General features: G+C 28.3%; 193 protein-coding genes, 1 tRNA gene, 1 other RNA gene, 5 riboswitches and 1 other annotated feature (1 of these 201 cut by a window edge). Of the genes, 155 read left to right on the plus strand and 40 right to left on the minus strand.

Annotation, left to right across the window (positions count from 1 at the left end; genetic code table 11):
- The first annotated feature begins 85 nt into the window (after nucleotides 1–85).
- From QP548_RS03720 to QP548_RS03760, 9 genes are all read left to right on the plus strand, one after another.
- Nucleotides 86–751 (plus strand): hypothetical protein, encoded by a 666-nt coding sequence (locus QP548_RS03720; protein WP_061428486.1) that lies wholly within the window; start codon nucleotides 86–88, stop codon nucleotides 749–751.
- A 440-nt stretch (nucleotides 752–1191) separates the two neighbouring features.
- Nucleotides 1192–1590, plus strand: a complete 399-nt coding sequence (locus QP548_RS03725) for a DUF6762 family protein (protein WP_061428484.1) — start codon at nucleotides 1192–1194, stop codon at nucleotides 1588–1590.
- Between the two features lie 20 nt (nucleotides 1591–1610).
- A complete protein-coding gene (gene pepF / locus QP548_RS03730) occupies nucleotides 1611–3410 on the plus strand; it encodes an oligoendopeptidase F (RefSeq protein ID WP_061428477.1) in 1800 nt (599 codons plus the stop codon).
- A 17-nt stretch (nucleotides 3411–3427) separates the two neighbouring features.
- Nucleotides 3428–4456 (plus strand): rhomboid family intramembrane serine protease, encoded by a 1029-nt coding sequence (locus tag QP548_RS03735; protein ID WP_061428475.1) that lies wholly within the window; start codon nucleotides 3428–3430, stop codon nucleotides 4454–4456.
- 213 nt (nucleotides 4457–4669) lie between these two features.
- Nucleotides 4670–5641 (plus strand): YkvA family protein, encoded by a 972-nt coding sequence (locus QP548_RS03740; RefSeq protein WP_061428473.1) that lies wholly within the window; start codon nucleotides 4670–4672, stop codon nucleotides 5639–5641.
- A 14-nt stretch (nucleotides 5642–5655) separates the two neighbouring features.
- Nucleotides 5656–6285, plus strand: a complete 630-nt coding sequence (locus QP548_RS03745) for a viroplasmin family protein (RefSeq protein ID WP_061428472.1) — start codon at nucleotides 5656–5658, stop codon at nucleotides 6283–6285.
- A 78-nt stretch (nucleotides 6286–6363) separates the two neighbouring features.
- Nucleotides 6364–6525 carry a YtxH domain-containing protein gene (locus QP548_RS03750; RefSeq protein WP_003457284.1) on the plus strand — a complete coding sequence of 54 codons (162 nt, stop codon included), beginning with the start codon at nucleotides 6364–6366 and terminating at the stop codon, nucleotides 6523–6525.
- Between the two features lie 297 nt (nucleotides 6526–6822).
- On the plus strand, nucleotides 6823–8124 hold the full coding sequence (locus QP548_RS03755; protein ID WP_061428470.1) for a helix-turn-helix domain-containing protein: 1302 nt from the start codon (nucleotides 6823–6825) through the stop codon (nucleotides 8122–8124).
- 16 nt (nucleotides 8125–8140) lie between these two features.
- The gene (locus QP548_RS03760; protein WP_061428468.1) at nucleotides 8141–9406 is read left to right on the plus strand and encodes a helix-turn-helix domain-containing protein; all 1266 of its coding nucleotides are present in this window, start codon (nucleotides 8141–8143) and stop codon (nucleotides 9404–9406) included.
- A gap of 444 nt (nucleotides 9407–9850) precedes the next feature.
- On the opposite strand, the gene QP548_RS03765 is transcribed toward QP548_RS03760, so the two are convergent.
- A complete protein-coding gene (locus tag QP548_RS03765) occupies nucleotides 9851–11911 on the minus strand; it encodes a helix-turn-helix domain-containing protein (RefSeq protein WP_061428467.1) in 2061 nt (686 codons plus the stop codon).
- A gap of 262 nt (nucleotides 11912–12173) precedes the next feature.
- Between QP548_RS03765 and QP548_RS03770 the strand changes: the two genes are divergently transcribed.
- The 14 genes from QP548_RS03770 to QP548_RS03835 all read left to right on the plus strand — a co-directional run bounded on the left by QP548_RS03770 (nucleotide 12174) and on the right by QP548_RS03835 (nucleotide 26616).
- Nucleotides 12174–12455: a GIY-YIG nuclease family protein gene (locus QP548_RS03770; RefSeq protein WP_061428465.1), complete on the plus strand. Its 282-nt coding sequence runs from the start codon at nucleotides 12174–12176 to the stop codon at nucleotides 12453–12455.
- Nucleotides 12433–13053: a hypothetical protein gene (locus QP548_RS03775; RefSeq protein WP_061428459.1), complete on the plus strand. Its 621-nt coding sequence runs from the start codon at nucleotides 12433–12435 to the stop codon at nucleotides 13051–13053. The genes QP548_RS03770 and QP548_RS03775 overlap by 23 nt, the downstream gene beginning before the upstream one ends.
- A 208-nt stretch (nucleotides 13054–13261) precedes the next feature.
- On the plus strand, nucleotides 13262–14059 hold the full coding sequence (locus QP548_RS03780; protein WP_061428457.1) for a formate/nitrite transporter family protein: 798 nt from the start codon (nucleotides 13262–13264) through the stop codon (nucleotides 14057–14059).
- 217 nt (nucleotides 14060–14276) lie between these two features.
- The gene (locus tag QP548_RS03785; protein WP_061428455.1) at nucleotides 14277–14969 is read left to right on the plus strand and encodes a Crp/Fnr family transcriptional regulator; all 693 of its coding nucleotides are present in this window, start codon (nucleotides 14277–14279) and stop codon (nucleotides 14967–14969) included.
- Between the two features lie 238 nt (nucleotides 14970–15207).
- Nucleotides 15208–16224, plus strand: a complete 1017-nt coding sequence (gene asrA / locus QP548_RS03790) for an anaerobic sulfite reductase subunit AsrA (protein WP_003457155.1) — start codon at nucleotides 15208–15210, stop codon at nucleotides 16222–16224.
- The gene (gene asrB / locus QP548_RS03795) at nucleotides 16217–17008 is read left to right on the plus strand and encodes an anaerobic sulfite reductase subunit AsrB (RefSeq protein WP_003478043.1); all 792 of its coding nucleotides are present in this window, start codon (nucleotides 16217–16219) and stop codon (nucleotides 17006–17008) included. Before asrA ends, asrB begins: the two co-directional genes overlap by 8 nt.
- A gap of 13 nt (nucleotides 17009–17021) precedes the next feature.
- Nucleotides 17022–18002 (plus strand): sulfite reductase subunit C, encoded by a 981-nt coding sequence (gene asrC, locus QP548_RS03800; RefSeq protein WP_003454647.1) that lies wholly within the window; start codon nucleotides 17022–17024, stop codon nucleotides 18000–18002.
- Nucleotides 18003–18183: 181 nt separating this feature from the next.
- Nucleotides 18184–19386 (plus strand): glutamyl-tRNA reductase, encoded by a 1203-nt coding sequence (hemA, locus tag QP548_RS03805; RefSeq protein WP_061428449.1) that lies wholly within the window; start codon nucleotides 18184–18186, stop codon nucleotides 19384–19386.
- Entirely contained in the window at nucleotides 19350–20012 is a 663-nt protein-coding gene (locus tag QP548_RS03810; RefSeq protein ID WP_061428447.1) for an NAD(P)-dependent oxidoreductase, read from the plus strand. Before hemA ends, QP548_RS03810 begins: the two co-directional genes overlap by 37 nt.
- 57 nt (nucleotides 20013–20069) lie before the next feature.
- Entirely contained in the window at nucleotides 20070–20945 is an 876-nt protein-coding gene (hemC, locus tag QP548_RS03815) for a hydroxymethylbilane synthase (RefSeq protein ID WP_003454674.1), read from the plus strand.
- A gap of 8 nt (nucleotides 20946–20953) precedes the next feature.
- A complete protein-coding gene (gene cobA, locus QP548_RS03820) occupies nucleotides 20954–22432 on the plus strand; it encodes a uroporphyrinogen-III C-methyltransferase (protein WP_061428445.1) in 1479 nt (492 codons plus the stop codon).
- Between the two features lie 56 nt (nucleotides 22433–22488).
- Nucleotides 22489–23454 carry a porphobilinogen synthase gene (gene hemB, locus QP548_RS03825; protein ID WP_061428444.1) on the plus strand — a complete coding sequence of 322 codons (966 nt, stop codon included), beginning with the start codon at nucleotides 22489–22491 and terminating at the stop codon, nucleotides 23452–23454.
- A 61-nt stretch (nucleotides 23455–23515) separates the two neighbouring features.
- Complete coding sequence (gene hemL / locus QP548_RS03830; protein ID WP_061428439.1) at nucleotides 23516–24793, plus strand: glutamate-1-semialdehyde 2,1-aminomutase; 1278 nt, start codon at nucleotides 23516–23518, stop codon at nucleotides 24791–24793.
- Between the two features lie 197 nt (nucleotides 24794–24990).
- Nucleotides 24991–26616 (plus strand): FAD-binding protein, encoded by a 1626-nt coding sequence (locus QP548_RS03835; protein WP_061428438.1) that lies wholly within the window; start codon nucleotides 24991–24993, stop codon nucleotides 26614–26616.
- A 161-nt stretch (nucleotides 26617–26777) separates the two neighbouring features.
- On the opposite strand, the gene cls is transcribed toward QP548_RS03835, so the two are convergent.
- Nucleotides 26778–28208, minus strand: a complete 1431-nt coding sequence (gene cls, locus QP548_RS03840; RefSeq protein ID WP_061428436.1) for a cardiolipin synthase — start codon at nucleotides 28206–28208, stop codon at nucleotides 26778–26780.
- A gap of 78 nt (nucleotides 28209–28286) precedes the next feature.
- Nucleotides 28287–29828 (minus strand): GTP pyrophosphokinase, encoded by a 1542-nt coding sequence (locus QP548_RS03845; protein ID WP_061428434.1) that lies wholly within the window; start codon nucleotides 29826–29828, stop codon nucleotides 28287–28289.
- Nucleotides 29829–30143: 315 nt separating this feature from the next.
- Here QP548_RS03845 and clpB point away from each other — a divergent pair, with 315 nt between their 5' ends.
- The 5 genes from clpB to QP548_RS03870 all read left to right on the plus strand — a co-directional run bounded on the left by clpB (nucleotide 30144) and on the right by QP548_RS03870 (nucleotide 35725).
- Nucleotides 30144–32744: an ATP-dependent chaperone ClpB gene (clpB, locus tag QP548_RS03850; protein WP_061428431.1), complete on the plus strand. Its 2601-nt coding sequence runs from the start codon at nucleotides 30144–30146 to the stop codon at nucleotides 32742–32744.
- Nucleotides 32745–32985: 241 nt separating this feature from the next.
- Nucleotides 32986–33666, plus strand: coding sequence for a DUF969 domain-containing protein (locus QP548_RS03855; RefSeq protein ID WP_061428429.1), 681 nt, complete (start codon nucleotides 32986–32988; stop codon nucleotides 33664–33666).
- Between the two features lie 12 nt (nucleotides 33667–33678).
- Nucleotides 33679–34608, plus strand: a complete 930-nt coding sequence (locus QP548_RS03860) for a DUF979 domain-containing protein (RefSeq protein ID WP_061428427.1) — start codon at nucleotides 33679–33681, stop codon at nucleotides 34606–34608.
- 35 nt (nucleotides 34609–34643) lie between these two features.
- Nucleotides 34644–35285: a pyroglutamyl-peptidase I gene (gene pcp, locus QP548_RS03865; protein ID WP_061428425.1), complete on the plus strand. Its 642-nt coding sequence runs from the start codon at nucleotides 34644–34646 to the stop codon at nucleotides 35283–35285.
- Nucleotides 35285–35725, plus strand: a complete 441-nt coding sequence (locus QP548_RS03870; RefSeq protein WP_003475768.1) for a gamma-glutamylcyclotransferase family protein — start codon at nucleotides 35285–35287, stop codon at nucleotides 35723–35725. Before pcp ends, QP548_RS03870 begins: the two co-directional genes overlap by 1 nt.
- A 47-nt stretch (nucleotides 35726–35772) precedes the next feature.
- Here the strand turns inward: QP548_RS03870 and QP548_RS03875 are convergent, their stop codons facing one another.
- The 3 genes from QP548_RS03875 to QP548_RS17065 form a co-directional block, all read right to left on the minus strand.
- On the minus strand, nucleotides 35773–35955 hold the full coding sequence (locus tag QP548_RS03875; protein WP_003454632.1) for an alpha/beta-type small acid-soluble spore protein: 183 nt from the start codon (nucleotides 35953–35955) through the stop codon (nucleotides 35773–35775).
- Between the two features lie 240 nt (nucleotides 35956–36195).
- Nucleotides 36196–37173: a P1 family peptidase gene (locus QP548_RS03880; protein ID WP_061428423.1), complete on the minus strand. Its 978-nt coding sequence runs from the start codon at nucleotides 37171–37173 to the stop codon at nucleotides 36196–36198.
- 204 nt (nucleotides 37174–37377) lie between these two features.
- Nucleotides 37378–38130 (minus strand): ECF transporter S component, encoded by a 753-nt coding sequence (locus tag QP548_RS17065; RefSeq protein ID WP_003454639.1) that lies wholly within the window; start codon nucleotides 38128–38130, stop codon nucleotides 37378–37380.
- 322 nt (nucleotides 38131–38452) lie between these two features.
- On the opposite strand from QP548_RS17065, the gene QP548_RS03890 reads away from it, so the two are divergent.
- Together QP548_RS03890 and QP548_RS03895 are read left to right on the plus strand one after the other, a co-directional pair.
- Nucleotides 38453–39109 (plus strand): HDIG domain-containing metalloprotein, encoded by a 657-nt coding sequence (locus QP548_RS03890; protein ID WP_061428421.1) that lies wholly within the window; start codon nucleotides 38453–38455, stop codon nucleotides 39107–39109.
- 139 nt (nucleotides 39110–39248) lie between these two features.
- Nucleotides 39249–39347: riboswitch (glycine riboswitch) on the plus strand.
- A 68-nt stretch (nucleotides 39348–39415) separates the two neighbouring features.
- Complete coding sequence (locus QP548_RS03895) at nucleotides 39416–40804, plus strand: alanine/glycine:cation symporter family protein (RefSeq protein WP_061428419.1); 1389 nt, start codon at nucleotides 39416–39418, stop codon at nucleotides 40802–40804.
- A gap of 43 nt (nucleotides 40805–40847) precedes the next feature.
- Here QP548_RS03895 and QP548_RS03900 read toward each other — a convergent pair whose 3' ends face one another.
- Complete coding sequence (locus tag QP548_RS03900) at nucleotides 40848–41576, minus strand: lysophospholipid acyltransferase family protein (protein WP_061428417.1); 729 nt, start codon at nucleotides 41574–41576, stop codon at nucleotides 40848–40850.
- Nucleotides 41577–41817: 241 nt separating this feature from the next.
- Here QP548_RS03900 and QP548_RS03905 point away from each other — a divergent pair, with 241 nt between their 5' ends.
- The 7 genes from QP548_RS03905 to QP548_RS03935 all read left to right on the plus strand — a co-directional run bounded on the left by QP548_RS03905 (nucleotide 41818) and on the right by QP548_RS03935 (nucleotide 49631).
- Nucleotides 41818–42657 (plus strand): homocysteine S-methyltransferase family protein, encoded by an 840-nt coding sequence (locus QP548_RS03905; protein ID WP_061428415.1) that lies wholly within the window; start codon nucleotides 41818–41820, stop codon nucleotides 42655–42657.
- A 31-nt stretch (nucleotides 42658–42688) separates the two neighbouring features.
- The gene (locus QP548_RS03910) at nucleotides 42689–43270 is read left to right on the plus strand and encodes a GNAT family N-acetyltransferase (RefSeq protein WP_061428413.1); all 582 of its coding nucleotides are present in this window, start codon (nucleotides 42689–42691) and stop codon (nucleotides 43268–43270) included.
- A 108-nt stretch (nucleotides 43271–43378) separates the two neighbouring features.
- On the plus strand, nucleotides 43379–45958 hold the full coding sequence (locus tag QP548_RS03915; protein WP_061428411.1) for an alpha-mannosidase: 2580 nt from the start codon (nucleotides 43379–43381) through the stop codon (nucleotides 45956–45958).
- A 379-nt stretch (nucleotides 45959–46337) separates the two neighbouring features.
- Nucleotides 46338–46775, plus strand: coding sequence for an ACT domain-containing protein (locus QP548_RS03920; protein WP_061428409.1), 438 nt, complete (start codon nucleotides 46338–46340; stop codon nucleotides 46773–46775).
- A gap of 172 nt (nucleotides 46776–46947) precedes the next feature.
- On the plus strand, nucleotides 46948–48093 hold the full coding sequence (locus tag QP548_RS03925) for a cysteine desulfurase family protein (protein ID WP_061428407.1): 1146 nt from the start codon (nucleotides 46948–46950) through the stop codon (nucleotides 48091–48093).
- Entirely contained in the window at nucleotides 48090–49247 is a 1158-nt protein-coding gene (thiI, locus tag QP548_RS03930; RefSeq protein ID WP_061428405.1) for a tRNA uracil 4-sulfurtransferase ThiI, read from the plus strand. Before QP548_RS03925 ends, thiI begins: the two co-directional genes overlap by 4 nt.
- 126 nt (nucleotides 49248–49373) lie before the next feature.
- The gene (locus tag QP548_RS03935; protein ID WP_061428403.1) at nucleotides 49374–49631 is read left to right on the plus strand and encodes a DUF1653 domain-containing protein; all 258 of its coding nucleotides are present in this window, start codon (nucleotides 49374–49376) and stop codon (nucleotides 49629–49631) included.
- 323 nt (nucleotides 49632–49954) lie between these two features.
- Here the strand turns inward: QP548_RS03935 and QP548_RS03940 are convergent, their stop codons facing one another.
- Both QP548_RS03940 and rsxC read right to left on the minus strand, forming a co-directional pair.
- Nucleotides 49955–50935 carry an RnfABCDGE type electron transport complex subunit D gene (locus QP548_RS03940; protein WP_061428401.1) on the minus strand — a complete coding sequence of 327 codons (981 nt, stop codon included), beginning with the start codon at nucleotides 50933–50935 and terminating at the stop codon, nucleotides 49955–49957.
- Between the two features lie 13 nt (nucleotides 50936–50948).
- Complete coding sequence (gene rsxC / locus QP548_RS03945; protein ID WP_061428399.1) at nucleotides 50949–52259, minus strand: electron transport complex subunit RsxC; 1311 nt, start codon at nucleotides 52257–52259, stop codon at nucleotides 50949–50951.
- A 262-nt stretch (nucleotides 52260–52521) separates the two neighbouring features.
- Here rsxC and QP548_RS03950 point away from each other — a divergent pair, with 262 nt between their 5' ends.
- Nucleotides 52522–54093, plus strand: a complete 1572-nt coding sequence (locus QP548_RS03950; protein WP_061428397.1) for a ClC family H(+)/Cl(-) exchange transporter — start codon at nucleotides 52522–52524, stop codon at nucleotides 54091–54093.
- Between the two features lie 126 nt (nucleotides 54094–54219).
- On the opposite strand, the gene QP548_RS03955 is transcribed toward QP548_RS03950, so the two are convergent.
- Nucleotides 54220–54798: a flavin reductase family protein gene (locus QP548_RS03955; protein ID WP_003457263.1), complete on the minus strand. Its 579-nt coding sequence runs from the start codon at nucleotides 54796–54798 to the stop codon at nucleotides 54220–54222.
- Nucleotides 54799–54955: 157 nt separating this feature from the next.
- Here QP548_RS03955 and QP548_RS03960 point away from each other — a divergent pair, with 157 nt between their 5' ends.
- Nucleotides 54956–55681, plus strand: a complete 726-nt coding sequence (locus QP548_RS03960; protein ID WP_061428395.1) for an N-acetylmuramoyl-L-alanine amidase — start codon at nucleotides 54956–54958, stop codon at nucleotides 55679–55681.
- Between the two features lie 249 nt (nucleotides 55682–55930).
- Here QP548_RS03960 and QP548_RS03965 read toward each other — a convergent pair whose 3' ends face one another.
- Complete coding sequence (locus QP548_RS03965) at nucleotides 55931–57082, minus strand: amidase domain-containing protein (protein WP_061428393.1); 1152 nt, start codon at nucleotides 57080–57082, stop codon at nucleotides 55931–55933.
- A gap of 169 nt (nucleotides 57083–57251) precedes the next feature.
- On the opposite strand from QP548_RS03965, the gene QP548_RS03970 reads away from it, so the two are divergent.
- The 5 genes from QP548_RS03970 to QP548_RS03990 all read left to right on the plus strand — a co-directional run bounded on the left by QP548_RS03970 (nucleotide 57252) and on the right by QP548_RS03990 (nucleotide 63799).
- Nucleotides 57252–57521, plus strand: a complete 270-nt coding sequence (locus QP548_RS03970) for a hypothetical protein (protein WP_003454555.1) — start codon at nucleotides 57252–57254, stop codon at nucleotides 57519–57521.
- 379 nt (nucleotides 57522–57900) lie between these two features.
- Nucleotides 57901–60822 (plus strand): insulinase family protein, encoded by a 2922-nt coding sequence (locus QP548_RS03975; RefSeq protein ID WP_061428385.1) that lies wholly within the window; start codon nucleotides 57901–57903, stop codon nucleotides 60820–60822.
- A 246-nt stretch (nucleotides 60823–61068) separates the two neighbouring features.
- Nucleotides 61069–61977, plus strand: coding sequence for an exonuclease domain-containing protein (locus QP548_RS03980; protein WP_061428383.1), 909 nt, complete (start codon nucleotides 61069–61071; stop codon nucleotides 61975–61977).
- Nucleotides 61978–62160: 183 nt separating this feature from the next.
- Complete coding sequence (locus tag QP548_RS03985) at nucleotides 62161–62505, plus strand: hypothetical protein (protein ID WP_003463736.1); 345 nt, start codon at nucleotides 62161–62163, stop codon at nucleotides 62503–62505.
- A 10-nt stretch (nucleotides 62506–62515) separates the two neighbouring features.
- Nucleotides 62516–63799: a zinc ribbon domain-containing protein gene (locus tag QP548_RS03990; protein WP_061428381.1), complete on the plus strand. Its 1284-nt coding sequence runs from the start codon at nucleotides 62516–62518 to the stop codon at nucleotides 63797–63799.
- Nucleotides 63800–63849: 50 nt separating this feature from the next.
- Here QP548_RS03990 and deoD read toward each other — a convergent pair whose 3' ends face one another.
- On the minus strand, nucleotides 63850–64557 hold the full coding sequence (gene deoD / locus QP548_RS03995) for a purine-nucleoside phosphorylase (protein ID WP_061428379.1): 708 nt from the start codon (nucleotides 64555–64557) through the stop codon (nucleotides 63850–63852).
- Between the two features lie 184 nt (nucleotides 64558–64741).
- Between deoD and QP548_RS04000 the strand changes: the two genes are divergently transcribed.
- Nucleotides 64742–65002, plus strand: a complete 261-nt coding sequence (locus QP548_RS04000; RefSeq protein WP_236907295.1) for a hypothetical protein — start codon at nucleotides 64742–64744, stop codon at nucleotides 65000–65002.
- Nucleotides 65003–65038: 36 nt separating this feature from the next.
- Here the strand turns inward: QP548_RS04000 and QP548_RS04005 are convergent, their stop codons facing one another.
- Entirely contained in the window at nucleotides 65039–66625 is a 1587-nt protein-coding gene (locus tag QP548_RS04005; protein WP_061428375.1) for a DEAD/DEAH box helicase, read from the minus strand.
- A 205-nt stretch (nucleotides 66626–66830) separates the two neighbouring features.
- On the opposite strand from QP548_RS04005, the gene QP548_RS04010 reads away from it, so the two are divergent.
- From QP548_RS04010 to QP548_RS04060, 11 genes are all read left to right on the plus strand, one after another.
- A complete protein-coding gene (locus QP548_RS04010; RefSeq protein WP_061428373.1) occupies nucleotides 66831–67619 on the plus strand; it encodes a sugar phosphate isomerase/epimerase family protein in 789 nt (262 codons plus the stop codon).
- A gap of 126 nt (nucleotides 67620–67745) precedes the next feature.
- A complete protein-coding gene (gene tig, locus QP548_RS04015; RefSeq protein ID WP_003460760.1) occupies nucleotides 67746–69032 on the plus strand; it encodes a trigger factor in 1287 nt (428 codons plus the stop codon).
- Nucleotides 69033–69222: 190 nt separating this feature from the next.
- Nucleotides 69223–69807: an ATP-dependent Clp endopeptidase proteolytic subunit ClpP gene (gene clpP / locus QP548_RS04020; RefSeq protein WP_003448628.1), complete on the plus strand. Its 585-nt coding sequence runs from the start codon at nucleotides 69223–69225 to the stop codon at nucleotides 69805–69807.
- A gap of 39 nt (nucleotides 69808–69846) precedes the next feature.
- Complete coding sequence (gene clpX / locus QP548_RS04025) at nucleotides 69847–71154, plus strand: ATP-dependent Clp protease ATP-binding subunit ClpX (protein WP_003448621.1); 1308 nt, start codon at nucleotides 69847–69849, stop codon at nucleotides 71152–71154.
- 111 nt (nucleotides 71155–71265) lie between these two features.
- Nucleotides 71266–72978: an ATP-dependent protease LonB gene (gene lonB / locus QP548_RS04030; protein WP_284904925.1), complete on the plus strand. Its 1713-nt coding sequence runs from the start codon at nucleotides 71266–71268 to the stop codon at nucleotides 72976–72978.
- Between the two features lie 121 nt (nucleotides 72979–73099).
- Nucleotides 73100–75430: an endopeptidase La gene (gene lon, locus QP548_RS04035; RefSeq protein ID WP_061428369.1), complete on the plus strand. Its 2331-nt coding sequence runs from the start codon at nucleotides 73100–73102 to the stop codon at nucleotides 75428–75430.
- Nucleotides 75430–76023: a ribosome biogenesis GTP-binding protein YihA/YsxC gene (gene yihA / locus QP548_RS04040; RefSeq protein ID WP_061428367.1), complete on the plus strand. Its 594-nt coding sequence runs from the start codon at nucleotides 75430–75432 to the stop codon at nucleotides 76021–76023. The genes lon and yihA overlap by 1 nt, the downstream gene beginning before the upstream one ends.
- A gap of 217 nt (nucleotides 76024–76240) precedes the next feature.
- Nucleotides 76241–76723 carry a hypothetical protein gene (locus QP548_RS04045; RefSeq protein ID WP_061428364.1) on the plus strand — a complete coding sequence of 161 codons (483 nt, stop codon included), beginning with the start codon at nucleotides 76241–76243 and terminating at the stop codon, nucleotides 76721–76723.
- Nucleotides 76724–76756: 33 nt separating this feature from the next.
- Entirely contained in the window at nucleotides 76757–76978 is a 222-nt protein-coding gene (locus QP548_RS04050; protein WP_061428362.1) for a hypothetical protein, read from the plus strand.
- 21 nt (nucleotides 76979–76999) lie between these two features.
- Entirely contained in the window at nucleotides 77000–77251 is a 252-nt protein-coding gene (locus tag QP548_RS04055; RefSeq protein ID WP_075808022.1) for a hypothetical protein, read from the plus strand.
- 84 nt (nucleotides 77252–77335) lie between these two features.
- Nucleotides 77336–77905 carry a hypothetical protein gene (locus QP548_RS04060; protein WP_061428360.1) on the plus strand — a complete coding sequence of 190 codons (570 nt, stop codon included), beginning with the start codon at nucleotides 77336–77338 and terminating at the stop codon, nucleotides 77903–77905.
- A 144-nt stretch (nucleotides 77906–78049) separates the two neighbouring features.
- Here QP548_RS04060 and QP548_RS04065 read toward each other — a convergent pair whose 3' ends face one another.
- On the minus strand, nucleotides 78050–78973 hold the full coding sequence (locus QP548_RS04065; RefSeq protein ID WP_061428358.1) for a hypothetical protein: 924 nt from the start codon (nucleotides 78971–78973) through the stop codon (nucleotides 78050–78052).
- Nucleotides 78974–79074: 101 nt separating this feature from the next.
- On the opposite strand from QP548_RS04065, the gene QP548_RS04070 reads away from it, so the two are divergent.
- Both QP548_RS04070 and QP548_RS04075 read left to right on the plus strand, forming a co-directional pair.
- A complete protein-coding gene (locus QP548_RS04070; RefSeq protein ID WP_003460916.1) occupies nucleotides 79075–79671 on the plus strand; it encodes a zinc dependent phospholipase C family protein in 597 nt (198 codons plus the stop codon).
- 347 nt (nucleotides 79672–80018) lie between these two features.
- Entirely contained in the window at nucleotides 80019–80888 is an 870-nt protein-coding gene (locus tag QP548_RS04075) for a methionyl aminopeptidase (RefSeq protein ID WP_003466212.1), read from the plus strand.
- Between the two features lie 37 nt (nucleotides 80889–80925).
- Here the strand turns inward: QP548_RS04075 and QP548_RS04080 are convergent, their stop codons facing one another.
- A complete protein-coding gene (locus QP548_RS04080; protein WP_075808021.1) occupies nucleotides 80926–81867 on the minus strand; it encodes a DUF6414 family protein in 942 nt (313 codons plus the stop codon).
- A gap of 195 nt (nucleotides 81868–82062) precedes the next feature.
- Here QP548_RS04080 and QP548_RS04085 point away from each other — a divergent pair.
- From QP548_RS04085 to cax, 8 genes are all read left to right on the plus strand, one after another.
- Nucleotides 82063–82149: transfer RNA gene (locus QP548_RS04085), tRNA-Leu, on the plus strand.
- A gap of 204 nt (nucleotides 82150–82353) precedes the next feature.
- Nucleotides 82354–82680, plus strand: coding sequence for a hypothetical protein (locus tag QP548_RS04090; RefSeq protein WP_061428354.1), 327 nt, complete (start codon nucleotides 82354–82356; stop codon nucleotides 82678–82680).
- Between the two features lie 269 nt (nucleotides 82681–82949).
- Entirely contained in the window at nucleotides 82950–83741 is a 792-nt protein-coding gene (locus QP548_RS04095) for a M15 family metallopeptidase (RefSeq protein WP_061428352.1), read from the plus strand.
- Between the two features lie 33 nt (nucleotides 83742–83774).
- Nucleotides 83775–84686, plus strand: a complete 912-nt coding sequence (locus QP548_RS04100) for a DUF368 domain-containing protein (RefSeq protein ID WP_061428350.1) — start codon at nucleotides 83775–83777, stop codon at nucleotides 84684–84686.
- A 200-nt stretch (nucleotides 84687–84886) separates the two neighbouring features.
- Nucleotides 84887–85300, plus strand: a complete 414-nt coding sequence (locus QP548_RS04105; protein ID WP_061428348.1) for a hypothetical protein — start codon at nucleotides 84887–84889, stop codon at nucleotides 85298–85300.
- 139 nt (nucleotides 85301–85439) lie between these two features.
- Complete coding sequence (locus tag QP548_RS04110; RefSeq protein ID WP_061428346.1) at nucleotides 85440–85775, plus strand: hypothetical protein; 336 nt, start codon at nucleotides 85440–85442, stop codon at nucleotides 85773–85775.
- 68 nt (nucleotides 85776–85843) lie between these two features.
- Nucleotides 85844–87130 (plus strand): alkaline phosphatase family protein, encoded by a 1287-nt coding sequence (locus tag QP548_RS04115; protein WP_061428344.1) that lies wholly within the window; start codon nucleotides 85844–85846, stop codon nucleotides 87128–87130.
- A 435-nt stretch (nucleotides 87131–87565) separates the two neighbouring features.
- Nucleotides 87566–88612 (plus strand): calcium/proton exchanger, encoded by a 1047-nt coding sequence (cax, locus tag QP548_RS04120; protein WP_061428342.1) that lies wholly within the window; start codon nucleotides 87566–87568, stop codon nucleotides 88610–88612.
- A 141-nt stretch (nucleotides 88613–88753) separates the two neighbouring features.
- Here the strand turns inward: cax and QP548_RS04125 are convergent, their stop codons facing one another.
- The 4 genes from QP548_RS04125 to QP548_RS04140 all read right to left on the minus strand — a co-directional run bounded on the left by QP548_RS04125 (nucleotide 88754) and on the right by QP548_RS04140 (nucleotide 93375).
- Nucleotides 88754–89830, minus strand: a complete 1077-nt coding sequence (locus QP548_RS04125) for a pyridoxal phosphate-dependent aminotransferase (protein ID WP_061428340.1) — start codon at nucleotides 89828–89830, stop codon at nucleotides 88754–88756.
- A gap of 108 nt (nucleotides 89831–89938) precedes the next feature.
- Entirely contained in the window at nucleotides 89939–90634 is a 696-nt protein-coding gene (gene thiT / locus QP548_RS04130) for an energy-coupled thiamine transporter ThiT (protein ID WP_003472720.1), read from the minus strand.
- Between the two features lie 91 nt (nucleotides 90635–90725).
- Nucleotides 90726–90829: riboswitch (TPP riboswitch) on the minus strand.
- Nucleotides 90830–90924: 95 nt separating this feature from the next.
- Nucleotides 90925–92238 (minus strand): sodium-dependent transporter, encoded by a 1314-nt coding sequence (locus QP548_RS04135; RefSeq protein ID WP_061428338.1) that lies wholly within the window; start codon nucleotides 92236–92238, stop codon nucleotides 90925–90927.
- A 348-nt stretch (nucleotides 92239–92586) separates the two neighbouring features.
- Nucleotides 92587–93375: a histidinol-phosphatase gene (locus QP548_RS04140; protein WP_081109950.1), complete on the minus strand. Its 789-nt coding sequence runs from the start codon at nucleotides 93373–93375 to the stop codon at nucleotides 92587–92589.
- A 298-nt stretch (nucleotides 93376–93673) separates the two neighbouring features.
- Here QP548_RS04140 and QP548_RS04145 point away from each other — a divergent pair, with 298 nt between their 5' ends.
- The 4 genes from QP548_RS04145 to QP548_RS04160 all read left to right on the plus strand — a co-directional run bounded on the left by QP548_RS04145 (nucleotide 93674) and on the right by QP548_RS04160 (nucleotide 101619).
- Complete coding sequence (locus QP548_RS04145) at nucleotides 93674–94177, plus strand: GNAT family N-acetyltransferase (protein WP_003449110.1); 504 nt, start codon at nucleotides 93674–93676, stop codon at nucleotides 94175–94177.
- Between the two features lie 236 nt (nucleotides 94178–94413).
- Nucleotides 94414–99546, plus strand: coding sequence for a CehA/McbA family metallohydrolase (locus QP548_RS04150; RefSeq protein WP_061428333.1), 5133 nt, complete (start codon nucleotides 94414–94416; stop codon nucleotides 99544–99546).
- A gap of 80 nt (nucleotides 99547–99626) precedes the next feature.
- Complete coding sequence (locus tag QP548_RS04155) at nucleotides 99627–100775, plus strand: YibE/F family protein (protein ID WP_061428331.1); 1149 nt, start codon at nucleotides 99627–99629, stop codon at nucleotides 100773–100775.
- A gap of 91 nt (nucleotides 100776–100866) precedes the next feature.
- The gene (locus QP548_RS04160) at nucleotides 100867–101619 is read left to right on the plus strand and encodes a hypothetical protein (RefSeq protein WP_061428329.1); all 753 of its coding nucleotides are present in this window, start codon (nucleotides 100867–100869) and stop codon (nucleotides 101617–101619) included.
- Between the two features lie 52 nt (nucleotides 101620–101671).
- On the opposite strand, the gene QP548_RS04165 is transcribed toward QP548_RS04160, so the two are convergent.
- Nucleotides 101672–102298 (minus strand): TrkA C-terminal domain-containing protein, encoded by a 627-nt coding sequence (locus QP548_RS04165; RefSeq protein ID WP_003449118.1) that lies wholly within the window; start codon nucleotides 102296–102298, stop codon nucleotides 101672–101674.
- Between the two features lie 213 nt (nucleotides 102299–102511).
- Between QP548_RS04165 and QP548_RS04170 the strand changes: the two genes are divergently transcribed.
- The 9 genes from QP548_RS04170 (at nucleotide 102512) to QP548_RS04210 (ending at nucleotide 111457) form a co-directional block, all read left to right on the plus strand.
- Complete coding sequence (locus QP548_RS04170; RefSeq protein ID WP_061428327.1) at nucleotides 102512–106942, plus strand: discoidin domain-containing protein; 4431 nt, start codon at nucleotides 102512–102514, stop codon at nucleotides 106940–106942.
- Between the two features lie 111 nt (nucleotides 106943–107053).
- Nucleotides 107054–108004 carry a ribonuclease Z gene (locus QP548_RS04175; RefSeq protein ID WP_061428325.1) on the plus strand — a complete coding sequence of 317 codons (951 nt, stop codon included), beginning with the start codon at nucleotides 107054–107056 and terminating at the stop codon, nucleotides 108002–108004.
- A gap of 83 nt (nucleotides 108005–108087) precedes the next feature.
- Nucleotides 108088–108648, plus strand: a complete 561-nt coding sequence (locus QP548_RS04180) for an AAA family ATPase (protein ID WP_061428322.1) — start codon at nucleotides 108088–108090, stop codon at nucleotides 108646–108648.
- Nucleotides 108649–108740: 92 nt separating this feature from the next.
- A complete protein-coding gene (locus QP548_RS04185; RefSeq protein ID WP_158024737.1) occupies nucleotides 108741–108878 on the plus strand; it encodes a hypothetical protein in 138 nt (45 codons plus the stop codon).
- A 254-nt stretch (nucleotides 108879–109132) separates the two neighbouring features.
- Entirely contained in the window at nucleotides 109133–109618 is a 486-nt protein-coding gene (locus tag QP548_RS04190) for a hypothetical protein (protein ID WP_061428320.1), read from the plus strand.
- Between the two features lie 18 nt (nucleotides 109619–109636).
- Nucleotides 109637–109870 carry a hypothetical protein gene (locus QP548_RS04195; RefSeq protein WP_061428318.1) on the plus strand — a complete coding sequence of 78 codons (234 nt, stop codon included), beginning with the start codon at nucleotides 109637–109639 and terminating at the stop codon, nucleotides 109868–109870.
- A gap of 298 nt (nucleotides 109871–110168) precedes the next feature.
- Entirely contained in the window at nucleotides 110169–110546 is a 378-nt protein-coding gene (locus QP548_RS04200; protein WP_061428316.1) for a hypothetical protein, read from the plus strand.
- Between the two features lie 231 nt (nucleotides 110547–110777).
- Nucleotides 110778–111263, plus strand: a complete 486-nt coding sequence (ybaK, locus tag QP548_RS04205; protein WP_061428314.1) for a Cys-tRNA(Pro) deacylase — start codon at nucleotides 110778–110780, stop codon at nucleotides 111261–111263.
- Between the two features lie 41 nt (nucleotides 111264–111304).
- Complete coding sequence (locus QP548_RS04210; protein ID WP_075808093.1) at nucleotides 111305–111457, plus strand: ybaK/ebsC protein; 153 nt, start codon at nucleotides 111305–111307, stop codon at nucleotides 111455–111457.
- A gap of 114 nt (nucleotides 111458–111571) precedes the next feature.
- On the opposite strand, the gene QP548_RS04215 is transcribed toward QP548_RS04210, so the two are convergent.
- The gene (locus QP548_RS04215) at nucleotides 111572–111958 is read right to left on the minus strand and encodes a hypothetical protein (protein ID WP_061428312.1); all 387 of its coding nucleotides are present in this window, start codon (nucleotides 111956–111958) and stop codon (nucleotides 111572–111574) included.
- Nucleotides 111959–112145: 187 nt separating this feature from the next.
- Here QP548_RS04215 and QP548_RS04220 point away from each other — a divergent pair, with 187 nt between their 5' ends.
- The 3 genes from QP548_RS04220 to QP548_RS04230 all read left to right on the plus strand — a co-directional run bounded on the left by QP548_RS04220 (nucleotide 112146) and on the right by QP548_RS04230 (nucleotide 115062).
- Entirely contained in the window at nucleotides 112146–112514 is a 369-nt protein-coding gene (locus QP548_RS04220; RefSeq protein WP_003449139.1) for a DUF2164 family protein, read from the plus strand.
- 165 nt (nucleotides 112515–112679) lie between these two features.
- Nucleotides 112680–114320 carry a C40 family peptidase gene (locus QP548_RS04225; RefSeq protein ID WP_061428310.1) on the plus strand — a complete coding sequence of 547 codons (1641 nt, stop codon included), beginning with the start codon at nucleotides 112680–112682 and terminating at the stop codon, nucleotides 114318–114320.
- Between the two features lie 139 nt (nucleotides 114321–114459).
- Nucleotides 114460–115062, plus strand: coding sequence for a hypothetical protein (locus tag QP548_RS04230; RefSeq protein WP_061428309.1), 603 nt, complete (start codon nucleotides 114460–114462; stop codon nucleotides 115060–115062).
- A 260-nt stretch (nucleotides 115063–115322) separates the two neighbouring features.
- Here QP548_RS04230 and QP548_RS04235 read toward each other — a convergent pair whose 3' ends face one another.
- Nucleotides 115323–115886: a class IV adenylate cyclase gene (locus QP548_RS04235; protein ID WP_061428307.1), complete on the minus strand. Its 564-nt coding sequence runs from the start codon at nucleotides 115884–115886 to the stop codon at nucleotides 115323–115325.
- 139 nt (nucleotides 115887–116025) lie between these two features.
- On the opposite strand from QP548_RS04235, the gene QP548_RS04240 reads away from it, so the two are divergent.
- Nucleotides 116026–117069, plus strand: a complete 1044-nt coding sequence (locus QP548_RS04240; protein WP_061428305.1) for a nucleoid-associated protein — start codon at nucleotides 116026–116028, stop codon at nucleotides 117067–117069.
- Between the two features lie 46 nt (nucleotides 117070–117115).
- On the opposite strand, the gene fba is transcribed toward QP548_RS04240, so the two are convergent.
- The 3 genes from fba to QP548_RS04255 all read right to left on the minus strand — a co-directional run bounded on the left by fba (nucleotide 117116) and on the right by QP548_RS04255 (nucleotide 119208).
- Nucleotides 117116–117982, minus strand: a complete 867-nt coding sequence (gene fba, locus QP548_RS04245; protein WP_003449129.1) for a class II fructose-1,6-bisphosphate aldolase — start codon at nucleotides 117980–117982, stop codon at nucleotides 117116–117118.
- A gap of 96 nt (nucleotides 117983–118078) precedes the next feature.
- Entirely contained in the window at nucleotides 118079–118513 is a 435-nt protein-coding gene (locus QP548_RS04250; RefSeq protein ID WP_061428303.1) for a DUF4363 family protein, read from the minus strand.
- Nucleotides 118510–119208 (minus strand): DUF421 domain-containing protein, encoded by a 699-nt coding sequence (locus tag QP548_RS04255; RefSeq protein WP_061428301.1) that lies wholly within the window; start codon nucleotides 119206–119208, stop codon nucleotides 118510–118512. The genes QP548_RS04250 and QP548_RS04255 overlap by 4 nt, the downstream gene beginning before the upstream one ends.
- 131 nt (nucleotides 119209–119339) lie before the next feature.
- On the opposite strand from QP548_RS04255, the gene QP548_RS04260 reads away from it, so the two are divergent.
- Entirely contained in the window at nucleotides 119340–120995 is a 1656-nt protein-coding gene (locus tag QP548_RS04260) for a nucleoside kinase (RefSeq protein ID WP_061428299.1), read from the plus strand.
- 191 nt (nucleotides 120996–121186) lie between these two features.
- Here QP548_RS04260 and galT read toward each other — a convergent pair whose 3' ends face one another.
- Both galT and QP548_RS04270 read right to left on the minus strand, forming a co-directional pair.
- On the minus strand, nucleotides 121187–122683 hold the full coding sequence (galT, locus tag QP548_RS04265) for a UDP-glucose--hexose-1-phosphate uridylyltransferase (protein WP_061428297.1): 1497 nt from the start codon (nucleotides 122681–122683) through the stop codon (nucleotides 121187–121189).
- Nucleotides 122684–122966: 283 nt separating this feature from the next.
- A complete protein-coding gene (locus tag QP548_RS04270) occupies nucleotides 122967–124130 on the minus strand; it encodes a galactokinase (RefSeq protein WP_061428294.1) in 1164 nt (387 codons plus the stop codon).
- Nucleotides 124131–124355: 225 nt separating this feature from the next.
- Between QP548_RS04270 and QP548_RS04275 the strand changes: the two genes are divergently transcribed.
- Nucleotides 124356–125378 carry an aldose epimerase family protein gene (locus tag QP548_RS04275; protein ID WP_061428292.1) on the plus strand — a complete coding sequence of 341 codons (1023 nt, stop codon included), beginning with the start codon at nucleotides 124356–124358 and terminating at the stop codon, nucleotides 125376–125378.
- A gap of 237 nt (nucleotides 125379–125615) precedes the next feature.
- Here the strand turns inward: QP548_RS04275 and mglC are convergent, their stop codons facing one another.
- From mglC to mglB, 3 genes are all read right to left on the minus strand, one after another.
- A complete protein-coding gene (gene mglC, locus QP548_RS04280; protein ID WP_003449090.1) occupies nucleotides 125616–126644 on the minus strand; it encodes a galactose/methyl galactoside ABC transporter permease MglC in 1029 nt (342 codons plus the stop codon).
- Nucleotides 126616–128163, minus strand: coding sequence for a galactose/methyl galactoside ABC transporter ATP-binding protein MglA (gene mglA / locus QP548_RS04285; RefSeq protein WP_003449162.1), 1548 nt, complete (start codon nucleotides 128161–128163; stop codon nucleotides 126616–126618). The genes mglC and mglA overlap by 29 nt, the downstream gene beginning before the upstream one ends.
- Nucleotides 128164–128237: 74 nt before the next feature.
- The gene (gene mglB / locus QP548_RS04290) at nucleotides 128238–129302 is read right to left on the minus strand and encodes a galactose/glucose ABC transporter substrate-binding protein MglB (protein WP_061428290.1); all 1065 of its coding nucleotides are present in this window, start codon (nucleotides 129300–129302) and stop codon (nucleotides 128238–128240) included.
- Between the two features lie 217 nt (nucleotides 129303–129519).
- On the opposite strand from mglB, the gene QP548_RS04295 reads away from it, so the two are divergent.
- Nucleotides 129520–130533 carry a substrate-binding domain-containing protein gene (locus tag QP548_RS04295; RefSeq protein ID WP_003470312.1) on the plus strand — a complete coding sequence of 338 codons (1014 nt, stop codon included), beginning with the start codon at nucleotides 129520–129522 and terminating at the stop codon, nucleotides 130531–130533.
- A gap of 117 nt (nucleotides 130534–130650) precedes the next feature.
- Here QP548_RS04295 and QP548_RS04300 read toward each other — a convergent pair whose 3' ends face one another.
- On the minus strand, nucleotides 130651–131490 hold the full coding sequence (locus QP548_RS04300; RefSeq protein WP_061428288.1) for a patatin-like phospholipase family protein: 840 nt from the start codon (nucleotides 131488–131490) through the stop codon (nucleotides 130651–130653).
- Nucleotides 131491–131612: 122 nt separating this feature from the next.
- Nucleotides 131613–131722: riboswitch (TPP riboswitch) on the plus strand.
- 75 nt (nucleotides 131723–131797) lie between these two features.
- Here QP548_RS04300 and thiD point away from each other — a divergent pair.
- The 9 genes from thiD to QP548_RS04345 all read left to right on the plus strand — a co-directional run bounded on the left by thiD (nucleotide 131798) and on the right by QP548_RS04345 (nucleotide 141555).
- Nucleotides 131798–132592, plus strand: a complete 795-nt coding sequence (thiD, locus tag QP548_RS04305) for a bifunctional hydroxymethylpyrimidine kinase/phosphomethylpyrimidine kinase (protein WP_061428286.1) — start codon at nucleotides 131798–131800, stop codon at nucleotides 132590–132592.
- An 11-nt stretch (nucleotides 132593–132603) separates the two neighbouring features.
- Nucleotides 132604–133401 carry a hydroxyethylthiazole kinase gene (gene thiM / locus QP548_RS04310; RefSeq protein WP_061428284.1) on the plus strand — a complete coding sequence of 266 codons (798 nt, stop codon included), beginning with the start codon at nucleotides 132604–132606 and terminating at the stop codon, nucleotides 133399–133401.
- Nucleotides 133394–134017 (plus strand): thiamine phosphate synthase, encoded by a 624-nt coding sequence (thiE, locus tag QP548_RS04315; protein WP_061428282.1) that lies wholly within the window; start codon nucleotides 133394–133396, stop codon nucleotides 134015–134017. The genes thiM and thiE overlap by 8 nt, the downstream gene beginning before the upstream one ends.
- A gap of 229 nt (nucleotides 134018–134246) precedes the next feature.
- Complete coding sequence (gene recQ / locus QP548_RS04320) at nucleotides 134247–136025, plus strand: DNA helicase RecQ (RefSeq protein ID WP_061428280.1); 1779 nt, start codon at nucleotides 134247–134249, stop codon at nucleotides 136023–136025.
- A gap of 89 nt (nucleotides 136026–136114) precedes the next feature.
- Nucleotides 136115–138037 carry a PrkA family serine protein kinase gene (locus tag QP548_RS04325; protein ID WP_284904927.1) on the plus strand — a complete coding sequence of 641 codons (1923 nt, stop codon included), beginning with the start codon at nucleotides 136115–136117 and terminating at the stop codon, nucleotides 138035–138037.
- A gap of 3 nt (nucleotides 138038–138040) precedes the next feature.
- Nucleotides 138041–139219, plus strand: coding sequence for a sporulation protein YhbH (gene yhbH, locus QP548_RS04330; RefSeq protein ID WP_061428272.1), 1179 nt, complete (start codon nucleotides 138041–138043; stop codon nucleotides 139217–139219).
- Nucleotides 139220–139245: 26 nt separating this feature from the next.
- A complete protein-coding gene (locus tag QP548_RS04335) occupies nucleotides 139246–140595 on the plus strand; it encodes a SpoVR family protein (RefSeq protein ID WP_061428270.1) in 1350 nt (449 codons plus the stop codon).
- A 51-nt stretch (nucleotides 140596–140646) separates the two neighbouring features.
- Entirely contained in the window at nucleotides 140647–141183 is a 537-nt protein-coding gene (locus tag QP548_RS04340; RefSeq protein WP_061428267.1) for a rubrerythrin family protein, read from the plus strand.
- 21 nt (nucleotides 141184–141204) lie between these two features.
- Nucleotides 141205–141555, plus strand: coding sequence for a hypothetical protein (locus tag QP548_RS04345; protein WP_003453576.1), 351 nt, complete (start codon nucleotides 141205–141207; stop codon nucleotides 141553–141555).
- Between the two features lie 46 nt (nucleotides 141556–141601).
- On the opposite strand, the gene pssA is transcribed toward QP548_RS04345, so the two are convergent.
- Nucleotides 141602–142123, minus strand: a complete 522-nt coding sequence (pssA, locus tag QP548_RS04350) for a CDP-diacylglycerol--serine O-phosphatidyltransferase (RefSeq protein WP_003453570.1) — start codon at nucleotides 142121–142123, stop codon at nucleotides 141602–141604.
- A gap of 314 nt (nucleotides 142124–142437) precedes the next feature.
- On the opposite strand from pssA, the gene QP548_RS04355 reads away from it, so the two are divergent.
- A complete protein-coding gene (locus tag QP548_RS04355) occupies nucleotides 142438–143319 on the plus strand; it encodes a YegS/Rv2252/BmrU family lipid kinase (protein WP_061428265.1) in 882 nt (293 codons plus the stop codon).
- Nucleotides 143320–143391: 72 nt separating this feature from the next.
- A complete protein-coding gene (locus QP548_RS04360; RefSeq protein WP_061428260.1) occupies nucleotides 143392–144072 on the plus strand; it encodes a hypothetical protein in 681 nt (226 codons plus the stop codon).
- 168 nt (nucleotides 144073–144240) lie between these two features.
- On the opposite strand, the gene QP548_RS04365 is transcribed toward QP548_RS04360, so the two are convergent.
- Genes QP548_RS04365 through QP548_RS04375 form a run of 3 tightly spaced genes read right to left on the minus strand, consistent with a single transcriptional unit; the run spans nucleotide 144241 to nucleotide 146388 of the window.
- Nucleotides 144241–144933, minus strand: coding sequence for an amino acid ABC transporter ATP-binding protein (locus tag QP548_RS04365; protein WP_061428258.1), 693 nt, complete (start codon nucleotides 144931–144933; stop codon nucleotides 144241–144243).
- An 11-nt stretch (nucleotides 144934–144944) separates the two neighbouring features.
- Entirely contained in the window at nucleotides 144945–145586 is a 642-nt protein-coding gene (locus tag QP548_RS04370; RefSeq protein WP_061428256.1) for an amino acid ABC transporter permease, read from the minus strand.
- 13 nt (nucleotides 145587–145599) lie between these two features.
- Nucleotides 145600–146388, minus strand: a complete 789-nt coding sequence (locus QP548_RS04375; protein ID WP_061428254.1) for an amino acid ABC transporter substrate-binding protein — start codon at nucleotides 146386–146388, stop codon at nucleotides 145600–145602.
- Between the two features lie 339 nt (nucleotides 146389–146727).
- On the opposite strand from QP548_RS04375, the gene QP548_RS04380 reads away from it, so the two are divergent.
- The 6 genes from QP548_RS04380 (at nucleotide 146728) to nth (ending at nucleotide 152289) form a co-directional block, all read left to right on the plus strand.
- Nucleotides 146728–147999, plus strand: coding sequence for a magnesium transporter (locus QP548_RS04380; RefSeq protein WP_061428253.1), 1272 nt, complete (start codon nucleotides 146728–146730; stop codon nucleotides 147997–147999).
- A 58-nt stretch (nucleotides 148000–148057) separates the two neighbouring features.
- Nucleotides 148058–148294: a binding site (T-box leader), on the plus strand.
- Nucleotides 148295–148337: 43 nt separating this feature from the next.
- Nucleotides 148338–149240 (plus strand): cysteine synthase A, encoded by a 903-nt coding sequence (gene cysK / locus QP548_RS04385; protein WP_061428251.1) that lies wholly within the window; start codon nucleotides 148338–148340, stop codon nucleotides 149238–149240.
- Between the two features lie 18 nt (nucleotides 149241–149258).
- The gene (gene epsC, locus QP548_RS04390) at nucleotides 149259–149768 is read left to right on the plus strand and encodes a serine O-acetyltransferase EpsC (RefSeq protein WP_061428249.1); all 510 of its coding nucleotides are present in this window, start codon (nucleotides 149259–149261) and stop codon (nucleotides 149766–149768) included.
- A gap of 145 nt (nucleotides 149769–149913) precedes the next feature.
- A complete protein-coding gene (gene queG / locus QP548_RS04395; protein ID WP_061428247.1) occupies nucleotides 149914–150906 on the plus strand; it encodes a tRNA epoxyqueuosine(34) reductase QueG in 993 nt (330 codons plus the stop codon).
- 37 nt (nucleotides 150907–150943) lie between these two features.
- A complete protein-coding gene (locus QP548_RS04400; protein WP_003465970.1) occupies nucleotides 150944–151648 on the plus strand; it encodes a lysophospholipid acyltransferase family protein in 705 nt (234 codons plus the stop codon).
- Nucleotides 151649–151659: 11 nt separating this feature from the next.
- Nucleotides 151660–152289: an endonuclease III gene (gene nth / locus QP548_RS04405; protein WP_061428245.1), complete on the plus strand. Its 630-nt coding sequence runs from the start codon at nucleotides 151660–151662 to the stop codon at nucleotides 152287–152289.
- 30 nt (nucleotides 152290–152319) lie between these two features.
- Here nth and QP548_RS04410 read toward each other — a convergent pair whose 3' ends face one another.
- Nucleotides 152320–153183 (minus strand): DMT family transporter, encoded by an 864-nt coding sequence (locus tag QP548_RS04410; RefSeq protein WP_003453767.1) that lies wholly within the window; start codon nucleotides 153181–153183, stop codon nucleotides 152320–152322.
- A gap of 99 nt (nucleotides 153184–153282) precedes the next feature.
- Between QP548_RS04410 and QP548_RS04415 the strand changes: the two genes are divergently transcribed.
- From QP548_RS04415 to QP548_RS04530, 24 genes are all read left to right on the plus strand, one after another.
- Entirely contained in the window at nucleotides 153283–155748 is a 2466-nt protein-coding gene (locus tag QP548_RS04415; protein ID WP_061428240.1) for a sensor histidine kinase, read from the plus strand.
- A 119-nt stretch (nucleotides 155749–155867) separates the two neighbouring features.
- The gene (locus QP548_RS04420) at nucleotides 155868–156773 is read left to right on the plus strand and encodes a D-alanine--D-alanine ligase (RefSeq protein WP_061428238.1); all 906 of its coding nucleotides are present in this window, start codon (nucleotides 155868–155870) and stop codon (nucleotides 156771–156773) included.
- 73 nt (nucleotides 156774–156846) lie between these two features.
- On the plus strand, nucleotides 156847–157812 hold the full coding sequence (locus QP548_RS04425) for a glycoside hydrolase family 25 protein (protein WP_061428236.1): 966 nt from the start codon (nucleotides 156847–156849) through the stop codon (nucleotides 157810–157812).
- A gap of 163 nt (nucleotides 157813–157975) precedes the next feature.
- The gene (locus tag QP548_RS04430) at nucleotides 157976–159538 is read left to right on the plus strand and encodes a VanW family protein (RefSeq protein ID WP_061428234.1); all 1563 of its coding nucleotides are present in this window, start codon (nucleotides 157976–157978) and stop codon (nucleotides 159536–159538) included.
- A gap of 160 nt (nucleotides 159539–159698) precedes the next feature.
- Nucleotides 159699–160532, plus strand: a complete 834-nt coding sequence (locus QP548_RS04435) for a Cof-type HAD-IIB family hydrolase (RefSeq protein WP_061428232.1) — start codon at nucleotides 159699–159701, stop codon at nucleotides 160530–160532.
- 88 nt (nucleotides 160533–160620) lie between these two features.
- Complete coding sequence (locus QP548_RS04440) at nucleotides 160621–161082, plus strand: tRNA (cytidine(34)-2'-O)-methyltransferase (RefSeq protein ID WP_003450463.1); 462 nt, start codon at nucleotides 160621–160623, stop codon at nucleotides 161080–161082.
- A gap of 14 nt (nucleotides 161083–161096) precedes the next feature.
- Nucleotides 161097–161936: a DegV family protein gene (locus tag QP548_RS04445; RefSeq protein ID WP_061428229.1), complete on the plus strand. Its 840-nt coding sequence runs from the start codon at nucleotides 161097–161099 to the stop codon at nucleotides 161934–161936.
- A 90-nt stretch (nucleotides 161937–162026) separates the two neighbouring features.
- On the plus strand, nucleotides 162027–163097 hold the full coding sequence (locus QP548_RS04450) for a BMP family lipoprotein (protein ID WP_061428227.1): 1071 nt from the start codon (nucleotides 162027–162029) through the stop codon (nucleotides 163095–163097).
- Nucleotides 163098–163156: 59 nt separating this feature from the next.
- A riboswitch (cobalamin riboswitch) is annotated at nucleotides 163157–163330 on the plus strand.
- A gap of 371 nt (nucleotides 163331–163701) precedes the next feature.
- A complete protein-coding gene (locus QP548_RS04455) occupies nucleotides 163702–164217 on the plus strand; it encodes an ECF transporter S component (protein ID WP_003465998.1) in 516 nt (171 codons plus the stop codon).
- A complete protein-coding gene (locus QP548_RS04460) occupies nucleotides 164198–164965 on the plus strand; it encodes a hypothetical protein (RefSeq protein WP_061428225.1) in 768 nt (255 codons plus the stop codon). The genes QP548_RS04455 and QP548_RS04460 overlap by 20 nt, the downstream gene beginning before the upstream one ends.
- A gap of 250 nt (nucleotides 164966–165215) precedes the next feature.
- Complete coding sequence (rpoN, locus tag QP548_RS04465; protein WP_061428223.1) at nucleotides 165216–166601, plus strand: RNA polymerase factor sigma-54; 1386 nt, start codon at nucleotides 165216–165218, stop codon at nucleotides 166599–166601.
- 226 nt (nucleotides 166602–166827) lie between these two features.
- Nucleotides 166828–167862, plus strand: a complete 1035-nt coding sequence (locus tag QP548_RS04470; protein WP_061428221.1) for a sugar-binding transcriptional regulator — start codon at nucleotides 166828–166830, stop codon at nucleotides 167860–167862.
- A 90-nt stretch (nucleotides 167863–167952) separates the two neighbouring features.
- Nucleotides 167953–168951 carry a type I glyceraldehyde-3-phosphate dehydrogenase gene (gene gap / locus QP548_RS04475; RefSeq protein WP_003460339.1) on the plus strand — a complete coding sequence of 333 codons (999 nt, stop codon included), beginning with the start codon at nucleotides 167953–167955 and terminating at the stop codon, nucleotides 168949–168951.
- A 143-nt stretch (nucleotides 168952–169094) separates the two neighbouring features.
- On the plus strand, nucleotides 169095–170288 hold the full coding sequence (locus QP548_RS04480) for a phosphoglycerate kinase (RefSeq protein ID WP_061428219.1): 1194 nt from the start codon (nucleotides 169095–169097) through the stop codon (nucleotides 170286–170288).
- A gap of 243 nt (nucleotides 170289–170531) precedes the next feature.
- Complete coding sequence (tpiA, locus tag QP548_RS04485; RefSeq protein WP_061428217.1) at nucleotides 170532–171278, plus strand: triose-phosphate isomerase; 747 nt, start codon at nucleotides 170532–170534, stop codon at nucleotides 171276–171278.
- Between the two features lie 124 nt (nucleotides 171279–171402).
- Nucleotides 171403–172941, plus strand: a complete 1539-nt coding sequence (gene gpmI, locus QP548_RS04490) for a 2,3-bisphosphoglycerate-independent phosphoglycerate mutase (RefSeq protein ID WP_061428215.1) — start codon at nucleotides 171403–171405, stop codon at nucleotides 172939–172941.
- 573 nt (nucleotides 172942–173514) lie between these two features.
- Nucleotides 173515–174972: a glutamate:gamma-aminobutyrate antiporter gene (gene gadC / locus QP548_RS04495; protein WP_061428213.1), complete on the plus strand. Its 1458-nt coding sequence runs from the start codon at nucleotides 173515–173517 to the stop codon at nucleotides 174970–174972.
- Nucleotides 174973–175178: 206 nt separating this feature from the next.
- Complete coding sequence (locus QP548_RS04500) at nucleotides 175179–175319, plus strand: hypothetical protein (protein ID WP_003450461.1); 141 nt, start codon at nucleotides 175179–175181, stop codon at nucleotides 175317–175319.
- A 366-nt stretch (nucleotides 175320–175685) separates the two neighbouring features.
- Nucleotides 175686–176981, plus strand: a complete 1296-nt coding sequence (eno, locus tag QP548_RS04505; protein WP_003460354.1) for a phosphopyruvate hydratase — start codon at nucleotides 175686–175688, stop codon at nucleotides 176979–176981.
- A gap of 1402 nt (nucleotides 176982–178383) precedes the next feature.
- Nucleotides 178384–178941: a tryptophan transporter gene (locus QP548_RS04510; RefSeq protein ID WP_061428211.1), complete on the plus strand. Its 558-nt coding sequence runs from the start codon at nucleotides 178384–178386 to the stop codon at nucleotides 178939–178941.
- A gap of 189 nt (nucleotides 178942–179130) precedes the next feature.
- The gene (secG, locus tag QP548_RS04515) at nucleotides 179131–179361 is read left to right on the plus strand and encodes a preprotein translocase subunit SecG (RefSeq protein WP_003477916.1); all 231 of its coding nucleotides are present in this window, start codon (nucleotides 179131–179133) and stop codon (nucleotides 179359–179361) included.
- A gap of 288 nt (nucleotides 179362–179649) precedes the next feature.
- Nucleotides 179650–181905 carry a ribonuclease R gene (gene rnr, locus QP548_RS04520; RefSeq protein ID WP_061428209.1) on the plus strand — a complete coding sequence of 752 codons (2256 nt, stop codon included), beginning with the start codon at nucleotides 179650–179652 and terminating at the stop codon, nucleotides 181903–181905.
- Nucleotides 181906–182731: 826 nt separating this feature from the next.
- The gene (gene smpB, locus QP548_RS04525) at nucleotides 182732–183202 is read left to right on the plus strand and encodes an SsrA-binding protein SmpB (RefSeq protein WP_003456486.1); all 471 of its coding nucleotides are present in this window, start codon (nucleotides 182732–182734) and stop codon (nucleotides 183200–183202) included.
- Between the two features lie 276 nt (nucleotides 183203–183478).
- Nucleotides 183479–184087 (plus strand): hypothetical protein, encoded by a 609-nt coding sequence (locus QP548_RS04530; RefSeq protein WP_061428207.1) that lies wholly within the window; start codon nucleotides 183479–183481, stop codon nucleotides 184085–184087.
- Between the two features lie 280 nt (nucleotides 184088–184367).
- Here the strand turns inward: QP548_RS04530 and QP548_RS04535 are convergent, their stop codons facing one another.
- On the minus strand, nucleotides 184368–185357 hold the full coding sequence (locus QP548_RS04535) for a tetratricopeptide repeat protein (protein WP_061428205.1): 990 nt from the start codon (nucleotides 185355–185357) through the stop codon (nucleotides 184368–184370).
- Between the two features lie 172 nt (nucleotides 185358–185529).
- Between QP548_RS04535 and QP548_RS04540 the strand changes: the two genes are divergently transcribed.
- The 5 genes from QP548_RS04540 to QP548_RS04560 all read left to right on the plus strand — a co-directional run bounded on the left by QP548_RS04540 (nucleotide 185530) and on the right by QP548_RS04560 (nucleotide 190297).
- Nucleotides 185530–186108, plus strand: coding sequence for a xanthine phosphoribosyltransferase (locus tag QP548_RS04540; protein ID WP_003465824.1), 579 nt, complete (start codon nucleotides 185530–185532; stop codon nucleotides 186106–186108).
- 327 nt (nucleotides 186109–186435) lie between these two features.
- Nucleotides 186436–186796, plus strand: a transfer-messenger RNA (tmRNA) gene (gene ssrA / locus QP548_RS04545).
- 626 nt (nucleotides 186797–187422) lie between these two features.
- Nucleotides 187423–188430, plus strand: coding sequence for a TRAP transporter substrate-binding protein (locus QP548_RS04550; protein WP_003467359.1), 1008 nt, complete (start codon nucleotides 187423–187425; stop codon nucleotides 188428–188430).
- 22 nt (nucleotides 188431–188452) lie between these two features.
- The gene (locus QP548_RS04555; RefSeq protein WP_061428203.1) at nucleotides 188453–188971 is read left to right on the plus strand and encodes a TRAP transporter small permease; all 519 of its coding nucleotides are present in this window, start codon (nucleotides 188453–188455) and stop codon (nucleotides 188969–188971) included.
- Between the two features lie 18 nt (nucleotides 188972–188989).
- A complete protein-coding gene (locus tag QP548_RS04560) occupies nucleotides 188990–190297 on the plus strand; it encodes a TRAP transporter large permease (protein ID WP_003467303.1) in 1308 nt (435 codons plus the stop codon).
- 291 nt (nucleotides 190298–190588) lie between these two features.
- Here the strand turns inward: QP548_RS04560 and QP548_RS04565 are convergent, their stop codons facing one another.
- Entirely contained in the window at nucleotides 190589–191434 is an 846-nt protein-coding gene (locus QP548_RS04565) for a helix-turn-helix domain-containing protein (protein WP_061428201.1), read from the minus strand.
- Nucleotides 191435–191649: 215 nt separating this feature from the next.
- Here QP548_RS04565 and QP548_RS04570 point away from each other — a divergent pair, with 215 nt between their 5' ends.
- From QP548_RS04570 to bilR, 3 genes are read left to right on the plus strand one after another with little or no spacing between them, the layout of a single operon-like run.
- A complete protein-coding gene (locus QP548_RS04570) occupies nucleotides 191650–193014 on the plus strand; it encodes an MFS transporter (RefSeq protein ID WP_003465814.1) in 1365 nt (454 codons plus the stop codon).
- 26 nt (nucleotides 193015–193040) lie between these two features.
- Nucleotides 193041–193802 carry an alpha/beta hydrolase gene (locus QP548_RS04575; protein ID WP_061428199.1) on the plus strand — a complete coding sequence of 254 codons (762 nt, stop codon included), beginning with the start codon at nucleotides 193041–193043 and terminating at the stop codon, nucleotides 193800–193802.
- 15 nt (nucleotides 193803–193817) lie between these two features.
- Nucleotides 193818–195740, plus strand: a complete 1923-nt coding sequence (bilR, locus tag QP548_RS04580) for a bilirubin reductase, long form (RefSeq protein WP_061428197.1) — start codon at nucleotides 193818–193820, stop codon at nucleotides 195738–195740.
- 148 nt (nucleotides 195741–195888) lie between these two features.
- On the opposite strand, the gene QP548_RS04585 is transcribed toward bilR, so the two are convergent.
- Entirely contained in the window at nucleotides 195889–196341 is a 453-nt protein-coding gene (locus QP548_RS04585) for a DUF1097 domain-containing protein (RefSeq protein WP_003456620.1), read from the minus strand.
- Between the two features lie 402 nt (nucleotides 196342–196743).
- Between QP548_RS04585 and QP548_RS04590 the strand changes: the two genes are divergently transcribed.
- The 4 genes from QP548_RS04590 to QP548_RS04605 all read left to right on the plus strand — a co-directional run bounded on the left by QP548_RS04590 (nucleotide 196744) and on the right by QP548_RS04605 (nucleotide 202169).
- Complete coding sequence (locus QP548_RS04590) at nucleotides 196744–197823, plus strand: S41 family peptidase (RefSeq protein ID WP_061428195.1); 1080 nt, start codon at nucleotides 196744–196746, stop codon at nucleotides 197821–197823.
- A gap of 437 nt (nucleotides 197824–198260) precedes the next feature.
- Nucleotides 198261–198668 (plus strand): MarR family winged helix-turn-helix transcriptional regulator, encoded by a 408-nt coding sequence (locus QP548_RS04595; protein WP_060670468.1) that lies wholly within the window; start codon nucleotides 198261–198263, stop codon nucleotides 198666–198668.
- A gap of 45 nt (nucleotides 198669–198713) precedes the next feature.
- Entirely contained in the window at nucleotides 198714–200612 is a 1899-nt protein-coding gene (locus tag QP548_RS04600; protein WP_061428193.1) for an FUSC family protein, read from the plus strand.
- Between the two features lie 375 nt (nucleotides 200613–200987).
- Complete coding sequence (locus QP548_RS04605) at nucleotides 200988–202169, plus strand: NupC/NupG family nucleoside CNT transporter (RefSeq protein WP_061428191.1); 1182 nt, start codon at nucleotides 200988–200990, stop codon at nucleotides 202167–202169.
- A 143-nt stretch (nucleotides 202170–202312) separates the two neighbouring features.
- Here QP548_RS04605 and QP548_RS04610 read toward each other — a convergent pair whose 3' ends face one another.
- Nucleotides 202313–203059, minus strand: a complete 747-nt coding sequence (locus QP548_RS04610; protein WP_061428189.1) for a GntR family transcriptional regulator — start codon at nucleotides 203057–203059, stop codon at nucleotides 202313–202315.
- Nucleotides 203060–203480: 421 nt separating this feature from the next.
- Between QP548_RS04610 and QP548_RS04615 the strand changes: the two genes are divergently transcribed.
- The 16 genes from QP548_RS04615 to QP548_RS04690 form a co-directional block, all read left to right on the plus strand.
- A complete protein-coding gene (locus QP548_RS04615) occupies nucleotides 203481–204863 on the plus strand; it encodes an MFS transporter (protein WP_061429443.1) in 1383 nt (460 codons plus the stop codon).
- 228 nt (nucleotides 204864–205091) lie between these two features.
- Nucleotides 205092–205175, plus strand: a riboswitch (cyclic di-GMP riboswitch).
- Between the two features lie 141 nt (nucleotides 205176–205316).
- Nucleotides 205317–210380, plus strand: a complete 5064-nt coding sequence (locus tag QP548_RS04620) for an NPCBM/NEW2 domain-containing protein (RefSeq protein WP_061428187.1) — start codon at nucleotides 205317–205319, stop codon at nucleotides 210378–210380.
- Between the two features lie 270 nt (nucleotides 210381–210650).
- Entirely contained in the window at nucleotides 210651–210803 is a 153-nt protein-coding gene (locus QP548_RS04625) for a hypothetical protein (RefSeq protein WP_170869545.1), read from the plus strand.
- A gap of 230 nt (nucleotides 210804–211033) precedes the next feature.
- The gene (gene nagK / locus QP548_RS04630) at nucleotides 211034–214552 is read left to right on the plus strand and encodes a hyaluronidase NagK (protein ID WP_061428185.1); all 3519 of its coding nucleotides are present in this window, start codon (nucleotides 211034–211036) and stop codon (nucleotides 214550–214552) included.
- 671 nt (nucleotides 214553–215223) lie between these two features.
- Nucleotides 215224–217140 (plus strand): OPT family oligopeptide transporter, encoded by a 1917-nt coding sequence (locus QP548_RS04635; RefSeq protein WP_061428183.1) that lies wholly within the window; start codon nucleotides 215224–215226, stop codon nucleotides 217138–217140.
- Nucleotides 217141–217151: 11 nt separating this feature from the next.
- The gene (locus QP548_RS04640; RefSeq protein ID WP_061428181.1) at nucleotides 217152–217493 is read left to right on the plus strand and encodes a PqqD family protein; all 342 of its coding nucleotides are present in this window, start codon (nucleotides 217152–217154) and stop codon (nucleotides 217491–217493) included.
- A gap of 372 nt (nucleotides 217494–217865) precedes the next feature.
- On the plus strand, nucleotides 217866–219236 hold the full coding sequence (locus QP548_RS04645) for an MATE family efflux transporter (protein WP_061428179.1): 1371 nt from the start codon (nucleotides 217866–217868) through the stop codon (nucleotides 219234–219236).
- Between the two features lie 103 nt (nucleotides 219237–219339).
- Complete coding sequence (locus QP548_RS04650; RefSeq protein WP_061428177.1) at nucleotides 219340–220305, plus strand: tRNA dihydrouridine synthase; 966 nt, start codon at nucleotides 219340–219342, stop codon at nucleotides 220303–220305.
- Between the two features lie 198 nt (nucleotides 220306–220503).
- The gene (fliB, locus tag QP548_RS04655) at nucleotides 220504–221652 is read left to right on the plus strand and encodes a flagellin lysine-N-methylase (protein WP_061428175.1); all 1149 of its coding nucleotides are present in this window, start codon (nucleotides 220504–220506) and stop codon (nucleotides 221650–221652) included.
- Between the two features lie 387 nt (nucleotides 221653–222039).
- Nucleotides 222040–222870 (plus strand): ABC transporter permease, encoded by an 831-nt coding sequence (locus QP548_RS04660; RefSeq protein WP_061428173.1) that lies wholly within the window; start codon nucleotides 222040–222042, stop codon nucleotides 222868–222870.
- Between the two features lies 1 nt (nucleotide 222871).
- A complete protein-coding gene (locus QP548_RS04665) occupies nucleotides 222872–223654 on the plus strand; it encodes an ABC transporter permease (RefSeq protein ID WP_003467290.1) in 783 nt (260 codons plus the stop codon).
- A 35-nt stretch (nucleotides 223655–223689) separates the two neighbouring features.
- Entirely contained in the window at nucleotides 223690–224721 is a 1032-nt protein-coding gene (locus tag QP548_RS04670; protein ID WP_011590726.1) for an ABC transporter ATP-binding protein, read from the plus strand.
- A 39-nt stretch (nucleotides 224722–224760) separates the two neighbouring features.
- The gene (locus tag QP548_RS04675) at nucleotides 224761–225807 is read left to right on the plus strand and encodes an ABC transporter substrate-binding protein (RefSeq protein ID WP_061428171.1); all 1047 of its coding nucleotides are present in this window, start codon (nucleotides 224761–224763) and stop codon (nucleotides 225805–225807) included.
- A gap of 15 nt (nucleotides 225808–225822) precedes the next feature.
- Nucleotides 225823–227529: an adenine deaminase C-terminal domain-containing protein gene (locus QP548_RS04680; RefSeq protein ID WP_061428169.1), complete on the plus strand. Its 1707-nt coding sequence runs from the start codon at nucleotides 225823–225825 to the stop codon at nucleotides 227527–227529.
- Between the two features lie 145 nt (nucleotides 227530–227674).
- The gene (locus QP548_RS04685; protein ID WP_061428167.1) at nucleotides 227675–229009 is read left to right on the plus strand and encodes an amidohydrolase; all 1335 of its coding nucleotides are present in this window, start codon (nucleotides 227675–227677) and stop codon (nucleotides 229007–229009) included.
- A 247-nt stretch (nucleotides 229010–229256) separates the two neighbouring features.
- On the plus strand, nucleotides 229257–230686 hold the beginning of the coding sequence (locus QP548_RS04690) for a glycoside hydrolase family 2 TIM barrel-domain containing protein (protein ID WP_061428165.1). It continues 2647 nt past the right edge of the window; 1430 of the gene's 4077 nt are visible here — the first part of the coding sequence; its start codon is at nucleotides 229257–229259; the stop codon falls past the right edge of the window.

Raw genomic sequence — 230686 nt, forward strand, 5'->3', positions numbered from 1 at the left:
AACATAATTTTATTTGTTATTTAATTGATTTTTAGTGAATATACTAAGATTGATAAATATAATATCAATTATTGTAGGAGATAATATGGAAAATCAAGATAATCTAAATAAAATAAATTGTGAGTATTATGCCCCTATGGGAAAGCCAGGTTCTCTTGTAATAAAAGCACCTGTTATATTATCAAAGCTAAAAATTTCTATTCCTATTTATACAAAAATAAAATTAAAAGAAAACTATATAAATGTTATAGATAAGAATAATAAAATACTATTAGATACACTTAAAATTAGGGGAGAGAATGAACTTGTAATAAAGGGGAATATATCTAAAACTTTAAAATACTTTTCTAATAAATATAGCATTAACTCACTTAAAACATTTAATATGGACATACCCATAAAGGAAAAGGTAAATATTAATTTTAATCAGACTCCTATTAATTCTAATATTAATCTTAAATTATATTATCAAAAAAGTTCACAGCCAATCTATTGTGAATTAGAGTGTATTAAGATTGCAAAGGATATAATAACTAAAATAAATAATACTTATGTAAATAAGCTTGGGATATATTTATATTTATCCTTAATACAAGTTCAAGATGTATTTATTTCAGAACCAGAAGGTAATGCTTTTATTTTAAGAGAAAATTCTAAGTATTTTGTATTAGATGAATCTGATTTTGAGAAGGAAAACTATTTAATAGGTTTTAATCCGCAAAAAGGATTGATTGCTAAGAAACAGAAGTAATTTAGTTCTTCTTTTTAATTTAATGATATACTTATTTTATAATTTTCTTAATAAGAAAATTTATATTTAGTCTGATTAATTTATAATAATTTATAAATATAAGAAATTTTTGAATTGAAAAAAAGATGAAAATAAAATATAATTAACAATATAATGTAAAAGAACATATAAAGAAACATATATACTTAAAACTAAAATTAAATTACATTATATTATAGAAATATGATTAAGTATAATTTATATAGTAATAGGAATTATTTTTACTATATTCATAAATAAAGGAGTGTAAAAGTAAGTGCATTGATAATTTATAACCGATGTATTAAGCTTTTACACTTTTTTTAAAATTTAAAATCTATTAACAATGGTTATAAGCAATTTAAAGATAATATATCTTAATCAAATAGTATATATGATAAAACAAGAAAGGATGAGATAAGATGGATTTTTCTTCATTAGTTATAATGGAAAAAGATAAAGAAACTGGAGTCATAAAGGGTGAATTAGGAAGTTATTCAGTTTTAGAAGGAACTAATTTTGTTAAAAAGTTATATTGCATAGATGGGGATGTAAGTCTTTTTTTTGACACAGACAAGGATGTTTTAGAATGGGAATTTTCAGCAATATATGATTTGTTCAATGTGGAGACCCTTACTTCATTAGGATATATAGTAGAAGAGTTTGATGAAGAATATAATCCAACTTGGATAGTAAAATTTAAATTTGATGAAGAGCATGAGGAAATGAGAGCAGTTTTAAATGAAGTTTGCTCTATTATAGATAAACAAATGAAAAAGGTTTTTGAAGATATAAAGGGTAAAGAAGAAGATTATAAATAATATTTGAAAGGAGAATTAAAATGAGTGAGGTTAAAAAACTTAGAAGAAGAGATGAAATTCCAGAAAGTGATAAGTGGAGAATTGATAAGATTTATGAAACTCCAGCTAAATGGAATGAGGAATTAAATAATTTAAAAGAGGAAGCTCCAAAATTAAAAGATTTTGAGGGTAAGTTAGGAAATAAGGAAGAGTTAAAAGCATTTCTTGCATTAAATGAAAAATTAAGTAGAAAACTTGGTAAACTATATGTTTATGCACATATGAGAAGTCATGAGGATACATCTAATCCTGAAATGCAATCTTTAGTAAATAAAATAGATCCATATTCAGCAGAGTTTTCAAGCTATACTGCATACTTTGTTCCAGAAATATTAAGCTTAAAAGAAGGAACAATAGAAAATTTCATAAATGAGGATAAGGATTTAGAACAATATAGAATATATTTTGAAATGATATTAAATGAAAAGCCACATATACTATCAAAGGAAGTTGAAGAGGTTTTAGCTTCTGTATCAGATTGTTTAGGAGCGGCAGAGAGCATATATTCAATGCTTACTAATTCAGATATGACTTTTGGAGAAATAGTAGATGAAAATGGTTCAAAGGTAGAATTAACTGAAGGGAACTATAGTTCTTTTATAAAGAGCAAAGATAGAAAGGTAAGAGAAGCTGCCTTTAAACTTTTATTTGGAACATACAAAAAGTATGAAAATACTTTGGCAACAAGCTTATCAAGTTCTATTAAAAACTTTGTTTTTGAAAGCAAAACAAGAAAATATAATAGTTCCTTAGAGGCTTCTTTAAAACCTAATAATATTCCAGTAGAAGTTTATTATAATGCTTTAAAGACTGTAGATGAAAATATAGAGGCTCTTCATAGATATGTTAGAATTAAGAAAAAATTTCTTAACTTAGATGAAATTCATATGTATGATTTATATGTTCCAGTTATAGAAAGCAAAAAAGAACATTTAGAATATAAGGATGCCATAAGTTTAGTGGAAGAAGGATTAAAACCTTTAGGAAAAGAATATTTAGACATATTTAATGAAGGAATAAATGAAGGTTGGATAGATGTATATGAAAATAAAGGAAAGAGAAGTGGAGCTTATTCATGGGGATCCTATGATACTATGCCATATGTATTATTAAACTATAATTATGAGTTAAATGATGCTTCAACTTTAGCTCATGAAATGGGCCATTCAATACATTCTTATTATACTAGAAAGACTCAACCTTATATTTATGGAGATTATAGTCTTTTCTGTGCAGAGGTTGCTTCAACAACAAATGAAATTTTACTTATACATCATTTAATAGAGAAAGAAACTGATAAAAATAAAAAATTATACCTAATAAATCAAGAGCTAGAGCAAATAAGAACAACTGTGTTTAGGCAATTGATGTTTGCAGAATTTGAGCTAAAAACTCATGAAGCTATTGAAAATGGAGAATCTCTTACATCAGAAGTTTTATGTAAGATGTGGAAAGATATAAACATTAAATATTTTGGTGAAGATATGAAAGTAGATGAAGAAATATCTATAGAATGGGCTAGAATACCTCATTTTTATTCTGATTTTTATGTATATCAATATGCTACAGGATATGCAGCTGCATCTTCCTTTGCAAATTCAATTCTTGAAAAAGGAGAAGAGGCTGTTGAAAAATACAAAGGCTTCTTAAATGCGGGAGGATCAATGTATCCTATAGATACATTAAAAATGGCTGGAGTAGATATGACAACATCTAAGCCTCTTAAAGATACTTTAGATAGATTTAATGAGCTTTTAGATATGTTGGAAGAAATTATTTAGAAGATTAAGGAGAGGCAATGAGTAAATTCGAGCAAGATTATTTCAACTTACTTATAAATAATTATGGTTTTTATGTAGAAGACTTAAAAGGTGAACAAGGTAAAGAATTATGGATAGCTTTAAAGACAGTTAAAGATGATGGAAAATATGCAGTTATAATATCAAAGTCTTATGAAGAGGAAGAAAATTTAAAAATTGCAGAAGATTATTTAAAAAGTTTAGGTAAGTCATATTCTCTTCATAATATAATTCTTTATAAAAGCTATGATAGTACTGAAAAAAGTGATGAAGACTTTTCTATAGATGAGAATTGTCATAGAATAATTGTTGATGTTCAGAAAAGAGAAATTTTAAAAAGTGATAGGAGCTCTGAGCCTCTAGCAAAAATATTAGAATTTTTATTGAAAAAGAAAGAAGAACCAAAGGTTCCTTGGTATAAAAGACTAAGATGTGGAAAAGTTACAGGAGTATTGATTGGTTTAAATATTTTAGCTTTTCTAGTTTGTCTTATTGTAGCTACGGCTTTAGGTGCTGGATTCTTCAGAAATATAGTAGAGATAAATCCACAAATTCTATATTGGATGGGTGCTAAGCATAATAATGCAATAATATTCCACGGAGAATATTATAGATTAGTAACATCTATGTTTTTGCATGGTGGAATAATGCATCTTTTATTTAATATGTATGCCTTATATATATTAGGGGATTTCATAGAAAAGGTTTATGGAGCAAAAAAATATTTAGCTATCTATTTTGTTTCGGGGGTAGTAGCAAGTATATTTAGCTTATATTTTTCACCAGTTATGGGAGTTGGAGCTTCAGGAGCTATATTTGGACTTTTAGGGGTAGCCTTAGTTTTTGCTTATAATGAAAAAGATAGGATTGGTAAAGGCTTAGTAACTAACATAATAGTTATTATATTGTTAAATGTATTTATCGGTCTATCAATGTCTAATATAGATATATCTGCTCATTTTGGCGGGTTTATAGCAGGAGCTATTTTAGGTCTTTTCTTCCATAATTATAAAATAATAAAAAAATAAAAAGTAAAAACTCCTCTGCACTATGAAAGCGAGGAGTTTTTTTCTTGGTTTAAAGGGTATTTTAATTTATATTTTAGTATTTAACTTGAATTTTTTAATTTATATTATTTATTTCATAATATAAAATCCAATATATAAATTACCTTCAAAATTAAGAATAAATACTATATACTAAAAGATGTATAATTATTAAATAATAAGGGGAGAAGTATTTTGCAAATTTCAAATGTAGATATAAAATTAAATTCAGATGACTTAATGAGTTTTATTAATGATTTTGTGAAAATTAAAGGTTTAGAAATAAAAAGCTTAAAAATAAACAATAGTATAGAAGTGGAAGGAGTATTCAAAAAGGTACTTGCTTTAGGATTTAAGGCAACTTTGGATATTTTAGGAGTAGAAGGGGATAATCTTGTTGTAGGTTTTTCCAAAGCTAAACTTATGAGTGTTGGAATTTTAAAGCCTTTTAGAAAAATAGGTTTAAAAATAGCTTTAAAAGGTTTTAAAAATCAGGGAATCTTAGTTAAAGAGGATAAAATACTTGTAGGTTATAAAACAATATTAGGTAAGATACCTTTCTTAAATTTAGATTTTAAGGAATTGAAAATTCAAGGAGAGGTTTTAAATATTGGCTTAGAAAAAATAGATGTAGAGCTTTCAAAGATTAAAGAACCTGTTTTAGAAATAGAAGTAAGAGATGATATTGAAGAAGAGGAAAAGACAGATGATTACATAATGAGCATTGATGTGCAAAAAGTTGAGGACATGTACACAAGTAGCAGAGAATATGTAGTTAAGCATATTCCAGAGAAAGCTAAAGATTATAAGGATTATATTATGTTCTTACCAGATATAGTAGCTTTAATATTTAGACTTTTAAAAGATAATAGAGTTCCTATGAAGACTAAGGCTGTAGTAGGTGCCTCTTTAGGATATGTAGTTTGTCCCTTTGATATATTACCAGATAAAATACCTTTTGTAGGTGCTTTAGATGATTTAAGCGTAATTTTCTTTGCCTTAAATAGAATAATAAATGATGTGGACATAAATATTATATTAGAAAATTGGCAAGGAGAAAATGAATTTGTAGTTATTTTAAGAAAGACTGTAGAATTCTTTAGTGGATTTACAGGTGCTAATAATTTAGATAATATATATGAAGTCATAGATGTAATAACTAATTAAAAAGGAGTGAAATAATGGCTAAAAAATATTATGCTATAGCAAAAGGAAAATCAGGAATTCCTAAGATTGTTGAGACTTGGCCAGAATGCCAAAAAGAAGTAATAGGTTGTAAGGGAGCTAAGTACAAAAGTTTCACTTCAAAGGAAGAGGCAGAAAAGTTTATTTCTATTCATGAAAATGGAGGAAGCTTTGAGGAAGTTAAAGGGAATGAAGAGGTTAAGGATGATTTAATTTATATTTACGTAGATGGTAGTTTTATGGTTTCTAAAGAAAATTATTCTTATGGCTTTTTAGTAGTAAAAAATGATGAGATTTTATATGAAGATAATGGTGTTGGATATGATAAAGAAGCAATAGCTTTAAGAAATGTATCAGGAGAAGTTGAAGGAGCCATGAAGGCAATTGAATATGCCATAGAAAATGGATATAAGGATATAGTTCTTTGTTATGATTATCAGGGAATTGAGAGCTGGGCTTTAGGAACTTGGAAAAGAAATAATAGAATAACTCAAAATTATTACCAGTTTATGCAAGAAAAATTTAAACTCATAAAGGTTAGATTTAAAAAAATAAAAGGACATAGCGGAAATAAATTTAATGATAGGGCAGATATACTTGCCAAAAAAGCATTAGAAAGTCTTTAATGCTATGAATTACCTCTAATAAAAATGTTTTAATTAGACAAACTAAATATGAAATCATTATTAAAAGAGGTGATTATTATGGCAAAAAAATTAATGACTACTTTAGCCATAGGTGCTATTGGAGCAGCTGTTGGTATGATGGTAACTCCAAACTTAGATAGAAAAACTCAAAGAGCTCTTAAAAAGGCTTCAAGAAGAATGATTGATGCAGCCGGCGAAAGTATGGGATGGATGGAATAATTTGTAAAAAAGCAGCTTAAGGCTGCTTTTTTTGTATATTTATAGAAATTTTTTTATTATGTAGAGAAATTTTCAATTATAATATATAATATTTTTAAAGAATAAGTATATATATTAAAAAAATAAAGATATAAGTTATTAAAATTAAAGTATATGATTAAAAAATGTTAAAAAATGCACAAACATATAGATTTTTTTACAAAAATACTGAATAATTGACATTAAAACCTAAATTTATGATATAATTTAATTGGTTATGGATGTTAAAATAATAACAGTAAGAGGATGATTTAAGCTATGGAAATATTATCATTGGGAGAAAAAATAAAAAGAAGAAGAAAAGAATTAAATATGACTCTTAAGGAATTAGCGGGGGAGAGAATAACACCAGGACAAATCAGTTTAGTAGAGTCAGGGAGATCAAATCCTTCAATGGATCTTTTAGAGTATATTGCAATCACACTAAATACTTCTGTTGAATATTTAATGGAAACGGAAAAAACACAAGCTGAAAAGATATGTTTATATTACGAGCAAATAGCAGAAAGTGCTATTTTAAATGATGATATAAAAAAGGGTGAGAAATTTATAGAATATGCAATATATTATGCTGATAAGTATGACCTAATATATAGAAAAGCTAAAAACTTAGCATTAAAGGCTGAGATGTATTTAAAAAGCGAAGAATACGTTTTAGCTCAACAATATTTCTTATCTGCAAATATGTTGTTTTTACAAATAAACAGTAATATAGATATGGTAAAAACATACTTGAATATAGCAAAAATAAGCTTACATTCAAAAGCATATTATTCAGCTAATTCATACTTAAAAGAAGCTGAAAAGATATACATAAATAATAAATTAACTGAAGATTTACTTCTAGGAGAAATATATTATTTAATATCAAAAACATACTTCTTTATTGAAAATATACAAAAGGCAATCAATTTTGCATTTTTAGCAAAAAGCGAATTTGAAAAAGTTTACAACAAGAAAGCTTATGCTAAGAGTTTGGAATTACTAGCAGAAGAGCATGCTAAAGTTGGTGATTTAGAAAGTGCAATAGCATACTCAAAGCAAAGTCTTAACGTTTATAAAGAATTAGAACAATTAGATAAAATAAGTTCAATAGAAGATTCCTTAGGAAAATTATTCTTTGAATTTGACAATATAGAAGAGTCCTTTGAACATTATAATAGAGCTATGAAAATAAGGGAAGAAAACACTGATTCTAAACTTTTAGATACTTTATTTAATTTATGTGAAAATCATATTAAGACAAAAAATATGAGTAAATGCATAGAAATTCTTAATGAAATAAAAAATAAATTAAATGTAAGTGATGTTAATAGATTAATAGAATATAAGGTTCTGACTTTTAGAATAGAAGTCTTACAAAACAATATAAAAGAAGCAGAAAATATTTTATTAGATACACTTGAAATCGCTAAGAGAAATGATATGAAAAAGAAAGAAGCAGATATCTCCATAAGACTAGGAAAATTCTACTTAGAGCTTAAAAGAGATTATGAAGCTGCTAAATACTTAGACAAGGGTATAAATAACCTGAAAAATTTAGGTGTAATTAAAAGTTAAGGTATAGGTGAGAGTAATGGATTTTTTATCTACTGGGGAGAAAATAAAAAGAGCTAGAATATATAAAGGTTTAACATTAAAGCAACTTTGTGAAGATGATATATCTATATCTAGAATGAGCTGTATAGAGAATGGAAAAGTAAAAGCTGATAAATGGGTGCTAGAGTTAGTTTCTAAAAGATTAGATTTAGATTTAGAGTATCTTTTATGTGATGATATAACACAACTAAATAATTCTATTGATAAGTATATTGAAAAGAAAGTTTTAACTGAAAGTGAAGCTGATGAGATAAAAGAGTACTTAGAATATTCTTTAAGTAAAGAATATGAAGATATTTCTTCAAAACTTATGCATATTTTATTTATAAACTATACTAATATTAGAGAGTTTAAAAAAGCAAAAGATTTATTAAATGAGTATTCAAACATATACGAAAGCAATAAAGAGAGTAAAAGATTATACTATGAGGATTTAGCTTTATACTTTACAGTAAGAAAGAATTTTGCAGATGCAATAACATATTATAACATGCTTTTAGATTTCTTATTAAAAGATGGAATAGAAAAAAATAATAAGCTTTATATAAAAAATGCTACAGCTTTAGCAATATGTAATTACAGAGTTGGTCATATAGAGAAAAGTAGAGAAATAATAAAAGATATTTTCTCTATTCATGGAATTGATCTTAATAGTAAGTGCTTAGGGGAAGCCCAAGGGATTTTAGCTATTTTAGCATTACTAGAAGGAAATAGTGAAGAATTTCAAAGAAATTATACTTATTATAAAGAAAAGATAGATTGCAATTCTTACAACTGGAAAAGAATAAATAGTCTTATTATTGATGCTTTCTTGAAATGTGGAAAATATGAAGAAGCTCAAAAGCTTACTGAAGAATCTATAGAAAAAGTTAACAAGGAAGATAAGATAGGATACATAGAACTGTTATTATTCATAATAAATGTGTACAATACCAATGGATGTATAGAAAGTGTTAAGGAATATTGTGAATTATCACTAGAGTTAGCAATAAATAAAAATAATATGTTCTTTATAGAGAGAAGTTATTATTTTAAAGCAGAATTAAGTAAAAATGAGAGAAATGATATGCAATGGGAAATGTATATGAATTTAGCAACAGATCTTTTACTTAAATTTGGTACATATGAAGAGAAAAGAGAAAGATATTTAGAAATGGCTGATCTTTATCACTATTTAGATGATACTAATGAAGCTTTAAAATATTTAAGTTTTGCTATAAAAGAAGTGGATAATTTATACTAATATATAATTAAGGAGTTACATCAAAATTAGTAATACACTTTACAAACATATTCTCTTCATAATGTTTGTAAAGTGTATAAAAAGTTAATTTGATAGAACTCCTTAATTTTATTTTAAAATGAAAGAAGAGCTAGAATTTTAAATTCTAGCTCTTTTCATATATATTTAATCTCTATAAAATAAGTCCATTGTTTGTTGTAAAAAACTTAATTTGCAATTAAAACAGTTTAAATTAATCGGTCTAAAAAACTTTTTTAGCCTTGCCATAAAAAATACCTTCTTTCATATCTTCTCTTTTCTTCTATATTTATATTATATACCTATTTCCTTAATAAAATAATTTGCATGTATGTTTAAAAAAATGTACAAATGTAAGGAAAGTTTTCGTGGAAAATATTTGAAAAAGGCAAAAAAGTACTCTTTTTTCATGGTTATTATACAATATTAAACTTTTTTTAGTATAAATAATTCTGCACAATATCCTTGAAGAGTTGTTTGGATATTTAAAATAGTATTTTTTTTGGCGTACTTAAATTCTATTTTAGGATAGGAAGCTTGGAATAATATATCTTTTTCTGCTTTTCTTAATCTTTTAGGTTTTCCCATGGAAAGCCAGTAATTAAATGAAGAGCCAAAGTTCTCCCCTATGGTATATTTAGTTATTCTAACATCGCTATCTAAATCAAGTAAGTTTAAGGAAAGTTTTTTATCTACCAAGTCTTTAACCCCTCTTAATTTAGTAAAGTTTTTAAAATCTATAAGGGAATCAATTTCATCATTATAGGTATATACAAGAAGCTGATATTCATCCTCTGACTTAGTTAGTATATATCCATCTCCCTTATAAAGAAGGGTGTCTCCTAGTTTGCTTAAAAAATAGTAAGCATAATAAGAGGGCTTTTTAATTCCTTTATCATTTACCATTGCTGGATAGCCAAAGAAAACTTCATTTGTAATGTCAATTTGTCTATCTAAGGCATCAAAGGCTTTTATAAAGTTTAATTTGCTTCCTGAACTTACAGTATTGTGAATTATAAATGGAAGCATGTAAGCTGTGTCATATATTAAATCTATTTTATTGTTTGGAGTATAAAGTTCATTTACTAAATTTAAATCCTTAGATTCAAATAATTCAATTAAAGAATTCTTTAGATCCTCATTAAATGTGGAGGTAAATTGGAATTTTAAATCTGTTAATTCAAAACTTTCTACCTCGCTGAAAAAGTCTATGAAGGATTTTATAACATCTAAGAAATTATCCTTAGAATATCCAGAATCATCTAGGACTATTAAAGGGATTAAATCTAATGAAGATATATATTCAAAAATATCAAAGGTTCTAGTCCAGTTAAAGAATTTTGAACCAGGGAATATACCCATATCTGATGAAAATACATGTAGAAGTCTTATATAGTTATACCCTATATGATCTTGAAGATCTTCAACAATATCTTGATTATCTTCTAATAATAAGTCAAAGGCATCTCCTACATTAAGAACTTCTTTAAAGTATTTATTAAATTCAGTGCCTTCAGTATTCATATTAAAAGTAAGCTTATGAATCTTATCTTCATAATTAAATCTTGGATAATCATCTAAGTAATAAGAAAGTTCCTCAAGACTATCAGTTAAGGGATAGTATGTTATTTCCTTTTGTTTATTATATTCCTCTTCACTTATTTTATGTTTTTTTCTAAATTGAAGAGGAGTGCAATTGTAATAGGCCTTAAAATGTTTATTAAAATAACGAGTATGAGAAAAGCCTATTTCATAGGATATTTCAGATAAGGACTTATCAGTATCTAAAAGAAGTTTTACTGATTCCTCAACTCTAGTTAAGTTTAGAAGGTCTGTAAAGCTTAGTCCAGTTGCATATTTTATTTCATGGGAAAGATAGTGTGTACTAAGAAACTCAGTATTAGCAATATCCTTTAAGGTTATATTCTTATTGTAGTTATTATATATATACTTAGAAATTCTATGGTACCTTTCTAGTAGCATATTATTCTCATGAATTTCATCATTATCATATAAAAGATAGTGAAAATTATTTAAAAGGTGGAATAAAAGCTCTACTAGGGATTTTTCTATATATTTATCATAATCATCTACTTTTTGAGCTTCTTCACATAATATAATGGATAAAAATACTCTAAGTTTATCGTAAGATTCATCACTTTGAGCACCTTCATCAGAGGTGTTAGTATAGAAAAACATATTTTCTATATCGCTATAGTATTTTTCAAAAAAGTGTGGATCTATTTTAAATATTAAAACTCTGTTATCATTATTAGAATAAATTCTATGAGTTTGTTCTGTGTTTACTATTTCAATTTCATCTTCTTGTATTTCATAACTGTCAGTATCTATATCTACTTTTATACTACCTTTAAGAACATAAAGTATTTCTATTGCATCATGCCAATGCAAGGGGTAGTTTTTTATGTTTACATAAGATATGGTTACAGGTATATCTGAAGGGAAATTAACATATTCTTTTCTCACTTAAAAAACTCCTTTATATAATAGGATTAAACTAAATTCTAAATAGTATTATTTATATAAAATTTAGTTGAATTTATTTAATAAAATTAATTCTTAAAAAGATTTTTACACTAATAAGCTATTAATTAGTAGAAAATTAAATAAATTCGCTTTTATTAATATTATAGCCTAATAAATTTTAAAAATAAAATTTGTTAAATAATGTTATAGTCTCAGTTGATAAAAATAATAGGATGATTTAATATTAAAAGTGGTGATTACTTTGAATTATGTTTATATTTTAAAATGTAAAGATGAATCTTTATATACTGGATGGACTAATGATTTAGAAAAAAGAATAAAAGCGCATAATAATGGATGCGGAGCTAAATATACTAGAGGAAGAGGGCCAGTAAAACTTGTTTATTTTGAATCTTTTGAGAATAAAAGAGAAGCTCAAAGTAGAGAGTATTATATAAAGAAACTTACAAGAAATCAGAAGTTACAACTAATAAGTAGTAAAAGTATTGAGGAGGAAATTTATGAAAAAGAAACTAACCTATGATATTTATTTTGAGATTATTTTTTATATTTTACTTGCAGCATATTTAATCTATGGAATAATAAATAAAGATTTGATTTTATTATATTCAACAGGGTTAACCTTTATAACTTTAATTTTACCTAGACTTATATGTAAAGTTGCAAAAATAAAATTATCTCCATTTTTAAATTTTATAATTGTAGGCTTTATATTTATTTCAATGTTTTTAGCTAAGGTAAATAACTTTTATGCAATACCACACTGGGACACTTTTTTACATACTGTATCAGGAATATTAACCTTTATACTTGGTTATATGTTATTTTTATATCTTAATAATTACAAAACTGACAATGTAAATTCTTTAGTTATAGCTATTTTTTCCATGATATTTGGAATTGCTTGCACAGCAGTATGGGAAATGTGGGAATTTTTCACTGATCAAACCTTTGGATTAACTGCTCAAATAAGCTTATTTGATACTATGAAAGATATAATAACAGGAAGTATATTCCCTATAATTTTAGCTCCATCTTTAAATAAGTTTTTAAAGGGGAAAAAGAATAGATTATTTCAAGATTTAACAGACTTTATGAGAGAAAACAATAAAAGAAAATAGAGTTAAGGAGAGTATGATGTATCAAAAGAACTAAGTTATAAGTTTTAGTTTTGATACATCATATTTTTTTATAGTAAAAAATATTGATTTATTATTAATTAATTATGGATAAAAGGTTAAAAATAAATTTTTTCTTCTTTTATTATAGTGATTAAGGCTTTTTTATTTTAGAATCTAAGGGAAGACTTTTAAGTGGGGAGGCTTTAACATGTTTAGGGAAGAATTTAGTAATGTTATTAGTGTAGGCAGAGGTAAGATTGATCTGCTAAATAATAGTAAGGGACGTTATTTAGTATATGCTATGCTTGCTGGACTTTACGTAAGTTTTGGTATAATGCTAGCATTTACCATAGGAGGAATATTAGATAGTGCTAATTCTCCAAGCACTAAAATAATAATGGGAGCATCTTTTGGAGTAGCCTTGAGTTTAGTAGTTTTTGCAGGATCAGAACTTTTTACAGGAAATAATTTTGTAATGACTATAGGAATGCTAAACAAAGAGGTAACATTTAAAGAATGCGGAAAAGTATGGGGACTAGCTTACGCTGGTAATTTTTTAGGATCTATAATAGCTGCTTTAGGTTTTATATGGGCAGGATTAACTACAGGCAGTGTAAGTGATTTTATGATTAAAACTGCGGAAATAAAAATAAGCTTGCCACCAGAGCAATTATTCATAAGAGGAATATTCTGTAATATATTAGTATGCTTAGCTGTATGGTGTACCTTTAGATTAAAAACAGAAACATCAAAGTTAATAATGATATTCTGGTGTCTTTTTGCCTTTGTAACATCTGGTTTTGAACACAGCATTGCAAATATGAGCTTATTAGTAATAGGAGTTATATTAACAAAGGGAGCTACTATAACAGTAGCAGGAAGTTTGTATAATCTATTTTTTGTTACATTAGGAAATATACTAGGTGGTGTTCTTTTAGGAGTGACCTACTATTATATATCTAATAAAAAAGTAGAAAATAAAAAACTAGTTCATATTCAAAAATAGCTTTTTATAAAACTTACAAAGATTATTAAGAGGATTCTATTAATTCTTAGAATATGTTTGTAAGTTTTTTTATTATATTTTCATAAAATCCTATTTTATATTTTTCTTTTAAATGTTAAAAATATAATTATATAAGTTCTATTATTTAATGAAATTTTGTGTTAAATTAGATTATATTGTGTTTGAATAATAAGATTTTTATAGAGTAGGAGAGATTATGAAAGCATTAAGTAGTGATAAATTAAAAGATATAAGTTTCTTTTCGGGACTTAATGATGAAACCTTAAAATATATAGAGAAAAATTCTAAAGTTTTAAAAAAGAAAAAGGGAGAGCATATTTTTAGAGATAAAGATAAGGTTCAGGATATTTTTATTGTTTTAAAAGGAAAAGTAACCCTATATAAAATGAATGAATATGGGCAAAAGAGAATAGTTTACATACTTGGAGAGGAAAGCTTTTTAAATGAAGTAATAGTTGATGATTTACCTGCCTCAATAAATGGAGAAGCTTTTGAAAACTCAATAATACTGAGTATAGATAAAAATAAATTGCTAAATATAATGAGCCAAGATTTTGAGCTTACCAAGATTGTTTTAAATGAAATGAGCAAAAAGGTAAGAAGATTATATAGACAAATGAAAAATGTAACTCCAATAAAATTAGAAAAAAGAGTAGCAGCAAAGCTTTGGAAGTTAAGCAAGGATTATGGAAAAGAAGTACCAGAGGGTACACTTATTGATTTGGATATAAGTATAACTTACTTAGCAGATATGTTTGGTTCTCCAAGGGAAAGTGTATCTAGAGCTATTAAAACTTTAAAAGATGAAAATTTAATAATAAAAGAAAATAAAAAGATAATAGTACCTGATAGAGAAAGAATTGCTGCATATTTTAAGTCATTAATATAAAGAAACTTTAAAAAATAAATATTGTGAGCTTTTACTTATTTTTTATTTTGTAATTTAAGAATTTTTACAGTGTAACAAAAATCACATACTCAATAAAACTTTATTCTTATAATAGACTTTGTTAAATTCTTAATTATTAAAATATTATAAACAAATGAAGGAAAAAAACTTTCATTATTATAATCTATTAGAATTTATTTAATTTCAAAATAAAGTTAAATTTAAGAGGTGTTTTATTATGGGTTTAAGGCTTACAAAAGACAATTTTGATAAGATAATAGACTGTTTAAAAAAAGAATATAAGATATACGCTCCTAAAGTTATGGAAGGTAAAGGAAGATTTTCAGATACTGACATGACAAGATATGGAGAAATAGATTCTATAAATGATATTGAGTTTTCAAAGAAGTCAGATTTTTCATATAAAGAAGTTTTACTTCCAATAACTCAAACTTTATTCTTCTTTACTGAAGACAAATTTAGTGAAGCAAGTGTAGAGGAAAAGAATATATTAATTTTCTTAAGAAGCTGTGATATGCATTCATTAAGAAGAATTGATGATATATACTTAAGAAATGGTTTTGAAGATCCTTATTACAAAAAACTAAGAGAAAAAGCTAAGTTTATAGTAATGGGATGTGAAAATAGCTTTGATAATTGTTTCTGTGTAAGCATGGGAACTAATAAGACAGATGAATATTCAGCATATATAGGATTAGATAATGATGAAGTTTTATTAGATATAAAAGATGAAGAGTTATCAAAAATCTTTGAAGCAGTAGAAAGTAATAAAGAAGAAGTTTCACCAAAGTTTGTAGAAGAAAATGAAACTAAGGTTGAAGTTCCAGAAGGAATTGATTTAAACATAATCAAATCAACTGTATGGAATGAATACTCAGAAAGATGTATAGCTTGTGGAAGATGTAACTTTGTATGTCCAACATGTACTTGTTTCACAATGCAAGATGTATTCTACAAAGATAATGAGAATGCCGGTGAAAGAAGAAGAGTTTGGGCTTCATGTCAAGTAGATGGATATACAGATATGGCTGGTGGACATAGCTTTAGAAAAGATAAAGGTCAAAGAATGAGATTTAAAGTTATGCACAAAGTATATGACTACAAAAAGAGATGGGGATACCATATGTGTGTTGGATGTGGTAGATGTGATGATATCTGTCCAGAATACATATCTTTTTCAGAATGTGTAAATAAACTTAAAGATGCTGTAGAAGAGGTGAAAGATAATGCATAATGAATATACTCCTTTTATATCAAAAATATTAAACGTAAAAAAACATACTGACATAGAATATACTTTTAGAATGGAATTTAAAGGTGATGTTAAGCCAGGACAATTCTTTGAAGTTTCTCTTCCAAAGTTTGGAGAGGCTCCAATATCAGTAAGTGGTATAGGAGAAGACTATGTGGAACTTACAATAAGAAGAGTTGGAGTAGTAACAAATGAAATATTTGAAAAATACGAAGGAGATAAACTTTTCTTAAGAGGACCTTATGGTAATGGCTTTGATGTTAATAACTATAAAGGAAAAGAAGTTATAGTTGTTGCTGGAGGAACTGGACTTTCACCAGTTAAAGGAATAGTAGATTATTTCTCACAAAATCCACAAGATGCAGAAAGCTTTACTCTTATAAGTGGATTTAAAGGACCAAAGGATATTCTTTTCAAAGATGACATGAAAGAATGGGAAAAGAATATGAATATGATCATAACTGTTGACTCAGCTGAAGAAGGTTATGAAGGAAATACAGGACTTGTAACTAAGTATATTCCTGAATTAGAAATAAAAGATATGGATAATGTTCAAGTTATAGTTGTTGGTCCTCCAATGATGATGAAGTTTACAGTTTTAGAATTCTTAAAAAGAGGAATTAAAGAAGAAAATATTTGGATATCTCAAGAAAGAAAAATGTGTTGTGGATTAGGTAAATGCGGACACTGTAAAATCGATGATACATATATATGCTTAGATGGACCAGTATTCAACTACACTAAGGGTAAACTTTTAATAGATTAGGAGGAAAAGGACTATGTCTTTAGATATAAATACTAAAAAACTTAAGAAGAACGCTTTTAGGGTAACTAAAAGAAGAGGATATACAGCATCAAGAATAAGAGTTCCAGGTGGACACTTAGATGCTAAGTTATTACTTAACATTCAAGAAATAGCTGATACTTATGGAGATGGTACAGTTCATATCACTACTAGACAAGGTTTTGAAATACCAGGAATAGATATGAAAGATATACCAGAAGTAAATAAAAAGCTTCAACCTATTATAGAAGCTTTAGAAATAAATCAAGAAAATCCAGGAGATGGATACAATGCAGCAGGAACAAGAAACGTTTCAGCATGTATAGGAAATAATGTTTGTCCATTTGCTAATTACAATACAACAAATTTTGCTAAGAAAATAGAAAAAGCAATATTCCCAAATGATTTACACTTCAAAATAGCTTTAACTGGATGTCCAAATGATTGTATTAAAGCGAGAATGCATGACTTTGGTATTATAGGTATGACAGAGCCACAATATGAAAGAAATAGATGTGTATCTTGTGGAGCCTGTGTTAGAGCTTGTAAGAAGAAAGCTACAGGAGCTTTAAGTTTTGAAAACTTCAAAGTAGTTAGAGATGGAAGCAAATGTATTGGTTGTGGAGAATGTGTTATGAATTGCCCAACAAATGCATGGACAAGAAGTAAAGAAAAATACTACAGATTAGCTATAATGGGTAGAACAGGAAAGAAAAATCCAAGGTTAGCAGAAGATTTTATCCTTTGGGTAGATGAGGATAGCATCATAAAAATTATCTTAAATACTTATAAATATGTTACAGAATATATTGCTAAAGATGCTCCAGGTGGAAAAGAGCACATTGGATACATAATAGACAGAACTGGATTTATGGAATTCAAGAAGTGGGCTTTAGAAGGAGTAACTTTATCTGAAAAAGCATTAATGAAAAACAATGTTTATTGGAGCGGAATACATTATACAAACGGATTTTAATAAAAAAGCACTCTATTTATAGAGTGCTTTTATTTATATAAGCTACTAATTATAATAAATATGTATTTTTCATATAACTAATACAATTATTTCATTGGGCATATATAATTTTTATGATATTATAAAATAGAGTGTTTTAATAAAATTTTAACATATGATATAAAAACTTAGGAGGCAGTTCATGATAGGAGTTATAGGGGTTAAAAGGAATGTAGATATAGCAATAAGAGAAAAATTAGCCTTATATCCTAAAAAACATAAGAAATACGTAGGAGAATTATTAAATTCATTTAAAGAAGTTGTAATATTAAATACTTGTAATAGAACAGAGATTTATTTTAATTGCACTGAAGAGATTTCAGAGGATGAAATTTTTGATAAAATTTTTAATGTGTTCAATTGGAATGATGATTTGAAAAAATATATGTTTTTATCAAAGGAAAAGAGAGCAGTAACCCATCTTATGGAGGTTATTTGTGGCTTTCATTCAAGAATTTTAGGTGAAGATCAAATTCTAGGACAAATTAAAGATGCTTATAAAACAGCTATTTCGGATAATAGTATTTCATCAGAATTACAAAAGATGTTTGAAATAGCTATTGCTTGTGGTAAAAAATTTAAAACAGAATGTAAAATGTTTGAAGTTCCAGTTTCATCAGTATCAATATCAATAAATAGTGCCCTATTAAAAGGATGCAAAAAATTTATGGTATTAGGATATGGAGAAATTGGGAAGTTAGCAATTAAACATCTTTTAAGTCATAAAGTAGAGTGTATTTATTTAATAGTAAGGGATAAGAGTAAGGCAAGTGATTTAGAGGGTGAAATTGTAGAAGTTTTAGATTTTAATGAAAAAAATCATGTTATAAATGAGGTTGATTGTATAGTTTCTTGTACAGCAGCACCTCATACAGTAGTTAGAAATGAAGATATAAAAACTGAAGGTGACATAATACATATATATGATTTAGCTGTTCCAAGAGATGTCGATAAGGAATTATCAGAAAAAGAGAGAGTAATCCTTAAGGATATAGATGAAATAAGTAAGATTGATGATAAGAATAAAAAAATAAGAAAAGAAAGAATGGAAGAGTATAAGCATATAGTTGAAGAGAGCATAGAGGAATTTTTAAACTGGCTTAAAATAAGAGAAGTTTCAAGTAAAATAAGAAACATAAAAATAAGAGAAAATGAAATTTGTAGTGAAAGAATAAAGACTTTTTCTAATAAGGGAAATGGAGAAAATGCTAAATTAGCAGAAAGAATGATAAAAAGTACAGCTGATGCTTATGTTAATAGGGCAATAGAACTTTTAAAAAGTGAAGCCTTAAAGGGAAGTGATAGTTCTTGTGCAGAAATAATAGAGAAGATATTTTTAACTTAGTACCAATAAACATTATAAGTAGTAAATTTCATGTTAAGGTAATAGGTGGAGGAAAAGCAGCCACCATAAAGATTAAAGGATTATTAGAAAAAGGTTGTTATGTACATATTTTATCTAAGGAGTTTTCAAAGGAAATCTTAGATATTGAAAATAAAAATTTAAAACTTGAAAAGGGAACCTATTATAAAGAGTTTATAAAAGATGCTCATCTTATAATAATAGCTGTGGATGAAAGTTCTCTGGTAGATAAGATAAGCAAGGATTGTGATGAGGAGTACAAACTATATTTAAATGCAGCTAATTATAAAGAGGGTATGGTGGCTATTCCTTACAGTAGATGTTATGAAAATCTAGGCTTTAGTATAAGTAGTAAATTAGGATCGCCTAGAATAACTAGGGCTATAGGAGAAGAAGTATCAAATATTATTAAGGAAAATGACATATACTCAATTAAGGTAGCTAAGATTAGAGAAAAAGCTAAAAAAGAAGAAGTAAAGGATAATATAATAGAGATTATTTCAAGTAAAGAATTTAAAAATGCCCTTTTAGAAAAAAGAGAATATGAATACTTAAGAAATCTTTTAGGAGAAGAATTAGCTAATTCCTTAACTTTAGGATTAAAGTAAATATAACAGAATTTTTTATGAAAATATAAAAATAATCAAAATGCGAGGTTTGGAGTAATGGAATTAATAATAGCGACTAGAAAAAGTAAGTTAGCACAAGTGCAAACTGAAAAAGTTATGGAACTTTTAAAAGAAAAGGAAAATGTAGATAGTAAGAAACTTTTAGTTATGACAGAAGGTGATAGAAGACTAGATGTTTCATTAAATAAAATAGGTGGAAAGGGGCTATTTGTAAAGGAGATAGAACTAGCTCTTTTAAATAAAGAAGCTCATGGAGCCGTTCATAGTATGAAAGATGTTCCTTTTGAACTTCCTAGCGAATTTGAGCTTGTTGCAATGCCCGAAAGAGAAGATATAAGAGATGCCTTTGTATCTTTAAATGGATCAACTTTATCTAATTTAAGAAAAGGAGCTAGAATCGGAACTAGCAGTATAAGACGTGCGGAACAATTGAAGTTATTTAGAGATGATTTAGAGATTGTTCCAATTAGAGGTAATGTTCAAACTAGAATAAAAAAAATAACTGAAGAAAATTTAGATGGAATAATTTTAGCGGCAGCAGGATTAAAAAGACTTGGTATGGAAGATGTAATAAGTGATTATTTTGATCCAAAGGTATTTTTACCTGCTATTGGTCAAGGAGCATTAGGAATAGAGTGCTTAAAAGGTGGAGAATTTAATGACTATTTTAAAGCTTTAGATAGCAAAGAGGTTAGAACTACTGTTGAAGCTGAAAGAAGCTTTATGAAGGTATTAAACGGAGGATGTCATAGTCTTATAGGTGCTTATTCAGAAGTTAAAGATAATGACTTATATATGATAGGTACATTTACTGTAAATAATAGAATAGTTAAAAAAGATATATTAGGAAATAAAGAAGATAATATATTATTAGGAAAAAAACTTGCAGAAAAAATATTAGGAGAGGTCTAGGAGGAACTATGAGTAAAAAAGCATATATAATAGGGGCAGGTCCTGGAGATGAAGAGTTATTAACACTTAAAGCAATAAATGCATTACAAAAATGCACAGCAGTCTTATATGATAGATTAGTTGGGAATAATATACTTAATTATTTAAATGATGACTGTGAGATTTACTATTGTGGAAAAGAGCCAGGATGCCATTATAAAACACAGGAAGAGATAAATGAAAGTATAGTTGAACTTGCTAAAAAAGGTCATGTTGTTGGTAGAGTAAAAGGTGGAGATCCATATGTTTTTGGAAGAGGTGGAGAAGAAGTATTAGCCTTAGTAGAAGAAAACATACCTTTTGAAGTTATTCCAGGGGTTACTTCACCTATTTCTGTTTTAAATTATGCAGGTATACCAATAACACATAGAGGATTAGCACAGAGTTTTCATATTGTAACAGGAATGTCAGCAAGAACTTTAAATGTAAATTGGGAAGCTTTATCAAAAGAAAATGGAACATTAGTATTTATGATGGGACTTTCAAATTTAGAAACAATTGTTGAGAATCTTTTAGAAAATGGTAAAGATATAGAAACTCCTTGTGGAGTAGTAATGAGAGGAACAACTTCAAAGCAAAGAAAGGTTATTGGAACATTAGAAAATATATGTAAAAAAGTTAGAGAAGCTAAGTTAGAATCACCTTGTATAATAGTTGTTGGAGATGTTGTTTCATTAAATGAAAAACTTTCATGGTATGAAAAATTACCTCTATTTGGAGCTAATATTTGTTTAACAAGATCTAAGGAACAATCTAAGGAGATTAAGTGGAAATTAAAAGAGTTAGGTGCAGAAGTAACAGAAATAAACTCTATAAAAATAAAAGAAACTGCTCATAATTTAGATGAATATATTAATACTTTAGAAAAATATGATCATATAGTATTTACTTCAGTAAATGCTGTTAATGTATTCTTTGATTATTTAGTAAAAAATCAATTTGATATAAGAAAAATAAAAGCAGATTTTGCTGTACTAGGAAAAGCAACTAAAAAAGCTTTAATAGCTAGAGGAATTGTACCAAGCATAATGGCTCATTCATTTACAGCGGAAGGTTTATTTGAAGTTTTAAAAGATAATATTAAAGAAGGAGAAGAAGTATTAATTCCATGTTCTTCTTTAAGCAGAGAATACTTGTTTGATAATTTAGCTTCTTTAGGAGCGAAATGTCATAGAGTTAATATTTATGATACTGTATGCGGAGATGTTAAAAATCCAAGAGCTTTCAAGGAAGTTGATATGGTATTATACACAAGTCCTTCAACGGTTAAAAACATGATTGATATGATTGGACTTGAAGCTCTTAAAGAGAAAGTAAGCATAGCTATAGGACCTATAACCTTAAAAGCTTTAAATGAAAGTGGAATTGAAGGAAAAATGTGCAAAACACATTGTGGAGATGGATTTTTAAGTGAAATTGAGGGTATATGGCAAGAGGTTAAAAAATAAATTTGTGGTAAAATTAATTTTATAGGCAAATTACAAACAAATTAGGAGGAAAGATTATGATAAAGAGAGGAAGAAGACTTAGAATAAATAAGGAAATGAGAGACCTTGTTAGAGAAAATATTTTAACAGCAAATGACTTTATATTTCCTATATTTGTAGTTGAAGGAAACAACATAAAAAAGGAGATAAGTTCTCTACCAGGAAACTATCATGTATCTTTAGATAGATTAAATGAAATAGTTGATGAAGTGGTAGCTTTAAATATAAAAGGTGTAATTATATTTGGTCTTCCAGAACATAAAGATGCTTGTGGATCAGAGGCTTATTCTGATGAAGGAATTGTTCAAAAAGCAATTAGAAAATTAAGAGAAGATTATGAGAACTTATTAGTAATAACTGATGTTTGTATGTGTGAATATACTAGTCATGGTCATTGTGGAATAATAGAAGGAAAAGATGTAGATAATGACAAAACTTTAAGTTTCTTAGATAAAATAGCAGTTTCACATGCTAAGGCTGGTGCTCATATGGTAGCTCCTTCAGATATGATGGATGGAAGAATATTATCTATGAGAAATGCTTTAGATGAAGCTGGGTTTGTTAATGTTGGAATAATGAGTTATTCAGCAAAATATTGCTCAGCTTTCTATGGACCTTTCAGAGAAGCTGCTAATTCAGCACCACAATTTGGTGATAGAAAAACTTATCAAATGGATCCTGCAAATTCAAGAGAAGCCATAAAAGAAGTAGAGCAAGACATAGAAGAGGGTGCAGATATAGTTATGGTTAAACCTGCCTTATCATATTTAGATATTGTTAAGGAAGTAAGAAATAAAGTTGATGTACCAGTTTGTGTTTATAATGTAAGTGGTGAATTTGCTATGGTTAAGGCAGCAGCTAAACTTGGACTTATAAATGAAAAACAAGTAGCTTTAGAAATGCTTTTATCAATGAAAAGAGCAGGAGCAGATATGATAATAACTTATTATGCTATAGAAGCTGCTAAATGGTTACAAGAATAGTTTAAGACTATAATATAATGAAAAATATTTGCTTAACAATCTTATAGTTAGGAGAATGAATATGGACAGAAATAAAGAAATATTTGAAGAATCAAAAAAATATATGCCAGGTGGGGTTAATAGTCCTGTAAGATCTTTTGGAAGTGTTGGAATAAATCCTCCAGTAATAAAAAGTGGTAAAGGAGCTATGATAAAGGACGAGAATGGAAATGAATATATTGACTTTGTTTTAGCTTGGGGACCAATGATATTAGGTCATTGTGATGAAGATGTGGTAGAGGCAATAAAGAAAACTTCAGAGGAAAGTATAGCCTTTGGTGCTTCAACAAAATTAGAATTAGACTTAGCTAAACTTTTATGTGAAACATTAGACAATGTTGACATGATAAGGATGGTAAACTCAGGTACAGAGGCTACTATGAGTGCTGTAAAGTTAGCAAGAGGATACACAAAGAAGGATAAAATAATTAAGTTTGCAGGATGCTATCATGGACACTTTGATGGTTTCTTAATAGAAGCTGGATCAGGAGTATTAACAGAAGGAATTCCAGGATGTTTAGGTGTTCCAGAGGAAAGCATAAAGAATACTTTAATAGGAATATACAATGATGAAAAGCAAGTTGAAGAATTATTTGAAAAATACGGAAATGATATTGCTGGAATAATAATAGAGCCAGTTGCTGGAAATATGGGAGTCGTTAAATGTGAACCTAAGTTTATGAGAAAACTTAGAGAATTATGTGACAAATATGGAGCACTTCTTATATTTGATGAAGTTATGTGTGGATTTAGAGTAGCATATAAAGGAGCACAAACTTTATTTGATGTTAAGCCAGATTTAGTTACTTATGCTAAAATAATGGGTGGTGGACTACCTTGTGGAGCATATGGTGGAAGAAGAGAGATAATGGAAAACTTATCACCATTAGGTGGAGTTTATCAAGCTGGAACAATGTCAGGAAACCCAATAGTAATGAGTGCAGGACTTGCAACAGTTAAAAAACTTTATGAAAATCCATCATACTATGATCATATTGAAAAAATAGGATCAAAACTTGAAAAGGGAGTTCTTGAAATAGCAAAGAAAAAAGGTTTAGGTCTTGTTGTTAATAGACAAGGTGGCATGATGACTTTATTCTTTACTGATTTAAAAGAAGTTAAGTGTTATGATGATGTAAAAACTTGTGATGGAGAAAGATTTAAGAGATACTTCTTACATATGTTAAACAAAGGATTTAACATACCACCATCACAATTTGAGGCAATGTTCTTAAGTGTAAAACATACAGAAGAACATATAGAGAAATTCTTAGAAGCTTTTGAAAGCTTTGAAGGATAATAAAATTTAAAAAGTTTTAAATGAATGCTGATTTTTAGGTATATATTTAAGAAAAGACTTAATTTAATAGAAAGCTTTATTACAAATTAAATATACTTATATGTTTTTGTATTAGAAATTTTCTTCTTAATTAAGATATTTATACCTATAAATCAGCTTTAATTTTATAATTAGAAATTTAATTAAGTGGGGTATTTATGAGAGAAAGAGTGAAGTTAAAAAAAGACAAAGAATGTGATGTTTTTGTAATGGGAGCTGGAATTGCAGGAATTATGGCAGCAATTGAAGCCTCTAATAATGGTCAAAAGGTAATAATCTCTAGTAGTTCAAATATCTTTTCAGGATCAAGCTTTTATCCTGGTACATGGGGTTTAGGTTTAATAGGGCCAGAGGATAGAAATGATGAAGAGGATTTAGCTAAGACAATTAAAGAAGTTGGGTGCAATGTTGTAGATGAGGAATTAGTAGAAACCTTTGTTAAAAATATTAATCCAAGTATAGATTTATTAAAAGAAATGGGTGTTAAGCTTAAAGAAGCTAATAATTCAGGGGAAAAAGAATTCATTCCATGTTTTGACCATAAAAATAGAAATTGGAATGGTATTTTATTTGAAAGTGCAAAAAAAGTTTTAGACCATAAGTTAAAGAGTAATAAAGTTTTGGAATATCCTTTTTCAGAGGTAATTGAAATAGTAAAGGAAGATAATAAGATTATAGGTGTAATACTTATTAACAGTTTAAATAAGCTTGAGTTTATAAAATGTAAAGCATTTGTAATTGCCTCTGGAGGAATAGGTGGTTTATTTAAATATAGGTTAAATACTAAAGATATAACAGGTATGGGACAAGCTTTAGCTTTAAAAGCTGGGTGTAACTTAACAAATATAGAATTTATGCAAATGATGCCAGGATATATAAAGCCCTGTCCAAAAACTATATTTAATGAAAAAACATTTAAATATATAGAAGCTAGAAATGAAGAGGGAGAAGATGTATTTAAAGATATAGAAAACTTAAGAGAAAAGCTTGAAAAAAGATCAACTTATGGACCTTTTACTTCAAGATTAGACTCTAAGGACATTGACTATGCTATATTTAAAGAGTTTATGAAAAATAAAAATGGAGTTACTGTTAGGTATAAAGATAGTTTAAAAAATAATATGCCTGAGTTTATTGAAGTTTATTTTAAGTGGTTAAAGGAAAATAAACATCTTACCCCAGATGATGAAATAAATATTGGAATATTCTTTCATGCAGCTAATGGAGGGATTAGCATAAATAAATGGGCAGAAACAAAGGTAGATGGATTATTTGCAGCTGGAGAATGTACAGGTGGTATGCATGGTGCAGACAGAATAGGGGGATTATCTACAGCAAATGGTCTTGTTTTTGGTAAAATAGCTGGAAAAAGTGCTAGTAGATATGCTTCTAGTAAAAGTTTAAGTGAAAAAGAAGAAGTAGAATTTGCACTTTATGAAATAGAAGGAGCAGAGGATCTTATTTTAGAAGTTCAAGAAATAATGTTTAAAAATGCAATGATAGAAAAAAGTGAAGTAGGTGTTAAAAATTCACTTTTAAAGTTAGAGGAAATATCTAAGGGTTTTGTATATAAGAAAGAAGTAAATATGGAGAATTTAAGAAACTCATATAGACTAGAAAACAATATATTATTATGCAAGGCCATATTAAAAGCAATTGACCTTAGAAAAGAAAGTAGAGGTTCTCACTATAGAAAGGATTATCCAAAGGCAAATAAAAACATGGATAAGATGATAATGGTAGAGTTATGTGATGATATTAAAGCTTATTTTAAAGAAAATTAGAATTACTATAAATAATAAAATTTTAATAGCTTTTTAAGATAGTATTTTATTTATATTTAGAAATCAATACTATTTTAAAATAGTGGTTAATTAATATAATTTAAAGTTTTGTAATTTATTATTAATAAAAAATACAGTGTATGATCATACACTGTATTTTTCTACATTAAAGGAGATACTAATCTTATTATGGATTCTCCAATTCTTGAGATAATAGATCGTTTTTCAAAACTTTCAAGGGTTACTTTAGTACAAACCTCTAGGTCTTTAAAGAATTGCTCTTCCATAGATTTTGAAATAGCTTCATTATATATAAATATATTGCTTTCAAAGTTTAAAGAAAAGCTTCTTATATCCATGTTAGCTGTTCCTACACTACATATAGAAGAGTCTGCCACTATGGTTTTAGCGTGAAGAAAGCCCTTTTCATATAAGTAGATCTTTGCACCAGCATTTAATAAGGATTCAAAATAAGAGTTTGCTATCCATCCCATAAATTTATGATCAGGATTACCAGGTAGCATTATTTTTACATCAACTCCAGATAAGGCAGCAAGTCTTAAAGCTTCAAGCATAGGTTCATCAGGGACAAAATAAGGAGTTTGTATGAAAAGATTTTTCTTAGCTGAATTTATAATTTTAAAATATCCATTTTTTATTTGTTGTTCAGTATGGTCAGGACCAGAGGAAACTATTTGAGCTCCAATAATCTTCTTTGGCAAATCAGTTGAATGAGGATTTATAAAATATTTTTTTAAATCTATGTCTAAATCTGATTCATCAGCATAACTCCAATCTAAAAGGAATCTTCCTTCTAAATCATTAATAGCAAGACCCTTTATTTTTGTATGAGTATCACGCCAATGACCAATATTTTTATCCTTTCCAAGATATTCATCACCTATATTAAATCCACCTAAAAAAGCAACTTTGCTATCTATAATAAGTATCTTTCTATGATTTCTATAGTTAATTCTCAAGTTTATATATTTGCAAAAGCCAGGAAAAAATATTTTAAAATCTCCACCAGCTGCCTTTAATTTATCTATATCTTTTTTGTGTATAGAATTACCAATAGAATCTACTAGTAATTTTACTTCAACACCTTCCTTAGCTTTCTTAGTTAAGGCATGTAAGATTTTTTTACCTATTTCGTCGCTTTTAAAAATATAAAATTCCATATGAATAAAATTTTCGGCTTTATTTATTTCATCAAGCATTTCTTCAAAAAGACTCTTAGCATCAAAATATAAATCTATATCATTACGTTGAGTGTAAGTTGAATTGTCATTATTAAAGTTCATCATTATTAAGTCCTTATATTTTAAAGAAATATTATCTAATTTGTAGTGAGACTTAAATGAATTTAAATATTTTTGTTTTGTCTTGTCATCTAGAATTTTTCTTTTGAAGTTTTTTTCACGGGTAATATTTTGACCAAATAAAATGTAGATTATAAATCCTAATATGGGTAGAAAGGTTAATATTAAAATCCAAGCCCAAGTAGTTTGGGGATTTCTTCTTTCAATAAAGATTATGGAAATAATAAACACAATATTTATTAAGAATATCATATTTAAAAATAAGTGCATAAGAATTCCTCCTTTGTATTTAAAAAAGTTTATCAGTCTAAATTTTTTAATATATATTAGACTGATAAACTAAAAATGTTACCTTATATATATTTGTTCTAAAAGTTCATTTATGTTGACAGTACAATTTTCAGGGGTAGATGCTAAAAGCTTTATTCCCTTATAGCTTATTCTAAGTTTACATTTACTATTTTTAAGTTCACTAGCAAACTCTAATATTGAATTCTTATCTAAGTCCATATTAAAGGAACTTAATATAGTAAGATAAAGATATTCTGTGTAAAGATATTTATGACTTGCATAATTTTCGTAAGAATCTATGCCTTCACATAGGAATTTAACATAATCATCTATATGCTTAAATATTTCAGAAAGTCTATCCCTATAAATAAATTTTATAGAGTCAATTTCTAAGAAGGCTTTATTTAAAGAGGATAAAATATCTTCTTTTATTATTGACACTTCTTCAGCTGAAAAAGTTAAATAAAGATTTAAATAAGAATCTCTATTAGAAAAAATAGTTTCTAAGTATCTTATAAAGGAATAAAAATCCTCTCTGTTGTTACCAGGTTCTATTTGAAATAATATTTTAAAGAACAAGTTCCAATGAAAATCATAATTCATAGCATGAGCTAGTTTATTTCCAATTGAATTAGAAAATTCTGAGTCAAAACATAAGGGCTCAGCACCTATAGATAATTTGTTTTTAAAAGATATGGAATCCTTAAAAACTTCGTTTAATCTTACTGAGGTATTTACAAAGGTATTATAATATTCTTGAGAAGTATTACAATTATTTTTAGTAAATATATAATCTATTATTATGTCACAGGCATTTCTAAAATCAACAGATATACCTAAATCATGTTTTACTTTAGAAGAGTATATATCATATATCATTTTAGAAAGTAAAATTTCAATACCTTCCTTCTTTAATCCAACTCCATTAGAATTATCCATGTGAGAATTAACATGGTTGAATATAGTTAGAAGTTGATTATCGATTAAACATAAATTGTTTTTAATAGAATTAAGTATATTCTTATAAAATTTATCCCCTAAAATCATATTATAGTTTTTATATATTATCTTATGTTCAATTTCACCCCAAAAATTATTTACCATAGATTTTATTTGAAGTTCAAAATTAAACTTTTCTTCTTCATTTAGAATAAAACCATCTATTCTATATAATTCAAAACCATTTTTTTGTTTTAAGGGTTGATGTTCTCTAAGGTCTAAAAATATATTTGGATTTTGTGATGAGTAAGAAAATCCATCTTTATTAGTGCAATTAAATATTGTTCTTATAAATTTAAATATATGTTCTTCATCTTCTATAAATCTACATTCTATTCTGACACCTATTAAATCAGATAGGTTTCTAAATAAATCCGTAGGGGAATCATATTTTATGTAATAATTATGTCTTATTATTTTCTCTTTTAAACTAGAAGCTGATTTTACTCTAGTTGATATATTAAAAAATCCTTCACAAGAGTTCTCTAGTAGAGAGTAGAAAAAATCATCAAGCAGATTTGCACTATAGGCTAAATCTTTTTTCATCTCCTTAAGTAATTCTAAAGTACCTTTTGTAAATTCAAAAACTTTTAATTCCAAATTTAAAACACCGTCCTTGTTAGTTTATAAGTAAAGTCAGTATAGTTTAATAATACCAACATATAGTAAGTATAACAATAGAGGAATTTTAAATAATATTATATATAAATACTTTTATAAAAATGAATAATTTGTTAATAAAATCTCTTTAGAATTAAATATTAATTATATAAATGATTTATTAATAATAAATTATAAGAAAAAAACAGTAGTAATTAATAAATTATGAAAGTGAAAAATAGACTTTGACTTTCTTTGACTTTTATAGTATTATAATTACATGAGATACAAAAAAGAGAATATTGAGGTGATAAAATGAATGCAGATAAAATGACATTAAGAGTACAACAAAGCTTAAACGATGCTTATGAAATAGCAGTTAAATATAATAATCAACAATTAGATATAATTCACTTATTTTCAGCATTAGTAAATCAAAAAGATGGTTTAATTCCTAATATATTTGAAAAAATGGGTGTTAATATAGATTCATTAAAAAGAGACATTCATGTTCAAATAGATAGAATGCCTAAGGTTTTAGGAGAAGCAGCACAATCATCAGGGGTTACTGCTACAAGAAGAATAAATGAAGTATTAATAAAGGCAGAAGAAATTTCAAAACAATTTGAAGATTCATATATAAGTGTTGAGCATGTAATGCTTGCAATGATTGATATAGATAAAAATGGAGCTGTAGGAGAAATCTTAAGAAAAAATAACATAACTAAAGATGGATTCCTAAAGGTTTTAAATGAAGTTAGAGGAAGTCAAAGAGTAGATTCACAAGATCCAGAAGGAACTTATGAAGCTTTAGATAAATACGGTACTAATTTAATAGAACTTGTAAAACAACATAAATTAGATCCTGTTATAGGAAGAGATGAAGAAATAAGAAGAGCTGTTAGAATTCTTTCAAGAAAAACTAAGAATAATCCAATACTAATAGGAGAACCTGGAGTTGGTAAAACTGCTATAGTTGAAGGCTTAGCAGAAAGAATTGTAAGAGGAGATGTACCAGAGGGACTAAAGGATAAGGTAATTATCTCATTAGATATGGGTGCATTAATAGCTGGTGCTAAATACAGAGGAGAATTTGAAGAAAGATTAAAAGCTGTTTTAAAAGAAGTTCAAAGTTCAGAAGGAAAAATACTTTTATTCATAGATGAAATTCATACAATTGTAGGGGCTGGTAAAACAGATGGTGCAATGGATGCAGGAAATTTAATTAAACCAATGCTTGCAAGAGGAGAACTTCACTGCATAGGAGCTACAACTTTTGACGAATATAGACAATATATAGAAAAGGATAAAGCTCTAGAAAGAAGATTCCAACCTGTAATAGTTGAAGAACCAACAGTTGAAGAAACAGTATCAATTTTAAGAGGATTAAAAGAAAGATTTGAAATTCACCATGGAATTAGAATCCATGATTCAGCAATAGTAGCTGCTGCAAAACTTTCTCATAGATATATTCAAGATAGATATTTACCAGATAAGGCTATAGATTTAATAGATGAAGCTGGTGCTATGATAAGAAGTGAAATAGATTCTCTTCCAACTGAATTAGATATTATAAGAAGAAAGATTTTAATGCTTGAAACTGAAAAGGAAGCTTTATCAAAAGAAAATGATGATGCATCTAAGGAAAGATTAGTTGCTTTAGAAAAAGAGCTTGCAGAGCTTCAAGATAAAAATGATGAGATGACAATTAAATATGAAAAAGAAAAATCTCATATTTCAGCAGTTAGGGACTTAAAGGCTGAGTTAGATGAAGCAAGAGGATTAGCTGAAAAATATGAAAGAGAATATGATTTAAATAAAGTTGCAGAACTTAAATATGGAAAAATTCCAGAACTTGAACGTAAAATAAAAGAACAAGAAGCAAGTATGGAAAAAGACAATGAAAATGCTTTATTAAAAGAAGAGGTTACTGAAAATGAAATTTCAGAAATAATCTCAAAATGGACTGGAATTCCTGTTACAAAACTAGTTGAAAGTGAAAGAGAAAAACTTTTAAGACTAGAAGAAGAATTAAGAGAAAGAGTAATAGGTCAAGATGAGGCTACAACTGCAGTGGCTAATGCTGTAATAAGAGCAAGAGCTGGTCTTAAAGATGAAAGAAAACCAATAGGATCATTTATATTCTTAGGACCTACTGGAGTTGGTAAAACAGAGCTTGCAAAAACTTTAGCTAGAAATTTATTTGATAGCGAAGACAATACAGTAAGAATAGATATGTCTGAATATATGGAAAAACATGCAGTATCTAGATTAATAGGACCTCCTCCAGGATATGTAGGATATGAAGAAGGGGGACAATTAACAGAAGCTGTTAGAAGAAACCCATATTCAGTAATATTATTTGATGAAATAGAAAAAGCACATGATGATGTATTTAACTTATTCCTTCAAATATTAGATGATGGTAGATTAACAGATAATAAAGGTAAAACTGTTGATTTCAAAAACACTATAATAATTATGACTTCTAACATAGGTAGTGGATACTTATTAGAAAATAAATCTAATGAAGGTATAGAAGATGATATTAGAGAAAATGTTATGAATGAAATGAAGTTAAGATTCAAACCAGAATTCTTAAACAGAGTAGATGATATCATAATGTTTAGACCTTTAAGCAGTGAAGGAATTAAGAAAATAATAGATATCTTCTTAAGAGATGTTGAAAATAGATTAAGAGAAAGAAATATAACTCTTGAAGTTACTGATGGAGCTAAGGAAATATTAGCTGAAGAAGGATATGATCCAGTATATGGAGCTAGACCATTAAAGAGATATATAAGCAATGTCTTAGAAACTGAAATAGCTAAGAAGATAATTGCAGGAGAAATTTATGATGGATCTGTTGCTTTAATAGATGGAGTAGATGGAAAAATTATAGTTTCTAGAAAATAAAATATAGTAAATTTATAAGGACCATAGGTTTAATTAAATCTATGGTCCTTATTTTTGTAATTTTAAATATATTTTTAATAAAATGATAATAAAAAACAAATTAATAATGAAAACATTTTAAATTTATAAAATTTTAATAAAAAACTGTAGAAAATTGAAAATTTTATGGTTATAATAATTTTAAAATACGAAAATAAAAAATAACAAATATAAAATTATAACTTGAAAAGGGGAGATAAAAGTGGAACTGATAGGAATAGTAATAGTAATAATAGGATTTGCACTTAAATTTGATACTATAGCAGTTGTATTAGTAGCAGGATTATCAACTGGATTAGTAGCACATATGAGTTTGTATGAAATATTAGAGAAATTAGGATCAACCTTTGTAAGCCAAAGACACATGACATTATTTATATTAACTTTACCTGTAATAGGTATGTGTGAAAGATTTGGTTTAAAAGAGAGAGCTATAACCTTAATAAAAAATATGAAAAATATGTCAACTGGGAAACTTTTAAGTTGCTATTTATTTATTAGAGAAGTTGGGGCTGCAGTTTCACTAAGATTAAGTGGACAAGCACAATTTATAAGACCACTTATAAACCCAATGGCTCAGGGAGCAGCTGTCAGTAAATATGGAGAATTAGATGATAAAAATGAAGATTTAATAAAGGGAACAGCAGCTGCAATGGACAACTATGGAAACTTCTTTGGACAAAATGTATTCTTAGCAAGTTCAGGAGTTCTTTTAATAGCAGGAACCTTAGAAGAACTAGGATATGGAGTTAATGCTTTAGATATAGCAAAAGCTTCAGTTCCAATAGCTATAATAGCTTTAATATTAGGAGTATTACAAAATAGATTATTAGATAAAAGGTTAAGTATAAACCTATCAAAGAACAAAGAAGAGATAAAATAGGGGTGATAATTAATGAATATGCAAATGATTTCTAATGCATTGCTTGAAATCTTTTATATAATAGTAGGACTTTTAATGTTAAATACTGCAATTGATACATTAAAAGACCAGAAACATAAAACTAGAATAGGAACGGCAATCTTTTGGACTATATTGTCAATCATATTTATAGCAGGAGGAGCTATTCCACCTGTAGTAGTAGGGGCATTGCTTTTAGTTATAGGAGTATTAACTGCAAGTAAACAAGTAAATATAGGAAACTTAAAAATGCCTAATTTAGATTTTGCAGAAATGCAAGCTAAAAAGTTAAAGAATAAGATTTTTTTACCTTCAATTGTAATAGCAGCTGGATCTTTAGTTATTGCACAATTTACAAGTTTATCAGGAACTGTTGCCATAGGTATAGCTTCTGTGGCAGCTGTAATAACAACTTTCTTAGTATTAAAAGCTAAACCAAAGCATTTAGTAGAGGATAGTAACAGAATGGTTCAATCAGTTGGATCTACAAGTATATTACCTCAACTTTTAGCAGCTTTAGGAACAGTATTTACAGCAGCGGGAGTAGGAGATGTTATATCATCAGGTATATCTAATTTTATTCCTGAAGGAAACATATTAGCAGGTGTAATAGCTTACTGTGTAGGAATGGCAGTATTCACTATGATAATGGGAAATGCCTTTGCAGCCTTCTCAGTTATAACTGTGGGAATAGGATTACCATTTGTATTTGCTCAAGGAGCTAATGTAGCCATAGCAGGAGCTTTAGCTCTAACTGCAGGGTATTGTGGAACATTATTAACCCCGATGGCAGCAAACTTTAACGTTATGCCAGCGGCCTTATTAGAGACAAAAGATAAGAATGTGGTTATGAAATGTCAAAGTTTATTTGCTATAATTTTATTAGTTATACATATAGCTTTAATGTATTTCTTAGCATTTTAATTAACTAGGTATTAGAAAGTAAGGAGTGTATGAGAATGAAAGTATTAATTACAGGATTTGATCCCTTTGGAGGAGAAAGTATAAACCCAGCTTTAGAAGCTGTTAAAATGATACCAGAAAATATAGAAGGAGCTCAGGTTATTAAATTAGAAATACCTACAGTTTTTAGAAAATCTCTTGAAAAAATAGAAGAAAAAATAGAGGAAATTAATCCAGATGTAGTTATTTCTGTAGGACAAGCTGGAGGAAGATTTGGTGTAACTCCAGAAAGAGTAGCTATAAATATGGATGATGCAAGAATAGAGGACAATGAAGGAAATCAACCAATAGATATTCCTATATATGAAGATGGAGAAAGTGCATATTTTAGTAACTTACCTATAAAAGCAATGGTTAAGGAAATGGTTGATAATGGAATACCTGCATCAGTTTCTAATACAGCTGGAACTTTTGTTTGTAATCATGTTATGTATGGAGTTTTATACTTAGTAAATAAAAAGTATAAAAATATAAGAGCTGGATTTATACATGTACCTTATATTCCAGCACAAGTTGTAAATAAACCTAATACACCTTCTATGTCTATTAATGATATAGCAAAAGGATTAGAGCTTAGTATAAAGGCTATAGTTTTAAATGATAATGATATTAAAACTGTAGGAGGAGCTGTTTGTTAATGTTAGAACCTAAGGTTAAAAGAAAAATCTTTGTTTATGGAAGTTTGAGAACAGGGTTTTTCAATTATGAAAAATACTTAAAAGGGAAAGTTATAAAAAGTGAATTAGGAAGGGTAAAGGGAACTTTATACCATATGCCTAAAAAAGGATATCCTGCTTTAATTGAAGGGGATGGATTTGTATATGGAGAAGTTATGACTATTCTTGATTACGAAAATGTTATAAATGCTATGGATCTTATGGAAGGATACTTAGGAGTTAATAACAAAAATAATGAATATAATAGAATTGAGATGGATGTTGAAATTTTAGGAAAGAAATCTTCTGAAAAATGCTATGTTTATTATTATGGAATGAATGATAAAGATGACTTTGAAAATAACAGTATATTAATACAAGATGGAAATTGGAGGAACTTTATGCTTAAAAAAGTTTCTTAAAGTAAAAAATAAGAGGTAAGAAAATTCTTACCTCTTATTTTGAGTTATTATTTCATTGATTGTTCGTATTTTTCTACCATTCTTTTAACCATTTCTCCACCAACGCTTCCGCATTGTCTTGAGCTAAGGTCTCCGTTGTAGTCTGAGAATGGTACTCCCATTTCATTTGCTACCTCATTTTTGAATTTTGATAAACCGTTTTTTGCTTCTGGAACTAAATGTTGTGACATTTTGAATTCCTCCTTTAAGTTTAATAAGATTTTTTTGAAAGGTTAAGTTTTTCTTTTCCTTTCAATATTATGATGTGCAGAATTGGATTTAATAATCTATAAACTTATATCCAATATAGGATTAAAAATCACATTATGGTATAAAATTACAAGTAGAATTGATTTATCTTATGAAAGTAAAATTAAATATATTTTTGAAAAAAGCTCAAACAGAATTATTATCTGTTTGAGCTTTTTAATTTATACATTAAATTTTAAATCTTTATGTGATAAGAATCCATATGAAGAATCAGCCTCTTTAACAGCTTTTATAATAGCTTTCTCCATAACTTGAGCAGCTAAAAGACCAACTACATTTATATCTGCCTTAACTTTATTTGATGAAAGAGTAAATATTGTATCACCATCAAACATAGTGTGAGCAGGGCGAATGGTTCTTCCAAAACCATTTTGAGCCATAGATGCAATTTTATTAGCTTGAGCTTTATTAAAATCACCATTAGTCACTATGCACCCAATAGTAGTATTTCCTTTAAAAACATTTTTAGGGTTAGAATAATTAGCTAATAAGCTTTCCTCTATGTTTATAAAGGAATTCCTATCTTGGCTTAAGCCACCAGCTATTATTTTATTATTATTATTAGGATCAACAATATCACCTAGGCTATTAACTCCTACAATAGCTCCTACCTTTAAATCTCCAACTTGCACTGCATAGCTTCCAAAACCACCTTTCATAGCAAGTTTTTGATTTAAGGCTTTACCTACTGTTGCGCCTGTTCCACAACCTATATTTCCGTTTTTTGAGTCAAGATAGGTTTCAGAATTTTTACAGGCTTCTAAACCCATTTCCTTATTAGGTCTTACTTTAGGATTACCACAGGCTAAGTCAAATAAAACAGCACCACATACTATAGGAACTTTAGCCACCCCTACGTCAAATCCAATATTTTTATTTTCTAGATATTCCATAACACCTGAGCAGGCATCAAGTCCAAAGGCAGATCCACCAGATAATACTACAGCATGAACTTTATCAACCATTTCCATAGGATTTAATAAATCGGTTTCTCTAGTTCCAGGAGCTCCACCACGAACATCAACTCCTCCAGAAGCACCTTCTTCACATAGTAAAACTGTACAACCTGTAGCACCTTCAAAATCTTGAGCATGTCCTAGTTTAAAACCCTCTATATCTGTAATCTTTATTTCAAACATTATAATATACACCTCCATTAAATTGTTTTATATGATTTAAATGTTATATTTTAAGAATAATACTCTATTTTACATAAGTGATAATTTACAGAGTTTAAAATTAATATAAAGTTTAAAAAATTTAAACCTTTACTAATAACTGAATAAAGTTTTAGCGTATAACTTTAAGTAAGCTATACGCTAAAATATATTTATAATCTTAAATTATCTTAAAATTTTTCTAACTCCTAATATAACAGGAATTGATATTAAGGCTGATATAAATGCCTCAGGAATTCCATTTGTAACTCCTATTCCTGCTAAGGTTAATTTTGCAGCATGTTCAGATATTCCTAGAGCAGAAGCATATCTCTCTAAATAAAAAACATATGTTAAGCCAAGTACACCTATGGTATTTGTTAAGGTTCCAATTACGGAAGCTGTACCTATAGATAGGGCTTCTTCTTTATTTTTATGTTTAAATTTAAACATGATAATCATACTTGCTAAAAAGAATAAAACACCGATTATAGCTGATATAGTTAAAGAATCTGTTAAAGCTTCAGAACTTACAAATAGAAGAACTCCAAGAATAAGAGAACTTATAATTGATGTAGCTTTTAAATTCTTTTTAGATCCTTTAATCATAGATGCATATACATAGTAACTTACCACACCTATAAGAATTCTAGGAACTAAAGCTATAATAGGATTCCAGAACATAAAGCTAGTTGGCATTGGCGCCGTAAAAGCTTGATACATAGAAAATAATCCAAAAACTAGTCCTATTAATCCTCCTACAATAGGACCTTCAATAATAGCTCCTATTATAACAGGAATATGCATAATAGTAGCCTTAACAGGTGGAATATTTATAAATCCTAATCCTGTTAATCCTAGAAATATTGATATACCAGATAGCATACCAATAACTACTAGTTTTCTTGTTTTTTGTCTAGTTTGATAGACTGCATTCATTGACTCTCCTCCGTTCTTATTCCCAGTGGGATATAATTCGGTTGTTAAATTTTTAACCGTACAAAATAGTTCAGCTTCTAATATAGAATACCGACAGTGATATTTTAACATTAACTTTTTAAGTAATTCAATATAAAAAGGAAATTTTGTGCAAATTTATAAATACCATAAAAGGCAGAATGGCTTACTTACAGGGATTAAAAGCATAAAGTAGTAATTTTCTGACAATTAATAAAAGAATGAATTTAAATTATTGGTGGTAAAATATAATTAAGTTAAATTAAAAATAAATTTTAATTAGTGAAAGTTTAGGAGTTTATATATGAAGGATAAAGAATTATTTGAAATTTTAGAAAAGCATATTTTAGAGGATAAGAATCCATCAGAATTTTTAAATTATTTAAAGGAAAAGAAGCTTTTAGAAGGCTCTTTTTTAGAAATATTAAGGGATTTAGAAGAGGTTAAGCAAGAGAAAAAACACCACCCAGAAGGAAATGTATGGATTCATACAATGCAAGTTTTAGATGAAGCAGCAAGTTTAAGAGAGCTTGCTAATAATAAAAGAGAATTTATGTGGGCAGCTTTACTTCATGACATTGGAAAGAGAGATACTACTAAAATGAGAAAGGGAAGATGGACTGCTTATGACCATGATAGGGTAGGAGCGAAACTTTCAAAAGAAATATTAGAAGAGGTTACAGATGAAGGGGAGTTTATAAGTGAAGTAAGCAGTTTAGTTAGATATCATATGTCTTATCTTTATATAGATAAAAATTTACCCTTTGTAAAACCAGAAGATATGGTTAAAAGTTCAGATCTTCATGATATAGCTTTATTGACTTATTGTGATAGAATTGGAAGAGGGAAAAAGACTTTAGAAGATAAGAAAAAAATCTTAGATTCAATAAATGATTTTATAGTTAAAATTAATGAGAAAACTAATAAGAATTATGAGAAATTATATGTTTTGGGAAAATAAGTAATTGATTTTTATAATAATTACTTATATAATGTCTATTATAAATTAAAATTCAATATGTTCGGATGAAGGTAATGGGAGAGTGATATTTTAAATATCCACCGAAGAGGGAAATCTTTCAGGTATTAGGACCGTTACTGGACGAGCCTCTGGAGAGACTCTTTTAAAAAAGAGCACCGAAGGAGCAAGGTCAAAATTTTTGACTGAAACTCTCAGGTAAAAGGACAGAGGATAAGGTTAGTTACTTAAATTTTTTAAGTATCCTTATTCTCCTCCGCAAATTTAAATTTAAGGAGGATTTTTTTTATGGAAAACTTATTAAATCAAATCGACAATTTAGTATGGGGAGTGCCACTTCTTGTGCTGCTTGTAGGAACAGGAATATACCTGACTATAAGACTAAAACTATTACAAATCTTAAAATTACCATTAGCTTTAAAGTATGTATTTAAAAAAGATGAGGAATCTTCTTGTGAGGATGCAGAGGGAGATGTTTCAAGTTTTGGAGCCTTATGTACAGCCCTTTCAGCTACTATAGGTACTGGAAACATAGTTGGTGTTGCCACTGCTATAAAGGCAGGTGGACCAGGAGCATTATTTTGGATGTGGGTAGCTGCTTTCTTTGGAATGGCAACTAAATATGCAGAAGGTGTACTTGCTATAAAGTATAGGGTTGTAGATGAAAATGGCCAAATGGCAGGTGGACCAATGTACTATATAAAAAATGGACTTGGTTTAAATTGGTTAGCTAATATTTTTGCTTTCTTTGGAATTGGTGTAGCCTTATTAGGAATAGGAACTTTTGGACAAGTTAAGTCCATAACTGATGCAGCAAGTATTACATTTAATGTTCCTACAATTGTTACAGCAGGAATAGTAACTTTATTAGTTGCTTTAGTAATTTTAGGTGGAATAAAAAGAATATCTAGTGTATCAGAAAAGGTAGTTCCTTTAATGGCAGGACTTTATATATTAGGAGTTTTAATTGTTATAGCTTTTAATTTAGATAAGGTTCCACATGCAGTATCAATAATTATTGAAAGTGCCTTTAATCCTAAGGCGGCTTTAGGCGGAGCTGTAGGAGTTAGCATAATAACTGTAATGAAAAGTGGAATAGCTAGAGGAGTTTTCTCTAATGAAGCTGGCCTTGGAAGTGCTCCAATAGCAGCGGCGGCAGCTAAGACTAAGTCTCCAGTTAAGCAAGGACTTATTTCAATGACAGGTACATTCTTTGATACAATTCTTATTTGTACAATGACAGGTATAGTAATAATTCTTACTGGTGCCTATAGTGGAAGTTTAGAAGGAGCAGCACTTACAACACAGGCCTTTGAAATAGGTCTTCCTATAAGTAATATAGGAACATATATAGTTAATATAGGACTTATGTTCTTTGCATTTACTACAATATTAGGATGGAACTATTATGGAGAAAGATGCATTGAGTATTTATTTGGAATAAAAGCTATAAAACCATATAGAATTTTATATATAATTTTAGTTGCTATAGGATCATTCTTACCATTAACATTAATATTCATAATTGCAGATATTGTTAATGGATTAATGGCAATTCCAAACCTTGTAGGTATTATTGGATTAAGAAAAGTAGTTATAGAAGAAACAGAAGAATTCTTTAAAGAAAAAGCTTTAAGTGAAGAGAGTACAGAATTAGAAGGAACTGTTTTAAATTAATATAAATAAAAAATCCATGAGTAAATATTACTCATGGATTTTTTTATCTTCCTTCATTAGGAAGTTTACTTCTAACTATATTTTCAACTTTTTCAGGAAGCTCTGTAATTTCTTCCTTTGTAAGTTTATCAGTATAAACTGGTGGATGAATATAAAGATTTACTTTACCAGGTTTTATGAAATAATGATTTCCTTCCATTATTTTATATGTTCCATCAATTGTAAGAGGAACTATAGGAACCTTTGGTTTAGTAGCTAATTTAAAACTACCAGCTTTAAATTCTCCCATTTTACTACATTGACTTCTTGTTCCTTCAGGGAAAACAACCATTGAATATCCATCTTTTAATTGTTTAATTCCTTGTATAATACCGGCCATAGCTTTTTTAGGGTGTTCCCTATCAATAAATATAGCCTTTGAAAGTATTATCCAATCTTTTAATATAGGCATTTTTTCAAGTTCTTTTTTTGCTATGAATCCCTTTGGTCTATCAATAGAGTACATGATTACAGGAATATCCATATTACTTTGATGGTTACAAACAAAAAGAACAGGTCCATTAGGAATATTCTCTAAACCTTCAACATTAACTTCTATTCCAGCATCCTTAAGAAAAGTATGAGCTATTCTTCTACTGCATTGATATATGTATTCATCTCTTTCCTCAAGCTTACCTTCCTCTTCCATTTTATTTATTTTTTTTATATCAGATAAGGATTTTATTAATGTCCAGGCATATCCTTTTCCATACCAATATATAGATCTAAACATATATTTCGCCCCTTTAATATTACTAGTACTAAGTAATATTATAACAGTTTTTAAAAAATATCAAATATGGAATTTATTTTGTGGAGAGCAATAATAAAAAAGTGTGGATATTTACTATTTCTTTCTTATAGAATATAATTTACAAAAATAGAGTTGTTTTATTTGAGATAAATTAAATAGAAAGTAAAGCAATATAACTTATTTTAGAATATAAATTACTTTGATTGGAGAATACATTAAGATGAAAAATTTAGATTTGAAAAATGGAGTAATAATAGCAGATGGAGCTATGGGAACTAGAATAATGAAATTAGGAGTAAATTTAAAAGAGACTCCATCAGAACTTTTAAATATTAAAAAGCCTGAATTAATAGAAAAAATTCATAGAGAGTATATAGAATCTGGAGCTAACTTAATACTTTCAAACACATTTATGTGTAATATTATAAATGCAAAAAGGAATAATTATAATTTAGAGGAAGTTATAGAGGCAGGAATTCATATTGCTAAAAAAGCATGTGGAGATCATGGCTTAGTTGCCTTAGACATAGGTCCACTTTCATATTATATAGAAGAAAATGATTCTTCTTTTAAAGAAATTGTTTATGAAAATACTGAAAGAATAATTAATGTTTCAAAAGATAAATTTGATTTAGTTATTTTTGAAACCTTAGGAAGTTTAAAGGAAGGTGAATTTGCAGTTAAAAAAGCAAAAACTTTAACAGATAAAAAGGTTATATGTTCCTTTACTTTAGCTTATAAAAAGGATATTCCTAATTTCATAAAAAATATTGTTTCAACTTTAGAGCCTTTAGGAGTAGATGCTTTAGGAATAAACTGTACAGAGTACGAAGAAATACTAATGGCCTTAGATATACTTAAGGAAAATACAAATCTTCCTATAATGATAAAGGCTAATTTAGGAATACCAAAAAAAGTAGGGGAAGAGCTTATATATGATAAGACTTTAGAAGAATTTAAAAATTTATCTAAAAAAGCCCTTGAAAAGGGAGTTAATATAATAGGAGGATGTTGTGGAACAACTCCAGAATATATAAGAGCTATTTGTAATTTGAAATAGAGTATAGAAGATATAATAAGGGGATATAATTATGGGTGAAAATAAGAGAGAAAAAGTTTTTTTAGAGTTTCCTATTATTGAGACTGAAAGATTTATACTTAAAGAAATAGAAGAAAAGCATAAGAATCATTTCATTAGTTTATTTTCAGATGAGGATATAATGAAATATTCAGGTACAGAAGTTTATGATCCTGAAAAACAAGTTGAATTTTATTTTAAAAAGGTTAAGTTAATGTACAAGGAGAAAAAGGGAATAAGGTGGGCTATAATAAATAAAGAAAGTAAAGAATTTATTGGAGATATAGGTCTTTATAATATAGATTTTTATTCTAATAATACTGAGATTGGTTACACTATAGAAAAGAATTTTTGGGGAAAGGGAGTTGCTTCAGAGTGTATTAAAGCTATAGAAAACTTTGCATTTGAAATTTTAGATATGAATAGAATTATAGCCATGATTGATAGTAATAATATTTCATCAATTAAACTATCAGAGAAGCTAGGATTTCATAAGGATGGAATTTTAAGAGAGCATTATTATAACAAGAGTAAAGATGAATATATTAATATATGTGTTTATTCACTAATAAAAAGTGATATTAAAATTAAATAATCTATAAAAAGTCCACTAAACATATAAGATTGAAAATTGAATGAATGCTTTGTAAACGTATATAATCTAGGTATAGGTTAATGAACTTTAGATAAGGAGAGGTTAGGCATGAAAAAAGTACATGTAGTTTCCCATAGTCACTGGGATAGAGAATGGTATATACCATTTCAAAAACATAGAGTTAAATTAGTAGATTTTATGGATTCATTAATAGATACCTTAGAGAATAATGAGCATTTTAAATATTTCCATTTAGATGGACAAACTATAGCTCTAGATGATTATTTAGAAATAAAGCCATATATGTTTCATAGATTAAAGAAACTTATAGAAGAGGGAAGACTTCATGTAGGCCCATGGTATGTTCTTCAAGATGAATATTTAATAAGTGCAGAAGCAAATGTAAGAAATATGCTTTTAGGAATGAGATTTGCAAAAAGATTTGGAAACCCAGTAAAAATAGGTTATTTCCCAGATTCTTTTGGTAATATATCTCAAGCTCCTCAAATACTAAGAGGATTTGGAATAGATAATGCAGTATTCGGTAGAGGAATAACTCCAATAGCTTTTGATAATCAAAAGGTTGAAGAAGCAGGAGAAAATGAATATCACTCAGAGGTATTATGGAAATCACCAGATGGATCAGAAGTTTTAGGAATACTTATGGCTAACTGGTATAGTAATGGTAATGAAATTCCAGCAGATAAAAAAGAAGCTATTGAATTCTTAAATGATAGAGTTAATAAAGCAGATATGTATGCTACAACAAATCAAATACTATTAATGAATGGATGTGATCATCAACCAGTTCAAACAAATGTTGGTGACATAATAGATAATGTAAAAGAAGATGTTGATTTTGAATTAGTTCATAGTAATTTAGTTCAATATATAGAGGATGTTAAGAAAGAAGTTAAAGACTTAAAAGAAGTTACAGGAGAATTAAATGGTCAATATACAGATGGCTGGTGGACTCTATGTAACACAGCTTCATCAAGACTTTACTTAAAGCAAATGAATAATAAGTTTCAAGTTCTTTTAGAAAGATATGTTGAGCCTTTAGGAGTTATGGCTTCATTAGAAGGAAAGAAATACGAAAGTGATTTCATACTTCAAGCATGGAAATACTTAATTCAAAACCATCCTCATGATTCAATCTGTGGATGTAGTATTGATGAAGTTCATCAAGATATGGTGACAAGATTTAAATCTAGTATGCAAATATCAGAGGAAATGATAGCTAGAAGTACTGAGCATATGTTAAATCTAGTAAATGGAACTACTACTGATAGAGAAAGCATTGTTGTATTTAATACCTTAGGATGGGATAGAAGTGAAGTAGTAGAGGCTACAGTTGATGTAAATAAAGAATCAGGCATAGAAAACTTCAAGGTCGTTACAGAAAATGGAGAGGAAGTTCCATCAGTGGTTGAAGTCTTAGGAGAAACATTTAAATATACTCTTCCAAATAATAGATTTAGACAACCTGAGTATGTAAATAGATTTAAGGTTAAATTCTTAGCTAATAATATAAAAGCTTTAGGATTAAAATCATTTAAAATAGTTCCATGTGAAAAGGTAGAAGAAAAAGAAGTTTCTAAAGATTTAACTTTTGAAAATAAATTCTTCTCATTAAAGTTTAATGAAAATGGTACCTTTGATTTACTTCATAAAGGAACAAATAAAGAGTATAAAAATTTAAATGCCTTTGAAGATTGTGGAGATATAGGAGATGAATATATCTTTAGAGCTCCAGAGAAAGATTTAGTGATAAATACTTTAGGAAATAAAGCTTCTATTAATGTATTAAAAGATAATGAAGTAGAAAAAGTAATAAAGGTTAAAAATACTTTAGAAGTACCAGTAAAAGCTATTAAGAAAGAAAGTAGAAGAGTAGAAGAAACAACTGAAATTAACTTAGTTTCTACTATAGTATTAAGTGAAGTTTCTAAGAGAGTTGATATTAAAGTTGAAATAGAAAATACTGCAAAGGATCATAGAGTAAGAGCATTATTCCCAACTGGAATAGAAGCAAGTACTCATTTTGCAGAGGGACATTTTGATGTTATAGAAAGAGAAACAACTCCATGGGAAGGATGGCAAAATCCATCTAATTGTCAAAAACAAACAAACTTTGTTGATGTAAATGACGGAAAAGTTGGACTTATGATTGCTAATATGGGATTACCTGAGTATGAGGTATTAAGAGATGGTGAAAATACCATAGCTTTAACAATATTAAGATCTGTTGGAGAGTTAGGAGATTGGGGTGTATTCCCAACGCCAGAAGCTCAATGCTTAGGAAATAATGTTGCTGAATATTCAATAATAGCTCATGAAGGAGATTATACTGGAGAAAGAGCTTACGAAGAAGCATATAACTTAAATACTCCAATGTTAGCACTTCAAGGAGATTTCAAAGCTGAGGATTCTTTAGTTTCAATTAAGGGAGAAAATGTAGTTTTATCAGCATTTAAGAAAGCTGAAGAGGGTGATTCTATAATAGTAAGAATATTTAACATTTCTGATAAGGAAGAAAACTTCCAAATAAAAGTTAATAGAGATGTTAAAGAAATAAATGAAGTTAACTTAAATGAAGAACTTATAGAAAAACTAGAAGTAAAAGAAAATGCTATTAATGGAATTATTTCGAAGAAAAAAATAAAAACTTTTGAAATAGTGCTTTAATAAGGAATTAATAAGAGGATATATCTTTTGATATGTCCTCTTTATTAATTTCATATGTCTTTTATTAGAGAACAGTTGTGTTTTGAAATACAGGATGATATACTTGAGGTGTGTATATGATTAAAGCTTAAAATCTTGATTTTATCATATATAGAGTATTTAAAAATTATATCTAATTATATTAAGTAAATAAAATAAAAATATTTTAATTAATACTTTTATTTTAGTGTTAAAGTATTTTTAAATTTAATCTATAAATAATGTTTTTTATTGAAAATATTAATTATAGGTGGTATTTTAATAAGTGGCGAATAAAAGAGGGCTATTATTTTACTTGGATTTTGGATATTTTATAGATGTAAAGAGGTGAATAGTTCCAATGGAAGGAAATTTATTAGTTATAGATAAAAGAGTATTACCAGAAGTTTTTGAAAAGGTAATAAATGCTAAAAGGCTTTTGAAAGAAGGAAAAGTTAAGGAGATAACAGAAGCTGTAAAGCAAGCTGGTATTAGTAGAAGTGTTTATTATAAGTATAAAGACTATATATTTGAATTTGCAGAAACCCTTCAAGGTAGAAAAGTTATATTTAATATGGTGGTTACTCATGAAAAGGGAGTTTTATCATCTGTTTTAAATATATTATCAGATGTTGGAGGAAATATACTTACAATAGATCAAGGGTTACCTATACATGGATTAGCTCATGTAAGTTTCACAATAGATATATCAACTATGAAGTGTGATATAAAGGAAATGTTAAATGAAATAGAATTAGTTCATGGTGTTGAAAAGGTAGAATTTGTTGCCATGGAATAGAAAAATTCCTAACTTAGAACAATCTAAGTTGGGAATTTTTTTTGAAATTTATTTATTTGGTAGAAAATGTTTTTGATAAGGATAATTATTATGGTTTAATAATTAATATGGTATAAGAAATGTGTATATATAATGATTTAATAGAAATTATATAAGTATAAGGAGGGTGAATATGGAAGTTTATTTTGATAATAGTGCTACTACTAAGCCGTTAAAGGAAGTTAGAGATGAGGTCTACTATGCTATGGATGAATTTTGGGGTAATCCATCATCTTTACATAAATTAGGGGTAAAGATGCAAAGAAAGATTGAAGATCTTCAAGAGAGTATTGCGAAAAAAATAAATTCTTCTAAGGAAGAAATAATCTTTACTTCAGGAGGAAGTGAAAGTAATAATATGATTATTAAAGGATTAGTTGGAGAAAATAATCATATTATAACTACAACCTTTGAACATTCTAGTGTTTTAAATACTTATAGGGAATTAGAAAAGCAAGGTGTAAGTGTAACATATTTAAAGGTTAATAATAAAGGATTTATAGATTTAAAAGAATTAGAAGAGGCAATAAATAAAAATACGGTTTTAGTATCTATAATGCAGGTTAACAATGAAGTAGGAAGCATACAAAAGATTAAGGAAATAGGAAGATTAATTAAAGAAAAAAGTAAAAGAGCAAAATTTCATGTAGATGGAGTACAGGGTTTTGGAAAGTTTGCAATTGATGTTAAGGAATGTAATATAGATTTTTATTCTGTTTCAGCTCATAAGTTTCATGGACCAAAAGGAGTTGGATTCATGTATATGAGAAAGGGATTAAATTTAAAGTCCCTAATAACTGGGGGAGAACAACAAAGAGGACTAAGGGCAGGAACAGAAAATACTCCTTCGTATATGGGCATGGTAAAGGCAATGAATATTGCCTATGATTCCTTAGAAGATTCTTATAATCATGTAAAAAGTATTAAGGAATATTTTATAGAAAGACTTTCTAGAATAGAAAATGTAGTAATAAATACCCCTAGTAGTGAAGAATATAGTCCTTATATACTAAATGTTTCTTTTTTAGGAACTAGATCAGAGGTTTTACTTCACATCTTAGAGGAAGATAACATATTTGTTTCAACAGGTTCGGCTTGTTCTTCAAAAACTGCTGTAGCAAAGGGTAGTTATGTATTAAATGCTATGGGATTAGAGCCAAAATGCATTCAAGGGGCTATAAGATTTAGTTTTTCTAGATATAACACTTTAGAAGAAGTTGATTATACAATAGCTTCATTAGAAAAAGCTTTAAAATTTTTAAGGAGAATAAAAATATGAATAATTTAATTTTAGTAAAATATGCCTCAGAAATATTTTTAAAGGGGCTTAATAAAAATAAGTTTGAGAGAAAATTAAAAGAAAATATAAGAAAAAAGTTAAAAGATATAGATCATGAATTTATAACAGATCAAAATAGATGGTTCATAAAATCAGAAGACTTAGATGGAGTTATTGAAAGGGTAGAAAAGGTTTTTGGAGTTAAAGAACTTTGCTTAGTTACTCAGGTTGAAGGGGACTTTGATTCAATAAAAGAAGAGGGATTAAAGAAAATTAAAGAAAGCAAAGCTAAGAGTTTCAAAGTAGAAACAAATAGAGCTAATAAAAAATTCCCGATGAATTCTATGGAGGTTTCAAGAGCTGTTGGAGGATATATCCTTTCAGAACTTGGGGATGAAATAGAAGTTGATATACATAATCCAGAGTGTAAGCTTTATGTAGAAATAAGAGGAAATGCTTATGTGTTTACTGATAAAGATAAAATAAAGGCTGTAGGAGGCTTACCATATGGAATGAACGGAAGTACTATGGTTATGTTATCAGGAGGAATTGATTCACCAGTAGCAGCTTATTTAATGGCTAGAAGAGGAGTTGAAACTCATTGTGTATATTATCATTCTCATCCATACACTTCAGAAAGAGCCAAGGATAAGGTTAAGGAATTAGCTAAAATCGTAGGAAGATATACAGAAAAAATAACTCTTTATGTAGTTCCTTTTACAGAAATACAAATGGATATAATAGAGAAGTGTAGAGAAGATGAATTAACAATAATAATGAGAAGATTCATGATGAGAGTGGCTTGTGAACTTTCTGAAAGAAAGAAAATACAGTCAATAACTACTGGAGAAAGTATAGGGCAAGTAGCATCTCAGACTATGGAAGGACTTATGGTAAGTAATGATGTTTCTGATAGACCAGTGTTTAGGCCTCTAATAGCTATGGATAAAGAGGATATAATGGATATTGCAAGAGATATAGATACTTATGAGACATCAATACTTCCATATGAAGATTGTTGTACAATATTTGTACCAAAACATCCAAAGACTAAGCCTAGAGTTAAGGATATGATAATAGCTGAAAGAAAGCTTGATATAGAAGCTTTAGTAAATAAGGCTATAGATGAAATGGAAACTTTCATATTTGAATAATTAGTTTATATAGACTTATTTATTGTATTTTAAAGAAATTAAATATAAAATAAAAGGGCGTGTTTCAAAATAAATTTTATTACTATATTTTGATACAAACCCTTTTGTTTTTTAGGAGGAGTTATTATGGATAGAAATATTGAAAAAAGTATAGGAAAAATATTTAGACACTTTAAGGGTGACCTTTACTTAGTAGAGGGAGTAGTTACTCATTCAGAAAGTAGAGAGAAAATGGTATTATATAGAGCCTTATATGGAGATTGTGGTCAATTTGTAAGACCTTATGATATGTTTTTAGAGGAAGTTCCAAAGGAAAAAGAAAATCCTACAGGACAGAAATATAGATTTCAAGAATTTGAAGTTAAAAGCTTAAATAGAAAATAATAATAGTATTTATTAATAGGATCTTTAAGTTCTATTTTAAATTAATAAAATTTTAAAATTAAAATAAACGTAATAGCTCAGAAAGTATTTTAAAATCCTTCTGAGCTATCTTAATGAATAAGAGGTTACAGCAGATTAGCCATAACGAAAAATGAGTTTAGAGAAATTTAAAACCCTAAAATAATAACGCGTACATTTTAGAATATGGTTTTAAAGTAATTCCCTAAAGTAGAGAAATATTATATAGGAACAGCTGTATAGATTAAATAACCCTACAGTTAGTATTATTGTCAAATATATTAAGTTATATACAAATTTAAAAATTATTTTTCATTACCAAAGGCTTTAGGTTTAATATAATAATCAATAACAGGTACAAGTAAATTCATAAGAAGAATTGAATATGATACTCCTTCAGGATAACCACCAAATATTCTTATTAAAGTAGTTATAAGTCCACAGCCAAAGGCAAATATAATTTGTCCTTTCTTTGTTAGTGGAGAAGTTACATAATCAGTTGCCATGAAAAAGGCTCCTAAAAATAATCCACCTGTAAAGATTTCATAAATTCCATTTCCACTTAAAAAGCCATTTCTACCTATAACAGTAGTTAATATTAAAACTGTACCAATATAAACAAGAGGAATATGCCATGTTATTACTTTTCTATAAAGTAAGTATAAAGCACCAAATAGTATAGCTAGAGCAGAAACCTCTCCTATGCATCCTGCAATGTTTCCAAGAAAAGCATTGCTTAAAGGAGGAAGATTTCCTTGTCCATTTTTTAGTAAAGCTAAGGGGGTAGCTGTGGTAACTCCATCTAATGTAAATATACTAATGCTTTCAGGCCAAGCTGCTAGTAGAAAAGCTCTAGCTGCCAAGGCTGGATTCATGAAATTACATCCTATACCACCAAAAATTTGTTTTACTAATACTATGGCAACAATTGAGCCAATGCATGCCACCCATAGAGGGGTATTAATAGGTAGATTTAAAGCAAGTAAAACTCCTGTAACAATAGCACTTAAATCCTTTATGGTGATTTCTTTTTTTGTTATTCTTTGAAAGGCATATTCAGAAATTACAGCGGAGATTGCACAGATTGTAATTATAAAAATTGCTCTTAATCCAAAAACTAATACACCGACTAAAGAGGTTGGAATGAGAGCTATTAAAACATCTCTCATTATGCTCTGTGTTGATGATTTATCTTTTATGTGAGGAGAGGAGTTAACTAGAAGATTATCATCCTTTAAGTCGCTTAATATTAAGGATTCCATAGATTCTTGTTTTGTATCAACCATTATTTTCACCCCTTTATTTTTTAGATTTATTTCTAAGAGATCTCTTAGCATTTCTAATATTATTAACTATGGAAATTTTTGCAGGACAGGAAAATGTACAGCAACCACATTCTATACAATCCATTCCACCAAAGGATTGAAATTCATCTAATTTATTTTTTAAAGCCAATTCACTTAATTTTTGAGGAATTAAATTCATTGGACATGAATTTAAACATTTTCCACATCTTATGCAATGACTATTAGGAGAAGTATCAACTTTAGATAAGCATAGGATACCAGAGGTACCTTTTGTAATAGGGAGATCTAAAGAATTTATAGCAACTCCCATCATTGGGCCTCCTAATATGATTTTATTTGGCTTATTTATAAATCCACCACAAAATTCAATTATATCCTTTACTGGTGTTCCAATTTTAACTCTTAAGTTTTTAGGAGACCTTATGGAATCACCAGTTACTGTTACAATTCTTTCTGTTAAAGGCAATCCATTTATTAAGCTATTATATAACTGATATATAGTAGATACATTATGAACAATACATTCTACATCTAAAGGAAGTTTTCCAGAAGGAACTTGAAGTTTAGTTAAAGCATAAATTAAGTGCTTTTCAGAGCCTTGAGGATATTTAGTTTTTAAAGGCATTACCTTAATTCTAGCATCTTCTCCTAAAATACTTTTAAACTTATCTATGGCGTTTAATTTATTGTCTTCTATACCTATGTAGATTAATGCCTTAGGAAAAAGTTCTAAAAGTATTTTTAAGCCACCAATTATTTCTTCAGTATATTCTAGCATAACCCTATGGTCACAGGTTAAATAAGGTTCACATTCAGCTGCATTTATAATTATATATTTAATCGCTTTATCCTCGGGAATGTTAAGTTTTACATGACAAGGAAAGGTAGCGCCACCAAGACCAACTATGCCATAATCTTTTACTAGTTTAACCACATCTTTTAGAGAAAGTTCACTAGAATATTTAAGATTTTCGCTTGGATATTTCTCATATTTAGAATCATTTTCTATGATTATTGCCTGTGTATTAGATCCATTTATAGATTGAATTTCCCTAATATCTTTTACGGTTCCAGATACACTAGAGTGAATAGGAGCAGAAACAAAGGCTGAAGAATCAGCTATTTTTTCATTTACCAAGACTTTTTGTCCAACTTTTACTATAGGCTCACAGGGTGCTCCTATATGTTGAGAAAGTGGGAAGATTAATTCTTTTTTAGGTTCAAAAACTTCTATACTTTTATCCTTAGTAAGTTCTTTATTATAAGGTAAATGAAGTCCTTTTTTAAAAGTAAAAAGACTCATGGATACACACCCTTTCATATAATCTTCATATTTTAATACTATGTATAAAATTTTTAAGAAATTACATATTTTTAATTAATAAGATTTTATATTAGGGAAATAAAATTATGTAAAACTATTGTTATAAGAAGAGTGTAAGGTTTACAATGAGATTTTTTGAAAAAATAATTTGAAATTGAAGTTTAATTAAATTTGAATCTGTAAAAACATAAGGGTATAATAAATATGTTAATAAAATGTTAAGTGTAAGGAGGGGAAATCTTTGAGTAATGAGAGTACGAAAAAAGTACTGTCACATAGAAAGGATTTAAGATTTAAATTAGTTCTAGAAGGTGCTGCCATAGGACTTTTATGTTCTTTAGTTTTAGTGCTAAATAGAATTATTGTTAATTACTTATTTCCACTTTTTAAAAAGCTTTATGCATGGGCAGCATTAAGTATAACTAATATGGTTATAGTTTTAGTTATATTAGCTATTTTAGGAGCACTTGTTGGATTTATGGTTAGAAGAGAGCCTATGATTTCAGGAAGTGGTATTCCGCAAGTTGAAGGAGAATTAATTGGTAAACTTAAAATGAACTGGCTAAAGATTTTAATTTATAAGTTCTTAGGCGGAGTAATTTCCTTAGGAGCTGGATTATCTTTAGGTAGAGAAGGCCCATCAGTACAAATGGGAGCCGCTGTAGGAGAAGGATTTAGTAATAGTTTAAAAAGAATAAATATAGAGAAGAAATATTTAATAACCTCAGGTGCTTCAGCTGGTTTAGCAGCAGCATTTAATGCACCTTTATCAGGAGTAATATTTGCCCTAGAAGAGGTACATAAGAGTTTCTCACCTTTAGTTTTAGTTTCTGCAATGGCTGCATCCTTAGTATCTGATTTTGTTTCAAAACAATTTTTAGGAATGAATCCTAGCTTAGGAATGGAAAATGTTCCTGTATTACCTTTAAAGTATTACTGGGTATTAATAATATTAGGAGTACTTTTAGGCATAGGTGGTGCAATATTCTCAAAGGGAATTTTAAAAGTGCAAAGTTTATATGGAAAGTTTAAAAAGGTTCCTGTAGAAGTTAAGGTAATGATTCCTTTCTTATTAACAGGTATATTAGGTATTTTTGCGCCAATAATACTAGGTGGTGGACATGAACTTATAATGGATTTAGCAACTAAAAACTTTCCAATAAAGCTTCTTTTAGCTGTACTTTTGGTTAAGTTCTTATTAACTATTATAAGTTTTGGTGCAGGTACACCAGGTGGTATATTCTTCCCACTATTACTTTTAGGAGCAGTAGTTGGTAATATAGTTGGAATAGTAAGTTGTAATGCATTTGGAGTTCCAAATCAATATATAATAGATTTTATAATATTAGCCATGGCAGGTAACTTTGCTTCAATAGTAAAGGCACCTATTACAGGTATAATACTTATTACAGAGATGACTGGTTCTTTTGAACATATGCTAGCCTTATCTGTAGTTGTAATAATTTCCTATGTAACATCTGACTTACTAAAAAGTGAACCAATATATGAATCCTTATTAGAAAGATGGATAGAAAAGGTTGGTTCAGAAGTAGAAGAACCTTCTAATAATAAAACTCTACTAGAGGTTGGAGTAGAACTTGGTAGTGAAGCAGAAGGAAAAGAAATAAAGGATGTTAATTGGCCAGAGACAGCTCTTTTAGTTGCAATAAAAAGAGGAAATAACGAAATAATCCCCAAAGGGTCTATTGAAATACAAAGTGGAGATTATTTAGTGGTTATGGTAGATGAGAGCAGAGCAAGCTCTGTTTTAGAAGAAATTCAATTCTTAACCTCTGCTAAAGAAGAAATTTAATTATACATATGAAAATATAATAATAAACTTTATAAAGATTTTATTATATAAGAATTAAAAAAAGACACGAGGAGAATTTGTAAAAATAAATTTTCTTAGTGTCTTTTTTATATTTAGTTAGGAATATTATCTTGATTTTTTCTTTTTCTTAATTGAATAACCAAAAGAACCTAGTGGTTTAGAATTAAGGCCAAAATATTCTCCATGACTATATGCTAACAGATTAGCCTTGTTAAAATGAATCTTTCCCTTTTCATCTATAAGACTTTCATCAACCTTTACATTAAGAACCTCAAATAAAAACATGTCGTGTGTACCTAAAGGTGTTATAGATTTAAGCTTACATTCTAAAGCTACAGGTGCTTTTTCAATAGAAGGAGTACTTACAGCTATTCCTTTATCAAGAGCATATCCAAAGTGTTTAATTTTATCAACTTTTCTTCCAGATTTAACACCGCAAAAATCAACAAACTTAACCATATCTCTACATGGTAAGTTTATAACACATTCCTTGCTTTCTTTTATATATTCATGGGATAATCTTTCCGGTCTTATTCCCATGGCGATCATTGGAGGTTTAGTGCAAACTGTGCTAACCCAACCAACAGTAAAAGCATTTACTTTATCTTCTTTATTTTTAGAAGTAACAAGAACTACTGGAGTAGGATTTAACATTACACTTCCTTTAAAATTAACTTTTTTCATATGTATCTCCTTTAATTTATATTAAATTCTTTATTAGACATAATTTAAGACTTTAAAATTATAACATGAAAAATTTATATGTAAAACCAGTGAATAATATTTTTTAGTGTTTAGAGAAATACTATTTATTATTTAAATACTAGAAAGGATTTTTATTATGAAAAAGAGATTTATATTTTTATTAGGAATTTTTCTTTTGGTTAATTTATTTAGCACTACTTTACTTGAAGAAAAAGTTTTAGGAAAAGAAAAAGAAGAGGTTACTATATGTATTGATGCAGGCCATCAAGAAAAAGGAGATAGTAAGCTTGAACCCATAGCACCTTGGTCTAATCAAAAAAAGCCTAGAGTATCTTCAGGGACAGCTGGAATTGGTACAAAAAATAAGGAGTATGAAATAAACTTAGAAGTAGCTATGATCTTAAAAGAGCTTTTAAATAGAGAAGGCTATAAAGTAGTTATGACAAGAGAAAAAAATCAGGTTACCTTAAGCAATAGAGAAAGGGCAGAAATAGGAAATACATCAAAGGCAGATATTTCAATAAAACTTCATTGTGATGGGTCAAATAATTCAGGAAAAAGAGGAGCCTCAATTTTAATTCCTTCCTCTGAAACAAAGGAGTTAAAAGGTATATATGAAGAAAGTAAGAAATATGGAGAAATTTTAAGTGAAACTTTAAAAGAGGGTGGAGTAAAAGTTAATGGAGTTTTTGAAAGAAAAGATATGACAGGATTTAACTGGTCACAAAGACCTGTAATAATTTTAGAGATGGGATTTATGAGCAATTGGGAAGATGATGCTTTATTAGGAGATAAGTTATATCAACAGAAAATAGCTGATTTAATAGTTAAGTCCTTAGAAAAATATAGATTAGAACTATAGTTAAAAATGATATGTATTAAAACTTTAATATAAAACTTATAAATATATTCTGAGAATTACTGAATTACGCTAAGAATTTATAGCTATTACTTCAAATAATTTACTAAAGCTCAGAACTCCCGCTGGTCAAACAGCTTCGCTTCTTAACGCAAATTATTCTACGTAATAGCTTAAATTCTAAAGCTTATTCAGATATTCTCTTCATAATATTTATAAGTTTTAATTTTAAGCTATTTTTATATATTTAAATTAATAATAAACATCTACTAGGTGAAAGCGTATATTGTCATTGCTCCAACCTAAATCAAAAGGAACAAGAAGTCTATCTGTGTTATGGCAAGTTACTAGGGGATAACCTTTACTATCTAATCCTGTAACTGTTGAAATGTGAGTTATTCGTCCATTTTTTTCATAAGCTACAAAATCACCAGGTCTTAAGTTATAGGCAGCTTTATATATTTCTGAATATTTACCCTTAGCAATATAGGAAGCACGTCCACTATTAACCATGTAATTTTTAAATGCTTGAGCATTTACCCAAGCCTTAGAACCTTCACCATCAGAATAGTTCCATGCTGAATTTTTCTTAAATCCACCACCTTCAAAAAGAATTTGAGAGGCAAAGTTTGCACAGTCTCCTCCTTGAGGGTTAAAGTCTGTGTATTTTTTATTATAGTTAAATCCAAGTTCATCATCTGCAGCTGCTCCACAATAGGTGTGGGCATAATCTATAGCTTTCTGTGTTCTTTCGTCAGGTGAATAAGATGGACTAGAACTATTTAAAATATATGATTTAATTTCATCAGATTTTATATTATTTAAATCTAGAGAATCAGCAAAAGGATCAGTGTACCATTCTTTAGTGATAATATACCTATCTCCCTCATCTTTTAAATTTAAATAGTGATAAGTACCTAATCTAAAGGTATTAGTTTTAAGGGGATCATTAAGATAATAATATGTAAATTCACTTGAAACAACACATATTATTCCGTATAAGTCCTTTTCCCTTTCTCTAGCCTTTCTTATTTCAGTTTTTGATTTTATTTCATTAAATACAACTCCTTGTTTTTGAGACCAGTTATTTAAATACTTAACTTTTTTACTTTCACTTTCATAGGCCCAAAGACTAGGCTTTTTTTCTAAATCATAAAATTTCTTTAATTCCTCTAAATCATTATTTAATATAGCTATATTTCTATTTTTAAATAAGTCCTGAAGTACTTCTTCAAATTTTTTCTTTAATTCATCATCTTCTTTTTTGTCAGGTTCATTTAATAAATTTATGGCTTCTGAAAATGCTGAAGTTTTCTTTTTGTTTAAGGATACATATATGGATAAGGTTAATAATACTATTAGGGATAAAGAAGTCACTAATAATATTTTGTGTTTTCTTTTCATTAAGTTCCTCCTATTTTTAATACATAATTCAATAATGTATATGATGAATAACTAAAAAAAATAATAAATAAAAGTAAATATTAACTTAATAAGAGATATATGCTTTTAAATTTTTAAAAATGTTGATAAAATTAATATGTAATAAGAGAGTAAAGGAGAATTACATAAGATGAAATTAGTAAAAGGAAAAATTCCATTTATAAGAAGTATTTTTGGATGTTTTATTTTCCCACTTGTAATCGGATACTTTTATACATACCTTAATCCGGAATGGTTTACAACAAATCAATGGGTTGGTGTGGCAGCTGGAGCTTTGCTTATAGCTAGAGGAATATTTGAAAAAGTTATGGCTAATAATCAAAGAAATGCAAAGGTTAGCTTTTTAGGTGGTGGAGCAATAATTTTATATGTTATTGCTAGATATTTTGGAATACTATAAAAATTATATATATAATTTTTAGTTCAATATTTTAAAAAGAAATATTAGTAAACTTAATAAAATTAATTAACCATAAAGAATAATCTTAAGCTAAAAGAGAAATGATATAGATTTAGTTATATCATTTCTTTTTTTATTTAGAAATTAACATTCTCTTAAACAAAATATAGGAAGAAATTTAAATAAATTAAAAGCTATTTGGAAATAAATAAACTAGGATGATCTTTATTTTTAGAATATATTATTTAAAAAAAGACTAAATTTATCTAAAGGGATAAATGTTAATCTATGAACAGCAAACTTTTTAATATAGGGTAATTATGGTACAATTATTAAAATAAACATATTAACAAAATACCTTTCCATAGGAGTGTGAAAAATGAATTTTAAAGAGAATAATATTTATAGTGGATTTAAACTTTTAAGCATAGAAAATTTAAATGAAATAGGTGGAGTAGGTTTAAGGTTTGAGCATGAAAAAACTAAGGCTAAGCTTATAAAAATCTTAAGTGAAGATGATAATAAGTGCTTTGCAATAGGATTTAGAACACCACCTGAAAATAGTACAGGAGTTCCTCATATTTTAGAGCATTCAGTTTTATGTGGTTCTAGAAAATTTAATACTAAGGAACCCTTTGTAGAGCTTTTAAAGGGGTCTTTAAATACATTCTTAAATGCTATGACATATCCAGATAAAACAATATATCCAGTAGCATCAAGAAATGAAAAAGACTTTATGAATCTTATGGATGTTTACTTAGATGCTGTATTATATCCAAATATATATAAGCATAAGGAAATATTCATGCAAGAGGGATGGCATTATTATATAGAAAATAAGGAAGATGAATTAAAGTATAATGGTGTTGTTTATAATGAGATGAAAGGGGCATACTCATCTCCAGATTCTATACTTTATAGAAAGATTCCTCAAACAATATATCCAGATACTTGTTATGCCTTATCTTCAGGAGGAGATCCTGATGAAATACCAAACTTAACTTATGAAGAGTTTGTAGAATTTCATAAGAAATATTATCATCCATCAAACTCATATATTTTCTTATATGGTAATGGAGATACTGAAAAAGAATTAGAATTTATAAATGAAGAGTATTTAAAGAATTTTGAATATAAAGAGATAGATTCAGAAATAAAAGAACAAAAATCCTTTGAAAGCATGAAAGAAGAAAGTTTTACTTATGGAATAGCTGAAAGTGAAGATTTAAATCATAAAAGTTATTATAGTTTAAACTTTGTAATTGGAGATGCCACAGACGGAGAAAAAGGCTTAGCTTTTGATGTTTTAGCATATCTTCTAACAAGAAGTACAGCAGCACCATTAAAGAAAGCATTAATAGATGCAGGTATAGGGAAAGCTGTATCAGGAGACTTTGATAACTCAACTAAACAATCAGCCTTTACTGTTTTAGTTAAGAATGCAGAGCTAAACAAAGAAGAAGAATTTAAAAAAGTAGTAATGGATACTTTAAAGGATTTAGTTGAAAATGGAATAGATAAAGAACTTATAGAAGCTTCCATAAATAGAGTTGAATTTGAATTAAGAGAAGGGGATTATGGTTCTTATCCTAATGGATTAATTTATTATTTAAAAGTTATGGATAGTTGGCTTTATGATGGGGATCCATATGTTCATTTAGAATATGAAAAAAATCTTGAAAAAATAAAATCTGCTTTAACAAGCAATTACTTTGAAGATTTAGTTGAAAGATATATGATAAATAATACTCACTCTTCACTTGTTTCTCTTCATCCTGAAAAAGGAATAAACGAGAAAAAGTCTGCTGAATTAAAGAAAAAGTTAGAAGAGATTAAAAATAGTTTTGATGAAAAGACTTTAAATGAAATAATTGATAATTGTAAAAAGTTAAAAGAAAGACAAAGTACACCTGATAAAAAAGAAGATTTAGAAAGTATTCCTATGTTATCTTTAGAGGATATAGATAAAGAAGCAACTAAAATTCCTACAGAAGAGAAAGAGATAGATGGAATTACAACATTACACCATGATTTCCATAGTAATAAAATAGACTATGTTAATTTCTTCTTTAATACAAATAGTGTTCCTGAAGATTTAATACCTTATGTTGGATTACTATGCGATATATTAGGTAAGTGTGGAACAGAAAATTATGATTATTCTAAGTTATCAAATGCTATAAATATAAGTACAGGTGGAATAAGCTTTGGGGCTATAACTTTTGCTAATCTAAAGAAAAATAATGAGTTTAGACCATATTTAGAAATTTCATATAAAGCATTAAGCAGTAAGACTAATAAAGCTATAGAATTAGTTGATGAGATTGTAAATCACACTGACTTAGATGATATGGACAGAATTATGCAAATAATTAGAGAGAAGAGAGCTAGACTAGAAGGTGCTATATTCGATAGTGGTCATAGAATAGCTATGAAAAAAGTTTTATCATACTCTACAAATAGAGGAGCTTATGATGAAAAAATAAGTGGATTAGATTATTATGATTTTCTAGTAAATATAGAAAAGGAAGATAAAAAATCAACAATATCAGATAGCTTAAAAAAGGTAAGAGACTTAATCTTTAATAAGGAAAATATGCTTATAAGTTATTCAGGAAAAGAAGAGGAATATGAAAACTTTAAGGAAAAAGTAAAATATTTAATAAGCAAAACAAATAATAATGATTTTGAAAAAGAAGAATATAATTTTGAGTTAGGAAAGAAAAATGAAGGACTTTTAACTCAAGGAAATGTACAGTATGTAGCTAAGGGTGGAAATTATAAAACTCATGGATATAAGTATTCTGGTGCCCTATCTTTATTAGAAAGTATTCTAGGCTTTGACTACTTATGGAATGCCGTAAGGGTTAAAGGTGGAGCTTATGGAGTGTTCTCTAACTTTAGAAGAGATGGCGGAGCATATATAGTTTCATATAGAGATCCTAATATAAAAAGCACTTTAGAAGCTTATGATAATATACCTAAGTATTTAAATGATTTTGAAGCTGACGAAAGAGAAATGACTAAATACATCATAGGTACAATAAGAAAATATGATCAACCTATAAGCAATGGAATAAAAGGTGATATAGCAGTTTCATACTACTTAAGCAACTTTACTTATGAAGATCTTCAAAAGGAAAGAGAAGAAATCATAAATGCAGATGTAGAAAAAATTAAGAGTTTTGCACCTATGATTAAAGATTTAATGAAGGAAGATTACATCTGTGTACTAGGCAATGAAGAAAAGATAAAAGAAAATAAAGACCTATTTAATAATATTAAAAGTGTAATTAAATAGATTTTAAATTTGATTTTAAAATTCTTTTATTAAAAAGTAAGTTTATTTTTAGAGCTTTAATTGCAAATATGAATTTTAATCTATAAATACAACTTAAAAAATAATTTTAGACCTTATTGTATTTGAAATATTTTATTTCTACAGTAAGGTCTTTTTATTTTGAATTACATTTAAATAAATTAAAATAATAAAATAAAATGTGATATAATATTGTTTATTGTTACATAGAAAGGGAGAAAGACATAAATGGATTTTGTTGCAATAGACTTTGAAACTGCTAATGAGAAAAGAAATAGTGCGTGTTCTATTGGATTGACTGTTGTTAAGGATAATAAAATTGTTGAAGAAAAATATTTTTTAATAAAGCCTTGTGAAATGAGATTTCAGCCCATGAATATATGGATACATGGGATTAGACCAGAGGATGTTGAAAATGAGAGAACTTTTAATGAAATATGGGAAGAAATAAAGGATTACATAGATGGAAATTTAGTAATAGCTCATAATGCAGCTTTTGATATTAGCGTTCTTAGAAAAACTTTGGATTTTTATGATATACCTTATCCAGACTTTGAATATGCCTGTACAGTAGTTATGGCAAAGAATTATTATAAATCATTACCAAATCATAAATTAGGAACTGTAAGTGAAGCTTTAGGCTTTGAATTTTCTCATCACCATGCAGGGGAAGATGCAAGGGCTTGTGCTAACATATTACTTAATATATGCAAAGATTTAGATATAGAATCAGTTGAAGAGCTTTCAGATAAGCTTGCCATAAGAATAGGTGCTGTTTATGAAAATGGATATAAATCTTCTGGAAGAAAGGGAGAATGCAAATATTCAAGTAATTTAAGACTTAAAGAAAAGAAGAAAGAGGGAGAAATATCTTTTAAATGTAAAAATGTGGTTTTTACAGGAGCTTTAAGTTCTATGTCTAGAGGAGAAGCCATAGGAAATGTAATAAGATGTGGTGGATTTGTTTCAAGTTCTGTAAGTAAAAAGACAAATTACTTAATTACAGGAATTAGGGATTTAAATAAATTAAAAGAAAATGAAAAGAGTATTAAATTAAAAAAAGCAGAAAGTTTAATAAAAGAAAATTTTGATATTAAGATAATAAATGAAGAGGAATTTTTATCTATAATAGAATAAATAAACTTTAATTTTAGATCTAAATATTAAGAAATAGCTCATTTAAGGGCTATTTTTGCTATTGTTAACAATAAGTTATTTACAATAATATTTATTATGCTAAAATAAGTTAGTAAAATTAATTAATTTATGTAATACTAGAATTAGTTAGCAAATTTTAATTAGGAAATTAGAGGTGATTAAATGGATAAATTATTTACTATAAGTGGAGTAGATTTTTTAGCAGGGGATTTTCAAGATGATATAAGTGAATTTCAAGATATAATACCTATATTACAAGATTTTCAAGAAGAATTAAAATTAGAAAAAATAAAGTGTACAGATGAGAATGATTGCTGTTTTAAGACTAAAGAAAATTATATATGTGAATTAGTAGGGGCTTTAACTGAAGATGATGAATTTTATTCATTAAAAGAGTTAAGAAGTGATTATAATAGATTTAAAGATGAAATGCTATATCCTTTTGGAATACAAGTTTATAAATGTACAGCATGTAATAAATGGATTATAAATTTACTAGAGGAGTAAGTTTTAACATATGGATAAATTGAGAGAGAGTATTACAGGGGTAGGTCATAACATTTGTAGCTTTTATAAAAGAGTAAAGGATAAAATTATAAAAGAAAAGGATCCTAAGGTAATAATAATTTGTGTTATTGCTTTAGCCTTAATTATAGTATTTCTATATGGTAATGTTAGTAGTAAAAAGAGAGATGTAATTGAACAATTATCTAATTCCTTAAGCAAAGGAAATGAAAGAGCCTTAATGAACTTAATAGAAGATGGAAATAAAAATTCTGGAATAACAAAAGAGGAGTTAATACCATATATTGATTTCTTTAAAGCGGATAAAAGTAGAATTAATAAGTTGGTATCTTCTTTAGAAAATGGGGATGAGATATACTCTACAAAATTAGAGTCTAAAAAAAGTTTTTGGGGAGAAAAATGGTATGTTGTAATACAAAAAAAGAAACTTATTGTGGCATCTAATTTCCCAGAAGCTAGTGTGTATTTAAATGATAATTTTATAGGTACAACTAATACTAGTAGAACTTTAGAAATACCTAATTTAATACCAGGAGTCTATGATCTTAAGATTGAAAAGAAAGCATATAATTCTAATTTAGTAGAAGAAAAAAATATTGTTTTCATGGATAACAATAAGATAGACATACCTTTAAATGGAACCTTAGTCACAGTTAAGAGTAGTTTTGAGGATAGTAATGTATATATAAATGGAGAGGACTCAGGTATAAAGGTAAAAGATTTTAAGGATGTTGGTCCTTTTCCCAAGGATGGTTCAACATATTTAACTATAAAATGTAATACTCCTTGGGGAGAAATAGATAGCCAAAAGGTTTATGTAGAAGACCATCCAGAAATAAATATAGAATTAGATTTAAAAGATACAATTATTAAAGATGATGTTGAAAAAGTTTTAAAGGAATTTTATAGCAGCGTATTTCAGGCTTTAAATTCAGAGGATAAAAATGATATAAGAAATGCAAAAGATGAAGTTAAGGATAATATATATAATACATTAAGTCAAAAATATTTTCTTTTAAAGAATGACTATGATATAAGTGATCTTAAAATTAAGATGGAAAATAGTTCAATAGAACGAAATCATGGTGTTTATGAAGCTAGTATTGTAGTTAATGTTTCTTATAAGATAAAAAAGAAAATATTAGGAATAGATGTTAAAAGTGAATCAATGGAAAAAAACTTTTTCACAAATATGAAGTATGAAAATGGAAAATGGATAGTTTATAATGTACAAGACTTTTCATTACCAGGATTAGAAGAAGAGAAGAGTAATTAATAAATAAAAAGGAGCTTTATCAAAAGTTATTTTGATAAAGCTCTTTTATTTTATAAAGTTATAGCAGCATCAAGAGCAACTTCCATCATCTTTGTGAAGGTAGTTTGACGCTCCTCAGCAGTGGTTTCCTCAGCAGTAATTAAATGATCACTTATAGTAAGTATTGTTAAGGCATTAACACCATACTTAGCTGCTAAGGTATATAAAGCTGCAGTTTCCATTTCTACAGCTAAAGTACCAAATTTAGCCCATTGTTTCCATGCTTCAGGATTATCATTATAGAAGCTATCAGCTGTGAATACGCTACCAACCTTAGGAGAATATCCTTTTTCAACGGCAGTATCGTAAGCAGCCTTTAAAAGTTTAAATGATGCTGTTGGAGCAAAATCTAAACCGTTAAATCTAACTTTATTTATTGCAGAATCAGTATGAGATGACATTGCTAAAACTAAATCTCTAACTTTTATATCTTCTTGCATACCGCCAGCAGTACCTACTCTTATTAAATTTTTAACTCCATAATCTCTTATAAGTTCATTAACGTAAATAGAAATTGAAGGAACCCCCATACCAGTACCTTGAACTGATATTTTTTTTCCTTTATATGTTCCTGTATATCCTAACATTCCTCTAACTTCATTGTAACAAACTGGATTTTCTAAAAAAGTTTCAGCTATAAATTTAGCTCTTAAAGGATCTCCTGGTAATAAAATTGTTTCGGCTATTTGACATTCTTTTGCACCTATATGAATACTCATAATGTACCTCCTCATAATGTAAATGTTTTATAAATAAATTTTATCATAAATAATGAAAAAATGCTAAAAATTATAAAGAATTAAAATTTCAATTTAAGTAGTTAAAGCTTATTTAGTATGTTATATTAATAGGTAATAATACAAAATAATAATTTATTAACTTTGTATTTATAAAAACAATGAGGTGATAATTTTGTTAAATATAGATAGAAATGAAATTAAGGATACTCCAGAGTATGAAAGCTTTGGTGAAAATGAATTTCCACTGAAATACTTAAGTGAAGAAGAATTAGAAGAGTTAGGCTTCAAAAAAAGTTGCTGTGGAAGTAGAGGAGGGTGTCCTAAAAAAACAAATGGAACTTGTGGAGGATGTTCTTCAAAGGGAGGATGCTCTAAAAATGGATGTGGATGTTCAAATGGATCTAGTTGTTGTAAGAATAAATAAAAAATACATACTCATATGAGTATGTATTTTTTTATATTATTTTCTTTTTTTAGCAACTTCTATATTAACAGTTCTTTTGTTAAGTTTTTTACCCATTGATTTTTTCATTATATTATTTACTGCATCAGCATCAACGTTAGCAAAGCAGAAGTTTTCTTTTATGTCTATATCTCCAACTTGCTTAGGACTTATTCTAGCAGTATCTTTTAAGAAGTTAACAAGAGATTTAGGAGTTATACCATCTCTTCTTCCAACAGACATAAATAATCTAGTTTCGTCCATTACAGGAGCTTCTATAGAATTTGAAGTGTAATCAAAAGAAGATTCTTTATCAAATACTATTTTTAAAAGAGCAGCTGCAACATCTACTAAGCTATAATCCTCATCTAATTGAGTAGCTATTGGAATGAACTTTTGGAAATCTTCTGAAGCTTCTTCTATAGTAGATTTTACATTATTTATTATGTTATTATGTTTATTTTGGAATATTTCATCAACTGTAGGTACAGCTTTTCTTATTATTTTACTCTTAGTATGCTTTTGAATTTGCTTAAGCATCATATATTCTTTTGGAGTAACTAAAGAATAAGCAACTCCCTCTCTGTTAGCTCTACCTGTTCTTCCGATTCTATGTACATAACTTTCATTGTCTTGTGGTAGATCGTAGTTTATAACGTGAGTTACGCTTTCAACGTCTATTCCTCTAGCTGCGACATCAGTAGCAACTAAGAAGTCTAAGCTTCCTTCTTTGAATTTTCTTAAAGTTTGAAGTCTATGGTTTTGGCTCATATCTCCGTGCATACCTTCAACCATATATCCTCTAGCTTGCATTTTTTCTACAACTTCGTCAACACCTTTTTTTGTTTTGCAGAAAATTATTGCAGCATTTGGTTCATCAAAATCTAAAACTCTACAAAGTGTTTCAAATCTATCTCTATGTTTTATTTCAAAATAAAATTGTTCTATTTTTGAAACTGTTAAAGAACTTTTCTTTATTGCGATGTGCTTAGTATCTTCTTTCATGTAATTTCTAGCTAATTTCTTTATTTGCGGAGGCATAGTAGCAGAGAATAAAAGTGTTTGTCTATCAGTTTTTAATGATTTAACAATTTCTTCTAAATCATCAATGAATCCCATGTTTAACATTTCGTCAGCTTCATCTAACACTAGGAATCCTATATCGTTAAGAGGTAAACTCTTTCTTCTTATTAAATCTAATACTCTACCAGGTGTTCCAACAACTATATCAACACCATTTTTTAAAGCTCTAATTTGTCTATCTATTGGTTGACCACCGTATATTGGTAAAACAGAAAGTTTTTCATGTTTTCCAAGTCTTACAAGTTCTTCATTAACTTGTATAGCAAGCTCTCTAGTTGGTGCTAAAATAAGTGCTTTTGGAGATTTCTTCTTTCCTGAAAAATCAGCATTATTTATTATAGCGCATCCAAAAGCAGCTGTTTTACCAGTACCAGTTTGAGCTTGACCGATTATATCGTGTCCTTCTAGGGCTACAGGAATACTTTCAGCTTGTATTTGAGATGGCTCTTCAAATCCCATATCTTTTATAGCTTTAAGTAAGCTTTCCTTAAGACCTAAGTCATCAAATTTTATATTGTTCATTCTTTATCCTCTTTCTTCTTGTATATTTTTAGTTTTTAAAATTTATTTTATTTTTAAAATTCTCACAATCAAACAAAGCTTATCATAACATAGTATCTCCATATAAGCAAATGGTATTATTTAAAATAAAAATTAAAAAAGTTTATTTAAATGTTTACTATAAGTTATAATAATAGAGATTAAAAAAGGAAGGAGAGAAATTAATTTGGAAGTTGGAATTTCTTCAGCATGTTTTTATCCAGATTTTGAATTGGAAAAATCATTTAAAATAATGAAAGAATTGGATTTTAATACAGGAGAATTATTTTTAAATACTTATTATGAGTATAGTGATGATTTTGTAAAGAAATTAATTGAGGAAAAAGAGAAAAATAACTTTAATATAAAATCAGTACATTTTTTTTCATCTATGTATGAACCCTATTTATTTGATCAATATGAGAGAAGAAGAAAAGATTCTTTAGAGGTTTTTAAGAATATATGCAAAGCTACTAATAAATTAGGAGCTTCATCATACACCTTTCATGGTATGAGAAAACAAGAGTTTAATACTATTAATAAGAAGGAAATTTTAGATATATACAATGAATTAGCTTATATAGCAAGAGAAAATAATATATATTTATCTCAAGAAAATGTCTCATGGTGTATGTCTTCAGATATAGAATTTTTAAAGTATTTAAAAAATAACATAAAATATGATATTAAATTTACCTGTGATATAAAACAAGCATATAAAAGTAATGAAAATCCTCTCCATTATATTGATATCATGGGGAAGGATTTAGTTAATTTTCATATAAACGATAGAGATAAAAAAAGTATTTGTTTACTTCCAGGTAAGGGGAGAGTAAATTATAAACATATCATTGAAAAACTAAAAACTTTAGATTATAAAGGGCCATTAATAATAGAAGTTTATAGGGATAATTTTAAAACTTACGAAGAATTAAAAGATGTTAAAGATTTTATAGAAAAAAAACTACTAGTATGATAAAATGTATAAATGTAAGAATAAAATAAAAGAAATATTTGATAAAAAAAGAAATTATATGTTATAATTGCCTAGGTTAATTCATAAAACATGAATTTAAAAGGCTATTTACAGGAGGAATATACAATGGAAGCTAAAATGAACAAAATAGACACAAATGTTGTAGAATTAGAAATTAAAGTTGATGCTAAGGACTTTAACGAGGCGTTAAAAAAGTCTTATAATAAAAACTCAAAGAAGTTTAACATACCAGGATTCAGAAAAGGAAAAGTTCCAATGAACATGGTTAAAAAATTCTACGGAGTTGAAGTTTTATTTGATGATGCAATAAACGCTTGTATAGATAAAACTTATGGAGTTGCTTTAGAAGAAAACAACGTAAGACCAGTTGATTATCCACAAATCGAAGTAGTAGAAGTTGGAGAAGGAAAAGACTTAGTTTACAAAGCTAAAGTTACTACTTACCCAGAAGTTACTTTAGGAGATTACAAAGGATTAGAAGTTGAAGAAGTATCTTACGAAGTAAAAGAAGAAGACATAGAAAAACAATTAGCTGATATGCAAGCAAGAAATGCTAGAGTTGAAACTAAAGAAGAAGGAACAGTTGAAAATGGAAACATAGCTGTTATAGACTTCAAAGGATTCATAGATGACGTAGCATTCGAAGGTGGAGAAGGAAAAGATTATCCATTAGAAATAGGTTCAGGAAGCTTCATAGATAACTTTGAAGAGCAATTAGTTGGATTAAAAGTTGGAGAAAGCAAAGATGTTAACGTAACATTCCCAGAAGCTTATGGAAAAGAAGACTTAAACGGAAAACCAGCTAAATTCGAAGTAACTGTAAAAGAAATAAAAGTTAAAGAATTACCAGCTTTAGATGATGAGTTTGCTAAAGAAGTTTCAGAATTTGATACTTTAGAAGAATTAAAAGCTGACTTAAAAGAAAAAGCTGTAAAAGCTAACGAATTAAGAGCTAAAAGAGAAATGGAAGAAAAAGTTATAAACGCTGTAGTTGATAACGCAAAAGTAGAAATTCCAGAAGCTATGATAAACAGAGAAGTTGAAAACATGGTAAGAGACTTAGAAATGAGATTAGGACAACAAGGACTAAGCTTAGAGCAATACTATGAGTTCACTGGAAGTACTGAAGATAAGATGAAATCTTACATGAAAGAAAATGCTGAAAGAAAAGTAAAAACTGATTTAGTTATGAGTGCTGTAACTGAAGCAGAAGCTATAGAAGCTACTGAAGAAGAATTAAAAGCAAAAGCAGAAGAAGTTGCTAAAATGTACTCAAACGGAGCAGAAACTGAGAAAATGGTTGATCTATTATTAAATGCTCAAAGAGCTGCTTTAGAGTTAGATGTTAAGAGAGAAAAAACTTTAAAAATGTTATTTGAATCTTTAAAATAATAAATAAATAAACTTTCAGATAATTGCCAGGAAGTATTTCTTGGCAATTATTTTAAAATTAAAAGTTTGTTTAGAAAAAGACTAATTAACAAATGTCTATTTTTTTTATATAATAATTATGATAATGTATGTTTTTATGATATATATGGCAATATTATAATTATAGTTTTTTTTAAAAGGAGGGAATTTAATGAGCAATTTAGTACCTATGGTAGTTGAACAAACAAGCAAAGGCGAAAGAAGTTACGATATATTCTCAAGATTATTAAAAGATAGAATAATAATGTTAAGTGGAGAGGTTAATGATGTAACGGCTAACCTTGTTGTTGCACAATTATTATTCTTAGAAAGTGAAGATCCAGATAAAGATATACATCTTTACATAAATTCCCCAGGAGGTTCTATAACTTCTGGAATGGCAATTTATGATACTATGCAATATATAAAGCCTGACGTATCTACAATCTGTATAGGTATGGCTGCTTCTATGGGAGCATTCTTATTATCTTCAGGAGCAAAAGGAAAGAGATTTGCATTACCAAATGCTGAAATAATGATACACCAACCTTTAGGCGGCTTCCAAGGGCAAGCAACTGATATAGATATTCATGCTAAGAGAATATTAAAGATAAAAGATAAATTAAACCAAATCTTAAGTGAAAATACAAATCAACCTCTTGAAAAGATAAAAGTAGATGTTGAAAGAGATTATTTCATGGAAGCATCAGAAGCAGTAGAATACGGATTAATAGATAAAGTTATAGAAAGAAAATAATCTACAACTTAAATCTTATTGAAAGTTGAGGTGGATAAGATGGGAAAATTTGAAGATAAAAAGCAATTAAGATGTTCTTTTTGTGGTAAAAATCAGGAACAGGTTAAGAGATTAATCGCAGGTCCTGGTGTATATATATGTGATGAATGTATAGAACTTTGTTCAGAAATAATAGAAGATGAATTTGAAGGAAATACAGAATCATCACCATTAGAAGCTAGCAATCTTCCAAAGCCACAAGAAATCAAAGACTATTTAGATCAATATGTTGTTGGTCAAGATAGAGCTAAGAAATCTTTAGCAGTAGCTGTTTATAATCATTACAAGAGAATAAATGCTAATAAGGCAGAAGATGATGTTGAACTACAAAAAAGTAACATACTTTTATTAGGACCTACAGGTTCAGGTAAGACATTACTTGCACAAACTCTTGCTAAAATGTTAAATGTTCCATTTGCTATAGCAGATGCTACAACATTAACAGAGGCAGGATATGTTGGTGAAGATGTTGAAAATATACTTTTAAAACTAATTCAAAATGCAGATTATGATGTTGAAAGAGCTGAAAAAGGTATAATATATATAGATGAGATAGATAAGATTGCTAGAAAATCAGAAAATCCATCTATTACAAGAGATGTTTCTGGAGAGGGTGTTCAACAAGCTTTATTAAAAATATTAGAGGGAACAACAGCTTCAGTTCCACCACAAGGTGGAAGAAAGCATCCACATCAAGAGTTTATACAAATTAACACTTCAAATATTTTATTTATTTGTGGTGGAGCTTTTGATGGAATAGATAAAATAATAGAAAAAAGAGGAACTAAGAGTTCTATAGGTTTTGGCGCTGAGGTTAAAGGAAAAAGCGAAAAGAACGTTGGAGAACTTTTAAAGGATATAATGCCTGGAGATTTATTGAAATTCGGTTTAATACCAGAGTTTGTTGGTAGATTACCAGTTTTAGTAACTTTAGAAGCTTTAGATAACGAGGCTTTAGTAAGTATTTTAACTAAGCCAAAGAATGCTCTAGTAAAACAATACAAAAAGTTATTTGAGCTTGATAATGTAAAACTAGATTTTACAGAGGAAGCTTTAAAAGCTATTGCAGATGAAGCTATAAATAGAAAAACTGGTGCTAGAGGATTAAGAGCTATAGTAGAAGAAACTATGATGGATATAATGTTTGATATACCATCAGAAGAGAATATTGTAAAAGCTACTATAACTGAAGAGACAATAAAAGATAGAAAAGATCCAGAGCTTGAAAAGCTTCCAGAAGGAGAAGTTAGACCAACTTTAAAAACTGAGAAGAAAAATAAAGCTAGAAAAGATATAGAAACTGCTTAATAGAAAAAGATGCATATTATTTATGCATCTTTTTTATTTTTTTATGGAGTTTTTGGAATATCATCACAAAAATAGGTAAATACTAACCGTATAGAACGGGAGGTATTAGAGATGAATACTTATACATTTATAATGTTTCTACAATTACTTATGTCAATTTTATTCTATATATATATGAGCAAGTCCTTTGCTAGTAAGAAGAAAGATAATAGTGTTTTAGAAAAAGAAAATGAAAAAGAAATGGAAAAATTAAATAAATTAAGAATGATAAAACTGACAGAACCTTTAACTGAAAAAAGTAGACCAAGTAATTTAGAAGAAATAATAGGACAGGAAAAGGGAATAAAAGCTCTTAAAGCAGCACTTTGTGGGCCAAATCCACAACATGTAATAATATATGGACCACCTGGGGTAGGAAAAACTGCAGCTGCTAGAATAATTTTAGAAGAGGCCAAGAAAATGGCAGCATCTCCTTTTAATAAGGATTCTAAATTTGTTGAAATAGATGCCACAACTTTAAGGTTTGATGAGAGGGGTATAGCAGATCCATTAATAGGATCTGTTCATGATCCAATATATCAAGGGGCAGGTTCCTTAGGAATTGCAGGAGTACCTCAACCTAAACCAGGAGCTGTAACAAAGGCTCATGGAGGAATGCTTTTTATAGATGAAATAGGAGAATTACATCCTATTGAATTAAATAAACTTCTTAAAGTTTTAGAGGATAGAAAAGTTTTTTTAGACTCAGCTTATTATAGTTCAGAAGATCCAAATACTCCTAGATATATAAAAGAAATATTTGACAATGGATTGCCAGCAGACTTTAGATTAATTGGTGCAACTACAAGAAGTCCAGAGGAAATAGTGCCAGCTATAAGGTCAAGGTGCGTAGAAATATTTTTTAGGGGACTAACTGTTGAAGAGATTAGAAAAATTGCTTTAAATGCCACAAATAAGGTTGGTTATAGAATAAGTGATGAGGGGTTAGATATAGTATCTAAATATTGTACTAATGGGAGAGAAGTTATAAACTTAGTCCAATTATGTTCTGGCCTTGCAATAAATGAAAATAGAGATTACATAAAAGAGAGCGATATTTATTGGGTTATTGAAAATGGTCAATACAATCCTAGAATGGAAAGAATGATAAATGATAAGCCTGAAATTGGATATGTAAATGGATTAGCTGTGTATGGAGCTAATAATGGAGCTTTAATGGAAATAGAAGCTACTGCAAAGCTATCAAGTAATAATATAGGTAGTATAAAAATTACTGGAATAGTTGATGATGAGGAACTAGGCGGTGGAGAGAAAAAAATAAAGAGAAAAAGTACAGCCTATTGTTCTGTACAGAATGTATTAACAGTATTAGATAATATATTTAATTTAAATTCAAAGTCATATGATATACACGTTAATTTCCCAGGCGGGATACCAGTAGATGGTCCATCTGCTGGAATAAGTATAGCTACAGCTATATATAGTGCTATAAAAGGAATGCCTGTAAATAATAGGGTGGCCATGACTGGTGAGATATCAATAAAGGGAAAGGTAAAACCAATAGGTGGAGTAAATGCCAAGATATTAGCAGCAAAGAGAGCTGGAGTAGAATTAGTAATTGTTCCAAAGGAAAATTTAAGTAGTATAACTAGAGATATTGATGGAATAAAGATAGTTGGTGTTAAGGGAATTGAAGAGGTATTAGATCTTACACTTTATAAAGAAGAATTTATAGAAAAAGAGAGCTTAATACTTAAAGATAATAGGGCATTTTTTGGTGCTGGTGCCTTAAATGCAGAATCTATAAAGAAAGCTAACACTTAAAGTGTTAGTTTTCTTTTATGGAATTAAATAAGCTTGAAAAAAACTTGTAATATGTGTATACTTGTTAAAGACTATATATTTATATAATATGTAGTTATTAATTTTTTTGGAGGGGATATTTATGAAAGAAGATAAATTAATTCTTCCTTTAATTCCTCTAAGAGGTCTAACTGTATTTCCTAATATGGTTATATACTTTGACGTTGGTAGGGAAAAGTCAATAGAAGCTGTTGAAAAGGCTATGGCAGGAGATCAAAAGATATTTTTAGCAGCTCAAAAAGATATAGAGATTGACAATCCGAGTGAAGATGACATCTTTAATATAGGTACAATCTGTGAAATAAAGCAAATTGTAAAAATGCCAAAAAACACTATAAGAGTTTTAGTAGAAGGTATTGAAAGAGCAAAGATGGATGAATTCTTTGATAAAGAGGAATTACTTGAAGCATCAATAGAAAAAATAGAGATTGATAATGAAATTGACCATGAATTTGAAGCTTTATCAAGAAAGTTAAAGGATGACTTTTTTGAGTTTTTAGATATTACAGCAAGTAGTGGAATAAATGGTGTTGATTTATTTGACAATCTAGAAGAAGAAAAAGATTTAAATAAGGTTACAGATTTAATTTCTTCCTATGCTCTTATAAAACAAGAGGACAAGCAGGATATTCTTCAAACTTTAGATTTAAAGAAAAGAATAGAAAAATTAATATTTTACGTGAAACAAGAGATTGAAGTAGCTAAAATAGAAAAAAGAATTGGAACTAAGGTTAAGAAGAAATTAGATAAAGGCCAAAGAGAATATTATTTAAGAGAGCAAATGAAGGTAATCCAAGAGGAACTTGGAGAAGATGATGATAATAAGAAAGCTATAATTGAGTTTGAGAAAGTGATAAATGAGAAAAAATTACCTAATCAGGTTAAGGAAAAAGCTCAATATGAAATTTCAAAGCTTAAGGCATCATCTCCATATTCTCAAGATGGAGGAGTTACAAGAACTTACTTAGAAAATTTATTAGACATGCCTTGGGGAGAATTTACTGAGGATACTTTAAATATAAAAGATGCTAGAAAAGTATTAGATAAAGATCATTATGGATTAAAGGACGTAAAAGATAGAATTCTTGAATATTTAGCTGTAAAGCAAATAAGTAATTCATTAAGAGGCCCTATTCTTTGCCTAGTTGGACCTCCAGGGGTAGGTAAAACTTCTATAGCTAAAAGTGTTGCAACTTCATTAAATAGAAAGTTTGTAAGAATGTCTTTAGGTGGAGTTAGAGATGAAGCTGATATAAGAGGACATAGAAGAACTTACGTTGGAGCAATTCCAGGAAGAATAGTTACTGGATTAAAGGAAGCTAAAAGTATGAATCCAGTATTTTTACTAGATGAAATTGATAAGTTAGGAATGGATTTCAAAGGAAATCCAGCTGATGCCTTACTAGAGGTTTTTGATAATGAACAAAATAAAACTTTTAGAGACCATTATCTAGAGGTGGATGTTGATTTATCAGAGGTTATGTTTATAACAACAGCAAACTCTTTAGATGGAATTCCAAGACCTCTTTTAGATAGAATGGAATTAATAGAGGTATCAGGATATACTTATGAAGAAAAATTTAGAATAGCTAAGAAATATTTAGTACCAAAGGTATTAAAAGAACATGGTGTTGATAATAAAATAATAACTATATCTGATTCTGCTTTAAAACTTATTATAGATAGTTATACAAGAGAGTCTGGAGTAAGAAATCTTCAAAGACAAATAGCTAATGTTATAAGAAAAGGAATAAAGGATATAATAGAAAAAGATAAGAAAAATTTAAATATATCTACTAAGTTAGTTGAAAAATACTTAGGTCCAAAAATCTTTAGCTATGAAGAAATTGATAAGGAAGATAAGGTTGGAGTAGTTACAGGAATGGCTTGGACTGCTTATGGCGGAGATACTTTACCAGTAGAAGTAATGGTTATGGATGGTAAGGGTAGATTAGAGCTTACTGGACAACTTGGAGATGTAATGAAGGAATCTGCAAGAGCTGCATACTCTTATGTGAGAGCTCATATGAAGGAATTAGGAATAAAGGATGAATTTTATTCTAAGAAAGATATTCATATACATGCTCCAGAGGGTGCAGTACCAAAGGATGGTCCTTCTGCAGGGGTTACTATGACTACTGCCTTAGTATCAGCATTAACTGGTAAAAAAGTTAAACACAATGTTGCTATGACTGGAGAAATAACTTTAACTGGAAAAGTTTTAGCTATTGGTGGTTTAAAAGAAAAATGCTTAGCAGCAAGAAGAGTAGGAATTGATACGGTTATAGTTCCTAAGGAAAATGAAAAAGACGTAATTAAACTTCCTAAAATAGTTAAGGATAGTTTAAATATAATACTTGCAGATAAAATTGATGATGTATTAGAAAATGCATTGGTTGGAGTTGAAAAATAATGAAAATAAAAAGTTCGGAATTTATAATATCAGCGGTTAAGAGAGAACAGTATCCTGATGATAACCTACCAGAAATAGCTTTTGTTGGTAGATCAAATGTTGGTAAATCTTCTATAATTAATTCATTAACTAATAGAAGAGGCTTAGCAAAGGTAAGTCAAACTCCAGGAAAAACTAGATTAATAAATTTCTTCTTATTAAATAAAGATTTTTATTTAGTAGATTTACCTGGTTATGGATATGCAAAAGTATCTAAAAAAGAGAAGGCATCTTGGGGTGCTACAATAGAAAGATATTTATTAAATAGAGGACCTTTAAAGAAGGTTGTTTTATTAGTAGATTGTAGACATAAGCCTACTGCTGATGATGTTCAAATGTATGAATGGATAAAGCACTATGGATATGAAGTTGTAGTTATTGCAACAAAGAGTGATAAGATATCTAATAACCAAATAGGAAAAAGCGAAAAGCTTATAAAAGAAACTCTAGGATTACCTAAGGATTATAAACTTAAGTTCTTCTCTTCATTAAATAAAAAAGGAAAAGATGAACTTGTAGATTATCTTTTTGATGATTTAGTTGAAGAAGTTTAATTTCATAAATTAAAATATAAAATTAACTTTTTATATGTTTCTAGAATATAGTATTAAAGAAGCTGTGAAGATTTTATCTTCGCAGCTTCTTTTTTTGAAGTATATGCCTTGTTATTAATAATTATTACAAAAAGTAGAAAAAATTCCATAAATATGTGTCAAAACTTTGTAAAGAGAATACTATATAGTATAAAGAAAATATATGGAGGTAACATTTATGGACTTAAATGAAATCTTAGAAGGAATGTCAAATGACAATTGTGGTAACTCAGGATGCTGTAATACTTCAGGATGCGGAAATTCTTTTGATAATTATGGACAATCTATAGGAGGAGTTAATAATTTTAACGGATTTGGAAATAACTCTTGTGGTGGATTTGGAAATAATTTTGGTGGATTTGGAAACAACTGCGGAGGATTCGGAAATAACTGTGGTTTTGGCTTCGGTGGCGGAATATGGACATTAATTTGGTTATTCTTATTATGTGGTGGCGGATTCGGCGGAAATGGCGGATTCGGAGGACGTGGCAATAGTTGCTGTTGCTGCTGTGAAGATGAATGCTGCTGTGGAGGCGGAAATGGCGGATTTGGATGTAACGCTATAATATGGATAATTATTTTAGCAACTTTATGTGGTGGCTTCGGAAATAATGGCGGAAACAATAATTGTAACGGATTTTTAGGAAATTGTGGATGCTAAAATTCTTAGAAAATAGAAAAGGAGCAAAAAGAAATGAGTAGAAAAAAGAAATGTTGCTGTAATAGTCATGACCATTGTGGTAGACATGGTAGACATGGTGGATGTACAGGAATGGATGCTTGCACAGTACTACCAACTCTTTTAGTTTTACAATGCTCAGGTTTATTATGTAACGATAGGGCATATATCTTAATTTTATTATCACTACTATGTGGTGGATTTAATGCTTGTGGATGCAACAATAGATGTTGCTAATAGAAAAAGGAGTGAATTTTTATGAGTAGAAAGAAATGCTGCAAATGCAGATGTAAATGCGAATGCAAATGCAAACGTAAAAAACATGATTGTTGCTGCAGTCATAGTAGAAACACTGGTTGTTCAGGATTTAATGCTTGTACAACATTACCAACATTGCTAATACTTTGTCAATCAGGCTTATTATGCAATGATAGAGCATATATCTTATTCTTATTATTCTGGCTATGTGGTGGTGTAAACGCAAATAGCTGCGGCTATGATTGTTGTTAGAATAATTTTTGGAGGGTTTTTTAACCCTCCTAAAAAAATAAAAAATATAGTACATATACATAAATTTATTAAGGAGGATAGGAGATGTCAAAGCGTAGACGTAAAAATAAAGTTAGCGAAAATTCAAATCAAGGAAATTTTATGGGAGGATTAAATCCTCAAATGTTAGATATGTTAGGACTTGGAAATGTTGATGTAAACAAAGTATCAGAAGTTCTATCTTCTATGGGTAATGATGGATTCGATATGAATTCTATAAATTCTATTTTAAATAATAATGATGGAGGAAAGAATAATTCTTCTAAGAATAAAGGTAGAGATAAAGGAAATATGAATAACAATAATCCACTATCAGCTATGATGGGAGAAGGAAATCCTATGGGAGATTTAGGTTCACTTATGGGATTATTAGGTGGTGGAGCACAAGGAATGAATCCTATGGGAAATATGGGCGGATTAGGAGCCCTTGCTAATATGATAGGTGGAAATATAGGAGGCGGAAATTTAGGAACATCAAATAATATTAGCGGCGATGCAAGTATGGATCCAATAGTTACTATGATACTGTCACTTAGAAATTTTGTTGATCCTCAAAGAGCTAGATTTTTAGATAAGGTTTTAAAGATGTATAAGGAAGGAAAAATAACTTATTAGATCTATATACTTAATTTAAAAGAGATTTATCAAAACTTGTATATGAAATTTATAAATATATTATTAGAAATTCTTAACTTCTAAACTTGATCAAATTTTATTTATAATTTTTATTTATAAGTTATTTTGATAAATCTCTTTTTATTACTTAGTAATATTTAAATTTATGGAACTTATTAAAAATGTATCATTAATCTTTTCTAATTGAATTATGAATTTAACTTGTGATTTATTATTAGGGTTTTCTTTTGAGATTTTATTAAAGTTTAAGGTCCAAGAACCATTAGTGGCTTCTCCAGTGTTATTCCAAGCTATATCCATAAAGAAAGCATCTTGAAAGTCATAATAATAAGACTCTTTTTCTAATCTCCATATTTGAGATAGATCTTCTTTAGGAATATAAGTTGCAAATATATTTGGAAGTTCGGATATTTCATAATTTAGAGATATTATGTCTATGAAAGAAATTATAGAATATAGTCCAGTAGGTTCAACAGTATCATATGATATATTTTTAAATTTTTTATTTAAAAGCATATATTTTTGAATATTTTCTTTACTATCACCTAAGGAAAAAGAAAGTATTTTAGGAGTTTTCCCATTATTTGAATCTACAATTCCTAATATGTTATTTGTAGAGTAAAATATATCTTCAAAGCCATTTCCAGTCCACTTAAACAAATGCTGTATAGAGCTATTTTCTTCAGAAGATTGAACAATTATCTCTTTAATATTATTTCTATCTAAATCTAATAAGTTTAAAGTTATAGGTCTATTAGGAGAAAAGTTACCTAGAGAATTAATTGTTTTGTTTGGGGTTAACTCATAACTTTTTTCATTAATAGCTGCATTTATTAGATAATTATTTTCACTTCCTAATTCTATATATAAACAATCTTCTTTCCCATCACCATTTAAATCTGACTTTATAGTTTCTTTAATAGTATTTTCATTAATAACAGATTTAGTAGAATTATCTTTAAAGGTAAATATTAAAGTAAAAGAAATTAAAATAATAGTAATAAAACTAAGAGGTTTTATTAAATTATTTTTGTTTTTTAAAGTCATAAAATCACCTCAAATAGATTATATGCATATAATCTATTTTTTATTATTATTGTAATTTTTTTTTGCGCTTTGAACAAAATATACTAAGGGTGGTGATTAATATGCTTTATAAAACTCATCTTGAAATAGGAGAAAATACATTTAATACTATTGAAGGAAGAGGAAGAAATTTAATTGATAAAAAAAGTTTTTTAAAAGGAAATGTTCTTCCAGATATTTCACCTAAATATAGGTTAAAAAAACATGGCAGAAAACAGTTTGAGGAGATTATTGATGAAAAGGTAAAAGAGCTAAGTAGGTTAAGTAGTGATGAAATAATAAATCATTTAGGAAAAGAAAAATTTAGCATAGAGTTAGGAGTAATATGTCATTTTCTATGTGACTTTTTTTCTTTGCCTCATGATGAAGAATGGGGTTTTAAGGAGAGTGTAACCTTAAAGCATGTGTTATATGAGAAAAAGTTACATAAGGTTTTTAGTAAAGATATAATAATAAAAGATAGTTATAAAATACTAGGAAACTCAGATTATGATGTCTTTTTTAAAAATGCTTTAAAGAAATATAGAGATGTATATGGACATAGAAATGATCTATTTTTTGCAATGTATTTAAATAATTCAGTTGTTAGATATGTTTTAGAATCCATAGAAGAAAATGATAAAATAAATCTTTCAAAAGAAAAACACATTGCTTTTTAATAATTGAAGCAAATATTACATATTATTATAAAAAGGATAAATGGGAGGAACTTAATATGATAATATTTGCAAAGAGGATTAATATAAAGGGAGTTATATATAATTTAATGAATTATAATGAGTATAATAAGAGAAAATATAGCTCTTTTTATAGATAAAAGTAAGTAAAACTTATATTGTTTTTAGAATTATAGATATGGGATAGTATAGAGTACATAAATCCTATATCTTTTTTTATAATCTTATTAATAAGGTGTAAACTTGAAAAAAGTATAACTTAGTATATACTTAAAAGTATAGATATATACTTTAAGGTGTATTTAAAGTTTTTATAAGGAGACAGGAAAATGAGAATAAATAGAAATGATTTATGCTGGTGTAACAGTGGTAAGAAATATAAAAAATGTCATATGGAATTTGATGAGAGAATAGAAAATTTAGCTAGAGAAGGATTTGAAGTTCCTACTAGAGATATAATAAAAAATGAAGAACAAATAGAAGGTATAAGAAAAAGTGCAGAAATAAATAATGCTGTTTTAGATTTAGTCGCAGAGAAAATAAAAGCAGGTATGAGCACTGAAGATATAAATAAAATAGTACACGATTATACTGTAAGTAGAGGAGCTATTCCAGCACCACTTAACTATGGTGGATTCCCTAAAAGTGTTTGTACTTCTATAAATGATGAGGTTTGTCATGGAATTCCTGATGAAAATATAATCCTTAAAGAAGGAGATATAATAAACGTTGATGTATCTACTATATATAATGGATATTATTCAGATGCCTCAAGAATGTTTATTATTGGGGAAGCTAGTGAAAATGCAAAAAGATTAGTTAAAGTAGCTAAAGAATGCTTAGAAAAAGGTATTGAAGCAGTTAAACCTTGGGGATTCTTAGGAGATATAGGGGCAGCAATTCAAGAGCATGCAGAAAAGAATGGATATTCAGTTGTAAGAGATTTTGGAGGTCATGGAGTAGGATTAAAATTCCATGAGGATCCATTTGTATATCATTATGGAGATGCTGGAGAGGGTATGGTATTAGTACCAGGTATGATATTTACAATAGAGCCTATGATAAATGAAGGAAAATACGATGTCTTTGTAGATGCAGAAAATGATTGGACTGCCTTAACTATGGATGGATCACTTTCAGCTCAATGGGAGCACACAATACTAGTTACAGAGGATGGAATTGAAATAATAGCTAAATAATAAAAATTTAAAGCCTTCTAATTAATTTTAGAAGGCTTTAAAAATACATACTTATTGGTGCTATTAGTACAGCTGGTGATTTAACTTTAGGTTCTGGACATTTAGGAATTGGTATATTAAGATTTTTCAATAAATCTAAATAAGGTTCAATTGACTTTAATAAATCAACATAATAATTTTCCTGTGTAAGTTTTCTTAATAAATTTATACAATCATTATTATTTGTACAAACTTTAATAACTTTTCCTAAAACATTGCAATTACAATTACACTTATCAAATACATAACAATCTCCATTTAAAAAGTATTTTGAATTGGTATTAAGTATTGCAGTATAGCCAGAACAATTCATAATTATATCTTCAGTTGAATTTAAAGAAAGTTTATCTTTAATTGTTTTTAGTAAATTTAATATTATAGAAAAGTTTAAATTTCCTAAGTTTTTATCTTTTAAAAGGGAGTCTAATATGTCTAAGGGAAAGCATTCTATTAAGCTTATTATTGAATCTAAGTAAGAAGAGAGTGAAGTTTCTGTTATGCATCCCTTTGTTCTTATAAAATCTCCTTCAGAAATATGAGAATCAACTAAAGGTGAATTCTCAAGATCCTTAATAACTTTTGATGTAGTCATTCTCTTAAGCATAGTATTGTGTATTTCAAAAGAGGTATAAATTCTTTTTATTTCTTCTTCAGTTCTTCCAAATAGTCTATTTTCTATGCTTCTATCATTTCCATAACAATTTGTTTCATTAAAGTCATTTGATCTGTTACTAGTTTTAAAACCCTTATTATATATTCGACTTTTGCCATCACTACAGAAAGTTTTATTATTTTCATCTAAGTGAATTCTTCCAGCTAATGTGTTGTCACAAATTCTTTTAGAAGTGCGTATATCTATATATCCATTTAGATATACAGAAGATAGACTTTTTATTAAATATTCATCTATGTATATAAACAGATTTAAAAGGTCATTCATTATTATTCTCCTAAACTAACTTGATCATATTATAATTTATATTATGAATATTCCTTTGCTATGAATATTAAATATAAAAATACAATAAACTTAAAAATTTTTAAAAGTCTTTTTAGGGTGAAAATTTACAAGAGTGTATATGGAAGAATATGTATTGACAGAAATGAACAGTTAATATATAATAAAAATGTTCAAGCCGAAGTGGCGGAATTGGCAGACGCAGCGGACTCAAAATCCGCCGGGCTAATACTCGTACGGGTTCGAGTCCCGTCTTCGGCACCAAACACCTGAATATTATCAGGTGTTTTTTTATTAATAAGATAAATACACATTTTTATTAGTAAAGTATTGTTATGAAAAACTTCTAATGCAAATTAGAAGTTTCATAGGGTAGAATTAAAAAAATATTTAATAAAGTTAAGTAGAAACTGAGAATATATATGTAAAATTATAGTATTATATAATAAAAGGGTCTTAGGAGGATATATGCTTATTGCTATTTTATTATTATTACTAAGTATTTTTAACATATTTATAGGGAAAAAAGTAAAGGATAAAAATCTGGCTCATCTTTTATCAGGTTTTGATAAGGAAAAAGATGATTTAGAGTATGTAAGCTGTATACTGGGAAATACCTTTAAGTGGATTGGAAATTTAGGGGTTATAATTACAGCTATTTATTTGATTCTAATTAATAGTATTTCAGTAGGATTATACTTAATTTGTTATGCGGGAGTTATAATACTATTTACAGTTAATCTTACCTTTAAAACAGATAGACACAGAAGAAGTAGATTAAAAGTAGTAAAATAAATTAAAAGTACTAAAAGTTAAAATCTTTTAGTACTTTTTTAAATTACTTTAAACTTTGCTAAATTTTAATCAAAATATATGATTTTAATTTATAATATTGAATATGGAATAAAGTTTATAATATAATAAACTTTGTATTAATTCCCAATAGAAAACTTCAATTTATTATTTTACAGTTTGAATTTTTGAAATATTACGTTTATATAATGTCAATTTGGTAATAATTTAAAGGATTAGTCTGTTTAATAAATAATTGGAGGTATGTTTAAGTGAAACTTAAAGGTTACATATTAACAGGAGTTATTATTACATTAACAATAACTAGTTTTTTTATAGGAAGAAGCTATGAGTCTTACAAATTGAAAGCTTTAGAGGTGAGTAATGTAAGTTCTAATGAAGAGATAGATAATGAAAATAAAGAGTCAAATAAAGAAGAGCTTAGTGAAGAGCAGCTTCGTATTAAAGAAATAATTTTAAATGATAAGGATGGATTGTTTAAAGTTGTAAATAAGGAAAACTCAATAGATAAAAGTTATAAGCCAGAAGAATTAATTATTCCAAAGGTTAATTTTGTAGGTTTAGAAAATGAACCTAGAAATAGAGTTAGCAATGTATTAAAGAAAGATTTAGAAAATCTTTTTAGTGATGCAAAAAAAGCTGGGTTAGATTTATATCTATCTTGTGCTTATAGGTCTTATGAAGAGCAGGAATATTTATATGGTAGGGCTTTAGAAAAAGAGAAGAGTGATTCAAGTAATCTTGTGGCTTTACCGGGAACAAGTGAGCATCAATTAGGATTAGCTGTAGACTTTACTACTAGGTCTATAGGGTTCCAATTAGAAGAATCTTTTGAGGATACAAAAGAAGGACAGTGGCTTTTAGAAAACTCTCATAAATATGGTTTTGTTTTAAGGTATTTAAAAGGAAAGGAAGATATAACAGGATATAGTTATGAACCTTGGCATTATAGATATATTGGAGATTTAGAAGTAAGCAAATATTGTTATGATAATAACCTTACATTAGAGGAATTATATGATGAATTGGATATAACAAAATAATATATAAATATAAGATTTTAAAGGAGATAGGCTATGTATGTGATTAACTTTATAAGAGGGTTTTTAATGGCTTTAGCAGATAGTGTTCCAGGGGTTTCTGGTGGTACTATAGCGTTTATAATGGGATTTTATAATAAGTTTATAAGCTCATTAAATGCTTTAACATCTGCAAAAAAAACTGATGTAAGCAAAAAAGATGCTATAATATTCCTATTAAAATTAGGAATAGGTTGGATAACTGGTATGGTTTTATCAATATTATTTATAGCATCCATATTTGATAAAGAAATATATAAAATCAGTTCTTTATTTACTGGATTTATAATATTTTCTATACCAATAATAATTAGCGAAGACAAAGAGTCATTAAAGAAAAACTATGGATACATAATATATGCTATTTTAGGAATAGCTATTGTTGCTGCAATAACATATTTTAACCCAGCTACAGGAAGTGCAAAAGGAACAAGTCTAGTATTAAATGAATTTTCATTACCACTTGCACTATATGTTTTCTTTGCGGGAATGATTGCTATATCAGCAATGGTTTTACCAGGGATATCAGGATCAACATTACTTTTAATATTTGGTCTTTATGCACCTGTTGTAAATGGAGTGAAAGAAGTTTTAACATTTAATTTTAGTTATTTACCTATGCTTATGGTTTTTGGACTAGGAGTAGTTGTAGGAATAATAACTACAATAAGATTAATAAAATTCTTGCTTTCAAATTATAGATCTCAAATGATTTATTTTATAATAGGATTAATGATTGGATCTATATATGCAGTTTTTATGGGACCAACTACATTAGAGATTCCAAAGGCTGCTATGAATTTAAGTAGCTTTAATTTCCTATTCTTTATTATAGGAGGAGCTTTAATTTTAGGATTGCAACAGTTAAAAGTATACCTTGAGAAGAAAGAAAAAGTTTCTAATATATAAGAAAATATATAGTAGCTGTCATTACGTAGAAGTAATGACAGCTTTTTCTTTAATATTGTAGATTTTTAGAATATAATAAGAGAAATAGAGGATTGTAGTCATTTCTTAATTAAAAATTAACCTTAAAGCCTTTGTTATAGTAAATTTTTTATAGTATTATTAATAATAAGCTAAAAATTATTTATACGGAGGGATAAGCAATGTTTTTAAAAGAGTTAAATAAAGAACAAGGATTAGCATTTATAAATTTAGTAACTGAATTTGCTTTAGCTGATGAGAATATCAAAAAAGAAGAAGAAGATTTAATTCGTATATATCTGAAGGAATTAGGTTTAGAAGAAGAGGAATTAGGAAATCTTTCATATGAAGAATCAGTAGAAATTATAAAAAATTCATCAGAAAAGGTTAAAAATATTGTTTATTTTGAACTTGTTAGAATAGGACTTGTTGATGAGGATTGTGATATAGAAGAAGTTGATTACTTAGAAAAAATAAGTACAGATTTAAATATATCAAGAGCTAAAAAAATACAAGTAGCTAATTGTTTCTATAACTTCTCAGAAAAAGATGGAGAAGAAAAATTAGAGGAAATGGCAAAAGATATAATAGGATAATAAAAAAATAGAATCGGCTGTATCAAAATATAAGAATAAAAATTATTTTGGTATAAGCCTTTTTTTATTTAATTATATGGAAAAATATGTATAATAGGGTTATAATTAAATTGTTAAGTGATTAATAGGGGGAGAATATATGGGAAGTAAAGTTTTTGAGAGAAAAAATAGAGTTTATGATTTAAAATATAGTGATGATATAAGTAAAATTTGTAAACCTTATAAAATAGTTTCAAATATAGCTTGGATTGTAGTTGTAATTGCATTAATAGAGCCTAGAGTTTTATTGCCTACTTTTTTATTAAGTCTATTAATGTTTTTAAGTAAGAAAATGAAAGTATCATGGAGGGTAAGTACTTTTTTAGAAAAGGTGAGAAATGGAAGAGTCGATGAAGGAAAAAAGATTTTAAGTAAATTACAAGGTGATATAGATACTTCTCTTTATAAAGAACTTAAAGAGTTATTAAAAATATAAAAATTATCATTGACATAGAGGATAAAAGAATTAAAATAATTTAATAGGAACAGGAGATGATAATTAGAATGAATAATAAATACATGGTGGTAATTTCTTTAGATGCAGTATCTTCAAAAGATATTGAAATAATGAAGGGATTACCTAATATATCTAAACTAATGAAAAAAGGGGCTCTTATACAGAATGTAGAAACAATATATCCTTCTTTGACATATCCAGCTCATGTATCCATTATTACTGGGAAATATCCAGTTAATCATGGAATAACAAATAATATAGTATTAAATTTTAAGGATGAAAATCCCAATTGGAACTGGTACGGAAATAAAATAAAGGGAGAAACTCTCTTTGGACTAGCTAAGAAAAATGGTCTTACAACGGCTTCAGTAGTTTGGCCAGTTACAGGAAAAATGAATATAGATTATAATATGCCAGAAATATTTGAGACAAAACCTTGGCATAATCAAATAATTATGTCTGCTTTAGCTGGAAGTAAAATTTATCAATTTAGTATGAATAAAAAGTTTGGTTCTCTTAGAAAAGGTACAAAAGAACCTTATTTAGATAATTTTGTTACAGCATGTGCTAAGGAGACAATAAAAAAATACAAGCCTAATTTAACTATGGTCCATCTAATAGATGTGGATTCTCATAGACATGATTATGGATATGAAAGTTTAGAAGCTTTAGAAGCTTTAAAAAGACATGACATTAGAGTAGGAGAAATAATAGAGTGTTTAAAAGAGGCAGGAATATATGAAAATACAACATTGATTTTACTAGGAGATCATAGTGCAATAGACACTCATAAGGTAATAAGGCTTAATAGTGCCTTTAGGGAAGAAGGATTAATAGAATTAAAGGATGGAAAGCTTAAAAGTTTTAAAGCAATAGCTAGGGAATGTGGAGGCTCATGTTATATTTATTTAGATAATAAAAATAAAGAAGATGAGAAGAAATGTTTAGAGATCTTGGAAAAGCTTAAGGAAGAAGGAGCTTTAGAATACATATTAAATAAGGAAGAGGCCATAAAAGCTGGAGCTAATGATCAATGTGATTTTATGGTAGAAGCTACTAGAGGATATTATTTTTCAAATGAATATGAAGGAAAAGTTATTGAGGAAACTAAAGATATAAGAAACAAACATACTTACAAAGCTGTTCATGGATATTCACCTAGAAAAAAAGATTATGGAACATTTTTTTTAGCTTTTGGAAGAGGAATAAAATCAGGTGTTGTTTTAGATGAAGGTAAACTTATAAATCATGGACCAACCTTAGGAAAAATATTAGGTTTTACTTTTCAAGATGCAGATGGAATAGTTGAGGAAAGGATATTGGAATTGCAATAACTTTCCAGAAATTTGAATAAAATAATTAATTAAATAAAATTGTTGAAATTGTCGCAAAATTATGATATTTTAAAATAGTAGAAAAAATATTGCCAAAAATTATTTCATAATGTAGATATGTAATTAATTAAAAGAACGCTTAAAATAGCGTTTTTTTTGCTTTTAAGAATAACTTTAGAAAAAAGTTCTATAATAAAAGTTGATTTTGAGCATACTAAATATATAATTTAAGCTTAAAAAAAAAGATAATAGTTAGCTTTTTATAGATATAGCTAAGATGTATTTTTTACTATATTAATAAAATAAAAATTAGTTTAAAATATAGATTGATGTTAATATTCTAAATAGGTAAATTAAGAATAAATTGTTAAAATAATTAATAAAAGTGATATAATTATCTTTAGTAAAATTTATTTTATATATGGAGGACTAAAGATGAAAATACTAAAATGGCTTTTAATATTTATTCCTATAAGTATTATAGGTGAATTTATGCATTTTTCTCCAACTCTTATGTTTATATTATCTGCTTTGGCAATAGTTCCTTTAGCAGGTCTTATGGGAGAGGCAACAGAGGAAATATCATTTTATACTGGGCCAAAATTAGGTGGTTTTTTAAATGCTACCTTTGGGAATGCTACAGAACTTATAATTTCATTTTTTGCATTAAAAGATGGTTTGTTTGATGTGGTTAAAGCTTCTATTGCAGGTTCTGTAATAGGAAACATATTATTAGTGTTAGGTGCTAGTATGCTAGCAGGAGGATTAAAATATAAAACACAAAGTTTCAATAAAAAAGTAATGGAAACTAGTTCAAGTATGTTATTATTTGCTGTTATTGGATTAACAATTCCTGCTATATTTATGCATACAATAAAACCAGAATTTTTAAATACAAAATATGAAAGTTTAAGTGTAATAGTTGCTGTAGTAATGTTTGCTATATACATATTAAGTTTAATATTCTCATTTTTCACTCATAAGGATATATATGCAGTGGAACAAGATGAAGAAGAGGGAGAAGCTAAATGGTCATTGAAAAAGGCCACAACAGTGCTTGTTGTAGCTACAGTAATAATTGCCATAGAGAGTGAATTTTTAGTTGGGGCAGTAGAACCAATGACAGAGACTCTTGGGTTAAGTAAGCTTTTTGTAGGTATAATATTAATTCCTATAATAGGTAATGCTGCAGAACACAGCACTGCAATAATAATGGCAATGAAAAATAAAATGGATGTTTCAGTGGAAATAGCTATAGGATCAAGTCTGCAAGTTATTTTATTTGTGGCTCCAGTATTAATATTTTTAAGTCTTATATTTAAGCCTATGAGTATAATATTTAATGCCTTTGAATTAGTAGCTTTAATAGTTTCTGTACTTATAGCTAATAGAATCGTTAATGATGGAGAATCAAATTGGCTTGAAGGAGTTCAACTTTTAGCTGTTTATATAATAATAGCAGCTATGTTTATGATCGTTTAAATTAAAAGATTAATTAAATAAAACAGGTAAATTTTAAAAAGTACTTATAACATTAAATAAGATATAATTTCAGAAATTAAGAGGTTGCATATATAATTAATAATAAAAATTATGTATATGCAACCTCTTATTTATATTAAATTATAAAAATAAATTTTTAAGATTTTCTATAAGAAGTTTATTATCTTCAGGTTTTAAGACACAAACCCTAAAGAAATATTCATTTAAACCTTCAAAAGAAGAACAGTTTCTTATTATTAATCCTTTTTCTAAAAGCTTATTATAAAGTTCAGTAGCAGTAAACTTTTTAGATGTAATTTTACAAAGTATAAAGTTACTGTAACTTTCATATACCTTTAAGTCCTTTATTGAACTTAATTCTCTAAATAAATAATCTCTTTCTTCTTTTAATTTAGAGGTATTTGATAGAATATACTCTTTATCCTTAAACATAATTTCCCCCATTGTTGTAGCAAAGATATTTATATTCCATAAATCAAGTTTTTCAATCATTGACTTTTTAATTTCTTTATTAGAAATAAGTCCATAACCTAATCTTATACCTGGAGTTGAGAAAAATTTAGAAGTTCCTCTAATTACAAATAGATTATTAAAAATATCTACTAGTGGAGTAGAGGAGTAAATTTCAGGCTCTGTAAACTCAACATAAGTTTCATCAACCATGAATATTGATGAAGTATTTTTTAGTAATAAAGATATTTCATCCTTTGAAAAGGCGAATCCAGTAGGATTATTAGGATTACAAATTATAACTAAATCAAACTTTGAAGAGTTTATGCTATCTATTAATTTGTTAACATCTATTTTAAAGTTATCTTCTTCTTTAGAAAAAAACTTTGTTATTTCACAATTTATCTTTTCAAGTTCACTTTCATATTCTGAATAAGATGGAGAAAGTAATAAAGCTTTTTTAGGGTTTATAACACTTATAAAAGAGGATATTAGTTCTGTAGCTCCGCTACCAACTATAATATTTTCTTTTTTGCAATGACAATATTGAGAGATTGACTCCTTTAAATCTGTATATTTAGGATCTGGGTATATAGAAACCATATCAATATTATTTAAAATTGCATCCTTAGCTTTTTTAGATGCTCCAAAGGGATTTATATTTGAACTAAAATCTTTAATATCTTTTTTATTTATACCTAATTCATTTGATAAATCAAATAAATTAGCACCATGATTAATACTCATAAGTACCTCCTAAGTTTATGTAACTTTTTATCTCTTACCTATAGTATAATTCTTTAATTAAAAAATAAAAAGGTCTAGATTTTAATGAAATCTAGACCTTACTTTATTTTAAGATGCGTATTTGCTTGTTACGCTTTTAGAACTTATGGCTTTAATAAGTCTATTAACAGGTAAAATACCTAAAAGTACTACACATATTAAACCATCAGCACCTATTAAAGAACCATTTACTAAAAATGAATATAGAATTGGAGACATTCCTTCAGGAGCAAAGGCTCCAAAGAAAACAACTCCTGAAATAAAGTGAGCTAAAAATTTTAAAAATATTGCTACTACAGCTCCTGAAATTCTATGATTTTTAAAGAATCCTGCTACCCCTAATGCCATATATGGTATAGGATAATCAAATAATACTTGTACAGGATGAAGGATATATGGATCTATAAATAAGGAAATTATACCAAATAAAAATCCAGTAAGCATTCCAACTAATGGACCATAAGCATAAGCAATAAGTATTATAGGAATCATACTACCTAAAGTTATTCCTCCACCTTGAGGAAATTTGTATATCTTTAGCATGTTTAATACAGCAGTAAGTGCTAAAGCAATTCCTATTGTTGTAAGCATTTTTGCATCAAATTTGATGTCTTTAGCCTTTATAAGTAAAACTAATATTATTAGGACTCCTATTAAAGTGAGAATTGTTAGTGGATTAGTTACAATCTCCTTAAAATTTCCTCCTAAATTAATTGATGAAAAACTTTGAATAAAATCATTTATTATTTGTGAAAATGACATCATAGTTTTTACCCCCTCCTTAAACTTTAAGTGTGCTTAGAGAGTCTAAAGAATGTAAATAAAAAAACCGAATCTAAATATAGATCCGGTTTAAATACAGCCCTAAACGCTTCCCTACGCTGGAATTAACCAGATCAGGTGTTGAGGGTTAATGATAAATAATCATCTCTCAGCCTAAAGGCACCCCTAGCACATGAAATAATTCTAAGTTTATTTTATATGCAAATTGCAATTAGGTCAAGTAATATTAATTATTAAATAAAAATTTTTATTTAAACTTCTTATATTTAAATTTAACCTATACCACCATATATTACTCCAAGAATTATTACTAATATAGTAACTAAGATAAAAATGTATTTCCCTAAAGGAATAAACCATTTTCCAAGTTTTTTATGAGCTCCCTTATTTACTTCTATCAATACATTTTCGCCACCAATAATATAGTAGAATACAACAGCCACCAATAAAGCACAAAGGGGAGAAATTATTATTGTAATAAGATTTGAGAAGTTATCAAAGATTCCCATATTTAATGATAAAGGTATTCCACATAAAAAACAAAGGACCGATATTATAATTGAAGTTTTTATTCTATTTGACTTAAAGTGAGCCATGAAAGCTTCAACAGGACCCTCTAACATATTTACAGAGGATGAAATAGCAGCAAATATTACACTAAGAAAAAATAATGTACTTAGTAAGGCACCAAAGTTCATACCTTGAAATATTTTTGGTAAAGTTATAAATAATAAAGATGGCCCAGATGAAGGATTTAATCCATATGCAAAAACTGCTGGCATAATCATAAGGGATGCTAAAAGGGCAGCCAAAGTATCAAATATGGCAGTTTGTATTGCAGAGGATGGAATATCAAATTTATCATTTATATAACTACCATAAACAACCATACCGCATCCATTAAGGGATACTGTGAAAAAGGCTTGGCCAAGAGCCATTACCCAAGTATCTATTTTAAATAAGTTTTCCCATCTTGGAACCAATAGATATTTTACTCCTTCAAAAGATCCAGGCAAAGTTAAAGACCTTATTATTAAAATTATAAAAATTAAAAGAAGTAGTGGCATTATTATTTTGTTTAACTTTTCTATACCACGGCCTATTCCTAAACAAACTACTATTAAAGTTAATATTATTGCTAGGGCAAACCAAAAGATTGTATTAGGTGTACCAGCAAAATTACTAAAGTAAGTAGTGGTGTCAATAGTATTAATAGATCCAGTTAAACTTAAGAAAAAGTATTTAAGAATCCAACCTATTACTATAGAGTAGAATATAAAAACTCCTGTTAATCCTATAGGAGGGAGCATACCAAAGAATTTTCCTCCCTTTAATGATTTACTTTTAAAAGATTCAACTATACCAGTATATGAACCTGCTTTAAACTTTCTACCAAAGGAAAACTCAGTTATAAGACCTGTAGTTCCAAGTATAAAAACAAATAAAAAGTATGGTATTAAGAAAGCAGCACCTCCATATTGACCAAGTCTGTAGGAGAATAACCATATGTTACCGAGGCCTAAAGCAGCGCCAACACAGGATATTACAAATCCAAACTTTCCAGTAAAATTTTCACGTTCTTTCATTTAAAATACCTCCTAGATTTTTATATAAATATAAAAAAATAGGTCATATAGTTAAACTATACGACCTAGGGTATTAAAACTCTTTATTAAGGCCATATAGTATTACCTATGTGACCTATCTTTATAACGAAAATTAAGCCATCATAGATACAATCCAAAATTCCTTTGGAGTTTGTATCTATGACTGCACATATTCAATCATAAATACAAACTATCTATAATAGCAATAATAAGAATTATTAAGTTTTGCTTTTAATAAGTTTGTACTGCTTATCATAAAAAATTCTCCTAAAAACAAATTTATATTGATTATATACCTAAAAATATTAAAATGCAAGGTTTTAGTTGCTAAATTCTATCAATAATGTTTAAATTAAGATTATTAGCAAGAGTATAAGCATAATCCATAGTGTTGTCCCAAATATCTTCAGGAGTGTGACAATCAGAGTTAATTATGGTTTTAACTCCTGATAAAGAAACCTTATTCCAAAACTTTTCATAGGGATAAGGGAATCTTTCTCCATCAGAATATTTTTTCCTTCCTCTTCTAATACCGTTTGCATTAAATTCTAATATGAAATCATATTTTTTTGCTGTATCAATAATTAGATTACAGGCTTTATCACAATTTTCATCCCAAGGAAAATCATTTATAAAGATTAAATCAGGGTGAGCTATAAAGTCAAAGTATCCACTTTTTATGCCAAGACAAATACTTTTTGCATATTCTATATACTCTTTAGTACTTTTTAAGGAATATGTATTTTTCAATTCGCCATTTTCAGTTAAAAATAAGTGCTGACCTAGAGCTAAGTAATCAAATTTCAACTCATTTTTAAGATAATTATAATAAAAATCATCTGAAGGTAAATATTCTATTTCCAAACCAATTTTAATATGAATAAAATCTTTAAATTTTATTTTAAGTTTTTCTAAAGTAGACTTATATTCCTCAAGTTCATTAAAGTTCATTCTAAGACCAAATCTATTATCTGGATAAGGACCATGATCACTAAATCCTAAAATATCTAAGTTGTTTTTTATAGCTGCATCAATATAATCCTTATCTTCTCCCTTAGCATGTTTACATCTTTTAGTATGGGTATGAAAATTAATTTTTTTTAACATAAATTCCACTTCCTCTCCTCAAATAGAGTATATCAAAAAAGCAAATAAAAGATAAATATTAATAAATTTTAAACAGAAAAATGTTAACAGAAAATTCTTTGACTTTTTCTTTTGAATAAAATAAAATTATTCCACGATAAGTAATCAACCATATTTAAAGCAGATAGTTTACAAAGGAAACTTTATCTAATTGAAGTTATTTTATTATTAATATTTAAAGGAAATATGAACATGGGGTAAAATTTTGATTTGATTTTTGAATAAAACATTATTTTAAATTAATTTATTAGAAGAGGTAAAAAGAGGAATGAAAATAAGATTAATAGAAGAACATGAATTAAACAAGGTTAAAAGTATTTATGATAATGTTGTAAAAGAAATGAATTTAAGAGGACTTTATAATTGGAACGAAAGTTATCCCAATACTGAAATAATTTTTAAGGATATCTCTAATAAACATCTTTATGGAATAGAAGCTTCTGGAGAAATAGTAGCTGTTGCCACTATTAATGATTATGCTTATGATGTTTATAATGATATTGCATGGCAAGTTGATGGACCATTTTTATCATTTCATAGAATAGCTGTTTCACCATCTCACAGGGGAAAAGGATATGGAAGAAAAATGATAGATTTTGTAGAAGAAATGGCAAAGGAAAAAAAGTGCAATTCCATAAGAATTAGTGCTTATCATAAAAATGAAAATGCAGTTAATTTATATAAAAACTTAGGATATGTACATGTAGGAGAAATGATGTCTATGAGAGATATAGTAGAACCTTTCTTATGTCTTGAAAAATCAATAATGTGATTATGATATGAACCAATTTATAGTTTTAAATAGACTATGAATTGGTTTTTTTATTGTTAAATTTGCATTAAGGTTATGTAAAGTGAGAATAATGAGTTTTTTTTATGAATAAACATATAATGAATGCTATGAAAAAAATAGGGGAATAGATTAAAAAATGTATTTATTACTCTATATATGTTGAAAAGAGGGGAGGAAAAATTAGCATTTAAAAATTTGTTTCAAGGGGGATTCATATGAAAAAGGATTATAAGATTTTAATAACTAAAGCCTTATCCTTAAGTATGGTAGGAAGTTTATTTACATCTTATCCTACTTTTGCTAAGGAAATTAAGACACAAGAGGGAGACTTAATAATATCTGAATATTTACATGGACCATCTAATTCAAAGGCTATTGAAATCTTTAATGGAACAGGGGAAGGAATAAATCTTTCTAATTATGACTTGGCTGTATATTCAAATGGAAAATATGAGGGAAGTCCAGTTTCTCAAAGCTTAGAAGATAAGATTATAGAAAGTGGAGAGACTTATGTAATTTATAATAACCAAGGAAAAGATGAAAAATTTACTGAGGTTATAAATGATTTAGAAAATAAATTAGGGGTAGGAAGCCAAACAGTAGGTTTCAATGGTGATGATGTTATATTACTTAGAAAAAATACTGGAAGTGGATACGAAATAATAGACTCCTTTGGAGCTAAGACAGAAAAAGATAAAAAGTTTTATGATAGTAAATTCATAAGTGCTAGAAGAAAAGCTGAAATAAAAGATGGTGAAAATAACATAGATAAAACACCATTTGATGTTTCTATTCAATGGGATGTAGATACAGAAAATTTATATGATGATTTAGGAAAGCATGATATTTCATGGAGTGAAGGAGAAAATCCTTCAGGCAAAGTTCTTAAGGTAAAGGAAGCAAGAAATAAAAACTTAGGCGAGGAAGTTACTACAAGAGGTATTGTAACTTTTAATGATAGAAATAAAACTCTTCATATACAGGATGAAACAGGAGCTATTGCAGTTTCAAACTTTAAATCAGGAGTGGATTTTGGAGCGATAACTAAGGGGAATAAGATTGAAATAAGTGGCACATTAGATAATTTTAATGGATTACTTCAAGTACAAGCTACTAATATAAAAGTCTTAGGAGATTTAGGAATGCCTGATCCTAAGTTGGTTACTATTAAGGAATTAAAAGAGTCAAATTTTGATTCTCATTATATTGAGTTAAAAAATGTAGTAGTTGATTTAGAAGCTAAAACATTAACACAAGGAGAGGATGTTTTAGATATTTACTTTATACCTTCAGGTTTAGAGGTTAAAACAGGAGATTTAGTAGATGTAAAAGGCGTTGTTGGAAGATTCAATGATAAAGTTCAACTTTATGGTTCTTCAGCAGAGTTTATAAAAATAGTTGAAGATAATGAAAGTCCTGTAATAACTCATAAAAAAATTGAAAAGGCTAATATAAATGAAGATTTAAACATTGAAGCTAAAGTAAGTGATAATAACAAATTAGAAGAGGTGTCTATTAGTTTTAAAGGAAAAGAGGATACTGAATTTAAAAAAGCAGTTTTAAAAGAGGAAGATGGAATATTTAAAACTTCAATACCTAAGGAAGATTTAAAAGCTTCTGGAATGGAATATTATATTGAAGCTAGTGATGGTAAAAATATTTCAAGAGTACCAGCAAGTGGAGTATATGCTTTTCAGGTAGTAGACGAAGACTTAAGTGGACCTGAGGTTAAGAATGTTTTACCTAAGGAAAACTCAAGTGTAGGAGAAAACAGAAAACCTGTTATAAGTGGAGAATTTATAGATAATTCTGGAGTAAATGTAGAAAGTGTAAAAATTAAATTAGATAATGAAGACATAACTAAAAGAGCTAAAATAACAGAAGCTGGTTTTTCATATGAGATTGAGAAAGACTTAGAGGATGGAGAACATAGAGTAGAAGTTAGTGTAAGTGATTCTTTAGGAAATAATAGGTTGAAAGAATGGAAGTTTAGAGTAGGAAAGATAAATCATTATTATGGACAACTACATTCACATACTAATATTTCAGATGGAACTGGAAGCTTAGAGGATGCTTATAAATGGGCAAGAGATGAAGGAAAGGCTGATTATTTTGCCGTAACAGACCATTCAAACTGGTTTGATAATGATACTGAAGCTAATATAAATGATGGATCAATGAGTAAAGCTTGGACTAATGCTCAAAATATATCTGATAAATATAATGATGATGGTAACTTTGTTGCTATGTATGGTTATGAAATGACTTGGTCAGGATCTACTGGAGGATGGGGACATATAAATACATTTAATACTCCAGGATTTGAAACAAGAAAAAATAGTGATATGAATTTAAAAAATTATTATAATACTATTTCTCAATTACCAGAGTCAGTTTCTCAATTAAATCATCCAGGAAAGACTTTTGGCGATTTTGCAGACTTTGGTTTTTATAGCGAAGGAGCAGACAAGGTAGTTAATTTAATAGAGGTTGGAAATGGAGAAGGACCTGTGAGAGGCAGTGGATATTTCCCAAGCTATGAATATTATACAAGAGCTTTAGATAAGGGATGGCATGTTGCTCCTACTAATAACCAAGATAATCATAAGGGAAAATGGCTTACAGCAAATGATGCTAGAACAATAATATTATCAGAAGAAAATTCAAGGGATGCTTTATATAAAGCTATGAACAAAAAGCAAGTGTATTCTTCAGAGGATAAGAATATGACTATTGATTATACTGTTAATAATCAAATAATGGGAAGCAATTTAGGTGAAGTAGAAGACTTAGATTTTAATATAGAAATAAATGATGAGGATAAAGAGGATACTATAAAGAAAGTTTCAATAATAGCTAATGGGGGAGTAGAGGTTATTTCAAAGGAATTTAATAGCAATAAAGTTTATTGGAATTTTAAGCTTAAACCTGAATATAGCTACTATTATGTAAAAGTAGTACAAGGAGATCAAGATATTGCAGTTACAGCTCCAGTATGGATTGGGGAAAATGTAAATGTAGGATTAAATGAATTAAAAACTGATAAAGATATGCTTTTAGTTGGTGACGAGGCTAAATTCTCAATAGAAGTTTATAATAATAGTTCTGAAAGATTAAACAATATAAAGGTTGAATTCTTCAATGGAGAAATTTCAGATGAGAAGAAAATTGGAGAAGAAATTATAGAAAGCTTAGAAGGAAATAGCTTAAAGGAAAGTTCTATAACATGGCAACCTGAAAGAGCAGGAGAATTTACTATTTATGCAAAAGCTACAATTTCAATAAATGGAACAGACAAGACATTTACTAAGAGTTCTAAGATAGAAGTTGTAACTGAAGGTGATGTTTATAAGGTAATGATAGATGGGGCTCATGCTAATCAATATGTAACAGGAAACTATGCAGGAAAAATAGATGCTTTTGAAAAGTTATTAACAGAAAATGATTGTATTCCTATAATAAACAAAGAAGAAATAACAGAAAAATCTTTAGAAAATGTTGACTTATTAGTTATAACTGACCCTCAAGGAATTGATGAGCCTAAGTATGAAGTTTACAAAAGTAATTTTACAGATTCAGAAATTGACGCAATAGGAAAATACATGGATAAGGGTGGAAATATAATCATTACATCAAGGGCAGATTATAAAGATGGAGTTGGAGAGTATAGTAATGGTGCTCAATTAAATCCTATTTTAGAGAAGATAAATTCAGAATTAAGAGTAAATGATGACCAAGTTGCAGATTATGAAGTTAATGAAGGACAACAATTTAGACTTATGTTAAATAAGTATTCTTCTCCTAACTTTAATCTTGTTGAAGGATTAGTTGAAGAGGATAAATTTAGCTTCTATAGTGGATCATCAGTAGTATTAAAGGATGGAGCTAAGGAAGAAAAGGTTGACTTCTTAGTAAGTGGTCATGAATCTACAGGAACAGATGATTCAGATAAACAAGGGGATAATGTTCCAGTAGAAAAAGGACAAGTTAATGTTTTAGCAGTAGAAGAATTGTCTAATGGAGGAAAGGTAGCCGTAGCTGGAAGTACTTTCTTCTCAAACTTTGAAATAGATGGAACTAATGCTGAAAGTAAAAGTAATAGTAAGGTAACAAAAAATATAATAAATTGGATGTTGCCTGAAAAAGAATTAGAAAAGCTTACTATTAAAGAATTTAGAGAAGATAAAAATAATGATGGAGAACCAGATAGATTAGGAGAAGAGTATGTTTTAGAGGGAATAGTAACAGCTCAGTCAGAGGCTGTAGAACCTAAAAATGCTTTCTTTGAAGTTATATACATTCAAGATGAAACTGGTGGAATAAATGTTTTTGGTGTTTCTAACACTCCTGTAAAAGTTGGACAAAAAGTAAGAGTTAAGGGAAGAGTAGAGGCATACCAAGGTGAATTTGAAATACAAATAAGTGATGAAAGTGCAGATTTAGAGATAATTGATGAAAATATAAATGAAGTGAGTCCTAAAGAAATGAGCACTGGAGATAGTATGCTTCATGAGAATGAAGGATGGTTAACAAAGGTAACAGGCAAAGTTGTTGACATGGATGATAGCAATATTTACTTAGATGACGGTTCAGGAGTTTCAAGAATATATGTTGAAGGATATATATGGGATGGAATAAATGAAAATATGAAAGGTAAATGGGATCCAAGAATAAAAGTTGGTGATACTGTTTCAGCAATAGGACTTAGCTCAGAAGATCCAGAGGGCAATAGATTAAGAGTAAGAAATACTGGAGAAATAGTTCTTCAGGAAGAAGAAAACCTTGGAGTTATAAATACTGAAATTACAAGTGAAAAAAATGAAATAAAAGAAAATGAAAAAATAAGCTTATTAGCTAAATTAGAAAATAGCACTAAGGAAGCTTTAGAAAATGTAACTTTAAAAATCTTTGCTAACAATGGTGAAAATGAAGTTTTATTAAAAGAAGAAAAAATAGATTCTTTAGGAGTTAATGAATTTAAGAAATTAACTTTTGAACATGCTTTTGAATTAGAGGGTAGATATAGTATAAGCATAAAGCTTTTTGATTCTGAAGGAAATGAAATAAAAAGTAATAATAAAGAGTTTTCACTAGTTGTTTTAAAAGAAATTAGTGGAGGAGATTCTGATAATAATGGGGATTCCAATAATGGTGAAGATTCAAATAATGGATCAGGAAATGATTCAGGTGAAGAAAATAAACCAGGCACAGATAAACCTAATACAGAGAAACCAGAAGAATTACCTAACACTGGTAATAGAATGAATGCTAACATGCTTATGGGCTTTGGAGCTTTATACTTAGCTTTAGGATTTTATATGGTTTCTAAAAGAAAAAAAGTAAGATAAATAATTTATTAAGTTTTTAGGGCTGGCCTTCTTTAGGTCAGCCTCAATAATAAGTAAGTTAGGGTAGTAGGAGAAATATTATGAAAAATAGTAAAAAGAGTATTATTTTTATTATAAGTACAGTTTTAATATCTTTTTTAATTATAGGATTTTCAAGATTTATATTTGATAATGGCTTTATTAAGGATAGACTAAATAAAAATGTTAAATATTATGAAGGAAAAGTAAAGAGAATAACCAAAGAGATGTTAGAAGGAGATAAATACATAGATGGCATAGAGCTAGGATATCAAAATATAGTCATAGAAATTTTAGAGGGACCAGAAAAGGGGAAGGAATATGAAATCGTAAATAATATTAGCAGAATATACAATATGCCAGTTGAGGAAAATACTAAAGTAATTCTAGGTTTCTTTTATGAGAAGGACGAAATAAAAGATATAGCTGTTTATAGTTATAAAAGAAGTAACATAATATTTTTGCTAGTACTATTATTTGTAATAGTCATAATAGGAGTAGGTGGAATAAAGGGAATAAAATCCTTAGTTTCACTGTTTTTTACTTGTGTTTGTATAATATTTTTAATGATTCCACTAATGTTAAGAGGGGTAAATCCAATATTAGCAGCAATTTTTTCAGCACTTATAAGTATTATTGTTACATTGGTTTTAGTTTCGGGAATAAATAAAAAAACTTTAACTGCTATTTTAGGAACTTTAAGTGGAATAATTATATCAGGGGTAATAGCAATAGGTTTTGGAAAACTTGCAAACTTATCAGGTATTAGTATGGAAGAAGCTGAAAGTATGATGTATATAGCTGAAAATACCTCCTTAAATATTCATGGAATAATGTTTGCAGCTATATTAATAGCATCCCTAGGGGCAGTTATGGATGTTGCTATGTCTATTTCCTCATCAATTTTTGAAATAAATGATATTAATGATACTTTAAATAAAAGAGGATTATTTAAAAGTGGAATGAATATAGGAAAGGATATAATAGGAACAATGGCTAATACATTAATATTAGCTTTTGCTGGAGGGTCCTTAAATACAATAATAATGTTATATGCTTCTAATATGAGTAAAAATCAAATATTAAATTTAGATGTGCTTTGTATAGAAGTTATCCAAGGTCTTGCAGGTAGTATAGGAATTATACTTACAGTGCCAATAACAGCTTTTATAGCAAGTTATTTTTGTAAGTTGAATTTAAAAAAAGTGTAAAAGGTATTTTAAATCAGGGATATAATATGATAGTATAAAACTCTAGACATTATTAATTGAGAATATTTAAGACTAAATGAGGAGGACAATAATGAGTAAACAAAAGAAAGAGTTTCTGATGATTGGAATTGGGTTAATAGGATTATCCCTATTCTTACATTATGTGCATTATCTTATATTTCAAGATTTACATCATACACTAATATTTCTTTTTGCAGATATAGCCTTTATACCTATGGAAGTATTCTTTACTACTTTAGTAATTGATAAATTACTTGAAAAGAGGGAGAAAGAGCACTTAAGGGATAAGCTAAGTATGCTTATAGGAGTGTTTTTTAGTGAATTAGGAACAGATATTTTAAATACATTTGTTTATGCAGATTATAATACTGAAATAATTGCTAAAGAGGCTTTAGTAACTAAGGAATGGAACAAAAATGAATTTAAGAATTTAGAAAAATTAGTAGATGAATATGAGTATGATATAGATATTAAAAAGGTGGATTTAATAGCTTTGGAAAAGAAATTAAATGCTCAAAAGGATTTAGTTATAAACTTAATAACTAATCCCATGTTAATAGAGCATGAAGAGTTTTCAGATATGCTTATGTCAATATTACATCTAAGAGAAGAACTAAGTAGTAGATGTTCTCATGAATTAGAAGAGTATGAAATAAAACATTTAGCAAAAGATATAAATGTTGCTTATAAGTATTTAACCTTTGAATGGATTCAGTACATGAAACAATTAAAAGCTAATTATCCACAATTATTCTTAAAAGCCTTAATTACAAATCCTTTTGATAAAAGATCATTAAAGGAAAAAGAATGTAGTTATTTATAAAAAAAGAAGTATGATATGACCTTAAGAGCATATATCATACTTCTTTTTTTAGTTATTCATTGTTTGATATGTAGTTTTTTACATTTTTTAAAACTTCATCTTCACCAACATACATTATTATATCATCAGCCATTATTTTGAAATAAGGTCCTGGAGAAAGGAACATTTCTCCTTTTCTTTTAACTCCTATTATAGTTGCCTTTGTATTTTGCCAAAAGTCTAGATCACCAATACTTTTTCCAACAGCAAAGCTTTCACTTTCAACAATGCTTTCAAAGGGTATAACAGTCCCTACATTTCTAAGTTGCGTAGCAAATTCAATTATATTTTCTATGTTTTTTTCAAGTTGCTTGTCTAATTCATTCTTAGCTTTTAATATTTTATAAGTATCATTACTTAGGGTTGTAAAGTCAGATTGAGCTTTAAACTTGCTTAAAAAGTCCTTAGCATTTTCTTTACTATTTATAATTATTCCACTTTTTTCATTAACAGATACTACGTTCATATCCTTAAGTAAGGCCACTGAGCGTCTTATAGTTTCAGGTGAAACTTTATATATGCTAACTAGGGTTGTACGACCTGTAATTTTACTTCCTTCTTTAAAATCATTATTTAAAACTCTATTAGCTATATCAATAGCTATTTTTATGTAGTTTGGCGTTTTTGTACGTTTAGCCATTATAATATCACGCTCCATAGGATTAATATATTGCACTAAATTGATTTTATCACTTAGATAATAGATTTGTAAATTATAAAGGATATTTTTAGTAAAAAATAAGAATGGAAAATAAAATTTAATCAACATATCTTTGAGAAATTATTTATATATATTTAATGTACTGAATAAATATAGTACTTAGAATTAGTGTGAAAATTTGGGGGTGAAATTTTGTTAAAGAATAGAGAAAGGATGAAAAGATTAATAGCTTGTGGAATAGCAGCAAGTATAGTTTCAGTTAATGGGTTATCTGTTCTTGCTTCTGAGTTAAATAAGTCAGATAAAGTTAATTTAGCTTTAAACAAAAAAACTGTGGCCTCTTCAAGAGAAGTTAATGATAAATGGGGTGCAGAATTAATAACTGATGGTATTAAGGATAAGCCAAGTGATCCAAATGCTAAGCCAGGAAATTCTAGATGGGCTAGTTCAAGAAGTGTACCACAATGGATATACATTGATTTTGAAGAAGCAACAACCTTTGATCAAGTTGATATACTTTGGGATGGGGCATATTCAAGAAATTATAAATTAGAGATTTCTAATGATGGGGAAACTTGGGAAGAAGTTTATACAACTAGTGAGGGAAAAGGAAATCAAGAGTCAATAAAACTTGAAGAAGATATAACTGCTAATTATTTAAGAGTTAGTTGTGAAGATACAACTCACGAATGGGGTAATGTATCAATATATGAAGTTGAGGTTTATGATAATGAAGAGAATGTAGCACCACCTGAAACAGAGACAGGAGTTAATATTGCTTTAAATAAAACTGCTACGGCATCAGCATCAGAAACTAATACACTTACTCCAGACAAAGTTGTAGATGGAGATACATCTTCAAGAAATTCAAGATGGTCAAGTGGAGGATTTTCTAATGGTGCTAAACAGTGGATAACTATTGACCTAGAAAAGGAAAGCACTTTTGACAAGGTTAGATTATTCTGGGAAGCTGCCAATGCAAAGGTCTATGAAATTCAAACTTCTAATGATAATGAAAATTGGAAAACAGTTCATAGAAATGAAGCTGGAAAAGGTGGCACTGAGGTTATAGAGTTAAGTGAAAAGGAAAATGCAAGGTATGTAAGAGTTTATTGTGAAAAAAATAATCCAGCAGTATGGAATGCAGTATCTTTATATGAAGTAGAGATATATAATGGAGAGATTCCTTCATCTAGTGATTTAGATGAAGTTTTAAACTCATTAGAAGTTCCTACTATAAATAAGGGAGACTCTAAACTTCAAATGCCAGAGGTTCCAAAAGGTTTTGAGATAAAATTTATTGGGGCAGATTATAATCAAATAATAAATGATGATATGACCATAAATGAACCTTTAGTTGATACAAAGGTGGTTGTGGATTTTGAAATAAAAAAAGGAAGTCTAAAAAGAGAAACTACTGGTATTGAAATAACTGTACCAGGTAAATATTCTGGTTCTTTAGGAAGTAATACTAAGCCTGAAGTAGTTCCAAGTTTAAGAGAATGGGTTGGAAAAGACGGAAACTTTACTATAAGAGATTCTTCAAGAATAGTTATTGATCCTACCTATGAAAATGAACTAAGCAAAACTGCAAATGAATTTAAATCTGATTATGAGGAGATAGTTGGTAAACCGGTTGAAATAGTTTACTCAAGTTCACCTGTAGAAGGAGATTTTTATTTTACTTTAAATTGTGAAGATAAGAGTATTGGAGAAGAAGGATATTACATGTATGTAGATGAGTACGTAAAAGTTGAAGCTACTCACAATACAGGAGCTTTCTACTCAACTAGATCAATACTTCAAATATTAAAGCAAAATGGAGAAACTATTCAAAAAGGAATAGTTAGAGACTTCCCAAGATATGAAAATAGAGGATTTATGCTTGATGTTGGAAGAAAATTCTTTACAATGGATTATTTAGAGCAATTTATGGAAGCTATGTCTTGGTATAAATTAAATAACTTCCAAGTTCATTTAAGTGATAACTATATTTGGACTAATAATGAGAATTGGGAAACTGCTTATGCTGCTTTTAGATTAGAATCTGAAACATATCCAGGTTTAACAGCAACAGATGGAAGTTATACTAAAGAAGAATTTAGAGAATTTATAGAAAAGTCTGGGGATCATGGAGTAGAAATTATTCCAGAAATAGATGTTCCTGCTCACTCCTTAGCATTTACTCGTTATGATCAATCTTTAGCCTTAGGTACAGGAGGAGATGCAACTTATTTAGATGTAGGTAATCCAAAGGTTTATGATTTTGTAGATGGATTATTTGATGAATATTTAGGAGGAGAAAATCCAGTCTTTGGAGATCAAGATTTCCATATTGGAACAGATGAGTATAAGGGAGCACCTGAGAAAAAAGAGGAATTTAGAGCATTTACAGATAGATACCTTAAAAGAGTAAGAGATGATTATGGTAGAAATCCAAGACTATGGGGAAGTTTAGATGTTTTCCCAGGACAAACTCCTGTAACTAGCGATGGAGTCCTTATGAATATATGGTATAGGGGATATGCTGATGCTAGAAATATGATAAATCAAGGATATGATATTTTAAATACACAGGATGCAGATCTTTATATAGTTCCAGAAGCAGGTTACTATAATAACTATCTTAACACAAGATTTTTATATAATGAGTGGGAACCAAGAAGATTTGCTTCAGATTACAAACTTCCAGCAGGTCATCCTCAATTAAAGGGAGGAATGTTTGCTGTATGGAATGATATGATAGATGAAAAAGCAAATGGAATATCTGAAAGAGACATCTATGATAGATCATTCCAAGCTGCTCAAGTTTTATCAGAAAAAATGTGGGCGGCACCTGATAGTGAAACAAGTTTTGAAGAGTTTAAAGAAAGAGTTGACAAAGTAAGTGATGTTCCAGATTCTAACTTAACTTATGATGTAGAATCTAAAACTGAAACTGTAATTGATTATGATTTTGAAGAAGATTCTACAGAAAATATTAAAGATAATTCTGGAAATGAATATAATGCTACAGGAGTAAATGTAGAATCTGTAGAAGGTAAAGAAGGAAAAGGAATTAAATTAAGTGGAGGAGAAAGTTATATTGATACTCCAATTGATAACAAAGGTTTAGACTATACAGTTTCTATGTGGGTGAAGAAAGATGCAAATGGAGATTATAGTGAGCAAATATTATCAGAATCTAACACAGGGGTATTAAAGGCTTGTCAAAAAGAAACTGGTAATGTTGGTTTCTCAAGAGAAGGATATGACTATTCATTTAATTATAAATTACCTGAGGATGAATGGGTAGAGTTAACCTTTATTGGAGAATTAAATAAAACAAGTCTTTATGTAAATGGAGAATTTATAGAAACTATAAATAAGAGTAATGGTGGTAAGGTAGGAACATTTATTTTACCTTTAGATAAAATAGGAAGTTCAACTAATTCCTTTAAGGGTAGCATAGATGAAATTACTATTAAGGATGGTGCTCATAAAATTGTAGATCCTACAGTTATACCTCAAGAGCAAATGAGTGCAACTGCTAGCAGTGAGCATCCTAATATAGGATCAGAGGGAATAGCTGATTTTGCTATAGATGGAGATGAAAGTACTATATGGCATACTAAATGGAGTCCTGTAGAAGCATTGCCTCAACACATTACTTTAGACTTAGGAGGAAGTTATAATATAAATAAATTTACTTATATGCCAAGACAAGATGCTTTAAATGGTAGCATAAGTAAATATGAATTCCAAGTTAGTACTGATGGAGAAAACTTTACAAAGGTTTTAGAGGGAGATTGGACTGCTGACCATAGTACTAAGGCATTAAAATTTGATCCAGTAGAAGCTACTCATGTAAGATTAGTGGCTAAAGCTGGTCATGGTGGATTTGCCTCAGCTGCTGAATTAAATGTTCATCAAGTTTTAGAGGTTCCAGAGGAAAATGTGGGTCAAAGTTTCTTAACTTTACCTGAAAGCCTTAAAGTAAATGAAAATTTTGATGTTTTCTTAGGTGCTAATGAAATAAAAGAAGATTTATCAGCTTATGCAGCAGAATTTACTTTAAAATATAATCAAGAAGTATTTGACTTAGTTGAAGTTACAAGTGGAATAGATGGAGTTTTGGTAAATTATAAAGAAGTAGAACCAGGCGTAGTAAAAATATTAGTTGCTAGTTTAGGAAAACCTATAGAAAATGATACAAACTTAGTAAAGGTAACTCTTACTCCTAAGAGTGAATCAGAAAGAGAAATTTTTGAAGTAATTTCAGCAAACTTAGGTGATGGAGAAAATGGAAAAGTTTGTGAATTAGGATTAACAAGTGGAGAGGTAGCAGTAGGCAAAGGTAGTGCAGAGATAATTGTTAACCAAGTAGAAAACTTTGTGGCTTCAGAGATTAGTAGAAAATATGTAAATGTAACTTGGGAAGCTCCAAAGACAACTGAAGGTTTAGAAGGATATATTCTATATAAAGATGGAAAAAAAGTTGGAGAAGTTGGTGCTGATGAGACAGCTTATAAATTTAAAGGATTAAATAGACACACAATTTATAACTTTAAAATAGCTGCTAAGTATTCAAATGGAGAAATTTCTAGTAAGAATTCAATAACTTTAAGAACAAGCAGAAATTAGAGAAATAAAAAATAAGAAAAAGACCAGAATCTTTGATTTTGGTCTTTTTTTATAATAAAGATTATTTTGCTATATAATATAATTAGTTATAGAAAGAGAGGATTGATTAACATGTTAAATGTAACCTTGTTAGGAACAGGGGGAGGCATGCCTATGCCAAATAGATTTTTATCATCAGTTGTTATGAATTTCAAGGGAAGAAAAATTCTTTTAGACTGTGGAGAGGGCACTCAGGTTTCTATGAGGGTAAATGGAACTGGATTTAAAAGTATAGATATTATTTGCATAAGTCATCTTCATGGAGATCATATATATGGATTACCAGGTTTACTTTCTACAATTGGTAATAGTGGAAGAACAGAAGATATATATATAATAGGACCTAAGGGAATAAAAGAGGTTATAGAGGGATTTTTAATAACTCTTCCATATCTTCCATATAAACTTAACATACTAGAAGATGCAAGTAATTTAGAATTCATGGTTAAAAAAGAAAAAATGGAATTAGTTGAAGAGGATGAAAAAATAAGTTCGGATTTAAGTATAAAAACTTTAGAATTAGATCATTCTTCTCCTTGTTTAGGATACTCTTTTAATATAAGGAGAGGAAGAAAATTTAATGTGGAAAAAGCTTTAATTAATAAAGTTCCAAAGGAATTGTGGTCCAAACTTCAAAGAAATAATGAAATTGAGTTGGATGGAGTAAAATATTATAGTTATATGGTATTAGGGGATGAAAGAAAGGGAATCAAACTAAGTTACACAACGGATACAAGACCTACAGAGAATATACCAGGTTTTATAAAGGAAAGTGATTTATACATATGTGAAGGGACTTATGGAAGTGAAGAGGATATGCATAAGGCCATAAAAAATAAACATATGACTTTTAAGGAAGCAGCTAATTTAGCTAAAATGGGTCAGGTAAAGGAATTATTATTAACTCATTTTAGTCCATCTATTAATGATCCAAAGGAATTTATACATAATGCAAGAGAGGTATTTGAAAATTCCCATGCTGGAAGTGATGGAGAGGAAAAAACTTTAAATTTTAAAGAATAATTAAAATAAAATAAGATGTTTAAAAATTCCAATAAATGTTATAATTATTATGAAATCTTATAACTAAGAAAGGGATTGATGATATGAAGGGGTTAATAGTTTTTGGGGAAAAAGGTTCAGGAAAAGATACTGTGGCTAAACTTATAAATGAATATTCAGAGAAAAGTGTCAGTTTCTTTAATATAGGAGACTTAGTTAGGGATATGTCATGTATATTTTTAGCAACAGATAAGTGGGAAAATAAAAAAAGAGAATTTTATGTAGATACGGCTATAAAACTTAAGGAAATAGATGAGGACTTTTTAAGTTACTATGTATTAGGTAAAATACTAGATAAGTTTAAAAAGAAATCTATGAAGGATATAGATAATGAACAGCTTATAATAGTAACTGGTGGAAGAACATATGAGGACTTTGAATTCTGGAAAAATAGCGGTTTCAAAACATTAGGGGTTAAATGTGATGAAAAAGTAAGAATAGAAAGATTAAAAAGTAGAGATGGTTATGAACAAAACTCACAAGGTGACCTTGAAAAGAATACAAGAAAAATAATTGATTTATGTGATTTTACAGTGGATAATAGCGGATCTTTTAAAGATTTAACAAAGGAAGTAACAGATTTTGTGGTTGAAAATGGACTATAAAATTTTACTAGGCTAAATCATAATCAGTAGAATATAGAGTATTAAAAAAGAAGATAGAAAGAATAGGTTAATAATAAAATAGTATAATTATAATGGTTATTTTGAGTATGGGACACACCGGTGGCGATATTAATCATGCTTATGGTATTACTGGTATTACAATAGGATATCTAAATAAAGAGTTAAGCAGTAATGTAGGTCTTAAAGGAATGGCTAAAAATGAATTGTAATGATAAAGCTAGGTAGGAAAATCTTATCTAGCTTTTTTCTTTTTAGAAATAAAAAGTTAAGAATATAATCAATAATTTAACTTATTTTAAATAAAATTTTAAAATAAGTTGCTTTTTATTAATGTTTTGTTAATTTAAAGTTTGATTTTTGACCAGTTTTGCATGAAAAATGACCTGTTATGCAAAGAACATTGAAGTTATTTTATGTATGAATATAATAAAATTGTAAAACATATGAAATAGGAGGAATAACCATGAAGAAAAATTTAATATCAAGATTAACAGTATTAGCAATTACAAGTACTTTATGTACAAGCATGTTTGCTCCATCTTTAACTGCATATGCTAATGAGAGAAGCTTTAAAAGTATTAATAGTAACTATTCTATAACTATGGATGGAATAACTTATAGTGCTGAAGAGATTGCAAACTCAATAAGACCACATATTGATTATAGTATTGACTATGGTGAAGATATAAGAGAAAGAAGTGCAGTAACAAAAGCAATAAAGACTGCTTTAAAATGGTTAAAAGGAAATTGGGCAGTAGTTTATAGTAAATTACCAAACTGGATGAAAAAATATGTTGCATTTGATAGAATATTTGCTATAGCAGATAAATTTATAGGTATTTCTGATAGTGTAGAAGATTTCTTTCATAGGGTATTCAGAGCTGCAGGTATGCCTGAAAATGTAAATTGGTTTGTAACTAATGTGATAATGCTATTACTTCCAATTTAATAATAGAGGGTGGGCAATTTGAAACGATTTTTATGGTTTAATTTAGAAAAAATTAAGACAGATCCTGATTATTTTTTAATAAATTTCTTATTCTTAATATTGGTACAATGTGTATTTTATTTTCCAACTGGAAGATCAAGAAGTGTAAATATTTCTTCAGGAATTCTTACATCAATATTTTTCATATACATTCTTTTATGCAAAAAAAATTTTAGTTATAAAGATGTATGGAATTGTTTTTGGAATTGGTGAAGTAATGAAGAATACTTAGTAATATTAAATATTACTAAGTATTCTTTTGCTTTTATAGATTTTTCTTGACTTAAAAACACTTTCTTTAATTATTTTTACATAATTATAATAAGAATATAATTATTAAATGTAATTTATATTAAAATTTAGATATAAATTATTTTATATTATGGGAGGATTATATGCTATTAATTACTAATTTGCCTAATACACTATAGAAATATTTTTATTATATTAAAAATAATGGTATTATTAATATGATTAAAATATTTTTAAAATTACTTTTTAGGAGGAATAAATGAAAAAATTCTCTTTAATATTTATAGCTTTAAGCTTCGCTCTTTTATTTCTAGTATGTGGGAATAATAACGAAGTACCTAGATACTCTTCTACAGGAGATAGAGATACTATTGAATCCTTTGGTGTAGATGGACAGTTTGCTATCTATAAGTTTTCTGATGAAAATTTCAATAAAAAGTTAGATTTGTATGATACTAAAAATCAGGAAGTTATTGATATTATATCAAATTATAAAGAAATAGAACCGTATGTTTATACTATAGGCGAAAAAGGTTATACTAAATTAAACTATGCCAATGAGAATCTTATACAATCAAATGATTTAAACGAATTTTCAACTAATGATAAAGCTATATTTGAAAAATTAAACAAATAAAAAAATGCTTTTATAATAAATTTATTATAAAAGCATTTTTTTTATTCTATATGTGTAGCAAAGGAATAACATAAATGACCATCTGAAAGTAAATAAATAGAATAAATCTAGATAATAATGTAGCTTAATTAATTTATATCAACTTCATCTGAGATAATATTAAGTTAAGCTTAGTTTTTAAAGAATTTTATTGTATAATTATAAATGATTTAAGTTTAAGAGGTGAAAATTATGGCAAAAGATAAGAAACTTAAGACAAATGCTATGAGAATATTAGATTCTAAAAAGGTTTCATATGAAATGTTAAGTTATGAAAGCGAAGATGGAAAGATAGATGGAATTTCAGTAGCTCATAAAATTGGAGTGGATGAGAAGAATGTATTTAAAACATTAGTGGCTCAAGGAACAAGTAAAGAGTTATATGTTTTTGTTATACCAGTTGCAGAAGAATTAGATTTAAAAAATGCTGCTAAGATAGCTGGAGAAAAGAAAGTTGAAATGATAGCGGTTAAAGATATATTAAAATATACCGGATATATTCGTGGAGGATGCTCACCCATAGGACTTAGACGTCCTTACAAAACATTTATACATGATAGTGCTAAGGAATTAGATTTTATGATAGTAAGTGCAGGAAAAATAGGTCATCAAATAAAGTTGAAGCCTAATGATTTAGTAAATGTAGTAGAAGGTGAATTTGCATTTTTAATAAAATAATTCTTGTCTAAATAAACATAGGTGGATGTTCACCTATAGGAATGAAAAAGAACTATAAAACATTTATACATGAGAGTGCAGAAGATTTAGATTTTATAATATTTAGTGCAGGAAAGATAGGACATCAAATAAAAATGAATCCAAAAGACTTAGTAAGTGTTGTAGAAGGGGAATTTGCATTTTTAATAAAATAGTAAAAACTAATTAGACTATATTTTAAAAGAACTTTTAAGAATTTAAAAGTTTAGAATTGTAATTATTAAATCAAAAAGAAGCCACAAAATTTTATGTGGCTTCTTTTTTACTTTTTAAAGCATAGTTTTAGCAAATTTCATTAAAGAAGGAGCAGCTGCTAAAAGACTTTTGTTTGATTTTGAATTCATTTTTTTCATTGCACAGGTTACACCTATAATACCTGCTGCAGCTCCTATGCAGGATGCAATAAGAACTTTTTTATTTACTTGAATTTCTTTATTTAATAGACAAGATCTTATTTTGCAATCCTCATCATTAGAATTAGCACAATCCTTTAAATCCTCCATAGAATCAAAGAATGAATAATCCTCTATGTTATCTTCATTGGAACTATTCATTGAATAGTTATCTCTATAATGAGATGGGGGAACAAAGCGTTTAGATTTTTTTCTTAATGCCTTGTATTCTTTATCCATATTTATACCAATTGCTTTATACATAAAATCACCTCAAATTTATTATTTACAAAATTAATTTATATAATCATAAATTAAAATCTTTTTATAATTTCCTTAATGATAAAAACTTAAAGATTAAAATAATATATTAAGTAACTTTAATATGATTGGTGAATAAAATGTATTATATGGGATATATTCCAAATTTATTTAGAAGGCGTGAATTTGTATGAATAAAAATGATTTAAATAAAGTTGAAGAAGGATATTATGGGAATAAGGAAGATTATTATGATAAGCAAGGGCATTGTTACACTAGTTTTTTTATAAGTGATATTATTATAGATAATAATAAAAAAGGTAGCGTTACAATAAATAATAATTTTGATATTTCTAAAGAAAAAAAAGACTTTTTGAAAGAAGAACTTTTAAAATATTTTAAGCTTGAAAAAAATGAAAGTTTAGATGATGAAGAGTTAGATAAACTTATAAGATTTTTTGTGGAAAATTTAGGAGCACAATTTTATATACAAGGGGTTATAGATTCTTATAAATATATTGTTGAAAAATCTGATGATTTGTTGAGTGTAGAAAGGTGATAGAACATAGAAGTTATCTAATTTAAATATGGATAACTTCTTTTTTTGTTATTTTTGATATTTTTTTGTAACTATTTTATTGATAAATCTTACTAAAGAATATATTATAGAATATGAAGGATTAGTTTAGGCAGGGCGTAATATGACTACTAGGGAGGATTGTGTATGAATAGGAATAAGATAGCAGCTTTGATTTTTGCTGTATCAACAGTATGTGTTGTTTCGGCACACAGTGAAAATGCTTATGCAACAGAACATAAAAATTCTAATCAATTAGAAGAAAATAATCAAACGAGATCGGTGAAAAAAGGTCAAGTTATAAACGTAAGCACAAATTTAAGAATTAGAAAGAGTCCAAATACAAGCAGTGATGTTATTGGATATTTAACTAATGGTGAAATTTTTAATATAGATGGAAAAGAAGGTTCATGGTATAAAATAAATGCTAATGGTAAAGTTGGTTATATTCATGGAGATTATGTTAAAGAAGTAAGTGGTAATTCTAATAGTAATAGCAATAATAGTGGAAGTAACTCAAATTTAGATACTTCATTAGCTGGGAAAAAAGGGACTGTTGTAAACGTAAGTACTTCTTTAAGAGTTAGACAATCACCAAGTACAAGTAGCTCAGTTGTAGGCAGCCTAAGAGGTGGTCAGACATTTGAGATAAAGGGTAAAAGTGGAAGTTGGTATTATATAAATGCAAATGGACTTACAGGATATATTCATGGAGATTATGTACAAGTAGGTGGAAGTAATTCAAATAATGGTGGACAATCATCAGAAAATAACTCAGGAATGGATACTTCATTAGCAGGAAAAACTGGTAAGGTTGTAAATGTAAGTACTTCTTTAAGAATTAGACAATCACCAAGTACAAGTAGCTCAGTTGTTGGATCATTAAGTGCAGGCCAAACTTTTAAGATAAATGGTAAAAATGGAGCTTGGTATAATATTGATGCACAAGGAACAAAAGGACATGTTCATGGAGATTATGTACAAGTATTAAGTGGAAACGAAGGTTCTAATAATCAAAGTAATAATAACCAAAGTGGAAGCCAAAATAACAATTTAGATGAATCTTATAATGGAAAAACTGGAAAGGTTGTAAATGTAACAACTAATTTAAGACTTAGAAGTCAACCTAATACTAGTAGTTCTGTTTTAGCATATTTATTACCTAATGAAAGATTTACTTTACAAGGAAAGACTTCTTCAGGATGGTTTAAAGTAAATTATAATGGAAAAGTTGGTTATTTACATGAAGAGTATGTTAAAATAGTATCTTCAGATGAAGGGGCAAATGGAAATACAGGCGGAAACCAAAATGGAAGCACAAATGGTGGACAAGTTAACCAAAGTAAATATGAACAAGTTTTAAGTATTATGAAATCTCAAATTGGTTCTCCATATATTTATGGAGGCGCTGGAGAAACACTAACTTCAAGCTTATTAAGTAGCTTAAGAAAAACTTTCCCAGATCATGCTGCAAGAGGATTTTATGATATACCATCAAACTATTTAAATGGAAATTACAGAGCCTTTGATTGCTCTGGATTAATGCAATGGAGTTTTAGACAAGCTGGAATTAGTTTAGGAAGAACAACTTGGGATCAAATAAACAATGGATATGAAGTTTCTCCAAGTAATGCTAAGCCAGGAGACTTATTATTCTTTAGTAATTTAGGCCATGTAGGTATGTATATAGGAAATGGTCAATGGATAGAGGCTCCTAACAAAGGTAAATTTGTTTCTATTACATCTGTTCCATGGAGTAAAATAGGAAGGGCAAGAAGAGTTCTTTAAGATTAACATAATAGATTTATTATAAAGCAAGTTATATTTAGCAATAGCTTACTAAATATAACTTGTTTTTTATTTATTTAATATACAAATTTTGCAAAATATAATATAATTAAAATGTAAAATAATGGGAGGTGGTTTGGTGAAAAAATTGTTATTATTTATTAGTAGTTATGAAGGGGAAAAGAGTAATTCCTATTATATAGCAAATTATATAGAAAAAAAGTTATTAGGTAAGATAAAATGTACTAAAATATTATTAAGTGATAATGAGTTAGATGGAATAAAAGATAAAGTTAGAAATTGTGATAATGTGATTTTTATTACTTCATTAAGAAAAGATGAGTTTAATAGAATATCAAAAATGTTTTTAGAGGCTATTAGAGAGGAGAATAAGAATAAGGAGCATAATAAAGAAATAAAGTTTTCAGCTATTTTAAATGGTGATGTGGAAGTTTTAAGTGGAGTAGAAAAAATAGAAAAATTATTAGAAAACTGCATGGAGATATGTAACAAGAAATATATTGTTTGGCAGAAGGGCATAGGAGTATTAGCTAAATTAAATCTATGGGAAAGTGGTTTAGAAAACAATGCTTTAGAATATGATCAATTAGAAATAGAATTAGAAATGTTTTGTCAGGATATAGTAAATGAAAAGAGATACCACCATAATAGCTTTGCTATACCTAAAAAAGGAAGTGGATTTTTAAAATTTATAAATAATAAAATAAAGCAATTTACTTAGGTTTATAACTAGGATATAATTATTAAATAAAAAATATATAATTTATGGAGATTAATTATATTTTTTTATGATTTTGAGATTATTAAGTTATTATATAGATTAAGTTATTTAAATAAAAAGGACATTAGGGAACATTATATAGTTTTGTGTAAAAAAACAAAACTATATAATGTCTTTTTCTTTCAATAAATTTTTATTCAGTGAAAATTATTTATATTTTTATAATTTTTTTTATTATTTTTATAAATGAAGGCTATTATTTAAAGTCCTTTTTTATTAGAAGCAGGGGAAATACCTTTATCTTTTAAAATTTCATAAATTGTTTTAGATGTTGTATCTTCCATTGAATAGCCTAAGTCTATTAAAATTTCATTAAGTTTTTCCTCAGATGAAGTTTCTATTTCTATGTATGGAAATGGACAAAATGATGGGTCATTAATATCTATTTCTATTAATGAATCTTTATATTTATAGCTTTCTCTATATTTCTTTATAGTTTCAAATAATTCTAATCCTAAAGATTTAAAGATATTTTTACCCATAGCTCCATCTTCTATGATTGTTTCATTTTCTTCCATTACTTTAAACTTATCTTGGCTAAGCATTTTTTTTGTAGTCATAAAATAAACTGTTTTATTGTTTATAAGGTCTTCAACAGTTCTTATTCTTGCATAACCTTTTTTATCTAATAATTTTCTATCTGGAAAATCAAAAATATCGTTTGTTTGATTTTCACGCTTTACATTTTCTGCCCCAAGTTTATTTAATGTTTCTCTTATCTTTTCAACATCTATATCTATAATACGTGTTTCAAGTTCTTTCATAATTAAACTACCTCCAAATTCTTTATAATACTATTATAAACAAATTGTTAAAGGGAGAAAAGAATAGTATGGTGATTTTTCCTTTATACTTTGATAAAATATAAGATGTGTCAAATTTAAGAAAAGTGGGAGGATAAAGATGGAATACGTAAATGATATAAATATAATAGAAGCTGTTATACATATATTAGACAGTAACAGTGATGAACCTATATTAAATGAGTATAAATTAGAGTTAACAGATGAAATTTATAAGTTTATATATAAACATGTAGAAAAGGGGTTAAAAAGTGAAGATTTAAAGTATGCTGTTTTTAATCCAGAAAGACATATAGTTAAGGAGGTTTCTCAAGATTTTTTAAATGGAGTTAATAATGATATAGTGGAAGTTTCTAAGGAACTAGCAAGACAGATGTTTTATATTATGAAGGCAAATATAAATATTCCAAGCTGTGATTTGCTTACAGTATCAATATCTACAGATCAAGGACCTATGCTTGGGATTTTAAAAATGGATTACATAAAAAACTTTACTCATAAGGTTGATTTTGTCCATGATAAAATAGGAATAGGAATAGTAGAACAGGCAGCAGGACTTCCAGCATCAGGACAAAAAGTTCAAAAGTGTGCATTTATAAAACCTATAAGAGAAGAGCAAAAGGTTAATCTTATGGTAATAGATAAGAAAAAGAAATCTTCAGAAGAGGATGAGTTATCTTTAAATTACTTTGTAGATAACTATTTAGGATGCACAGTTTTTCAAAATGAAAGAGATATGACAAAAACTTTTGTAAAGGCAACAGAAGAGTGGACTAGAAATAATATTATTGAAGATGCAGAAAAAGCTGAAGGTATAAGAAGTAAAATAAAGAATAAGCTTAAAGAAGAGGAAATTATAAATATAGAAGAATTATCGCGTGAGTTATTTAATGAAGAAGAGCCTATACTAAAGGATGGTTTTACAACCTTTGTGAGAGGTCATGGATTAGAGAATGATGTTGAAGTTGATAAACTTTGGATTGAAAAAAAGATGAAAAGAACTAGACTTAAAATAGATAAGGAAATAGACTTATATATTGATGATGAAGCTTATCATGATGACTCTAAATTTGAAATTGTGAGAAATGGTGATGGAAGCATAAATATGGTTATAAAAAATATTAAAAATTATATAGAGAAATAAAAAAAGAGATTAGAAAATCTAATCTCTCTTTTATTATTTAAAACTATTAAGCTCTGTTTACTGAACCGAATAATTCCATTTTTTCTTTAACTGTAGCTTTTATAGCTTCGAATCCAGGATTTAATAATTTTCTTGGGTCAAATCCTTTTCCTTCTAAGTCTTTTCCAGCTTCTATATATTTACGAGTAGCTTCAGCAAATGATAATTGACACTCAGTGTTAACATTTATTTTTGATACTCCTAATGATATAGCTTCTGCGATCATATCTGAAGGGATTCCAGTACCACCGTGTAATACTAAAGGCATATCTCCAGTAGCAGCTTTGATGTTAGCTAAAGCTTCGAAGTTTAATCCAGCCCAGTTTGCAGGGTATTTTCCGTGAATGTTTCCGATACCAGCAGCTAACATAGTAACTCCTAATTCAGCGATTTGTTTACATTCAGCAGGATCAGCGATTTCACCAGCTCCAACAACACCGTCTTCTTCTCCACCGATTGATCCAACTTCAGCTTCAACTGATACGTTTTTAGCAGCAGCTAAGTTGATTATTTCTTTAGTTTTAACTATGTTTTCTTCGATTGAGTAGTGTGATCCATCGAACATTACTGATGAGAATCCAGCATCCATAGCATCTATAGCTCCTTGGTAGCTACCGTGATCTAAGTGTAATGCTACAGGAACAGTTATTTTTAATTCCTCTAACATTCCGTTAACCATTCCAACTATTGTTTTGAATCCACACATGTATTTAGCAGCACCTTCTGATACTCCTAATATAACTGGTGAGTTATTTTCTTGAGCAGTTAATAATATAGCTTTTGTCCATTCTAAGTTGTTTATGTTGAATTGACCAACAGCGTATTTTCCTTCTCTTGCTTTATTTAACATTTCTTTTGCGTTAACTAATGCCATTTTGTTTACCACCTTTCAAAATCTTTCATTAACTTTTATTAGATTTATATATAGGGACAAAAAAAGTCCATGCGGGACTTGCCCCTTTCAATAACATTATAAACTAAAATCATTATAAATTCCACAAGAAAATATATTTTTTAGGTTGGAATTTAAAATATTACCTATATTAACCTTCTGAATATCCTTTATATGCTTTGTATAGCTCTTGATTATATGTACTGAGGATAAACTATTGGAAACATCTTCAGCCTTTATATATTGAGTTAGACTAAGTATTTCTTTACTTAAATTATCTAATTGTTCATGATTTATGTAAAGAGATAAAGAAACATAATTTTCTTCCAAGAGATTACTTAAGTTTAAAGATTCTTCATAAGCTTTCTTCCAATCCTCTTTGCTTAAGGAATTTTCTATTTTGTTACTATAATCATTTACCATATCACATACATTTATTAGTTTATTATTAAAAAATAAAACAGAACCAAGGAGTAAAAAAAATATTACTGATGAAATTATAGTATTTTTCATAGTATGATGTCCTCCTTATCTTTCTGATTTTTTCTTTGAATAAATAATTTACCATTAGAATCCATCATAACTAGGAATAATTTATCTTTGGGTGGATAATTAAGGGATTTTAATTTTTCATCTAGCCATTTTTCATCTTTGTTCATTCCTTGAAGAGCTTTTTTATTTAAACGTCCACCTTCAAATAAAACAACTGGAATTTTTGATTCGCTTTCTTTTATTTTTAAATCTTTTCTCTTAACAGTATCACAAGCACTTTTAGGAATAATTGATATAGTTCCATTAGTTTCTATAATTGCATATTGAATATCGCTTATATCTAAATAACCAGCGCTCCGTAATTCTTCTAATATATCATTCATTGTTAGCCTTTGTTTTTTCATCATTTCTAGGTTGATTTCTCCATCACTTATTATTATGGAAGGAGTACCATCTAGAAGCTTTTCAAATAAACGGCTATGTTGTTGGATTTCAGATATTATTATTTTTACAAATAAAAGTGTAATTATAGGTACTATTCCTAAAAGAAGAGGAAGACGAGTATCCTGCATTGGTAAAGACGCTAAATCAGATAGCATTAAGGTTATTACAAGCTCGTAAGGTTGCAATTCCCCAATTTGACGTTTACCCATAAGTCTAATACTTATAATTACAATAAAATAAAGTATTGCTGTTCTTATAAAAGTTATTAGCATAAAAAAATACCTCCTCTAATAAAATAGGGTAACAAATTTAAAGGGGATTTATACAAAAATAGATAATTTTTTTGAAGTTTTAAGTGTATAATAACAATAAGGCGGCTTATAAGTAGAGAGGAATGGTGTTTATGAAAAGCTTTAGGGTTATTGTAAATGGGGAAAGTTTACTTTTCAATGAGGGAGAAAAATATTCAGCAATTTTAAAAAAGGACTATATAAATGAAAAAATACCTATTACTTTGGTTAAACAGAGGAATAAGTATTATGAATTTACTGATTTAATAAATAATGATGGGGATATAGAACTTGTAAATATAAGTGACCCACATGGGAAAATAGCTTATAGTAGAACTTTACAGTTTGTATTTATAAAAGCAACTTTAGACTTGTTTAAGGATGCTAGAATAAATATAGAGCATTCTATAAGTAAGGGAACTTTTGGGGAAATTCATAAAGAAAAGGCCTTAGATGGAGAGGATATCTTAAAAATAAAGAGAAAAATGCAAGAGATAATAGATAATAATATTATAATAGAAAAAATAAAAATGCCTAAAAAAGAGGCTATTGATATATTTAAATCTTATAAGATGCAGGATAAGGTTGATTTATTAAATTGGGTTCAAGAAGAGTATGTAAACTTATATAAATTAGAAGATAGGTATGATTATTTTTATGGAGATATGGCATACTCTACAGGAGTTTTAAAATATTTTGATTTGTTATATTATAATCCAGGGTTTATACTTATGGTACCAAGCCATAAGGATCCAACAGTTGTACCTGTATTTAAGGAACAAAAAAAGTTGTTTAATGTATTTAGAGAAAATGAAACATGGTTAAATATATTAGGAACTCCAGACGTAGGTTCTTTAGATTATAAGTTAGAGGGAGAAGAATCCTCCGACATAATAAGGGTTTCTGAGGCTTTACATGAGAAAAAAATAGCACAAATTGCAGATATGATAAGTGAGAGAAAAGAAGTCAAAATTGTTTTAGTAGCAGGGCCTTCATCTTCAGGTAAAACAACATTTTCAAAAAGACTTTCTATACAGCTTAGAGTTAATGGCTATATACCAATAGCTATATCCTTAGATGATTATTTTATAAATAGAATTCATACTCCTTTAGATGAAGAAGGAAAACCTGATTTTGAATCTATAAATGCCTTAGATTTAGAATTATTTAATAAGAATCTTTATGATATTTTAGAAGGGGAAGAAGTAGAAATACCTTCTTATAATTTTAAAATAGGAGAAAGAGAATGGTTAGGCAATAAGATTAAACTTCCTGATAATGGAGTACTTGTTATAGAGGGAATACATGGATTAAATCCAAAACTTACAGAAAAAATTAATTCAAAGAATAAGTTTAAGGTTTATATTTCTGCTTTAACACAATTAAATTTAGATAATCACAATAGAATTCCAACTACAGATGTAAGAAAAATAAGACGTATAGTTAGAGATTCTTTATCAAGAGGGTATGGAGCAGAGCAAACTTTAGAAATGTGGAGTTCTATAAAAAGAGGAGAGGAAAAGAATATATTTGTTTATCAGGAAGAAGCAGATGTTATGTTTAACTCAACTTTAGTTTATGAATTAGCAGCGTTAAAGGAATATGCCTTAAGAGAATTAGAAAAAGTAGATAAAAACAGCAGTGTTTATTATGAAGCTAAAAGAATAATAAATACATTAAAGTTTTTTGTGGAAGTTAAGCCAGAGAAAGTACCGGAAAATTCGATTTTAAGAGAATTTATAGGTGGAAGTTGCTTCTATAAGTATTAATTAAATTAAAATTAAAAATATAGTAAGGAATTTATTATCTTTAATACTTAAAATATATTAAAAATTAAGTAGGGATTAATACAATTTATAAAGATTAGTTTTAAGATATTTTAATAATAAAAGTATATTAAAATAAATGAGATGTATCAAAATAAAGTGTAAGCTTTATTAATGATACATCTCTATTTTATTTAGCTATTAAGTGAATTTGTAAATCTCTTGAAACCTTCTAAGCCTTCTTCATTTAATTTAAACACACCACAGTGCTCTAAAACAGATACGAATTTGTTTGATAATTCTTTATTTACAAAGTCATTTAAATCTGTTGATGATTTTAAATAATCAAATTTCTTCTTTAATTCAAGGGCCCATGGTCTGTGATATTCTTCAATATTATCTAAAGAAATTTCATCCCTTAAGTATTCCTTTATTTTTTCAAGCTCTTTTAAAAGTCTTCCAGGTAAAACAGCAAGTCCCATAACTTCTATTAGGCCTATGTTTTCCTTTTTAATATGATGAACTTCTTCATGAGGATGGAATATTCCAAGAGGATGCTCTTTAGAAGTTCTGTTATTTCTAAGAGATAAATCAACTACGAATTTTCCATCTTCTTTTCTTACCATAGGAGTTATTGTATTATGCATTTCACTATTAGAATAAGCTAATATATCTAAAGTTTCATCTGAATAATCTCTCCATTTTTTTAGTATTAAATCAGAAGCTAATACTAGAGAATCTATATTTTTTCCTCTTAATCTTATAGTAGAAATTGGCCATTTAATAGCTTCACATTCCACATCTTCAAAGCCCTCTATAGAGAAATCAAATAGTTTCTTAGCATCATTCATAGGGAATCTATGATTTCCTCCTTGATAATGTTCATGGGAAAGAATAGAACCTCCAACTATAGGTAAATCAGCATTTGAACCAGCAAAGTAATGAGGGAATTTATCCACAAAACTTAATAAATTTTTAAATGTTGAAATATCTATTTTCATTGGAACATGATCCTCTGAAAGTATTATGCAGTGTTCATTATAATAAAGATAAGGGGAGTATTGAAGCATCCAAGTTCTATCATTAAGATTTAATCTTATCATTCTATGATTAGCTCTATCAGGATGAGTTACTGTTCCCTCATATCCTTCATTTTCTATACATAATAAACATTTTGGATAATTACTTTTAACAGAATTTCTTGCTAAAGCTATTTCTTTAGGGTCTTTTTCAGGTTTTGATAAGTTTATTGTAATATCCATAGTACCATATTTAGATGGTGCCTTAAAATTTATATTTTTAGCTATTCTATCAGTTCTTATATAGTTTGAACTTTTACTTAAAGAATAGAAATAATCTGTACTTTCCTTAGGTGAAATAGCATATCTTTTATAAAATTCCTTGTTTATTAAAGATGGTGTAGGTAAAAATATATTCATTATATCACTAGAAAATATGTCTTTTGAATATAAAGCATCTTCTATGATTTTCTTTTCTATAGCTATATTTATTAGTTCATTTAATGTTTCATGAAAAGAAAGCGTAAGCTTCTCTTCACATGGAGTATAACTATTTTCATTAAATAGACTAAGAAGTCTATTTCTAGTATATACAGTGTCCATGTCTTCTATGAGATTATTATTTATTGATATCTCTATTAATCTATCTATTAAAGCATTTAAATTATACATGAAAAATCCCCCCTTAATTAAATTGAAGAGGGCATGTATCAAAATAGGTTTTTATAAAACTTACAAACATATTCCGAGAATTACTAGATTTCGCTAAGAATTTATAATCATTACTTCGAAAATATCACTAAAGCTTCGAAACTTGCTACGCTTCGAACAGTCTGAGCTTTTTAACGTGATATTTTCTACGTAATAATTTAAATTCTAAAGCTCATCTAGATATTCTCTTCATACTGTTTGTAAGTTTTATTATTATATTTTGATACAGCCCAAAGGTTTTATTTTAAAGTTCAGTAGGACCATTACCTATAGAAGCAACATAGAATGATGCTTCATATCCTATAGCATCCTTATAAGCTTGTCCAACATTTTTAATAAATTCATCAACATGAGCATTATTAACTATTGCTATGGCACATCCACCAAAGCCAGCCCCAGTCATACGAGCACCTAAAACTCCAGGTTGTTTCCAAGCGTTTTCAGCTAAAGTATCTAATTCTTTACCAGTAACTTCATAATCATCTCTTAGGGAAATATGAGACTGATTCATAAGTTGTCCAAATAATTCAAGATTATTTTCTTTTAAAGCTTTTACAGCATCTTTTACTCTTTCATTTTCAGAAATAGCATGTACACATCTACGTAATTTATTAGAATCTTCTATTTTATCTTTATATGTTTCAAATTCTAAGGAAGTTAGTTCACAAAGAGAAGAAATATTAGTATATTTCTTTAAAGTGTCTAAAGAATCATCACATTCTTTTCTTCTTTCATTATATTTAGAATCTGCAAGTTCACGTCTCTTATTAGTGTTCATTATAATTATTGAATTATCTCCTAAGTTTAAAGGAACATATTCATAATATAAGCTATTACAATCAAGTAAAATTGCCTTATCCTTTTCTCCTAGGGAAATAGCAAATTGATCCATTATACCGCTATTAACACCTATATAAGTATTTTCTACCTCTTTACCTATTAGTGCAGCATCTACTTTTGAAATGTTAAGAGAAAAGAAAGTATCTAAAATTTTTACTATTAACATTTCTAAAGATGCTGAAGAAGAAAGACCAGCTCCGTTTGGAAGATTTCCATTTATAACTAAGTCAATACCTTTATCTATTTTATATCCTTTTTCTATAAGTACCTTTAGTACTCCTTTAAGATAGTTTGTCCAATTGTCATCTTTTTTATAAGATAAATCATCTAAAGAAAACTCTATTACTCCAAGAGATTCAAAGTTAAGAGAGTAAGCTCTACAAATTCTATCATCTCTTAAGCTTGCTGCTGCAAAAGTTCCAAGAGTTATTGGGCAAGGAAATACGAATCCCCCATTGTAGTCAATATGTTCACCTATAAGATTTATTCTTCCTGGTGAGAAAAATAATGAAGTAGGTTCTTTGCCAAAATTATTAATAAAAGTTGATTTAAGTGTATTTAATTCCATGATATACCTCCGAATAGAAAATCTGTAACTTAATTATACGATTACAAAAAATAAAAATCAATTGTTTTACTAAAAATTTTACTAATTTTTTGTTAAGTTATTTTTAAATATAGAATTTTTGATAAAATTCTTAAAACTAGCATGTTTAATAGAGTAAAGATTATTGAAAAACTTATATTAAGTTGTTAAAATCAAATTATAGATATGAGAGGGAGAGTGAATAATTTGGTTATAGAAAGTAAAATTAATGATGAAATAAGTAAAATAGTATTAAAAAATAATAAAGTATCTGTGGAAATATTAAACTTAGGTGCTATTGTAGAAAAAATAAATGTAGAGGATAGATATGGAAATAAAGAAAATATAGTTCTTGCATATAAGGATGAGGAAAGCTATATTGAAAATCCTTCAAGTTTAGGTGCTGTAGTAGGAAGAGTAGCAGGTAGAATAGGGAAGGGTTCATTTAAATTAAATGATAAGATTTATGATTTAGATAAAAATAATAATGGAAACTGCCTTCATGGAGGATATGAAGGTTTTAGTAAAAAAATCTGGGATTACTCATATAGTGAAGATGAAGAAAAATCTACAGCAACATTTACTTGCTTTAGTAAGGATGGAGAAGGGGGATTCCCAGGAAATTTAAAGGTTCAGGTTACTTATTCTCTTGAAGGAGACAAGCTTTCCATAGAATATAGAGCTTATTCAGATAAAGATACAGTAGTAAATTTAACTAATCATTCATATTTTAATTTATCAGGAAATAATAAAAGAAATGTATTAGAACAAAAACTTTATATAGATTCAGATAAAATATGTGAATTAGATAAAAACTTAATTCCAACAGGAGGGTTTTTAAGTGTAGAAAAAACACCTTTTGACTTTAGGGAGTCAAAAAAAATAGGTGAGGATATAAATAAAAATAACTTGCAATTAGAAATTGGATCAGGATATGATCATCCATGGGTTTTAAATAAGAAGGGTGATTTTGATGCAATCTTAGTAGATGAAGAATCAGGAAGAATTATGAAGGTTAAGACAGATCAAAAGGCAGTAGTATGTTATTCAATGAATTTTCCAGATAAATTACCTTTAGAAAATGGTAAAGTAGCTAAAAAGCATGATGGAATATGTTTTGAAACACAAAACTTACCAGTAGGATATGATGATTGCTTCTTAGATGGAATAATACTTAAAAAGGATGAAGAGTATTATCAAAAAACAACTTTTAAATTTGAGTGTATATAAAAACTTTTTATAAAACTTACAAACATATTCTGAGAATTACTAGATTTCGCTAAGAATTTATAATTATTACTCCGAAGATATTACTAAAGCTTCAAAACTTGCTTCGCTTCGAACAGTTTCAGCTTCTTAACGTAATATCTTCTCCGTAATAATTTAAATTCTAAAGCTCATCTAGATATTCTCTTCATACTGTTTGTAAGTTTTAATTTGTTATGTTTTGATATATCTCCATTTTTATTAGTTCTTTTTCATGTATTTTCTCATATCAAGAGCTACAGCTAGAACTATAATTAAACCTTTTATAACGAATTGTAAATAAGGGCTAACACCTATGAAAGCTAGACCATAGTTTATAACTTGGAATATTAAAACACCAGTTACTATTCCAGGAACAGTACCAACACCACCAGCAGTGGAAACTCCACCAACAACACAGGAAGCTATGGCATCTAGTTCATACATTTCACCAGTACTAGCAGTAGCACTACCAACACGACCAGCTTCTAGGGTACCTGCAAAGCCATAAAGAACTCCAGCTAACATATAAACTAATAAAAGTGTTCTCACAACATTTACACCTGAAACCACAGCTGCTTCTCTGTTACCACCTATGGCATAAAGATTTTTACCAAATTTAGTTTTATTCCATAAAGTCCAAATTACAGCTATTACAATAATTGCATATATAACTAAATAAGGTATTTTTATATTTCCGTATATAGGAATAGATCCAAGTGTAAAATTACTAAAGGATTGGCTAAGACCACCTATTGGCATAGCTCCATATGGAGGTCTATCAAAGTATATTGAGTTAAGTCCATATATTCCTGTCATCATTCCTAGAGTAGCTATAAATGGAGGAACATTAAATTTAGAAACAACTAATCCATTTACAAGACCAACTATTCCACAAACAGCCATTGCTATTAAAATTGGGATGAATATAGGTAATTCAGGTAAATTAGGATACATTTTATATGCATAATCTCCAGCTTGAAGTAAAGAAGCTGATACTACGGCAGCAAGTCCAACTGTTCTACCAGCAGAAAGGTCAGTACCTTCAGTTAAAAGTATTCCTCCAACTCCAAGAGCTATTATTATACGAGAAGAGGATTGGCTTAATATATTAATAAAGTTTTTTAATGATAAAAAATCTGGTGAAATAATACAAATTCCTATTAATAAGGCCACTAAAACTATATAAATAGCATTATTCATTAACCATTGGCTATTTAAATTAAACTTTTTCTTTGATTTGGTTTGCATTGTTAACTCCTCCTGTTACTGATAGATATTTTGCAGATAGATGCATAATTTCCTCTTGGGTAGTCTCATTAGCATTAACTATGCCAGAAACCCTACCATTACTCATGACTAGTATTCTGTCACATACACCTAAAAGTTCAGGCATTTCAGAAGAAACCATAATTATTCCTTTGTCTTCTTTGGCAAGTTCATTTATAAGTTGGTATATTTCGAATTTAGCACCAACATCTATACCTCTAGTAGGCTCATCTAGAAGTAGTATTTCAGGTTTTCTAAGAAGCCATTTTCCAATTACTATCTTTTGTTGATTACCACCAGAGAGGCTACCGATTAGAGTTTTTTGACTTGGAGTTTTTACTTTCATTGAATCTATAACCCATTGAGTATCTTTAGAGATTCTTCCATTTGCTAAAAGACCGGTTGATGTTTTATAACTATCTATATTAGCTATTATAGAATTAAAATCTATAGGTAATTTTCCAAAGATTCCAGTTTGTCTTCTTTCTTCAGTAACAAGGGCAAAACCATTTTGCATAGCCTTAAAAGGCTTACTGTTATCAACTTTTTTGCCATGTAAAATAATATCCCCAGAGCCCTTTTCTCTAAGGCCAAATAAGGTTTCTAAGGTCTCAGTTCTTTTAGCACCAACAAGACCTGCAATTCCTAAAATTTCTCCCTTTCTAAGTTTAAAGGAAACATTCTTTAATTCATTTTTTGCATCACTAAGATTATTTACTTCTAAAATAGTTTCTTTAGGAATATGATCCTTTTTAGGGAATCTATCAGTAAGTTCACGTCCAACCATAAGTTTTATTATTAAATCCATAGTAAGATCTGAAGCTTTTTCAGTAGCAATCCATTTACCATCTCTCATTATGGTAACTTCATCAGAGATCTCTAAGATTTCTTCCATCTTATGAGAGATATAAATTATACTTATTCCTTGCTTTCTAAGTTTATTTATTATTTTAAATAGGTGACTTACTTCTTTTTCTGTTAAAGAGGAAGTAGGCTCGTCCATTACTATTATTTTAGAGTTATACGAAACAGCCTTTGCTATTTCAACCATTTGCATTTGAGAAACAGATAGGGTAGAAACCTTATCACGAGGATTAACATTTATATCTAGATCCTTAAAGATTTTTTCTGTTTCATCATACATTTTCTTTTCATCTATAAAAAGCCCTTTTTTAGGATATCTACCAAGCCAAAGATTATCCATAACATTTCTTTCTCTAACTTGATTTAACTCTTGGTGAACCATAGATACACCATTATCTAGGGCATGTTTTGAATTTTTAAATTGTACCTTTTGGCCAGAAATAAAAATTTCTCCTGAATTAGGGTGATATATACCAAATAGACATTTCATTAAGGTTGATTTACCAGCACCATTTTCTCCCATTAAAGCATGTACAGAACCTTTTTTTACTTTTAAGGTTACATTATCTAAGGCTTTAACCCCTGGGAATTCTTTAGAGATATTTCGCATTTCTAACAGGTTTGAAGAGTCTTTCATCTTTTTTTACCTCCTGTTTTATTAAGGGCATATATCAAAATTAATTTTGATATAGCCCCTTTATTTTTTATAAATTATTTATATGAATCTTCAGCAACGCTGATATTGTCCTTAGTTATTCCTACATATGGAACACGAATTGATTTTTTATCATCAAGTTTCCAGCTAGTTCCATCAGCTATATCTTTTCCATTTACTAAATTCATACAAGAATCCACTAGAGCTTGAGCTTGGTTCTTGGCATCATTTAATACTGTACCAGCCATTTTACCAGCTTTTATTTTATCTAAAGCTTCTGGAATAGCGTCAACACCATATATTGGAACAAATTTTTCAGGAGTTCCATCTAAATAGCCTGCTTTTTCAAGAGAAGAAATAGCGCCTAAAGCCATTCCATCATTATTACAAATTACCATTTCTATATTGTCACCATTTTTAGCAATCCAAGCATCCATTTTTTCAGTAGCCTTAGTTGAGTCCCACATAGCTGTATCCATTGCTAACTCTTCAGTTTCTATACCTGCCTTGTTTATTGTTTCAATAGAATATTTTGTACGAGCTTCTGCATCAGGGTGACCAGGTTCTCCTTTAAGCATTACATATTGTATTTTTCCATCACCATTTTTGTCCCAAGTAGGATTAGCTTTCCAACCTTCTGCCATTACTTCCCCTTGGATTATTCCTGATTCTTCAGAAGTTGTACCAACATACCAAACCTTATCGTAGCTTTGCATAACAGCTTCGTCTGGTTCCTTATTGAAGAATACTACTGGTAAGTTGTCTGCCTTAGCTTTATCTACTACAGTAGGAGCAGATTTAGGGTCAACTAAGTTTATTGCAAGAATATCAACACCCTTAGCTATCATAGTGTCTACTTGTTCTATTTGCTTAGATTGATTATTTTGAGAGTCATTCATTAATAACTCGGCTTTTCCATTACAAAGTTTTTCTATATTTCTACGTTGGTATGACATGAAGTTATCTTCAAAACTATAAATTGTAGCTCCTATCTTAGGTGAATCGTTTTCTTTTGGTGTATCACCAGATGATCCAGTAGAGCCTGAACCTCCACCACAACCAACTAAAGTACCCATAGTTAAAGCTGAAATTAAAATTAGTGCTAAACCTTTCTTTTTCATAATAAGTCCTCCCTATTTTACCTTAAAACTTTATTGTAATTTTAAGTAAATTATAACATAAAATGGAAATAAAACAAGGGAAATTTGTTAAAAAATAATAAAGAAAGTATTATTTTATATTTGTTTAGTTAAATTTTATATATTATACAAAGAAAAGGTTAGAAAATTTTAGTAAAAAAATATATAATATAAAATAAGAAAAGTAAGGAGTGATTATGTGGCTACTATTAAAGATATTGCAAAGGGTGCTGGAGTTTCAATAGCTACTGTATCTAGAGTTTTAAATTTAGATGAAACGCTTAACGTATCTGAAGAAACAAGAAAAAAAGTAATGGAAATAGCTGAAGAGTTAAATTATGTACCAGTAAAAGAAAGAAAAAATAAAATAAAAAATTACACCATAGGAATAGTTTATTGGTACACAGAAATACAGGAATTAAACGATCCATATTTTCTTTCAATAAGAATGGCTGTTGAGAAAAAGTGTAATGAAGAAAAAATTAAATTTAAACCAATAGATTTTCAAAAGATAATTAATGAAGGAACAAGAGAATATAGGGATTTAGATGGAATATTGGCTATTGGAATATTTGAAGAAGAAGAGATAAGCTTAATGGAAAAGTTATCAAAGAACATAATTTTTGTAGATTCTTCTCCAGAAGAGTGGAAATACGATTCAGTGGTAGTAGATTTTAAGTATGGAGTAAATATTTGTTTAGATTATTTAACATCCTTAGGCCATAAAGATATTGGATATTTAGGTGGTGAATCAATTCCCCATAATGGCAATGAGTCCATAAGAAAGGTAAATTACAGAGAGAAAACCTTTAAAGAATATATGGAGAAAATGGGTAACTATAAAGAAAAGTGGGTTCTAAAGGGAAGATTTTTACCAGAGCATGGTTATGAACTTATGAAGAAGGTATTAAAAGAGAAGGACCTTCCTACAGCATTTTTTATAGCTAGTGATCCTATGGCCATAGGAGCTTACAAAGCAATATTTGAAGAAGGATTAAGAATACCAGAGGATATAAGTATATTAGGTTTTGATGATATATGTACTGCTAAATTTTTAACACCTTCCTTGACAACAATAAAAGTTTTTACAGATCATATGGGAAGTATTGCCGTTGAGACACTTTTAGAGAGAATGAGAACAGGAAGAGAAATAGCTAAGAAAATAGTTTTACCTGTAAAACTAATAGAAAGAGAAAGTTGTAAAAGACTTTAAAGATAAATTTACTTTTATTTACTAAAAGAGACTACATGAAATTTTTTATGTAGTCTCTTTTAGTTATGGTAAAAATAATTTTAAAATATACTTTAAGATTTAAAATAGAGATTAATATTAAAATAAAGCCTTTATTTTTTCTAAGTTTTTTATACAGGCATTATATCCATAGTTATAAGCCTCTTCTAATTTAGTTACATCTTTTTCAAAACTTTCAATAGCTTCATCTTCATTTGGTCTTATTATAATTGCCTTCCCAGCCTTTTCTAACTCTTCGCAAAATTTTACTGTTTCATTATATTTTATATGTCTTGATAAAAATGTATCTTTTAAGTTAGGGTATTTACGTCCCACTATTTTAGATGCTAACTTATTACTTTTTCCTAAGGTTTTTCTATAACTTTTAGGTCTAGTAAGAACTATTAAGTGTTTTTCATTTCCATCTGCTATAGCTTTTTTTATTGGAATAGGATCTAATAGTCCACCATCATAATATTCATTTCCATTTATTTTTATTGCTGGGAAAAGTATAGGAATAGCGCAAGTTGCTCTTAAAGCCATATATTTTTCATCTTTAATTTTTCCATCTAAGTATTCTGTTTTTCCTGTGTTAGCATTTGTAACACCTACTAAAACTCTTCCCTTATAATTTGAAAGTGCATTAAAATCATAAGGGAAGAGTTTATTTGCTAATTCATCAAATACAAAATCTAAACCAAAGATGCTTCTACACTTAAAGAAGTTAGAAAGACTTAAATATCTTTTATCATTTCTATATTTTTTTAATATTTCAATATTTCTTCCTTTTTGATTAGAAAAATATGAAAAACCATTAGTTATTCCTGCTGAAACTCCAATACAGTAAGGAAATATTATATTATTATCAAGAAGAGCATCCATAACTCCTGCACTAAAAATAGGACGAAAAGTTCCTCCTTCTAAAACTAAGCTAACCATAAAATATCCTCCTAAGCTTCATCATATATTTAAGATTATAATCCTTAAATTAAAAAATTTCAAAAAAGGTATGTTGAAAAAGAAGGGTTACTATGGTATCATTTGGATTAGAAAATAGCATAAAAAATAGCTAGGGGGGCCAGTAGTGTCTGGCTGAGATTAGAAATGAAATTTCTTGACCCTTTAACCTGATCTGGTTAATACCAGCGTAGGGAAGCCCAAGAGACACATATATTTAAATTGATTTTAAAGCATATATAGCCTTAGGGCTGTATATGCTTTTTCTTTTTTAGAAGGAGTGAAAAATATGAGTAAATTATTTAATGCATTAACAATTGCAGGGTCAGATAGTTCGGGGGGAGCAGGAATACAGGCTGATATAAAAGCTTTTTCTGCTAATGGAGTTTACGGAATGAGTATAATAACTGCCATAACAGCTCAGAATACTCAAGGAGTTTTTGGAATAATGGATGTTACTCCTGAAATCATAGAAAAACAAATAGATGTTATTTTTAATGATATAGAAGTAGGTGCCATAAAAATAGGTATGGTATCTAAAATTGAATCAATAGAAGCAATAAGTAATGCTTTAGGAAGAGTAGAAAAATTGCCTCAAATAGTATTAGATCCTGTTATGATTTCAAAAAGTGGATTTAAGCTTTTATCAGATGATGCAAAAAATACTTTAATAGAGAAGTTAATACCGATAGCTACTTTGATAACTCCAAATTTACCAGAGGCAGAAGAATTATTAGGCAGAGAAATACTTACAATAGAAGATATGAAAAAGGCAGCCTGTGATCTTAAAAAATTAGGAGCAAAAAATGTTTTAATTAAGGGTGGACATTTAGAAGGAGAGGCAACAGATATTTTATATGATGGTGAAAACTTTACTCTTTTTAATGAAGAGAGAATAAATACAAAGCATACTCATGGAACAGGATGTACCTTATCATCAGCTATTACAGCTAATTTATCAAAGGGAATGAATATAGTTGATTCTGTGAGAGGTGGAAAAGAATATATTACAGGTGCTATAAAAAATGGCTTTGAACTTGGAAAGGGTGTTGGACCAACACATCATTTCTATAAATTTTACTAGGAGGAATAAAAATGGAAGTTTTAAAAAGAGAAAACCCTTTAATACATATGATAACTAATTATGTTACAGTTAATGATTTAGCACAAGTAACCATTAATTATGGAGGCTTACCTCTTATGGCTACCCATCATGATGAATTAAAAGAGATAACAAAAATGGCTAATGGATTATTAGTTAATATAGGAACTTTAGAGCCTTACCAAATGGAGTCATCAATGATTTCTATGAAAATAGCAAAGGAAAAAGGAATTCCCTCTGTTTTAGATCCAGTAGGTGTACAAGCATCAAAACTTAGAAAAGATTTTGCTAAAAAATTAATACTAGAGGGAGAGCCTTCACTTATAAAGGGGAATTTAGCTGAAATAAAAACCCTTATAGGTGAAACTTCAAATTCAATTGGAATAGATTCCTTTGATGATTCTTTAAGTGAAAATACAAAAAATAAGATAAAGGAATATGCAAGGGAAAGAAATCTTATAGTAGTTGTTTCTGGAGTGGTTGATTTTATAACTAATGGAGAAGAAAGTGCAAGTGTTAAAAATGGAACTTATAAAATGAGTAAAATTACAGGTACTGGATGTATGCTAGGAACTTTATTAACACTAGCTTTAAGTTTTTATGACCATAAAGATTTAAGATTTAAAGAAGTGGTTAAAGCAGTAGCTGCATGGGGAATATGTGGAGAATTAGCTGAGGAAAGATTAAGAGAAAAAGAGGGGTTAATGACATTTAAGCATAATCTTTTAGATGAACTTTCAATTATTAATGATGAAACAATAAAGGAAAGAGAGAAGGTTATTTATGAGTAATAAAGATACGAAAAAATTATATTTAGTAACAGACTATAGAATTCCTTTTAATGAGCTTTTAGAAAAAACAAAGGAAGCTTTAATTGGAGGGGTATCCATTGTTCAATATAGAGCAAAGAATAAAAAAACTAAAGAAATGTGTAAGGAAGCTAAGGAGTTAAAAAAGCTTTGTGATGAGTTTGGAGCATTATTTTTAGTAAATGATAGAATAGATGTAGCCTTAGCAGTAAAAGCTCATGGAATTCACATAGGACAAGATGATATGGAAGTTTCCATAGCAAGAGAAATAATGCCAAAGGATGCAGTTATAGGTGTTACTGTTCATAATAAAGAGGAAGCTTTAAAAGCTATGAAAGATGGAGCAGATAACTTAGGTGTTGGGGCTTTATTTTCAACTAATAGTAAGGATGATGCAACATTAATGACCTTAGAAACCTTAAGAGAGATAAAATCTGTTTCTAATATTCCACTTTATGGGATTGGAGGTATAACTCCTTATAACTTAAATAAGGATATTTTAGAAAATCTAGAAGGGGTAGCTGTCATATCTGATTTATTAAATAGTGATAATATAAGAGAAAAAAGCAAGGAATTTTTAAATATTCTTAGTAAATAAAAATTTTTGAATATTAAACTTAAAATATGAAATAATCAAAAAGAGGTTCTTAAGTTAGAGAATCTCTTTTTTATTTAGAGTTTATTTTATAGTATAATATTTATAATTTAAGGACTATTTTAACTAAACCTTAATTTTACATAGGAATAAATTTATTTTACATATGTTTAGTTTAGATATGGTCTTAATTTTATATAAGTTAGATAAGTAGTAATTTTAGGAGAAGGATATGAGAAGAGAATTTGAGGTATTAAATAATATTTTTGGATATAGGGAATTTAGAAAAGGGCAACAGGAGGTAATAGATAAGATTTTAAGTGGAAAGGATGTATTTTGTATATTACCTACTGGAGGAGGAAAATCCTTATGTTATGAAATACCTGCTTATATTTTTAAAGGAACAACACTTGTTATTTCTCCCTTAATATCTCTTATGAAGGATCAAGTTGATAACTTAAATTCCTTAGGAATTAATGCTGCTTATATAAGTGGAGGAAATGACTTTGAAGAGGTTAAAAATATAATTAGTAAATTCATAAAAGGAGAATTTAAGCTTCTTTATGTATCACCGGAGAGATTAGAAAATAGATATTTTTTAGATAATATAGAAAAAGCTAATATTGCACAAATTGTAGTTGATGAAGCCCACTGCGTATCAATGTGGGGCCATGACTTTAGAAAAAGTTATAGCAAGATAAAACCATTTATTTGTAATCTAAAAAAAAGACCAATTATTACAGCCTTTACAGCTACGGCTACAGAGATAGTTATGAAGGATTCCATTGAACTTTTAGGTCTCCATAATCCCTTTATTTATAAGGGGAGCTTTAGTAGAGATAATTTAGAGATAAATGTATTAAAAGAAGTTGATAAATTAGAAATTATAAGTGAAATTATAAGTGAACATGAGGAAGAGTCAGGAATAATTTATTGCTCAACTAAAAATGAAGTTGAGGAACTTTATAAACATATGCTTTATAGAGGGAAAAGTGTAGGGAAATATCATGGATCCTTAAAAGATAAGGAAAAAAATTATTATCAAGGAGAATTTTTAAATGACAATTTTAAGGTTATGATTGCCACAAATGCTTTTGGTATGGGAATTGATAAGCCTGATGTTAAGTTTATAATACATTCAACATTTCCAAAAAGTATAGAAAATTATTATCAAGAAATAGGCCGTGGAGGAAGAGATGGAAGCTTAGCTAAGTGTTATCTTCTTTATTCAGAGCAAGATATAAGAGTCATGGATTATTTAATAAGTTCAACTACAGAAATATCTAGAAGAACTATAGAACTTAAAAAACTAGAAAAAATAATAGAGTTTTGTAATTATGATAAGTGTCTTAGAAAATATATTTTAGATTATTTTGGAGAGGAAAATTCCATAAAGTACTGCAATAATTGTACTAACTGCTTAAAAAATAGTGATTTAATAGATATGACATTAGAGGCACAAAAAATATTATCATGTATATATAGAACAAAGGAAGCCTTTGGAGAAAGTGTTTTAATAGATATTTTAAGGGGGATTCATGGGCCAAAGATTGAAAAATATAAGCTATACGAGCTTTCAACCTTTGGAATAATGAAAGAATATACAAGTAAGTATATAAAGGACATAATAAAGGAGCTTTTATCTATTAAGGCTTTAGATAGAAAAGAAGGAACATATTCTATGCTAAAGTTAAATAGAAAATCTATAGGAATATTAAAGGGAGAAGAAAAGGTGCTTTTAGAGGTTAATAATAATGAAGAAAGCATGTGCATGGATTTAGAACTTTTCAAGAAACTTCGCATTTTAAGAAAAGATATATCAAGAAGAGAAGGAGTAAAACCATACATAGTTTTTACAGATTCAATGATTATGGAGATAATAAATAAAAATCCTAAGAGTAAGGAGGATTTAAAAAATATTAGGGGCTTTGGAGAGCAGAAAATAACAAAGTATGGCCCTTTTATTCTTACAACCTTAAGGGACTATGAAAAGTATGGAAAAAGAAATTAGTTTTACTAATTTCTTTTTTGTTTTATAGGGATATTTTGTCATAGAACATAATAGATAAGGAATATATTTAGGGTAAAGGAGGGATTACAATGGATTTTAAAGAGTTTATAAAAAGTGATAGGGAAAAACATAATAAGCAGAAGTTTAAGGGAACATTTCTTGATTATTTAGAAATTGTAAAAAATAATCCTGATGTTGCAAAACTTTCTCATAAAAGGATTTATGATCTTATTATGGATAAGGGCTTTGAAATATTAAGACCTGAGGAAAATGCAAAAATTAAAAAGATATATGGTAATGAAAAAATAAAGAGATATAACTTTTTTAAAGAAGATTTTTATGGAATTGATACAGTTGTGATGAAATTAATGAATTATTTTCATTCGGCTTCAATGAGGGGAGAAGAAGCAAGACAAGTATTATACTTAGTAGGACCTGTGGGGGCTGGTAAATCCTCTTTAGTAGAATCAATTAAAAGGGTTTTAGAAACAGCACCGCCAGTATATGTTTTAGATGGATGTCCTATGCATGAAGAGCCACTGCATTTAATACCTAAACATTTAAGAAAAGAATTTGAGGATATGTTAGGTGTTGAGATTGAAGGAGATTTATGTCCAGTTTGTAAGTATAGATTATTAAATGAATTTAGTGGAGAATATGAAAAATTCCCAGTTTCAACAAAGAATTTCTCAATTCGTTCTAGAAAAGGAATTGGAGTTGTACCTCCAGTAGATCCTAATAACCAAGATACTTCAATTTTAACAGGATCTATTGATATTTCTAAAATGGACATGTATCCAGAGGATGATCCAAGAATATTCTCATTAAATGGTGCATTTAATGTTGGTAATAGAGGGTTAGTTGAATTTATTGAAGTATTTAAAAATGATGTGGAATATTTACACACCATAATAACTGCAACTCAAGAAAAATCTATTCCTTCACCAGGTAAGGGATCAATGATTTATTTTGATGGACTTATAATAGCTCACTCTAATGAAGCTGAGTGGAATAAATTTAAATCAGATCATACTAATGAAGCAATTTTAGATAGAATTGTAAAAATTGAAGTTCCATATTGTTTAGAGCTTAGTGAAGAAATTAAAATTTATGAAAAAATATTAAAGAAATCTAATTTTGATGCTCATATAGCTCCTCATACCATGGAAATTGCTTCAATGTTTGCTATATTAACAAGATTACTTCCTTCTATGAAAGTTGATCCAATTACTAAACTTAAACTTTATAATGGAGAGGAAATTGTTGAAAAGGGAACAACAAAGAGAATTGATGTTTTAGAGTTAAAAGAAGAAGCTGGAACTATGGAAGGCATGAAGGGGATTTCAACAAGATTTATTATAAAGGCAATAGATAATGCTCTATCAAATGCAGAGCATAAGTGTATAAATCCATTAAGCGTTATGGAAAGCATAATAAAATCTGTTAAGGATATGGATATATCTCAAGAGGATAAGAAGAAATATTTAGGATATATTCAAGATACCATAAGAAAAGAATATAATAAGATTCTTGAAAAAGAAATTACAAAGGCATTTATTCACTCTTTTAAGGAGCAAGCAGAAAGTTTATTTAATAACTATATAGATAATGCAGAAGCTTATGTAAATAAAACAAAACTTAAGGATTCTTCAACTAGTGAAGAGTTAGAACCAGATGAAGAATTTATGAGAAGTATAGAGGAAGAAATAGGAATATCAGAATCTTCTTCCAAGGGATTTAGAGCAGATGTAACATCATACATGTTCTATATAGTTAGAAGTGGCGGAAAAATGGACTATAGATCTTATGAACCACTAAAAGAAGCCATTGAAAAGAAATTAACAGCTTCAGTTAAAGATTTATCAAGAATAATAACTAAATCTAGAGTAAGAGATAAAGATCAAGATAGAAAGTATAATTCAATGGTAAATCAAATGGAGAAAAACGGTTATTGTCCACATTGCTGCGATGTAATATTAAAATATGCAGCTAATAACCTATGGAAGGATTAAAATATGGCCATATTTAGAGATCAAGCGGAAAACCATGTAGAACATGATAGATCTATAGAGGATAGAAGACGTCACAGGCAGTTAGTAGAAAAATCTATTAAAGAAAATTTAGGAGATATACTTTCAGAGGAGAGCATAATTGGAGAGACTAAAAATAAAAAATATAAAATTCCTATTAGAGGAATAAAGGAATATCAATTTATTTATGGTGCAAATAATAAAGGGGTAACAACAGGTACTGGAGAAGAAAGACGAGGGGATAGAATTTCTAGTGATAAGAGAAAAGCTATTTCTAATAATAAAGCAGGAAATCAGGAAGGAAAAGATATATATGAAACTGAGATAACCTTAGAGGAACTTATGGATTATATAGTTGAGGATCTTGATTTACCTAACTTAGATAGGAAGAAGTACTCTGAAATAATAGTTGAAAGTGCAGCTAAAAAAAGAGGATATCAAAAATATGGTGTAAGACCAAGGCTTGCAAAGAAAAAAACTGTTATGTGTAAAATAGCTAGAAAACAAGGAAAAAAAAGAGCATTGCGTGAAATAGGAGAAGAAGCGGAAATAGGAAGATTTCCTTTTAGAGAAGATGACTTAAGATATTATAAAGTGAAAAAACATCCTAAAAGAGAAAGCAATGCTGTAATGATTTTTATAATGGACGTTTCAGGTTCTATGGATAACACTAAAAAATATTTAGCTAGATCATTTTTCTTTGTTTTATCTAGGTTTATAAGGAGAAAATATAATAATGTAGCCTTTGAATTCATATCTCATACTACTACAGCTAAGAATGTTAATGAATATGAGTTTTTCCACAAAGGGGAATCTGGAGGAACTTATATATCTTCAGGAATAAATGCTGCCATAGATTTAATAAAAGAAAAGTATAACCCAGGCGTTTGGAATATATATCCTTTCTATGCTTCAGACGGCGATAACTGGAGTGAGGATAATGAAAAGGCTATGGAAGCTGTAAATGAAATTTCAGATTTAAGTAATATGTTTGGATATATAGAGCTTTTACCATCAACTTATTCCACTACAATGTTCTACAGATTTAAAAAAGAAATAAGTAAGAAAAATTTTGTTTCTGTAACTGTAAAGGAAAAGAAGGATTTGTGGAATGCTATAAAATATATGCTATCTGAAGAACTACAGGAAGAAAATAAGGAATGAGAGTTTTAAGATAAGGGGCTTTAAATATGGATTATAATTTAAAAGATTTAGAAGGATGGAACAATAAGATAGAAGAAATAGCAAAGAGTGAAGGGTTAGATTATTATCCTCAGGAATATGAAATTATAGGCTATAATGAAATGCTAAGTTATGAAGCATATGTAGGAATGCCTTCTAAATATCCACACTGGAGTTATGGTAAGGCTTATGAAAAGAATAAAACCTTATATTCATTAAATATGACAGGATTACCATATGAGATGGTTATAAATTCTAATCCTTGCCTAGCTTATTTAATGAAGGATAACACTTTATTGCTTCAAATATTAACTATGGCTCATGTATATGGTCATAATGATTTCTTTAAAAATAATAGGTTGTTTAAAGAAGGAACAGATGCAAATAATGCTTTAGAAATGTTTAAGCTAGATGCAGATATTATAAGAGGATATATAAATGATCCAAGTATAGGTTATAGCCAAGTTGAAAGAATATTAGATGCTGCTCATTCCATAAGATATCAAATGCCAAGAGTTATAGGTGAGAAGAGAGAGTCTCAAGATGAGCAGAGAAAAAGAGTATTAGAGATATTTAATAAGAAAAAAGAAAATAGAGGTATTTTAGACTCTATGGAAGAAATACTTCCTCCTGATATAAGTAAAATTCCACTTAATCCAGATGATGATGTCATTCAGTTTATAATAGATTATAGTAATTTAGAAGAGTGGGAAAAAAATATTCTAAAAATAGTTAGAAGAGAGAGCTTATATTTTCTACCACAAATAGAAACTAAGATAATGAATGAAGGCTGGGCAAGTTATTGGCATTATAATATTTTGAAAAAGTTAGATTTACCACAGGGACTTCATTTAGAATTTTTAAAAAGACATAATGATGTTGTAGCTCCTATTCCTTATGGGCTTAACCCTTATTATATAGGTTTTAGAATTTTTCAGGATATAGAAAAAAGATATGGCAGAGAAAAGATTTTTGAAGTAAGAGCATTAGAAAGAGATACTTCTTTTATAAGAAAATATTTAACTAGGGAGCTTTGTGAAGAACTTAATTTATTCCAGTATGTTAAAAAGGGATTTGATTATGTTGTAGAAGAAGTTTCTGATGATTTAGGGTGGAAGAGTATTAGGAATCTTATTGCTGAGGAATGCGGTGTAAGTTCTATTCCACATATTAGAGTTAGAGAGTTAAATAAAAAAGATATGACCTTAAATTTGGAGCATGTTTTTGATGGAAGAGAATTAGAAGCTAATTATGCAAAGAAAACCTTAAAGTATATAAATATTTTATGGGGCAGAAAGGTGAATTTAAGTAGTAAGGGTAAAGATGGTTCAGATATATTATTTATGTGTGATGAATAGGAAAAAACTTTCATATTATAAAATATAAATAATATAAAATATGGAGTTAATATGAAAAGTTTAAAAGGATCTCAAACTGAAAAAAATCTTTACAAAACCTTTTCAGGAGAATGTCGTGCTAGAACAAAATATAACTTGTTTGCTGAAGAGGCAAGAGAGGAAGGACAAAATTGGATAGCAGATATCTTTGATGAAACTGCTAAGAATGAATATGCTCATGCTAGGGAGGTTTTTAGAAGATTTTTATGTAATGTAGGGGATATAGCAGAGAATCTTATGGTAGCAGCTATGGGGGAAAGTGATGAATTTAAAGAAATATATATAGAGTTTGAAGAAACAGCACGTAGTGAAAGCTATGAGGAAATAGCAGACTTTTTTAAGGAACTTAGAGAGGTAGAGGAATCTCACAATGAAAGATATATGGACTTTTATGATAAGATTAAATCAAAAAGGTTATATTCATCAAAAGAACCTGTGAAATGGGTATGTACAAACTGTGGATATATCCATGAAGGAAAGGAAGCTCCAAGAAACTGTCCTCTATGTAGATTTCCACAAGGATACTTTAGACTTTTAAATGAATGTTAGTATTAAAGAGGAGACTTTTAAATGGGTCAAATTGAGATTTTTAGAAAACATTTTAAAGAGGTTAATAATTTAAGTGTTGTTTTAAGTAGTTATGCTAATACCTATAGACTTCTAGTTGGAGCTGCTGGGGAATTAAATAATATATCTAAAGTTAGAAAGAGAGATTTAGATGATGCCTTAGATAGAGTTGACGAAATGGGTAAGATAATAGATTCTATTTTAGAGGTTATTAAGGATAATGAAGAAGCTTATATTAAGTATATAAAACTTAAATCTAAATTTATAATGGAAAAAGCTTCAAAGGATATAATTCAAACTGAAGTAGAACAGGACTTACTTTTTGAAAACTCTAATAGAGAGGAAGAAGAGTAAATAATAAAAAATCCTATTAAAGAAAATTCTTTAATAGGATTTTTTGTTAAAATTTCTTTAATTGTAAATTACTAACCATTAAGTAAGAGAATACAACTAAAATTACTACTGGGAATAAAATGTTTAAAGTAAACTTTATTGATAATAAAATAAATAAAGCAACAACAGCTCCAGCAATAGTTATAGGTACTCCTCTAAATACACCGTCAAATTCAGTTGCATTGTATCTAGCTAATCTGAAAGCTCCACAAATAGGGAAGCAAAGTAATAATGCATAACCTATAATTCCCATAGGACCTAAAGATTCAAAGTTATAAAATACAAAAGTTAATACTGATGGTGCCACACCAAATGATACTAAATCCGCTAAAGAATCTAGTTCCTTACCAAGATCACTAGAAACATTTAAATAACGAGCAACTCTTCCATCATATCTATCAACTAATCCAGCAAGAAGTATAAATATTGCTGCTAATAAATACTCTGATTTAAATGTTGCTAATAATGATAATATACCAAAAGATAGGTTTATAAAAGTAAATATATTTGGTATACTACTTTTTCTCATATAATCACTCCTAATAAAAATATTAACAATAATAAAATTATATTAATGTATATCCAAAAATTAAATATGTATTAGAACAAAATAACTTTGGACTAATTGTGAATAAAAAGTTAAAACATAGATATTATTGCATAATTTTTAGTATAAGTCAAAATGTAATTACTTATACAGCATTATCGACAATAGGATTAACAAATGATATAATTTTATAATATTGTAGGGTTTGTATAATATATTAAAAATGATACCATTAATTGAAAGAAATATCAATTTAATTTATTTATAGTAAGTAATTAAAAGTGGAGGGTAAAACATTGAAGAAAGTAAGATTTATATATAACCCATATTCGGGAGAGAATGCTATTTTAAAGGAACTTGATAAAATAATCACTATGCATCAAGATAAGGGATATACTATAGTTCCTTATAGAATTCAAAGGGGAGTAGATGTAATAAATGCTCTAGATATAGTAGATTCTACTTATGAATACATACTTATTGCAGGTGGAGATGGAACTATAGATACTGTTGTAAATGCTATGAAAAAAAGAGGGATAGAAATTCCAATAGGAATTATTCCAGTAGGAACAGCAAATGACTTTGCAAAACATTTAGGTATGCCTCAAGATGCAGGAGCATGTGTTGAGCAAATATTAGATTCTTATGCAGTTGGAGTAGACCTAGGTAAGGTAAATGATAATTACTTTGTAAATGTATTATCTACAGGATTATTTACTGATGTATCCCAAAAAACAGATACAAATTTAAAAAATACAATAGGTAAATTAGCATATTATTTAAAAGGCTTAGAAGAATTGCCTAACTTTAGAAAGCTAGATGTTAAAATAACTGCTAATGGAGAAGTATTCAATGAGCCTATATATTTAATGCTTGTGTTTAATGGTCAAACAGCAGGAAACTTTAAATTAGCAACTAAGGCTAAGGTTCAAGATGGACTTTTAGATATAGTTATATTTAAGGCTTGTCACATTCCAGAATTAATACCTATGTTTATAAAGGTATTAAAGGGAGAACACTTAGAAGATTCTAGAATTGAGTATATAAGAACAGATGAGCTTCTTATAGAATCTGATGAGGAAATAGTTACAGATATAGATGGAGAGAGAGGTCCAGATTTCCCATTAAGAGTTCAATGTATTAAAGATGGAATACAAGTTTTAGGAATAAATAAGTAATATAAATAATAACTTATAGTAATGAGATTTAATATGTAAACAAGATAGGTGAGAAATAAATTAGGAGGAATTATGAATCAAACATTTATTTATTACACAATATTGTTTCTTATAATTTTCATTACTATAAGTAATTTAGTAGAAAATTATAGGTATTCACCTAAAAAAATAAAAAATATAATAGGTATAGCTTTTTTATTGCAAATTATAAGAATCATATCCTTAATAGCACTAGCTTTAGTAAGTGATCAAAGGTATATAAGTTTATTTAAATATGTAGGTTTTTTAGATATAATATATATTCCTTTAATGGCATTAGTAGCCTTTTATATTTTACTTAGAAGTGACAAGATAAATTTTCAGTTTTTTAAATTTTCACCAATAGTATTAACAGGATTTTATATTGGAGTCATAACTATTTTTAAACCTTTTTTTAAGATGTCTTGGGAATATGGTTACGTAATTACAACGGAAAAACAAATTTTACTTAAATCCATATATATTCTTTTGTTAGTAGCTATATTAAGCTTTTTAATACTTTTTAAAAAGGAAAACCATTCTGATAAAAAAGGGATAGTATTTTTAGGGGTGACCTTAGCCTTTATAATAATAGAAAACTCCTTAGAATTATTAGGAGTTAAATTTTTAAATGGTGCTATAATTAGTGAGCTAATATTATGTATTTTAGGTTTTTATATAGTTTTAACTTTTAAGAAAAATAGAATTTCTATAAGGGACTGTATCAAGAGTTAATAATAAAACTTATAAACAGATTCTGAGAATTACTAGATTCTAAGTGAAAGTCAAAGTCTAGTAATTCTCTTTATACTGTTTATAAGTTTTGCTTAAGTAATTTTGATACATTCCCTTATTTTTTGAGGTAATAATAAAATAAAAATAAAATTTAAAAAGTTAAGTGGATTAGATCCAAAATTCTTTTGAAGGTATATCCTCTAATATTTTTCCAGAATCTAATTTTATAATTCTTGAAGAGACCTCTTTTGCAAATTCCATATCATGAGTTATTATTAATACTCCAATATTTTCCTTAGATAAGGATTTTATAATATTTGAAACATCCTTAGTTAAAGATGGGTCTAAGGCTGAGGTAGGTTCATCAAAACATATATATTTAGGGTTTAACATTAAAGCTCTAGAAATGGCAACTCTTTGTTTTTGCCCACCTGATAGTTCGCAAGGGTAAGATTTAGCTTTATCTTCTAAAGAAAGTTTAGAAAGAATTTGTAATGCTTTTTTAGTAGCCTCCTCTAGAGAAAGGTTTAGAGTGTGCATTGGAGCTAAAATTAAGTTTTCTAAAATATTCATATGAGGAAAAAGGTTAAAGGTTTGAAATACTAGTCCTATTTTTTTATGAGTTTCCTTTTGTGCTTTGGAGTCTTTATATATTCCATTTTCGCAAATTTTTAAAGAATCTAAGGTTATATCTCCAAAGTCACAGGTTTCAAGTCCATTTAAAATTCTAAGTATTGTTGTTTTACCAGCTCCAGAGGGGCCTAGTAAGGTTAATATTTCTCCTTCCTTAAGAGTGAAGGAGATGTTTTCTAATATCTTATTTCCCTTAAAGGATTTCTCTAAGTTTTTTATTTCTATCATTTTTAATCCTCCTAATTATAATATGAATATTTTTTCTCTAATCTATTAAATATTTTAGTTAAAATTACTATTAACAGTAGATATATTATGCCTATTAAAAACAAGGGAAGGAGAGAAGCGTCTCTGTTACTTGCAATTTTACCAGCTCTTAAAAGTTCACCTATGCCAACTACATAAACTAAGGATGTATCTTTAACTAAAGTAATAACTTCATTGGCAATTGAAGGCAAAGTTTTTTTAAATGATTGGGGAAGAATTATCTTTTTAAAGGTAAACCATTTTGAAAGACCTAGGATTTTACTTGCTTCAAATTGTCCTTTATCAATATCTTTTATACCAGATCTAAATATTTCGCCAAAATAAGCTGCGTAATTTAAGGTGAATGCTATTATGGCAGCTGGGAATCTATCTATGCTAACTCCTATTATTGGTAGTCCAAAAAATATAAATATTAGTTGTAATAATAAGGGGGTTCCACGCATAACTAAAACATATAAAGATGATATAAAATTTACTATTTTAATATTTGATAATCTAAGTATTGCAACTATTATTCCTAAAGGAATAGATAAAAGTAGTGTTAATATAAAAACACCTAATGTATTTTTTAAGCCTTCTATTATTGAGGGCATTAAAGTAATAATATAATTCAAAGTTAATACCTCCTTATTTCTCTAAATCTTTTCCAAACCATTTATTAGATATTTTAGCTATAGTTCCATCCTCTTTCATATTTTCTAAAGTTTTATTTAAAGGTTCTATTAAATTAGAATTTTTTCTAAGTCCTATGCTATAACTTTCTTTCCCTAAATCTTCAGTAAGAACATGAAATTTACTAGGGTCATTTTTTGAAATATAATATTGAGCAAGAATTTCATCACAAACAACTGCATCACTTCTTCCAGCTTCTAAATCCATAAAGCAATCATTAAAGCTATCGAAAAGTACAGGTTCTCCATTTTTAAAGGATTTAGTTAGTTCTGGACTTTCAAATAGAGTGTCAAGCGAGCTAGAGCTATCTTGAGTAGTTACAGTTTTTCCTTTTAAATCCTTTAAAGTATTTATATTAGAATTAGAAAGGGTAACTATAACTTGTCTATTTTTTAAGTATGAATTTGTAAATGCAACTTTTTTTTCTCTTTCAGGTGTCATGGTATATCCATTCCAAATTAAATCTATATTTCCATTAGTAAGTTCAGTTTCTTTCATTGACCAATCTATTGGTTGGAAAATAACCTTTAAATTCATACGCTTAAAAGCTTCTTTTGCTAAATCAACATCAAAACCAACTATGTCCCCCTTTTCATTTTTAAAACCCATAGGAACGAAAGTGTCATCCATTCCTATAATCACTGTATTACTATCCTTTTTAGTTTCTATTTTCTTTGAGGAACAACCAAAAATAAGAATAGATAAAATTACTATGCTAATTAATAAAAATAATAACTTTTTCATATCTTTCTCCTTTCGATTTATTACACTAATACTTTATCATGATGAAGCGATAAAGTCAAATAAGAAATGAAATAATTTTATTTAAATATTGACAAAACGTTGCATTTTAGAGTTTATATAATATAATAAATTAGAGAGTTATGTAATTTTTTATTTATAGGTGGTGAAACTAAATGGAAGATAGCCCTCGAGAAGATAGGTGCAATTTAAAATTAAATATTAAAAGAAAAGAGGGAAGTGATTTTCTAGATTAGATTAAACTTATAATATACTTCTCCTTTTCTTAAAAATGAAATTTAATTTTAAAATTTTTTTAAAATTAAAAAGGAGGAGAGCTGGATGAACAAATTAACAATGTTTTTATACAGTAACATAATCAATAAGAAAATATATGATGAATTCAATGAAGTCCTAGGAGTTTTAAAGGATGTTTATGTAACTACAGAGGATGGTTATCCAAGAATTATAGGATATAAAGTAAAGAGAGATGGAGTCATATTTGATTATGAGTTTAAAAATATAGATTTTTATCAAAAAGATAATGGGAAATTTAAAATACAAATAAGGGGTAGTAGAGAGATATTACCTAGAAATTATAGCTATCTTTTATCTCAAAATTTATTAGATAGAAAAATAGTAGATATAAATGGAAAAAAAGTAGTTAAGGTTGATGATTTAAGAATAGTAAAAATAGCAGGTGAGTTTAGGGTAATAGCTGTTGAAACTGGAAAGATAGTAAAGTTTAGACGTAATGGATTAGAGGGACTAGGAAAATTATTAGCTAAAGTTTTTAAAGAAAAGTTTCAAGAAAAAGTTATTATGTGGGAAGATGTTGAGTCTTTAGAAATGATTAATGATAACTTAAAGTTAGCTATTCCATATAAAAAGCTTCAAAAATTACATCCAGCTGACTTAGCAGATATACTTGAAGAACTTGATGCCATAAACAGAAAAAAAGTTTTCGATAGCTTAGATGAAGATTTAGCTGCAGATACCTTAGAAGAAATAGAACCAGAAGTACAAAGCAGTATAATAAAGGGACTTTCCCATTCTAAAACTGCAGAGCTTTTTGAAAATATTCCAAATGACGAAATAGCAGACATTATAGATGAACTAGATGAGGAAGAAAGAGAAAAAGTATTAATTGCCTTAGAAAATGAAGACGCAGAAGAAGTTAAAGAGCTTATGGGATATTCAGATGAATCTGTAGGTAGTATAATGAACAAGGATTTTATATCTTTTAATTTAGATCTTACTATAAAAGAGACAATAGAACTTTTAAGAGAATTAGATGCAGATGAAGAAGTTATGTACTACGTTTATATAACTGATGAAGAAGATAGACTAAATGGAGTTGTAACTTTAAGAGATTTAATAATGAATGAAGAAAATAAGAGACTTAAGGAGATTATGCACACATCTTCCATAAGTGTTAATATAGATAGTACTATAGAGGATGCCATAGAAAAATCAACAAAGTATGATTTAATATCTATCCCTGTTGTGGACTATGAAGAAAAATTAGTTGGTATGGTTCTTATTCATGATATAGTTGATGAATTAATTCCTAATAACTTAAAAAGAAAATTTAAGAAAAAGTACACAGATTAGTTGACAAATTTTAATAAAAGAATATAATAAAGTATATAATTCATATCAAAATAGTCGGATAAATGTTGTGATAAAGTAAAGTATTATAAGGATAGGTCACAGAGAGAAAGTGGTGCTGGAAATCTTTCACCAAAGCTTTATAAGAAGTGCGCTTTTGAACAGAAATTTCGAAAAGTTATAAGTAGAAATTTTCGAGTATCACCCGTTAACGTGATAGAGTATTTATAGTACTTGATTAAGTGAGGTCTTTACCTAATTAGAGTGGAACCACGGAGTAAAAAGCTTCGTCTCTAAATAGTGTAAGGCCTTTTTATTATATTTTTAAGGAGGAAATTTATATGGTTTTTAACGGTCTTTTAAGTTTAATAGGAAACACACCAATATTAAAAGCAAATAATTTATTTGAAGGGAACAATGTATTTGTTAAGCTTGAAAAATTTAATCCAGGAGGAAGTATAAAAGATAGAGCAGCTTTAGGGATGATAGAAGAAGCTGAAAAAAATGGATTATTAAAAGAAAATGGAGTTATAGTAGAACCAACTAGTGGAAACACAGGAATTGCCATAGCTATGATTGGTAAAATTAAAGGGTATAAAGTTATTATAACTATGCCTGAAACAATGAGTAAAGAAAGAAGAGATATGATCAAAGCTTATGGTGCAGAGATAATTTTAACTGAAGGAAGCAAAGGAATGAAGGGCGCTATTGAAGAAGCAGAGAGGTTAGCTAGCACAAAGGGATATTTCATGCCTCAACAGTTTTTAAATGAAGCTAATGCTAAAAAACATTATGAAACTACTGCAGAGGAAATAATAAGAGATATTCCAGACTTAGATGTATTTATTGCAGGGGTAGGAACTGGAGGAACTATTACAGGCGTAGGAAGAAAATTAAAGGAATATAATCCTAATATAAAAATAGTTGCTGTAGAACCTAGTGATTCAGCTGTATTATCAGGAGAAAATTCTGGTCCTCATAAAATTCAAGGAATAGGTGCTGGATTTATACCAAAAATATATGATTCATCAGTAGTTGATGAAATAATAAAGGTTAAAAATGAAGATGCATACACTATGGCAAAAAACTTTGCTGATAAAGAAGGAGTTCTAGTAGGTATATCTTCTGGAGCTGCACTAAAAGGGGCAAAGGATATTTTAGAAAATATATCAAAAGATAAAAAAGTGTTAGTTATAGCACCTGATGGAGGAGAAAAATATTTTTCAACAGGGCTATATGAGTAATTTATAGGAGTGAAAATTTTGTTCAAAAATTTAAAATATGATATAGAAAATGTTATGAAAAATGATCCAGCGGCTAGAACAAAACTAGAGGTTTTATTGCTTTACCAAAGCATACATGTTTTGATATTTTATAGAATAGCACATGGACTATATAAGATAAAATTATTTTTTCTAGCACGATTAATTTCTCAGTTAGGAAGATTTTTTACAGGTATAGAAATTCATCCAGGGGCAAAAATAGGAAAAGGACTTTTTATAGATCATGGAATGGGTGTTGTAATAGGAGAAACTGCAGAAATAGGAGATAATGTAACTATATATCATGGAGTTACTCTTGGAGGAACTGGAAAGGACAAGGGTAAGAGACATCCAACTATAGGGAATAATGTTATTATTGGATGTGGAGCTAAAATTTTAGGGCCTATAAGTATAGGCGATAGAGCAAAAATAGGAGCAAACTCTGTAGTATTAAAGGATGTTCCAAAGGGAAAAACCGCTGTTGGAATTCCAGCAGTTATTAAAAATTAATTTATAAATATGCCAATTTTTATTATTTGGTTTATAATAAGACTATATATAAATTTTATTAGTTAGAGAAAAATTGAAACCATATGTTTTTACATTTACTAACTAAAAATTTAATATAGTCTTTTTTAGTTTGAGGTGATAATTTTTGAAGGAAAAGATTTTAGAGTTTTGTAAATCTTTAGGATTAGATACTGTGGGATTTGTAAAGTGTAGAAGATTTTCAGAACTTGAAGAGATGTACAATATAAGAAAAGATAAAGGGTTTGAAAATGAGTTTGAGGAACAGGATATAGAGAAAAGAGTAAATCCTAATGTGTACATGGAAGAAGGAAAGACCATAATAACAATTGCTTTTCCTTATTTATATGATGAAGACTATGTTGATAATGGATTTTCAGTTTATACTAGAGGAATGGACTATCATTATGTTGTCTCTAATTTCCTTAAGAAGATAAGTGAATATATAGAGTCTTTAGGGGGACGGGCAATTTCTTTAGTTGATAGTAATTCCTTGCCTGAAAGATATATTGCATATTTAGGAAATATAGGATTCATAGGTAAAAACAATATGCTAATCACTAAAAAGTATGGTTCTTATGTGTTTTTAGGAGAAATAATTACGGATTTAGAAATTCAGTGTGAAGAAGAAAGAACTTTAGAGGAATTAAGAACTCATAAGGAATGTGGTGCCTGTGAGATATGCTATAAAAATTGCCCAACTAAAGTTTTAAATAGAAGTAAAATGAAAAACACTAACTCATGTATGTCTTATATAACTCAGAAAAAAGATATAGAAGATAAATATTTAAAACTTATGAAGGGAAGAATATTTGGATGTGATAGCTGTCAAAAAGAGTGTCCATATAATAAGGAAATAACTTATACAAATATAGAAGATTTTAAGCCTCTAACTTTTATGCAAAAGGATTCTTTTGAAGATTTTCATAAAATAAGCAAAAAAGAATTTAATGAAACCTTTAAAAAGACTTCTTGTGGATGGAGAGGTAAAAATACAATATTAAGGAATATAATGATTAAAGAGGTATTAATTAATAAGGAAGATATATCAAACTATGAATTAAATTCTGAAAGTCTTAAAATTTTTAGAAATAGACTTTTAAATTTTTATGATGTATAATAATATATTGTTAAAATTTGATACAGGAGGTAAAGTTATGTTTACTCGTATAGGAGCTAATATATTAGTTAGATTACCGGATAGTATTTTTAAACCAATAGCAGGAAATTTAATCGGTGGATGTTTAAATAAATATGCTGACCTTAATGTTTATGGACTTGATAAAATAAAGAAGGAAGAGGGTCCATTTATATTTATAGGGAATCATTTAAGTAATGCAGATGGATTAGTTTTAGATAAGGTTTTACAAAAAGAATATGATCCATATTTTATTGCTGGAGTAAAGCTAAATGATGAGGCTTTAACTAATATAGGTACAAGATTAGTTAAAAATATAAAAATAAAGCCAAATTCAGCAGATAGAGAATCACTAAGCAAAATTGTTAAGGCTGTTAAGGGTGGAGAAAATATAGTTATTTTCCCAGAAGGAACAAGAAGTAGAAATGCAAAAATGATAGAAGCTAAAAAGGGAATTATACTTATAGCAAGATTAACAAAGGCTAAAATAGTACCTTTTGGAATGACTGGAACTGAAAAGCTTATGCCAATAAATGATGAAAATATGGGAGCAGAAAAGTTTCATCATTCAAAAGTTAACATAAAATTTGGAACTCCTATTGACCTTCCAAAGAAAGAAAAAGATGAAGGAAAGCATGAGTATGAAGAAAGGGCTTTAAATTACCTTATGAAAAATATAGCCAATCTTTTACCAGAAGATTATAGAGGGGTATATAAAGATTAGGGGGATATACTATGAAAAAGAGAACTAAAGAGGTATTAGAAATATTAAAAGAAGAGTATCCAGATGCTAAATGTGAGCTAAATTATGAAACTCCCTTTCAACTTTTAGTTGCTACTATTTTATCAGCACAGACTACGGATAAAAAGGTTAATGAGGTAACTAAAGGGCTTTTTAAAGACTATCCAGATGTAGATTCTTTTTTAACTATAAGTCAAGAGGAACTAGAGGATAGAATAAAGCAAATAGGACTTTATAGAAATAAAGCTAAAAATTTAATTATGATGGTTCATCAATTAAAAGAGAATTTTGGTGGAGAAGTTCCTAAAACTATGGAAGGAATAATTTCTTTAGCTGGGGCAGGAAGAAAAACTGCCAATGTGGTTTTATCAAATGCCTTTGGAGTTCCATCTATTGCAGTAGATACTCATGTATTTAGAGTTTCAAATAGAATTGGCTTAGCACATTCAGATAATGTACTTGAAACTGAAAAACAACTTCAAAAAGAATTACCTAAAAAAGAATGGTCCTTAGCCCATCATATTTTAATTTTTCACGGGAGAAGATGTTGTATAGCTAGAAAGCCTAAATGTGATATATGTAAGATAAATAAATACTGTGATTATTTTAAAAATAATAGATAAAAAGCTACACAAAATAGTGTAGCTTTTTTTTTATTTGCTAGCTTCTTTTTTGTTATATAAAAATATAGAAAAAGAAGCTAATAAAATTAAGGCATATCCTATTAGGGATATTTTATCTGGTATATCTCCAAATAATACAAAGCCTATTAAAGCTGTGAAAATAACTTGAGTATAGTCATAAATGGAAATATCTCTTGCTGGAGCATATTTATAAGCAGCTGTTAATGCAAATTGAGCACAAGAAGCGGCAACCCCTGCAAGAATTAAAAATGCAAATTGTTCTAAGCTAAAGGTTTCAAATTGAAATAACATAATAGGAAAAGTAGTTACTATTGAGAAGAAAGAAAAGAAGAAAACAATAGTAGCTCCCTTTTCTTTACCACCTAAGTATCTAACAAAGGTATAAGCACCTCCAGCAAAGGCTGCTGAACAAAGTCCAATTATAGCAGGAATAAAGTTACTTGCTAAATTCCCAGAAGGTCTAACTATAAATAAAACTCCAGAGAATGCAGCTAAAAGACATATTATATGAATTGGTTTTAATTTTTCTTTTAGGAATAAATAAGAAAATATAATAACGAAAAATGGACTTAATTTATTAAGAATAGTAGCATCTGATAATATTAGTCTATCGATTGCATAGTAATTAGCCCAAATTCCTAAGGTTCCTAAGGCAGAACGTCCTATAAGAGCAAGTCTATTTTCCTTGTGTCCAAAAAGTAAGGCATTATCTTTTTTCACTAAATAAAATGCCACAAAACAACTAACTAAGTTTCTAAAGAAACTTTTTTCTATTGATGGTAAATCACCGGATAATTTTACAAATGTACTCATAAGAGCAAAACTAAGTGCTGATATGGTTATTAAAATTATACCTTTTGTTTTATTATTCATTTAATCCTCCTATTAAATTGTTGAAATTTTTATAATAACATTTTAGATGTTAAAAATAAATAGGTCAATATTAATAATATATAGTAATTTTATGAAGAAATGAATAAATTTTTGAAAAAAGAGGTATTTTTACTTATTTTAAATATTTATTTAATATATAATAAAAGTACTATGCTAAATAAGAATGGGGAAAATTTAGATATGTTAATTGGACTTTTTAACAATTTAGGTATTAAAGAGAAAACATTAAAAAGAATAGCAATAGTCACAGTAATATTACTTAGTTTATTTTTTATAAAAGGGTTAAATTTAATTTGTGCTTTAAATAGAGATTTATTTAAGGATGTAAGTGTAATTTATGCTGCTGAAGAAATTATAGTAATGACTCAAATAATTCTTTGTATTATGATATTATCTATATGCTTTATATATTATAGAGGTCTTAAAAGAAAAGAATTCTTTGGTATATCCCTTGTTTATGTAAGTATTATTACTGAAATGGTTTTTATAGTCTTAACAGGAAAAATAGTTGAAAATCAGGTTTATGACTTAAATTTATTTAGTTTATTATTTAGAGGGATATTATTACTTTTAGCTGTTTTATGTCTTAGAAACTTTGATGCTTTTATAAGGAAACATAAAAATTTAACCTTAGTATTTGTAATATTGGTAACGATTATATTACAAATGCTAAATGTTAATTGTAACTTAGGGGTATATGAATATAACTTTATATATAATTTAACTTTAGTTTTAATAGTTTTAACATATATTTCTTGTATTGTAGTTTGTTTAATCAGAATTTTTCAATTTAGAGAAATAACTTATTTAGTAATAATGATAAGTGGTTCACTTATGTTATTAAAATTAGTTTATGGTATTTCTTTAATTATAACTAATAATGACCTTATAAAAATAAATATTGTATTTTTTAATTTCATATCATTTATGAGTTTTGTATTTGGTATGTTTTTTGATTTACTTCAAGTTATAAAAAATAAAAATTTTATGCAAGAAGAACTAAGTGCATTTTTTAACCTAATAGAATTTGATTGCAATAGTGAAGTCATATTACTTAGTAACAATTTAAAGGTTCTGTATGCAAATGAAAAATGTAGAAGTAAAAGAATATCACCTAAAAATAGAGAAAATAAAACTTATATTGATTTAGAAAAACAAATTAAAGGATTTTTATATGATAAAAATATAATTTGTATAGAAAGTGTTCTTAGAAATTCTAAGGAATGGAAAGGAATAATAAAGTTAAATGGAGAGGATGAAGTTGTAAAGGTAAATCTTCAAAAGATAAAAAAGGAAAAAAATCTTTATTATGTACTTAGAATTAATGATATAACAGAAGAATATAGAATGGAGAAAGATTTAAAATTAGAGGAGCAAAGGCTTAGGGGAGTTACTGAAAATATAAAAGATTTAATATTTACAATTGATGTTGAAGGAAAAATAAGCTATGTAAATAAAGCAGTAATAGATGTTTTAGGATATAGTGAAGAAGAATTAATAGAAAAAAATTATTATGATCTGTTATTAGTTGAATCTAATTTAAATATAATAGACAGCAAATATTTTAATGAAGATAAGATTTTAACAATAGATAAGGTAAGATCTAAAAATGGATTGGTTCAATTAGAATCTATTTCTAGTAGAATTAAGGATAATAAAAATAATACCTTAGGATGGGTAAGAGTTGCTAGAAATATAGAGGATGTAAGAGAAATAGAAATATTAAGGAATAAATTTGAAGAAATAAAGCAATATGACAAGGTTAGAAGCGAGTTTTTTGCAAATTTATCTCATGAGCTTAGAACTCCTATTAACATAATATATTCATGCATACAGCTTTTAAACACTAGTAAAAAGAATAAGACAAACTTTGCTAGTTTATATGATAAGTATGAAAAAACTTTAAAACAAAATTGTTTTAGAATGTTAAGGCTTGTAAATAATCTTATAGATATAACAAAAATAGACTCTGGTTTTATTAAGATGGACTTTATTAATTATGACATAATAAAGCTTACAGAAGATATAACTATGTCTGTAATTCCTTATGTGGAATCTAAGAATATAGATATAATCTTTGATACTAATTGTGAGGAATTAGAGATAAGGTGTGACCCAGATAAAATTGAGAGAATAATTTTAAATTTATTATCTAATGCCATAAAATTTACAGAGCCAGGTGGAAAAATAGAAGTTAGTATTTTGATAGATGAAACTTGGGTAGATATAAGAGTTAAGGATACAGGTATAGGAATTCCATCACACATGAAAGAATTTATTTTTGAAAGATTTATACAAAATGATAAATCCTTAAATAGAAATAAAGAAGGAAGTGGAATAGGATTATCTTTAGTTAAATCTTTAGTTGAATTACATGCAGGAAAAGTTTTCTTAAGAGAAAGTGATGAATCAGGCAGTGAATTTTCAATATTACTACCTAATGTGAAATTGGAAAATGATGTTTGTGAAAATGGGAGCTTAGATTATAAAACAGAGGTTGAAAAAATATCAATAGAATTTGCTGATATTTATGAAATATATTAGGAGATTTAATAGGGTTAAATGATTTTATAAACTTTCTATTTTAAAAAGATAATGATATAATATTAAGGGCTTGTTAAAAAAAGACAAGTCCTTAATTATTTCTATATGGAGGTAAAAATATGAAAGTTGGAGTAATAATGGGAGGCATTTCTTCAGAAAGAGAGATATCAATACAAAGTGGTAATTCTGTAGTTCATGCCTTAGATAAAGATAAATATGAAGCTATTCCTATAGTTTTAAATGAAAAAGAAGATTTAATAGAAAAGGTTAAAGGAATTGATTTTGCGCTTTTAGCTTTACATGGAAAATTTGGTGAAGATGGAACTGTTCAATCTGTTCTTAAAACTTTAGGAATACCATTTTCAGGATGTGGTCCATTAAGTAGTGCTATATGTATGGATAAGGATATGACAAAGAGGATTTTAGCTTTTGGAAATGTTAGAACAGCAAGATGGATAATGGTTTCATCAGTAGATGAAATAGACTATGAAAAAATAGAAAATTTAGGTTATCCAGTATTTATAAAACCTAATAATGGGGGATCATCAGTTGCTACAACTTTAGTTGAATCTAAAGAAGCAGTTAAGGATGCTGTATTAGAAGCCTTAAAATATGATACAGAAGTAATGATTGAAGAATATATTAAAGGTGATGAGATAACTTGCCCTATAATTGATGGAAAAATGTTACCTGTTTTAGCTATAAAACCAAAGGGAAAATTCTTTGATATAGCTTCAAAATATGAAGATGGAGGAGCAGATGAATTTATAGTTAAATTAAATGAAGATCTTCATAAAGAAGTAGAGAAAATGGCTTTAGAAACTTACAAGTTATTAAAGTGTGACGTATATGCTAGGGTAGACATGCTAGTAAAGGATAATATTCCATATGTATTAGAAGTAAATACATTACCTGGTATGACAAAGAATAGTTTATTCCCTAAAAGTGCAGCAGGAATAAATATGAGTTTTGAAGAACTTTTAGATACAATAATAGAAAAATCTTTAAAGGTTAATAGAGAATAATTTTATTTAGTAACAACTTTCCCTGTAATATTATATTTTATATAGTAAGAACTACTTTGCAGGGAGAGTATTAATGCAAGATAAAAATCCATTAAGTACATTTGGTCCAGATTTAAATGAATTTAGTAGAGATGTTAACTTTTTAACACTAGCTAAAAATTCAGATTTTATTTATTTAAGAGCTTCAGGCTCTGGAACAGGTAAATTGAGAATTGATAAAAAATTTTTAGAGTTTGCAAAAGAGTGTAGAAGATTAGGAATCCCATGTGGTGCATATCATTTTGCTAAACCTTCTAAGGATTTAGATAGTGCCGTTATTCAAGCACATCAATTTATTGATGTTTTGCAACAGGGCTTTGGAACTGGGGATTATGGAGACCTATTTCCAGTATTAGATGTTGAAACTCCTACAGATAGATCCTTGACTCCTACAGAGCTTGTAAATTGGATTGATAGATTTAGAGATAGATTTGAAGAAAAAACTAGAAGAAGATTAATGCTATATACAGGCTTATTCTTTATAGGGCTATATGATGATTTTAAAGTTCCTGGCAAAGGATATCCTTTAAGTGATATGCCTTTATGGATTGCTATGTACACTAGAATTCCTTCTAATCCAAAGATTCCACCAAATGTTGGAGGATGGAAGAGGTGGACTATGTGGCAATTTACTGATGAAGGAAAATTAGATGGAGTTGGAAGTCCAGTAGATTTAAACTGGGGTCCTAATAGCATAGATAGTTTAATGCCACCTTCTGCAGTTACTGGATTAAACGCATATATATCTGGTAATAAGATATTTGTTAATTGGACAGCTAATAAAGAGGATGATTTAAATGGATATAATGTTTTTGTAAATGATAATTATGCAGGAACATTACCAAGAAAAGCAACTAAAATTGTAATTGATAAAAGTAGATTTTATCTTCCAAAAGGAAAGCCAATAAGAATATCAATAGAAGCCTTTGATATTACTGGAGATTTTTCAAAGGAAAGAACTGAATATGTTTTAGATAATAATGGAGAATTCTTAGGATAGATTATCTTTATGTTAAATAGAGTTAAAAATTTTTTAGCTCTATTTAATTTTTCTCCAAAAGCTATAAAAATTTTGTTATAATAAGAAATGTTATTATATTGTAATAATTTTTAGTAATATTTAGATTATAGTTTTTTTAGAAGGTTTAGAGAGGAGAGTAATTGTGAAAGAGGAAAAGAAAAAATCAAGCACAGGCTTACTTAAAAGCAAAAAGAAAATAATAATATCAATAGTTATTATATTAGCAATTATAATAGGTTCTATTGTTGCATATATAGTTAGTATTCAGAAAAAAGTTGAAGAGTGGAATGATAAGATATATCCTAACGTATATGTTGAAAATGTAAATTTATCAGGAATGACAAAGGAAAAGGCCATTGAGGTTTTGGAGAAGGATGTAAAAGAACCTGTAGAACATAAAACTATAAAAGTTCAGGCAGCAGATAAAAGTATTGAAATAAAATATTCTGATTTATCACCAGAATATAATATAGAGGAAACTGTTAATGAAGCCATGAATTATGGAAAAGATTTAAATCTTTTTGAGAAAAATAACCTTATAAATGGAAAAGATAAAAAGGAATTAAATTTAGATTTTAAATATGATGAATCTAAGTTAACAGATTATGAAAAAAAGCTTACTGAAATGGTAAATCAAAATGCTAAAAATGCTACTATAAGTATAAATGGTGGTAATATAAGTGTAATAGAAGGTGAAGATGGACGAGCTATAGAAGAAGATAAAATGGTTTCTTTAGTAAAAGAATCTATAAATGCAAATCCAGAGGATAATTCAGTTGTGGAAGTACCTGTAGAAGTTACAAAACCAAAAATAACTAAAGAAATGCTTTCAAAAATAGACGGCGTTATAGGAAGTTTTACAACAAGTTATACAAGCTCAGATGCTAATAGAAGTGCTAATGTTGAAATTGCAGCTAAAACGGTTAATGGAACTATTTTAATGCCTGGAGATACATTTAGTTATAATAATACTTTAGGGGAAAGAACTACAGCTAAGGGATATAGAGATGGAGCGGCTTACGTAGGAAATAAAGTAGTAATGGTTACTGGTGGAGGAATCTGTCAAGTTTCTACAACATTATACAGAGCTGTTTTAAGAGCTGGAATAATGCCAACAGAGAGACATAATCATAGTATGACAACTACTTATTCAGGACCAAGTGAAGATGCTACAGTTTCATGGGGATCTTTAGATTATCAGTTTAAAAATACTTATGATTTCCCAATATATATACAAGGATATACAAGTAATAAACATGTAACATTTAATATATATGGAAATGTCCAAGGTATGGATGGAAAAACTTATGAATTACAAACTGTAGTAAATGAAACTTTAAAACCATCAGTTAAAACAGTTGATGATCCTAGTTTACCAGAGGGACAAAAGGTTGTTGAACAAAGACCTGTTACAGGATATAAATCAACAGGATATTTAGTAACTTATCAAAATGGAAAAGAAATAGATAAGAAATTAATAGGCCATGATGTATATAAACAAAAGGATGAAATTATAAAGGTTGGAACAAAAAAGGCTGAACAGCCAAAACAAGAAGCACCAAAACAAGAACAGCCAGCTACTGCACAGCCTGAGGCACAAAAACCAGAGGCTTCACAGCCAGCTACACAACAACCAGCTACAAATCAAGCACCAGCTACAACACCTCAAACACCTAATGCAGGGCAAACACCGCCAGCACAGTAAAATGCAGGAATAAATTAAAAGATAAAATAAATAATTTTTTAGTTTTTAAAGTGAATTTAAAATTTGTTTTGAAAATTAAGTATAAGAATAAATTTAATATGCTAAAAGGGGGAGAGGTTAATAAATTAACTCTCCCCTTTTATTTGGGGGAGGAGAATTTATGAAATATAAAATGATATGTATAGATATGGACGGTACATTATTAAATTCAAAGAAAGTTGTAAGTGAAGAAAATAGAATTGCATTAAAAAAAGCTTATGAAAAAGGAGTACACATAATAATATGTACAGGAAGAAATCCTAAAAATGCAATATATTTCTCAGAATTTTTAGGAGTAAACTGTGCTGTAATAGCTAATAATGGAGCTTGGGTAATTGATGAGGATAAAGAAGTTATAATATCAAAGGATGTTTTAAATGAAAATCAATGTATAGATATTATGAGTATATGTAAGGAATATAAAGGGGTTCCTAGTTTCCATTCAAAGGATAGTGTTTATTGGCCATCAAAATTTAGAAAGCATTTATGTGATATTATTTTAAATAAAAAAATACCTGGAAAATATAGAGTTAAGAATATTTATGTGAAAGAAAGGGAAGAGTGGAAAGCGGTCTTTAAAAGTAATAATATAGGTAAGTGTATAATAATAGAATTGAATACTAGTAAGTTAAAGAAAATAAGGGAAGAGCTTGTTAAAAAGGGTAATTATGAAATTACTCAATCAGGAAATTATGCCTTAGAAGTAAATAATAAAGGTGTATCAAAGGGAAGGGCTGTGAAGGCTTTATCAAAAGAATATAATATAAAAAGGGAAGAGATTATATGTATAGGTGATAATGAAAATGACTTATCTATGATTACTTATGCAGGCTTAGGTGTTGCTATGGGAAATGCCATAGATTCCTTAAAGGAAAAAGCAGATTATATAACTGAAAGTAATGATAAAAATGGGGTAGCAAAGGTAATATATGAATTTGTATTAAAGAATGATTAACTTGCATTTTATTTCATTAGATAATATCATATACTTGTGACTTAACTTAAAAATTTATAATTTTTTACATTTATTTGGAGGGACAAAGGTGAATCTTAATATAGTATTATATCAACCAGAAATACCACAAAACACTGGTAATATAGCAAGAACATGTGTTTTAACAAATTCAAAGCTTCATATAATAAAACCTATGGGCTTTGTTATAGATGATAAACATTTAAAAAGAGCTGGATTAGATTATTGGAGTCAATTAGATCTTGAAATTCATGAAAGTTATGAAGATTTTATGAAAAAGTATGGAGATAAGAAGATTTACTTATCAACAACTCATGCTGAAGATCATTATGATGAAGTGAAGTATGAAGAGGGAGCTTTTATAATGTTTGGAAGAGAGTCAGCTGGGGTTCCAGAGGACGTTCATAATGCTCATCATGGAATAAAAGTACCAATGATAAACACAACTACTAGAAGTTTGAATTTATCAAATACAGTAGCTATTATAGCTTATGAAGCTTTAAGACAAATTGGATTTCCAAACATGAAATAAGGGGGAAATATATTTTGGATAAAATAAAGATCATAACAGATAGTACCTGTGACTTATCTAAGGAGATTATAGAGAAGTATGACATAGATGTAATGCCTATGTTAATAAATTTTGGGGAAGAGAGTTATTTAGATGGTGTTGAAATAAAAGTAGATGCTATGATGGAAAGAATTGAAAGAGAAGATGCTCTTCCAACTACAGCACAAATAGTTCCAACTAGATTTATAGAAAAATATAAAGGCTACTTAGAAGAGGGATATAAAGTTATATCTATACATATATCATCTAATATGAGTGGTACTTATCAATCAGCATGTTTAGCTAAGGCTGAATTAGAAAGTGATGATATAGTTGTAATAGATTCAAGAAATGTAACAGTTGGACTTGGATTAATTGTATTAAAAGCAGCTAGATTAATAGAATCAGGAATAACTTTAGAGGATTTAGAAAGAGAAATTTTAGAATACAGGAATCATATTAAAAGTACTATAGCTTTTGAAAGTTTAGACAACTTAGTAAGGGGAGGAAGACTTTCAAAAGGAAAAGCTTTATTTGTTAATGCTTTAGGCATAAAACTTATGCTTAATGTATTAGATGGGGAAATGAATGTCCAAGGAAAAATAAGAGGAACTAAAAAGATGGTAAAGGCCATGATTGAGCAATTTGATTCAATTCCTAAAAAAGAAGGAGAGCCTATTATATTAGTTGAACTTGAAAATGAGGATATTTACTTACCTATAAAGGAATATTTAGAAAATAATAATATTGAATATATAAAACTTCCTCTAGGATGTTCAGTAGCAATTCATTCTGGTCCTAAAGTTTGTGCATTATTTTATGTAGAAGAATATTAGAAGAAACTCCTAAGGGAGTTTCTTTTTTTTACATAAATTTTCTTACTTAAAGAAATAATAATTTTGACTAAAAAAATAGGAGGACTAAAAATGAAATTAAAAAAAACATTTAAAGCTTTAGCGTTGCTTTTAGGATTAACTTCAATAATTGCTGGGTGTGGTTCAAATAATTCATCAGCTTTAAAGAAAGTGGATGTTATAGAGAAACAAGTTTATAATTTTGCTTTAGTAAAAGATGATTTTTCTAATGAAGAAAATTATTTTACTGATTTAGCTGTAGATGGATTAGAGAGAATAAAAAAAGAATATGGTGCTAGAATAGAAATTTTTGACACAAATTCATTAGAGGATTATGAAAAAAGACTTAGAGAAGCAGCCCAAAATAATGACTTAACTTTTGCTTCAGCTTTCAAATTTCTAGAGAGTTTAAATAATGTGGCTAAAGATTACCCAGATAAAAATTTTGCTATAGTAGATACTATATCAGATCTTCCAAATGTAAAATCTATAGATTTCAAGGATGAACAGGGTGCTTTTTTAATGGGAATAATAGCTGGTAATACTACTAAAACAAATAAAGTAGGGTTTATAGGAGCAATAAAGGAAGAATTGATAGAAACATTTTTATCAGGATTTATGGCTGGATTAAAGGTTTCAAATGAGGAAGCTTATAAAAATATAAGAGAAGGAAATTTAGTTCAATATGTTGGAGATTTTAACAATCAAAAGAAAGCAAGTGATATAGCTAAAAAAATGTATGATGAAGGAGCCGACATAATATTTGAATCAGCTGGAGAGGCTGGAGAAGGGGTTTTTAAGGCTGCTAAGGAAAAAGGAAAGTATGCTATTGGAGCAGATATTGATTGGGCGGCAAGATTCCCAGAGTATGCTAATGTTATATTGTCATCAATGATAAAGAATTTAGATGATGCAGTATATACTACAGCAAAAGAAGTTATAAATAGTGATTTTAAAGCTGGACCAGAAAATAAAATGGAAATAGGCCTTAAGGATAATGGAATTGAGGTAGCTAGAACAACTAGTAATTTAGTTTCTAAAGAAATTTTAGATAAAGTAGAACAATATAAAGTAGCTATTATAAAGGGAGAATTTAATGTACCAGAAACCTTAGATGAGGTTGAAAATTTTAATATTAAATAATAATAAATAATAATACTAAGGTTGACAAAATATATATAATTATGTAATTATAAAGTGAAAATAAAATAAGAGTATTAGGTGTTTAGTAACTTAATAGGGAAAGTTAAAAATTGCAGCCCCCGCTACTGTTGATAAGGACGAGAACAAAAAGCCACTGTGATAAATATTCATGGAAAGGATTGTTTTAGGATGATTTATTAGCCAGGAGACCTGCCTAGTATGCTATTCTTATTGTTTCGGAGGGAAGCATTATATAAGTTTAAAAGTATGTAAATTATTTTAACTGGTGGGGATAGTTATCCGTACCAGTTTTTTATTTTGAAAAAAATATTTACAGAAAGAATGAGTATAAGCTTTTCTAAAAGTTAATTAGAAATAGAGATTTCTAATTAAAAAATTTTAGCTCTATTTAATTAAGCCATCAATTATTCTAAGGTTATACAAAGATATATGTTTTAGTATAATTATGAAAATTTGAAATTATAATTTATGTTTTATTGGGTATGAAATTTTATTTAATATTAAAAGTATAACTTGCTAGTTAATAGATGCCTTATAATTTAGAGAAAAGAAAAATAATATTAATTAGGAGGGTAAAATAATTATGAATTTTACTAAGGAAAAAAAGAGATTAGATGTTAAGAGTTTATGTTTTTCAGCTATACTTATAGCAATAAGTGTTATATTAGCTAACTTTCCTATATTTTCTAGTATAGCATTAGATTCTATGCCAGCCTTTGTTGGAGGAATAATAATATCACCTGTAGTTGGGGGGATAATAGGACTTTTAGCTCATTTATTTGTAGCTTTAAGAACAGGATTTCCTTTAAGTTTACCAGTACATATTTTAGTAGCATTAGAAATGTTTGTTGTCGTATACATAACATCAATAATATTTAATAAAGGAAAAGTTATTTTAGCGGGAATTGTTGGTACTCTTTTAAATGGAATAGGATTTACTTTTATAACAGGAGTATTTATGTATTTTGTTTTAGGAGGAATGAATCCTGTAGACTTTTTAAAACTTTTAGGATTACCACTTACTTTAGCAAGCTTAGTTAATATAGTTATAGCATTTATAGTAAGTAAGGGATTAAAAAATGCAAATATACAAGTTTAGAGACTTAACTATATTAGAAAATGAAAAAAATAAACTAGTAATAGCTTGCGATAGTTGTGGTGGAATTGGTGAAAATGAAGGAGACTTTGTAAAAGCCGAAAATGAGATTGTATCATATTTCTCAGCTAGAGTATGTCTTTTTGAGCTTTTAGCTTTTAGGGCAAAACCATTAGTAATAGTTAATAACTTGGGTATGTCTATGAATAATGGAGGAGAAAAAATAATACAAGGAATCAATAGAGCCATAAAAGAGTATAATGCTGAGGACTTTTTCTATGAAAAATCCAATTTATCAGAGTGTGTAACAGGAAGTACAGAGGATAACTTTAAAACTATTCAAACCTTTTTGGGATTAACTATAATAGGAGAAAAAGAAGAAACATTAAAGGTTAATTTTGAAAAGGGAGATTCCATTTGTTTATTAGGAATACCTAAAGTTGGACAAGAAGTTTTAGAAGATATAAATAATAATATTGGAGAAATTGTTACTTTTAGAGACTTTAAGGTTTTATTAGATAATAAGGATGTTAAAGATATATTACCTATTGGATCAAAAGGAATTATTCATGAAATAAGTGAATTAGAAAAAAGTAATAAAATAAATATAAACTTATCTTATGAAGGTGATTATTTAAGAAAATCAGCAGGACCTGCTACAGCTTTATTATTTATTTGCAAAAATAATTCTTTAGAAGATATAAAGAGAAAAATAAAAACTCCTATAATAAAAATAGGAAATATTATTTAATTTAAATATAAAAATAGTAAGGGCATTTATCAAAGTTTAATAAAACTTAAAAAATATTCTTAAAATCATTAGATTTTCCTAAGAAGTTTTGTAAGTTTTATTAAAAATTATTTTGGTATATGCCTTTCTTTTATAATTAGCTAAAATTTTAAATTATTGAAAAATAATTTTATTTGATGGATAATTATATAAGAAAGGTTAAAAGATAAAAGTAATAGGTTAGAATTAGATAATTTTAGGTGATATATATATGTTAATGGATTTTAATTTGAATTTAACCCAAGAGCAAAAGCTTATTATGACCCAGCAAATGCAGCTTTCAATAAAACTTTTGCAAATGTCAACATATGATTTAAGAGAATATATTGAAAAAGAATTTTCAGAAAATCCTGTATTAGAAGCTCAGTATGAGGATACTAAAGAGGTGTCAAAAGAGCAAGATAGATTAGAATATAAAGAGTTAGTAAAATATTTAGAGTCAGATAATTATGGTTCTCAAAGTTATGGTGAATATGATGAAGAAGGAATATCACCTTTTACTTTCATAAGTAAGCCAGAATCTTTAACAGATTATTTAGAAGGTCAAATATTAGAACTACCTATAGACGAATATATGAGAAGTGTATGTAGTTATATGGTTGAGTGTTTAGATCAAAAGGGATATTTAGATATAAAAAAAGAAGAATTAATGGGGGAGTTAGATTGTTCTGAAGAGACTTTTAATAGGGCTTTAATAGTTCTTCATAATTTAGAACCTGCTGGTATAGGGGCAAGAGATTTAAAGGAATGCTTAGAAATTCAGCTAGAAAGAAAAGGAGAATATGACCCTATAGTTAAAGAGATTATATATAATCATTTAGATGATTTAGCAGATAATAAATATCAAGTTATTGCAAAGGATTTAGGAATTACTCCTAAAAAAGCACAAGATTATGGAGATTTAATAAAAACTTTAGAACCAAAACCATCAAGAGGATTTTACACTGGTGATGAAGTGGGTTTTATAATTCCTGATGCAGAAATACGAAAGATAGATGGAGAATTTCTTATATTAATGAATGACGGAGTTTTACCTATGCTTTCGGTTAATCCTTTATATAAAGATATATTAAAAGATAGTACTAATGATAAAGAGGCTACAGAGTATGTAAAGGAAAAAATAGATAAAGCTATGTTTTTAATTAAAAGTATAGAGCAAAGAAAAAGTACTCTATACAAAGTTCTCCAAAAAATACTTGAAAAGCAAAAGGATTATTTTGAAAAGGGAGAGAAATATTTAAAACCTATGACTTTAAAAGAAATAGCTGAACAATTAGAAATGCATGAATCAACTATTTCAAGAGCCATAAGAGATAAGTATATTTTAACTTCCATGGGAACAATAAAGATAAAGGATCTCTTTGTAAACTCAATAAGTAATAAAGAAAAAAGTAAGGGAGAAGAAGATGTTACAGTTATAAATATAAAAAAGGCTTTAGAAGAAGTAATTAAGGAAGAGGATAAAGCAAAGCCATTATCAGATCAAGCCATAAGCGAAATTCTAAAAGAAAAAGGAATGGCTATTTCAAGAAGAACTGTGGCAAAATACAGAGAAGAGTTAGGCATAAAGTCATCTAGCAAGAGAAAAAGATTTTAAAAGATAAAAGAATTTCTATCTTGTGGCAAATGAGGTTATAAAGTGCTTATTTTCAGTGAAAATATAGAGAGACTGGGTAATCTCTCTATATTTTTTTATATTTTTTAAAAAAATAAGAAAAAATTTTCTAAAAACCCTTTAATTTTTTCTTAATATGTTTTATAATAAACGTGCGGGACATTTGAGAAGCAAGTGGGACTTAGAGTGTCCAAAGGAGTTGTTAGATTTGCTAGAGATTTTAAAATTGCAAAAGATAATAGTTCCTGAAATGGTAGAACTATTAGTTAAAAGATACAATATAATCAGAACAATTTATTATAATCAGCCAATAGGTAGAAGAGCTTTGGCAAACAATTTAAATTTAGGTGAAAGAATTGTAAGAACAGAAATAGGTTTTTTAAAATCTCAAAACCTTATACAAATAAACACTCCAGGTATGTCTGTAACCCAAGAAGGAGAGTTCATGTTAGAATCTTTAAAGGGATTTATACATGAAATAAAAGGGCTATCTAATCTTGAGAAGCAATTATGTGATATGCTTCATGTAAGAAATGTAATTGTTGCTCCAGGAGATTGCAGTGAGGATGAAAATACTATAAAAGAGCTTGGAAAAGCCGCTGCAAATTATTCTAAGAATATCATTAAAGATGGCTATACTATTGCTGTTACTGGTGGAAGTACTGTAAAAGAAGTTATAGACGAATTACCAGAAATGGCAAACCTAAAAAATGTGTTAGTGGTGCCTGCAAGAGGTGGTATGGGTAAGAAGGTTGAGACGCAGTCAAATACATTAGCTGCAAATTTAGCTAAAAAGTTAAATGGAACCTATAAAATGCTTCATGTTCCTGATAATATAAGCAAAGAAGTAATGGATGCTTTAATGAAGCAGGAAGATATGAAGGAGCTTATACAAAATATTAAAAATGCAGATATGCTAATATATGGTATAGGTCAGGCTAAAAAGATGGCTAACAAAAGAGGAGTGCCTAAGGATCAAATAATAAAGTTATTAGATTTAGGTGCTATAGGAGAAGCTTTTGGATGCTACTTTAATGATAAGTCAGAAGTTGTTTATGTAATGCCAACTTTAGGGGTTACAATAAATGATCTTAGAAAAATAAAAAATCATATAGCTGTAGCTGGTGGTAAGAATAAAGCAGAAGCTATTTTAACTACTGTTTATGGCAATGAAAATGCCGTTCTTATTACTGATGAAGGAGCAGCTAATGAAATTTTAAATTTTTTAAATAGAGATGAATAAAAAAATATGAAATCTCTAAAAATAACTTTGTTTAAAATATTTTTTAATATTTTATATATAAAAAACAACATCTTTTAGGAGGTATTTATAATGGTAAAAGTAGCTATTAACGGATTTGGAAGAATAGGAAGATTAGCGTTAAGATTAATGATCGACAACCCTGAGTTTGAGGTTGTAGCAATCAACGACTTAACTGATGCTAAGACTTTAGCACACTTATTCAAATACGATTCAGCACAAGGAAGATTCAATGGTGAAATAGAAGTTAAAGAAGGAGCTTTCGTAGTTAACGGAAAAGAAATCAAAGTAACTGCTAAAAGCAACCCTGCTGAATTACCATGGGGAGAATTAGGAGTAGACGTAGTATTAGAGTGTACTGGATTCTTCGCATCAAAAGAGAAAGCTTCAGCTCACTTAACTGCTGGTGCTAAAAAAGTTGTTATCTCAGCTCCTGCTGGAAACGACCTACCAACAGTTGTTTACAACGTAAACCACGACATATTAGATGGAAGCGAAGATGTTATCTCAGGTGCTTCATGTACTACAAACTGCTTAGCTCCAATGGCTAAAGCTTTAAATGATAACTTCGGATTAAACAAAGGTTTCATGACTACAATCCACGCTTACACTAATGACCAAAACACTTTAGATGCTCCACACAAAAAAGGAGACTTAAGAAGAGCTAGAGCTGCTGCTGCTAACATAGTTCCAAACTCAACTGGAGCTGCTAAAGCTATCGGTTTAGTTATCCCAGAATTAGCTGGTAAATTAGACGGAAACGCTCAAAGAGTACCTGTAATAACTGGTTCATTAACTGAGTTAGTTTGTACTTTAGATAAAAAAGTAACAGTAGAAGAAGTAAACGCTGCTATGAAAGCTGCTTCAAACGAATCATTCGGATACACTGAAGATCCAATAGTATCATCAGACGTTATCGGAATAAGCTTCGGATCATTATTCGATGCTACTCAAACTAAAATAATGGAAGTTGACGGACAACAATTAGTTAAAGTTGCTTCATGGTATGACAACGAAGCTTCATACACTAACCAATTAATCAGAACTTTAAAATGCTTAGTTTCTAAGTAATTTTTAAAATTAAATATTTAGACTGATTATATAAAAGGGTCTGGTTTTATAGTTAAAGCTATGAGGCCAGACTACTTTAACATATAAATGATTTTTGTTTATATTAAAGGTGATTATAAAATATTATTTAAGAGGTGAATATAATGAACTTCAATAAAAAGACTATAGAAGACGTTCAAGTAAAAGGTAAAAAAGTATTAGTAAGATGCGACTTTAACGTTCCATTAAAAGATGGTGTTATAACTGATGAAAATAGATTAAATGGAGCTATGCCAACTATAAAATACTTAGTTAATAATGGTGCTCAAGTAATCCTTTGCTCACATATGGGTAAACCAAAAGGAGAAGCTAAACCAGAATTCTCATTAGCACCTGTAGCTAAAAGATTAAGCGAAATGCTTGGTAAAGAAGTAGTATTTGCTGCTGACGACAACGTTGTTGGAGAAAATGCTAAAAAAGCTGTAGCTGAAATGAAAGATGGAGACGTAGTTTTACTTCAAAACACAAGATACAGAAAAGAAGAAACTAAAAATGGTGAGGAGTTATCAAAAGAATTAGCTAGCTTAGCTGAAATGTTTGTTAACGATGCATTCGGTACTGCTCACAGAGCTCACTGCTCAACAGTTGGAGTAACTGAATACTTAAAACCAGCAGTATGTGGATACTTAATCCAAAAAGAGCTTAAGTTCTTAGGAGATGCTGTAGAAACTCCAGAAAGACCATTCGTTGCTATCTTAGGTGGAGCTAAAGTTTCAGATAAGATAAACGTTATAAACAACCTTTTAGAAAAAGTTGATACTTTAATAATAGGTGGAGGAATGGCTTACACATTCTTAAAAGCTCAAGGATATACTGTAGGAAGTTCATTAGTAGAAGAAGATAAAGTTGAATACGCTAAAGAAATGTTAGCTAAAGCTGAGGAAAAAGGTGTTAAATTATTATTACCTGTAGATCACAGAGTAGCTAAAGAATTCAAAGATGTTGAAGCTGTAGTTACAGAAGATCAAAACATCGCTGAAGGATTCATGGGATTAGATATCGGACCAAAAACTGAAGCTATCTACGCTGAAGCTATAAAAGATGCTAAGACAGTTATCTGGAACGGACCAATGGGAGTATTCGAATTCGCAAACTTCAACAAAGGAACAATAGCTGTTGCTAAAGCTATGGCTGAAGCAGATGCTACTACTATAATCGGTGGTGGAGATTCAGCTGCTGCTGTAAACATCTTAGGATTCGGTGACAAAATGTCTCACATCTCAACTGGTGGTGGAGCTTCATTAGAATTCTTAGAAGGAAAAGTATTACCAGGAATAGCTGCTTTAAACGATAAATAATATTATAAACCTTAAAGTAGAAATTTAGATTGAAGTATAAAGATTGTTGTTTTATAAAAAAATAAGACTAAGTTCAATGAAATTCATTTTTCATTGAATCTTAGCCTTATTATGCTAAAAGTTAAGAAAATATTAGGCTTATTATTTAATATTTTCAGAGCTTTTAGAGAAATAATATATCATAGGGGATTGAGCCTTATATATATTATTTAATATTTAAAATATTAATAGAGGTGAATATAGATGAGAACTCCAATAATCGCAGGAAACTGGAAAATGCACTATACAATAGATGAGGCTGTTAAATTAGTTGAAGAATTAAAGCCATTAGTTAAAGATGCTAAATGTGAAGTTGTTGTTTGCCCAACTTTCGTTTGCTTAGATGCAGTTAAAAAAGCTGTTGAAGGAACAAACATAAAAGTAGGTGCTCAAAACATGCACTTTGAAGAAAAAGGAGCATTCACTGGAGAAATCGCTCCAAGAATGTTAGAAGCTATGAATATAGATTACGTTATAATCGGACATAGTGAAAGAAGAGAATACTTCAACGAAACAGATGAAACTTGCAACAAAAAAGTTAAAGCTGCTTTCGCACATAACTTAACTCCAATCCTTTGCTGTGGAGAAACTTTAGAGCAAAGAGAAAACGGAACTACTAACGACGTTATAAAAGCTCAAATCACTGCTGATTTAGAAGGATTAACTAAAGAGCAAGCTGAGAAAGTTGTTATAGCTTACGAACCAATCTGGGCTATTGGAACTGGAAAAACTGCTACTTCAGACCAAGCTAATGAAACAATAGCTGCTATAAGAGCTATGGTTGCTGAAATGTTCGGACAAGAAGTTGCTGATAAAGTAAGAATCCAATATGGTGGATCAGTTAAGCCTAACACAATAGCAGAGCAAATGGCTAAATCAGACATCGATGGTGCCTTAGTTGGTGGAGCTAGCTTAGTTGCAGCTGACTTTGCTCAAATCGCAAACTACTAATAAATATTAGTAATTAAATAGTAGCAATAGGCAAGTAATACCAATTGTCTATTGCTATTGTTTTTTAATTAGGTACACATTATAATAAATGTATAAATAGAAATTTAGTTTTTGGAGGGTTATTATGAGTAAAAAACCTGTAATGTTAATGATATTAGACGGATTTGGAATTTCTCCAAACAAAGAAGGTAATGCAGTTGCTGCTGCTAATAAACCAAATTATGATAGATTATTTGCAAAATATCCACACACTGAATTACAAGCTTCAGGATTAGAAGTTGGTCTTCCAGAAGGACAAATGGGTAACTCAGAAGTTGGTCATTTAAATATAGGTGCTGGTAGAATAATATACCAAGAGTTAACTAGAATAACTAAAGAAATAAAAGAAGGAACTTTCTTCACAAACAAAGCTTTAGTTAAGGCTATGGATGAGGCTAAGGAAAATAATACTTCATTACACTTAATGGGATTATTATCAAACGGAGGGGTTCACTCTCACATAGATCACTTAAAAGGTCTTTTAGAGTTAGCTAAGAAAAAAGGACTTCAAAAAGTTTACGTTCATGCTTTCATGGATGGTAGAGACGTTGCTCCATCATCAGGTAAAGAATTCATAGTTGAATTAGAAAATGCTATGAAGGAAATTGGTGTTGGTGAAATAGCTACTATAAGTGGTAGATATTATGCAATGGATAGAGATAACAGATGGGAAAGAGTACAATTAGCTTATAACGCTATGGCTTTAGGAGAAGGTGAAAAAGCTTCTTCAGCTGTTGAAGCTATAGAAAAGTCTTACCATGATAATAAAACTGATGAGTTCGTTTTACCTACAGTAATAGAAGAAGATGGACACCCAGTTGCTAGAATTAAAGATGGAGATTCAGTAATATTCTTCAACTTTAGACCAGATAGAGCTAGAGAAATAACTAGAGCTATAGTTGATCCAGAATTCAAAGGGTTTGAAAGAAAGCAATTACATGTTAATTTTGTTTGTATGACTCAATATGACAAAACTTTAGAGTGTGTAGATGTTGCTTACAGACCAGAAAGTTACACAAATACTTTAGGAGAATATGTTGCAGCTAAAGGATTAAACCAATTAAGAATAGCTGAAACTGAAAAATATGCTCACGTAACATTCTTCTTTAATGGTGGAGTAGAGCAACCAAACACTAATGAAGATAGGGCATTAATAGCTTCACCAAAGGTTGCTACATACGATCTTAAACCAGAAATGAGTGCTTATGAAGTAACTGATGAATTAATAAAGAGATTAGATCAAGACAAATATGATATGATAATATTAAACTTCGCTAACCCAGATATGGTTGGACACACTGGAGTACAAGAAGCTGCTGTTAAAGCTATAGAAACAGTTGATGAGTGTTTAGGCAAAGTAGCTGATAAAGTATTAGAAAAAGAAGGTACTTTATTTATAACTGCTGACCATGGTAATGCAGAAGTAATGATAGATTACTCAACTGGTAAACCAATGACTGCTCATACTTCAGATCCAGTTCCATTCTTATGGATATCAAAAGATGCTGAAGGAAAATCATTAAAAGATGGTGGAAAATTAGCTGATATAGCTCCAACTATGTTAACTGTTATGGGATTAGAGGTTCCATCAGAAATGACTGGAACATGTCTTTTAAACAAATAATATAAGTTAGTTATATATTTAAAATAGTATTCTTCTTAATGAAGGATACTATTTTTTTATAATAAAATAAGTTATGAATTTGTGATTTTATAACTTATGTAGTGTTTTATTTTTTTATTAAGTAAGAGTTCTATAGTGAAAGGTTTAATTAATATTTATTTTATTAAAATTTAAGTTGGTATGATTTAAACTTAATTTCTTCATTTTTTTAGATTACTATTTAGTTTATTAATCATTAAATATTAATTATTAATTTTTGAGTATAAAGTAATTTTAATAGAAGAAAAGTCAATATGTTAAAAATAATATCTTTATTTTATATTAATAGTAATTTTAATGATTTAATTTACCTGATTTTTAAAGATTAAAATGAAATAATATAAGTTTGAAATATTTTCAAAAAACATTTAACAAATAGCAAGTAAAGAGTTATAATATATATAAACAAAACGTTAACAAATTGTTAATTATGTTTATAACTCAAAAATTTAAAAGTTTCTTACTTCTCTTTGAAGCAACTAACTTTTTAATTTATTTGAGCTAATCAAATAACTTAAAAGGAGTTGAATTTAAATGAAACAAGAAGGAACAACAAAAAAATCATTAACATTGTTTGGATTCTTCGCAATGACAGCCTCTATGGTTATGGCTGTATATGAATATCCTACTTTTGCAACATCTAAATTGCACTTAGTATTTTATCTACTTTTAGGAGGTTTTTTATGGTTTATTCCAGTTGCTTTATGTGCCGCTGAGATGGCAACTGTAGATGGCTGGGAAAAAGGTGGAGTTTTCACTTGGACTGGAAAGAACTTAGGTAAAAAATATGGTTTTGCAAACTTATTTTTTGAATTCTTTGAAATAACAGTTGGATTTGTAACCATGATTTATTTCATCCTTGGGGCTTTATCATATGTATTTGACTGGCCAGCACTAAATAGTAACCCAATGATAAAATTTATAGGTGTTTTAGTAATCTTTTGGATTTTAGCATTATCTCAATTTGGAGGAACAAAATATACTGCTAAAATAGCTAAAATAGGTTTTATAGTAGGAATACTTTTACCAGCAGCTATTTTAATAATTTTAGCTCTTGTATATATAGTTCAAGGAAACCCTATATATATATCAAGTAAAGATACTTTTGTTCCAGACTTTACAAAGGTAAATACCTTAGTTGTATTTGTATCCTTTATATTATCTTACATGGGTGTAGAAGCATCAGCTACTCATGCAAATGAAATGGACAATCCAAAGAAAGAATATCCATTAGCAATGCTTTTATTAGTTATAGTAGCAATTGTTGTTAGTACTTTAGGAGGTCTTGCAATAGCAGCAGTTATTCCTCAAGATCAAATAAATTTAAGTGCTGGGGTAGTTCAAACCTTTGCTGTTTTATTAGGTCACTTTACAGCTAACAATACAATTTTAGTTAAGATAATAGCTTTATTACTTGCCTTTGGTGTAATTGCAGAAGTAAGTTCATGGGTTGTAGGACCAACAAGAGGAATGATTATAGCAGCTGAAGAAGGCGCTATTCCAAAATCATGGGCTAAAACAAATGAACATGACGTACCAGTTTACTTAGTTATAGCACAAGGTATAATAGTTAGTATATGGGATGCTGTTTTAACCTTTGGAGCAGGTGGAAGTAACCTTTCATTCTTAGCAGCAATGTCTTTAACAGTTGTAATTTATTTAAGTGGATATATTCTATTTTTCGTAGGATATATAAAAGCTATATTAGGAGAAGGATTAAATGGAGCTTATCAAATGCCAGGTGGAAAACCAGTTAAGCTTATAGTAGCAATAGTTGGACTTGCAACTTCTATATTTGCATTCTTTATATCCTTTGTTCCACCTACATCAATTGCAGGAAATGCAGTTCAATCACATGAATACATGTGGATGCTTATTATAAGTTATGTAATATCATTAATATTACCATTTGCTATTTATGATTTATGTCAAAAATACATGCATTCTCATGAAGGAAATATCCATCATGCAGTAGCAGGTCATAAACACTAATTTAAAGAAGGCTGTCCTAAAAAGTTGATAACTCATCTTGTTTAGGAGAGCCTTTTTTTATACCTTAAATTTATATGGTAATTATTTTATAATAATTTATAATATTAAATTAAAATTTAAAAATAAATTTATAAATTCATTTATAAGTGCAAATAATAAAAATAGAATTTAAATTACTTAATTACAAAGGACAAGGAGAGTAGAAAATGAGCAAGAAAAAAACTTTAAATGGAATACAACAAAGTATGAAACAGCACAATGCTGAATCTTCAAATTCAAAAACTGGATTTAATGAGAGAAGTAATACAGCTAAAGAACCAGGAATAGCAAATACAAAAGGACTTTAAAATTATGAAAATGAGCTTTTAAATAGCTCATTTTTCTTTTTAGGAATTTAGATTAAAGAATCTTTGAATTTAAAAAAATAAGATTTTATAAGTTTTTTTAAAAGATTAATATTAGGGTTAATTCATAATAAAAGACTAGTCTATTAAGTATAATAGAGATTTACTTAATAAATTATAAATTTTAAAGGTATTTAAGGATTATTTTTCTAAAAAGACGAAAAATGATAATCATTTTCAATAAATGTGATTTAAATCATATTTTTAATATGAAAAATAGATTAAAATTAAGGCATAAAATTTATTAGAAAAGTAAAGAATAAAAATAATTGAGTATTAACTTGAATTTTCTTAAGGAGGAATTTAAAGATGAAACAATATATTGAAATAATTGACGTGGTAGCAAGACAAATTTTAGATTCAAGATGCTTCCCAACAGTAGAGGTTGAAGTTTATTTAGAAGATGGAACAGTTGGAAGAGCTGCAGTACCTTCAGGAGCTTCAACAGGTATATATGAAGCTGTTGAATTAAGAGACGGAGATAAAGATAAATACCTAGGAAAAGGTGTTGAAAAGGCAGTAGCAAATGTTAATGATACAATTGCAGAAGAAATAATAGGATTGAATGTATTAGATCAAGCCTACATAGATAAAACTCTTATAGAGTTAGATGGAACTAAAAATAAAGGTAAATTAGGAGCTAACGCAATCTTAGGAGTCTCTTTAGCAGTAGCTCAAGCAGCAGCTAACTATTTAGGAATGCCTTTATACCAATACATTGGAGGAGTAAATGCTAAAGTTTTACCAGTTCCAATGATGAACATAATAAACGGAGGAAGCCATGCTGATAACTCAGTAGATATCCAAGAGTTTATGATTATGCCAGTAGGATTTGATTGCTTTGAAAGAGCTGTAAGAGCTTGTGCAGAAGTTTACCATGCATTAAAGAAAACTTTAAATTCAAAAGGATACTCAACTGGTGTTGGTGATGAAGGTGGATTTGCTCCAAACTTAAAATCAAATGCAGAAGCAATAGAAGTTATATTAGAAGCTATTGAAAAAGCAGGTTATGAGCCAGGAAAAGAATTCTTCATAGCAATAGATGCAGCTTCATCTGAGTACTACAAAGATGGAAAATATGTTTTAGAGCATGAAGGAAAAACTTTAACAGCTGCTGAAATGGTTGACTTCTTTGAAGATTGGGTTAACAAATATCCAATAATCTCAATAGAAGATGGTATGGCCGAAGAAGACTGGGAAGGTTGGAAGCTAATGACTGAAAGACTTGGTAAAAAAGTTCAATTAGTTGGTGATGACCTATTCGTTACAAATACAGAAAGATTAAAAACTGGTATAGAAAAAGGAATTGCTAACTCAATTCTAATAAAACTTAACCAAATAGGAACATTAACAGAAACATTAAATGCTATAGAAATGGCTAATAGAGCAGGATATACAGCTGTTGTTTCTCATAGATCAGGAGAAACTGAAGATACAACTATAGCAGACTTAGTTGTTGCAGTTAATGCAGGTCAAATAAAAACTGGTGCTCCAGCTAGAAGTGAAAGAGTAGCTAAATACAACCAATTAATCAGAATAAATGAAGAATTAGGTGAAGTAGCTGAATACAGAGGAAGAAATGCATTCTTCAACCTTTCAAAATAATTATATTAAAGAGTAAAAATAAAAGCTTAATAGATAAAAACCTCTAAGTTTTCTTAGGGGTTTTTTATTTTGGAATATTTATAAGTTAGTTTTATATTAGAAATTAGTCCTACATTAGAAATTACTTCTATATTAAAATTTAGTTTTATAGTATTTTTTTATATTGAGAAAATAGAAATTTTTATTTGAATAAATAAAGCTAAATAATATGGAGTATAAGAAAAAAACAATTAGTTTATTTTAAGTCTTATAACTTTAGTGGGACATAAGTATTTTTAAGGGTGTCATGACTTTAAAAGTTTAATATTTATTGAGAAAGCTATATTAATTATAAATAGCAACTTATATATTAATTATTCTTAAATAATATACTCGTAAATGATAATGAATAAAAGAGTAAAAAAGTAAAAATAAAAAGAAAATTAAATTTTTTATTTTAAATAGAGGCTATAACAAAAGAGAAGTAACATTTAGTAATTGTATATTATATAATAATAAAAAACGATAAAATAATTTTAACTATTGAAAATAATACATTAATAAAGTAATATAGGAAAAAAGAAAATATTAAATAATCCTTTGAAGAGGAGTAAGTAGTTAAGCTTAGTTTCAATAAAGAGAGTCAATGGTGGTGGAAATTTGGCAAGAAAGAGTTTAGTGAATGGACCTTGGAGGAATAAAATGAAATCTCTTTAAGAGAAAGTAGTGGAATGGTGTGCTGCACCTTATAGCAGATAGAGTATGTTAGTACTTGAAAATGAGAGATATTAGTAAGTATTTTAAGTTTAAAACCCTAGCTAGGTCTATTTAGTTATAATTAAAATACAATACTAATATAAATTAGGTGGTATCGCGGATTCAACTTCGTCCTATTTTTAGGGCGGAGTTTTTTTATTTGTTATAAATAAAACTAGAAATTATTTGGCTAAGGAGTAACACCCTATATTTAGCTGAATGGTAAAGTTTATATTTTTAGCTAAAAAGAAAAAGCTTACATTTAGCTAAAGGGGAAAAATTTATATTTATTTAAAATTAAAAACTTATATTTAGCTAAAGAGTAAAATCTTATAGAACTAAGAATATACAGGTAAGTTTAAAAATAGTTTTGATTTTTAAATGTTCTTTAGATAAGTAAACATAGTTTCATATAAATAGAAAGCTTTAAAAAGTAATAAATCTATTTATTATTTTATTACTATAATCTAATAAATATTATGTTTTAGTCTTAGTTAGGGGATTTAATTAGGGATTTATGATCTTATTAAGGATGATAATTGAGTTTAAATTTGATAGGGGGGGTAAATATGAAATGAAGTTTAAAAAATCAATATGAAAATAATATAGAAAATTTAAAGTTAAAAACTCCCTTGAGGAGAAGAGGGATTATTAGGAGGATTTTAAAATGAATATAAGAAATAATACAAAACTTATAACAATAAATGCTTTATTATTAGCCATAGGAGTGATATTACATCAAATAACACCAGTATTAGGATTGCCAATGCAACCTGACTTTGCTCTTACTATGTTATTTATAATAATTATATTAAATGATAACTTTAAGATAACTATGGTTTCAGGAACTTTGATGGGAATATTTACAGCTATGACAACTAAGTTTCCAGGTGGACAATTACCTAACGTAGCAGATAAGATCTTTACTGCTTTTATAGTATTTTTATTTATAGCTTTAATAAAAAAATCTAATATACTAAGAAGATTAACAATAGAAAAGAGAAATAATATATTAATGGCAATTGTTTTACCTTTAGGAACTTTAGTAAGTGGGATTTTATTTTTAGGAACTGCTAAAATAATTGTGGGACTTCCAGCAAGCTTTTCTATACTGTTTTTAACTGTTGTAGTGCCTTCAGTTGCTTTAAATACTGTTATAGGACTAGTATTATATAGAATTGTAGAAAAGTCTCTAAGAAGAGCCTCTTATAGTATAAGAGGATAGAAAATTAGATCAGTTATATAATCATAGAAAGAGGAAAAAGTATATAAAAGAAAAATAGGTAAACTATATAATATGCGTTGTTTTATAAAAGTGTGATGGACAAGGATATAAATATTGTAAATTTTTCATTGGTGTGATATGATAATTTCATGGAATTATGCAACTATACAAAGCTTAGGAGGTTTTCTTATGAACACAATTTTAGTAGTGGTCCAAACTATTTTAGCTATAGTAATTTTGGTTTCAATAATGATGCAACCAAGTAAAGCAGATGCCTTAAGTGGATTAATCCAAGGAAGTCAAGATAGCTTCTTTTCAAGAAATAAAGGTAGAACAAGAGAAGCTAGACTTATAAAAGTTACTATTTTTGCATCTGTATTATTCGCTATAAATACATTAGCTATAAATTTAGTTAAATAGTTATTTTTTGGCCACCCATATAATTAGGGTGGCTTTTAAATTATATTGGATTGATTAAAAATTCATATTTAACATTTTACAAGAATGGTTTTAGATTAATATTGGATTGAATTTCCTTAATCAAAGAGAGGATTTAAACATATCATATTAGTAGGATGATAAATCAATGTTTCCTGGCAGTATCTTAGATAATTAGGTGAGTTAATCCATTAGAATTTAAGAGAAACAGGCTTTGAGCTAAAATATAAAAGTTGCATTTAAATCTATATATAGAACGGAGGAAAAAGCATGAAAATAAAAGATATAATTTTAGGTCTTATGAAAGAAGAAGCATACAGACCAATGACAATGTTAGAATTATCAAAGATATTTAACATAAATAAAGCTGAATATAAACAATTTAAAAAAGTTTTTAAGGCATTAGAGGCAGAGGGCTTAATAGCTAGAGATGAGGAAGATAGATTTGGCTTAATAGATAAAGTAGGTTTAATACCTGGAAAAATCCAAATACATCAAAAAGGCTTTGGTTTCTTAATACCAGATGAAGAAGGTGTAACAGATGTATTTATACCTAAGAATGCTTTAAATGGCGCTATGAACGGAGATAGGGTATTAGGTAAGGTTGTAAAGGAAAGCCAAGAAGGTAAAAGACGTGAAGGTGAAATAGTAAGAATAACTGAGAGAGTTAACACAAAGGTAATAGGAATATATGAAGATAATAAGAGTTTTGGATTTGTACTTCCACAGGATCAAAGAATTCAAAATGATATATTCATATCTAAGAAGGATAGAAATGGAGCTAAAAAAGGCAATGTAGTTGTTGTTGAAATAACTAAGTGGCCAGATGGTAGAAGAAAGAATCCAGAAGGAGTAGTATTAGAAATACTAGGAAACAGAGGAGATTTAGGTTTAGATATTATAACTGTAATCAAGAAATATGCTCTTCCAGAAGAATTCCCTCCACAAGTTTTAGCCTTTGCAGAAGAAATTTCAGAGGAAATCCCAGAGTCAGAAATTAAGAGAAGAACAGACTTAAGAGATGTAAAAATGGTTACTATAGATGGTGAAGATGCTAAGGATTTAGATGACGCTGTATCTATAGAAAGACTTCCAAATGGAAACTATAAATTAGGAGTTCACATTGCAGACGTAACTCACTATGTAAAAGAAAATAATCCTTTAGATAAAGAGGCCTTTAAAAGAGCTACTTCTGTTTATTTAGTTGATAGAGTTATTCCTATGCTTCCTAAAAAATTATCAAATGGAATATGTTCATTAAATCCACAGTTGAACAGACTTGCCTTAACTTGCTTTATGGAAATAGATCATAAAGGAAATGTGGTTAACCATTCAATACATGAAAGTGTAATTAAAACTAATGAGAGAATGACATACACTGATGTAACTAAGATTTTAAGAGATAATGACCAAGAGTTAATTGAAAGATATAAAGATTTAGTAGATGACTTTAAGGCAATGGAAGAGTTATGCAAAATCTTAAATAAGAGAAGAATGGGAAGAGGAGCTATTGACTTTGAATTTGCAGAGAGCAAAATAATCTTAGATGAAAAAGGAAAGCCAATAGATATAAAACCATATGAAAGAGCTATAGCAAACAGAATCATAGAAGAGTTTATGCTAGTATGTAATGAAACTATAGCAGAATATATGAATAAGGCTGAAATACCTTTTGTATATAGAATACATGAGGAGCCAGATAATGAAAAACTTCAAAGATTTAAAAACTTTGCATACAGTTTAGGATATTCATTTAACTTTGGAGAACTTATTGAACCTAGAGATTTACAAAAGGTTGTTGAAGAAGTTAAAGGTAAAAATGAAGAGATGGTAATAAATACATTACTTTTAAGAAGTATGATGCAAGCTAGATATTCTCCAGACTGTGCAGGTCACTTTGGATTAGCAGCTGAATACTACTGTCACTTTACTTCACCAATTAGAAGATATCCAGACTTACAAATTCATAGAATAATAAAAGAATATATAAATAAGAAGATTGATCCTAAGAGAGCTAAGAGACTTTTAAGTATTGTTGACTCTGCATCTAAACAATCTTCAGAAATGGAAAGAATAGCTCAAGAAGCTGAAAGAGAAACAAATGACCTTAAGAAGGCTGAATATATGAAAGACAGAATTGGAGAAATATTTGATGGTATTATTTCTTCAGTTACTGGATTTGGAGCATTTGTTGAACTTCCAAATACCATAGAAGGTCTTGTTCATGTAACAAGCTTTAGAGATGATTATTACATCTATGATGAAGAAAATCTTCAATTAATAGGTGAAAGAACTAAGAAGGTTTATAAACTTGGAGAAAAGGTTAAGGTTCTTTGCTCAAGAGTAGAAATGGATACTAGAGAAGTTTATTTTGAAATAGTTGAAGATAAGTATACTATTGAGGAAAAAGAAGCTGAAACTGAAGAGAGAGAAGAATTACTTGATGAAGTAAAAAAAGAGCTTGAAGCAGAGAGGAAAGTTGAAATAATAGAACCAAGAGAAGCATCTGCTGAGGAAGAGCTTTAATAATAGGAAGATAAAAAACTTATAGATAGATTTCGAGAATTACTACATTTCATTAAGAATTTATAGTAGTCACTCCAAGTAAGTTACTAAAACCTGAAAACTTGCTGCGCTTCGGACATTCAGGTTTATTAACGTAACTTACTTTACGTGACTACTTAAATTCTAAAATTCATGTAGATATTCTCTACATTCTATCTATAAGTTTTATTAATATCTTTTTATTAAATTAATGAACTTAGTATTTAATATAATAGGAGTAGCTATATAAAAAGTAATTTAGTTTTATTTTATATAGGAGCTGTTTAAAATTACTATTTAAATTGTAAAGCTTATCTAGATATTCTCTTCATATTGTTTGTAAGTTTTATTAATATCTATATAATTTCTTAAGGTCTAAAACTTATATAGATATTTTCTATATTATATTTATAAGGTTTATTAATCTCTTCATATGTTTAAAGGCTTTTAGGAGATAAACTTGTATAATAGGATAAAATCTAAAATTAGACTATTTATTAGCTTATTAAATATTAGAATAATTCACATAGAAAATTAGTATGTTTAATAGTTATTTAGTTAAAGCGTAAGGTGATTTTAAACTTTTTATATGGAAAAGTATAGAGGGATATGATAACGTGATTTGAAGATTTTATGGTTTTATGGGGAGGATATAGGGGCTTATTAGCTTAAGGTTAATAAGTATAGTTTTGTGAATTTACATTTAAATAGTAAATATGTTAAAATAATAAGCAAAGAAAAGAAATAAGAGGCGTTTTGCTTTGGGTAAGTAAAATTGCTTTTAATATAACCATAGTAGGTGAGAAGTATGGCAAAGAGAAAAGACAATAAGACATTAGCAGAGAATAGGAAAGCTAGACATGATTACTTTGTTGATGAGGCTATGGAAGCAGGTATAGCTTTAGTTGGAACAGAGGTTAAGTCTATTAGAAACGGAAGAGTTAACTTAAAGGATTGTTATGCAGATATAAATAATGGAGAGATATTTATAAATAATATGCATATAAGTCCTTATGAGCAAGGAAACATATTTAATGTTGATCCTTTAAGAAAAAGAAAATTACTTCTTCATAAAAGTGAAATTCAAAGATTAATAGGAATAGTTCAACAACAAGGGGTTGCTTTAATACCACTTTCTTTATATTTAAAGAATGGAAGAGTTAAGGTTAACTTAGGGGTTTGTAGAGGTAAGAAAAACTACGACAAGAGAGATACAATGCTTGAAAAGGCTCATAAGAGAGAGATGGATAGACAACTTAAGGAAAGAAATAGATACTAGGTTCTTTTTTAGAAGGTACTTAGAAGAATAAAGTTATTATATTGTAAAATTTAAAAACTTTTATCTTTTAAGTACTTTTTTATATTTAAATTAGGTTACTATGTATTTAGATTAATTTATATAAAGGGAAGTAGTTTATAAATTTTAAATACTTACTATTTTAATGAAACTTTATATTTTCTATTAGATTTTCCTTTAAAGATAAATATTTTAGAAAGTATAAATTTAAAATTAGTAAGTTGCATATAATATAAAAATTAATATAGAGGTGTTTTAATGAGAATTTTAAAAGGGGTAATTTTAGCTATGGTTCCAGCATTCTTATTTATGGGGTGTGGAGAGCTTTCTAAAAATGATGTTGCGAAGGTAAGTTTTGAGCCGCTTTCAGAAAAAGAGGAGCAGATATTAAATTTGACTGATAATAGAGTTTTTTTCTATAAGGTGAAAAACATTTCTAAAAGTAAGGGTTATAGGATTGATTTAAATTATGAGGTTTATAGAAATGGAAAGGAAGTGAAAAATGAGCCTGTTTTGACAGCTATAAGTGAAACATATGAAAAGGGGAAAGAGAATATAACCTTAGGAATAAACTTTAAAGATGATAATAGGATAAATTGTCTTTTAGGTGGAGATGGAGTTTATAGTCGTCATAATTACAAGACTGAGGAAAATATAAAGGACTATTCTAGTGCTAATTTTTCAGGGGATTATGATTTAGAACTTGAAAAAGGAAAGAGGACTTGTCTTTATTATGCAACTTCAGAAAATGGAATTAGTAGTAATGTTATAGGGATGGACATGGATTCAGAGGAAATAAAAGAAGTTATTAATAAAAATAAGGATTGTATTTTCTTAAGTATAAGTGTAGAGGATTTTAGTGAGTAGTTTATAAATAGAATTTAGAGCCTTAATAAAGATAGTATAAAAACTAAGTATTATTAAGGCTCATATTTTAAATTTCTTATATAAGATTTTGCTATAAGAAATTTAAAAGGAAGTATAATTAAAAATTAATAGTTAAAAAATTAATCAGTATAAATTTAGATTAATTCTTAAAGTTTTTAAATTAATAGGTGTAATTTTTAGACTTAAATAAGTTTTTTGTATTTATTCTAAAGCTGTGAAAAAATTAATTAGAATAATTTTTAGCTTTTCACTTTAAGAGTTAGCTTTGTATATTATGAATCTCTAATAATTCACTAAACTTTGAGAAAAACTTTAAGTTTGTAAGCATTTCATCTTTAAGTGCTATTTCTTTTAAGGAATCACAATGGTTGAATGCTCTTTCTAAATAATAAAAGGCATTATCAAAATCTTTTTTTAATGAATAAGCTCGTGCTTTATAATAAAAGGCCATAAAGTTATAGGGTGATATGGCAAGAGCCTTGTTTAAATTGTTTAGGGCTTTATCATAATGGCCTAAGCAAAGCAACACATTTGAATATTCACAATAACAAGCATCATTTTCAGGGTTGATTTCTAAGGACTTTTCGTACATTTTAGAACTGTTTTTCAAGTCATTTAAAAGAAAGTAACATTCTCCTAGCTTTTTATAGGCAGAAGCATTGTTTTTTTCAATTGAAACAAAATCTTCAAGATATTTAGTGGCAAGAAGATAATCACCATTTTCAAAGGTGCAGTATGCCTTCCCTGATAAGGCATTTTTAAAATAAGGATTAAACTCAAGTGCTTTATCAAAACATTCCTCAGCTTTAAAGTATTCCCTTATTTCAATATAAGAGAAGCCTTTATTGCTTAAAGCAAAGGTATCTATAGGGTTTAATTTTAAGGCTCTTTCTGAAAAATCTATGGCTCTATGGTAAAGTTTTAGATTGTAATATACAAATGCAATATTATTGTAAAGTTCATAGTTAGGTTCTTTAAGTTTTTTTATTGCCTCTATGGAAAGTTCATAGGCTGCATCAAAATCTTTTTGCTTTGATAGTACTAGAATTTTATTGTTATAAAAAAATAGGGGATCTAATTTTTCTGAATACTTGTCTAAAAGATAAAGAGCATGTTTAAATTTCCCTAGAGAGACATATTTCCTTATTTGTTTTTCTGGCAGAAAATTATCTGATTCAATTAAATATAAAATTATAATTATGGATAAAATACATATAAGTATTATTATTAATGATTGAAATGAAGTCATATTTATCTCTCCTAAATATTCTTCTACTATTATTATATAAAGAATTACTAAAAAGGATTACATGAATAATAAGAATACTATATAATAAAATTAGATAGCAATAGGTTTTCCTATTATGATATAATATAGGAAGTTAATACTATAAATTAATAGTAAGAAAGGATGTAACCAAATGGAACTATTAAAAGATAAGATAAAAAAAGAAGGTAGAGTTACAGAAGATAATATTTTAATGGTTGATTCTTTTTTAAATCACCAAATGGATGTAGAATTTTTTAACGAAGTAGGAAAAGAATTTAAAGATAGATTTAAAAATGATCAAATAGACAAAATCCTTACAATAGAATCAACAGGAATAGGATTAGGAATAATAACTGCTCAATACTTTGATAATGTACCAGTTGTTTTTGGTAAGAAAATAGAAAGATTACCAAGAAACAAGAGAGAAGAGGTATTTAACTCAGAGGTTTATTCATTTACTAAGAAAACAATATACAATGTTGTTGTTGATAAGAAATTCATAAAACCAGGAGAAAAAATCCTTATAGTTGATGATTTCTTAGCAAATGCATGCGCAGTTTTTGGATTAATAGATGTTGTTAAACAAGCTGGAGCAGAAGTTGTTGGAGTAGGAATAGTTATAGAAAAAGGATTCCAAAGCGGAAGAGCTCACTTAGAAGACAAAGGAATAAGAGTTGAATCTCTAGTTACTATAGATAAGATAGAAGATGGAGAAGTTTACTTTAAATAATTTTTTTAGATTATTTTTATGAGCTAAATAAGGCTAAAAAGTAACATTTTAAGCTTAAAGAGAGCAAAAGATAAGAAATTTTAATTTAGGTAAAATTAACCATTGATATTTTAAGTAGAATTAGGTATTATATAAATTGTCTGTTTTAGAATGTTAAAAGTTAATTAATTAGTCAAGGAAATTATCTCTTACAAACAAAAATATATGTCCCTTGACTAAATTAATTAATTGATATATAATGAGAACATAAGTTTGATTAAAAACTTTTGAATTTAAAAATTAAATATGGAATTTTTAGCGTTTAGACCATATTATTATCTCATACATGGGGGCGTTTTGGCTTCGACGGGGGTAAGATGGGTTTGATAAGCGAGTCGAGGGAAGCATGGTGCCTCGATAATAAAGTATGCATTAAAGATAAACGCAGAAGATAATTTTGCATTAGCAGCTTAATTTAGCGCTGCTCATCCTTCCTCAATTGCCCACGGTTGAGAGTAAGGGTGTCATTTAAAAGTGGGGAACCGAGCCTAGCAAAGCTTTGAGCTAGGAACGGAATTTATGAAGCTTACCAAAGAGAAAGTTTGTCTGTGGACGTTCTCTGAGGGAATTTTAAAACACAAGACTACACTCGTAGAAAGTCTTACTGGTCTGCTTTCGGACACGGGTTCGACACCCGTCGCCTCCACCATAAAAACCACGAAAATCATATGTTTTGATTTTTGTGGTTTTTTTATTTGTACATAATTAATTGCTTAATGAAAAATTTCTTATCTGTGGTAAAGATTATTTCGGTATGTCACGTAATTAATATTAATAAAGTAGACTTAAATTATTAATTTCTTTAGATATTTAATTTTAGTTTACAGTTGATTAACAGATAATTTTTATTTTTTAATAGGAAAATTATTGTCTTGATAATAGAAATATGCTAGTATACTAGTATAAAAGGAGGTGAGAAAAGGTTTACTATAGGTGCATGTACAGTAAAAGAATTATATCATAATCATTATAATGAAATTACTATATTCTAATATAGTAATAATTTTTAGTTAGTATAAATTACATAAGATAAATCTAACAAATATAATTTAAATGTGACTATACATAAAAATAAAAGCAATATATGGGATAAATTTAAGTTATCATAATTAGTAAAGAAAGATATGTTTTTAAGTGATATAAAAATTATTTAAACTAGACCAATATATTAAGATAAAAGGCAAGGATTTATAGATCACATTTTGAAAACGTTATCTAAAGAGTCCGAGAATAATAAGTTGAAATTTGGAAAATAATCCTGGGGGAGATTTATATATGAATAAAAAGATTAAAGCGCTTTTTGTCGTTGCTACAATAAGTTTAACTTTAGTTGGCTGTGGAAGAACTAAAAGTGATGATGTAAGAGTAATGAGGGTTGCTCATAATCAAGGTGAGGGACATCCAATACATCTAGCACTTAAGGAATTTGAAAATATTGTTGAAACAAATACTAATAATAAAATAGATATACAAGTTTATCCAAATGAATTACTAGGAGGACAACGTGAAGCTATAGAACTTACACAAACAGGTGCTATTGATATAGCAGTTGGAAGTATAAGTTTATTAGAAAGTTTTAATAAGTCCTATAGTGTATTTAACTTGCCATATCTATTTGATAGCAAAGAGCATTATCATGCTGTAATGAATGATGATGAAATAATGAATGATATATATGAATCAACTAGAGAATCTGGGTTCGTTGGTCTTACTTGGTTTGATGCAGGGTCAAGGAATATGTACACTACAGATAAACCAATAATGAAGCCTGAAGACTTAAAAGGTAAAAAGATAAGAGTTCAACAAAGTCAAACTAATATAAGAATGATGGAATTATTAGGTGGGTCTGCAACTCCCATGAGTTTTGGTGAAGTTTATACAGCGTTACAACAAAAGGTAATAGATGGTGCAGAAAATAATGAATTAGCATTAACTAATAATAAGCATGGAGAAGTTGCAAAGTATTATTCATATAATCAGCATGCAATGATACCAGATATATTAATAATGAACGCTAAGTTATTAGATAATTTAAGTGAAGAACATAGAAATATAATATTAGATGCAGTTGATAAAATAAATAAATTTGAAGTTGATGCATGGGAAGAAAAAGTAGAAGAATCTAAAAAACAATCAGAAGAAATGGGGGTTCAATTTTACTATCCAGAATTAGAACCATTTAAAGAAAAAGTTTTACCTCTTCATGATGAAATGACTAAAGACCCAGAAGTAAAAACTTTATACGATAATATACAACAAAAATCACAAAAAGAAAGTAAATAAATACTAGTAGGGAGGAATTAAGGTGAAGAAATTAAGAACTGTATTAAATAAGACAATAGAAGTTATATGTATGGCACTACTAGCATTTATGGTAGTTTTAGGTACTTGGCAGATAATTACTCGTTATTTATTAAATAATCCAAGTACAATATCAGAGGACTTATTAATATATTCATTTGTATGGATGGCTTTGCTTGGGTCAGCATATGTATTTGGAAAAAAAGATCATATGACTATGGTATTTTTTAGACAAAAACTAGATAATAAAAGTACTAAAGTTAAGTTTATATTAAGCGTAATAACAGAAATAGTAATATTAATATTTTCAGCATTAGTTTTAGTTTTAGGTGGAATTCAAATAAGTAATTTGGCAATGGGGCAAATATCACCTGCACTAGGAATACCAATGGGATATATATACTTAGCCTTACCATTTTCAGGAATAATAACAATAATATATAATATTTTAAATTTAGTTGATTTAAAAAGTGGTTTAACAAGAAATTCTGTAAATTCAACTAAAGTAATAAATAATAATTAATCTGAGGGAGATAAGAGTATGGAATTAGCATTTCAAGCAGGTACAGCTATAGCTATTGTATTTCCAATATTACTTTTATTAGGAATACCAATATCTATAACTATAGGAATATCATCTATATTTGGAATATTAACTACATTATCATGGGATGTAGCAGTATTAACTGGAGCACAAAGAATATTTACTGGTATAAGTAGTTTTTCATTACTTGCAATACCATTTTTTGTACTAGCCGGTACTATAATGAATAGTGGTGGTATAGCTTTAAGGTTAGTAAATTTTGCTAAGGTTTTAAGCGGGAAGTTACCAGGATCATTAGCACATACAAATGTAGTTGGAAATATGTTATTCGGAGCAGTAAGTGGATCTTCAGTTGCGGCGGCTGCGGCAATAGGTGGTACAATGGCTCCGCTTCAAAAAGCAGAAGGATATGATAAAAATTATAGTGCAGCAGTTAACATAGCATCTGCACCAACTGGATTACTAATACCTCCAAGTAATTCACTTATAATATATTCATTAGTAAGTGGGGGGACATCAGTAGCAGCTCTATTTATGGCAGGATATATACCTGGCATATTGTGGGGGTTATCTGTAATGGTAGTTGCATTTATATTAGCAAAAAAATATAAGTATTCATCTAAATATACAATAACTTTTAAAGAAGCTATTAAAATATTTATAGATGCACTTCCAAGTTTAGCATTAATATTTATAATAATAGGTGGGATAGTAGGTGGAGTATTCACAGCTACAGAGGGGGCTGCAGTTGCTGTTGTATATTCATTCATATTATCATTTTTCTTTTATAAATCTATAAAGCTAAAAGATATACCAAGAATATTATTAGAAACAGTAGAAATGACAGGAATAATAATTTTCTTAATAGGAGTATCATCAATAATGTCTTGGGTTATGGCATTTACAAATATACCAAATGCTATAACTGAATTGTTATTGGGAATATCTTCAAATCCAATTGTAATATTATTAATAATGAATTTAGTATTATTAATAGTAGGGACATTTATGGATTTAACACCAGCTATATTAATATTTACACCTATATTTTTACCTATAGCTAAAAACTTTGGTATGGATTCAGTACAGTTTGGTATAATGCTTATATTTAATTTGTGTATAGGAAATATTACACCACCAGTTGGTAATACTCTATTTATTGGATGTAAGGTAGGTAAAACTAGTATAGAAGAAGTAATAAAGTATTTATTACCATTCTATGGAGGAATATTAGTAGTACTTATGTTAGTAACATTTATACCTGAGATAAGTTTATTTATACCTAAACTTATGGGAATGATATAATTAAAGCTTTATTATATTTAATTGAGATTTAAAGGCGTGTATCAAAATAAGTTTCTTTTATATATTTTGGTACATGCCTTTTTGTTTTGCATAAAAATGGAGATAAAATTGATGGTGAAAGTTTTGATTGTATTTTAATAAGATGTTTTATAAAGAGAGAATTAATATAATTTAATTAATTATTAATTATGGTTTTTAAAGATAATGTTTAGCTTCAGGCAAAACCCCACCACAACAATATAAAGCATGTTGTTGTGGTGGGATTTTTACTATATATGAAAATATAATAAGCTATGGGCTGATTTTATTAGTTTTTTTAATTTGATTATAATATTCTTTTGGCGTAATCCCAAATTCCTTTTTAAAAGCACGGAATAAATTATTGTAACTTCCTAATCCACAAATGTGTGCAACATCTGCTATAGGTTTTCCTTCTTCTATAAGTTTTTTACAAAAATCTAGTTTGGCTTTCACTATATAACGGTGTACTGTTAATCCAGTAGCTTTTTTAAACTCTCTAGATATATGAAATTTACTAACATAAAACCTTTTTTCAAGATTATTAAGAGAAATTTCCTCTGTAATATTATTATTTATATATATAAAAATATCATCAATTAAAAATTGTTTATTTCTTTTAATTTTTTGTTTTGATTCTGCGTTTATACATGATCTTAATGTTAGAATTAAGACTATTGTTATCATACTTTTTATATATAGATTATCAGCAAATTTATAAGGTTCTTGTTTCATGTAAATAAGTTTTTTTAATATATTTTTTATTAACATAGTAGTTTCTGCATTGGCATCTATTATTGCACATTCAAAAGGTACGGTGTTAAAACTTTCAGCTAAATTAACTTCTCCTTCTGATAAAGTATTTAGTAACTTTTCTGTGATTTCTAATTCATATATTACAAGAGAGGTATAGGCTTTTAACTCTATTTCAATATTATTATTAGGACGTATCAAAATAATACTATCTGGACCACATTTATTTATTTTATTATTAACTTTAATATGGCATATTCCTGCAAATATAAATAATATTTTATAATATTTATCTGATTTTATAATCTTGCTTTTTTCCTTATTTAATTTAAGTTCATACATAAAATAATCTTTTTTTTTAGACATAAAATACTCCTTATATAAAATAAACGTTTAATATATCGATTTTTTTGAATCAATATATAATTTTTGGAATTAATACATCAATTTTTGAAATTATTATATCAACTTTTGAATATAATTCTATTCTACAATATGAGATAATAATAACACAAATAAACATTGTGTTATTAATTTAAATAATAACTTAATTTTTATTTATTATAGGGGGAGAGAAAGTTATGAGAGATTTTTCAATGAAAGACAAAATTGGTTACACATTAGGGGATTTGGGTTGCTGCTGTACAGAACAATTTAGAGCTATGTTTTTAACTGTATTTTACACATTAGTTCTGAAAATTAATCCTATTCATGTAGGGACAATACTTTTAATAACAAAAGTTTGGGATGCTATTAATGATCCTATAATAGGAGCTATAATAGATGCTCGTAAAGCTAAGGCAGGTAAAAAATTTATACCTTGGATGCGTGCATTTTCAATACCATGTGCAATATTAATGTGTATCGGCTTTTTAAACGTTTCAAATTGGGATTATGGGTTTAAATTAGCTTATGTTTTAATAACTTATGTTTTATATGAATCTATGTATACTTGTGTAAACGTTCCTTTTGGATCTTTATCTAGTGTTATGACAGATGACACCAATCATCGTACAGATTTATCAAGATATAGAAGTTTAGGTGGAACTATTTTTATGACTGTAATAGTTATTGTTGGACCATTATTTTTATATAAAGATAATCAACCTGTTGCTTCAAACTTTTTATTATTAGCTATTATTTGCGCTTGTATAAGTGTTTTCTGTATTCAAGTTACATGTGTATGGTGTAAAGAACGTGTTGAAATACCAGATGTAGAAAGAGAAAAAATTAATTATTTTCAAGTTTTGAAAAATATATCAAAGAATAGAGCTCTGTTAGGTGTTATAATTGCAAGCTTAGTTGGTATGATAGCAGCTAGTGTAGTTAATGGATTAAATACTTATTTATTTAAGGATTATTTTGGGAATGTAAAACTTATGTCTATATCAGGAATGTTAAGTACAGTCTACGCTATAATAACATTTATTGGAACTAAATTTGTTGCTAATAAATTTGGGAAAAAAGAATGGTGTATGTACGGTGCTGGATTTGCTGCAATAGTATATGGAGTTTTATTCTTCTTACCAATAAAAAATCCAATAATGTTCATAGCAATAAATGGTATATGTTATATAGGAGCTTCTGGATTCCAAATATTAATTTGGGCTATGGTAAATGATTCAATAGATTATCAAGAGTTAAAAACAGGAACTCGTAATGAAAGTATAGTTTATTCAACATATTCATTTTTTAGAAAGATTGCCGCTGCTTTAAGTGCAAGTTTAAGTAGTTTTATACTTGCTTTTATAGGATATAACGTAAATGCTGCAACGCAAACTCCTGAAGTGATTTCAAATCTTTGGAAGTCTTATACAGGTATTTACTCATTAGGATATGTAATAGCAATTTTATCTTTATTTTTCATATATCCTTTAACTAAGAAAAAGACAGAAGAAATGTTACAAGAGTTATCAATTAAAAGGGAGAAAACAAAGTCAGTTTAAAATTGGTCATTATTAGGAGGTAGCTAATGGTTAAATTAATAGAAATAAACAATAGAAAAAATAAAATGCTAAGGGGGGTACTTACCCTTCCTGATAATATTGAAGATCCCATTGTTGTATTAAATCTTCATGGATTTGCAGGAGATAAATCAGGATATAAATATGCACATACTCATTTATCAAGAGTTCTTGAAGCTAATGGATTTGGTTGTGCTAGATTTGATTTTTACGGATGCGGTGAAAGTGATGGAGAGTTTGAAGAGATGACTTTTACAGGCCTCATAGAAGACGCTATTGATATGTATAATTGGTTAATTGATTCTAAGATAACCACTTCTGATAAAATTATTTTATCAGGTCATAGTATGGGGGGATATGTAGCTTCATGTGTTGCCCCAAAGCTAAAACCAACTGGGTTAATTCTTATGTGTCCAGGAGGAGGAATGTGGTACGGTTGTAGAGAACGTGCTGATGAATTGAAAAATAAATCAATTCAGTATGCTAATATGGAAGGTTTAAAATTTAATATTGATTTTAATTATGATTTATATAATTATGAACCCTTTTCTAATGCTAAAGGATATGATAATGATGTAATAATTATAAGAGGTACTGAAGACAAGTTAGTTAATGATCAAATTTGCAAGACCTATTTAGATTGTTACAATAGTAAAAAGGCAAAATATGTAGAAATTGAAACTGGTGATCATAATTTTGCAAATATAAAAGCTAAAAGTGATTGTGAAGATGCAATTATCAATTTTTGCAAATTAATTAATAATAAATAATTTGGGGTGATAAATATGAAACTTTTAGAAAAAATTAATATAGGAAAGATTACATTAAAAAACAGGGTTATGTTTCCTCCATTAACTACTGGATATGAGGGTAGAGATGGGAGTATAACTCCACAATGTATTGACTTTTATGAAAGATTAGCAGAAGGAGGAGTTGGATATATAGTAATTGGTGATGTTGCTCCAATTAATAGTTTTTCTCCTACACCAAAATTATTTGATGATAAACAAATTGATGGCTTTAAAAAGTTATTTGATTCAATTCATAAATATGGAGCTAAGGTGGCTGTTCAGATATTTCATCCTGAATATGATTGTGATGCTATAAATAAAATGTTTGCTACAGGGGATTTTGATGGAGTAAGAAAAAAATTACATCATGATATGCAACATTTTGTTAATGAGATTAGTGAAGAGGGTTTAAAAGAGATTATAAATAAAATGTGTAATTGTGCAATTCGTGCTGAAAAAGCTGGAGTTGATATTATTCAAATACATGGAGATAGATTAGTAGGTTCATTATGTAGTACTATATTAAATAAAAGAACTGATAAATATGGTGGTACTTTAGAAAATAGAACTAGATTTGCTTTAGAGTTTGTAAGGTCATTAAAAAAAGCGGTTCCTAATATGACTATTGATTATAAATTCTCTGTTGTTACACCAGAGAGAGGTAAGGGAGGAGTTAATTTAGATGAAGCTCCAATCTTTGCTAAATGGTTAGAAGAAGCAGGAGTTGATATGCTTCATGTAGCTCAAGCAAACCATACTGGAAATATGGCAGATACTATACCTCCAATGGGTGTACAACCTTATGGGTTCTTTGTTGATATTGCTGCTCAAATAAAGAAATCAGTAAATATTCCAGTTAGTACAGTTGGAAGAATATTTAATCCTAAAATGGCTGAAAGTATTTTAGAATCTGATAAAGCTGATATAATTGGAATAGGTAGGATTTTACTTGCAGATGCTGATTGGGTTAATAAAATAATAGAGAATAGACAAGAGGATATACGTGAATGTATATGCTGTAATAAAGGATGTACAGATAATATTCAAAATCGTAAGTTTTTAAGCTGTATTTTAAATGCTGAAAATGGATATGAAGGAACTAGAAGAATTAATAAATCTGAAAGTAAGAAAAAAGTTGTAGTAGTAGGTGGTGGACCTGCAGGGCTTGAGGCTGCTCGTGTAGCAAGTTTAAAAGGACATGATGTTACTTTGTTTGAGGAGAGTACATCCTTAGGAGGTCAATTAAATTTAGCTTGCATTCCTCCAAGAAAAAATGAAATTCGTAGAGCTATAAGATTTTTAACACATTCTGTAGTTTCTCAAAATGTAGATTTAAGACTTGGAAGGAAAGTAACTGAAGAAGATATATTATCTTTAAATCCAGATGTTGTATTAGTTGCAGTAGGAGCAAGTAATTTTATACCACACATAGATGGATATGATAAACAAATAGTATGTGATTCTTGGAAAATCTTAAGTGGTGAACAACAAGTATTTGGCAATATTGCTGTAATTGGTGGAGGTATGGTAGGTTGTGAAGTGGCTGAATATCTATGTCTTGAAGAGGGTAACAAAGTTTCTATAGTTGAAATGGATAATAATATAGCCAAAGGGGAAAGTAGCACAATACTTCCAACAATGATGGAAAATTTCTCTGAAAATAATGTTAAAATTTATACTAATCATAAAGTAAATAAAATAGATAAAGACTGTATAATTTGTGAAAATGATAGTAAAGAAATTAAAATACCTTGTGATTATGTAGTTATGGCAGTTGGTGCTAAACCTAATAGTTTTGAGATTAATAAATTTTTAGAAAATAATATTAAAGTTGTTAAGATCGGTGATTGTAAAGATAGAGCATCTGATATAGAAAATGCAATTAAAACTGCTTATGATGCTGCTAATGAAATATAGAATCTAAAAAAATATATATATAATAAAACCTTAAATTTAAATATGACAATAGAGTATAATATTTAGCTAGTGAAAAAGATCTGTCAAGAAGAGAAAATATAAGAGAAATTCTTTTATATTTTCTCTATTAATTTTTTTATAATATTATTTAATTCTTACTGAATACTTTATGACAGTAGATTCCTATCTTTTGTGATATATATCCTAATACGTTTCCACAAAGTAGTGCTGGTACTACAGCTTGCCAGTTTCCGTTTAATCCAAAGGTTGAGAAGCAGCCACAGAATGCTCCAGAGATAAATTCGAATTTTTTAAACTTGGCTTGTATTACCATCATAAAAGAGAAAAATGCTGTTAAAAAATAAGACCAATATTCATTTGGGAAAATAGATGATCCTTTTATAATAAGCAGGGCGTAAATAATTCCTGTTGCATTTGAGCAAAGAGATCTAAAAAGTCCTTTAGCCATTCCACCTGAGGAATAATAACTAGTCCAACCAACAAAGCCAGTCCAACTTACCATTCCAAATACTGCTGCCATCCATGCCCAAACTCCAGATAGTACACCAACGCTGATAGCCACATATACAAGTACGTCCATAGAAAAATATCCTCCTCATTAGTATCTTATAAACTTAATCTTAATGTTTTGTATCGTACCTTAATATTTTATCCAAAAGTAAACCTTTAATCAACTTATTAATGTGTTAAAATATAAATAGTTTACAATAGATGTTTTCTAAAGAGAAAATAGGTTTTAGCTTAAGGTGTTTAATAAAGAGGAGATATAAAGGTCTTAAGATATTTTGAAAAGGAGACGTAGATTTTGTCTTAGAGGATTTAAGCGGATTTTACTTTAGAGGATTTAGAAAGAGAAGTAGTCTTAAAGAGATTAAGAGATAAATAAAAAGTTAAAGATAAATTTAAAATAACCTATATATATTTGAAAAAATAATTTTATTTATAGGACTAGTATTTTAATATTATCTGCAAAGGAGAGCTTATGGAAAATACATGGGAGAAAAAGTGGGTAGAAGACATTGAATATTTAAAAGAAGAGCTTAAGAAAAGTCATAAAAATCTATTTGCTTATACAGCGGAAGAAAGTTTTAATGAAAAGATAGAGAATTTAAAAAACATGGTTAATGAGTTAGATTATGAGGAGATGAAGGTTGAAATATCAAGGGTTGTGGCTTCTTTAAGGGATGCTCATACTTCACTTATATTTCCTGCTAAAAGGTTTATTCCATTAAAGTTTTATTGTTTTAATGATGGGGTATATATTATAAATACATGCAAAGGATATGAAAAGCTCTTATTTAGGAAGGTTTTGGCCATTGGTGATATGAAGATAGATGAGGTTTTAGAGGAACTTTCTAATATTATTTCCTTTGAAAATGAGTATTTCTTTAAGGCTCAAAGCATGAAATATATGCAAATAGCAGAGGTTTTATATGGACTTTTAATAATTGATACCATGGACAAAATAAGAATAACCTTAGATGAGGGAGAATATGAGGTTTTAACCTGTTCCTTTGAGGATTTAGTTTATACAAATGAAAGACTTCCTATGTATGCTAAAAATGATTTTTCTAATCTTTGGTTTGAAGTTTTAGAGAGTGGAGAGTTATACATAAAATATAATAGCTGTAGGGAACAGGGCGAGGAAAGCATAGGGAAAAAGATTGAAAATATAATATCATTAATTGAGAAGGAAAATATAGAAAAGGTAACTGTAGATTTAAGAAATAATTTAGGGGGAGATTCAACACTTTTTACTCCATTAATAGGGTATTTAAAGAACAATGAAAAGATAAATAAAAATAAGAATTTAAAAGTTATAATAGGAAGAGAAACCTTTTCTTCAGCCCTTTTAAATGCTTATACCTTTAAAAATAGTACTAATGCAAAAATAATAGGGGAGCCTAGTGGAGGAAAGCCTAATTGTTATGGGGAGATCTTAAGAATTACTCTTCCAAATAGTAAGCTTGTAATTACTTATTCTACAAGATTTTATAAACTTATAGAAGATGATTCAGTTATGTCTCTTTACCCAGAGGAGATTCTTTTAGAGTCCATATAAGATTATATAAATAACTAATTTGTTAAATAGGCTGACTATAACATTATTTAAAGTTCTTATTATATTAAATAAATAATTAAAGTATAATTTTTTAAAACCACATGAATATGGTGTATCAATATATTCATGTGGTTTTTTATATTTATAATCAAATAGAGTGTTAATTTTAAACTGTTTTTATTTAGATGATACACATGTTTAAATAAAATCTTAACTACTAAATTTATGATGATTTTTTTTAGTTTAGATTAGCATTTTAAGACCTAAATAAGTTTAAGGCATCTTTAAAGTTATTTTAATAATACTTAGTATTTCTTTAAGTATATTAATAAGTGTAATTACTATATTTAAGTTTGAAATTTGATTCTTATAAATTTAGGTGATATAATTACCTAGATAATTATTACTTAGGTAACTAAATGAAAGGAGGAATAAAATTGAACTTATATGGGCATAAAGTGAATCAATTGGCTAGAAATTTTACCAAAAAACTAAATGAAAAGATTGCTCCTCTTGGGCTATATTCATCACAGTGGGGTATTATATTATATTTACATGAAAAAAAGCAGTGTACCCAAATAGAAATAAGTCAATATCTTGGAGTAGAGGCTCCAACAATTACTAGGACATTAACTAGAATGGAGGAAATGGGCTTAGTTATTAGAACTGAAGGAAAGGATAAGCGTGAAAGAATTATAAATTTAACAGAGAAGGCTTATGAAATGTTTCCTAAATGGTTTGAAGAAGCTAAGAATATAGAAGTAGAGGCTATAAGTAATATTAATAAAGAAGAATTAGAGATTTTTAATAGTGTTTTAGAGAAAATGATGAACAATTTAGATTAAGAAATATAAGTTTAATAGAAAATATAAATTAAAAAAGGAGTGTACATGGATAAAACTATAATAAAACAATTATTTAAGATTAATAAAACTCCTTTTCCTTGGCAAAAAGCAATAAATGCTGGAATCTGTGCAGGATTTCCAGTGCTTATAGGAGTTTTAATAGGAAAAATTCCTTTGGGGTTATTAGGTGGAATAGGAAGTTTTGCATATTTATATGTTATAAATGAGCCATATGCTCAGCGTGGTAAAAAAATATTTTTTGCAGCTCTTGGTATTAGCTTGTCAGTTGCTCTTGGAACTTTAGTAGCTCCCTATCCAATACTTATTATATTAATGGTAGGTTTAATTGGAGGAATTGCAATTTTTATATTTGGTGTTTTAAAAATACCAGGACCTTCTTCAATGTTCTTTGTATTAAGCTTTTTAGTGTCAACAGGAATGCCTGTTAATCATTCAGAAGCATTTATAAGATTTTTTGTTGTGCTTATGGGCGGGCTTTTCGCATGGTTAATGAGCATGAAGGGGTATTTTTTAAATCCACATGGTCCTGAAATAAAAGTTATTAAAAGACTTTATTTAACCTTAGCAGATTTTAGTGAAGCTATTGGAAATGAAGATATTAATGATATAAGAAATAAAACTGTAAATGCTTTAAGGGAAGCAGAGGAAATTCTTTTAACTGGATATATTACATGGAAGAATTCATTCTTATTTAATAGATTATACCTTTTAAATGAAGAGGGTAATAAATTATTTTTAGAAATGCTTGAGTTGCATGTTAATAAAAATAAGAAGTTGCCAAAAGAATTTAGTAATATGATAAGAAGGTTAGCTGTGGCAATTGACTTTAAGGATGGAGACAAGCTTAAGATAGATTCTTATGAAAACTTAGATATGGATTATAATAAGTTTTTACAAATAATTTATGATACTGAAGCTATTATTAACTTACCATTAACATACATTGGAAGAAGCATTAAAATTTCAAAAACTTCATTAATGAGTAAGATTAAAAGAGCTTGTAATAAAGATTCAATAGTATTTATTAATGCAATTAGATATGGGGTTGTTCTTTCTATATCAGCTATAATAGCCTTTAGTTTTCCTTTTTCAAGGCCGTATTGGATCCCTTTATCCTGTGCTGCTGTCATGTCAGGTTCAACTATTATATCAACCTTTCATAAATCAATTCAAAGATCCTTTGGTACAATTATTGGAGTAATAATAGCTACTATTATTTTAAAGACAAATCCAAATGGTTTTATAATAGTTATAATTAATATGATTTTAACAGCTTTAACAGAGCTTTTTATTGTAAAAAATTATGCCATAGCAGTAATGTTTATTACGCCAAATGCCTTGCTTATAGCAGAGACTTCAACACAAATACATAATATTACTTATTTTGCAACAGCACGTATTACTGATATAGTGGTAGGTTCTTTAATAGGTTTAATAGGCATTTATATTTTTGGACGTCGCTCAGCCTCTAGTAGATTAAAGGATTTAATAGTAAAGTTAATACATAGTCAAAAGAATTTATTAGTTCTTTTATCAACTAATGATAAAGAAATTAACAATAAAAAAATAAAAGATATGAAAGAAAAAATGGGTGTAGACTTAATGAATCTTAAGGTGGCCTATAACACTGCCTTAGGGGAGGTTCCACGTAATGAGGAAATGCTTGAAATGATATGGCCTGTATTTTTTTCCTTAGAGCATATTAGTTATTTACTTGCTAAGTATTGTGAGACTAAGAAATATTTAAGTTTATGCGATGAGGAATTAGCCCAATTATTACTTGTCTTAGAGAAAATAGCAATATCTATTAAGCAGGGAATAGATGTAAAACCTAAAAATGTTCCTAATATAAAAGAAATATCTCAAATTTGCGAAGAATTTAATTCTATACAAAGGGTATTTTATATTAAATCTCATAAATAATACACTTTATTATTATGTTCAATCTTAACTTTTTAATTAAAATTTAAGGTTGAACATTTTTTTATAAAATTTTAAAAATGCATAAAAATGTGGATTTGGATGTTCGAAACGTATTCACATAGTTTAAATTAAAATAAGTTTTATTTTTTCTTTAAAATTTAATATTATTGAGCCTTTACATATATTTAAAAGAAATTTATAATTGAAATGTTTATAAATGTGTCGAAAGGATGTACGAATTAATATTTTTTTAAAAAATAAAACTGAATAAGAATTTTTTGGAAATATTAAAAACAATCTACTAAAAGTGTATTTATTGTACCGTATGCACAAGATAATAATATTAAACTTATGGTATGTAACAAGGAGGATAAAATGAAATATATTATTGGAGTTGTAGGATTAATTGTTATTTTAGCACTTGCGTGGATTGGAAGTAGTGATAAGAAGAATATAAAATATAAACCTATATTTTTAATGCTTATTTTACAATTCGTATTAGGATTTATACTTTTAAATACTCAAGTAGGAAATTATTTAGTTGGAAGTATAGCAAATGGTTTTGATGTGCTTCTTGCATGTGCTGGAGATGGAGTAAATTTTGTATTTGGTGGACTAGTTAATAATGATCAATTTTCATTCTTTATTAGTGTTCTTTTACCAATAATCTTTATTTCTGCCTTAATTGGTATTTTACAATACTTAAAAATACTTCCTTTTGTAATTAAATACATAGGTTTAGTTTTAAGTAAAATTAATGGCATGGGTAAATTAGAGTCTTACAATGCTGTAGCATCAGCTATACTTGGCCAATCAGAAGTATTTATTTCTGTAAAGAAAGAACTTGGTTTATTACCTAAACATAGATTATATACTCTTTGTGCATCTGCAATGTCAACAGTATCAATGTCTATAGTTGGTTCTTACATGGTTTTATTACAACCTAGATATGTTGTAACAGCAATTGTTCTTAATTTATTTGGTGGATTCATTATAGCATCAGTTATAAATCCATATTCTGTATCAGAAGAAGAGGATATTTTAGTAGTTGAGGATGAAAAGAAACAAACTTTCTTTGAAGTACTTGGTGAATATATCTTAGATGGATTTAAGGTAGCAGTTATAGTAGCAGCTATGTTAGTTGGATTTGTAGCAATTATTGCTGTAATAAACATGATCTTTAGATCAATCTTTGGAATGAGTTTCCAAGAAATACTAGGATATGTATTCTCACCATTTGCATTTTTAATGGGTGTACCTTTAAATGAATCAATACAAGCTGCCAGTGTAATGGCAACAAAGTTAGTATCTAATGAATTCGTTGCAATGAATTTATTAGCAAGTGGAGATTTAAATTTATCAGCAAGATCAATTGGTATTGTTTCTGTATTCTTAATTTCTTTTGCAAACTTTTCATCAATTGGAATTATTTCAGGAGCAGTAAAAGGACTTAACCAAGAACAAGGAAATGTGGTTGCACGTTTCGGACTAAAATTACTATATGGTGCAACATTAGTAAGTATGTTAACAGCAACTATTGTTGGATTAATTATATAAATAAAAGAATTAAATTTGTTTAGTTTATATAGTACAATGTAATATGAAATGAAAAAAGGGAGTGTATTAAAATAACTTTAATGTTATATTTTAATACAGCCCTTTTTAAATTTATATAGAAATATTTTTTGAAATTTAAATTATTATTTTTTTCTTGCTTTAATTTTAAAAATACTATACTGAGAAGGGATATAGTATTTGTTAAATAATATAGGAGGGGAATAATCATTAGCATATAATGTTTCTAAGATTAAATCGCATTGATTTCCTCCAACAAGCTTATATTTTGGATTTAATGAGTTGCCAGCAGAGGAATGCTTTATTTCCAATATAGAACTTTCTGATATTTCATAAGATTTCTTCTCAAGAAAATCTAATAGCTCACTTTCATTATTTAAATCTATTTCCATTTCTTTTATTGTTTCAACAGATATAAAGGTAAAAGCGTAGGCTAAAACTTTATTTTTGTTTTTGTAATAACGTTCACAAGCAACAACTGCTGTGGAATCCTTTTCTAAAACTTGTCTAGTATAATCACTATCAAGTTCTAAACGGAATACAAATTCAATGTCATCAATTTTTTCGGTGTGGCACTTGTATATAGGATTACCTATTAACTCTAAGAAATCTCTTTTAGCACATTTTGCTGGAGATATTATAAAATTCCCTTTACCTCTTATGTTTTTTACTAAACCATCATCTTGTAGCAAAGCAAGTGCCTGACGTAAAGTCATACGGCTAACTCCAAAGGTTTTTGCCAGTTCAGGCTCAGAGGGTAATTTTGAATTTAAAGTATATTCCCCATTAATAATCATTTTATATAACTTATCATATACAGATGTATAGAGCAATTTTTTTGAAGTTTTAGTATCTTTTGTAGCGAGTTTCATCTTAACACCTTACTTATTTATAAAATTTATATTATATACAATCTTTAACAGAAATAGTATATCATAATTTTTTATTTATTTGAATTAAGAGAAAGTTAATTTTAAATAAATATGACAAGTTAAAATTAGACAAGTTAAAATTAGGTAAATTGTATATTTTATAGGTCATATTATAAAATAAGGGAAAAATAAAGCTTTATAAAGGGTATTGAAATTGAAATAAAGATGTGATAGTATTAGCTTGTCTAAAATATCAAAAAAACTTAGACAAGTTTACTTGAGTTAAACAAGTTTGTTTTATTATGGTTTGTAAACGATTGTTGAGGGAGGATGAAGGAAGAAAAGTAGACAAGTTTATAATTATTAATTGGCAAACTATTATTTAAGAAGCACAAATGAAAAAGAAAAGAGAGGATTTAAAATGGACGTTTCACTTAATACGTTAGAAAATGTTGAAGAAGTAAAAATAAAAAAAGCGGTACCAGCAGTATTAGCTTTAATGATTTTTGCTTTAGTTATCGACAACTCATTTAAAATTATTTCACCAGATTTGGCTAAAGCTTTTAACATATCAGCTACTGCTGTTAGCTGGCAAGTAACTTTAGCTGGACTAGTTATTGGTATTGGAGCTGTTGTATACGCTTCTTTATCTGATTCAATAAGTGTTAGAACACTATTAGTATTAGGAATTATATTAATATGTATTGGTTCACTATTAGGATTTATTTTTCAGAAATCATTTTTAATTATTGTTATTTCAAGAATAATTCAGTCAGCTGGATTAGGAAGTGCAGAAACATTATATGTAATATTTATAGCAAAGTATTTTAAAGAGAGTGAACATAAAAAATACTTAGGATTTAGTACAAGTAGTTATGCTATTTCACAAGTAATTGGTACAATTACTGGAGGATATATCTCAACATATTTAAGCTGGCAAGTACTATTTTTAATTCCATTATTAACTTTAGTAATATTACCTTTTATATTAAAATATATTCCTAAGGAAAAAGCTAAAGCTGGTAATGTGGACTATATAGGATTTATATTAGTTGCAACAGTTGCAGCAACATTAATGATCTTTGTTTCAGGATTCCAATGGGGAGTTTTAATAGGATTTATAGTTGCACTTGCATTATTCCTTATATACATAAGTAAAAATGAAAATGCTTTTATAAGCATTAAGTTTTTCACAAACAGAAACTTTATATCAGTATTACTTGTAGCCTTTGTTATATATAGTGTACAACTTGCATTTATATTTATGTTCCCATTCTTAGTTGAATCTATATACAATTATAGACTAGACCAAATTTCATTACTTTTAGTTCCTTCATATGTTTTAGCTGCTACTGTAGGAGCTTTATCAGGAAAGGTTTCTAAGAGAATAGGAAGTAAGCAATGTATTCAAATGGCTATAGTAGGCATAATAGTGAGCCTTGTTTTAGGAGCTTTATTTGTAAAAACATCAGTTTTAGTATTTATTTTTGTAATGATATTATTCTCAAGTTCCTTTGCTTTAATGTATGCACCTATGATTGATACATTAACAAGAACAATACCTAAAGAAAAAACAGGAACTGCTATTGGTTTCTATAATTTCTGTTTAAATATAGCTACTTCAATAGGAATAACATATGTAGCAATATTTATGGAAACTAAGTATTTAGGAAAGAACTTTACTGGACTTTTCAGTGACTTAGTAGCTATACAATATAGTAACGTTTTAATAGTGTTAGCAGTTATATCTTTAGTAGCACTTGTATTATACTGGACTTTAATCGGAAGAAGAGAGAAAAAGTAAATTACAAATAAAATTTTAGAAGTTTATAAAGAATAGTTAGAAAAACTAAATATTAAAAGCCTATAGGGTAGTCAATATAAAAAGATTATCTTATAGGTTTTTTGTTTATAAAACTTTAGAAAATTATAAATCTATGCAATTTTTGAATAAATTATTAAAAAATTGTTTATTTATATTTAATTTGTTATAAAGTCTGTAAAAAAATTTCTTTTTATGATATTATAACTTTAAAAAAATAGGCAAAGTTAGAGAAATCTAATGACGCAAAGCTATAGGGACTAAGGTTTATAACTATGTCAGCCAGTTGCCAAAGAGTGCATTAAGTTTTTTGTTTTATAATAACTAGGGAGGAGGTTGTAGGTTGAAAATTTAAAATTTATTTTGTACAAGTTTATATTAAATTGTAAGTAGAAATGCACTTCTGAGGGAAAAGTCAATCAGGAGGAAAGAAAAATGAATAAGAAAAAAATAGCTGCTATAATTTTAGCTACAATGATTACAAATCTTTCTGCTACAACAATTGATGTTTTAGCAAAGGAATTAAACACTAAAAACAACTCTAAGGTAGAAGTCAGTCATAATGATGAATCACATCAAGCAAGAATAAGTAAGTTTGATTTATATAATAGTAATAAATTAGACGCTTATAATCAAGAATTTCAAATCAACAGATCAAATATAAAATCCATAACTAATAATGGTGGAAAGTATAATAGTTCTACTATTGATAAAGCCATAGATGGCAATCTAGATACCCATTGGGAAACGGGAAAACCTAATGATGCAAATTTTACAAATGAAGTAGTAGTTACATTTAATGAAATAACTAATATAGATAGAATTGTATATTCTGCAAGAAGAGACTCTGCAAGGGGAAAAGGCTTTGCAAAGGAAGTTGAAATATATGCTTCTATTACAGATGAGGAAGATGATTTTAGCTTAGTAAGCAGTGGAGAATATACAGGGTCAACTAGAGATTTAGTTGAAATAAAGTTTAATCCAACTGATTTTAAAAGATTAAAGTTTAAATTTAAAAAGGCTGACCAGAACTGGGCTTCAGCAGCAGAATTCATGTTTTATAAAGAAGATAAATTAAATGAAAAGTTTAATGGATTATTTACAGATTCTAGTATGAATAAAGTATCTGAGGAATTTAATACATTAGAGAAATTAAATGCTTTTGAGAATGAATTAAAAGATCATCCAATGTATGATTTATACAAGGATGGACTAAATAATGCTAGAGCTATTTTAACGGAAACTTCTGAGAATCCTACTAAGGCAACCTTAGGACAAATAACATATAATCTTAATGATGATTACAATAATCAATATAGAATGCCTTATACAAACATAAAATCAATAAAAAATAATGGAAGACATTATGCTTCTCAAAATATTGAAAAAGCTATTGATAATGATGTAAATACTTATTGGGAGACAGGAACATTAAACAGTTCTTCCTTTAACAATGAAGTTGAAGTTGAGTTTAATGATTTAGTAACTTTAGACAGAATAGTTTATGGTTCTAGGCAAAGTGACCTAAAAGGCTTTGCAGAAGAGGTTGAGATATATGCTTCTAGAACAAGTAAAGGTGATACATATAAGTTAGTTGCTACAGGTGTTCATGAAGCTACTAAGGGGTTAGTTGAAGCTAAATTTGAACCTACAGAATTTAAAAGAGTTAAGTTTAAATTTAAGAAGTCTAAACAAAATTCTGCAACTTTAAATGAATTAATGTTTTATAAGCCAGATGAAGTTTATTCTTCAATACCTAAACTTTTTACAGATGGTACTATGAGCGAACTTAGTAAAGAGTTTAATAGTATAGAAAAAATAAATACATTTAAAGAAAAAGCTAAAAATCATCCATTATATAATGACTTTAAAGAAACCATAGAATTAGCTGAATCATTAATTTCTAATCCAAGAAAAGAGGATGTACTTGAATTAGAAATGAGAGGAGACTCTATAAGTGAGGCTAAAAAGAGAAAGGTATGGAATTTTCAAGACTGGCAAATAACAGGACTATCTGCTAGAGCTGGAGATAAAATAAATGTATATGTGGATGTGGCAGAAGGGGAACCTACTCCAACATTATTATACAAACAATCTTTAACTCAACATGGTGGAGCAACAAGCTTCCAATTAAAGCCTGGTAAAAATGAAATAACTATACCAGAAATAAATTATGAATCTAATGGAATACCTAAGGATGTTATTCAAGGAGGAGATTTATTCTTCACTAATTACAAAAGTGATAATCAAACAAGAGCACCAAAGGTAAGAATAGAAGGAGCAAGTAAATATCCTGTGTTTATCCTAGGAAAATCAGATGAAAATGAAGTAATGAAAGAGTTAGAATCATATGTTGAAAAGGTTAAAGCAGAACCACAGACTACGCCAAATATTTTTGCAGTAAGTTCTAATAAGTCATTAGAATTTGTACAAGCTACTTATGCATTAGATTGGTATAAGAAAAATAATAAAACTCCAAAGTACACAGCTGAACAATGGGATCAATATATAGCCGATGCCATGGGATTCTGGGGATTTGATAACTCAAAGGAAGTACACTCAGATTTTAATTTTAGAATAATGCCAATGGTTAAGAACCTTACTGGTGGAGCATTCATGAATGCAGGAAATGGTGTTATAGGTATAAGACCGGGAAATCAGGATGCAATACTTGCAGCTAATAAAGGATGGGGTGTTGCTCATGAACTTGGACATAATTTTGATACGGGTGGAAGAACCATAGTTGAGGTAACTAATAATATGATGCCATTATTCTTTGAGTCTAAATATAAAACTAAAACAAAAATAACTGACCAGAACATATGGGAAAACAATACTTACCCTAAAGTTGGTTTGGATGATTACTCTAATAATGAGTTATACAATAAGGCAGATAGTACTAATTTATCTCAATTAGCTCCATTATGGCAATTATATTTATATGATAATACCTTTTATGGAAAGTTTGAAAGACAGTTTAGAGAAAAAGATTTTGGAAATAAAAATAGAGAAGATATATATAAATCTTGGGTTGTGGCAGCATCAGATGCCATGAATTTAGATTTAACTGAATTCTTTGCAAGACATGGTATTCGTGTTGATGATAAAGTTAAAGAGGATTTAGCTAAGTATCCAAAGCCTGATAAAAAAATCTATTACTTAAATGATTTAGCAATGAATTATAAAGGTGATGGATTTACAGAGAATGCAAAGGTATCTGTAAGTACAAGCGGTTCAAATGGGAATATAAAACTTTCATTTTCAGTAGATGATGAAAATAAAGATAATATTCTTGGATATGAAATACGTAAAGATGGAAAGTATGTAGGATTTACTTCTAATGATAGCTTTGTTAATACTAATTCTAATTTAGATGAGGATGGTGTATATGTTGTAACACCATACGATAGAAAATTAAACACTTTAGACCCAATAAAGGTAAATGCAATACAACCTTCTTTATCTGTAAATCCAGTGATTACATTAGCTTTAGATGAGGAGTTTAAACCAGAAGAATATATTGTAGCTAAGGACATAAAAGGCAATTTTCTAAGTGAATCTGTAAAAGTTAAATCAAGTAATGTAAATACTTCTAAAGTTGGAGAATATGAAGTTGTTTATAGCTTAGAAGATTCTAAAGGAAATGAATACACTAAATCTTCTAAGGTTAATGTAGTAAGTAAGAAAGACTATATGAGTGATTTAACCCCTAAACAGGCTTCAAACGGATGGGGAACTGTTAGAAAGGATAAGAGTATAAGTGGAGGAGTAATAGGTCTTACAAGAGATGGTGATTTTGTTGACTATAATAAGGGATTAGGCCTTCACTCAAATGCCGAGTATGTATATGATTTAGAAGGAAAGGATTATGACTACTTTGAATCTTATGTAGGTGTTGATAAAGCAATGTCAGCTAGACCAGCCTCAATTATTTTTAAAGTTTTAGTTGATGGGGAAGAAAAGTTCAATAGTGGAGTAATGAGAGGAACAACACCTCAAAAATATGTTAAGGTGGATTTAAAAAATGCTAAAGAGCTAAAATTAATAGTAAGTGATGCTGGAGATGGAAATACTTCAGATCATGCAAGCTTTGGAGATGCTAAATTAGTTACATTATCTTCAAAACCAGTAATCAAAGGTGAAAATTTAGCTTATAGTATGGATGAGAAAGTAGATTTAATGGAAGGAATAACTGCAACAGATATTGAAGATGGAGATATAACTTCTAATATACAAATAAAATCTTCAGATTTTGTTGAAGGAAAGTCAGGAATATTTACAGTTGTGTATTCAGTAACAGATAATGATGGATTAACTTCTGAATGTTCAAGAACTATAGCAGTTACAGATAAAGAAACTCAATTATCTGATTTGAATTGGAAATCTGCAACTATAGGATCAGGTGCTGTAAGAAAAGATAGAGCAGTAAGTGGAAATGCAATAAGATTACTAAATGAAGATAATTCTGTTGAAATATTTGCTAAAGGAATAGGAACTCACTCATATTCAGAAATAGTTTATAATTCAGAAGGATATGATGTCTTTGATACTTGGGTAGGTATTGATAGACATGTTGCAGATAAAAAAGTTTCTAGTGTTAAGTTTAAAGTATATGTTGATGGAGAATTAAAAGCTGAAACAGATGTAATGAGAATTGATACTCCAAAGAAACGTTTAGTTGTGGATGTAAGAAATTCTAAAGAAATTAAATTAGTAGTGGATGTAGCTGATAATGGAAACACTTGGGATCATGCAGACTGGGCAGATGCTAAGTTTAGAAATTTAGCAGAGTATGATACATCAGAATTAAATGAGGCACTAGAAAAGGCTAAGAAATTAGATTTAAATAATTACACTGAAGAAACTTCAGAAGCTTTAAAAAATACAATATCAAAAGGAGAAGAAGCGTTACTTTCTAAGAATAAAGATACAATAAATTCTGCCCTTGAAGAGTTAAATAAAGCAATGGATTCTTTAGTAAAAGTTGATTTAAATGTTGTTATTAATATACCAGATAAATATTTGCTTAAGTCTATTCAAAATCAATTAAATAAAACTGGAGATATAACTCTAGGGGATATGTACAGTTTAACTACTTTAACATTAAGCGGAGTTGAGGATTTAACAGGCTTAGAAAATGCTAGAAATTTAGAAACTTTAGATATGAATTATAATGAGGTTAAGGATTTAAGACCTTTATCAAAATTAAAGAAACTTAATAAATTAAATGCACAAGAGCAAGTTATTGCAGCTGGAGAGTTAAAGCCTTCTAATGGTGAAGTTGTAGGCGACTCAAAAGTATATAATAGAGAAGGTAAAAATGTAGCTAAAACTATTAAAGTTGTTGATAAAGATGGAAATACAATTTTAGAACAAGAGGCTAAAGATGAATTCACTATAAGTACTGAAAATTTATCAGCAGGATTGTATGGGGTTCATGTATTATTTGAAGATGAAGGTTTTAGTGGAGTAATGTTCTATTTATTTAATGTGCAATAAATAGAGAAAAATATTAAGTTATTTTACATTATAAACTAATTTTATAATGTAAAAGAAATAACTTTTTAAAATAATTTTAATGAAAGATATGTTATAGAGTAGAATTCTAGAAATAGATTCTACTCTATATTTTTTTTTGTTTATGATACAATTCTAATCTTAATATAAATTTAAGAAGGTATTTTAAATTTTATTTATAATTTTTAAATATTAAACTAAGAATAATATAGAACTTGATAATAAATATAATTTTTATAGGAGGTGATAAAAATGGGTAATAAAAATAGAAATAGTAAAAATAAAATGGCATCCTTAGGTCTTAGGAAAGATGAAAATGGAGATTATAAGTATATTGATCCTAATGATACAACTTCAGAATTTGTTCCAGTAAGGAATCACGGAAGAAAGTCTTCTCATAATTAAATATATATTTATTGAAAAGTTTTTCTCATAGACCACACACCATTAATTAAATTGGTGTGTGGTGATTTTATATTTAATGCTTTTTAAATATAGTATTATTATATATTCATTAAAATAAATTTTAATATGTTAAGTTATTTGTAATATATTGACATAAAAACATAAATATAGTAATATGTTGTGGAAATAAATTATATTAAATATGAAAAGGGAAATAAGGGGGAAAAACAATGCGGAAAAAAGGTAACAAACTTATTGAATTTGTTAGTAAGATCATGGCTTTTGTTATGGCAGTAACTTTATTGTCAAGCTTACCTGTACAAAATGTATTAGCTACTGATAGCAAAGAAAAAAAGGGAGAAGAGTATGAAATATATCCAATTCCTCAAAGCATAACATATGATAATGGCACAGTGACTTTAGGTTCTGAAGCTAATGTTGTATTTGAAGAAGGAATTGATGAGGCAACAAAAAACAGACTATTAGAGGTTTTATCAATTAAGGGAATTAATCATGAAGAGAGCGATGAAATAAAAGAAGATAAGACAAACTTTCTAATAGGAATAAATAACTCAGAAGGAATTGTAGACAAGTACTTTACAGATAATAATTTAGCAAATGATTCTCATTTTGAAAATCATGATGCCCATGTAGTATCAGTTAAGGGAAATGTAATAGCTGTATTAGGTAAAAATACTGATTCAGCATTTTATGGTATTACATCTTTAAAAGCAATATTTAATCAATTAGAAGGAAATGAATTAAATGAATTATTAATTGAGGACTATTCAGATGGTCAATGGCGTGGTTTTATTGAAGGATATTATGGAATTCCTTGGAGTAATGAAAATCGTAAGGACTTAATGAAATTTGGTGGGGATTTTAAGATGAATTCATACATCTTTGCACCAAAGGATGATCAGTATCACAGTCTTAAGTGGAGAGAGCCATATCCTGCTGAGAAGTTAGCTGAAATAAAGGAAATGGTTGATATTGGAATAGCAACAAAGAATAAATTTATATGGACAATACACCCATTCTTAAAAGATGGTATGAACTTTGGATCAGAAGAAAGTTATAAAGATGATTTAGAAAAGATAATAGCTAAGTTTGAACAATTATATAGTGTTGGAGTACGTCAATTTGGTGTGCTTGCAGATGATGCTGAGGGAGAAGCTAATAATCAAGTAAAACTTATGGAAGACTTAGAAAAATGGCGTTTACAAAAAGGTGATGTATACGAATTCATATTTGTTCCTAAGGTTTATACAAAGGAATCAGCTGGTGGAGATGTTAATAATGAATACTTAAAAACTATTGGTACAATGCCAGAAACTATTGATATTATGTGGACTGGAGATGTAATACTTGGTTATGTAACTCAAGATACATTTGAATTTTTTGAAGAAGCTGTAGGACGTCAAGCCTTTATGTGGTTAAACTGGCCAGTAAATGATATCAACAATAAACGTTTATTAATGGGTAAGGGTGAAATGTTAGATCCAACAGTTACAAACTTTAAGGGGATTGTAACTAATCCAATGCAAGAAGCTCAAGCTTCAAAGGTAGCTTTATTTGCTATAGCTGATTATGGATGGAATAGAGCAGATTTTGATATGGACAAGAGTTGGAAAGATTCTTTCAAATATATAGAGCCAGATGCAAGTGAAGAATTATATACCTTTGCAAAACATATGAGTGACCCAGCTCCAAACTGGCATGGACTATCTTTAGAAGAATCTGAAGAGTTAAGACCAGTAATTGAAGAGTTTACAAGAAAATTATGGGCAAAAGAATCTGTTTTAGATTACAGTAAGGTTATTTTAGATGAATACCAAGAAATTTTAGATGCAACTAATAATTTTGCAACTAAATCTAAGAATGAATTATTAAAGAGTGAAATTAAAGGATGGGTTGATTCTTTAAGAGATTTAGCAGAATCAACTATAGCATATATAAATTCAGCGGTAGCTTTTGAAAAAGGTAACTATGAGGAAGCTATGAAGTACTATGTCCTAGGAGAAGAGGAGTACACTGCTTCAAGATCTCATAGAACTCCTGTAATAAATGGACAATCTAGACCAGAACCAGGTACAAGACACTTAATACCATTTATTAAGGATTTATCTAAAATCATAGGAGATAATATTGACCAAGTTATAAATCCAGATACTACTAAGTTAACACTTCGTCCTTATACAAATATGTCACCTCTTTATTGGGGACATGTTCAAAATATAGCTGATGGAGATAATACTAGATATTCATGTATGTGGATTCGTAATTCAGCTAAAGAAGGAGACTATGTTGCTGTAGAACTAAATGAGATAACTAAGGTTAATAGCATTACATTTGAGCAAGGACAAGATGAGGGAGATGCATTTAACTATGGTAAATTCCAATATTCTATGGATGGTGAAAATTGGACTGATGTAGATGGTGTAGATTATGGACCAAAAATGCATAAGATTGTAGTTGAAGATTTAGATATAACAGCAAAATATTTAAGATTTATTCCTACTAAAGAGATTTTAAATAACTGGATTGCTGTTAGAGAATTCTCTGTTAATAAAAAAGATGAAAATAATATGAAAGTTAATGCATATACAAATGTAGAAGCTTTAGTTAAGAATGAAGTAAGTATTTCAGAGGAAAAAGCTACGCTTTCAGATTTAAATGATGTTGCTTTATCAAAGGGAGACTATATTGGAATTAAGTTAAATAAACTTAGAGAAGTAACTAATATAGTTGCTGATTTCACAAATAAGGATAAATTAACATTAGAAACATCAATTAATGGAGTAGAGTGGGTAGAAGCAAAAACTTTATCAGAAACTATAAATGCTCGCTATGTTCGTATTATAAATAATACAAATAATGATGTAACTTTTGATTTAACTAAATTAGAAGTTGAGTATTCTGATAATGATGTTAACTTTGACATTAGACCAACAGCAGAAGCAAAATTTGAGCCTAAGAATTTAATTGACGGAAAATTAAATACAGCATTTAAACCATTAGAAAGTGCACCTAAATCTGGCCAATTAACTTATAGAATTTCTGATAGAACAGATATTAGTAAGTTTACAATAGTACAAAATCCAAATACAATTTCTAATGCAATTGTATCTGTAAGAAATGAAAATGGCTGGAAAGAGGTAGGAAGTTTAGGAAAGAGCTTTAATGAGTTTAATACAGAAGCTTTTGAAAATGTCTTTGAAATAAAAGTAGAGTGGGATGGATTTGCACCTACTATTCAAGAAATAGGACTTTCAACAATTAAAGAAGAAGTTCAAGTAGATAAATCTAAGTTAGAAGAGGCAATTAAGGAAGTAGAAAACCTTAAGGAGGAAGATTATACAAAGGACTCATGGAGTAACTTAATCGAAAAGTTAAATTTAGCTAAAGAGGTATTATCTAAGGAAAATGCTACTCAAGATGAGGTAGATAATGCTGTAAAAGCTTTAAATGAAGCCATTGATGGATTAGTTAAAAAAGATGAGACTGAAGGTCCTGTAGATCCAGAAAAACCAGAAGGACCAATTGATCCAGAAAATCCAGTTGATCCTGAGAAGCCAGGTGATACAGGCAAACCAGAAAATCCTGAAGGTACAGATAAACCAGAAACTCCAGAAAAACCAGAAGGAAATTTACCAAACACTGGAGGAGCTTCATCATCAATATTCTTACAATTAGGAGCAGTAATGATGGCTTCAGGAGCTTTTGTATTAAAAAGAAAGAAAAGATAATTTGCTTAAAAGTTAAAAGCCTTAAAAAATAATTATATGAGAAGCTGCATAGATTATAGGTCTATGCAGTTTTTTAGTTTAATTTAAGCTAAATTTATTTAAGTTAGAGATTTATATATAAATATTTGTATAGGTTTTTATATAAGATTTATGATGAAATATTAAATTTTTAAAATTTCAAGATTATTTAATAATAAATGTAAAAAATTTGTATATGTGAAAGAATTATCATGGATTTTTTTTAGTCAAAATGGTATTATTATAAGCATGATAAAAATATTTTAATAGTAAAATACACCATAAAAATATAAAAAAATCTAATTTTTATAGGTAGATTTAAGCAAAGTATTAATTGATTTAAACAATGAAATACCTATTATAGATATTTCTTCTTTATGTATTTAGAAAATTCTAAAAATTTTAAAAATATAGTAATAATAAGTTACTATATAAAAGGTTAACTTAATTGACAACTCTTTATTAAGCCTGTCTTTTAAGTGAAAATTTAAATATAATATGCGCAATAATTAGTTAAGATAGCATTATAAATTTTGTTTTATGTGGATATAGTATAATATTTGTGCATTTTATAGAAAATATAACAAGAGAATATATCAATAGAAGTACTATATGTCTATTGGTATAAATAAACGAAAGGAGAGATTAGGTGTATGAAAAAGAAATTACCTAAGGAAGCTTATGGTGGTGTAAGTGGTAAAGATTATGTTCCTTATTTTACTGGTAAGTCAAAAAATGGAGTTAATCTTCCTGTACTAATAATAGGTATAATATTAGCTATTATTTTTGCTGCTTCTACTGCTTATTCAGGTATGAAGTCAGGATTAACTGTTGCTGCTGGTATACCTGGAGCTATCATAGGATCAGTTTTTGTAGGAATATTTGCACGTAGTAAAGGTATTCTTGGAAAAAACATAACTCAAGGTATGGCAAGTGGAGGAGAATCTATAGCAAGTGGTATGATATTTGTATTACCAGCAATTATACTAATAGGAAGTAAATTTACTTTCTTAGAGGGTGTAGCTGCAGGTGTAGGAGGAGTTCTATTTGGTATAGGATGTCTATCACTAGTTTATAACTACCTAATAGTTGAAGAACATGGAAAACTTATGTATCCTGAGTCAATGGCAATATCTGAAACTCTTGTTGCTTCTGAAGGAAGTGAAGACTCAATTAAATTTATGGGTATTGGATTTGTTATAAGTGGTATCATAAATGTTTTAACAGGATCATTTTTAAACTTAATAAACAATACTGTTACATATTTAGGAAGCAAATTTTATAAGTGGAAGTTTTCTACTGAAGTAAACCCACTTTTACTTGGTATCGGATTTATAGTTGGATTAGAAGTATCCCTTACTATGTTTGCAGGATCTATACTAGCTAACTTTGGTATAGCTCCATTAATAGGATATTTTAGTGATATGGCAGAGAAGAGTATGCATTCATGGAATGATGCTTCAATGTTAATTCACCAAATGGATGTAAATGCAATATCAGGAAGTTATGTTAAGTATATAGGAGCAGGAATGATGCTTTGTGGAGGTATTATAGGTGCTATAAAACTTATACCAACCATAATAGTTTCAATAAAAGAAACATTAAAGGCAAGTCCTGTTAATGAAGAAAATGCTGAGAAAAATAGCGGATCTATAATAATACTTTTAGTAGGAGCTGTATTAGCTTTTGTTGTAGGATTCTTTATTTCTAATAGCATTGCAATGGCTATAACAGGAGCAGTTGTTTCAATAATCCTATCATTATTATTCGTAATAGTTGCAGGACGTTTAACTGGTACAATAGGAACATCAAACCTTCCTGTATCAGGTATGACAATAGCTTCATTAGTAATCTTAACATTAGTATTTGTTATAATGGGATGGACTGGAAAAGCTGATAACAAAGCATTACTTTTATTTGCTACATTCATGGTTGTTTCAATCTCTGTAGCTGGTGGATATAGCCAATCTCAAAAAGTAACATATATAATTGGTGGTAGTAAAAAAGAAATGCAAAATTCTTTCATGATTGCAAGTATAGTTGGTGTTATTGTTGTTACTGGAACAATATTAGTACTTTCTAGTCAATTATCAATCACTGGAGCAGATGCACCTTTCGCATTACCACAAGCTAACTTAATGTCAACATTAACTTCAGGTATAATGGAAGGAAACTTACCTTGGCCTATGATAATTGTTGGAATAGTTATGGCTTTATTCTTATACTTAGTAGACTTACCAATAATGACTGTTGCCATAGGATTCTATTTACCTATATCAACAACTTCTATAATTTTAGTAGGTGCATTAATACGTGTATTTATTGAAAAAATGAGCAAGAGTGATCATGAAAAAGAAGTTAAGGTTTCAAATGGAATAAGTTTATCTTCTGGTCTTGTTGCTGGAGGATCTATTGTGGGATTAATAGGAATAGTTCTACAAGTAACAGGAATAATAACACCTGGAACACCAACTGGATTTGTAGCTAGCAATGGAATGGCAATAATAGTTCTTATTCTTTTAGTTTTAGCAACTACATTGCCTATTATGAAATCTAAGGTGAAACATTAAGGTGAATTATAATGGATAATGATGAACTTTTAAATATGCGATTTAAAATCTGTGATAATCTTCAGTATGAAGTTGATGAAAATAGAATAGTTACTATTTTAGAAAAACAAGACCATAAGATTCAAAGATTTTTTAGAAAATTGAAATTTAAGATTCCAATGTATAAAAGAACTACTTTAGATGAGTATGGTAGTGAAGTATTTTTACAAATCAATGGAACTAATACCGTTAAGGAAATTGGTGAAGCCTTAGAAGAGAGATTTGGTGAAAAAGTACATCCTCTTTATGAAAGATTATTAGTTTTTCTAAACCACATATATTTAAATTGCAAGTATATTGAAAAAGTAGAATAGATTTTATCTTGTAACCTACAAAAGTCTTTTTATAGATTTTTGTAGGTTATTTTAATTTTAGGATATATTTTAAGTGAATTGTAATTTTGAAAATATTTAACTTAAGGGAGGTTTGAATCCTTAACTATAATTATTAATCTTTTCTTAAATAAGGAAAGTTATTTTAAGTTTATAACAAAGCATCCTTATAATCATATTTATTGTTTTTAAGTTATGGAAGAAATATTTAATATTTTTAAAACTATGCACAGAAAATATTGACTAAGAATAAGTAGATGCTATAATAAACAAGACTTGATAATAATTATTAATAACAAATGAAATGATTGTTCATCATAAGAAATATAGGACATTAGGAATAGGGACATTATTATGAAAAATCAATATGAACTAAAGAATGAAAAAATAGGGAGATTACTTTTAAAATATTCACTACCAGCTATACTATCTATGATGGTAACTTCCTTATATAATACTGTAGATAGAGCTTTTATAGGGTCTATTAAGGATATAGGAGCCCTTGCCATATCTGGCTTAGGAGTAACTATGCCCTTATTTACAATACTAGGTGCTTTCTGTGTTGCCATCTCTGTAGGAGGAAGCACTAATATATCAATAAAGCTAGGGGAAGAAAAGAAGGAAGAAGCTGAAAGAATATTAGGAAATACTTTTATATTATCCATAATTGTTGCTTTAATCATTATGGTCTTTGGATTCTCATTTTTAGAAAAAATACTATATTTTTTTGGGGCAAGTAAGGAAACTATTATATATGCAAAGGATTATATGAGTGTAATACTTATAGGGGCATGGTTTAACCTTCCTGGATTTGCTCTTAATAATGCAATAAGAGCTGAGGGAAATCCAAAGTTAGCTGGCAAAATCATGATAATAAGTTGTGTTTTAAACATAATTTTAGATCCAATATTTATATTCTTATTTCATATGGGAATCAAGGGAGCTGCCTTAGGAACTATAATTTGTCAATTCATAGTTTTTCTTTGGACAATGTATTATTTTACCTTAGGAAAGTCAAACTTAAAGTTAAGGATTAAAGGAAAGATATTAAATAAGAATATTTTAAGGGCAATAATCTTAATTGCTTTAACTCCATTTTTTATGGAGCTTGCAGCAGGATTTATACATTTAATAACAAATAGAGTTCTTAAGGATTATGGTGGAGATTTAGCTATAGGTGCAATGACATCCATAACATCTATATATCTTTTGTTTTTAATGCCAGTCTTTGGATTAAGCCAAGGAATGCAAACCATAGTTGCATATAATTATGGAGCGAAGGAGTATAAACGTGCTAAAAAAACTCTATTAATGACTATAATAATTGCAACTTTAATTTTAACCTTAGGCCTTGTACTTATTAGAATTTATCCAAGGGAGTTTATTAATATATTTACAAAGGATAAGGATCTAATAAATATAGCACTTAATGGGTTAGAAATATATACCATTGCCCTACCTACCTTAGGAGTTTCAATTTTAGGGGCAGTATATTTTCAGTCTATAGGAAATGTTAAGAAGTCAATTTTTCTAAGTTTATTAAGACAAGTTATACTATTTATACCTATTGTATTTATAATACCTAGAGTATATGGACTAAATGGAGTGTGGATTTCACAACCCTTAGCTGATATTTTAGCTACCATGTTAATACTTATATTTTTAATAAAAGAATTTTACATAAGAGATAAGAGTTATGCAATTTCCATAGAAGAGAGTGCATAGCTAATTAAAGAAGTTTACATAAAAATACTTTAATTACTAAGTGGATAAGAAGAAAAAAGGCTGATATAATATTTTCTAGAATCTTTAAAAAAGGAGTAAACAAATGAAGTATTATTTAGCACCAATGGAAGGGATTACTGGATTTATATATAGAAATTCTTATGAAAAGTTTTTTGGAGGAATTGATAAATACTTTGCCCCTTTTGTTGTTCCAAATAGTAGTAAAAGTCTTAAGACTAAAGAATTAAGAGATGTTTTGCCAGAGAATAATAAAGGAATAAACTTAGTTCCACAAATACTTACTAATGATTCAGAAGGCTTTATTTCAACAGCTAGGAAGCTTAAGCAGTTAGGATATAATGAAATAAATTTAAATTTAGGATGTCCCTCTGGAACAGTTGTTGGAAAGAAAAGAGGGTCAGGATTTTTAGCTCACAAGGAAGAACTTGATAAGTTTTTAGAAGAAATATTTAAAATAGATGACATGAAACTTTCAATAAAAACTAGATTAGGAATGGATAAGCCTGAGGAATTTTATGAACTTATTGAAATTTATAATAAGTATCCTATGGAGGAGCTTATTATTCATCCTAGAACAAGACAAGATTTTTATGGAAATAAACCTAATTTAGAGGTTTTTAAAGATGCAATTTCTTTAAGTAAGAATCCAGTTTGTTATAATGGAGATATTTTTACCTTAGAAGATCATAATAAATTAATTGAAACATTCAAAGAAGTAGATAAAATAATGTTAGGGAGAGGGATTTTAGCTAACCCAGCCTTAATGAATGAAATTTTAAACAATGAGTTTATGGACAAAAAGATATTAAAAGAGTTTCATGATGAAGTATTTAGTAAATACAGAGAAGTATTTAATGAAGATAGAAATGCAATGTTTAGAATGAAAGAGTTATGGGGATATATGATCTATATGTTCTCAAATAATAAAAAATATGCTAAGAAAATAAAGAAAGCTCAGAAGGTAGTTGATTATAATCAAGCTGTTACAAGTCTATTTTTAGAACAGGATATACTTAAGGGAGCTGGACTATTTAGTAGTGAAGAGTAAATATAAGATATGTTTCTTTATATTTAATATATTTATTTTAAAATCTATCAGACTTTAGTTTTATTGTCTGGTAGATTTTTTATTATAGAAATAAGAATAGTATAGTAAAAAATAGTAAATTAGAAAGTGTGCTATAATTACATTTATTAGAGCAATTAGACTTTTAACTAATATAATGAAAATATGGAGAGAAATTATATGAATGAAGAAAAGATTATTAAGAAACTTTCAGGTTATGATGATTTTAAGTGTATAGCTGATAGCTGTAAATTCACTTGTTGTGAAGGATGGGATATTGATATAGATAAGGATACATATGAAAAATGGAAAAATAATAAAGAAGATTCTAAATACCTTTTAAATAGCGTAAAAGCCAAAGAAGTTAATGGGGAACAATTATACTTTATAAACAAAGATACCTTTGAAGCGTGTTCTTTTTTAGATTGTAAGGGACTGTGTAATATAGTTAAGTGTAAAGGGGAAGAGTATTTATCTAAAACTTGTAGTACATTTCCAAGAATAAGTAATGAGTTTGAATATAGAAAAGAGCTTTCTTTATCATGTTCATGTCCAGAAGTTGTGGAAATATTAGATAATATAGATAGTGAGATTATAATAAATCAATTGGAAAAAATAAATAAAGAAAATATACCATTAGAGCTTAAATTGAGGGATACTTTAATAAATATAATGTATGAAGAGGGATTTTCCTTAGAAGAAAAATTACTTTTAGGTTTTGAGATGTTGTTAAATATATTAGAAAATGAAAGTTATACTAGTGAAGATATTTTCTTAGATGAACTAGAAAAGTATAGTAACATAGAGTACATAAAAGAAGTGATTTATCTATATAATGAAATAAAAATAAATAAAGGTGAATCATTAGAGGAAGTAAACTCTCTGTTTTTAGATATTATAGAAAATTACAAGGGTATTTCTAATCTAAAGTGTGTACTAGAAAGGGTATCTGATTTTGCTGAAAATAATAATATAAATCTTTTAAGTGAAAAGTGGGAGAAATATAAAGAATCATTTAAAGAATTTGAAGATTTACTTAAAAAATGTATTATATCTAAGATATTTAGTAATTGTACAAGTGATGATATGGAAGATATGATAATTTCTTTCCAATTAATTATATTAGAATATTTATTAACAAGATATTCTGTATTTTTAAATTATTGTATTAATGATGAAAAAATACAAAGGGAAGAGATAAAGAATAATATTATTACTTTTTCAAGAGTTATTGAAAATAATAAAGATGCTGTTATAGAGTTCTTAAATGATGGCTTTGAGGAGATAATTTTAGAAATAGGTTATCTATGTTTTATAAGTTTGGTCTAAATTGTATTTTAAACTAAGAAGAGATTTAAAATTATGTATAAGTTTATATATATAAGTTAACAATAACTTAAAAATTTTTATTTAAATACCATATTTAAGACAATAATCATATTGAAAAATATATATGATTATTGTCTTTTTGTGTTTATATATGGATTTTATTTATTATTATATGGACTTTTTATAGTTGTATAATGTTCGTGATTTTTATTGAAATATGAATAAATTTTTAATTTGATTAATTTAAAGGTATTAATATAATATTATTTACGAATATTAATTTATATTATATTGACAATATACGTAATAAAAAGTAGAATAAAATTAAATTATGTAGAAATTAAAAACAGTGAGTAAAGATACAGCACTTAGAGACGGAGGAAAAACATGAGGAAAATAAGCCAGTATTTATTATTTATACCCTGCATAGTATTAGTAGCATATTTTATGATAGTTCCATTACTAGATGTAATAATTCCTACTTTCACTAATACAAATGGTGGTATGTTTAGTGCCTATAAAGAATTTTTCACAGATTCTTATATGATGTCAATATTTTGGAGAACCATTAAGATATCTTTAGTATCATCTATAATTTGCATGTTTATAGGTGTGCCAGTTTCTTATTACATATCAAGAGTTTCTAAAAAGGTGAGAGGTTTTCTTATAGCCTTAACAATCTTTCCCATATTAACAAATTCAGTTGTTCGTTCATTTGCTTGGATGAGTATCTTAGGAAAAAATGGAATAATCAATAGTTTATTAATAAAGTTTAATTTAATACAAGAGCCATTATCACTACTATATACAGAAGGAGCTATTATAATAGGTACGATTTATATTTTCTTACCACTTATGATTATCTCCCTAGTAGGAGTTATGGAAAATATAGATAATGACTTATTAGAAGCAGCAGAAAGTTTAGGAGCTAATAGATTAAAAGCATTCTTTAAAGTTGTATTTCCACTTAGCTTACCAGGATTAATAGTTGGAACAGTTTTGGTATTTACAGGTTCCTTAACAGCTTACACAACACCTCAATTATTAGGAGGAAATAAAAATACGGTTTTAGCAACTTTAATATATCAAAAAACTATGACATTAGGTGATTGGCAAGGGGCTGCAGTTGTAGCAACAATAATGATTATAGTCACTTTAATAGTAATAAAGGGGATTAACTTCCTAGCATCAAGATTAGATAAGAGAGGGGTTTCTTAAAGTGAAGAAGAGCAAAGTATTAACAACCTTCGTTGTTTTGGTTTATATATTTCTATTTGCACCGCTAGTAATTATTGCCATGACTAGTATAGGAACAGAAAATTATATAGCATTTCCTCCAAAAGGATTTAGTTTGCAATGGTTTATTACAGTATTTAAATCTGAGTCATTTATAAAAAGTATGGGGACAAGCTTCTTAATATCTACAGTATCTACATTATCAGCTTTGGTTATAGGAATGCCAGCGGCTTATGGATTAAGTAGATATAACTTCAAAGGAAAAGATATTCTTAAGAGTTTCTTCTTTTCGCCTTTAATAGTTCCTGGAATAGTAGTCGGATTCTCATTGTTTCAGTTTTTATTGGTAAAGATGAACTTATCAGTATATGCTAGTTTGTTTATTGGACATACTTTAATAATAATTCCGTACATCATAAGAGTGGTAGGATCAAGCTTAGAGGGCTTTGATTATTCTATAGAGGAAGCAGCTATGAGTTTAGGATGTAAAAAATCACAAACTTTCTTTAAAGTAGTTTTACCAAATATAACATCAGGGGTAATGGCAGCATTTATGTTAGCTTTTATAAATTCATTTAACAATGTTCCAGTATCTATATTCCTAACTGGACCAGGAGTAAGCACATTACCTACAACCATGATGAACTATGTTGAATATAATTATGATCCAACAGTATCAGCTTTATCAGTAATCTTAATGATATTAACTATTGGAATTATGTACATATTAGAAAAAACATTAGGATTAAATAATTTTGCAGGATAGAATTTAAGTTAAAAATTTATTTGGAGGATGAAAACATGGATTTAATAAACCTACAGAATATAAATGTTTCTTATGATAAGAAAAATAATATATTGGAAAATCTAAATTTAAAAGTTAAAAAAGGAGAATTAGTTTCTCTTTTAGGACCAAGTGGGTGTGGAAAGACAACAACATTAAGGGTTGTAGCTGGATTTATAGAACCAACAGCAGGAAAGTTTTTATTAGGAGATGAAGATTATACAAATATACCTGTTCATAATAGAAACTTTGGATTAGTCTTTCAAAGCTATGCATTGTTTCCTCACTTAACAGTAGAAGAAAATGTAGCTTTTGGATTAAAGATGAAGAAAATGAGCAAAGAAGAAATAAGAAAAAAGGTTGATGATATATTAAAAGTTGTTGATATGAGCCATTTAGCAAAGAGGTATCCAAAGGAATTATCTGGAGGACAAAGACAAAGGGTTGCCATAGCAAGAGCCTTAGTAATAGAGCCAAGTCTTTTATTACTAGATGAACCTTTAAGCAACTTAGATGCTAAATTAAGATTAAAAATGAGAGTTGAAATAAGAAAACTTCAACAAAAGCTTGGAATAACAACATTATTCGTAACTCATGACCAAGAAGAATGTTTTTCAATTTCAGATAAAGTAGCAGTTTTAAATAAAGGGGTAATAGAACAATTTGATACTCCAGAAAATATTTATTCAAATCCAGCAACAGAGTTTGTTGCAAGATTTGTAGGTTTTGAAAACTTTATAGATTTAATAAAGGTATCAGATGGTATATACAAAAATGAGAGTGGAATTAACTTAAAAGTTAACAAGGTTAAGGATAAGAATGAAGTAAAAGCAACTATAAGACCAGATGATATAAAGATTGTAAAAGAGGATTTAGAAAACACAGTAGATGGAGTTATAGAGGTTAGAACTTTCTTAGGAAAGGCATACCAATATGATATTAAAACAAAACTTGGGAATCTAATTGTAAATAGTGAAAATGACAGCATATATGAAAAGGGACAAAATATAAAACTTCAATTACCAGTGGATAAAATAGTAATTTTATAAAACCTAAATATAAAAAATATATTTATAAAGGAGAATCTTATGAAAAAGAAAATTTTAGCAACCTTATTAACAGGATTAGTACTAGGGACATCTTTAGTTGGATGTGGAAAAACAGAAGGAGCAGAGGCAGGAAAAAAATTAGTAGTTTCAACTTGGGGATTAAATGAAGATGTATTAAAGGAGACAGTATTTGAACCATTTGCTAAAGAACATGGTGTGGAAATAGTTTTAGATATAGGTAATAACTCAGAAAGATTAACTAAGATGAAAAATAATCCTAACTCACAAATAGATATAACTTATTTAGCAGAATCTTTTGCAGAGCAAGGAGTAGAAGCAGGTATATTCGATAAATTAGATTATTCAAAGATTCCTAATGCAAGTGAGATGAATGAAAAGGCTAAATCTACAGTAGAGGCAGGATATGGACCAGCATATACATTAAATAGTATAGGAATAGTTGTAGATACTTCAGCAGGAATTGAAATAAATTCTTGGGAAGATTTATGGAAACCAGAACTTAAAAATAAAATAGCTATACCAGATATTACAACAACTAATGGTCCAGCAATGGTAGAAATAGCAGCAGAAAAGGCAGGAGTAGATGTTAAAACTGATAATGGAGAAGCTGCATTTAAAGAATTAGAAGCTTTAAAACCAAATGTTGTTAAAACTTATAGTAAATCTTCAGATTTAGCTAATATGTTCTCAAATGGTGAAATAGTAGCTGCTGTAGCATCAGACTTTGCTTTTGGAACAATTTCAAAAGCTAAACCAGAGGTTATAAATGTAATACCTGAGTCAGGAACTTACTTAAACTTTAATACAATAAATATAAATAAAAATTCTAAAAATAAAGATTTAGCTTATGAATTTATTAACTATGCATTAAGCAAAGAAGTTCAGGAGAAAACTGCTAAAGCTTTAAATGAATCACCAGTTAATAAAGAAGTTAAATTAAATGGAGAAGAAACTAAAAACTTAACATATGGACCAGTGGTTGATAATGCTAAGGTAATTGACTTTAAGTTTGTTAATTCAGTAATGGATCAATGGGTTAATAACTGGAACAGAATAATGAACTAGTTTGCAGGTAGTGAAATGCAAGTAGAATTAATTATTAAAAATTTAAAGGTATATAATAGTTATTTTAAAAAATTCATAAAAGGTGATGTCTTAATAAATAAGGGGAAATTTCTTCATATAGGGAAAGGATATGAAGATAGATTGTGGTCTGAAAATGTAATAGATGGGGAAGGCAAATATATAATTCCTGGATTAATAGATATACACATGCATATAGAGAGTTCTATGACTATTCCAAGGGAATTTTCTAAGGCTGCAATAAAACATGGAGTCACTACAGTAGTAGCTGATCCTCATGAAATTGCTAATGTTTTTGGGATAAGAGGTATAGAAGAATTTATTAAATTTAAGGGGAATCTAGATATATTTTATGGCATACCTAGTTCAGTACCTTCAACTTCAAGTTCACTAGAGACAACAGGGGAGAAAATAACTCACAATGAGGTAAAAAGATTATTAGAGTATGATAATATTATTTGTCTTGGAGAAGTAATGAACTTTAAAGACTTAATAGAAGATGATGATTCTAATATAAATAAAATAATAAATATAAGTAAAGAAAAAAATATACCTTTAGAAGGGCATTGTCCTAAAATACAAGGAGTAGATTTATCACTTTATATTTATAGAGGGGTTAATGGGGATCATACTCAGCAGTCAGTTGGATCCCTTCAAGAAAAAATTCAAAATGGTATGTTTATAGAGATGCAACATAAATCAATGACATTAGAGAATATAAAATTTTTGATTGAAAATAATTTATATGAGCATTTTGCATTAGTAACAGATGATGTAATGGCAGATAAATTAGTTAAGGGGCATCTTAATGAGATTTTAAAGGAAGCCGTAAAGCTTGGAATGTCTATAGAGAATGCAATATATGTAGCTACATATACACCAGCTAGAAGAATGAATCTTTTAGATAGAGGAACAATTGCACCTGGAAAGCTAGCAGATTTTATATTGTTAGATAGTATAGAAGATTTTAATATATATGAAGTTTATAAAAATGGAAAAATGGTTTTTAATAGAGATAAGGGGTTAAAAGAAGAGTTTTTTGAAGATAAAAGCAAATTAGATTATAGATTTTATAATAGTATAGAATTAAATAATATTACTAAAGAAAGTTTAGAGGTTAAAGTACCAAATAAGTATAAAAATAAAGTAACTTGTAGGACTATGAAAGTCTTAAAAAATACTACTTTTACAGAAGAGGGAGAAGTAACTTTAAATGTTTATAATAATATTTTACAATGGGAAAAGAGTAGCTGTGCATTGATTGCTGTTTTTGAGAGATATGGTAAAAATAATAATATATCTTTTGGATTAGTAGAAGGAGAAATTATAAAAGAGGGAGCAATAGCAACTACTTGGGCGCATGATCATCATAACCTTATGGTAATGGGAAGAAATATTAGTGATATGACTATAGCGGCTAATGAGGTTATAAATTCTAGGGGAGGATATGTAGTCTCAAAAAATAATGAAGTAATTGCTAAATTAGAGTTACCAATAGGTGGAATAATCAGTGATGAACCTATTGAAATCATAGGAGAAAAGCTAGGGGAAGTTAGAAATGCCATGAGAGATTTAGGATATAATCATATGAATGAAATTATGTCATTTAGCACTTTATCTTTACCTGTTAGTCCTGCATTAAAGATAACAGATAAAGGGTTAATAGATGTTAAAAAAGGTAGTATTGTTTCTTTATTCAAATAAAGTCTATATTTAAGTGATTATTGATTTTTATTTAGTTAGCTTTTTAATTACGCAAAGTAATATAAAAGGAAAGTAAGGGGATATATCATAGTAGATATAGCCTCTTATTTTTAGTTATATTTTAGGTGGATTTTGGAGGGATAATATGAGTAAAATAGTAACTTTAATAAAAAATGTTACAGTTATTACTATGAATGAACATAAAGAAATTATAGAAAATGGTTTAGTTGTTTTTGAAAAAAATAAAATATTATATGTTGGAACTGATGTAAGGACAGAAGAAAAATTAAAAAGAAGTGGATATAAAGTTGAGGTAATAGATGGTGAAGAGGGAATATTAATGCCAGGTATGATAAATTGTCATACTCATGGGTCTATGGTTCCTTTTAGAAGTTTAGCTGACGATTGTAAGGATAGATTAAAGCGATATTTATTTCCCTTAGAACAAAGGTTAGTTGATAAAGAATTGACTTATATAGGAGCAAAGTATGCTATAGCAGAAATGCTATTAGGTGGAGTAACCACCTTTTGTGATATGTATTATTTTGAAGATGAGGTAGCGAAAGCTGCTAAAGAATTAAATATGAGAGGAGTTCTTTGTGAGACAATAGTAGATTTTCCTTCGCCAGATTCAGAAAAGGCTTTGGGGGGGATAGATTATTCCATAAGATTTATAGAAAAATGGAAAAATGATGATTTGATAACTCCAGGAATAGCTCCTCATGCACCTTATACAAATACAGAGGAATCATTAAAGGAAGCATATAAAATTAGTAAAAAATATAATGTTCCTATAACTATGCACTTAGCAGAAATGGACTATGAGTTAGAGGAGTATAAAGGTAAATATAATCTTACTCCAGTTTCTTATTTAGATAAGCTTGGAGTTTTAGACTCTAATTTTATAGCGGCCCATGCAGTTTTAGTTAATGAAGAAGATATAGAGATTTTAAGTAAGAATAATGTTAATATATCTCATAATATAGGAGCAAATTCTAAAGGAGCTAAAGGAATAGCACCAATATTAAAGATGAGAGAAAAAGGAATAAATATTGGACTTGGAACAGATGGTCCTATGAGTGGAAATACTTTAGATATATTAAGCCAGATGTCACAAGTAGGAAAAATTCATAAATTATTTAATAAAGATAGAACTTTACTACCATCAATAGATTTAATAGAAATGGGAACCATAGGTGGAGCTAAAGTTTTAGGAATTGATAAAGAAGTTGGATCTATAGAGATTGGTAAGAAAGCTGATTTAACTTTAATAGAAACAAAATCAGTAAATATGCAACCTATATATGATTATTATGCAACAATAGTATATTCTGCTAATTCTAGCAATGTAGAATTAGTAGTTGTTGATGGTAAGATTGTTGTTAAGGATAAAAAATTAGTAAGTGCTAGCTTTTCTGAAGTAAGAAAAGATTTACTAAGTTTAACAGAGAAAATAAAGAAAATTTCTAAAGAACTTTAGGGGTTTATATAATAAGAAAGCTTAATTAAACTTAATAAAATAAAAACACATTGAGTTTTTCAATGTGTTTTTTTAGTTATAATTTTTATTATTTACTACTGAATAAATAATTTATAATGATAAATTATTTTGCAATAGTTAAAAAGTTTTTATAACTTTACCATGAATTTACTTGATGTTATTATTATACATATAAGTTAAAATAAGTAAAAACTTATGTGTATATTTAAAAAGGGGGGAAATTAATATGCAATCATTTAACAAAAGGGGGACAGCTTTAGGAGCAGCAATTGCATTTGCTCTAACCTTAGCACCTACCTTAGTAATGGCTGAAACAAGACAAATTCCTGAATCTGAAACAGTAAATGTTGGATTCATAAAAGATGGAGAAAGATCAACAATATTCAATCAAAACTGGAAGTTCTTTAAGGGAGATCCTTCTGGTGCTGAAGGAGTAGATTTTGATGATTCTTCATGGAGAGGACTAAACTTACCTCATGATTGGAGCATTGAAGGAGATTTTACTGTTGAAGGGGAAGCTGAAAGTGGATTCTTATTAGGAGGAACTGGATGGTATCGTAAAGCTTTTGTAGTTCCTGAAAAGTATAATGGTAAGGATTTTACATTAAACTTTGATGGAGTATATATGAATGCTGAAGTATATGTAAATGGTAAAAAGGTTGGTGAGCATAATTATGGATACACTTCTTTTGCCTTTGATATTACTGAAGCTTTAATATGTGATGGCCAAACTGAAAATATAATTGCTGTTAAGGTATCTAACCCTGTGCCAACTAGTAGATGGTACTCTGGTAGTGGTATTTATCGTGATGTAACTTTAAGTGTAACAGACTCTATTCATGTTGCACATGCAGGAACAACAGTTACTACTCCAAAACTTGAAGAGCAAAAAGATGGAAATGTAGATGTAGCTATTGAGACAATTGTTGAAAACGAGTCTAAAGATAATTCTATGGTTACTGTAAAAAGCACAGTAGTAAATTCTAAGGGAGAAGAAGTTAGTGAGGCCGTAATAAATGAACAGAGTATTGGAGCTAATGAAAGTTATACTTTCAAGCAAACTGCTATTGTAAATAATCCTGATTTATGGTCAGTTGATAATCCAAATATGTATAAGGTAAAAAGTGAAGTATTATTAGATGGAAAGGTTATAGATACTTATTTTACTGATTTTGGATTTAGATATTATAATTTTGATAAAGATACTGGATTCTCTTTAAATGGAGAAAATATGAAATTAAAAGGTGTTTGTATGCACCATGACCAAGGGGCTTTAGGAGCAGCATCTTATTATCGTGCAGTAGAACGTCAAATGGAGAAAATGAAGGAAATGGGAGTAAATGCAATCCGTGTTTCTCATAATCCTGCTAGTGAAATGTTATTAGAGATTTGTAATCGTTTAGGTTTATTAGTTATTAATGAAGCCTTTGATACATGGACAAATCCAAAGAACGGAAATGTAAATGACTTTTCTAAGTATTTTAATGAAGTAATAGGAGAAGATAATGAAATTTTAAATGGTTCTCCAGAAATGACATGGGGAGAGTTTGAAGCTAGATCTATGGTTAAAAACTCTAAGAACAATCCATCTATAATAATGTGGTCAATAGGTAATGAGGTATTAGAAGGAATTAGTGGAAGTGCATCTAATTATAC

Source organism: Clostridium sp. UMB9555A (genome assembly GCF_030222355.1).
In the GTDB taxonomy this organism is placed as follows: domain Bacteria; phylum Bacillota; class Clostridia; order Clostridiales; family Clostridiaceae; genus Sarcina; species Sarcina perfringens.

What these genes read in the sequence shown, in the direction of transcription:
- QP548_RS04415 (WP_061428240.1), top strand. Translation starts at nt 153,283, where the DNA reads ATGAATAAATTTTTGAAAAAAGAGGTATTTTTACTTATTTTAAATATT.
- QP548_RS04300 (WP_061428288.1), bottom strand. Translation starts at nt 131,490, where the DNA reads ATGGTTAGCTTAGTTTTAGAAGGAGGAACTTTTCGTCCTATTTTTAGT.
- QP548_RS04165 (WP_003449118.1), bottom strand. Translation starts at nt 102,298, where the DNA reads ATGGCTAAACGTACAAAAACGCCAAACTACATAAAAATAGCTATTGAT.
- QP548_RS04335 (WP_061428270.1), top strand. Translation starts at nt 139,246, where the DNA reads ATGGATTATAATTTAAAAGATTTAGAAGGATGGAACAATAAGATAGAA.
- QP548_RS03900 (WP_061428417.1), bottom strand. Translation starts at nt 41,576, where the DNA reads ATGTTTAGATCTATATATTGGTATGGAAAAGGATATGCCTGGACATTA.
- QP548_RS04005 (WP_061428375.1), bottom strand. Translation starts at nt 66,625, where the DNA reads ATGAACAATATAAAATTTGATGACTTAGGTCTTAAGGAAAGCTTACTT.
- QP548_RS04125 (WP_061428340.1), bottom strand. Translation starts at nt 89,830, where the DNA reads ATGAGTATTAATCATGGTGCTAATTTATTTGATTTATCAAATGAATTA.
- thiE (WP_061428282.1), top strand. Translation starts at nt 133,394, where the DNA reads ATGAGTAATAAAGATACGAAAAAATTATATTTAGTAACAGACTATAGA.
- QP548_RS03940 (WP_061428401.1), bottom strand. Translation starts at nt 50,935, where the DNA reads ATGGTTGATACAAAACAAGAATCTATGGAATCCTTAATATTAAGCGAC.
- QP548_RS04325 (WP_284904927.1), top strand. Translation starts at nt 136,115, where the DNA reads ATGGATTTTAAAGAGTTTATAAAAAGTGATAGGGAAAAACATAATAAG.
- QP548_RS04610 (WP_061428189.1), bottom strand. Translation starts at nt 203,059, where the DNA reads ATGAAACTCGCTACAAAAGATACTAAAACTTCAAAAAAATTGCTCTAT.
- QP548_RS03920 (WP_061428409.1), top strand. Translation starts at nt 46,338, where the DNA reads ATGGAAGGAAATTTATTAGTTATAGATAAAAGAGTATTACCAGAAGTT.
- gpmI (WP_061428215.1), top strand. Translation starts at nt 171,403, where the DNA reads ATGAGTAAAAAACCTGTAATGTTAATGATATTAGACGGATTTGGAATT.
- QP548_RS04570 (WP_003465814.1), top strand. Translation starts at nt 191,650, where the DNA reads ATGAGAGATTTTTCAATGAAAGACAAAATTGGTTACACATTAGGGGAT.
- QP548_RS04670 (WP_011590726.1), top strand. Translation starts at nt 223,690, where the DNA reads ATGGATTTAATAAACCTACAGAATATAAATGTTTCTTATGATAAGAAA.
- QP548_RS04605 (WP_061428191.1), top strand. Translation starts at nt 200,988, where the DNA reads ATGAAATATATTATTGGAGTTGTAGGATTAATTGTTATTTTAGCACTT.
- QP548_RS04425 (WP_061428236.1), top strand. Translation starts at nt 156,847, where the DNA reads ATGCAAGATAAAAATCCATTAAGTACATTTGGTCCAGATTTAAATGAA.
- clpX (WP_003448621.1), top strand. Translation starts at nt 69,847, where the DNA reads ATGGGAAAATTTGAAGATAAAAAGCAATTAAGATGTTCTTTTTGTGGT.
- QP548_RS04240 (WP_061428305.1), top strand. Translation starts at nt 116,026, where the DNA reads ATGGAATACGTAAATGATATAAATATAATAGAAGCTGTTATACATATA.
- gadC (WP_061428213.1), top strand. Translation starts at nt 173,515, where the DNA reads ATGAAACAAGAAGGAACAACAAAAAAATCATTAACATTGTTTGGATTC.
- QP548_RS04110 (WP_061428346.1), top strand. Translation starts at nt 85,440, where the DNA reads ATGGGAAGTAAAGTTTTTGAGAGAAAAAATAGAGTTTATGATTTAAAA.
- gap (WP_003460339.1), top strand. Translation starts at nt 167,953, where the DNA reads ATGGTAAAAGTAGCTATTAACGGATTTGGAAGAATAGGAAGATTAGCG.
- mglA (WP_003449162.1), bottom strand. Translation starts at nt 128,163, where the DNA reads ATGAAAGACTCTTCAAACCTGTTAGAAATGCGAAATATCTCTAAAGAA.
- QP548_RS04100 (WP_061428350.1), top strand. Translation starts at nt 83,775, where the DNA reads ATGTATGTGATTAACTTTATAAGAGGGTTTTTAATGGCTTTAGCAGAT.
- QP548_RS04155 (WP_061428331.1), top strand. Translation starts at nt 99,627, where the DNA reads ATGAAAAATAGTAAAAAGAGTATTATTTTTATTATAAGTACAGTTTTA.
- QP548_RS04145 (WP_003449110.1), top strand. Translation starts at nt 93,674, where the DNA reads ATGAAAATAAGATTAATAGAAGAACATGAATTAAACAAGGTTAAAAGT.
- QP548_RS04210 (WP_075808093.1), top strand. Translation starts at nt 111,305, where the DNA reads ATGAAAAAGAACTATAAAACATTTATACATGAGAGTGCAGAAGATTTA.
- QP548_RS04535 (WP_061428205.1), bottom strand. Translation starts at nt 185,357, where the DNA reads ATGACTTCATTTCAATCATTAATAATAATACTTATATGTATTTTATCC.
- QP548_RS04075 (WP_003466212.1), top strand. Translation starts at nt 80,019, where the DNA reads ATGAGAATAAATAGAAATGATTTATGCTGGTGTAACAGTGGTAAGAAA.
- QP548_RS03835 (WP_061428438.1), top strand. Translation starts at nt 24,991, where the DNA reads ATGAGAGAAAGAGTGAAGTTAAAAAAAGACAAAGAATGTGATGTTTTT.
- QP548_RS04420 (WP_061428238.1), top strand. Translation starts at nt 155,868, where the DNA reads ATGAAAGTTGGAGTAATAATGGGAGGCATTTCTTCAGAAAGAGAGATA.
- QP548_RS04050 (WP_061428362.1), top strand. Translation starts at nt 76,757, where the DNA reads ATGAGTAGAAAAAAGAAATGTTGCTGTAATAGTCATGACCATTGTGGT.
- QP548_RS04675 (WP_061428171.1), top strand. Translation starts at nt 224,761, where the DNA reads ATGAAAAAGAAAATTTTAGCAACCTTATTAACAGGATTAGTACTAGGG.
- eno (WP_003460354.1), top strand. Translation starts at nt 175,686, where the DNA reads ATGAAACAATATATTGAAATAATTGACGTGGTAGCAAGACAAATTTTA.
- hemB (WP_061428444.1), top strand. Translation starts at nt 22,489, where the DNA reads ATGATAAAGAGAGGAAGAAGACTTAGAATAAATAAGGAAATGAGAGAC.
- QP548_RS03910 (WP_061428413.1), top strand. Translation starts at nt 42,689, where the DNA reads ATGGGTGAAAATAAGAGAGAAAAAGTTTTTTTAGAGTTTCCTATTATT.
- lon (WP_061428369.1), top strand. Translation starts at nt 73,100, where the DNA reads ATGAAAGAAGATAAATTAATTCTTCCTTTAATTCCTCTAAGAGGTCTA.
- QP548_RS03975 (WP_061428385.1), top strand. Translation starts at nt 57,901, where the DNA reads ATGAATTTTAAAGAGAATAATATTTATAGTGGATTTAAACTTTTAAGC.
- yhbH (WP_061428272.1), top strand. Translation starts at nt 138,041, where the DNA reads ATGGCCATATTTAGAGATCAAGCGGAAAACCATGTAGAACATGATAGA.
- QP548_RS03915 (WP_061428411.1), top strand. Translation starts at nt 43,379, where the DNA reads ATGAAAAAAGTACATGTAGTTTCCCATAGTCACTGGGATAGAGAATGG.
- QP548_RS04255 (WP_061428301.1), bottom strand. Translation starts at nt 119,208, where the DNA reads ATGCTAATAACTTTTATAAGAACAGCAATACTTTATTTTATTGTAATT.
- QP548_RS04160 (WP_061428329.1), top strand. Translation starts at nt 100,867, where the DNA reads ATGAGTAAACAAAAGAAAGAGTTTCTGATGATTGGAATTGGGTTAATA.
- QP548_RS04250 (WP_061428303.1), bottom strand. Translation starts at nt 118,513, where the DNA reads ATGAAAAATACTATAATTTCATCAGTAATATTTTTTTTACTCCTTGGT.
- QP548_RS04625 (WP_170869545.1), top strand. Translation starts at nt 210,651, where the DNA reads ATGGGTAATAAAAATAGAAATAGTAAAAATAAAATGGCATCCTTAGGT.
- QP548_RS04225 (WP_061428310.1), top strand. Translation starts at nt 112,680, where the DNA reads ATGAATAGGAATAAGATAGCAGCTTTGATTTTTGCTGTATCAACAGTA.
- QP548_RS04650 (WP_061428177.1), top strand. Translation starts at nt 219,340, where the DNA reads ATGAAGTATTATTTAGCACCAATGGAAGGGATTACTGGATTTATATAT.
- clpP (WP_003448628.1), top strand. Translation starts at nt 69,223, where the DNA reads ATGAGCAATTTAGTACCTATGGTAGTTGAACAAACAAGCAAAGGCGAA.
- rnr (WP_061428209.1), top strand. Translation starts at nt 179,650, where the DNA reads ATGAAAATAAAAGATATAATTTTAGGTCTTATGAAAGAAGAAGCATAC.
- QP548_RS04560 (WP_003467303.1), top strand. Translation starts at nt 188,990, where the DNA reads ATGGAATTAGCATTTCAAGCAGGTACAGCTATAGCTATTGTATTTCCA.
- deoD (WP_061428379.1), bottom strand. Translation starts at nt 64,557, where the DNA reads ATGAGTATTCATATAGGTGCAAAAGAATGTCAAATAGCCGAAACAATT.
- hemL (WP_061428439.1), top strand. Translation starts at nt 23,516, where the DNA reads ATGGACAGAAATAAAGAAATATTTGAAGAATCAAAAAAATATATGCCA.
- QP548_RS03880 (WP_061428423.1), bottom strand. Translation starts at nt 37,173, where the DNA reads ATGTTTGAAATAAAGATTACAGATATAGAGGGTTTTAAACTAGGACAT.
- QP548_RS03775 (WP_061428459.1), top strand. Translation starts at nt 12,433, where the DNA reads ATGAAAAAGAAACTAACCTATGATATTTATTTTGAGATTATTTTTTAT.
- thiD (WP_061428286.1), top strand. Translation starts at nt 131,798, where the DNA reads ATGAGTAAATTATTTAATGCATTAACAATTGCAGGGTCAGATAGTTCG.
- QP548_RS04360 (WP_061428260.1), top strand. Translation starts at nt 143,392, where the DNA reads ATGAATCAAACATTTATTTATTACACAATATTGTTTCTTATAATTTTC.
- fliB (WP_061428175.1), top strand. Translation starts at nt 220,504, where the DNA reads ATGAATGAAGAAAAGATTATTAAGAAACTTTCAGGTTATGATGATTTT.
- pepF (WP_061428477.1), top strand. Translation starts at nt 1,611, where the DNA reads ATGAGTGAGGTTAAAAAACTTAGAAGAAGAGATGAAATTCCAGAAAGT.
- QP548_RS04090 (WP_061428354.1), top strand. Translation starts at nt 82,354, where the DNA reads ATGCTTATTGCTATTTTATTATTATTACTAAGTATTTTTAACATATTT.
- QP548_RS04640 (WP_061428181.1), top strand. Translation starts at nt 217,152, where the DNA reads ATGGATAATGATGAACTTTTAAATATGCGATTTAAAATCTGTGATAAT.
- QP548_RS17065 (WP_003454639.1), bottom strand. Translation starts at nt 38,130, where the DNA reads ATGAATGCAGTCTATCAAACTAGACAAAAAACAAGAAAACTAGTAGTT.
- cobA (WP_061428445.1), top strand. Translation starts at nt 20,954, where the DNA reads ATGAGTAAAAAAGCATATATAATAGGGGCAGGTCCTGGAGATGAAGAG.
- QP548_RS04175 (WP_061428325.1), top strand. Translation starts at nt 107,054, where the DNA reads ATGTTAAATGTAACCTTGTTAGGAACAGGGGGAGGCATGCCTATGCCA.
- QP548_RS04115 (WP_061428344.1), top strand. Translation starts at nt 85,844, where the DNA reads ATGAATAATAAATACATGGTGGTAATTTCTTTAGATGCAGTATCTTCA.
- tpiA (WP_061428217.1), top strand. Translation starts at nt 170,532, where the DNA reads ATGAGAACTCCAATAATCGCAGGAAACTGGAAAATGCACTATACAATA.
- QP548_RS04185 (WP_158024737.1), top strand. Translation starts at nt 108,741, where the DNA reads ATGGTTATTTTGAGTATGGGACACACCGGTGGCGATATTAATCATGCT.
- lonB (WP_284904925.1), top strand. Translation starts at nt 71,266, where the DNA reads ATGAATACTTATACATTTATAATGTTTCTACAATTACTTATGTCAATT.
- QP548_RS04270 (WP_061428294.1), bottom strand. Translation starts at nt 124,130, where the DNA reads ATGGAATTAAATACACTTAAATCAACTTTTATTAATAATTTTGGCAAA.
- QP548_RS03725 (WP_061428484.1), top strand. Translation starts at nt 1,192, where the DNA reads ATGGATTTTTCTTCATTAGTTATAATGGAAAAAGATAAAGAAACTGGA.
- mglC (WP_003449090.1), bottom strand. Translation starts at nt 126,644, where the DNA reads ATGCAAACCAAATCAAAGAAAAAGTTTAATTTAAATAGCCAATGGTTA.
- QP548_RS04620 (WP_061428187.1), top strand. Translation starts at nt 205,317, where the DNA reads ATGAATAAGAAAAAAATAGCTGCTATAATTTTAGCTACAATGATTACA.
- QP548_RS04530 (WP_061428207.1), top strand. Translation starts at nt 183,479, where the DNA reads ATGAGAATTTTAAAAGGGGTAATTTTAGCTATGGTTCCAGCATTCTTA.
- QP548_RS04635 (WP_061428183.1), top strand. Translation starts at nt 215,224, where the DNA reads ATGAAAAAGAAATTACCTAAGGAAGCTTATGGTGGTGTAAGTGGTAAA.
- cysK (WP_061428251.1), top strand. Translation starts at nt 148,338, where the DNA reads ATGGTTTTTAACGGTCTTTTAAGTTTAATAGGAAACACACCAATATTA.
- QP548_RS03970 (WP_003454555.1), top strand. Translation starts at nt 57,252, where the DNA reads ATGAAATTAGTAAAAGGAAAAATTCCATTTATAAGAAGTATTTTTGGA.
- QP548_RS04200 (WP_061428316.1), top strand. Translation starts at nt 110,169, where the DNA reads ATGAAAAAATTCTCTTTAATATTTATAGCTTTAAGCTTCGCTCTTTTA.
- QP548_RS04410 (WP_003453767.1), bottom strand. Translation starts at nt 153,183, where the DNA reads ATGAATAATAAAACAAAAGGTATAATTTTAATAACCATATCAGCACTT.
- QP548_RS03875 (WP_003454632.1), bottom strand. Translation starts at nt 35,955, where the DNA reads ATGTCACAACATTTAGTTCCAGAAGCAAAAAACGGTTTATCAAAATTC.
- QP548_RS03925 (WP_061428407.1), top strand. Translation starts at nt 46,948, where the DNA reads ATGGAAGTTTATTTTGATAATAGTGCTACTACTAAGCCGTTAAAGGAA.
- QP548_RS04365 (WP_061428258.1), bottom strand. Translation starts at nt 144,933, where the DNA reads ATGATAGAAATAAAAAACTTAGAGAAATCCTTTAAGGGAAATAAGATA.
- thiI (WP_061428405.1), top strand. Translation starts at nt 48,090, where the DNA reads ATGAATAATTTAATTTTAGTAAAATATGCCTCAGAAATATTTTTAAAG.
- QP548_RS04510 (WP_061428211.1), top strand. Translation starts at nt 178,384, where the DNA reads ATGAATATAAGAAATAATACAAAACTTATAACAATAAATGCTTTATTA.
- pssA (WP_003453570.1), bottom strand. Translation starts at nt 142,123, where the DNA reads ATGAGAAAAAGTAGTATACCAAATATATTTACTTTTATAAACCTATCT.
- QP548_RS04400 (WP_003465970.1), top strand. Translation starts at nt 150,944, where the DNA reads ATGTTTACTCGTATAGGAGCTAATATATTAGTTAGATTACCGGATAGT.
- QP548_RS03780 (WP_061428457.1), top strand. Translation starts at nt 13,262, where the DNA reads ATGTTTAGGGAAGAATTTAGTAATGTTATTAGTGTAGGCAGAGGTAAG.
- nagK (WP_061428185.1), top strand. Translation starts at nt 211,034, where the DNA reads ATGCGGAAAAAAGGTAACAAACTTATTGAATTTGTTAGTAAGATCATG.
- QP548_RS04135 (WP_061428338.1), bottom strand. Translation starts at nt 92,238, where the DNA reads ATGAAAGAACGTGAAAATTTTACTGGAAAGTTTGGATTTGTAATATCC.
- QP548_RS03750 (WP_003457284.1), top strand. Translation starts at nt 6,364, where the DNA reads ATGGCAAAAAAATTAATGACTACTTTAGCCATAGGTGCTATTGGAGCA.
- pcp (WP_061428425.1), top strand. Translation starts at nt 34,644, where the DNA reads ATGAAAGTATTAATTACAGGATTTGATCCCTTTGGAGGAGAAAGTATA.
- QP548_RS04380 (WP_061428253.1), top strand. Translation starts at nt 146,728, where the DNA reads ATGAACAAATTAACAATGTTTTTATACAGTAACATAATCAATAAGAAA.
- QP548_RS04215 (WP_061428312.1), bottom strand. Translation starts at nt 111,958, where the DNA reads ATGTATAAAGCAATTGGTATAAATATGGATAAAGAATACAAGGCATTA.
- QP548_RS04345 (WP_003453576.1), top strand. Translation starts at nt 141,205, where the DNA reads ATGGGTCAAATTGAGATTTTTAGAAAACATTTTAAAGAGGTTAATAAT.
- QP548_RS03955 (WP_003457263.1), bottom strand. Translation starts at nt 54,798, where the DNA reads ATGAAAAAAGTTAATTTTAAAGGAAGTGTAATGTTAAATCCTACTCCA.
- QP548_RS04070 (WP_003460916.1), top strand. Translation starts at nt 79,075, where the DNA reads ATGCTTTATAAAACTCATCTTGAAATAGGAGAAAATACATTTAATACT.
- hemA (WP_061428449.1), top strand. Translation starts at nt 18,184, where the DNA reads ATGATAGGAGTTATAGGGGTTAAAAGGAATGTAGATATAGCAATAAGA.
- QP548_RS03755 (WP_061428470.1), top strand. Translation starts at nt 6,823, where the DNA reads ATGGAAATATTATCATTGGGAGAAAAAATAAAAAGAAGAAGAAAAGAA.
- QP548_RS04590 (WP_061428195.1), top strand. Translation starts at nt 196,744, where the DNA reads ATGGAAAATACATGGGAGAAAAAGTGGGTAGAAGACATTGAATATTTA.
- QP548_RS04480 (WP_061428219.1), top strand. Translation starts at nt 169,095, where the DNA reads ATGAACTTCAATAAAAAGACTATAGAAGACGTTCAAGTAAAAGGTAAA.
- QP548_RS04055 (WP_075808022.1), top strand. Translation starts at nt 77,000, where the DNA reads ATGAGTAGAAAGAAATGCTGCAAATGCAGATGTAAATGCGAATGCAAA.
- QP548_RS04615 (WP_061429443.1), top strand. Translation starts at nt 203,481, where the DNA reads ATGGACGTTTCACTTAATACGTTAGAAAATGTTGAAGAAGTAAAAATA.
- QP548_RS04685 (WP_061428167.1), top strand. Translation starts at nt 227,675, where the DNA reads ATGAGTAAAATAGTAACTTTAATAAAAAATGTTACAGTTATTACTATG.
- recQ (WP_061428280.1), top strand. Translation starts at nt 134,247, where the DNA reads ATGAGAAGAGAATTTGAGGTATTAAATAATATTTTTGGATATAGGGAA.
- QP548_RS04080 (WP_075808021.1), bottom strand. Translation starts at nt 81,867, where the DNA reads ATGAATGACCTTTTAAATCTGTTTATATACATAGATGAATATTTAATA.
- QP548_RS04435 (WP_061428232.1), top strand. Translation starts at nt 159,699, where the DNA reads ATGAAATATAAAATGATATGTATAGATATGGACGGTACATTATTAAAT.
- QP548_RS04565 (WP_061428201.1), bottom strand. Translation starts at nt 191,434, where the DNA reads ATGTCTAAAAAAAAAGATTATTTTATGTATGAACTTAAATTAAATAAG.
- QP548_RS04600 (WP_061428193.1), top strand. Translation starts at nt 198,714, where the DNA reads ATGGATAAAACTATAATAAAACAATTATTTAAGATTAATAAAACTCCT.
- cax (WP_061428342.1), top strand. Translation starts at nt 87,566, where the DNA reads ATGAAAATACTAAAATGGCTTTTAATATTTATTCCTATAAGTATTATA.
- rpoN (WP_061428223.1), top strand. Translation starts at nt 165,216, where the DNA reads ATGTTAATGGATTTTAATTTGAATTTAACCCAAGAGCAAAAGCTTATT.
- QP548_RS04060 (WP_061428360.1), top strand. Translation starts at nt 77,336, where the DNA reads ATGTCAAAGCGTAGACGTAAAAATAAAGTTAGCGAAAATTCAAATCAA.
- asrA (WP_003457155.1), top strand. Translation starts at nt 15,208, where the DNA reads ATGGGTTTAAGGCTTACAAAAGACAATTTTGATAAGATAATAGACTGT.
- thiT (WP_003472720.1), bottom strand. Translation starts at nt 90,634, where the DNA reads ATGATGTCATTTTCACAAATAATAAATGATTTTATTCAAAGTTTTTCA.
- tig (WP_003460760.1), top strand. Translation starts at nt 67,746, where the DNA reads ATGGAAGCTAAAATGAACAAAATAGACACAAATGTTGTAGAATTAGAA.
- hemC (WP_003454674.1), top strand. Translation starts at nt 20,070, where the DNA reads ATGGAATTAATAATAGCGACTAGAAAAAGTAAGTTAGCACAAGTGCAA.
- QP548_RS03905 (WP_061428415.1), top strand. Translation starts at nt 41,818, where the DNA reads ATGAAAAATTTAGATTTGAAAAATGGAGTAATAATAGCAGATGGAGCT.
- QP548_RS04460 (WP_061428225.1), top strand. Translation starts at nt 164,198, where the DNA reads ATGCAAATATACAAGTTTAGAGACTTAACTATATTAGAAAATGAAAAA.
- QP548_RS04150 (WP_061428333.1), top strand. Translation starts at nt 94,414, where the DNA reads ATGAAAAAGGATTATAAGATTTTAATAACTAAAGCCTTATCCTTAAGT.
- QP548_RS04375 (WP_061428254.1), bottom strand. Translation starts at nt 146,388, where the DNA reads ATGAAAAAGTTATTATTTTTATTAATTAGCATAGTAATTTTATCTATT.
- QP548_RS03760 (WP_061428468.1), top strand. Translation starts at nt 8,141, where the DNA reads ATGGATTTTTTATCTACTGGGGAGAAAATAAAAAGAGCTAGAATATAT.
- QP548_RS03935 (WP_061428403.1), top strand. Translation starts at nt 49,374, where the DNA reads ATGGATAGAAATATTGAAAAAAGTATAGGAAAAATATTTAGACACTTT.
- asrC (WP_003454647.1), top strand. Translation starts at nt 17,022, where the DNA reads ATGTCTTTAGATATAAATACTAAAAAACTTAAGAAGAACGCTTTTAGG.
- QP548_RS03965 (WP_061428393.1), bottom strand. Translation starts at nt 57,082, where the DNA reads ATGAAAAGAAAACACAAAATATTATTAGTGACTTCTTTATCCCTAATA.
- cls (WP_061428436.1), bottom strand. Translation starts at nt 28,208, where the DNA reads ATGCACTTATTTTTAAATATGATATTCTTAATAAATATTGTGTTTATT.
- QP548_RS04500 (WP_003450461.1), top strand. Translation starts at nt 175,179, where the DNA reads ATGAGCAAGAAAAAAACTTTAAATGGAATACAACAAAGTATGAAACAG.
- yihA (WP_061428367.1), top strand. Translation starts at nt 75,430, where the DNA reads ATGAAAATAAAAAGTTCGGAATTTATAATATCAGCGGTTAAGAGAGAA.
- QP548_RS04450 (WP_061428227.1), top strand. Translation starts at nt 162,027, where the DNA reads ATGAAATTAAAAAAAACATTTAAAGCTTTAGCGTTGCTTTTAGGATTA.
- QP548_RS03745 (WP_061428472.1), top strand. Translation starts at nt 5,656, where the DNA reads ATGGCTAAAAAATATTATGCTATAGCAAAAGGAAAATCAGGAATTCCT.
- QP548_RS04540 (WP_003465824.1), top strand. Translation starts at nt 185,530, where the DNA reads ATGGAACTATTAAAAGATAAGATAAAAAAAGAAGGTAGAGTTACAGAA.
- smpB (WP_003456486.1), top strand. Translation starts at nt 182,732, where the DNA reads ATGGCAAAGAGAAAAGACAATAAGACATTAGCAGAGAATAGGAAAGCT.
- QP548_RS04575 (WP_061428199.1), top strand. Translation starts at nt 193,041, where the DNA reads ATGGTTAAATTAATAGAAATAAACAATAGAAAAAATAAAATGCTAAGG.
- QP548_RS03860 (WP_061428427.1), top strand. Translation starts at nt 33,679, where the DNA reads ATGAATATGCAAATGATTTCTAATGCATTGCTTGAAATCTTTTATATA.
- QP548_RS03990 (WP_061428381.1), top strand. Translation starts at nt 62,516, where the DNA reads ATGGATAAATTGAGAGAGAGTATTACAGGGGTAGGTCATAACATTTGT.
- rsxC (WP_061428399.1), bottom strand. Translation starts at nt 52,259, where the DNA reads ATGAGTCTTTTTACTTTTAAAAAAGGACTTCATTTACCTTATAATAAA.
- QP548_RS04680 (WP_061428169.1), top strand. Translation starts at nt 225,823, where the DNA reads ATGCAAGTAGAATTAATTATTAAAAATTTAAAGGTATATAATAGTTAT.
- QP548_RS04190 (WP_061428320.1), top strand. Translation starts at nt 109,133, where the DNA reads ATGAAGAAAAATTTAATATCAAGATTAACAGTATTAGCAATTACAAGT.
- QP548_RS03890 (WP_061428421.1), top strand. Translation starts at nt 38,453, where the DNA reads ATGAAGGATAAAGAATTATTTGAAATTTTAGAAAAGCATATTTTAGAG.
- QP548_RS04235 (WP_061428307.1), bottom strand. Translation starts at nt 115,886, where the DNA reads ATGAAAGAACTTGAAACACGTATTATAGATATAGATGTTGAAAAGATA.
- bilR (WP_061428197.1), top strand. Translation starts at nt 193,818, where the DNA reads ATGAAACTTTTAGAAAAAATTAATATAGGAAAGATTACATTAAAAAAC.
- asrB (WP_003478043.1), top strand. Translation starts at nt 16,217, where the DNA reads ATGCATAATGAATATACTCCTTTTATATCAAAAATATTAAACGTAAAA.
- QP548_RS04660 (WP_061428173.1), top strand. Translation starts at nt 222,040, where the DNA reads ATGAGGAAAATAAGCCAGTATTTATTATTTATACCCTGCATAGTATTA.
- nth (WP_061428245.1), top strand. Translation starts at nt 151,660, where the DNA reads ATGAAAAAGAGAACTAAAGAGGTATTAGAAATATTAAAAGAAGAGTAT.
- QP548_RS04585 (WP_003456620.1), bottom strand. Translation starts at nt 196,341, where the DNA reads ATGGACGTACTTGTATATGTGGCTATCAGCGTTGGTGTACTATCTGGA.
- galT (WP_061428297.1), bottom strand. Translation starts at nt 122,683, where the DNA reads ATGTATAATTTAAATGCTTTAATAGATAGATTAATAGAGATATCAATA.
- QP548_RS04045 (WP_061428364.1), top strand. Translation starts at nt 76,241, where the DNA reads ATGGACTTAAATGAAATCTTAGAAGGAATGTCAAATGACAATTGTGGT.
- mglB (WP_061428290.1), bottom strand. Translation starts at nt 129,302, where the DNA reads ATGAAAAAGAAAGGTTTAGCACTAATTTTAATTTCAGCTTTAACTATG.
- QP548_RS03870 (WP_003475768.1), top strand. Translation starts at nt 35,285, where the DNA reads ATGTTAGAACCTAAGGTTAAAAGAAAAATCTTTGTTTATGGAAGTTTG.
- QP548_RS03735 (WP_061428475.1), top strand. Translation starts at nt 3,428, where the DNA reads ATGAGTAAATTCGAGCAAGATTATTTCAACTTACTTATAAATAATTAT.
- fba (WP_003449129.1), bottom strand. Translation starts at nt 117,982, where the DNA reads ATGGCATTAGTTAACGCAAAAGAAATGTTAAATAAAGCAAGAGAAGGA.
- QP548_RS03785 (WP_061428455.1), top strand. Translation starts at nt 14,277, where the DNA reads ATGAAAGCATTAAGTAGTGATAAATTAAAAGATATAAGTTTCTTTTCG.
- secG (WP_003477916.1), top strand. Translation starts at nt 179,131, where the DNA reads ATGAACACAATTTTAGTAGTGGTCCAAACTATTTTAGCTATAGTAATT.
- QP548_RS03895 (WP_061428419.1), top strand. Translation starts at nt 39,416, where the DNA reads ATGGAAAACTTATTAAATCAAATCGACAATTTAGTATGGGGAGTGCCA.
- QP548_RS04455 (WP_003465998.1), top strand. Translation starts at nt 163,702, where the DNA reads ATGAATTTTACTAAGGAAAAAAAGAGATTAGATGTTAAGAGTTTATGT.
- thiM (WP_061428284.1), top strand. Translation starts at nt 132,604, where the DNA reads ATGGAAGTTTTAAAAAGAGAAAACCCTTTAATACATATGATAACTAAT.
- QP548_RS04260 (WP_061428299.1), top strand. Translation starts at nt 119,340, where the DNA reads ATGAAAAGCTTTAGGGTTATTGTAAATGGGGAAAGTTTACTTTTCAAT.
- QP548_RS04645 (WP_061428179.1), top strand. Translation starts at nt 217,866, where the DNA reads ATGAAAAATCAATATGAACTAAAGAATGAAAAAATAGGGAGATTACTT.
- QP548_RS04065 (WP_061428358.1), bottom strand. Translation starts at nt 78,973, where the DNA reads ATGACTTTAAAAAACAAAAATAATTTAATAAAACCTCTTAGTTTTATT.
- QP548_RS03720 (WP_061428486.1), top strand. Translation starts at nt 86, where the DNA reads ATGGAAAATCAAGATAATCTAAATAAAATAAATTGTGAGTATTATGCC.
- QP548_RS04105 (WP_061428348.1), top strand. Translation starts at nt 84,887, where the DNA reads ATGTTTTTAAAAGAGTTAAATAAAGAACAAGGATTAGCATTTATAAAT.
- QP548_RS04180 (WP_061428322.1), top strand. Translation starts at nt 108,088, where the DNA reads ATGAAGGGGTTAATAGTTTTTGGGGAAAAAGGTTCAGGAAAAGATACT.
- clpB (WP_061428431.1), top strand. Translation starts at nt 30,144, where the DNA reads ATGAATGCAGATAAAATGACATTAAGAGTACAACAAAGCTTAAACGAT.
- QP548_RS04550 (WP_003467359.1), top strand. Translation starts at nt 187,423, where the DNA reads ATGAATAAAAAGATTAAAGCGCTTTTTGTCGTTGCTACAATAAGTTTA.
- QP548_RS03960 (WP_061428395.1), top strand. Translation starts at nt 54,956, where the DNA reads ATGAAAAAGAGATTTATATTTTTATTAGGAATTTTTCTTTTGGTTAAT.
- ybaK (WP_061428314.1), top strand. Translation starts at nt 110,778, where the DNA reads ATGGCAAAAGATAAGAAACTTAAGACAAATGCTATGAGAATATTAGAT.
- QP548_RS03980 (WP_061428383.1), top strand. Translation starts at nt 61,069, where the DNA reads ATGGATTTTGTTGCAATAGACTTTGAAACTGCTAATGAGAAAAGAAAT.
- QP548_RS03985 (WP_003463736.1), top strand. Translation starts at nt 62,161, where the DNA reads ATGGATAAATTATTTACTATAAGTGGAGTAGATTTTTTAGCAGGGGAT.
- QP548_RS04340 (WP_061428267.1), top strand. Translation starts at nt 140,647, where the DNA reads ATGAAAAGTTTAAAAGGATCTCAAACTGAAAAAAATCTTTACAAAACC.
- QP548_RS04220 (WP_003449139.1), top strand. Translation starts at nt 112,146, where the DNA reads ATGAATAAAAATGATTTAAATAAAGTTGAAGAAGGATATTATGGGAAT.